The organism is Pseudomonas sp. PP3, from assembly GCF_905336995.1.
GTDB classification, from domain to species: domain Bacteria; phylum Pseudomonadota; class Gammaproteobacteria; order Pseudomonadales; family Pseudomonadaceae; genus Aquipseudomonas; species Aquipseudomonas reinekei.
Genome location: NZ_HG995459.1, coordinates 1,368,690 through 1,599,375, shown reverse-complemented (window position 1 = coordinate 1,599,375; position 230,686 = coordinate 1,368,690). Strand labels below are relative to the sequence as shown.

Annotated in this window: 207 protein-coding genes, 6 tRNA genes, 3 rRNA genes, 1 pseudogene and 1 riboswitch (2 of these 218 only partly in view); of the genes and pseudogenes, 93 read left to right on the top strand and 124 right to left on the bottom strand. The window is 59.0% G+C overall.

From position 1 onward, the window contains the following. The 6 genes from KHO07_RS07400 to KHO07_RS07375 form a co-directional block, all read right to left on the bottom strand. On the bottom strand, window positions 1–714 hold the 5' portion of the coding sequence (locus KHO07_RS07400; RefSeq protein ID WP_212626818.1) for an amino acid permease. 699 nt of this gene lie to the left of the window's left edge; 714 of the gene's 1,413 nt are visible here — the first part of the coding sequence; its start codon is at window positions 712–714; its stop codon lies off the left edge, out of view. An 838-nt stretch (window positions 715–1,552) separates the two neighbouring features. Beyond that, complete coding sequence (gene rluB, locus KHO07_RS07395) at window positions 1,553–2,770, bottom strand: 23S rRNA pseudouridine(2605) synthase RluB (protein WP_212626817.1); 1,218 nt, start codon at window positions 2,768–2,770, stop codon at window positions 1,553–1,555. Between the two features lie 257 nt (window positions 2,771–3,027). Further along, a complete protein-coding gene (gene scpB, locus KHO07_RS07390) occupies window positions 3,028–4,005 on the bottom strand; it encodes an SMC-Scp complex subunit ScpB (protein ID WP_212626816.1) in 978 nt (325 codons plus the stop codon). An 11-nt stretch (window positions 4,006–4,016) separates the two neighbouring features. Continuing rightward, a complete protein-coding gene (locus KHO07_RS07385) occupies window positions 4,017–4,715 on the bottom strand; it encodes a ScpA family protein (protein WP_173668881.1) in 699 nt (232 codons plus the stop codon). A gap of 120 nt (window positions 4,716–4,835) precedes the next feature. Then, window positions 4,836–5,465, bottom strand: coding sequence for an L-threonylcarbamoyladenylate synthase (locus KHO07_RS07380; protein ID WP_150735022.1), 630 nt, complete (start codon window positions 5,463–5,465; stop codon window positions 4,836–4,838). A gap of 13 nt (window positions 5,466–5,478) precedes the next feature. After that, on the bottom strand, window positions 5,479–6,342 hold the full coding sequence (locus KHO07_RS07375) for a PHP domain-containing protein (protein WP_212626815.1): 864 nt from the start codon (window positions 6,340–6,342) through the stop codon (window positions 5,479–5,481). Between the two features lie 87 nt (window positions 6,343–6,429). Between KHO07_RS07375 and KHO07_RS07370 the strand changes: the two genes are divergently transcribed. The 6 genes from KHO07_RS07370 to KHO07_RS07345 all read left to right on the top strand — a co-directional run bounded on the left by KHO07_RS07370 (window position 6,430) and on the right by KHO07_RS07345 (window position 10,758). Next, a complete protein-coding gene (locus tag KHO07_RS07370) occupies window positions 6,430–7,026 on the top strand; it encodes a septation protein A (protein WP_150734926.1) in 597 nt (198 codons plus the stop codon). 1 nt (window position 7,027) lies between these two features. Then, entirely contained in the window at window positions 7,028–7,327 is a 300-nt protein-coding gene (locus KHO07_RS07365; RefSeq protein WP_007984134.1) for a YciI family protein, read from the top strand. A gap of 109 nt (window positions 7,328–7,436) precedes the next feature. Then, entirely contained in the window at window positions 7,437–7,850 is a 414-nt protein-coding gene (locus tag KHO07_RS07360) for a translation initiation factor 2 (protein ID WP_150734927.1), read from the top strand. Window positions 7,851–7,857: 7 nt separating this feature from the next. Beyond that, window positions 7,858–8,535, top strand: coding sequence for a response regulator transcription factor (locus KHO07_RS07355; RefSeq protein WP_212626814.1), 678 nt, complete (start codon window positions 7,858–7,860; stop codon window positions 8,533–8,535). Between the two features lie 263 nt (window positions 8,536–8,798). Further along, window positions 8,799–9,248, top strand: coding sequence for an LTXXQ domain protein (locus KHO07_RS07350; RefSeq protein ID WP_212626813.1), 450 nt, complete (start codon window positions 8,799–8,801; stop codon window positions 9,246–9,248). A 172-nt stretch (window positions 9,249–9,420) separates the two neighbouring features. Further along, window positions 9,421–10,758 (top strand): HAMP domain-containing sensor histidine kinase, encoded by a 1,338-nt coding sequence (locus tag KHO07_RS07345; protein WP_150734929.1) that lies wholly within the window; start codon window positions 9,421–9,423, stop codon window positions 10,756–10,758. Here the strand turns inward: KHO07_RS07345 and KHO07_RS07340 are convergent. Continuing rightward, complete coding sequence (locus KHO07_RS07340) at window positions 10,755–11,318, bottom strand: NAD(P)H nitroreductase (protein ID WP_212626812.1); 564 nt, start codon at window positions 11,316–11,318, stop codon at window positions 10,755–10,757. The genes KHO07_RS07345 and KHO07_RS07340 overlap by 4 nt on opposite strands. A gap of 121 nt (window positions 11,319–11,439) precedes the next feature. Between KHO07_RS07340 and KHO07_RS07335 the strand changes: the two genes are divergently transcribed. Continuing rightward, entirely contained in the window at window positions 11,440–12,894 is a 1,455-nt protein-coding gene (locus KHO07_RS07335; RefSeq protein ID WP_150734931.1) for a TrkH family potassium uptake protein, read from the top strand. Here the strand turns inward: KHO07_RS07335 and KHO07_RS07330 are convergent. Next, complete coding sequence (locus tag KHO07_RS07330; protein ID WP_212626811.1) at window positions 12,851–13,912, bottom strand: AraC family transcriptional regulator; 1,062 nt, start codon at window positions 13,910–13,912, stop codon at window positions 12,851–12,853. The genes KHO07_RS07335 and KHO07_RS07330 overlap by 44 nt on opposite strands. Before the next feature lie 159 nt (window positions 13,913–14,071). On the opposite strand from KHO07_RS07330, the gene KHO07_RS07325 reads away from it, so the two are divergent. After that, on the top strand, window positions 14,072–14,383 hold the full coding sequence (locus KHO07_RS07325) for a DUF962 domain-containing protein (RefSeq protein ID WP_075948932.1): 312 nt from the start codon (window positions 14,072–14,074) through the stop codon (window positions 14,381–14,383). Between the two features lie 18 nt (window positions 14,384–14,401). After that, entirely contained in the window at window positions 14,402–14,992 is a 591-nt protein-coding gene (locus KHO07_RS07320) for a phosphohydrolase (RefSeq protein ID WP_150734933.1), read from the top strand. A gap of 83 nt (window positions 14,993–15,075) precedes the next feature. Here KHO07_RS07320 and KHO07_RS07315 read toward each other — a convergent pair whose 3' ends face one another. Further along, entirely contained in the window at window positions 15,076–15,891 is an 816-nt protein-coding gene (locus KHO07_RS07315) for a UDP-2,3-diacylglucosamine diphosphatase (RefSeq protein WP_150734934.1), read from the bottom strand. Window positions 15,892–16,026: 135 nt separating this feature from the next. Between KHO07_RS07315 and KHO07_RS07310 the strand changes: the two genes are divergently transcribed. Both KHO07_RS07310 and KHO07_RS07305 read left to right on the top strand, forming a co-directional pair. Next, a complete protein-coding gene (locus KHO07_RS07310; protein WP_150734935.1) occupies window positions 16,027–16,785 on the top strand; it encodes a helix-turn-helix domain-containing protein in 759 nt (252 codons plus the stop codon). A 115-nt stretch (window positions 16,786–16,900) separates the two neighbouring features. Further along, a complete protein-coding gene (locus KHO07_RS07305; RefSeq protein ID WP_212626810.1) occupies window positions 16,901–17,788 on the top strand; it encodes a DMT family transporter in 888 nt (295 codons plus the stop codon). Here KHO07_RS07305 and KHO07_RS07300 read toward each other — a convergent pair. The 4 genes from KHO07_RS07300 to recQ all read right to left on the bottom strand — a co-directional run bounded on the left by KHO07_RS07300 (window position 17,782) and on the right by recQ (window position 22,613). Continuing rightward, window positions 17,782–18,069 carry a SelT/SelW/SelH family protein gene (locus KHO07_RS07300; RefSeq protein WP_212626809.1) on the bottom strand — a complete coding sequence of 96 codons (288 nt, stop codon included), beginning with the start codon at window positions 18,067–18,069 and terminating at the stop codon, window positions 17,782–17,784. The genes KHO07_RS07305 and KHO07_RS07300 overlap by 7 nt on opposite strands. 71 nt (window positions 18,070–18,140) lie before the next feature. Next, window positions 18,141–19,805, bottom strand: coding sequence for a FimV/HubP family polar landmark protein (locus tag KHO07_RS07295; protein WP_212626808.1), 1,665 nt, complete (start codon window positions 19,803–19,805; stop codon window positions 18,141–18,143). 127 nt (window positions 19,806–19,932) lie between these two features. Beyond that, window positions 19,933–20,367 carry a MarR family transcriptional regulator gene (locus tag KHO07_RS07290; RefSeq protein ID WP_150734939.1) on the bottom strand — a complete coding sequence of 145 codons (435 nt, stop codon included), beginning with the start codon at window positions 20,365–20,367 and terminating at the stop codon, window positions 19,933–19,935. Between the two features lie 119 nt (window positions 20,368–20,486). Then, the gene (gene recQ / locus KHO07_RS07285) at window positions 20,487–22,613 is read right to left on the bottom strand and encodes a DNA helicase RecQ (RefSeq protein ID WP_212626807.1); all 2,127 of its coding nucleotides are present in this window, start codon (window positions 22,611–22,613) and stop codon (window positions 20,487–20,489) included. Window positions 22,614–22,927: 314 nt separating this feature from the next. Between recQ and KHO07_RS07280 the strand changes: the two genes are divergently transcribed. From KHO07_RS07280 to lapD, 4 genes are all read left to right on the top strand, one after another. Next, window positions 22,928–23,515, top strand: a complete 588-nt coding sequence (locus KHO07_RS07280; protein WP_212626806.1) for a YecA family protein — start codon at window positions 22,928–22,930, stop codon at window positions 23,513–23,515. Between the two features lie 10 nt (window positions 23,516–23,525). After that, complete coding sequence (locus tag KHO07_RS07275; RefSeq protein ID WP_150734942.1) at window positions 23,526–23,921, top strand: YbaN family protein; 396 nt, start codon at window positions 23,526–23,528, stop codon at window positions 23,919–23,921. A gap of 560 nt (window positions 23,922–24,481) precedes the next feature. Next, window positions 24,482–25,189, top strand: a complete 708-nt coding sequence (gene lapG / locus KHO07_RS07270) for a cysteine protease LapG (protein ID WP_212626805.1) — start codon at window positions 24,482–24,484, stop codon at window positions 25,187–25,189. A gap of 22 nt (window positions 25,190–25,211) precedes the next feature. Next, window positions 25,212–27,152 (top strand): cyclic di-GMP receptor LapD, encoded by a 1,941-nt coding sequence (lapD, locus tag KHO07_RS07265; protein ID WP_212626804.1) that lies wholly within the window; start codon window positions 25,212–25,214, stop codon window positions 27,150–27,152. A 186-nt stretch (window positions 27,153–27,338) separates the two neighbouring features. Here the strand turns inward: lapD and KHO07_RS07260 are convergent, their stop codons facing one another. After that, window positions 27,339–34,514: a retention module-containing protein gene (locus KHO07_RS07260; RefSeq protein ID WP_212626803.1), complete on the bottom strand. Its 7,176-nt coding sequence runs from the start codon at window positions 34,512–34,514 to the stop codon at window positions 27,339–27,341. Window positions 34,515–35,110: 596 nt separating this feature from the next. On the opposite strand from KHO07_RS07260, the gene KHO07_RS07255 reads away from it, so the two are divergent. From KHO07_RS07255 to KHO07_RS07235, 5 genes are all read left to right on the top strand, one after another. Continuing rightward, window positions 35,111–36,469, top strand: a complete 1,359-nt coding sequence (locus tag KHO07_RS07255; RefSeq protein ID WP_150734947.1) for a TolC family outer membrane protein — start codon at window positions 35,111–35,113, stop codon at window positions 36,467–36,469. 148 nt (window positions 36,470–36,617) lie between these two features. After that, window positions 36,618–38,777: a type I secretion system permease/ATPase gene (locus tag KHO07_RS07250; RefSeq protein WP_212626802.1), complete on the top strand. Its 2,160-nt coding sequence runs from the start codon at window positions 36,618–36,620 to the stop codon at window positions 38,775–38,777. Between the two features lie 9 nt (window positions 38,778–38,786). Further along, window positions 38,787–40,151, top strand: a complete 1,365-nt coding sequence (locus tag KHO07_RS07245) for an HlyD family type I secretion periplasmic adaptor subunit (RefSeq protein ID WP_150704397.1) — start codon at window positions 38,787–38,789, stop codon at window positions 40,149–40,151. 255 nt (window positions 40,152–40,406) lie between these two features. Continuing rightward, the gene (locus KHO07_RS07240; RefSeq protein ID WP_212626801.1) at window positions 40,407–41,210 is read left to right on the top strand and encodes a hypothetical protein; all 804 of its coding nucleotides are present in this window, start codon (window positions 40,407–40,409) and stop codon (window positions 41,208–41,210) included. 102 nt (window positions 41,211–41,312) lie between these two features. Next, a complete protein-coding gene (locus KHO07_RS07235) occupies window positions 41,313–42,134 on the top strand; it encodes a hypothetical protein (RefSeq protein WP_212626800.1) in 822 nt (273 codons plus the stop codon). Between the two features lie 66 nt (window positions 42,135–42,200). Here KHO07_RS07235 and KHO07_RS07230 read toward each other — a convergent pair whose 3' ends face one another. Both KHO07_RS07230 and KHO07_RS07225 read right to left on the bottom strand, forming a co-directional pair. Then, complete coding sequence (locus tag KHO07_RS07230; protein WP_212626799.1) at window positions 42,201–42,794, bottom strand: DTW domain-containing protein; 594 nt, start codon at window positions 42,792–42,794, stop codon at window positions 42,201–42,203. Window positions 42,795–42,799: 5 nt separating this feature from the next. Then, complete coding sequence (locus KHO07_RS07225; protein WP_075948787.1) at window positions 42,800–43,693, bottom strand: LysR family transcriptional regulator; 894 nt, start codon at window positions 43,691–43,693, stop codon at window positions 42,800–42,802. Between the two features lie 358 nt (window positions 43,694–44,051). On the opposite strand from KHO07_RS07225, the gene speB reads away from it, so the two are divergent. The 5 genes from speB to KHO07_RS07200 all read left to right on the top strand — a co-directional run bounded on the left by speB (window position 44,052) and on the right by KHO07_RS07200 (window position 48,869). Continuing rightward, window positions 44,052–45,002, top strand: a complete 951-nt coding sequence (gene speB / locus KHO07_RS07220; RefSeq protein ID WP_056853080.1) for an agmatinase — start codon at window positions 44,052–44,054, stop codon at window positions 45,000–45,002. A 9-nt stretch (window positions 45,003–45,011) separates the two neighbouring features. Further along, the gene (locus KHO07_RS07215; RefSeq protein ID WP_150734950.1) at window positions 45,012–45,434 is read left to right on the top strand and encodes a nuclear transport factor 2 family protein; all 423 of its coding nucleotides are present in this window, start codon (window positions 45,012–45,014) and stop codon (window positions 45,432–45,434) included. Between the two features lie 54 nt (window positions 45,435–45,488). After that, window positions 45,489–47,000 carry a cytosine permease gene (locus tag KHO07_RS07210; RefSeq protein WP_212626798.1) on the top strand — a complete coding sequence of 504 codons (1,512 nt, stop codon included), beginning with the start codon at window positions 45,489–45,491 and terminating at the stop codon, window positions 46,998–47,000. A gap of 42 nt (window positions 47,001–47,042) precedes the next feature. Continuing rightward, entirely contained in the window at window positions 47,043–48,422 is a 1,380-nt protein-coding gene (locus tag KHO07_RS07205; RefSeq protein ID WP_150734952.1) for a sodium:solute symporter, read from the top strand. Between the two features lie 195 nt (window positions 48,423–48,617). Then, entirely contained in the window at window positions 48,618–48,869 is a 252-nt protein-coding gene (locus KHO07_RS07200) for an acyl carrier protein (RefSeq protein WP_212626797.1), read from the top strand. Between the two features lie 138 nt (window positions 48,870–49,007). Here the strand turns inward: KHO07_RS07200 and KHO07_RS29355 are convergent, their stop codons facing one another. The 5 genes from KHO07_RS29355 to KHO07_RS07180 all read right to left on the bottom strand — a co-directional run bounded on the left by KHO07_RS29355 (window position 49,008) and on the right by KHO07_RS07180 (window position 53,997). Further along, the gene (locus KHO07_RS29355; protein ID WP_007914492.1) at window positions 49,008–49,136 is read right to left on the bottom strand and encodes a PA1414 family protein; all 129 of its coding nucleotides are present in this window, start codon (window positions 49,134–49,136) and stop codon (window positions 49,008–49,010) included. A 139-nt stretch (window positions 49,137–49,275) separates the two neighbouring features. After that, window positions 49,276–50,169 (bottom strand): LysR family transcriptional regulator, encoded by an 894-nt coding sequence (locus KHO07_RS07195; RefSeq protein WP_212626796.1) that lies wholly within the window; start codon window positions 50,167–50,169, stop codon window positions 49,276–49,278. Between the two features lie 92 nt (window positions 50,170–50,261). Beyond that, window positions 50,262–51,194 (bottom strand): DMT family transporter, encoded by a 933-nt coding sequence (locus KHO07_RS07190; protein WP_212626795.1) that lies wholly within the window; start codon window positions 51,192–51,194, stop codon window positions 50,262–50,264. A gap of 165 nt (window positions 51,195–51,359) precedes the next feature. After that, a complete protein-coding gene (locus KHO07_RS07185) occupies window positions 51,360–52,805 on the bottom strand; it encodes an NCS1 family nucleobase:cation symporter-1 (protein WP_150734955.1) in 1,446 nt (481 codons plus the stop codon). 355 nt (window positions 52,806–53,160) lie between these two features. Then, window positions 53,161–53,997, bottom strand: coding sequence for a S1-like domain-containing RNA-binding protein (locus KHO07_RS07180; RefSeq protein ID WP_212626794.1), 837 nt, complete (start codon window positions 53,995–53,997; stop codon window positions 53,161–53,163). Window positions 53,998–54,346: 349 nt separating this feature from the next. On the opposite strand from KHO07_RS07180, the gene KHO07_RS07175 reads away from it, so the two are divergent. From KHO07_RS07175 to KHO07_RS07165, 3 genes are all read left to right on the top strand, one after another. Continuing rightward, on the top strand, window positions 54,347–54,535 hold the full coding sequence (locus tag KHO07_RS07175; RefSeq protein ID WP_172668627.1) for a hypothetical protein: 189 nt from the start codon (window positions 54,347–54,349) through the stop codon (window positions 54,533–54,535). A 207-nt stretch (window positions 54,536–54,742) separates the two neighbouring features. Continuing rightward, complete coding sequence (locus KHO07_RS07170) at window positions 54,743–55,465, top strand: TorF family putative porin (RefSeq protein WP_212626793.1); 723 nt, start codon at window positions 54,743–54,745, stop codon at window positions 55,463–55,465. Between the two features lie 77 nt (window positions 55,466–55,542). Continuing rightward, entirely contained in the window at window positions 55,543–56,412 is an 870-nt protein-coding gene (locus KHO07_RS07165; protein ID WP_212626792.1) for a DUF6279 family lipoprotein, read from the top strand. Window positions 56,413–56,494: 82 nt separating this feature from the next. Here KHO07_RS07165 and KHO07_RS07160 read toward each other — a convergent pair whose 3' ends face one another. Further along, window positions 56,495–56,884: a transcriptional regulator gene (locus KHO07_RS07160; RefSeq protein WP_150734959.1), complete on the bottom strand. Its 390-nt coding sequence runs from the start codon at window positions 56,882–56,884 to the stop codon at window positions 56,495–56,497. Window positions 56,885–57,057: 173 nt separating this feature from the next. Between KHO07_RS07160 and KHO07_RS07155 the strand changes: the two genes are divergently transcribed. Together KHO07_RS07155 and KHO07_RS07150 are read left to right on the top strand one after the other, a co-directional pair. After that, window positions 57,058–57,792: a thioredoxin family protein gene (locus KHO07_RS07155; RefSeq protein ID WP_212626791.1), complete on the top strand. Its 735-nt coding sequence runs from the start codon at window positions 57,058–57,060 to the stop codon at window positions 57,790–57,792. A 75-nt stretch (window positions 57,793–57,867) separates the two neighbouring features. Then, window positions 57,868–58,143 (top strand): hypothetical protein, encoded by a 276-nt coding sequence (locus KHO07_RS07150; RefSeq protein ID WP_150734961.1) that lies wholly within the window; start codon window positions 57,868–57,870, stop codon window positions 58,141–58,143. A gap of 69 nt (window positions 58,144–58,212) precedes the next feature. On the opposite strand, the gene KHO07_RS07145 is transcribed toward KHO07_RS07150, so the two are convergent. Further along, window positions 58,213–59,553 (bottom strand): DEAD/DEAH box helicase, encoded by a 1,341-nt coding sequence (locus KHO07_RS07145; RefSeq protein ID WP_150734962.1) that lies wholly within the window; start codon window positions 59,551–59,553, stop codon window positions 58,213–58,215. A 192-nt stretch (window positions 59,554–59,745) separates the two neighbouring features. Here KHO07_RS07145 and KHO07_RS07140 point away from each other — a divergent pair, with 192 nt between their 5' ends. Then, on the top strand, window positions 59,746–61,044 hold the full coding sequence (locus KHO07_RS07140; protein ID WP_150734963.1) for a mechanosensitive ion channel family protein: 1,299 nt from the start codon (window positions 59,746–59,748) through the stop codon (window positions 61,042–61,044). A 169-nt stretch (window positions 61,045–61,213) separates the two neighbouring features. On the opposite strand, the gene KHO07_RS07135 is transcribed toward KHO07_RS07140, so the two are convergent. Then, window positions 61,214–61,858, bottom strand: a complete 645-nt coding sequence (locus KHO07_RS07135; RefSeq protein WP_150734964.1) for a hydrolase — start codon at window positions 61,856–61,858, stop codon at window positions 61,214–61,216. Between the two features lie 159 nt (window positions 61,859–62,017). Here KHO07_RS07135 and KHO07_RS07130 point away from each other — a divergent pair, with 159 nt between their 5' ends. Further along, window positions 62,018–62,905 carry a LysR family transcriptional regulator gene (locus KHO07_RS07130; protein WP_212626790.1) on the top strand — a complete coding sequence of 296 codons (888 nt, stop codon included), beginning with the start codon at window positions 62,018–62,020 and terminating at the stop codon, window positions 62,903–62,905. A gap of 55 nt (window positions 62,906–62,960) precedes the next feature. Here the strand turns inward: KHO07_RS07130 and KHO07_RS07125 are convergent, their stop codons facing one another. The 3 genes from KHO07_RS07125 to KHO07_RS07115 form a co-directional block, all read right to left on the bottom strand. Continuing rightward, on the bottom strand, window positions 62,961–63,827 hold the full coding sequence (locus KHO07_RS07125) for a carboxylate/amino acid/amine transporter (protein WP_150734966.1): 867 nt from the start codon (window positions 63,825–63,827) through the stop codon (window positions 62,961–62,963). Between the two features lie 243 nt (window positions 63,828–64,070). Continuing rightward, window positions 64,071–64,670: an FMN-dependent NADH-azoreductase gene (locus KHO07_RS07120; protein ID WP_075948805.1), complete on the bottom strand. Its 600-nt coding sequence runs from the start codon at window positions 64,668–64,670 to the stop codon at window positions 64,071–64,073. Window positions 64,671–64,819: 149 nt separating this feature from the next. Beyond that, window positions 64,820–65,134 (bottom strand): 3-phosphoglycerate kinase, encoded by a 315-nt coding sequence (locus KHO07_RS07115; protein ID WP_150704375.1) that lies wholly within the window; start codon window positions 65,132–65,134, stop codon window positions 64,820–64,822. Between the two features lie 50 nt (window positions 65,135–65,184). Here KHO07_RS07115 and KHO07_RS07110 point away from each other — a divergent pair, with 50 nt between their 5' ends. The 5 genes from KHO07_RS07110 (at window position 65,185) to aqpZ (ending at window position 70,396) form a co-directional block, all read left to right on the top strand. After that, window positions 65,185–66,108, top strand: coding sequence for a LysR family transcriptional regulator (locus KHO07_RS07110; protein WP_150734967.1), 924 nt, complete (start codon window positions 65,185–65,187; stop codon window positions 66,106–66,108). Between the two features lie 14 nt (window positions 66,109–66,122). Beyond that, complete coding sequence (locus KHO07_RS07105) at window positions 66,123–66,926, top strand: alpha/beta hydrolase (RefSeq protein WP_150734968.1); 804 nt, start codon at window positions 66,123–66,125, stop codon at window positions 66,924–66,926. Between the two features lie 3 nt (window positions 66,927–66,929). Beyond that, complete coding sequence (locus KHO07_RS07100; RefSeq protein ID WP_150734969.1) at window positions 66,930–67,487, top strand: peptidylprolyl isomerase; 558 nt, start codon at window positions 66,930–66,932, stop codon at window positions 67,485–67,487. A gap of 92 nt (window positions 67,488–67,579) precedes the next feature. Further along, entirely contained in the window at window positions 67,580–69,412 is a 1,833-nt protein-coding gene (locus tag KHO07_RS07095) for an ABC transporter ATP-binding protein (protein WP_150734970.1), read from the top strand. Window positions 69,413–69,697: 285 nt separating this feature from the next. Continuing rightward, the gene (gene aqpZ / locus KHO07_RS07090; RefSeq protein ID WP_212626789.1) at window positions 69,698–70,396 is read left to right on the top strand and encodes an aquaporin Z; all 699 of its coding nucleotides are present in this window, start codon (window positions 69,698–69,700) and stop codon (window positions 70,394–70,396) included. A gap of 16 nt (window positions 70,397–70,412) precedes the next feature. Here the strand turns inward: aqpZ and KHO07_RS07085 are convergent, their stop codons facing one another. After that, on the bottom strand, window positions 70,413–71,537 hold the full coding sequence (locus tag KHO07_RS07085; protein ID WP_212626788.1) for a GNAT family N-acetyltransferase: 1,125 nt from the start codon (window positions 71,535–71,537) through the stop codon (window positions 70,413–70,415). Window positions 71,538–71,820: 283 nt separating this feature from the next. Between KHO07_RS07085 and KHO07_RS07080 the strand changes: the two genes are divergently transcribed. After that, window positions 71,821–73,137 (top strand): putative porin, encoded by a 1,317-nt coding sequence (locus tag KHO07_RS07080; RefSeq protein WP_150734973.1) that lies wholly within the window; start codon window positions 71,821–71,823, stop codon window positions 73,135–73,137. Window positions 73,138–73,271: 134 nt separating this feature from the next. Here the strand turns inward: KHO07_RS07080 and KHO07_RS07075 are convergent, their stop codons facing one another. From KHO07_RS07075 to KHO07_RS07030, 10 genes are all read right to left on the bottom strand, one after another. Further along, complete coding sequence (locus tag KHO07_RS07075; RefSeq protein WP_212626787.1) at window positions 73,272–74,324, bottom strand: AI-2E family transporter; 1,053 nt, start codon at window positions 74,322–74,324, stop codon at window positions 73,272–73,274. Window positions 74,325–74,392: 68 nt separating this feature from the next. Next, window positions 74,393–75,199, bottom strand: a complete 807-nt coding sequence (locus KHO07_RS07070; RefSeq protein WP_212626786.1) for a DUF4892 domain-containing protein — start codon at window positions 75,197–75,199, stop codon at window positions 74,393–74,395. Between the two features lie 8 nt (window positions 75,200–75,207). Next, window positions 75,208–75,867 carry a glutathione S-transferase N-terminal domain-containing protein gene (locus KHO07_RS07065; RefSeq protein ID WP_212626785.1) on the bottom strand — a complete coding sequence of 220 codons (660 nt, stop codon included), beginning with the start codon at window positions 75,865–75,867 and terminating at the stop codon, window positions 75,208–75,210. 50 nt (window positions 75,868–75,917) lie between these two features. Further along, window positions 75,918–76,772, bottom strand: coding sequence for an alpha/beta hydrolase (locus KHO07_RS07060; protein ID WP_212626784.1), 855 nt, complete (start codon window positions 76,770–76,772; stop codon window positions 75,918–75,920). Next, window positions 76,769–77,575: an alpha/beta hydrolase gene (locus KHO07_RS07055; RefSeq protein ID WP_212626783.1), complete on the bottom strand. Its 807-nt coding sequence runs from the start codon at window positions 77,573–77,575 to the stop codon at window positions 76,769–76,771. Before KHO07_RS07055 ends, KHO07_RS07060 begins: the two co-directional genes overlap by 4 nt. Window positions 77,576–77,773: 198 nt before the next feature. Continuing rightward, window positions 77,774–78,217, bottom strand: a complete 444-nt coding sequence (locus tag KHO07_RS07050) for a hotdog fold thioesterase (protein WP_093215479.1) — start codon at window positions 78,215–78,217, stop codon at window positions 77,774–77,776. A gap of 31 nt (window positions 78,218–78,248) precedes the next feature. Further along, window positions 78,249–79,904, bottom strand: coding sequence for an AMP-binding protein (locus KHO07_RS07045; protein WP_212626782.1), 1,656 nt, complete (start codon window positions 79,902–79,904; stop codon window positions 78,249–78,251). Window positions 79,905–80,073: 169 nt separating this feature from the next. Continuing rightward, window positions 80,074–80,529, bottom strand: coding sequence for a phosphohistidine phosphatase SixA (sixA, locus tag KHO07_RS07040; RefSeq protein WP_212626781.1), 456 nt, complete (start codon window positions 80,527–80,529; stop codon window positions 80,074–80,076). Beyond that, window positions 80,526–80,873 (bottom strand): DUF4389 domain-containing protein, encoded by a 348-nt coding sequence (locus tag KHO07_RS07035; protein ID WP_056853113.1) that lies wholly within the window; start codon window positions 80,871–80,873, stop codon window positions 80,526–80,528. The genes sixA and KHO07_RS07035 overlap by 4 nt, the downstream gene beginning before the upstream one ends. 30 nt (window positions 80,874–80,903) lie before the next feature. Continuing rightward, entirely contained in the window at window positions 80,904–81,929 is a 1,026-nt protein-coding gene (locus tag KHO07_RS07030; RefSeq protein ID WP_212626780.1) for an NAD(P)H-dependent glycerol-3-phosphate dehydrogenase, read from the bottom strand. A 195-nt stretch (window positions 81,930–82,124) separates the two neighbouring features. Between KHO07_RS07030 and KHO07_RS07025 the strand changes: the two genes are divergently transcribed. From KHO07_RS07025 to KHO07_RS07000, 6 genes are all read left to right on the top strand, one after another. Next, window positions 82,125–84,248, top strand: coding sequence for a TonB-dependent receptor (locus tag KHO07_RS07025; RefSeq protein WP_212626779.1), 2,124 nt, complete (start codon window positions 82,125–82,127; stop codon window positions 84,246–84,248). Between the two features lies 1 nt (window position 84,249). After that, a complete protein-coding gene (locus KHO07_RS07020; protein WP_150734983.1) occupies window positions 84,250–85,182 on the top strand; it encodes an ABC transporter substrate-binding protein in 933 nt (310 codons plus the stop codon). Then, window positions 85,179–87,080, top strand: a complete 1,902-nt coding sequence (locus KHO07_RS07015; RefSeq protein WP_212626778.1) for an ATP-binding protein — start codon at window positions 85,179–85,181, stop codon at window positions 87,078–87,080. Before KHO07_RS07020 ends, KHO07_RS07015 begins: the two co-directional genes overlap by 4 nt. Before the next feature lie 247 nt (window positions 87,081–87,327). Then, window positions 87,328–87,843: a 3-hydroxyacyl-[acyl-carrier-protein] dehydratase FabA gene (gene fabA, locus KHO07_RS07010; protein ID WP_003227150.1), complete on the top strand. Its 516-nt coding sequence runs from the start codon at window positions 87,328–87,330 to the stop codon at window positions 87,841–87,843. Window positions 87,844–87,854: 11 nt separating this feature from the next. Then, on the top strand, window positions 87,855–89,075 hold the full coding sequence (gene fabB, locus KHO07_RS07005; protein WP_008016529.1) for a beta-ketoacyl-ACP synthase I: 1,221 nt from the start codon (window positions 87,855–87,857) through the stop codon (window positions 89,073–89,075). Between the two features lie 369 nt (window positions 89,076–89,444). Next, the gene (locus KHO07_RS07000) at window positions 89,445–89,633 is read left to right on the top strand and encodes a hypothetical protein (RefSeq protein WP_075948826.1); all 189 of its coding nucleotides are present in this window, start codon (window positions 89,445–89,447) and stop codon (window positions 89,631–89,633) included. A gap of 248 nt (window positions 89,634–89,881) precedes the next feature. Here the strand turns inward: KHO07_RS07000 and KHO07_RS06995 are convergent, their stop codons facing one another. From KHO07_RS06995 to KHO07_RS06960, 8 genes are all read right to left on the bottom strand, one after another. Beyond that, window positions 89,882–90,424, bottom strand: coding sequence for a DUF2058 domain-containing protein (locus tag KHO07_RS06995; protein WP_150734986.1), 543 nt, complete (start codon window positions 90,422–90,424; stop codon window positions 89,882–89,884). A gap of 28 nt (window positions 90,425–90,452) precedes the next feature. Next, the gene (gene mazG, locus KHO07_RS06990; RefSeq protein WP_212626777.1) at window positions 90,453–91,289 is read right to left on the bottom strand and encodes a nucleoside triphosphate pyrophosphohydrolase; all 837 of its coding nucleotides are present in this window, start codon (window positions 91,287–91,289) and stop codon (window positions 90,453–90,455) included. A 126-nt stretch (window positions 91,290–91,415) separates the two neighbouring features. Then, window positions 91,416–93,659, bottom strand: coding sequence for a GTP diphosphokinase (gene relA, locus KHO07_RS06985; protein WP_075948829.1), 2,244 nt, complete (start codon window positions 93,657–93,659; stop codon window positions 91,416–91,418). A gap of 121 nt (window positions 93,660–93,780) precedes the next feature. Then, window positions 93,781–95,133, bottom strand: a complete 1,353-nt coding sequence (rlmD, locus tag KHO07_RS06980; protein ID WP_212626776.1) for a 23S rRNA (uracil(1939)-C(5))-methyltransferase RlmD — start codon at window positions 95,131–95,133, stop codon at window positions 93,781–93,783. Beyond that, window positions 95,133–96,035, bottom strand: a complete 903-nt coding sequence (gene cysM / locus KHO07_RS06975) for a cysteine synthase CysM (RefSeq protein WP_053122764.1) — start codon at window positions 96,033–96,035, stop codon at window positions 95,133–95,135. The genes rlmD and cysM overlap by 1 nt, the downstream gene beginning before the upstream one ends. Window positions 96,036–96,932: 897 nt before the next feature. Next, window positions 96,933–97,433, bottom strand: coding sequence for a hypothetical protein (locus tag KHO07_RS06970; RefSeq protein WP_212626775.1), 501 nt, complete (start codon window positions 97,431–97,433; stop codon window positions 96,933–96,935). A 131-nt stretch (window positions 97,434–97,564) separates the two neighbouring features. Further along, a complete protein-coding gene (locus KHO07_RS06965; protein WP_212626774.1) occupies window positions 97,565–98,923 on the bottom strand; it encodes a sensor histidine kinase in 1,359 nt (452 codons plus the stop codon). Continuing rightward, window positions 98,913–99,632, bottom strand: coding sequence for a response regulator transcription factor (locus KHO07_RS06960; protein WP_150734993.1), 720 nt, complete (start codon window positions 99,630–99,632; stop codon window positions 98,913–98,915). The genes KHO07_RS06965 and KHO07_RS06960 overlap by 11 nt, the downstream gene beginning before the upstream one ends. Before the next feature lie 215 nt (window positions 99,633–99,847). Here KHO07_RS06960 and KHO07_RS06955 point away from each other — a divergent pair, with 215 nt between their 5' ends. The 4 genes from KHO07_RS06955 to KHO07_RS06940 all read left to right on the top strand — a co-directional run bounded on the left by KHO07_RS06955 (window position 99,848) and on the right by KHO07_RS06940 (window position 104,610). Then, the gene (locus KHO07_RS06955; RefSeq protein ID WP_212626773.1) at window positions 99,848–102,601 is read left to right on the top strand and encodes a response regulator; all 2,754 of its coding nucleotides are present in this window, start codon (window positions 99,848–99,850) and stop codon (window positions 102,599–102,601) included. 100 nt (window positions 102,602–102,701) lie between these two features. After that, window positions 102,702–103,694 carry a 2-hydroxyacid dehydrogenase gene (locus KHO07_RS06950; protein WP_212626772.1) on the top strand — a complete coding sequence of 331 codons (993 nt, stop codon included), beginning with the start codon at window positions 102,702–102,704 and terminating at the stop codon, window positions 103,692–103,694. Between the two features lie 77 nt (window positions 103,695–103,771). Continuing rightward, a complete protein-coding gene (locus KHO07_RS06945) occupies window positions 103,772–104,206 on the top strand; it encodes a hypothetical protein (RefSeq protein WP_007988765.1) in 435 nt (144 codons plus the stop codon). Next, a complete protein-coding gene (locus KHO07_RS06940; protein WP_150734996.1) occupies window positions 104,206–104,610 on the top strand; it encodes an META domain-containing protein in 405 nt (134 codons plus the stop codon). Before KHO07_RS06945 ends, KHO07_RS06940 begins: the two co-directional genes overlap by 1 nt. 173 nt (window positions 104,611–104,783) lie before the next feature. Here the strand turns inward: KHO07_RS06940 and KHO07_RS06935 are convergent, their stop codons facing one another. Next, window positions 104,784–105,251, bottom strand: a complete 468-nt coding sequence (locus tag KHO07_RS06935) for a TlpA disulfide reductase family protein (protein WP_150734997.1) — start codon at window positions 105,249–105,251, stop codon at window positions 104,784–104,786. A 114-nt stretch (window positions 105,252–105,365) separates the two neighbouring features. On the opposite strand from KHO07_RS06935, the gene arsC reads away from it, so the two are divergent. From arsC to KHO07_RS06920, 3 genes are read left to right on the top strand one after another with little or no spacing between them, the layout of a single operon-like run. Beyond that, window positions 105,366–105,719 carry an arsenate reductase (glutaredoxin) gene (gene arsC / locus KHO07_RS06930; protein WP_075948840.1) on the top strand — a complete coding sequence of 118 codons (354 nt, stop codon included), beginning with the start codon at window positions 105,366–105,368 and terminating at the stop codon, window positions 105,717–105,719. After that, complete coding sequence (gene wrbA / locus KHO07_RS06925; protein ID WP_150734998.1) at window positions 105,716–106,312, top strand: NAD(P)H:quinone oxidoreductase; 597 nt, start codon at window positions 105,716–105,718, stop codon at window positions 106,310–106,312. Before arsC ends, wrbA begins: the two co-directional genes overlap by 4 nt. A gap of 2 nt (window positions 106,313–106,314) precedes the next feature. Beyond that, window positions 106,315–106,740: a DUF2069 domain-containing protein gene (locus KHO07_RS06920; protein ID WP_212626771.1), complete on the top strand. Its 426-nt coding sequence runs from the start codon at window positions 106,315–106,317 to the stop codon at window positions 106,738–106,740. 98 nt (window positions 106,741–106,838) lie between these two features. On the opposite strand, the gene KHO07_RS06915 is transcribed toward KHO07_RS06920, so the two are convergent. Both KHO07_RS06915 and ttcA read right to left on the bottom strand, forming a co-directional pair. After that, window positions 106,839–107,513 (bottom strand): DNA-3-methyladenine glycosylase I, encoded by a 675-nt coding sequence (locus KHO07_RS06915; protein ID WP_150735000.1) that lies wholly within the window; start codon window positions 107,511–107,513, stop codon window positions 106,839–106,841. A gap of 147 nt (window positions 107,514–107,660) precedes the next feature. Then, on the bottom strand, window positions 107,661–108,485 hold the full coding sequence (gene ttcA / locus KHO07_RS06910; RefSeq protein ID WP_075948844.1) for a tRNA 2-thiocytidine(32) synthetase TtcA: 825 nt from the start codon (window positions 108,483–108,485) through the stop codon (window positions 107,661–107,663). 268 nt (window positions 108,486–108,753) lie between these two features. Between ttcA and KHO07_RS06905 the strand changes: the two genes are divergently transcribed. Continuing rightward, window positions 108,754–109,356, top strand: a complete 603-nt coding sequence (locus KHO07_RS06905) for a Yip1 family protein (protein WP_030131100.1) — start codon at window positions 108,754–108,756, stop codon at window positions 109,354–109,356. Window positions 109,357–109,514: 158 nt separating this feature from the next. Beyond that, window positions 109,515–110,009, top strand: a complete 495-nt coding sequence (locus tag KHO07_RS06900; protein WP_150704905.1) for a SprT family zinc-dependent metalloprotease — start codon at window positions 109,515–109,517, stop codon at window positions 110,007–110,009. 121 nt (window positions 110,010–110,130) lie between these two features. Here the strand turns inward: KHO07_RS06900 and KHO07_RS06895 are convergent, their stop codons facing one another. From KHO07_RS06895 to KHO07_RS06885, 3 genes are all read right to left on the bottom strand, one after another. Further along, window positions 110,131–111,312, bottom strand: coding sequence for a CaiB/BaiF CoA-transferase family protein (locus KHO07_RS06895; protein WP_212626770.1), 1,182 nt, complete (start codon window positions 111,310–111,312; stop codon window positions 110,131–110,133). A 143-nt stretch (window positions 111,313–111,455) separates the two neighbouring features. Next, window positions 111,456–112,790: a dicarboxylate/amino acid:cation symporter gene (locus KHO07_RS06890; RefSeq protein ID WP_212626769.1), complete on the bottom strand. Its 1,335-nt coding sequence runs from the start codon at window positions 112,788–112,790 to the stop codon at window positions 111,456–111,458. A 27-nt stretch (window positions 112,791–112,817) separates the two neighbouring features. After that, window positions 112,818–113,078: a hypothetical protein gene (locus KHO07_RS06885; protein WP_212626768.1), complete on the bottom strand. Its 261-nt coding sequence runs from the start codon at window positions 113,076–113,078 to the stop codon at window positions 112,818–112,820. 51 nt (window positions 113,079–113,129) lie between these two features. On the opposite strand from KHO07_RS06885, the gene KHO07_RS06880 reads away from it, so the two are divergent. After that, entirely contained in the window at window positions 113,130–114,128 is a 999-nt protein-coding gene (locus KHO07_RS06880; protein ID WP_212626767.1) for an AraC family transcriptional regulator, read from the top strand. 141 nt (window positions 114,129–114,269) lie between these two features. Here the strand turns inward: KHO07_RS06880 and KHO07_RS06875 are convergent, their stop codons facing one another. The 3 genes from KHO07_RS06875 to KHO07_RS06865 are packed head-to-tail and all read right to left on the bottom strand — an operon-like array spanning window position 114,270 to window position 116,684. After that, window positions 114,270–115,616, bottom strand: coding sequence for an ATP-binding protein (locus tag KHO07_RS06875; protein ID WP_212626766.1), 1,347 nt, complete (start codon window positions 115,614–115,616; stop codon window positions 114,270–114,272). Continuing rightward, window positions 115,613–116,290 carry a response regulator gene (locus KHO07_RS06870; RefSeq protein ID WP_150704900.1) on the bottom strand — a complete coding sequence of 226 codons (678 nt, stop codon included), beginning with the start codon at window positions 116,288–116,290 and terminating at the stop codon, window positions 115,613–115,615. Before KHO07_RS06870 ends, KHO07_RS06875 begins: the two co-directional genes overlap by 4 nt. Window positions 116,291–116,345: 55 nt before the next feature. Then, entirely contained in the window at window positions 116,346–116,684 is a 339-nt protein-coding gene (locus tag KHO07_RS06865) for a hypothetical protein (RefSeq protein ID WP_150735005.1), read from the bottom strand. Window positions 116,685–116,828: 144 nt separating this feature from the next. Here KHO07_RS06865 and KHO07_RS06860 point away from each other — a divergent pair, with 144 nt between their 5' ends. Beyond that, window positions 116,829–117,620 (top strand): dienelactone hydrolase family protein, encoded by a 792-nt coding sequence (locus KHO07_RS06860; protein ID WP_212626765.1) that lies wholly within the window; start codon window positions 116,829–116,831, stop codon window positions 117,618–117,620. A gap of 93 nt (window positions 117,621–117,713) precedes the next feature. Then, window positions 117,714–118,439 (top strand): 4'-phosphopantetheinyl transferase superfamily protein, encoded by a 726-nt coding sequence (locus KHO07_RS06855; RefSeq protein ID WP_212626764.1) that lies wholly within the window; start codon window positions 117,714–117,716, stop codon window positions 118,437–118,439. Between the two features lie 44 nt (window positions 118,440–118,483). Here KHO07_RS06855 and KHO07_RS06850 read toward each other — a convergent pair whose 3' ends face one another. Continuing rightward, window positions 118,484–120,094 (bottom strand): ATP-binding protein, encoded by a 1,611-nt coding sequence (locus KHO07_RS06850; protein ID WP_150735008.1) that lies wholly within the window; start codon window positions 120,092–120,094, stop codon window positions 118,484–118,486. Continuing rightward, entirely contained in the window at window positions 120,091–120,813 is a 723-nt protein-coding gene (locus KHO07_RS06845; RefSeq protein WP_150735009.1) for a response regulator, read from the bottom strand. Before KHO07_RS06845 ends, KHO07_RS06850 begins: the two co-directional genes overlap by 4 nt. Before the next feature lie 738 nt (window positions 120,814–121,551). Here KHO07_RS06845 and KHO07_RS06840 point away from each other — a divergent pair. Next, window positions 121,552–124,446: a ribonucleoside-diphosphate reductase subunit alpha gene (locus KHO07_RS06840; RefSeq protein WP_150735010.1), complete on the top strand. Its 2,895-nt coding sequence runs from the start codon at window positions 121,552–121,554 to the stop codon at window positions 124,444–124,446. A gap of 242 nt (window positions 124,447–124,688) precedes the next feature. On the opposite strand, the gene flgE is transcribed toward KHO07_RS06840, so the two are convergent. From flgE to KHO07_RS06810, 6 genes are all read right to left on the bottom strand, one after another. Then, window positions 124,689–126,005 carry a flagellar hook protein FlgE gene (gene flgE, locus KHO07_RS06835; RefSeq protein WP_150735011.1) on the bottom strand — a complete coding sequence of 439 codons (1,317 nt, stop codon included), beginning with the start codon at window positions 126,003–126,005 and terminating at the stop codon, window positions 124,689–124,691. Window positions 126,006–126,036: 31 nt separating this feature from the next. Next, entirely contained in the window at window positions 126,037–126,759 is a 723-nt protein-coding gene (flgD, locus tag KHO07_RS06830) for a flagellar hook assembly protein FlgD (RefSeq protein WP_150735012.1), read from the bottom strand. A 15-nt stretch (window positions 126,760–126,774) separates the two neighbouring features. Continuing rightward, window positions 126,775–127,218 (bottom strand): flagellar basal body rod protein FlgC, encoded by a 444-nt coding sequence (gene flgC / locus KHO07_RS06825; RefSeq protein WP_010457154.1) that lies wholly within the window; start codon window positions 127,216–127,218, stop codon window positions 126,775–126,777. Window positions 127,219–127,221: 3 nt separating this feature from the next. After that, on the bottom strand, window positions 127,222–127,629 hold the full coding sequence (gene flgB / locus KHO07_RS06820) for a flagellar basal body rod protein FlgB (RefSeq protein ID WP_075948859.1): 408 nt from the start codon (window positions 127,627–127,629) through the stop codon (window positions 127,222–127,224). 330 nt (window positions 127,630–127,959) lie between these two features. Further along, window positions 127,960–128,787, bottom strand: a complete 828-nt coding sequence (gene cheR, locus KHO07_RS06815; protein ID WP_150735013.1) for a protein-glutamate O-methyltransferase CheR — start codon at window positions 128,785–128,787, stop codon at window positions 127,960–127,962. Between the two features lie 46 nt (window positions 128,788–128,833). Continuing rightward, the gene (locus KHO07_RS06810; RefSeq protein ID WP_075948861.1) at window positions 128,834–129,766 is read right to left on the bottom strand and encodes a chemotaxis protein CheV; all 933 of its coding nucleotides are present in this window, start codon (window positions 129,764–129,766) and stop codon (window positions 128,834–128,836) included. Window positions 129,767–129,849: 83 nt separating this feature from the next. Between KHO07_RS06810 and flgA the strand changes: the two genes are divergently transcribed. The 4 genes from flgA to KHO07_RS06790 all read left to right on the top strand — a co-directional run bounded on the left by flgA (window position 129,850) and on the right by KHO07_RS06790 (window position 132,460). Beyond that, window positions 129,850–130,611, top strand: coding sequence for a flagellar basal body P-ring formation chaperone FlgA (gene flgA / locus KHO07_RS06805; RefSeq protein WP_083659351.1), 762 nt, complete (start codon window positions 129,850–129,852; stop codon window positions 130,609–130,611). A 167-nt stretch (window positions 130,612–130,778) separates the two neighbouring features. Next, window positions 130,779–131,105: a flagellar biosynthesis anti-sigma factor FlgM gene (flgM, locus tag KHO07_RS06800; protein WP_056853155.1), complete on the top strand. Its 327-nt coding sequence runs from the start codon at window positions 130,779–130,781 to the stop codon at window positions 131,103–131,105. Window positions 131,106–131,153: 48 nt separating this feature from the next. Further along, on the top strand, window positions 131,154–131,621 hold the full coding sequence (locus tag KHO07_RS06795) for a flagellar protein FlgN (RefSeq protein ID WP_075948863.1): 468 nt from the start codon (window positions 131,154–131,156) through the stop codon (window positions 131,619–131,621). A gap of 92 nt (window positions 131,622–131,713) precedes the next feature. Next, window positions 131,714–132,460, top strand: coding sequence for a flagellar brake protein (locus KHO07_RS06790; protein WP_150735014.1), 747 nt, complete (start codon window positions 131,714–131,716; stop codon window positions 132,458–132,460). 65 nt (window positions 132,461–132,525) lie between these two features. Here KHO07_RS06790 and KHO07_RS06785 read toward each other — a convergent pair whose 3' ends face one another. The 10 genes from KHO07_RS06785 to KHO07_RS06740 all read right to left on the bottom strand — a co-directional run bounded on the left by KHO07_RS06785 (window position 132,526) and on the right by KHO07_RS06740 (window position 143,964). Next, window positions 132,526–133,890, bottom strand: a complete 1,365-nt coding sequence (locus tag KHO07_RS06785) for an MFS transporter (RefSeq protein ID WP_150735015.1) — start codon at window positions 133,888–133,890, stop codon at window positions 132,526–132,528. Window positions 133,891–133,958: 68 nt separating this feature from the next. Then, entirely contained in the window at window positions 133,959–135,200 is a 1,242-nt protein-coding gene (locus KHO07_RS06780; protein WP_191635269.1) for a glutamine synthetase family protein, read from the bottom strand. A gap of 211 nt (window positions 135,201–135,411) precedes the next feature. Then, on the bottom strand, window positions 135,412–136,104 hold the full coding sequence (locus KHO07_RS06775) for a HAMP domain-containing sensor histidine kinase (RefSeq protein ID WP_212626763.1): 693 nt from the start codon (window positions 136,102–136,104) through the stop codon (window positions 135,412–135,414). Then, window positions 136,101–137,705 carry a tetratricopeptide repeat-containing response regulator gene (locus KHO07_RS06770; protein ID WP_212626762.1) on the bottom strand — a complete coding sequence of 535 codons (1,605 nt, stop codon included), beginning with the start codon at window positions 137,703–137,705 and terminating at the stop codon, window positions 136,101–136,103. Before KHO07_RS06770 ends, KHO07_RS06775 begins: the two co-directional genes overlap by 4 nt. 331 nt (window positions 137,706–138,036) lie before the next feature. After that, a 5S ribosomal RNA gene (gene rrf, locus KHO07_RS06765) occupies window positions 138,037–138,152 on the bottom strand. Window positions 138,153–138,305: 153 nt separating this feature from the next. Further along, window positions 138,306–141,199 (bottom strand): 23S ribosomal RNA (locus KHO07_RS06760). Between the two features lie 240 nt (window positions 141,200–141,439). Beyond that, window positions 141,440–141,515 (bottom strand) — tRNA-Ala (locus KHO07_RS06755). 10 nt (window positions 141,516–141,525) lie between these two features. Beyond that, a tRNA-Ile gene (locus KHO07_RS06750) sits at window positions 141,526–141,602 on the bottom strand. Window positions 141,603–141,724: 122 nt separating this feature from the next. Then, window positions 141,725–143,261: ribosomal RNA gene (locus KHO07_RS06745) — 16S ribosomal RNA — on the bottom strand. The 16S, 23S and 5S rRNA genes sit together here with 2 tRNA genes alongside, the layout of an rRNA operon. A 626-nt stretch (window positions 143,262–143,887) precedes the next feature. Beyond that, a tRNA-Arg gene (locus KHO07_RS06740) sits at window positions 143,888–143,964 on the bottom strand. Window positions 143,965–144,607: 643 nt separating this feature from the next. Here KHO07_RS06740 and KHO07_RS06735 point away from each other — a divergent pair. Next, on the top strand, window positions 144,608–144,934 hold the full coding sequence (locus KHO07_RS06735) for an Arc family DNA-binding protein (protein WP_003178899.1): 327 nt from the start codon (window positions 144,608–144,610) through the stop codon (window positions 144,932–144,934). A 99-nt stretch (window positions 144,935–145,033) separates the two neighbouring features. Here the strand turns inward: KHO07_RS06735 and mgtE are convergent, their stop codons facing one another. Continuing rightward, on the bottom strand, window positions 145,034–146,476 hold the full coding sequence (gene mgtE / locus KHO07_RS06730; protein WP_150733604.1) for a magnesium transporter: 1,443 nt from the start codon (window positions 146,474–146,476) through the stop codon (window positions 145,034–145,036). A 319-nt stretch (window positions 146,477–146,795) separates the two neighbouring features. On the opposite strand from mgtE, the gene KHO07_RS06725 reads away from it, so the two are divergent. Next, window positions 146,796–147,317, top strand: coding sequence for a cell envelope protein SmpA (locus tag KHO07_RS06725; protein ID WP_212626761.1), 522 nt, complete (start codon window positions 146,796–146,798; stop codon window positions 147,315–147,317). A 19-nt stretch (window positions 147,318–147,336) separates the two neighbouring features. Here KHO07_RS06725 and KHO07_RS06720 read toward each other — a convergent pair. The 7 genes from KHO07_RS06720 to ltaE form a co-directional block, all read right to left on the bottom strand. Beyond that, window positions 147,337–147,413: transfer RNA gene (locus KHO07_RS06720), tRNA-Arg, on the bottom strand. 71 nt (window positions 147,414–147,484) lie between these two features. Next, a tRNA-Arg gene (locus KHO07_RS06715) sits at window positions 147,485–147,561 on the bottom strand. Between the two features lie 108 nt (window positions 147,562–147,669). Continuing rightward, a tRNA-Ser gene (locus KHO07_RS06710) sits at window positions 147,670–147,760 on the bottom strand. 62 nt (window positions 147,761–147,822) lie between these two features. Continuing rightward, window positions 147,823–148,011 carry a carbon storage regulator CsrA gene (gene csrA / locus KHO07_RS06705; RefSeq protein WP_002554426.1) on the bottom strand — a complete coding sequence of 63 codons (189 nt, stop codon included), beginning with the start codon at window positions 148,009–148,011 and terminating at the stop codon, window positions 147,823–147,825. Window positions 148,012–148,199: 188 nt separating this feature from the next. Continuing rightward, a complete protein-coding gene (locus KHO07_RS06700) occupies window positions 148,200–149,441 on the bottom strand; it encodes an aspartate kinase (RefSeq protein WP_075945333.1) in 1,242 nt (413 codons plus the stop codon). Between the two features lie 91 nt (window positions 149,442–149,532). After that, window positions 149,533–152,151, bottom strand: coding sequence for an alanine--tRNA ligase (gene alaS / locus KHO07_RS06695; RefSeq protein ID WP_212626760.1), 2,619 nt, complete (start codon window positions 152,149–152,151; stop codon window positions 149,533–149,535). Window positions 152,152–152,297: 146 nt separating this feature from the next. Further along, window positions 152,298–153,302, bottom strand: coding sequence for a low-specificity L-threonine aldolase (gene ltaE / locus KHO07_RS06690; RefSeq protein ID WP_212626759.1), 1,005 nt, complete (start codon window positions 153,300–153,302; stop codon window positions 152,298–152,300). Between the two features lie 197 nt (window positions 153,303–153,499). Further along, a riboswitch (FMN riboswitch) is annotated at window positions 153,500–153,669 on the top strand. A gap of 102 nt (window positions 153,670–153,771) precedes the next feature. On the opposite strand from ltaE, the gene KHO07_RS06685 reads away from it, so the two are divergent. Beyond that, on the top strand, window positions 153,772–154,284 hold the full coding sequence (locus KHO07_RS06685) for a 6,7-dimethyl-8-ribityllumazine synthase (protein ID WP_075945336.1): 513 nt from the start codon (window positions 153,772–153,774) through the stop codon (window positions 154,282–154,284). A 110-nt stretch (window positions 154,285–154,394) separates the two neighbouring features. Here KHO07_RS06685 and astE read toward each other — a convergent pair whose 3' ends face one another. The 7 genes from astE to KHO07_RS06650 all read right to left on the bottom strand — a co-directional run bounded on the left by astE (window position 154,395) and on the right by KHO07_RS06650 (window position 162,308). Further along, window positions 154,395–155,405: a succinylglutamate desuccinylase gene (gene astE, locus KHO07_RS06680; RefSeq protein WP_150733608.1), complete on the bottom strand. Its 1,011-nt coding sequence runs from the start codon at window positions 155,403–155,405 to the stop codon at window positions 154,395–154,397. 12 nt (window positions 155,406–155,417) lie between these two features. Continuing rightward, the gene (locus KHO07_RS06675) at window positions 155,418–155,708 is read right to left on the bottom strand and encodes a hypothetical protein (RefSeq protein WP_046042326.1); all 291 of its coding nucleotides are present in this window, start codon (window positions 155,706–155,708) and stop codon (window positions 155,418–155,420) included. A gap of 61 nt (window positions 155,709–155,769) precedes the next feature. After that, complete coding sequence (gene astB / locus KHO07_RS06670) at window positions 155,770–157,116, bottom strand: N-succinylarginine dihydrolase (protein WP_212626758.1); 1,347 nt, start codon at window positions 157,114–157,116, stop codon at window positions 155,770–155,772. 164 nt (window positions 157,117–157,280) lie between these two features. Then, a complete protein-coding gene (gene astD, locus KHO07_RS06665) occupies window positions 157,281–158,750 on the bottom strand; it encodes a succinylglutamate-semialdehyde dehydrogenase (RefSeq protein ID WP_212627591.1) in 1,470 nt (489 codons plus the stop codon). After that, window positions 158,747–159,772, bottom strand: coding sequence for an arginine N-succinyltransferase (astA, locus tag KHO07_RS06660; protein ID WP_212626757.1), 1,026 nt, complete (start codon window positions 159,770–159,772; stop codon window positions 158,747–158,749). The genes astD and astA overlap by 4 nt, the downstream gene beginning before the upstream one ends. 73 nt (window positions 159,773–159,845) lie before the next feature. Further along, the gene (gene aruF, locus KHO07_RS06655) at window positions 159,846–160,865 is read right to left on the bottom strand and encodes an arginine/ornithine succinyltransferase subunit alpha (protein ID WP_212626756.1); all 1,020 of its coding nucleotides are present in this window, start codon (window positions 160,863–160,865) and stop codon (window positions 159,846–159,848) included. 222 nt (window positions 160,866–161,087) lie between these two features. After that, entirely contained in the window at window positions 161,088–162,308 is a 1,221-nt protein-coding gene (locus tag KHO07_RS06650; RefSeq protein ID WP_212626755.1) for an aspartate aminotransferase family protein, read from the bottom strand. Between the two features lie 312 nt (window positions 162,309–162,620). Between KHO07_RS06650 and KHO07_RS06645 the strand changes: the two genes are divergently transcribed. Next, window positions 162,621–167,645 (top strand): DUF6543 domain-containing protein, encoded by a 5,025-nt coding sequence (locus tag KHO07_RS06645; protein ID WP_212626754.1) that lies wholly within the window; start codon window positions 162,621–162,623, stop codon window positions 167,643–167,645. Window positions 167,646–167,670: 25 nt separating this feature from the next. Here the strand turns inward: KHO07_RS06645 and argR are convergent, their stop codons facing one another. From argR to acs, 7 genes are all read right to left on the bottom strand, one after another. Further along, entirely contained in the window at window positions 167,671–168,651 is a 981-nt protein-coding gene (argR, locus tag KHO07_RS06640; protein WP_075945344.1) for a transcriptional regulator ArgR, read from the bottom strand. 247 nt (window positions 168,652–168,898) lie between these two features. Further along, window positions 168,899–169,663, bottom strand: coding sequence for an ATP-binding cassette domain-containing protein (locus tag KHO07_RS06635; protein WP_007971015.1), 765 nt, complete (start codon window positions 169,661–169,663; stop codon window positions 168,899–168,901). A gap of 23 nt (window positions 169,664–169,686) precedes the next feature. Next, the gene (locus KHO07_RS06630; protein WP_212626753.1) at window positions 169,687–170,799 is read right to left on the bottom strand and encodes a M14 family metallopeptidase; all 1,113 of its coding nucleotides are present in this window, start codon (window positions 170,797–170,799) and stop codon (window positions 169,687–169,689) included. Between the two features lies 1 nt (window position 170,800). Continuing rightward, window positions 170,801–171,499: an ABC transporter permease gene (locus KHO07_RS06625; RefSeq protein ID WP_150733616.1), complete on the bottom strand. Its 699-nt coding sequence runs from the start codon at window positions 171,497–171,499 to the stop codon at window positions 170,801–170,803. Further along, window positions 171,496–172,185 carry an ABC transporter permease gene (locus tag KHO07_RS06620; RefSeq protein WP_150733617.1) on the bottom strand — a complete coding sequence of 230 codons (690 nt, stop codon included), beginning with the start codon at window positions 172,183–172,185 and terminating at the stop codon, window positions 171,496–171,498. The genes KHO07_RS06625 and KHO07_RS06620 overlap by 4 nt, the downstream gene beginning before the upstream one ends. A 92-nt stretch (window positions 172,186–172,277) precedes the next feature. After that, entirely contained in the window at window positions 172,278–173,054 is a 777-nt protein-coding gene (locus tag KHO07_RS06615) for an ABC transporter substrate-binding protein (protein WP_212626752.1), read from the bottom strand. 700 nt (window positions 173,055–173,754) lie between these two features. Continuing rightward, window positions 173,755–175,710, bottom strand: coding sequence for an acetate--CoA ligase (gene acs, locus KHO07_RS06610; RefSeq protein WP_150733620.1), 1,956 nt, complete (start codon window positions 175,708–175,710; stop codon window positions 173,755–173,757). 452 nt (window positions 175,711–176,162) lie between these two features. On the opposite strand from acs, the gene KHO07_RS06605 reads away from it, so the two are divergent. From KHO07_RS06605 to KHO07_RS06560, 9 genes and pseudogenes are all read left to right on the top strand, one after another. Then, window positions 176,163–176,426, top strand: a complete 264-nt coding sequence (locus KHO07_RS06605; RefSeq protein WP_150733621.1) for a DUF2790 domain-containing protein — start codon at window positions 176,163–176,165, stop codon at window positions 176,424–176,426. Window positions 176,427–176,973: 547 nt separating this feature from the next. Further along, window positions 176,974–178,221 carry a ribonucleotide-diphosphate reductase subunit beta gene (locus KHO07_RS06600; protein WP_150733622.1) on the top strand — a complete coding sequence of 416 codons (1,248 nt, stop codon included), beginning with the start codon at window positions 176,974–176,976 and terminating at the stop codon, window positions 178,219–178,221. A 357-nt stretch (window positions 178,222–178,578) separates the two neighbouring features. Continuing rightward, window positions 178,579–179,142: a Bro-N domain-containing protein gene (locus KHO07_RS06595; RefSeq protein ID WP_212626751.1), complete on the top strand. Its 564-nt coding sequence runs from the start codon at window positions 178,579–178,581 to the stop codon at window positions 179,140–179,142. Between the two features lie 116 nt (window positions 179,143–179,258). Further along, entirely contained in the window at window positions 179,259–179,972 is a 714-nt protein-coding gene (locus tag KHO07_RS06590) for an HNH endonuclease (protein ID WP_212626750.1), read from the top strand. 219 nt (window positions 179,973–180,191) lie between these two features. Then, on the top strand, window positions 180,192–181,382 hold the full coding sequence (locus KHO07_RS06585) for a colicin E3/pyocin S6 family cytotoxin (RefSeq protein ID WP_212626749.1): 1,191 nt from the start codon (window positions 180,192–180,194) through the stop codon (window positions 181,380–181,382). 260 nt (window positions 181,383–181,642) lie between these two features. Further along, a pseudogene (locus KHO07_RS06580) lies at window positions 181,643–182,298 on the top strand (colicin E3/pyocin S6 family cytotoxin); the annotation flags it as partial. 10 nt (window positions 182,299–182,308) lie between these two features. After that, on the top strand, window positions 182,309–182,560 hold the full coding sequence (locus KHO07_RS06575) for a pyocin S6 family toxin immunity protein (RefSeq protein ID WP_212626748.1): 252 nt from the start codon (window positions 182,309–182,311) through the stop codon (window positions 182,558–182,560). 511 nt (window positions 182,561–183,071) lie between these two features. Then, window positions 183,072–184,043 carry a hypothetical protein gene (locus KHO07_RS06565; protein WP_212626747.1) on the top strand — a complete coding sequence of 324 codons (972 nt, stop codon included), beginning with the start codon at window positions 183,072–183,074 and terminating at the stop codon, window positions 184,041–184,043. A gap of 121 nt (window positions 184,044–184,164) precedes the next feature. Continuing rightward, window positions 184,165–184,482: an XRE family transcriptional regulator gene (locus KHO07_RS06560; protein WP_150733628.1), complete on the top strand. Its 318-nt coding sequence runs from the start codon at window positions 184,165–184,167 to the stop codon at window positions 184,480–184,482. Between the two features lie 47 nt (window positions 184,483–184,529). Here KHO07_RS06560 and KHO07_RS06555 read toward each other — a convergent pair whose 3' ends face one another. Further along, window positions 184,530–185,588 (bottom strand): MBL fold metallo-hydrolase, encoded by a 1,059-nt coding sequence (locus KHO07_RS06555; RefSeq protein WP_212626746.1) that lies wholly within the window; start codon window positions 185,586–185,588, stop codon window positions 184,530–184,532. Window positions 185,589–185,794: 206 nt separating this feature from the next. Here KHO07_RS06555 and KHO07_RS06550 point away from each other — a divergent pair, with 206 nt between their 5' ends. Together KHO07_RS06550 and KHO07_RS06545 are read left to right on the top strand one after the other, a co-directional pair. Further along, entirely contained in the window at window positions 185,795–186,409 is a 615-nt protein-coding gene (locus KHO07_RS06550) for a TetR/AcrR family transcriptional regulator (protein WP_212626745.1), read from the top strand. Window positions 186,410–186,518: 109 nt separating this feature from the next. Beyond that, window positions 186,519–187,052, top strand: coding sequence for a DUF1003 domain-containing protein (locus KHO07_RS06545; RefSeq protein ID WP_150733631.1), 534 nt, complete (start codon window positions 186,519–186,521; stop codon window positions 187,050–187,052). Window positions 187,053–187,334: 282 nt separating this feature from the next. On the opposite strand, the gene KHO07_RS06540 is transcribed toward KHO07_RS06545, so the two are convergent. Next, window positions 187,335–187,661 carry a DUF2025 family protein gene (locus tag KHO07_RS06540; protein WP_212626744.1) on the bottom strand — a complete coding sequence of 109 codons (327 nt, stop codon included), beginning with the start codon at window positions 187,659–187,661 and terminating at the stop codon, window positions 187,335–187,337. Between the two features lie 218 nt (window positions 187,662–187,879). Here KHO07_RS06540 and KHO07_RS06535 point away from each other — a divergent pair, with 218 nt between their 5' ends. Both KHO07_RS06535 and KHO07_RS06530 read left to right on the top strand, forming a co-directional pair. Continuing rightward, the gene (locus KHO07_RS06535) at window positions 187,880–189,007 is read left to right on the top strand and encodes a glycerophosphodiester phosphodiesterase (RefSeq protein ID WP_212626743.1); all 1,128 of its coding nucleotides are present in this window, start codon (window positions 187,880–187,882) and stop codon (window positions 189,005–189,007) included. Window positions 189,008–189,172: 165 nt separating this feature from the next. Continuing rightward, the gene (locus tag KHO07_RS06530; protein ID WP_130905159.1) at window positions 189,173–189,478 is read left to right on the top strand and encodes a PepSY domain-containing protein; all 306 of its coding nucleotides are present in this window, start codon (window positions 189,173–189,175) and stop codon (window positions 189,476–189,478) included. A 98-nt stretch (window positions 189,479–189,576) separates the two neighbouring features. Here KHO07_RS06530 and KHO07_RS06525 read toward each other — a convergent pair whose 3' ends face one another. Further along, window positions 189,577–191,202 carry a methyl-accepting chemotaxis protein gene (locus tag KHO07_RS06525; protein WP_212626742.1) on the bottom strand — a complete coding sequence of 542 codons (1,626 nt, stop codon included), beginning with the start codon at window positions 191,200–191,202 and terminating at the stop codon, window positions 189,577–189,579. 272 nt (window positions 191,203–191,474) lie between these two features. Between KHO07_RS06525 and KHO07_RS06520 the strand changes: the two genes are divergently transcribed. Further along, window positions 191,475–192,497 carry a transporter gene (locus tag KHO07_RS06520; RefSeq protein WP_075945370.1) on the top strand — a complete coding sequence of 341 codons (1,023 nt, stop codon included), beginning with the start codon at window positions 191,475–191,477 and terminating at the stop codon, window positions 192,495–192,497. A 13-nt stretch (window positions 192,498–192,510) separates the two neighbouring features. Here the strand turns inward: KHO07_RS06520 and KHO07_RS06515 are convergent, their stop codons facing one another. Continuing rightward, window positions 192,511–193,407 (bottom strand): LysR family transcriptional regulator, encoded by an 897-nt coding sequence (locus KHO07_RS06515; RefSeq protein ID WP_212626741.1) that lies wholly within the window; start codon window positions 193,405–193,407, stop codon window positions 192,511–192,513. Between the two features lie 121 nt (window positions 193,408–193,528). Here KHO07_RS06515 and KHO07_RS06510 point away from each other — a divergent pair, with 121 nt between their 5' ends. Beyond that, window positions 193,529–194,287, top strand: coding sequence for an SDR family oxidoreductase (locus KHO07_RS06510; RefSeq protein WP_212626740.1), 759 nt, complete (start codon window positions 193,529–193,531; stop codon window positions 194,285–194,287). A 51-nt stretch (window positions 194,288–194,338) separates the two neighbouring features. Here KHO07_RS06510 and KHO07_RS06505 read toward each other — a convergent pair whose 3' ends face one another. After that, the gene (locus KHO07_RS06505) at window positions 194,339–194,773 is read right to left on the bottom strand and encodes a multidrug/biocide efflux PACE transporter (protein WP_150733933.1); all 435 of its coding nucleotides are present in this window, start codon (window positions 194,771–194,773) and stop codon (window positions 194,339–194,341) included. Between the two features lie 90 nt (window positions 194,774–194,863). On the opposite strand from KHO07_RS06505, the gene KHO07_RS06500 reads away from it, so the two are divergent. Continuing rightward, window positions 194,864–195,718, top strand: coding sequence for a LysR family transcriptional regulator (locus KHO07_RS06500; protein WP_212626739.1), 855 nt, complete (start codon window positions 194,864–194,866; stop codon window positions 195,716–195,718). Window positions 195,719–195,846: 128 nt separating this feature from the next. Here KHO07_RS06500 and KHO07_RS06495 read toward each other — a convergent pair whose 3' ends face one another. The 3 genes from KHO07_RS06495 to KHO07_RS06485 all read right to left on the bottom strand — a co-directional run bounded on the left by KHO07_RS06495 (window position 195,847) and on the right by KHO07_RS06485 (window position 197,928). Continuing rightward, complete coding sequence (locus KHO07_RS06495) at window positions 195,847–197,082, bottom strand: RNA polymerase sigma factor (protein WP_212627590.1); 1,236 nt, start codon at window positions 197,080–197,082, stop codon at window positions 195,847–195,849. A 3-nt stretch (window positions 197,083–197,085) separates the two neighbouring features. Further along, the gene (locus tag KHO07_RS06490) at window positions 197,086–197,430 is read right to left on the bottom strand and encodes a YciI family protein (RefSeq protein ID WP_056852587.1); all 345 of its coding nucleotides are present in this window, start codon (window positions 197,428–197,430) and stop codon (window positions 197,086–197,088) included. A 72-nt stretch (window positions 197,431–197,502) separates the two neighbouring features. After that, window positions 197,503–197,928, bottom strand: coding sequence for a nuclear transport factor 2 family protein (locus tag KHO07_RS06485; protein ID WP_150733638.1), 426 nt, complete (start codon window positions 197,926–197,928; stop codon window positions 197,503–197,505). A gap of 141 nt (window positions 197,929–198,069) precedes the next feature. On the opposite strand from KHO07_RS06485, the gene KHO07_RS06480 reads away from it, so the two are divergent. After that, the gene (locus KHO07_RS06480) at window positions 198,070–198,555 is read left to right on the top strand and encodes a GNAT family N-acetyltransferase (RefSeq protein ID WP_212626738.1); all 486 of its coding nucleotides are present in this window, start codon (window positions 198,070–198,072) and stop codon (window positions 198,553–198,555) included. A gap of 25 nt (window positions 198,556–198,580) precedes the next feature. Here the strand turns inward: KHO07_RS06480 and KHO07_RS06475 are convergent, their stop codons facing one another. The 3 genes from KHO07_RS06475 to KHO07_RS06465 form a co-directional block, all read right to left on the bottom strand. Beyond that, entirely contained in the window at window positions 198,581–199,069 is a 489-nt protein-coding gene (locus KHO07_RS06475) for a GNAT family N-acetyltransferase (protein ID WP_150733640.1), read from the bottom strand. Between the two features lie 99 nt (window positions 199,070–199,168). Further along, window positions 199,169–199,654, bottom strand: a complete 486-nt coding sequence (locus KHO07_RS06470; RefSeq protein WP_212626737.1) for a GyrI-like domain-containing protein — start codon at window positions 199,652–199,654, stop codon at window positions 199,169–199,171. A gap of 67 nt (window positions 199,655–199,721) precedes the next feature. Next, entirely contained in the window at window positions 199,722–200,384 is a 663-nt protein-coding gene (locus KHO07_RS06465; protein ID WP_150733642.1) for a LysE family translocator, read from the bottom strand. Window positions 200,385–200,523: 139 nt separating this feature from the next. Between KHO07_RS06465 and alaC the strand changes: the two genes are divergently transcribed. Further along, entirely contained in the window at window positions 200,524–201,741 is a 1,218-nt protein-coding gene (gene alaC, locus KHO07_RS06460) for an alanine transaminase (RefSeq protein WP_212626736.1), read from the top strand. Window positions 201,742–201,978: 237 nt separating this feature from the next. Here the strand turns inward: alaC and KHO07_RS06455 are convergent, their stop codons facing one another. Both KHO07_RS06455 and KHO07_RS06450 read right to left on the bottom strand, forming a co-directional pair. Continuing rightward, entirely contained in the window at window positions 201,979–203,331 is a 1,353-nt protein-coding gene (locus KHO07_RS06455; RefSeq protein ID WP_150733644.1) for a GntP family permease, read from the bottom strand. Window positions 203,332–203,414: 83 nt separating this feature from the next. Continuing rightward, window positions 203,415–203,948 (bottom strand): gluconokinase, encoded by a 534-nt coding sequence (locus KHO07_RS06450; RefSeq protein WP_150733645.1) that lies wholly within the window; start codon window positions 203,946–203,948, stop codon window positions 203,415–203,417. 215 nt (window positions 203,949–204,163) lie between these two features. Between KHO07_RS06450 and KHO07_RS06445 the strand changes: the two genes are divergently transcribed. The 3 genes from KHO07_RS06445 to KHO07_RS06435 all read left to right on the top strand — a co-directional run bounded on the left by KHO07_RS06445 (window position 204,164) and on the right by KHO07_RS06435 (window position 206,752). After that, a complete protein-coding gene (locus KHO07_RS06445; protein WP_150733646.1) occupies window positions 204,164–205,195 on the top strand; it encodes a LacI family DNA-binding transcriptional regulator in 1,032 nt (343 codons plus the stop codon). A 167-nt stretch (window positions 205,196–205,362) separates the two neighbouring features. Continuing rightward, window positions 205,363–205,998 (top strand): glutathione S-transferase, encoded by a 636-nt coding sequence (locus KHO07_RS06440; protein WP_150733647.1) that lies wholly within the window; start codon window positions 205,363–205,365, stop codon window positions 205,996–205,998. Window positions 205,999–206,191: 193 nt separating this feature from the next. After that, window positions 206,192–206,752, top strand: coding sequence for a hypothetical protein (locus KHO07_RS06435; protein WP_212626735.1), 561 nt, complete (start codon window positions 206,192–206,194; stop codon window positions 206,750–206,752). A 58-nt stretch (window positions 206,753–206,810) separates the two neighbouring features. Here KHO07_RS06435 and KHO07_RS06430 read toward each other — a convergent pair whose 3' ends face one another. Continuing rightward, window positions 206,811–208,130 carry a PAS domain-containing methyl-accepting chemotaxis protein gene (locus KHO07_RS06430; RefSeq protein WP_150733649.1) on the bottom strand — a complete coding sequence of 440 codons (1,320 nt, stop codon included), beginning with the start codon at window positions 208,128–208,130 and terminating at the stop codon, window positions 206,811–206,813. 797 nt (window positions 208,131–208,927) lie between these two features. Here KHO07_RS06430 and KHO07_RS06425 point away from each other — a divergent pair. After that, on the top strand, window positions 208,928–209,386 hold the full coding sequence (locus KHO07_RS06425) for a GNAT family N-acetyltransferase (RefSeq protein WP_212626734.1): 459 nt from the start codon (window positions 208,928–208,930) through the stop codon (window positions 209,384–209,386). On the opposite strand, the gene def is transcribed toward KHO07_RS06425, so the two are convergent. From def to KHO07_RS06410, 3 genes are all read right to left on the bottom strand, one after another. After that, entirely contained in the window at window positions 209,340–209,879 is a 540-nt protein-coding gene (def, locus tag KHO07_RS06420) for a peptide deformylase (RefSeq protein WP_150733651.1), read from the bottom strand. The genes KHO07_RS06425 and def overlap by 47 nt on opposite strands. Window positions 209,880–209,881: 2 nt before the next feature. Continuing rightward, window positions 209,882–210,841, bottom strand: coding sequence for a YihY/virulence factor BrkB family protein (locus KHO07_RS06415; RefSeq protein WP_150733652.1), 960 nt, complete (start codon window positions 210,839–210,841; stop codon window positions 209,882–209,884). A 177-nt stretch (window positions 210,842–211,018) separates the two neighbouring features. Beyond that, window positions 211,019–211,210, bottom strand: coding sequence for a CsbD family protein (locus KHO07_RS06410; protein WP_046816634.1), 192 nt, complete (start codon window positions 211,208–211,210; stop codon window positions 211,019–211,021). Window positions 211,211–211,413: 203 nt separating this feature from the next. On the opposite strand from KHO07_RS06410, the gene KHO07_RS06405 reads away from it, so the two are divergent. After that, complete coding sequence (locus KHO07_RS06405; protein ID WP_150733653.1) at window positions 211,414–211,791, top strand: hypothetical protein; 378 nt, start codon at window positions 211,414–211,416, stop codon at window positions 211,789–211,791. 630 nt (window positions 211,792–212,421) lie between these two features. On the opposite strand, the gene fadD1 is transcribed toward KHO07_RS06405, so the two are convergent. Together fadD1 and fadD2 are read right to left on the bottom strand one after the other, a co-directional pair. Then, the gene (fadD1, locus tag KHO07_RS06400; protein WP_212626733.1) at window positions 212,422–214,122 is read right to left on the bottom strand and encodes a long-chain-fatty-acid--CoA ligase FadD1; all 1,701 of its coding nucleotides are present in this window, start codon (window positions 214,120–214,122) and stop codon (window positions 212,422–212,424) included. 351 nt (window positions 214,123–214,473) lie between these two features. After that, window positions 214,474–216,162, bottom strand: coding sequence for a long-chain-fatty-acid--CoA ligase FadD2 (gene fadD2, locus KHO07_RS06395; protein ID WP_212626732.1), 1,689 nt, complete (start codon window positions 216,160–216,162; stop codon window positions 214,474–214,476). Window positions 216,163–216,407: 245 nt separating this feature from the next. On the opposite strand from fadD2, the gene KHO07_RS06390 reads away from it, so the two are divergent. Together KHO07_RS06390 and KHO07_RS06385 are read left to right on the top strand one after the other, a co-directional pair. Beyond that, window positions 216,408–217,352, top strand: coding sequence for an alpha/beta hydrolase (locus KHO07_RS06390; RefSeq protein ID WP_150733656.1), 945 nt, complete (start codon window positions 216,408–216,410; stop codon window positions 217,350–217,352). Between the two features lie 42 nt (window positions 217,353–217,394). Beyond that, window positions 217,395–217,865, top strand: a complete 471-nt coding sequence (locus KHO07_RS06385; RefSeq protein WP_056852612.1) for a MaoC family dehydratase — start codon at window positions 217,395–217,397, stop codon at window positions 217,863–217,865. A 155-nt stretch (window positions 217,866–218,020) separates the two neighbouring features. On the opposite strand, the gene KHO07_RS06380 is transcribed toward KHO07_RS06385, so the two are convergent. The 4 genes from KHO07_RS06380 to KHO07_RS06365 form a co-directional block, all read right to left on the bottom strand. Continuing rightward, entirely contained in the window at window positions 218,021–218,884 is an 864-nt protein-coding gene (locus tag KHO07_RS06380; protein WP_150733657.1) for an HlyD family secretion protein, read from the bottom strand. Window positions 218,885–218,894: 10 nt separating this feature from the next. Beyond that, complete coding sequence (locus KHO07_RS06375) at window positions 218,895–219,101, bottom strand: DUF1656 domain-containing protein (protein WP_075945399.1); 207 nt, start codon at window positions 219,099–219,101, stop codon at window positions 218,895–218,897. Continuing rightward, window positions 219,088–221,076: an FUSC family protein gene (locus KHO07_RS06370; RefSeq protein ID WP_212626731.1), complete on the bottom strand. Its 1,989-nt coding sequence runs from the start codon at window positions 221,074–221,076 to the stop codon at window positions 219,088–219,090. The genes KHO07_RS06375 and KHO07_RS06370 overlap by 14 nt, the downstream gene beginning before the upstream one ends. A 157-nt stretch (window positions 221,077–221,233) precedes the next feature. Beyond that, entirely contained in the window at window positions 221,234–221,701 is a 468-nt protein-coding gene (locus KHO07_RS06365) for a PA2169 family four-helix-bundle protein (RefSeq protein ID WP_212626730.1), read from the bottom strand. Between the two features lie 203 nt (window positions 221,702–221,904). Here KHO07_RS06365 and KHO07_RS06360 point away from each other — a divergent pair, with 203 nt between their 5' ends. Continuing rightward, a complete protein-coding gene (locus KHO07_RS06360; RefSeq protein WP_212626729.1) occupies window positions 221,905–222,141 on the top strand; it encodes a DUF3820 family protein in 237 nt (78 codons plus the stop codon). 31 nt (window positions 222,142–222,172) lie between these two features. Then, window positions 222,173–223,354, top strand: a complete 1,182-nt coding sequence (locus tag KHO07_RS06355) for an aminotransferase class V-fold PLP-dependent enzyme (RefSeq protein ID WP_212626728.1) — start codon at window positions 222,173–222,175, stop codon at window positions 223,352–223,354. Window positions 223,355–223,543: 189 nt separating this feature from the next. On the opposite strand, the gene KHO07_RS06350 is transcribed toward KHO07_RS06355, so the two are convergent. The 3 genes from KHO07_RS06350 to zwf are packed head-to-tail and all read right to left on the bottom strand — an operon-like array spanning window position 223,544 to window position 226,396. Continuing rightward, window positions 223,544–224,209, bottom strand: a complete 666-nt coding sequence (locus KHO07_RS06350; RefSeq protein WP_075945403.1) for a bifunctional 4-hydroxy-2-oxoglutarate aldolase/2-dehydro-3-deoxy-phosphogluconate aldolase — start codon at window positions 224,207–224,209, stop codon at window positions 223,544–223,546. A 17-nt stretch (window positions 224,210–224,226) separates the two neighbouring features. Beyond that, complete coding sequence (gene pgl / locus KHO07_RS06345) at window positions 224,227–224,940, bottom strand: 6-phosphogluconolactonase (protein WP_150733661.1); 714 nt, start codon at window positions 224,938–224,940, stop codon at window positions 224,227–224,229. Continuing rightward, window positions 224,927–226,396, bottom strand: coding sequence for a glucose-6-phosphate dehydrogenase (zwf, locus tag KHO07_RS06340; RefSeq protein ID WP_150733662.1), 1,470 nt, complete (start codon window positions 226,394–226,396; stop codon window positions 224,927–224,929). The genes pgl and zwf overlap by 14 nt, the downstream gene beginning before the upstream one ends. Window positions 226,397–226,622: 226 nt before the next feature. Between zwf and KHO07_RS06335 the strand changes: the two genes are divergently transcribed. Next, complete coding sequence (locus tag KHO07_RS06335) at window positions 226,623–227,483, top strand: MurR/RpiR family transcriptional regulator (RefSeq protein WP_173668879.1); 861 nt, start codon at window positions 226,623–226,625, stop codon at window positions 227,481–227,483. Window positions 227,484–227,627: 144 nt separating this feature from the next. Here KHO07_RS06335 and KHO07_RS06330 read toward each other — a convergent pair whose 3' ends face one another. From KHO07_RS06330 to ugpC, 3 genes are all read right to left on the bottom strand, one after another. After that, window positions 227,628–228,482 carry a D-hexose-6-phosphate mutarotase gene (locus tag KHO07_RS06330; protein WP_212626727.1) on the bottom strand — a complete coding sequence of 285 codons (855 nt, stop codon included), beginning with the start codon at window positions 228,480–228,482 and terminating at the stop codon, window positions 227,628–227,630. Between the two features lie 113 nt (window positions 228,483–228,595). Then, window positions 228,596–229,942: a carbohydrate porin gene (locus KHO07_RS06325; RefSeq protein ID WP_212626726.1), complete on the bottom strand. Its 1,347-nt coding sequence runs from the start codon at window positions 229,940–229,942 to the stop codon at window positions 228,596–228,598. A 197-nt stretch (window positions 229,943–230,139) separates the two neighbouring features. Next, window positions 230,140–230,686, bottom strand: the 3' end of a protein-coding gene (ugpC, locus tag KHO07_RS06320) for a sn-glycerol-3-phosphate ABC transporter ATP-binding protein UgpC (protein ID WP_212626725.1). Its footprint extends 614 nt past the window's final position; 547 of the gene's 1,161 nt are visible here — the last part of the coding sequence; its start codon lies beyond the right edge, outside the window; its stop codon occupies window positions 230,140–230,142.

Genomic DNA, 230,686 nt, shown 5'->3' with positions numbered 1-230,686 from the left:
GATGGCTTTCGGGATCACGGTTTTCGGCTTGTCGGCTTCGGCTGCGGTGAAACCGAGCATCTCCAGGCCGCCGAAGGAGAACATGATGATCGCCATGGCCATCACCAGACCACTGATGCCATTGGGGAAGAAGCCGCCGTGGGTCCACAGGTTGCTGACCGCCGCTTGCGGGCCGCCGTTACCGCTGACCAGCAGGTAGCTGCCCAGGCCGATCATACCGACAATCGCCACGACCTTGATGATCGCAAACCAGAACTCGGCTTCGCCAAACACTTTGACGTTGGCCAGGTTAATCGCATTGATCAGCACGAAGAAGGCAGCTGCGGAGGCCCAGGTCGGGATGTCCGGCGCCCAATAGTGGATGTATTTGCCGACCGCGGTCAGCTCGGACATGCCCACCAGAATGTACAGGATCCAGCAGTTCCAGCCCGACAGGAACCCGGCAAAACCGCCCCAGTATTTGTGCGCGAAGTGGCTGAAGGAACCGGCCACCGGCTCTTCGACAATCATTTCGCCCAGTTGGCGCATGATCATGAAGGCAATGAAGCCGCAAATGGCGTAGCCGAGAATCATCGATGGGCCGGCGGATTTCAGTACCCCGGCCGAGCCGAGGAACAAACCGGTACCGATCGCGCCACCGAGGGCGATCAGTTGAATGTGGCGATTTTTCAGGCCGCGTTTCAGCTCGCCTGAATGCGAGTTTTGTCCACTCATGAAAAGGGTCTCACGCAAGGTTTGATGATGTTCAGAAGACGTTGCTGCTCAAGAAAGGCGTTAAGCGGCACCGATCAAACCCCAGCGCAGGCACCAGGAGTTCAGCGTATTTACAACGGTCATGCGTCACCTGTTTGTTTTTATCTGTGACGAAATCGAACCCGACACGCTCGTGACGCGGCGGAGTGAACAAGGCGGATAGCCTTGAGAATTGCGCAGATGCGCAGGAGGTCACAGGTAAAACGCGCGCATTGTACACCGCTAACCCCCTGCTGCCAGACCCGCTGGACAAGCGTGTCTATTGCCGGGATTGCCTGTGTCCGCCCCGAGAGACTCGGGCGGCTGCAAATAAAGGGTCAGACCCTTGCGGATCATTGGCGGGGGCGACAGAAAAAACACCCCTGGTGGAGAACTGGAAACGGATTGCGGCGTTCATTGCGCCTCCCTTTTTGTTATGCACCTGCACGACAGGCATGGCGCGCATAACACCTTGCTGGGGCCGAGGAAACAAGCGGGCTAGAGAGGTGGAAGAAGCTCCGGAGAGAGTTGAGCGTAAAAATTTTCTTACGACATCCGCGAAGCTGAGGTTTCACGGGACTAATCTGCGAATTCCGTAAGATTTTCTTTACAAGGCGTAATTCAGTCTTTCCACTTCGGACAATCCGTTGTGGCGACTGGCGCTTTCGCGAGCAGGCTCGCTCCCACAAGGGATCGCATTTCTATGGAACAACCCGGTCTCCTGCTCGCGTAGGCACCCCCCGAATACACCACAGGGCTAAAATCAGGCACAAAAAAAAGCCAACCCGAGGGTTGGCGTTTTTTATCAAGCGCTTACCGATTACTCAGGCTTGCGACGACCAAAGCCCGGACGCTGACCCGAACCGGCCGGTGCACCACGGCGCTTGCCCGACGGGGTATCACCGTCGACCAGTTTGATCCCCGGACGCTTCGGCGCTGGCTTGGCCGGACGCTTGGTGTCGGCTGGACGATCCGCGACCGGTGTACCACGACTTTCGCCACGCTCGGTACGGCCATTGGCCGGACGCGGCGTACGCGGGCCGCGTTCACCGTCCTGACGGGCAGCTGGCTTGCGACCCGGACGCTCGCCTTCGATCTGCGGCTCACGGCTTGCGCGCGGCGCGGTAGGTGCGGTGGCGCCAGCGGCTGGACGCAGGGTGCGCACGCGCTCGGTCTTGGCCATCGGCCGCGACGATTTGCGCTGCATCCGGTCAAGCTTGTCTTTGCTCTTGGCGTTCATCTGCGGCATCGCCACCGGCGTCAAGCCAACTTCGGCACTCAGAATGTCGACTTCGTACTGGCTCATTTCGCGCCAGCGACCCATCGGCAGGTCGGAGTTGAGGAACACCGGACCGAAACGCACGCGCTTGAGACGGCTGACCACCAGCCCCTGGGATTCCCACAGGCGACGAACTTCGCGGTTGCGACCTTCCATCACCACGCAGTGATACCAGTGGTTGAAACCTTCACCACCGGGTGCCTGCTTGATGTCGGTGAACTTGGCCGGGCCGTCTTCGAGAACAACACCAGCCTTCAGGCGCTCGATCATCTCGTCATCGACTTCGCCACGCACACGTACCGCGTATTCACGGTCCATTTCGTAGGAAGGGTGCATCAGGCGGTTGGCCAGTTCACCGTCGGTGGTGAACATCAGCAAACCGGTGGTGTTGATGTCGAGGCGACCGATGTTGATCCAGCGGCCTTCTTTCGGCTTTGGCATCTTGTCGAACACGGTCGGACGACCTTCCGGGTCGACACGGGTGCAGATCTCGCCATCGGGCTTGTTGTACATAATCACGCGGCGGACCGACTCGGCAGCCTCTTCGCGCTTGATCACCTTGCCATCGATGGTGATGGCATCGTGCATGTCGACGCGCTGGCCAAGGGTGGCGTCTTTGCCGTTGACCTTGATGCGGCCGTGGCTGATCCAGGCTTCCACGTCACGGCGCGAGCCGACGCCGATACGGGCGAGGACCTTCTGCAGTTTTTCGCCTGCTGGGCCGATTTCCTGGTCGTCTTTCTGGTCTTTGATACTCATCTGGGCACCTCCCGGTGTGTTCTGAAAACTGGGTACTTGGGCGAAGGGATCGCCGAAGGGTCGCGAATCATACGCGCATGCGGGCGTTTGCGCATCAGAGACTAGCTGATGAATGCAAGGTTATTGGCTTTTCCGCCGGCCGGTGATCACGAGGGTTGCCAATCTTCTGTAGGAACCGGCTTGCTGGCGATGGCATCCACACGGTGAAGCTGAGGAACCGCGGTGATGCCATCGCCAGCAAGCCGGCTCCTACGGGATCAGTCTTCGAATTCGCGGCGTTCAGCCTCGATGGCTTCGGCCAGGGCCAGGGCTTCGGCTTCTTCGTCGGACAGTTCCGGCTCGGGTTTCGGCTGTTCCAGGGCCGCAACGGCGGCCAGGAGTTTTTCGCGGGCTTCGGCAACGCCGAGGATGTCGTCTTCTTGCTCAGGCTCGGCTTCAGGTTCTGCTTCAGGCTCAACCGGCAAATCCACCTGTACCGCTTCGACGTCAGGCTGCTCCGGATCAATCGCCGGCAGCTCACCATCACGCAACAAGTCGTCGAAGTCGGTCTTGATCCCCTCTTCCATGCTGTCCAGTTCCAGCAACAGTGTGTGGAAACTGGTTTCTTCCTTCGGCTCTTCCGGTTCGGCGCTGGCGTCTGCCAGTTCTTGCAACGATGCCGGCACAGGTGCGTCGTCAAAGTCGAGCACCGGATCGGGTTCCAGCTCGCGCAGTTCCGCCAGCGGTGGCAGGTCGTCGAGGTTTTTCAGGTTGAAGTGATCGAGAAACGCCTTGGTGGTGGCGAACATCGCCGGTTTACCCGGCACGTCGCGGTAGCCGACGATGCGAATCCATTCGCGCTCCATCAGCGTCTTGACGATCTGACTGTTGACCGCCACGCCCCGCACATCTTCAATTTCGCCCCGGGTGATCGGCTGTCGATAGGCGATCAGCGCGATGGTTTCGAGCATGGCCCGCGAATAACGCTGCGGCCGCTCTTCCCACAATCGGCCGACCCACGGCGAGAACTTCTCGCGAATTTGCAGGCGATAGCCGGAAGCCACTTCTTTGAGCTCGTACGCGCGGCCATCGCAGGATTTCCCCAGAATGGTCAGGGCCTTCTTGAAAACCGCCGGATCCGGCCGCTCGCCTTCTTCGAAGAGTTCGAACAATCGTTCCAGGGATTGCGGCTTTCCCGAGGCCAACAGAAAGGCTTCAAGCAATGGCGCCAGCTCGCGGGGTTCACTCAGGTTCATGATTAAACTCGTTATTCGGCTCGGGCTCGCACATGGATCGCGGCGAACGGCTCATTCTGCACCAACTCGACCAAGGATTCCTTGACCAGTTCGAGGATGGCCATGAACGTCACGACAACCCCCAGGCGCCCTTCTTCAGCGGTGAACAGCTCGACAAACGGCACGAAACCGCCGCCCTTGAGCCGCTCCAGCACATCGCTCATGCGTTCGCGGGTCGATAGCGCCTCACGGCTGACCTGATGGCTTTCAAACATGTCGCCACGGCGCAACACTTCGGCCATGGACATCAACAACTCTGACAAACGCACATCCGGCAACAGCTTGCGCGCCCGCGCCTCAGGGGCGTCGAGCTTGGGCACCAGCACATCGCGACCGACGCGGCTCAGGCCGTCGATGCCTTCGGCGGCGGCCTTGAAACGCTCGTACTCCTGCAAGCGGCGGATCAGTTCGGCGCGCGGGTCGTCTTCCTCTTCTTCGACGGTTTCGGCCCGCGGCAGCAACATCCGCGACTTGATCTCGGCCAGCATCGCGGCCATCACCAGGTATTCCGCCGCCAGCTCCAGGCGCACCGACTGCATCAACTCGACATAACCCATGTATTGACGGGTGATTTCCGCCACCGGGATGTCAAGGATGTTGATGTTCTGTTTGCGGATCAGGTACAGCAACAGGTCGAGCGGACCTTCGAACGCCTCGAGAAAGACCTCCAGCGCATCCGGCGGGATGTACAGGTCCAGCGGCATTTCCATGACCGCCTGGCCATAGACCATGGCGAACGGCAGCTCTTGCTGGGCTCCGGCCTGACTGTCGACGGGTTCTACTGCAGACATCTACGCCTCGGCCATGAACGGCGCTGGATCGCCGCAACCGACGCGGATCACTTCCGGTTCGCCGTCGGCGAGGTTGATCACCGTGGACGCCTTGATCCCGCCGAAACCGCCGTCGATGATCAAGTCGACCTGATGCTCGAGCAATTGGCGCATTTCGTAAGGATCAAACATCGGGTCAGTCTCGCCGGGCATGATCAGGCTCACGCTCATCAACGGTTCGCCGAGTTGATCCAGCAACGCCAACGCGATCGGATGGCTGGGCACCCGCAAGCCGATGGTGCGTTTTTTCGGGTGCAGCAACAGCCGCGGCACTTCACGCGTGGCGTTGAGAATGAAGGTGTAAGGCCCTGGCAGGTGAGCCTTGAGAATGCGGAAGGTGCCGGTGTCGATCTTGGCGAACAGGCCCAGTTGCGACAGGTCGCTGCAGATCAGCGCAAAGTTGTGTTTGTCGTCCAGCCCGCGCAAACGGCGCACGCGTTCCACGGCGACCTTGTCACCGATCTGGCAACCGATTGCATAGGAGGAGTCCGTGGGATAAATCACCACCCCGCCGCTACGAATGATCTCGACAGCCTGTTTAATCAGGCGCGCTTGCGGATTTTCCGGATGAATCTGGAAAAATTGACTCACATTCTCTACCTGTTCAGACGGCGGCAATAACTGGGTCATGTTTGAATCGACACCACAGGGGTGGCAGATCCTCCGGGAGCGGGCGGTACTCACCGATTTCCGACCACCCGCCTGGGCCATGGAAATCACTGCCGGCGCTAACCAGCAGACCGAACTCGCGGGCAAGAATGGCCAGGCTGCCCACTTGGTCGGCGGGCTGGTAACCATTGACCACTTCGATCGCGTGGCCGCCTGCTTGAATATAGTCGGCAATCAGGCGACGACGCTTGCTGCGAGTGAACTCGTAATGCCATGGGTGGGCCAGACTGACCCAGGCCTTGGCCGCGCGCAGGGTTTCGACGGTTTCTTCCAGGGTCGGCCAGTGTTGCTTGACGTCCCCCAGTTTGCCGGCGCCCAGCCATTTGCGGAACGCTTCGGCGCGATCCTTTACCAAACCTTCGCGTACCATCCAGTCGGCAAAGTGCGGGCGGGCCGGTGCGTTGCCACTGTCCCCCAGCTCCTGCTGGATTTCCCGGGCGCCTTCCAGCGCCCCCGGCATACCCTTCAATGCCAGTTTGCGACTTATTTCTTCGGACCGTAGCCAGCGGCCATCGTGCAATTTGGCGATCGCTTCGACCAACGGTGCGGCATTGACATCGAAACCATAGCCAAGCACATGAATGGTCGCGCCGCCCCAGGTGCACGACAATTCGACGCCGTTGACCAGTTGCATCCCCAGCGCGTTCGCCGCTTCCCGGGCTTCAGCGATGCCTTCGAGGGTGTCGTGATCGGTCAGGGCCAGGACTCGCACGCCTTTCTCGAACGCACGCGCAACCAGTACCGCAGGCGCCAGGGCGCCATCGGAGGCCGTGCTATGGCAGTGCAAATCAACATTCACAGGGCTTTGTAACCTCAAATCAGCTGGCGCTATCGCGCGCCCATATGTTTGTTATTATGCCGCCACATCCTGCTTCTGGCTGCCACTGTGAAACAATTCATCGATTTCATCCCGCTCCTGCTGTTTTTCATCGTTTTCAAAATTGATCCACGGGTCGTCGATATCGCCGGCCATGAGGTAACTGTAGGCGGTATTTACAGTGCCACCGCGATGCTGATCATCAGTTCGCTGGTGGTCTACGGCGCGCTGTTCATCAAACAGCGCAAGCTGGAGAAGAGCCAGTGGCTGACCCTTATCGCCTGCCTGGTTTTCGGCAGCCTGACCCTGGCCTTCCACAGCGAAACCTTCCTGAAGTGGAAGGCGCCGGTGGTCAACTGGCTGTTCGCCCTGGGTTTCATCGGCAGCCACTTTATCGGTGATCGCCTGCTGATCAAACGCATCATGGGCCACGCGCTGACTTTGCCGGACCCGGTCTGGACACGCCTGAACATCGCCTGGATCGTGTTTTTCCTGTTTTGCGGTGCCGCCAACCTGTTCGTCGCGTTCACCTTCCAGAGCTACTGGGTCGACTTCAAGGTCTTCGGCAGCCTGGGCATGACCTTGCTGTTCCTGATTGGCCAGGGCATCTACCTGTCCCGTCATCTGCACGACGCCGATACCACAACGCCAAAAACCGAGGACTGACATGCTTTACGCAATCATTGCCACAGACGTCGCCAACTCCCTGGAAGCCCGCCTGGCCGCACGGCCTGCGCACCTTGAGCGTCTGCAAGTGCTCAAGGGTGAAGGTCGCATCGTTCTGGCCGGCCCGCATCCGGCTGTCGACAGCAATGATCCGGGCGCAGCGGGTTTCACCGGCAGCCTGATCGTCGCCGAATTCGACTCCCTGAGCGCCGCCCAGGCCTGGGCCGATGCCGATCCGTACATCGCCGCAGGCGTCTACGCCAACGTTCTGGTCAAGCCGTTCAAGCAAGTCCTGCCGTAACGCCCTCTCACGCGATGAACCTTATCGGTTCATCGCGTTCTCAATCGCTCATTATTCTCGTCTGCCGGCCGACAACTTCCCAATACTCGTATTGGAATCAGGAGTCGCGATGCGCAAAGGTCCGTTGTGTCTGTTGTTGGTCACGTTGTCGATCATGGCCCCCGCCCACGGTGAAGAAAGCGCCGAGGGCGGCAGTTCGACGCCTTTGTCCCTCAGCGCCGGCAGCCAGATCAACGAGTTGCAGCAACGCTTGAAAGAAAGCGAACGGCAACGAGAAGAACTGAGCAAACAATTGCAGAATGCCGATGGCGAACGCGAAAGCGCCCAGCTGGCACGGTTGCGCCAGGAGAACCAGCGTCTGAAGCTGCAACTCAAGGAAGCCCAGGCCGGCAGCGGGTTGCCGCGGTTGCTGACCGATCAGCAGCAGTGGTTCGTTATCGGCGCCGGGGTAGCGCTATTGGCCCTGCTCTGCGGTATCTTCGCCAGTGGTGCAAGTCGAAAACGTCGACAATGGCTAAATTGAGTGAGTCATGAGCGAGCTGTTACTAATTGATGATGACCAGGAGCTGTGTGAGCTCCTGAGCAGTTGGCTGAATCAGGAAGGCTTTCAGGTTCGCGCCTGCCACGATGGCCAGAGTGCCCGTCGTGCACTGGCTGAAACCTCGCCAGCGGCCGTGGTGCTGGATGTGATGCTGCCGGACGGCAGCGGCCTGGAACTGCTCAAGCAGTTACGCAGCGATCACCCGGATTTACCGGTGCTGATGCTCTCGGCGCGTGGCGAACCGCTGGACCGCATCCTCGGCCTGGAACTGGGTGCCGACGATTACCTGGCCAAACCGTGCGACCCGCGTGAGCTGACCGCCCGGCTGCGCGCCGTGTTGCGTCGCAGCCATCCGGCCGCGGTGTCCAGCCAGCTGGAACTGGGCGACCTGTGTTTCAGCCCGGTGCGCGGTGTAGTCAGCATCGATGAGAAAGAACTGACCCTGACGGTGTCCGAAAGCCGTCTGCTCGAAGCCTTGCTCAAGCAACCCGGCGAACCACTGGACAAACAGGAGCTCGCGCAAATCGCCCTCGGCCGCAAGCTGACCCTGTATGACCGCAGCCTGGACATGCACGTCAGCAACCTGCGCAAGAAGATCGGCCCGCACCCGGATGGCCGTCCGCGCATCGTGGCCCTGCGTAGCCGCGGCTATTACTACAGTCTGTAAAGCGAAAAAAAGCCGGCCTGTTGCAACCTGTGGCGAGGGAGCTTGCTCCCGTTGACTGCGCAGCAGTCTATCTTTGGGGCCGCTTCGCAGCCCAGCGGGAGCAAGCTCCCTCGCCACAGACCACTATCCCCACATGGCGTTATGTCAGCCACTGATGAAATCTTCTTTACTCAAGCTTTACCTACCGCTGACCGCCGCTGACCTTGATCTGCGTAATCTGTACTCATCCGGAACGTACCGGGAATGAGACAAGGAGATTCACCATGCGCAAGACTCTTATCGCTCTGATGTTCGCCGCCGCTCTGCCGACCGTTGCCATGGCCATGCCTGAAGGCTCCGGCCCGATGGGTGGCCCGATGGACGGCCCGCGCCACGGCGGTCAGATGCACGGCATGCACGGTAAAGGCCCGTACAGCGAGCTGGACCTGAGCCGCGAACAGCGCGAGCAGATCCGCAAGATCATGGGCGAGCAGATGCACGAGCGTAAGCAAGTGGTCGACAAGTACCTGGAAAAACTCTCGCCCGCCGACCAGAAAGCCATGAAAGACGAAATGGCCGCGAACCACAAAAAAGCCGAGGCGGATGTACGCGCCTTGCTGAAACCGGATCAACAGAAGCAATTCGACGAGATCCAGAAGAAGAAGACTGAGCGTCGCGCCGAATGGGCTGAATTCAAGGCCTGGAAAGCGCAACAGCCGCAAAAAGCGCAATAATGCGTTAATCCCGGACCCAACGGCTGAACACCGTTGGGTCTGATGTTTTTGAAACTGTGGGAGCGAGGTTGCTCGCGATAGCGTTCTTTCAGACACGTTGATGTTGAATGTGCCGACGCTTTCGCGAGCAGGCTCGCTCCCACACAGGTTTGTGACAGTTCGAGGATCTTCTGTGCGCTCATTGTTCTGGCGGATTCTGGCCAGCTTCTGGCTGGCCATCGCTCTGGTTGCAGGGCTTTCCATTCTGCTCGGGCACATGCTCAACCAGGATGCATGGATCCTCAGTCGCCACCCGGGCCTCAACACCCTGGCAGAAGAGTGGACGCAAACCTACGAGACCCAGGGCGAGGAAGCCGCTCAGGACATTCTCGAGCAACGCAAACGCCAGTATCACATCGACGTTCAGGTGCTCAACGAAAGTGGCGACCCGGTGGTGCGCGGCACCTTCCCCCGCCGTGCGGCAGCCTTCGAAGCACGCCAGAACAACGATGACCGCCGCCTGCCCTGGCGCCGTCTGACCGACGAGTACACCAGCGAAAAAACCGGCGACACCTATCTGCTGATCTACCGCATCCCCCACCCTGAACTCGACGCCTGGCACCGCGAAAGCCTGCTCTGGCCCTTGAGTGCGCTGGGTATCGCGCTGGTGGTGCTGACCCTGTTCAGCCTGTTCGTCACCCTGTCCATCACCCGCCCGCTCAGTCGTTTACGCGGCGCCGTGCATGACCTGGGACAAACCACCTATCAACAGAACAGCCTGGTCAAACTGGCCAACCGCCGCGATGAATTCGGCGTGCTGGCCAATGACTTCAACCGCATGGGCGCTCGCCTGCAAAGCCTGATCGGCAGTCAGCGGCAGTTGCTGCGTGACGTGTCCCACGAACTGCGCTCACCCCTCGCCCGCCTGCGCATTGCACTGGCATTGGCCGAACGGGCCACGCCTGAAGAACGGGAAAAACTCTGGCCGCGCCTGACCCGCGAATGCGACCGGCTCGAAGCGTTGATCAGCGAGATTCTGGTATTGGCGCGCGTCGATGCCGATAACGCCAGCGCTGAAGAAGTCGATCTCAATGCGCTGCTCCATACCCTGCAAAAGGATGCTCAACTGGGTGTGCCCGACCAGCTCGTCCATCTGGAGGCTGAACCGCAGTTGAACCTCACGGGCTGGCCGACGATGATCGAGCGCGCCGTGGACAACCTGCTGCGCAATGCCCAGCGCTTCAATCCGTCAGGAGGGCTGCCGATTGAAATGCAGGCGCTGCGCAACGGCGAGAAAATTGTCGTGACCGTGCGCGATCACGGGCCGGGGGTAAACGCCGAGCATTTGAATCAGCTCGGTGAACCGTTCTATCGCGCCCCCGGCCAGACAGCCGCCGGACATGGCCTGGGCCTGGCCATTGCGCGACGCGCGGCGGAGCGCCATGGCGGCAGCCTGGTACTGGCCAATCACCCGGAGGGCGGGTTTATTGCCAGCCTGGAATTTCCGTTGGTGCCCGGAGTCGCCGCTTAGGCGGCTGGCCAGGCGCTGACGAACTCGGCCAGATCCACCTTCTCCGCCACCCGCGGTTCTTTCTGCGGTGTGCCGAGGTAAAGGAAGGCAATCACCTCTTCGCCTTCCGACAGCCCCAGGCCCTTGGCCACATGCGGCGAGTACGCCAGGTCGCCGGTGCGCCACACCGCACCGATGCCTTGCGCGTAAGCCGCCAGCAAAATCCCGTGGGCCGCACATCCCGCCGCCAGCAATTGCTCGGACTTCGGATACTTGACGTGTTCCTGCACACGAGCGATCACCACAACCACCAAGGGTGCGCGTAACGGGCCGTTACGGGCCTTGTCGATGGCAGCCTCAGTGACTTCACCGTCCTGCAGCTTCGCGGCTTCAGCCAGCAACTCGCCCATTTGTTCGCGCGCCGCGCCTTCTACCGTCAGGAACCGCCAAGGTTGCAAGTGACCATGGTCCGGTGCGCGCATGGCTGCGCCGAACAACACTTCGCGCTGCTCGGCGGTGGGTGCGGGATCTAGCAGTCGTGGAACGGAAACACGGTTGAGCAAAGCGTCGAGAGCCTGCATCGGCCACCTCCAGAAAAAATTGTGCGGCTATTCTAGCGGTAACTACTCTGGCAGTGCGGTTTACATGCCCTGCCTCGCAGGTAGAATGGCGCCCTTCCCTATTTCAGCCCGAGCGGACTTCATGGCGTTGCCGACCTTACGTCTCATTGGTTTCATCATCGGCATCTTCCTGATCACCCTGGCCATCGCCATGGTCGTGCCCATGGCCACGCTGGTGATCTTCGAACGCACCGGTGACCTGCCGTCCTTCCTCTGGGCCAGCATGATCACCTTTGTCGCCGGCCTCGCCCTGGTCATCCCCGGGCGCCCCGAACACGTCCACCTGCGGCCAAGGGACATGTACCTGCTGACCGTCAGCAGCTGGCTGGTGGTCTGTATCTTCGCCGCGCTGCCATTCCTGTTGACCCAGCACATCAGCTACACCGACTCGTTCTTCGAAAGCATGTCCGGCATCACCGCCACCGGTGCGACGGTGCTTAATCGCCTGGACGACATGTCTCCCGGCATCCTGATGTGGCGCTCATTGCTGCACTGGATCGGCGGCATCGGGTTTATCGGCATGGCGGTCGCGATTCTGCCGCTGCTGCGTATCGGTGGCATGCGCCTGTTTCAGACCGAATCGTCGGACCGTTCCGAGAAAGTCATGCCCCGCTCGCACATGGTGGCGCGCCTGATCGTGGCAGCCTATGTGGGCATTACCATACTCGGCAGCCTGGCGTTCTGGTGGGCCGGGATGAGTCCGTTCGATGCGATCAACCATGCGATGTCAGCGATCTCCACTGGCGGTTTCTCCACCTCGGACCAATCCCTGGCCAAGTGGACGCAACCGGCGGTGCACTGGGTGGCGATCGTCATCATGATTCTTGGCAGCCTGCCGTTCACCCTGTACGTGGCGACCCTGCGCGGTAACCGTCGGGCGCTGATCAAGGATCAGCAGGTGCAAGGCTTGCTCGGTATGTTGCTGGTGACCTGGCTGGTGCTCGGCACCTGGTATTGGTGGACCACCCAGCTGCACTGGCTGGAAGCGTTGCGGCATGTGGCGCTGAACGTGACATCGGTGGTGACCACCACCGGCTTCGCGCTGGGGGACTACAGCCTATGGGGCAATTTCTCGCTGATGCTGTTCTTCTATCTGGGCTTCGTTGGCGGCTGCTCCGGCTCGACCGCCGGCGGGATCAAGATTTTCCGTTTCCAGGTGGCTTACATCCTGCTCAAGGCCAACCTTAACCAACTGATTCACCCGCGCGCGGTGATCAAGCAGAAGTACAACGGTCACCGGCTCGACGAAGAAATCGTCCGTTCGATCCTGACCTTCTCGTTCTTCTTCGCCATTACCATCTGCGTGATCGCGCTGTTGCTGTCACTGCTGGGCGTGGACTGGATGACAGCCCTGACCGGCGCCGCCAGCACCGTGTCCGGCGTTGGCCCCGGCCTGGGCGAGACCATCGGCCCGGCAGGCAACTTCGCTACCCTGCCGGACGCTGCCAAGTGGATTCTCTCGTTCGGCATGCTCCTTGGCCGGCTCGAGATCATTACGGTGTTTGTGTTGTGTATTCCGGCGTTCTGGCGCCATTGACCACCGCTGGCGATTGCAGCAGCCGCGCCCGGTACTCCCCGGGCGTGGCGTCGAACCAGCGGCGGAAGGCGCGGAAGAAGTTGCTCGGGTCGGCGAAGCCCAGCAGGTAGGCGATTTCCAGCAACGTCATGCTGGGTTGCGCCAAATACTGTTCGGCCAGTTCGCGCCGGGTGTCGTCGAGCAACGTCTGAAAACTCGTGCCCTCTTCCTGCAAGCGTCGCTGCAACGTGCGTTGCGACAGGTGCAGCGTCTGCGCCACGGCATCACGCTTGGGTTCGCCTTGGGGCAGCAGGCGACACAGCACTTGCCGCGCCTTGTGGGTGACGCGACTCTCGGAAAACCGCGCCAGGTATTCACCGGCAAAACGATCATGGAGCAACGCCATGGCTTCGTTGGCGGTCGGCAGCGGCGCTTCCATGTCCGCGCGCTCGAAGATCAGCGCATCGTACGGTGCGTTAAATACCAGCGGCGCATGGAAGGCTTGTTTATAGGGTTCGATATTGGCCGGTTGATCGCCCTGCACCAGCACCTTGCGCGGGTGCAGCGTGCGCCCGGTCAGCCAGCCGCACAGTGCCAGGGCGCAAGCCAGCGAAGCCTCCGCGCTTTGACGGGTCGGCGGTAAATGGTCGCCATGCACCGTCAGGATCAGCGCATACCCCTCATCCAGCAGGCGAAAGCTAAGGTCGGCGCTTTCGGCAATGATCCGCTGGTAACGCACCAGGCGCTTGAAACCTTCGGCCAAGGTCTGGCTGGACATCAAGGCGTAGCCAGCCACATGAAACTGAGCGGGTCGCACCACCTTGCCCATGTTCAGGCCAATCGCCGGGTTGCCGGACAGCTCAACCGCACGTTGCCAAAGACGTGTCATGGAATCTTGCGGGAAGCGCGCATCCGGATCATCCAGTGCCGCATAGTCGAGCCCAAGCTGCTTGAACAATACCCGGCAATCCAGGCCGTCCATTTCCAGTGCTTTGACAATCCCCATCGCCCAGCTTGCAGAAGTCGTTCTTTCGCTCATGTCGGTGTCTTGCATGATGGCCGAGTGCTACAGCCCATTTCCGAAGGATACTAAAGTGGCGCCCATTGTCACTGGCTGATGCCAATGATCACTCTAGACTCAAATAAGCTACCCGCAGAACAACTTGCAGTCAGAACAATAACCACAGAGATCGCAGTCGTGGAAAACATCAAGCGTTTCAACAGCTTCGCTGAGTTCTACCCGTATTACCTCAGCGAACACAGCAACAGTACCTGCCGACGATTGCACTTTATCGGCACGACACTGGTTATTTTCATTCTGGCGCTGACCATCGGCCGAGGCGCGTGGATGCTGTTGTGGGCCTTGCCGTTGGCCGGATACACCTTTGCGTGGGTCGGGCATTTCTTCTTCGAGAAGAATCGTCCTGCTACGTTTCAACACCCTTTCTACAGCCTGCTCGGTGATTTCGTCATGTATCGCGACATGATTTTGGGACGCGTACCGTTCTAGATCACCCGAGGATTGCCAATGAATGCCAACGCTCGCTTCACCCACATGAAAGACGGCACCCAGGAAGACTGGGCAATCATCGCCGCGGATTTCAGTGCCTACGCCCGCCAGTTGCCGGCCCGTATTACGGCGCACCTGAAGTTACTGGAAGGTGATTTTGGCGGCTTCCCGGTGGATCGCCTGACCCACTCCCTGCAAACCGCCACCCGCGCCTGGCGTGATGGCCGCGATGAAGAGTATGTGGTGTGCGCCCTGCTCCACGACATCGGCGACACCCTGGGTTCCTATAACCACCCGGATATTGCCGCGGCGATCCTCAAGCCGTTCGTCAGCGCCGAGAATGTGTGGATGGTGGAGAAACACGGGATTTTCCAGGGCTACTACTTCTTCCATCACCTGGGCATGGACCGGCATTTGCGCGAGCAATTCCGCGACCACCCGCAGTACCAGGCGACCATCGAGTTTTGTGCCAAGTACGATGCGGCGGCGTTTGATCCGGCGTATGACACCCTGCCGTTGAGCTTTTTCGAGCCTATGATGGAGCGGTTGTTTGCGCAACCGAAGAACTCGATTTACAAGGCGGCGATGGAGCAACACGCGCCGGCCTGATTCAAAAGAATGGTCTGACTGTTCTGCCATCTTCGCGGGCAAGCCCGCGAAGAGACCGGCGCAGACACTGCACATCTAACAGATCAAGCCAGCTCCGCCACCTTCGCAGCCTTCAACACCGCCTCCCGCGCCTGCGCATCCGCCAGGCGATACAACTCGATCGTGCCGTCCCAATGCTCGATCAGCGCCGTGCACGACTCCACCCAGTCGCCGCAATTGAGGTAATCCACCTCGCCGACCTTGCGGATCTCGGCATGGTGAATGTGCCCGCACACCACGCCATGCAGCTCACGCTTGACGCATTCATGGGCGATGGCTTCCTCGAAGTCGCTGATAAAGCTGACGGCGGTTTTCACTTTGTGTTTGAGGTACGCCGACAGCGACCAGTAACCGTAGCCGTAACGCGCGCGCCAATGGTTGAGCCAGCGGTTGAGGGTCAGGGTGAATTCGTAGGCCGAGTCGCCAAGAAAAGCCAGCCAGCGGTGATAGCGGGTAATCACATCGAACTGGTCGCCGTGGATCACCAGCAGGTGTCGGCCATCGGCGGTCACATGCACCGCTTCATCGACCAACTGGATGTTGCCCAAAATCAGTTTCGAATAGCGGCGCAGGAATTCGTCGTGGTTGCCGGTGACATAAATCACCTCGGTCCCGCGTTTGCTCATGGTCAGCAGGCGCCGGATGACATTGGTGTGCGCCTGTGGCCAATACATGCCGCCGCGCAGTTTCCAGCCGTCGATGATGTCGCCGACGAGGTAAATCTTGTCCGCGTGATAGCCCTTGAGAAACTGTGACAAATGCTCGGCCTGGCAATCGCGCGTGCCCAAGTGCACGTCGGAAATCCACAAGGTCCGGACACGTTGCTTACGGCTGGGTCTGGCGAGCTCGGCGCTGGTCATGGGCAACCCTCAGGACAAGTTTTGGCAAGCTTGCGCCGGTCGGGTTAATGGCCCATGACAGCGCCAAGTCAGTCTTGTGACAGCGCGCTCAAGCCGTGCCGGTGTAGACTGGCGCCCAGAACCGGGAGACCCGCGATGAGACCGATCCTCACCCTGCGCCAATACACCGAAGACCTGATCGTCCACAGCCACGAACACGCGCAACTGGTGTTCGGGTTGTCGGGCGCACTGGATTTCGAAGTCGACGGGCGCGGCAGTCAGGTGGTTCAGCAAAGCTTCGTGGTGATTCCGTCCGGGTTTCATCACGCCTGCGGTAGTTCCAATGGCAGCCGCTGCCTGGTCCTGGACGTACCCGACGATCAATGGATTGGCCAATCCCTGGGCGAGCATGCCGAAGCCAGTCGTCGCTTGCTCGACAACGCCGGCCGCTTGTCGCTGGATGCCGGGCAAAGCCAATTGGTCAGCTGGCTGGCCAACAGTCCGGTGGATGATCCGCTGATCGCGCAACAGGGTGCGGTGCTGTTGCTGGCCAGCCTGAACAACGCCAGGCCGGACAGCGCCGGCGGCCGGCGCCTGCCGTACGCCGCGCTGAATGCGCACATTGACCAGTACGCCGCCTACCCGCTGCAAGTCGCCGACCTGGCCCGCGTGGCCGGTCTCTCCAGCGCTCGCCTGCATGCGCGGTTCGTGGCCGAATGCGGTCAGACGCCGATGGACTACATTCGCAGTCGACGCCTGCACAAGGCTGTCGCGTTGTTGCGCAGTTCGGACCTGCCCATCGGCGAGATTGCTGCGCGGGTTGGTTACAGTTCCCAGAGTGCCTTTGCCGCCGCCGTGCTACGGGAGTTCGGCACATCACCGGGAAAACTGCGGCGCGAGGCTGGCGACAAATAACAATAGTCCGACGACAGACATGACGGGTGTTTGCGCGTTCAATGCAGGAGCTGCTGAAGGCAGCGCCTACAAGGTCGGCGTAGTGTCGACCGGATTGATATTTTTAAGGATAGCCATGACTCCCCGTACCGCCCTTGGCGCCCTGCACATTGGCGCTCTGATGTTCGGCCTGACCGGTGTGTTCGGCAAGCTCGCCGCCGCGTCACCGGCGATCATCGTCTTTGGTCGGGCTGCGTTCGCGGTGTTGGCGCTGGCATTTTTTGCCCGTTTTGCCAGCAATACTCGCTGGCAACGACTCGCGGCGGTGGATGTGCGTCGACTGTTGCTCAGCGGCTTGTTGCTGGCCGGGCACTGGGTGAGTTTCTTCATTTCCGTGAAAGTCGCCGGCGTGGCCATCGCGACCCTGGGCTTTGCCAGTTTCCCGGCCTTTACCGTGATCCTCGAAGGGCTGATTTTCCGTGAGCGAATCCGCGCCAATGAGATCGCACTGGTGGCGTTGGTCAGCGTCGGGCTGGTGTTGGTCACGCCTGAGTTCGATCTGGCCAGCGGCGCCACGACCGGCCTGCTGTGGTCGGTGCTTTCGGGGCTGTTGTTCTCCCTCTTGTCGCTGACCAATCGCGCAAGCTCGGCACGCATCCCGCCGGTGCAGGCGGCGTTGTGTCAGAACGTGGTGGTCGGCTTGTGCCTGCTGCCGGCGGCGGCACCGCACTTGAGCGAGGTGCGCGCCATCGACTGGTTGTGGATCGGCCTGCTCGGCGTGTTCTGCACCGGTGTCGCCCACAGCCTTTTTGTTGCCAGCCTGGCGGTGATCAAGGCGCGTACCGCTGCGGTGGTCTTTGCCCTGGAGCCGGTTTATGGCATCACCATGGCCTGGCTGCTGTTCAATGAAAACCCGACCCTGCGCATGCTGTTCGGCGGCGCGCTGATCATTGTCGCGATTGTGGTGTCGAGCAGGCTCTCTGGCAGTTCAAGCAGGAAAGCCGTAGCGGCGGCGTCTCACTGAGTGCGGTCGTTGTGCCCCAGGTCGCGGTCCGGATCAATCTGATCGCGGACCCGCTGCTTGAGCACCTTGGCCTCGGGGAAGCCACCTTCAGCCTTGCGCTCCCAGATCTGTACATCGTCACAAAAAACATGAAAGACCCCGCCCGTTCCGGGCACCAGGGACACTTTGCCCAGGTCGTCGCCAAAGGTACTGAGCAGTTCCTGCGCCAGCCAGGCGGCTCGCAACAGCCACTGACACTGGGTGCAATAGGTGATGATGATTTCCGGTTTGCTAACGGTCATGACAGGCAGATCTCTTGAGTCAGAGGGCGTCGCTATCATAATCATCTTCATCGCTTACGATCTTTGGATTTTCAGCGAATACCGGCCAACAGACTGCGGGCCGTCTGTTTCAATGGTTCCTCGGCGTCCCTGAGTAATTCGTTGAGCAGAGCGATGGCGCTGTCGAGATCGCCGTCATCGATACAGGTCTGGGCCTGCTCCAGTTTTTCGGCATTGTCGGGGTCGACCGGTTCCAGGTTGAGCGGCTCAAGCTCCAGCGAAGGGCCTGGCTCGCGGAATTCGTCGAGAAAACTGTCGTCCAGGGACCGGGAGGCGGGTTCGATTTCCCAATCATTCTCGGGTTCAGGCAATGCTGGATCGCTCGCTAATGACGCGTGCGGCGCAGCAGTGTCGATGAGCTCGATCAAGTCCCAGTTCGAATCCATCGCCAAGTCATCCGGGTTCAACGGGGACTCATCCATGGGCGCTGTCACCAGGGGCGTGACGACAGCGGCCAGCGGTGCAATGGGGTGCAATTTTGGATGGCTGGCGCGAATGTCCTGGAGCTTTTGCCCATCGAACCCGGCGTCTCGCAGCCTGGCTTCCTGCTTATCGTAGGCCGTGGCATCGCCCTGTTTGCCAAGTACTTCCAGCAATTGCACGGCAAGATCAGTACGCTCCGGCTCTTTGGCCATCGCCTCTTGCAACAAATCGACAGCCTCGCTAAATCGACCATAGGCCAGATAGACCGCCACCTCCTCGAACACATCGCTGACCGGCAGTTCATCACTGTGGGCGGGAATCGATGAAAGCGCTGCTGTAGCGATCTGCGGTTGCGCAGGCTGCTGCGGCAGCGGCGCCTGCAGTGACGACGTCTCGATTGGGGCCTGCGCCGTTTGCTGTCTTCGCCGCACGAACCAGCCAAGCAACACCAACCCCGCCAGCGCCAGCAATCCGCCAATCAACAGCCAGTTGGTTTTGGGCTGCTCAACCGCGATCGGCGCTGGCGCTACCACAGCCGGCGCCGCTGGCTCCGCTGCGGCGTTTTGCACCTCTGCCAATCGGGTCTGTAGTTCGATGACCTGCTTTTTCTCGCTGGCAATCTGCTCATCCTGTGCTCGCAGCTTCCCGTTGAGCTCTTCGAGGGTGGCTTGCAATTGCTGGACTTGCAGCACGCTGGCGGCCAGTTGCTCGGCCAGCGGGTCAGTGGCAGGGACCACGGCGGGTTTGGGTGCCGGTTTCTTTGGCGCAGGTGCAGCCGGGGTGGCGGGCTGGACACTCGGAAAGGCAGAAGCGCTGCGTTCGATCTCCGGTTCTTCATCGATCGGGACAATGCCCGGCGTACCCGGAGGATCAATCAGCACGGTGTACTCTCGCAGCAAACGTCCGTTGGGCTGATTGAGCTGCACAAGAAAATTCAGGAACGGTTCATTGACGGGTTTGCTGGAGGTCACCCGGATCACATTGCGCTTGCCGCGCAGGATCGGCGTGAACTTCAAGTCATTAAGGAAGAACACGCGGTCGACGCCTGCGCGACTGTACTCGTCGGCTGTTGCCAGGCTGACGGACAGTTCGCCCTCTTCCAGACCAGCGGCATCGACCAAAGCGATTTCAGCGCGCAGCGGCTGATTCAGCGCCGAATGCAAAGTGATATCACCCAGGCCCAGTGCCGGCGCCAATGCCGACCAAGTGACAGCGGCACCGCCCAGCAAACACGTGGCGCCATACCGAACAACGACTCGCCAACTCTCTAGCATGAGCATCCCTTAACTAACCAAAACCCATCTGCACGCGTTCGCACATCCGGTACGAACACGATATTGCGCAGTAGTTCTTATAGTCGGCTCGACGCGCTATCTCAAAAACCTGGCGAAAGGTTATGCCTCAAGACTTTTCAAGGTTGGCCAGGATGTGCCCGTGAACCCGCATGCAGATCCGCAAATCCGCCTCATCGACACCTTCGAACAGCTCATGGCGCAGTTGGGTGGCAATGGTTTCAATTTGATCGATCAGAGGGCGCGCCGGGGCGCAGAGGACGATTTTTTTCGCCCGACGGTCTTCCAGCACCGATTGACGCTGAACCAGCCCCTGGCTTTCCAGGCTGTCGAGCAGACGAGCCAGGGTCGGCCCTTCCACGCCCACGCTTTGTGCCAGTTCACGCTGGGTCGGAGCTTGTTCGAAGCGTGCCAGGTGCAACAGCACCAGCCAGCGCGCCTGGGACAATCCGAGACCGGCAAGACGGCGGTCCAGTTCGGCACGCCAGCCGCGCGACATCTGGGCCAGTTGCATGCCAAAGCGGTGTTGATCGGTTAACGGCATATAACACTCATGATTAGACTGAAATAGAGAAATACTAATTATTAGTCAGCTAAGCATGAGCCTTGGCTGTAGGCAAGGCTTGTTCTGTACTGAATCGTTACATCAGTAGAACCAATGACTCAAATTTCGAATTCCGACTGCAATGCAGCCCGAACGCAGTACAAGACCCCTTCAGGCACTCGGCCTGCAAACAATTCGGAAATCTCTGAAACCGGCGGCAACTCACCTTCGCCGTCAAGGAATGCGTCCTGCACTTCACCCATCAAGTCTTCTGGCAGATCCAGCGCCTGTTCCAGTGACAACTGCTGCTTGCCGATCGCTTCGGCGAGCATGGTGTAGACGTTCTTTTCCGAGCATTGCAGTTGCCCGGCGATCTGCACCGGCGTCATCCCCGCGCGGGCCAGCGTGATCAGTTCGTGGCGTACGTCGGCCACCACCTTCGGCGCCTCGGCCTGGCCACCGAGCACTTCGAGGAAGGCTTCGCCATAACGCTCCAGCTTGCGCGCGCCGACGCCGCTGACCGTGGCCATTTCCGCCAGCGAAGTCGGCTGGCTGCGCAGCATTTCCAGCAAGGTCGAATCGGGGAAGATGACGTACGGCGGCACGCCGTGCTCTTCGGCGAGTTTACGCCGCAGGGCACGCAACGCTTCCCACTGATCGCGTTCTTCGCCACGCACCAATTGGCTCGCCTGGCTCTTGCTGCTCTTGGCGGTGGTTTGCGCCTTCAGGTCGCGGCGCAGCTCCAGGGTCACTTCACCCTTGAGCAGCGGCCGGCAGCTGTCACTCAGACGCAAGCCGCCATAGCCTTCATGGTCAACATCGGCCAGACCGCGAGCCACCAACTGGCGGAACAGCGAGCGCCACTCGCCCTCGGCCCGCGCCTTGCCCACGCCGAACACCGACAGGTGCTGATGGCCGAAGCTGCGGACCTTTTCATTGTCCTTGCCGAGCAGGACATCTACCAGATGCCCGACGCCATAACGCTGGCCGGTGCGGTAGATCGCCGAGAGCGCCTGACGCGCCGGTTCGGTAGCGTCCCAGGTCTGCACGCCATCGACGCAGTTATCGCAATGGCCGCACGGCTCGGGCATGTCTTCATCGAAGTAGGCCAGCAAGGTCTGGCGGCGGCAGCGGGTTTCTTCGCACAGCGACAGCATCGCATCGAGCTTGTGCTGCTCCAGGCGTTTGTGGCGTTCGTCACCCTCGGAGTTCTGCAGCATTTGCTTGAGCATCACCACATCTTGCAGGCCGTAGGCCATCCAGGCATCCGCCGGCAAACCGTCACGGCCGCCGCGTCCGGTTTCCTGGTAATAGGCTTCCAGGGATTTCGGCAAATCCAGGTGCGCGACGAAGCGCACGTTGGGTTTGTCGATGCCCATGCCGAACGCCACGGTGGCCACCATGATCAGGCCTTCCTCGTTGAGGAAGCGCTTCTGGTTGTGCGCGCGCAAATCGTTGGGCAGGCCTGCGTGGTACGGCAACGCCGGGAAACCTTGTTCGCTGAGGAACGCGGCCACTTCCTCGACCTTTTTCCGTGACAGGCAGTAAACAATGCCTGCATCACTGCGGCGCTCGGCAAGGAACGCCAACAACTGCTTGCGCGGCTGTTCCTTGGGCACGATGCGGTAAAAAATATTCGGGCGGTCGAAGCTCGACAGGAAGCGTTCGGCATTTTGCAGATGCAGGCGGGTGACGATTTCTTCCCGGGTGCGCTTGTCTGCGGTGGCGGTCAGGGCGATGCGCGGCACGTCGGGAAACATTTCCGCCAACTGCCCCAGTTGCAGGTATTCCGGACGGAAATCATGCCCCCATTGCGACACGCAGTGCGCTTCGTCGATGGCGAACAGGGCAATGTTCAGCCCTTGCAGGAAATTCAGCATGCGCGGCTGCACCAGGCGCTCCGGGGCGAGGTAAAGCATTTTCACTTCACCGCGCTTGATTCGGGCCGCCAGGTCTCGCTGTTGTTCGGCGCTGAGGGTGGAGTTCAACGCTGCGGCGGCCACACCCAGTTCTTCGAGGGTCGCCACTTGGTCGTCCATCAACGCGATCAGTGGCGACACCACCACCGCCAGGCCTTCGCGCAACAGCGCCGGGACCTGGAAGCACAGGGATTTACCGCCACCGGTAGGCATCAGCACCAGGGCATCGCCGCCACTGGCCACGCGCTCAATGATTGCACCCTGACGGCCACGGAAACTGTCGTAGCCGAAGATGTCCTTGAGGACGCGTTGAGCCTGCTCGAGCATAGAAACTCCAAAAATCACCGAAACATCCCTGCAAGGCTGGTTCAGAACCCGCGACGCTGCACTGACAAATCGTAAGTGCGCGTTGCATGACGCTTCACATCTCAGCCGTGAAACCAGCAGGGCATCACAAAACGCGCGAGTATACCCGAGGCCTACCTCGCGCAGGGCACCGCTGATAAGAGGGAGCGAACACGATCGCCTGCAGGAGCAGCCTTCGGCAACGCCAACCGTGTGCAAATATGCTGCGCGGCTGGCCCAAGCGCTCAAGAAGGCCTAGAATTCCCGCATCGAACATTCCCCAAGGTAGTCCTTTAATGTCCTTCGCTGAGCAACTAACCCGCCTGCAAGTCTTCCTCGACGCCGATGAACTGCATGACGAGGCGCTGGACTATGTGGCCGCCCACGGCTACCTCACCGCGCTGTCGATCTGTTCCGAAGACGTTCCCGAACGTGAATGGATCGACGCTCTCTTCGCCGAAGAGCCGCACTACAGCAGCGAAGCTCAACGCGAAGAGATCGAAGCCACCCTGATCGGCCTCAAGGCCCACATCGCTCGCCAACTGGCCTCCGATGAAGAATTCGAGTTGCCGTGCGACCTGGACCTGGGCGAAGACCCGGACGACTCCGAGCTGCGCGGCTGGTGCATCGGTTTCATGGAAGGCGTGTTCCTTCGCGAAGAAGCCTGGTTCGAAACCGCCGAAGACGAAGTCAGCGAAATGCTGCTGCCGATCATGGTCGGTTCGGGCCTGTTCGACGAGCAACCGGAGTTCTCCGACATTGCCGCCGACGCCAACCTGATGGACGACATGATCGTGCAGATCCCGGAAGCCCTGACTGCGCTGTACCTGCTGTGCAACGCACCAGACGAGAAACCGGCGATCCTCAAGCCACGCCACCACTAAGGTCCTGCCTATGGACAACCCCATAGGCAACCGCTCCCTGATGTTGCGCTACGTGCTGCTGGCCATCGGCTGGCTGAGCGTAGCGTTGGGGGTGATCGGGATTTTCCTGCCGGTATTGCCCACGACGCCTTTCCTGTTGCTGGCGGCCGCCTGTTTCGCCCGCAGTTCTCCGCGTTTTTATCAGTGGCTGGTGGATCATCCGCGGCTTGGACCGTGGATTCGTGATTACCTCGAAGGCAATGGCATTCCGCTCAAGGGTAAGGTTTATGCCATTGGGTTGATGTGGGTGAGCATTCTGTTTTCCTGCTATCTGGTGCCGATGGTTTGGGCCCGGGGGTTCATGCTGACCAGTGCGGTGTTGGTGACGATCTATATTCTCAGGCAGAAGACTTTGCGTAAGGTTTGAGGCTTGTTTGGGTTTGGGTTTGGGTTTGGGTACATATCCGTTGCTGTGGTTATGGCCACCCAGGGTTCCGCCCTTACGGCGGGTTACTTGGAAAAGCGCCAAGTAACCAAGCGCTTTTGCCCCTTTCGTTCGGTGCCTCGCTGTGGCTCGGCATGCCCTCGCTCCGGTCCTGCTCCGTGGGCACGCCGCCATCGGCCATCCATGGCCGGGGGCGGCTACCGCCACCGCACCGCGAGGCGGCCTGCCGGCCGGCCTGTTTATCTGGTTCGTGCGCATCTTTCCTGTAGGAGCCGGCTTGCTGGCGATGGCGGTATGTCAGTCGCGATGATGTCGACTGAAACACCGCCATCGCCAGCAAGCCGGCTCCTACAGTTGGATCGGGGACACCTGGTAAAGATTGGTTGGCCGGTAGGCCGTCATCACCGAAACCATAAGCCGCCATACCCGCAGCAACGGATAAAAAGACAAGTCGGCTACCAGACCGCCTCGACCCGACGACCAGCCCCACCTTTCAACAAACACCACCTAGACTTCACCAATCTGCATCCGAGCAGCCCGACATGCCCCGCGGTCCGCGTAGTCCAGGATGGCAAACGCCCCGACTTCGGTTCGGCGGCTGGCTGCTGCTGAGCGCTTTCCTGCTGGCAGGACTGAACAGCGTCCAGGCCAACTGGGATTTTGCGCAGATCCTGCAAATCGCCGAAAAGCGCCACGGCACCCTCGGCCCCGCGCGCGGGCGAATCGAAGCCTGGAGTCAGATGCTGCAGAGCGAACGCGACGCACCGGAGCGCGAGCAGTTGAGTGCGGTCAATCGCTTCTTCAATCAGCAACTGAATTTTCAGGACGACACCCGCATCTGGCGCCAGACCGATTACTGGGCCACGCCCGTCGAGGCCCTGATCAAGGGTGCCGCCGACTGCGAAGACTACGCGCTGGCAAAATATTTCAGCCTGCGCCAGCTCGGCATTCCCAGCGAAAAATTGCGCATCACCTACGTCAAGGCACTGGCGCAGAACCAGGCACACATGGTGCTGACGTTCTACAGCAGTCCCACCGCCGACCCACTGGTGCTGGACAACCTGATCGGCGAAATCCGCCCCGCCTCGCAGCGCAAAGACCTGCTGCCGGTGTACGCCTTCAATGCCGAGGGCCTGTATCTGCCGGGCAAAAACGGTGGTCAACGCAGCAGCGATTCAAAAAAACTCTCGCGCTGGCAAGACGTTCTGCAAAAGATGCAAGTTGAAGGGTTCGCCGTGGGCGAGGGCTAGTCGCTAGAGCAAGGAGCGATTCATGAAACTGCGCAATCAATTGTTTCTCGCCATCTGCCTGTTCTTGCTGGTGGCGTTCAGCGGCAGTTTTTTTGTCGGCCTGGAAAGCTCCCGCGAGCAGACCCTCGGCCAGTTGCGCGCTCACGCCCAGGATGCCGCCACCGCCCTGGGTTTATCACTGACCGCTCAAGTCGATGACCCGGCAATGATGGAGTTGATGGTCAGTTCGATTTTCGACAGCGGCTATTTCAGCAACATCCGCATCATCAGCATCGATAACCAGCAAGTTCTGATAGAGCGCAGCGCCTCGGCGCAGATCAAGGGTGTGCCTGGCTGGTTCGTCAGCCTGGTCAATCTGCGTCATGAAGGCGGCGATGCGTTGATCATGCGCGGCTGGGAGCAGGTGGCGCGGGTCGAAGTCCTGAGCAATCCGCAGTTCGCCCTGGCCAAACTCTGGGACAGCACCCTGGGCAGCCTGATCTGGTTGCTGGTGTGCGGATTACTCAGTGCGGTACTCGGTGGCTGGCTGTTGCGGCGCCAACTTCGTCCGCTCGACAGCATGGTCCGCCAGGCCGAAGCCATCAGTAAACGCGAGTTCTTGAGCCTGCCGAAGTTGCCACGCACGCCGGAACTCAAACGTGTGGTGCTGGCGATGAACCAGATGGTCGAGAAGCTCAAGGCGTTGTTCAGCGAAGAGGCGGCGCGCAGTGAAAAACTGCGCAGTGAGTCTTATCAGGACAGCCAGACAGGGTTGGCCAATCGGCGCTTGCTGGATGAGCAATTGGCTGACCATTTGCTGGTCGCCGAACAAAACTGTGAGGGTCATTTGTTGATGCTGCGGCTCAACGACCTCAACGGCCTCAACCAACGCCTGGGCGGCCAGCGTACCGATGCCTTGATCGGCGCGGTCGCTGAATTGCTCAAACGCCTGACGCGGTTGCCGGAGCGGCGCACCTGGTTGGCCGCACGCAATCGCGGGGGCGAGTTCAGCCTGCTCACACCAGGTCTGGGAACCGAAGAGGCGACGCGCCTGGCCTCCGAGATCAGTGCCACTCTGGAAAACCTGCGCCTGACCGGTGCCAGCGATTGCATGCCCGTCGCCCATCTGGGTGTCGTCGCGTACCACCCCGGCGAAGCCGCCACCGATGTGCTGTTGCGCCTCGATCAGGCGTTGACTCAAGCCCGCCAGCGTCCCGAACGCCCTTGGGCGCTTGTGAGCCAAGGCGAAAGCACTCCGAAACAATCCCATCACGACTGGCGAACCTGGATCGACGACGCCCTGACCCAAGGCAAATTGCAGCTGTACTTTCAACCGGTGGTGCAATGCGCCGAGCCCGGCGAAGTGCTGCATCACAAAGTTGTCGCTCGCCTGCTCGACCCGCAGGGCCAGGCGATTGCCGCCGGACAGTTTTTGCCATGGATCGAGCGTTTCGACTGGTCGGCGCGGTTAGACCTGGCGATGCTCGAAGCGACCTTCGACTACCTTGCAGTCAATCGCCGGCCGCTCGCCTTGAGTGTGTCCGGCGGCACCTTGCGCGATCAGTCGCAACTGAAATTGATCTTCGACATGCTCGAATCACTGCCGGAACTGGCACCGCTGCTGACCCTGGAAATCGACGAACGCCAACTGCCGCCGCCCGACGAACTTCAACGACTGAGCCATAGCCTGCTCGACACAGGCTACCGCATCGGCCTGCAGCATTTCGGCGGCAGCTTCAGCCAGATCGGTAACCTGACCCAGCTGGGCCTGGCCTACCTGAAAATCGACGGGACCTATATCCGGCACATTGACAAGCAGCCGGATAAACGGCTGTTTATCGAAGCGATCTTCCGCGCGACCAACAGCATTGACCTGCCGTTGATAGCGGAAATGGTCGAGACCCGGGGCGAGCTGGAGGCGATCAGGGAGTTGGGCGTGTTCGGCGTGATGGGGCGGTTGATCGGGCCGCCGGAGCCGATGTGAGTTTTTTTCCAATACACCGCGTTATCGTTCATCGCTAGTAAGCTCGCTCCCACAGGTATTCCCGGCGAACACCCAATCCCGGTTCACTGAAAACCCTGTGGGAGCGAGCTTGCTCGCGATTGCGCTTTCACATTCAACAGTGAAGTTGACTGATCCATCGCGATTGCGAGTAGCCCGCTTTTCAGATCAGACGGTATCCACCTTCAACGAATGATCATTGAGCATGCCGTTGATGATGGTCGCCGTGTCCGCCCCCGCAATCATCCCGCCCGCCCCCGGTGTGACGCCGTAATGGCTGGCCAGGTCGACGCCGGCGAGGTCGATGGTCTGGTTCGGCGCCGCGCCGGCCATGCCGCTGACGTCGATGCTGGTGACCAGCGACGCGCCGCTGCCGCTGACGGTGAAGTGCAGGTAGTCATCGAGCGACGCGGCGGTACCGTTCTCCCCTTGCAGCAGTTGCGACAGGTCGAGTTTGTCGGTGCCCGGCGTAAAGTCAGTGATCACGTCGTGGCCGCTGTTGCCCTTGAACCACTGGAAAGTGTCGGCGCCGCTGCCGCCGGTCAAGGTGTTGTTGCCCAGGCCGCCGATCAGGAAGTCATCGCCGCCCTCGCCCTTGAGTATGTCGTTACCCAGGCCGCCGGTGATGATGTTGCTGTTGTTGTCGCCAGTGAGGTTGTCGTTGAAGTCCGAACCGACCAGGTTTTCGATGGCGGTCAGGGTGTCGGTGCCAGCGCCGAAGGTGTTCTGCGGCCCGAGCTGGCCGAGATTGACCGTCACCCCGGCGCTGGCATGGGCGTAGCTGGCGGTGTCGTTGCCGATACCGCCATCGAGCACGTCGTTGCCCGTGCCGCTGAACAACAAGTCATTGCCCGCATCGCCATGCAGCGTGTTGTTGCCGTTGCCCGCCGTGAGCACGTCATTGCCGTCACCGGCATTGATGATGTTGTCACCGGCGCCCGCCACCAGTGTGTCGTTGCCCGCGGTCCCGGTGAGGGTGTGACCGTCCTGATAGCTGATGCTCAGGTTGGCGCTGTCGCTACCGCCATGGTTGTCACTGGCGGTGTAGGTGCCGTGGTAATCCGGGGTGGTGTCATGGGCGCCGGAATAATCGAGCTTCATGGTCAGCTCATAGCCTTCCGAGTTGCTTGCACCGCTGCCGCCACCGGTGTTGGTAATGTTAGTGACATGGATCTGATAAACGCCATCGGCGTTCGCCGTAATGGTCTGGCCATCGGCGAGGGCGATCCAGGCACCGCCGTTGATGGAGTACTCCATGGTGATATGGCCGGCGGCCAGGTTGTGGTCGAGGTTGAGGGTCTCGCCCTGCTTGAGGTTGACGGTGATGCGGTCCTCATCGTTGGTGTTGGCCGCAGTGACCGGGCCCAGGTAACCACTGATCACCAACAGGGCCGTCATGGAGGCGGTATTGGCTGCGAACGAGCCACGCACATTGCTCAGGCTCTGGTTGCTCGGCTTGACGCCGTTGCCGGAGAAGTCGATCGCGCCGGTCCCGGTGAAGTCGGCACCTTTGGCGATCCAGCCCGTATTGAACGTGGTTGGCGAGGCTTTGAGCGGATCGCCATCGGCGTCGGTATCGTTGGCCAGAAGCAATTCACCGGGCACCGTCACGCTGCCAGAAAGCACGTTGGTGATGATGTGATCATCGGTAGCCACCGGTGCGGCGTTCGGGATGACTTTGATCACCAGTGTCGAGCTGGCGAGATCGCCGTCGTTGTCGCTGAGCGTGAAACCGATGTTTTCCGTGAGCACCACCGAAGTGGTTTTCTGCGACACGTAGTTGTATTCGCCGGTATCGAGGTTCACCACCAGCGTGCCCTTGTTATCGGTGGCGATGCTCAGGGTGTTGTTGGTCGTGTTGAACGTGCCGTGGTTGGCGCCGCCGCTGAAGTTCAACGAACCCTGGTTACTGTTGCCTTTCGGATCGTAGGTGTAGGTGGTGCCGTCGACGGTGATGGTTTTGATGAAGCCGCCATCCGCTCCGAACGACCCACCCTCGCCCAGCAGCGAACCGGTAACCGGTGCGCCAATCACCGTGCCCGAGAGCACTGAATTGAGTTGCCCCAGGTCAGTGACGATCACGGCGTTGGTATTGGTGCCCGTGCCGGTGCCGTCATACGCCAGCGGATCGAGGGAATCATTGTCGACGTTCTTGCCCAGGCCGATCGCGTAGTTCTTGATCTGATTCTCGGTCAGGAATTCTTTCCAGTTCGCCTCGTCTTGCGTCCCGATCGAACCTTCATTGGGTTTACCGTCGGAGAAGAAGTAACCGACGTTCTGTGCGCCTGTCAGCTTGCCGTTGGTGTTGAACGCGTCTTGCGCCACGTCCACCGCCGCGTCGTAGTTGGTGCCGCCGCCCGCCGTGAGGCCGGCGACGATCGACTTGGCAGTCGCCACGTCGACCCACACCGACGTTTTGTCGGTGGCATTGCTGCTGAACGTCACGATCTGCACTTTGACGTCGCCGAGGTCGTCGTACTTGTCGAGCAGAGCACTGATCGCCTGCTTGGCCAGCGCCAGCCGTGACAGGCCCGGCACACCGGATGCGTCGGCCATGCTGCCGGACACATCGATCACCAGCAGCAGGTTGGAGTCGATCTCGACCGCCGCCACTGAACGCTCCGACGCCACGGCCTTGGGCACGTCATCGACGATGTTGACCACGATGGTGCTGGTGGTGGTGTTGCCCAGCGCATCGGTAGCTTTGTAGGTAAACGTATCGCTCAGGGTGTTGGGGCCATCGTTGGCACCCGGCGTGGTTTTCGGTGCCGAGGTCAAGGTGTAGGTATAGGTGCCGTTGGGATTGAGCAGGATTTGCCCGAACGTGCCGTTGGCACTGCCGACCAGGGTGTAGCTGATCACGCCAGCAGCGCCGCTGACCGAACCAACCAGCGTGCCGGACGCGGTTTCACCCGTGTTGCCCGGTTCGCTGCCGGTGACGGTGCCGGCCGCTAGGTCCTGGCCATCCTTGCTCAGGTCGAGGGCTTTCTCGTAGACGGTCACATCAGTATCGGTGACCGCGTTGATGTTGCTGTTGCAGACATCGATGGTGATGGTGGTGGTGCTTTGATCGCCATCGGCATCGCGTACGGTGTAGGTGAAGGTGTCGGTAGCGCCTGGCGCGGCGACCGAGTTCGGGTTGCTGTGATAGACCGCATTGCCATTGGCGTCGAGGGTCAGGTAGCCGTAGTTGCCGTTGATCTGCGTATTGAGACCGCCGACTGCCGGGGTCGAGGTATTGCCGCCGGCACGCACGCCGATCACCGCGCCCAGACCGTCGGCGCCGCCGATGTCGTTGTCCAGCACGTTGCCGCTGACGGTGCCGCCTTCCTGTACCGAATCAACATCGGCTTTCGCGGTGGGCACGTCATCGACGATGTTGACCACGATGGTGCTGGTGACCACGTTGCCGAGGGAATCAGTGGCCTGGTAGGTGAAGGTTTCCTGGGTGACGTTTGGCCCATCGTTGGCGTTTGGATTGGTGCTTGGTGGCGAGGTCAACGTATAGGTGTAGGTGCCATTCGGGTTGAGCAGGATTTGCCCGTGAGCCCCGGTGGCGCTGCCGACCAGTGCGTAGGTAATCGCACCCACAGCACCGCTGACCGAACCGACCAGCGTGCCGGACGCGGTTTCACCGGTGCTGCCCGGCTGACTGCCCACAACCGTGCCCGGCGCCAGGTCCTGACCATCCTTGCTCAAGTCGAGGGCTTTTTCGTAGACGGTGACGTCGGTGTCGCTCACCGCTTGCAGGCAGCTGCTGTAGACGTCGATGGTGATGGTCGTGGTGCTTTGATCACCATCGGCATCGCGCACGGTGTAGGTGAACACATCCACTGCACCCGGGCCGCTCACGGCGTTCGGGTTGCTGTGATAGACCGCATTGCCATTGGCGTCGAGGGTCAGGTAGCCGTAGTTGCCGTTGATCTGCGTATTGAGACCGCCGACTGCCGGGGTCGAGGTATTGCCGCCGGCACGCACGCCGATCACCGCGCCCAGACCGTCGGCGCCGCCGATGTCGTTGTCCAGCACGTTGCCGCTGACGGTGCCGCCTTCCTGCACGGAGTCCGCGTCAGGCTTGGCGGTTGGCAAGTCATCGACGATGTTGACGTTGATCTGCCCGGACGCGGTGCTGCCATCGGTGTCGGTCGCGACGACGTTGAAGTTCTCGGTGATGCTGTTGGTGCCGTCGGCATCCGGATGGGTTTCATTGTCGACCAGGGTGTAGCTGTAGCTGACCACGCCGGTTTCGGGGTTGAAACCGGTGATGGTCAGGGTGCTGCCCAACGGGGTGGTGATCGATTGCGGGAAACCGACGGCCACGCCACCGCTGACCACGGTGATGCCGCCCACGGTCAGGGTTTGCAGGCCATCGAGTGCCGTGACGGTGAAGGTGCCACTTTGGGTCAGCGCCGGAGTGTTGGGACTGGTGCCGTCCGTGAGGTTTTTCTCGTAGACGGTCAGTTCACCGCCCTCGACGTCGAGGCCGTTGATCGTCACCCCATCGTCGTTGTTGTGGATGTTCAGCACCAGGTTGGCGGTGCTGCTGTCGCCGTCGGCATCGGTCAGGGTGTAGGTGAACGTCTCGGTGCCGTTGCCGCCGCCGTTCAGGGCTTTGAAATCGGCGTCGCTGGTGTTCAGGGTGTAGGTGTAAGTGCCATTGGCATTCAGCACCAGGGTGCCGTAGGTACCGACGAACGTGCCGGGGGTGATGGGCCCGGAATTTTCACCGACCGGCACACGGTCCGCGCCTTGCACATCGTTGGTCAGCACGTTGCCGTTGAGGGTCAACTGGGTTTCCGACGCCACGCCGTTATCGTCGTCGATGGCTTTGGGCACATCGTCGGTGATGTTGATGTCCAGGCTGCCGTTGGCGGTGGTGCCGTTGTCGTCGACCACGGTGACCGCGAACTGCTCGGACAGGCCGTTGGCGCCGTTAGCGTCTGGATGCGCTTCGTTGTCGGTCAGGGTATAGCTGTAGCTCACCACACCGGTTTGCGGATTGAACCCGGTGATGGTCAGCGTGCTGCCCAACGGCGTGGTGATCGATTGCGGGAAGCCTGCGCTGACACCGCCGACCACCACATTGATGCCGCCGATGGTCAGCGTCTGCACGCCGTCGAGGGCCGTGATGGTGAAGGTGCCGCTCTGAGTCAATGCCGGCGCATCAGAACTGCTGCCATCGCTGAGGTTTTTCTCGTAGACGGTCAGTTCACCGCCCTCGACGTCGAGGCCGTTGATCGCCACCCCATCGTCGTTGTTGTGGATGTTCAGCACCAGGTTGGCGGTGCTGCTGTCGCCATCGGCATCGGTCAGGGTGTAGGTGAACGTCTCGGTGCCGTTGCCGCCGCCGTTCAGGGCTTTGAAATCGGCGTCGCTGGTGTTCAGGGTGTAGGTGTAAGTGCCATTGGCATTCAGCACCAGGGTGCCGTAAGTACCGACGAACGTGCCGGGGGTGATGGGCCCGGAATTTTCACCGACCGGCACACGGTCCGCGCCTTGCACATCGTTGGTCAGCACGTTGCCGTTGAGGGTCAACTGGGTTTCCGACGCCACGCCGTTATCGTCGTCGATGGCTTTGGGCACATCGTCGGTGATGTTGACGTCCAGGCTGCCGTTGGCGGTGGTGCCGTTGTCGTCGACCACGGTGACCGTGAACTGCTCGGACAGGCCGTTGGCGCCGTTAGCGTCTGGATGCGCTTCGTTGTCGGTCAGGGTATAGCTGTAGCTCACCACACCGGTTTGCGGATTGAACCCGGTGATGGTCAGCGTGCTGCCCAACGGCGTGGTGATCGATTGCGGGAAGCCTGCGCTGACACCGCCGACCACCACGTTGATGCCGCCGATGGTCAGCGTCTGCACGCCGTCGAGGGCCGTGATGGTGAAGGTGCCGCTCTGAGTCAATGCCGGCGCATCAGAACTGCTGCCATCGCTGAGGTTTTTCTCGTAGACGGTCAGTTCACCGCCCTCGACGTCGAGGCCGTTGATCGTCACCCCATCGTCGTTGTTGTGGATGTTCAGCACCAGGTTGGCGGTGCTGCTGTCGCCATCGGCATCGGTCAGGGTGTAGGTGAACGTCTCGGTGCCGTTGCCGCCGCCGTTCAGGGCTTTGAAATCGGCGTCGCTGGTGTTCAGGGTGTAGGTGTAAGTGCCATTGGCATTCAGCACCAGGGTGCCGTAAGTACCGACGAACGTGCCAGGGGTGATGGGCCCGGAATTTTCACCGACCGGCACACGGTCCGCGCCTTGCACATCGTTGGTCAGCACGTTGCCGTTGAGGGTCAACTGGGTTTCCGACGCCACGCCGTTATCGTCGTCGATGGCTTTGGGCACATCGTCGGTGATGTTGATGTCCAGCGACCCGGTAGCGGTGTCGCCATCGCTGTCACTGGCCACCACGGTGAAGTGTTCGCTGAGACTGGTGCCGTCGCCGGTGGTGTGGGTTTCGCTGCCATTGAGGGTGTAACTGTAACTCACCACGCCGGTGGCCGGGTTGTAACCGGTGATGGTCAGGGTGCTGCCCAATGGGGTGGAGATCGACTGCGGAAAACCACTGGCCACACCGCCGCTGATCACGTTGATCCCGCCGATGCTCAAGCTGCTCAAACCGTCGGGGGCGTTGATGGTGAAGGTGCCGTTCTGTGTCAGGGCACCTGGACTGCTGGCCGAGCCAGTAGCGAGGTTGGCTTCCTTGACGGACAGTTCACCGCCCTCCACCGACAGACCGTTGAGCGTGACCGGGTTGTCAGCCGCCGCGGGAACCTGCGGGGTAACCACTGGGGGCACCACAGGGGGCAGCACTGGGGCAGTCACTGCCGCCGGGTCACCGTCGGGATCAATATCGCCGGCGAGGCGTTCTTCCGGAAACTCGGGAATGCCATTGAACCCGGCAGTGGGAAAACCGATGTTCGGATCGACGCGCCCACCGACTTCTTCAAGCATCACGAAACTGTGCCCGCCCCCTGCCGCATCACCCGGTGCTCCGGTTGATGGCCCGGCCGCCGTGGCTTCCGCGGTTTGCGTAGGGTCGTCACCGGCGGCAATGGCTTTTTGCAGTTGTTCGACATCGCTCAGTTGCGCCTGGCTGGGCGTCACCGCTTCGGCAGTGTTCACGTGAGGCGTTTGATGGGCCAGCAACTGAGGGTTCATTTGCAGGCTGCTGCCGCGGCCGAGGGTTAGCTCCTGGCCATTTTGCAAACGCACCGCCACCGCGCCTTCGGCTCCGGTATTGAGTTGATCACCGGCGAACAGCCGGTCGCCCTCGACCAGGACACGCCGCGTGCCGTCGCTCGCTACCGCGAACACCTGACCGATGATCTTGCTGACAGTACCGATGAGCGTAGCCATGTGCATTTCCTCCGCTGCCAACCGCTGTCGGCACCTTTTTTTGTTGCGGAGAACATGCACATGGCTCAAGCGGGCTGCCGGGCGGATCATCTACCGGTCAGTGGCGCAACCTGAGTTAGCCACGGCCCTGGCGACGATCTCGCCCTGCGTGTTGCTCACCGGCGATGGTGAAGTTTTCGAGCTCAAATCCCTTTGCAATCAATGGCATCGGAATCCTGATCAAAAACAGCCCGCCCTGTGAGCCTTGCGTAACGGTTTTGAATCACCCGAGTGACAGAAAACCGTCACTCAAATCCGCTCCGCATCCCTCCCCTCCAGCACTTCTCCGCCCATGTCGATAAGTGGATTGGAACTTTCCATCAAGCCCCGACGAGCGCCCTAAAGCTCATAAAACAAGGGCTTTCGAATTGAACAATGTGCTGGATTTTGCAGAGCGCATAAGTTTTTTTTGGCATAGGCGTTATGAGAAATACTTCTTAGGTTCTCTCCAGAATGTTCTTAGCTCTTCTGTAAAACGCGTGAAACGGTTTACCTATAAATGTCGTCAAATAATTGGCGACTGATAAAGAACCATCAGGACTCCAGGGAGATGCACCATGCGCCTTTTAACCCCCCTCTGCAGCGCAGTTTTATTGGCCATGGCCTGCACGTCTCAAGCTCACGCCATGTCATTGACCGAAGCCATCCAGAGCACTATCGCCACCCACCCGGAACTGGCGTCGCGGGTAGACAGCCGTTTGTCGGCTGATGAAGACGTGAAGGTCGCGAAGGGGGGCTTTTATCCATCGGTGGACTTGAATGCCGCGTACGGGCGCGGGTACAGCGATAACACCAACACCCGCGCGTTCGGTAACCATCACACCGAAATCCTCAATTACACCCAGTCGGAACTGCGTCTGCGGCAGATGCTCTTCGACGGGTTCAACACGGCCAACGAAGTCGAACGCACCAAAGGCGTGGTCAACTCCCGAGCCTATTACGCTCAGGGCACCGCCCAGGATCTGGCCCTGCGTACCATCGAGGTCTACCTCGAAGTGCTCAAGCGCCGTGAACTGGTGACGCTGGCCAAGAACAACCTGCAGGCTCACTTGCGCGTCAACGATCAGATCGGCCTGCGCACCGAGCGCGGGGTCGGCAGCAACGCTGACGCCGACCAGTCCACCGCGCGTCGGGCACTGGCGGAGAACAACCTCGATACCGCCGAAGTTGACCTGGCTGACGCCGAATCTAACTTCGCCGCTGTGGTCGGACGCCTGCCCGACGAGCTGGAAACACCGCCGTCGACCCGCGGCGAACTGCCGGCCACGCTGCAGGAAGCTCAGCAAAGCATGGTGGAAAATAACCCGTACCTGAAATCCGCCCAGGCCGACGTGCAATCGGCCGAGAGCCAGTACGAAGTCGCCAAGTCGCCTTTCTACCCACGCTTCGACGCCGAGGCGGCGGTAGGCGCGAACAACAACATCGCGGGCGAAGAAGGCCATGACAACGAATGGCGGGTCGGCGTGGTGATGAACTACAACCTGTTCCGCGGCGGCAGCGACAAGGCGCGCCTGCAATCGGATGCACACAAGATCAATCAGGCGATGGATATTCGCAACAACGCCCTGCGCCAGCTCAACGAAAACATCAATCTGGCCTGGAACGCCATGGTCAACGCCAAGAAACAAACCCCGACCGCACGTGAATACGCCGACACCAGTAAACGCGTACGCGTGGCGTATCAGGATCAGTTCGGCCTCGGACAACGCACCCTGCTCGATCTGCTGGACAGCGAAAACGAGCTCTACAACGCCAACCGCCGCTACACCGAAGTGCGCTACACCGAAGAGTTTTCGATGTACCGCGTACTGGCGAACATGGGTCAGTTGTTGAGCAAACAGCGGGTCGTCCTGCCGGCCGACGCCATCGCGCAGACCGAAGTGAAAAGCGATGCCCGTCTGCCTACTCTCAAATAAACACCCCCCGCAAGAGCTGCCGCAGGCTGCGATCTTTTGATTTTGTTTTTTAAGATCAAGATCAAAAAATCGCAGCCTGCGGCAGCTTCTACAGGGGGGACTTGTAGATCTTCGAACCCATTGTTGCAGCGCAACCGGAGCGATCAATTTGACCAGCATGGAACCCGGCAACACGGGTGTCGATCCGCGCCTGAGCTTCGATGACCCGCTTCTGGATGGTCTGCTGATCCTCTGCAAACTCCACGGTGCGACGGTCAGTCGCGCCAGCCTGAGTGCCGGGCTGCCAATGGCACACCAACGCCTGAGCCTGGACCTGCTGCCCCGCGCAGCAGCCCGGGCCGGATTGCAGGCGCGCCTGCTGCGCCGTGATCTCAAAGACATCTCCCCGCTCAACCTGCCCGTGATGCTGCTGCTCACCAACGGACGCACCGCTGTCCTGCGCCGTTACGGCGAAGACGGCCGGGTGCTGATCCTGCCCAGTGAAGCCGACGGCGGCGAACAATGGATCAGCCCGCAAGAGTTGGCCGAACATTACAGCGGGCAAGCCCTGTTCGCCCGGCCACGCCACGAACTCGAAGACCTGCGTTCGCCTCTGGTGCCCCGGGTACAGGCCTGGTTTCGCGACACCCTGAAACTGTCGAAATGGCTGTACAGCGATGCGATCCTCGCCAGTTTCCTGATCAACCTGCTGGGCTTGATGGTGCCGCTGTTCGTGATGCAGACCTACGACCGCGTAGTGCCGAACCAGGCCACTTCGACCTTGTGGGTGTTGTCCATCGGCCTGCTGATCGGCACCGGTTTCGAACTGGTGCTGCGGGTGGTGCGCGCGCACTTGCTGGACACCGCCGGCAAGAAGACCGACGTGATTCTCTCGGCCACCCTGTTCGAGCGCATCACCGGCATGGCGATGAAAGCACGGCCGGCGACCATCGGCGGCTTTGCCCAGAGCATCCACGACTTCCAGGGCCTGCGGGAGTTTCTCACGGCCGTGACCCTGACCAGCCTGATCGACCTGCCCTTCGCATTGCTGATGCTGGTGGTAATCGGCCTGCTCGGCGGCTGGCTGGTGGTGATTCCGCTGCTGGCGTTTCCGATCACCATCGTCTTCGCCATGATCATTCAGTCACGCCTGCGCGACACCGTGCAGAAAAGCTTGAGCCTCGGCGCCGAACGCCAGGCGCTGTTGATCGAAACCCTCGGTGGCCTGGAAACCCTCAAGGCATGCAGCGCCGAAAGTGAGCGCCAGCATAAATGGGAAAGCACCCACGGCGCCCTCACCCGCCTCGACAGCCATGCCCGCAACCTCTCGGCACTGGCCACCAACGGCACGCTGTTCATCCAGCAGTTTTCCGGCATGGCGACCATCGTGGCCGGGGTCTACAGCATCATCGCCGGCAACCTCAGCGTCGGCGCACTGGTGGCGACCTACATGCTCGGCAGTCGCGTGCTGGCACCATTGGGGCAAATCGCCGGGCTGATCACCCGCTACCAGCAAGCGCAATTGACCATGAAAAGTACCGATGCGCTGATGTCGCTGCCCCAGGAGCGCGATGCCCGGCAACGGCCTCTCGAACGCACGCAGCTGCAAGGCGCACTGGATGTGGTCGGCGTGACGTTCCACTACAACGGCCAGGCCGCGCCGGCGCTGGCCAACATCAGTTTCAGCGTCAAACCCGGCGAACGCATCGGCATCATCGGCCGCAGCGGTTCGGGCAAAAGCACGCTGGGGCGACTGGTGATGGGTTTTTATGAGCCGGAAGAAGGCCAGCTCCTGCTTGATGGCCTGGACCTGCGGCAACTGGACGTCGCCGACCTGCGCCATCAGATCGGTTATGTCGCCCATGACTTGCCGCTGCTGGCCGGCAGCCTGCGCGACAACCTGACCCTCGGCGCACGCTACATCAGCGACGCCCGCATGCTCGAAGTCGCCGAACTCACCGGTGTTACCGAACTGGCCCGGCAACACCCGCAAGGCTTCGACCGGCCCGTCGGCGAGCGTGGACAGCTACTGTCCGGGGGGCAACGCCAGGCGGTGTTGCTGGCCCGGGCGCTGCTGCTCGATCCGCCGATCATGTTGCTCGACGAACCCACCAGCGCCATGGACAACAGCAGCGAAGATGTTCTGCGACAAAAACTCCACAACTGGGTCCAGGGCAAAACCGTGCTGCTGGTCACGCACCGCACATCGATGCTCAGCCTGGTGGATCGGCTGGTGGTGCTCGACAACGGGCGGATCGTCGCCGACGGGCCGAAAGAAGCGGTCATCGATGCATTGCGCAAGGGCCGCGTCGGCTCTGCCGCGGTCTAGGAGTCGCCCATGTCTGCTTCATCGGATTCTTCCAAAGATCGCGGCTACTTCGACAGCTTCGGCAAAAGCGCCGAGGCCGAATTCATGCCGGAAACCGCCGGTGCCTCGTTGCAGGACTCGCCGCGCTGGTCGCGGGTGACCGTGTGGCTGACAGCCGCGCTGCTGATCAGCGCGCTGGTGTGGGCCAAGTTTGCCGTGCTACAGGAAGTGACGATGGGCGAAGGCAAGGCGATTCCGTCGAGCAAAGTCCAGGTGATCCAGAACCTCGAGGGCGGCATCGTCACCGAGATCTTCGTGCGCGAGGGGCAAATGGTCAGCAAGGGCGATACCCTGCTGCGCCTCGACGACACGCGCTACCTGTCAAACAAGGGCGAGAGCGAAGTCGATCGCTATGCCCTGACCGCGCAAGTCGAACGGCTGTCGGCGGAGGCGGAAGGCCGGCCCTTCAAGCTGTCGGACGAAGTGATCGCCAAGGCACCGCAAGTGGCCGAGGACGAGCGCTCGTTGTACGAACAACGGCAACGCCGACTGGCCAGCGAGCAACGCACGCTGACAGAACAACTTCGACAGAAAACCCAGGAGTTGGCGGAATTCCGTTCGAAAGCCGGGCAATACAGTTCGAGCCTGGCGCTGGTCAACCAGGAAATGAATATGTCCGAGCCATTGGTCAAGACCGGCGCCGTGTCGCCGGTGGAAATCCTCCGGCTCAAGCGCAGCGCCGTGGAAATCCGCGGCTCGCTGAACGCCACGACCCTGGCGATTCCCCGAGCGGAATCGGCGATTGCCGAGATCAGGAGCAAGATTGACGAATCGGAACAATCCTTCCGCTCTGAAGCGGCCAAAGAGCTCAACGAGAAGCGCACCGACCTGTCGAAAATCACCGCATCGAGCATCGCCATCGACGACCGCGTGACCCGCACCACCGTGACCTCACCGGTCAAAGGCATCATCAAGGTGTTGAAGGTCAACACCATTGGCGGCGTGGTCCAGCCGGGCAGCGACATGGTGGAAATCGTGCCGCTGGAAGACAACCTGCTGATCGAAGCCAAGGTCCGGCCACAGGACGTAGCGTTCCTGCATCCAGGCCAGAAAGCCATGGTCAAGTTCACCGCGTACGATTACACAATCTACGGTGGCTTGAGTGCGAAGCTGGAGTTGATCGGTGCCGACACCATCACCGATGACAAGGGCAACAGCTTCTACCTGATCCAGGTGCGCACCGATAAAAACCATTTGGGCGGGGACGTGAAACCGCTGCTGATCATTCCGGGGATGGTGGCGACGGTGGATATCATTACCGGGGAAAAGACCGTGCTGGATTACTTGCTGAAGCCGGTACTGAAAGCCAGGACCGAGGCGATGCGGGAGAGGTAGATCACGGCGCCCACCCTAGGTACAGATATTTATTGTCTTGATTCGAACTGCAGCGTTCCGACATTTTACACGTGTTGCTTATTTGAACGTCCATACACTTGAGCATCGGATACCTTGCACTGTTATTACCGACCATTCGTCTAAAACCTACAGCAACCTGTCAATTATGACAGTAGAACATTTTCCTATTCTTAGGCTGAATGGATTGACCATTCGCCTGAACGAGTGGTCAATCCATTGAGTAGGAATATGACCATGAATAAGCAAGCAAGCCTTCGGCCGGCGGCTCTACCTTACTTACAAGTGCCTGAAAGTGACGGCGATACCCTTAATATAATTGACCACGATGAAGATCCTACTGTCATCTCCAAGCAATGGCCGCAAGCTCGCTTGTGGATGCACATATCGGGAATTGACATCTCAGGGAATCCACTTGTCGTCGACTTGCTAGACAGCGTCATAGCTACGCCAGAACAACTTGCTAATGGGCTTAACGTAGACGTACCCATAGACAAACTTATAAACTTTAAAAATGAGTCACATATTATCATCAATGCCAGGATAACACCTGACGGTGATACAGACGTGTCAACCGCAATAAGCTTTCCAACCAAGGAATTACTCCTCCAAACCAAGCCAGACCTGGATGAAACAACCACCTTCAATGACCAGACTTATGGAGGCTGGGAGAAGGGAGTTAATGGCACACCTCTACAATTCAGAAGTCGAGGCGAGGCTGGCTACTGCCTGTATAACGAAATCACCAACTGGGTCGAAGGCATAGTTCTTCAGAAAACCTTTAATGTAGTGCCTGGGCGAAGATATGAGGTTTCGGCAGGCCTTTCGCTAGCAAGCTCATCAAACCAAACCGAGTTTGTTTTCAGCATAGATGGTAGAAATTCGCCACCATACCTAATACGGGAAATAGCATGGGAGACACCCACGTTTTCCGCAATTGCAACCTCTGACTCTATAACTGTAAAACTTATACAAAACGGGAAGCAAACACACAGATACTTTATTGAAGATTTAAGAGTCAGGGCGATGCCGCGCAGCTGAAAAACAAAGCCGTTAGAGAAAACACAACCGTCTGCGATCGAGTCGTCCGGCGACGGCCAGGTCCCGCACGACAGCATAGTTATCTTCAAATGGATATTTATTATGAACAAGCAAGCTTTCGAAATTCAGCCACCGCCTTTACCTGCTCTTGATATGAGTGGAGCTGTAGACGGCGTCCTAGATGTGAGTAACAGTGACCTAAAGCCCGCTGTCACTTCAAACCCATGGGCTCAACCTCGCCTGTGGTTAGAGGCAGCAGGTATAGATAACTCAGGTCAGAACCACACTATTACACTGTATGAAAGCCAGACAGCCACACCAGAACAACAAGCTCACGGGTTTAACACTCCGATCCCCAGGGAGGAACTATTAAACTTCGCAAATAAATCAACGTTTCATATCAAAGGCAAAATCGCTTTCGATGGAAATTCTGATGAAACAGCCACCGAATTATTTCCGCCTCTTGAACTGACCATCATAAACCAGAAAGAAAAACTGTATGAGCTCGTAGACTTTGATGATCAGACATACGGAGGATGGACTAAGGGCCCTGGAGGGGTTGAACTTCAATTTGTACTGGACGCTCCGGGAGACTACGCGCTTTTTAACAACACTTCAGATGTAGGCGGTCAACACAAGGGCATAGTGCTACAAAAAACATTCCCTACAACAGTCGGGGAAATATATGAAGTTTCAGTGGACGTAAAAAAAGTAAACGCTGGCACTCCCCATGCCATGCTTTTTTTCAGCATAGACAACGATAACTCCCCCATCAATACGATATCCAAACTAACCTGGACCAATCTGAAATTTTCCGCTACAGCCGCGTCGAACACAATGGTCGTCGCACTCAACAACGATCAGTCATCGACAAATGGCAACGACTTCACGATTAACAACCTATTAGTTAAGTCTGCATTATAAGTGACGACTCAACTGTATCACCCAGCAGGGCTACCTCGTAGTCACAGAGGTTTGCCCTCCGCTGGTCTACCGCCCGTGATTGCGATGAAAAACCTCCTCCCCCATCGCCGCAATCTGCCCCTCGATCAACGCCTCGAACGGCTTCAGCAACGGCGCAAACGTTGCCGGTGCCTCGAGGGTTTCCAGCGCCTGCACAATCGCTTCCACCGTCGACAACGCCCCCGGCCCCGGTGCCTTGCGCAGGCGATAGCGGGACACTCCGCCTTCGGCCAGCGTCACCCGAGGCAGCGCCGCCAACAGCGGATTGAGGTGCAGCATCTTACGCGCTTTGCGCCAGGTGCCGTCGGGGACCACCAGCAACAGCGGCTCATCGGCGACGGCATACGTCTGCATCGGTTGCGCGTCCTCGCCGGGAAACAACAGCCGCGCGCAATAACCCGGCTGATTCAGCAGCGCCGGCAAATCCTCAAACACCTCACCCACGATCAGCTCGGCATTCTGCAACCCGAGCGCCGCCAGACGTGCGGTGTTCAACGCATGATTGACCTCACTCGGATGCTGCAATAACAGCACCCGGGTGCGGCTGTCGAGGCTGGGAATCAGCGGGCACAGGCAATGGCTTTGCGGGCGCAGGCAACGTGGGCATTGAATTCTGGACATTGTCTTTACGCCTGATTCAGTTGTGCTTTGAGCAGATCACGGAAAGTCTGGATCAACGGCTCGCGGCTGCGGCCCCGGCGCACGATCATCGAGAACGGCGCCTGATAGCCGAAGGTCGCTGGCAGCAGCACGCGCAAATCGCCCTTGTCGGCCCAGGCCTGGGCGTAGTGCTCCGGCAGGTAGCCGATGTAGGCGCCGGACAGCACCAGGATCAGTTGCGCCTCCATACTCTCCACCGTGGCGGCGCTGTGCTTGAAGCCGTGGCGGGCCAGTTCGGCCTGGCTCCAGTAGCCGCGACCGACCATGCGCTGTTGGGTGATGACTTGCTCGGGGATGCGCCGCTCATTGAACAGCGGATGCCGCGAGCTGCAATACAGCCAGTGCTGCTCGCGATACAGCGGCATGTACACCAGGCCGCTCATACGCGTGGAGAACGCGCCGATGGCCAGGTCGAGGCGGTTGTCCTGCACACCGAGCTGCAATTCATAAGGGCTCATGACCGAGAGGTGCAAGTGCACCGCCGGATGTTCCTGGCTATAGGCGCCGATGGCTTCGGCGAACGGCAAGGCCTTGTCGCTGACGGTGGAGTCGATCACCCCGAGGTTCAGCGTGCCGCGTAGTTCGCCCTTGAGCGCGGCGGCGTATTGTTCGAAACCTTCCAGCTCGCCCAGCAGGCGCAGGGTTTCCTGATGAAACAACTCGCCTTTACTGGTCAGGCTGAAACCGCCCCGGCCGCGATGACACAGCACCAGGCCCAGGGCCGATTCGAGCTGGCTCATGTAGGTGCTGATGGCCGACGTAGAGAGGTTGAGCGCTTGCTGGGCGTTGGCGAATCCCTGATGGCGCACCACGCTGACGAAGATGCGCAATAGTTTCAGGTCGGGTAAAGCGTTGGCCATGCGGGCTCCGAATACAAGCTAATACATGCTGCTCTTGTGGCGAGGGAGCTTGCTCCCGCTCGGCTGCGCAGCAGTCGTGAACCCGCCACAGACGGTCTGTCTGATACATCAGGGCTGAATGGTTTCGGGGCCGCTTCGCAACCCAGAGAGAGCAAGCTCCCTCGCCACAAGACTGTGCGGAGCATCGTAAGTCTATCGCTGTCCCAGCCATTAGTTTAGAAAAATCTGAACTAAGTATTTGCCCGTAGCGATTCTTCCCGGCCACTACCTTTCGCAGAATCGGCGCCACAAGGTTCGCCCGTCCCTTCCGTGAACGGCGTAACCCAATAAATAAAACAACGACGATGAGGCCCTACCCGTGGACAAGATTCTTCACCAACCACTGGGCGGCAACGAAATGCCGCGCTTCGGCGGCATCGCCACCATGCTGCGACTCCCCCATGTTCCTACCGCTGCCGGCCTCGACGCCGCCTTCGTCGGCGTGCCGCTGGACATCGGTACTTCGCTGCGCCCCGGCACCCGCTTCGGGCCGCGTGACATCCGCGCCGAATCGGTGATGATCCGCCCTTACAACATGGCGACCGGTGCCGCACCGTTCGACTCGCTGTCGGTTGCCGACATCGGCGACGTGGCGATCAACACCTTCAACCTGCTGGATGCCGTACGGATCATCGAAGAATCCTACGACAACATCCTCGAACACGATGTGATCCCGCTGACCCTGGGCGGTGACCACACCATCACCCTGCCGATCCTGCGTGCCATCCATAAAAAGCACGGCAAGGTCGGCCTGGTGCACATCGACGCCCACGCCGATGTGAACGATCACATGTTCGGCGAGAAAATCGCCCACGGCACCACTTTCCGCCGCGCCGTCGAAGAAGGTCTGATTGACCCGGACCGCGTTGTGCAAATCGGTCTGCGTGCCCAGGGCTACACCGCTGACGACTTCAACTGGAGCCGCAACCAGGGTTTCCGTGTGGTCCAGGCCGAAGAATGCTGGCACAAATCCCTTGCGCCATTGATGGCCGAAGTTCGCGAGAAAGTCGGCGGCGGTCCGGTGTACCTGAGCTTCGACATCGACGGCATCGACCCGGCCTGGGCACCCGGCACCGGCACCCCGGAAATCGGTGGGCTGACGACCATTCAGGCAATCGAGATCGTTCGCGGTTGCCAAGGCCTCGACCTGATCGGTTGCGATCTGGTAGAAGTCTCGCCCGCATACGACACCACCGGTAATACCTCGCTGCTGGCCGCCAACCTGCTGTACGAAATGCTCTGCGTACTGCCTGGCGTGGTCCATCGCTGAGGATCGGTGATGAACGAACGTGATCAGGTATTGAAAGCGGCTGCCGATCTGGTATCCGCCTTCGCCCGTAACGACCGCGAAGCCTACTTCGGCGCGTTCAGCGTCGATGCCAGCTTCGTCTTCTACACCCTCGAACAACCGCTGCTGTCGCGCGATGCCTATCAGGCGTTGTGGGACAGCTGGCGTGCCGAGGATGGCTTCGAAGTGCTGTCGTGCACGTCGAGCAACGCCTTCGTCAGCCTGCAGGGTGACGTGGCGATTTTCATCCATGACGTGGCCACCGAGCTGCGCATGCAAGGGGAGCAACACTTCAGCCAGGAGCGCGAGACGATTGTTTTCAAGAAACAAGCGTCTGGCCAAGAACAACAAGGCCTATGGCTGGCCTGCCACGAACATTTGTCCGCAATGCCGGAAGGGCTGCCACCCCCTTAGCCAAACAGGTGACGCTCACACACGATGAGCGCGCCTTTATGATCGGAGCAGATCATGAATAACAACAACAACGACAAAAGCCTTAGCAGCATCGAAACAAACGGGGTCGAACAGATTCCGGACAATGAGCGTACCGCCCGGCCCAGCGACCTGTTTCGCTTGATCTTCGGCGGCGCCAATACCTTTGCCACCGCTGTGCTCGGCAGCTTCCCGGTACTGTTCGGCCTGTCCTTTCAGGCAGGCGTCTGGGCGATCGTGCTGGGCGTGGTGCTCGGTGCATTGATCCTCGCGCCAATGGGCCTGTTCGGCCCGATCAACGGCACCAACAATGCCGTGTCTTCCGGCGCACACTTTGGCGTGCACGGGCGAATCGTCGGTTCTTTCCTGTCGTTGTTGACCGCTATCGCGTTCTTCTCGCTCTCCGTCTGGAGTTCGGGCGACGCACTGGTGGGGGGCGCCAAACGCCTGATCGACCTGCCGGAAACCGACCTGACCCTGGGCCTGGCCTACGGTCTGTTCGCACTGTTGGTGCTGACGGTGTGCATTTACGGTTTCCGTTTCATGTTGTGGGTCAACCGCATCGCAGTGTGGGCGGCCAGCCTGCTGTTCCTGCTGGGCATCTTCGCTTTCGCCCCGGCGTTCGACAGTCAGTACGCCGGCACCGTGGCCATGGGTCAGGCGGGTTTCTGGGCGGCGTTCATCGGCGCAGCATTGGTCGCCATGAGCAACCCGATCTCCTTCGGTGCGTTCCTCGGTGACTGGTCGCGCTACATCCCGCGTGAAACACCGAAGGGCCGGATCATGGTCTCGGTGATTGCCGCGCAACTGGCGACGCTGATCCCGTTCCTGTTCGGCCTCGCCACCGCGACCATCGTGGCGATCAAGGCACCGGACTACATTGCGGCCAACAACTATGTCGGCGGCTTGCTGGCAGTGTCGCCCACCTGGTTCTTCCTGCCGGTGTGCCTGATTGCGGTGATCGGTGGCATGTCCACCGGCACCACCTCGCTGTATGGCACCGGGCTGGACATGTCCAGCGTGTTTCCTCGGGTGCTGTCGCGGGTCAAGGCCACGCTGCTGATCGGTGTGATGTCGATTGCCTTCATCTTCATCGGTCGCTTTGCGGCGAACCTGGTGCAGAGCGTGTCGACGTTCGCCGTGTTGATCATCACCTGCACCACGCCATGGATGGTGATCATGATCATCGGCCTGCTGGTGCGTCGCGGCTTCTACTGCCCGGATGACCTGCAAGTGTTCACCCGTGGCGAGAAGGGGGGGCGCTACTGGTTCACCCACGGCTGGAACTGGCGCGGCATGGGCGCCTGGATCCCGAGCGCGGCCGTCGGCCTGTGCTTCGTCAACCTGCCGGGGCAGTTCGTCGGTCCGCTGGGCAACCTGGCCGATGGCATCGACATCAGCCTGCCGGTGACCCTGGGCCTGGCCTCGGTGGTGTACCTGGTGTTGCTCAAGATGTTCCCGGAAGCGAACGCGGTGTTCGGCCCGAATGATTCACGCAGCAAGAGCACGGACCCGCTCGTAAAACCGGCGATGCACCCAGTCGCCTGATTTTTAGCCTCACATAAAAAAGACAATCGGAGACACGCCATCATGGCTTTGGATTTATTCGTCGTACTCATCTACGCCGCCGCAATGCTGATACTCGGCTACTGCGGCATGCGCAAGGCCAAGACCCATGAAGACTACCTGGTTGCGGGTCGAAACCTCGGCCCGACCCTGTACATGGGCACCATGGCTGCCACGGTCCTCGGCGGCGCGTCCACTGTGGGCACCGTGCGTCTGGGCTACGTGCACGGCATCTCCGGTTTCTGGCTCTGTGCCGCGCTGGGTTGCGGGATCATCGCGCTGAACCTGTTCCTGGCCAAACCCTTGCTCAAACTGAAAGTGTTCACCGTCACCCAGGTGCTGGAAAAACGCTATAACCCAATGGCCCGTACCGCCAGTGCGACCATCATGCTGGCCTACGCCCTGATGATCGGCGTGGTCTCGATCCTGGCCATCGGCACCGTATTGCAAGTACTGTTCGATCTGCCTTTCTGGGTCTCCATACTGGTGGGTGGCGGGATCGTCGTCATCTATTCGACCATCGGCGGCATGTGGTCGCTGACCCTGACCGATATCGTGCAGTTCGGTATCCAGACCGTCGGCCTGATGTTCCTGCTGTTGCCGATCTGCCTATACCGCGTGGGGGGCTGGGACCAACTGGTCGCGCAACTGCCGGCCGCCAGCTTCAACTTCACCAGCATTGGCTGGGACACCATCATCACCTACTTCATGATCTACTTTTTCGGCATTTTGATCGGTCAGGACATCTGGCAACGGGTATTCACCGCCAAGAGCGAAAAAGTGGCGAAGTACGCCGGTACTTCGGCCGGTATCTACTGCATCATCTACGGTCTGGTTTGCGCACTGATCGGCATGGCTGCTCACGTGCTGATCCCGGACCTGGACAACGTCAACAACGCTTTCGCCGCTATCGTCAAAGTCTCGCTGCCAGACGGCATTCGGGGCCTGGTGATCGCTGCTGCACTGGCGGCCATGATGTCCACCGCCAGCGCCGGCTTGCTGGCAGCGTCTACGACCCTGACCGAAGACCTGTTGCCGAAACTGCGCGGCGGCAAAGAGTCAAACATCAGCACCAACCGCCTGTTCACCCTGCTGACCGGCATCGTTGTGCTGGGTATCGCTCTGGTAGTCAATGACGTCATCAGCGCACTGACGCTGGCCTACAATCTGCTGGTAGGCGGCATGTTGATCCCGCTCATGGGTGCAATCTTCTGGAAGCGCGCCACCACGGCCGGAGCAATCACCGCCATGGCGTTGGGCTTTATTACCGCCCTGATCTTCATGTTCAAGGACGGAATGGACGCCAACTCGCCGATCTACTTCAGCCTCGGTGTCAGCCTGGTGAGCTTCGTGCTGGTCAGCCTGATGTCCCGTCGCCCCGCGACACTGGCCAGCGCTGTTTGATCTGAACATAACGACTTGATGCTTTCTTCGACGGGTGTGGCGTCGGTTGCCACACCCGTTTTTTTCGTCTGGAGAAAATGCCGTCCATCCATCTCGTGAAAGACGAGTGGCGACGTCTTCCGGCTGAAGCCTGCTGTACTCAATAGCAGGAACCCGTCAGCAGGGAAGACAAACCTTCGCCCTCGAAGAACCCTCATGAACAAAGCCGCCGTACGTGAAGCCGTGCATCGATTCATCAGCCGCTCGCTCGAAGGCCGGGATGACTTCGACGACAACGCCAGTCTGGTGCAATTGGGATTGGATAAAGCGGATATCGAGGACCTGATCTTCCATCTGGAAGACGAGTTCGGTTTGACGGCCTTCACCGCCGAAGAAGACCGGATGCTCAAGACCGCCAGGACGGCAAATGACTTGAGTCGGTTTTTGATGGAGATCGGGCGGCATTGACCTGCCACCCCGCGTAAGCTTTTCGACCGCCAGGCTCGCAGCCTGCGGCAGCGCCCGCAGATGCACCGACAATCGCAGCATCTGTGCAGCACCCGTAGGCGCTGCCGAAGGCTGCGATCTTCTCAGCCCTTGATGGACTTATCGACGGCGCTGCTGGCGTCGACGCTGCTCGTCATCTGTACGGATGGGCACAGGTTGCAGAGGCGGTTCGATCAAACCGAGTGCGACACCCAGGTCGTGCAGCCAGTTTTGGATTTTCTCTTTCATGATGCCCCCTTCAGGGTAGTGCCGAGCGGCCAAAATTCTGTAGCCCCTTCGCACTGATAATAGTCCGAAGTCCTGAGCAATGCTCGCCGAAAGTGGCAATGATCTGTTACTGAATAGATCACAATCGAACACCATTAAATCATGCAATCGCCCGGGCCTGGCTTTGCGCCGACGGATAGACCGCTTGCTGTTCCTCGATCCACGCGTTCAGGTTGGCCCCAACCATGCCCTTGCGCCACATCAGCCAGGTGGTGGCGCTGGCAAACGGCTCGGGTAACGGATGCACCGCGACACTTTCACGGCCCGGCAGGCTGGCGAGCATCGACTCCGACATCAACGCCACGCCGGAGCCGGCAATCACACACGCGAGCATCCCCGGGTAGGACTCGATTTCCATCGCCCGGCCCATGACCGCGTGATCGTGGGAGAACCAGGATTCCAGACGCATCCGATAGGAGCAGCCCTGACGAAAGGTGAACACCGAACGCCCTTCCACGTCCCGCGCGCTGAGCACCGGCGGGTGGTCGGCCTCGCTGATCAGCACCAGCCGCTCCTCGCACAACAGCACGCCGTCAATGACTGCCAGCTCCGGTGGCCCGTCCACCAGCGCCGCATCGAGGCGGCCGGTGAGCAATCCTTCCAGCAGTTCACCGCTGGGTCCGGACTGCACTTGCAGGTTCACCGCCGGATATCGCCGGTGGTAGCGCGCCAACAACGCCGGCAGGTGAATGGCGGCGGTGCTGTACATGGTGCCGAGCACGAAATCGCCAGCCGGTTGCCCACCCTGCACCGCCGCGTTGGCTTCATCGTGCAAGGCGAACAGTTTGGCGGTGTAGTCCAGCAGGACTTTTCCCGCAGGCGACAACTGCAACCGCTGACGCTCGCGCACGAACAATTCAACGCCAAGTTGCTCTTCGAGTTGCTTGAGCCGTGTCGACAGGTTGGATGGCACCCGGTGCAGGCGTTCAGCGGCCCGGGTGATGGAGCCTTCTTCCGCCACCGCCTGGAAGATCCGCAATTGGCTGAATTCCACACCTTTCTCCAAATAAGAACAAGTCACCCACTATTGTTCTTTGATAAAGAAAGTCAATCACTCCCGGCTTGACGGTCGTCGACCTGCCCTGCTCAGCTTTGCCCCAGTACTTTGCGCAACCGGCGGCGAACCCACTGCTCAGCGCTGACAAAGGTGATGCCCAGCAACACCAGTACCGCGCCGATCACAAAGTTCAGGCTCAGTTCTTCACCCAACAGCAACACGCCGAACGTGACCCCGAACAGCGGCGTCATGAACGAAAACACCGCCAGGTTTGCCGCCAGATACCGGCGCAACAGCCAGAACCAGATCAGATAACTGAAGAACGACACCACAACGCCTTGAAACAGCACGCTGGCCACCGCCACGGTGGTCAGGCTGACATGGGTGATCTGGCCGCTGAGCAGCGCGATCAATACCAGGCCGACGAAGCCGACAATCAACTGATAGAACAACGTCAGCGTCACCGGCGCCTCCGACAACCGCGAAGCGCGCACCACCACGGTCGTCGCGCCCCAAGCCGCCCCCGCCAGCACGCCTAAGGCATCGCCGAGCAGCATGCGGCGGTCGAGGTTGTCCCAGGAAACCCCACCGGCAAACGCGATGCCGATCCCGATGAACGCCAGGATAATCCCCAGCCATTGCACCGGTCTCAATCGTTCACTGGGCAACAACCAATGCACGCCCAACGCGGTGAAAATCGGCGCGGTATAGAGAAACACCGACATGTGCGCCGCCGTGGTCAGTTGCAGGCCTTCGGAGATAAAGAAAAACTCCACGCCAAACAAGGCACCGGCCAACAGCCCGCCTCGCCACGTAGCGCCGACCTGGTCCCAGCCACCCTTCCAGCAAATCAACAATCCCACGAGCAATGCAGAAATGCCCGACCGCGCCGCCGCCTGCATGACCGGCGCAATGTCGGGCGCTGCCCACTTGATCATCACCTGCTGGACACCCCAGACCAGGCACAACCCCACCATCACTTGCAGGGCAAATCCATCGGCGCTGCGCCGGGTGGCGCTCACCTTGAAACCTCGACAACACAGAACATGGCAGTGGCTCGACAGTAAAAGCAAAGCCCCGGCCTGCTTATTGACCAAGCGCTGCCGGGGCGAATTTTCATGCTGTCGATTATTAACCAGATGGCCAGAAATTGCCGCCTGTCACAGACCTTTATGTAGCGGGTTGCGTCATCCCGCCGTGGCCAGCGCAACGGGCTGCTGAGCTTGTTCACGTTTGGCCAGAATGAAAAACAGCACGCCACCGAGGAAACAACCGGTGAACCAGGCAAAGTTGGCCATCGGTTGCAGAACCGGGGTGAAGGTAATCGCCACCCCCATCAGCGTGGCCGGAACCAGCGCCTTGACCGCCGTCCAGTTGACTCCGCCGCTGTAGTAATAACGCCCGCTCGGGTCGTCGTTGAACAGCGCATCGACGTCGATCTGTTGTTTTTTGATCAGGTAGTAATCCACCAGCAGGATGCCGAACAAAGGGCCGATGAACGCCGCCAGTACATCGAGGGTGTAGTGAATCACTTCCGGGTTGTTGAACAGGTTCCATGGCGTAATGAAGATCGACGCCACTGCCGCGATCATGCCGCCTGCGCGCCAGCTGATTTTGCTCGGGGCGACGTTGGCGAAATCGAAGGCCGGGGAAACGAAGTTGGCAACGATGTTAATGCCGATGGTCGCGGTGACAAAGGCGAATGCGCCGAGCAACACGGCCACACTGTTGTCGATGCGCGCCACGGTGGCGATGGGGTCGTGAAGCATCTCACCGAACACCGGCAAGGTCCCGGAAACAATCACCACGGTCACCAGGGAGAACGCCAGAAAATTTACCGGCAGGCCCCAGAAGTTGCCGCGACGCACGTCTTTCATACTCCGGCAGTAACGACTGAAATCACCGAAATTCAGGGTCGGACCGGAAAAGTACGACACCACCAGGGCCATGGCCACGATCACTTGTCCGAAGGCTTCCCAACCCGACAAGGATTTTTCCGCGAGGGTGAAACTGATGTTGCTCCAACCGGCCTGCCAGACAATCCACCCCGCCAGCATGAACATGACCCCGTACACCACCGGCCCGGCCCAGTCGATGAAGCGACGGATCGACTCCATCCCGGCCCAGAACACCAGCGCCTGAACAAACCACAGGCTGAGGAATCCGAACCAGCCGAGGTAGGACAAACCGGCAAAGTGCGGTTCGGCGTAGGCAGCCATCGAAGGGAAGAAGCGCAATACCACGATGATCAGCGCACTGGACGCCAGGTACGTCTGAATGCCGTACCAGGCCACGGCAATCAGCCCGCGAATAACCGCCGGAATATTCGCCCCGAACACGCCGAAAGCCAATCGACAGATCACCGGATAGGGCACTGCCGCTTGCTGACTGGGTCGGGCCACCAGATTGGCGATCAACTGCACAATGCAGATCCCGCCGAGCAACGCGATCAACACCTGCCAACTGGCCAGCCCCAGCGCAAACAGGCTGGCCGCAAACACATAGCCGCCAACGCTGTGCACGTCGCTCATCCAGAACGCAAAGATGTTGTACCAATTCCATTTCTGCGGCAGCGGTCCCAGGTCCTGGTTATACAAGCGCGGGCTGTAGCCGCTGGGCAATTGCTCGGTCATTGCGGAGCTCCTCGAAAGCGCTCCCGAAATTGAGGTGGCAAGCACACTGCGTACGGGAGTCGGCATGGTTTGTATACGAGCCGCTACGCAGAATGCGTGCCATATGCAGGAAAGGTGTGACGGATCGGGGCTTTCGGGTGATTTAACGAGGGTAAAGCGGAGAGCATCGCCGAAGGTTTGTGCCCACCCACAGGGCATCCGCGCTTATAAACGGTGCACAGTTTTTGTATACATGGAGGATGAGTGATTGCTGCGCAATCAATCGAGCAGGCTCGCTCCCAGATTTTCCCGGCTGGTGCTGAGCAAATTCGTGGGAGCGGCGCCAGCACTCAGGTGTGCTGGCTGTACTGCAAAATCAGCTCAGTTCAATGCGATCGGCATGAATGACAATCTGGCCATTCTTGTACAACGCACCGATAGCTTTCTTGAAGTTGCCCTTACTGACCCCGAACATGCTGCTGATGACAGTCGGGTCGCTCTTGTCGCTGACCGGCAGAGTGCCGTTGTTTTCGCGCAACTTGGCGAGGATCTTCGAGTTCAGGCTGGTGGCCGCTTCCTGACCGACCGGTTGCAGGCTCAGACTGATCTTGCCGTCGGTACGAACTTCCTTGATGAAGCCCTTCTCTTCTTTCCCGGCGCGCATGAACTTGAATATTTCGTTCTTGTGGATCAGGCCCCAGTGCTTGTTGTTGATGATTGCCTTGAAGCCCATATCGGTGGCTTCGGCAACCAGCAGATCAACTTCCTGGCCCGGCGTGTAATTGGCCGGCGTCTTGTCCAGGTAGCGGTCCAGACGCGCCGTCGCGGTAATACGGCGGGTGTGTTTGTCGAGGTAGACATGCACCACGACATATTCACCCGCCGTCATCTGGCGTTTCTCTTCCGAATACGGCAGCAACAGATCCTTCGGCAGGCCCCAATCCAGGAACACACCGATGCTGTTGACTTCAACAACTTTCAAACTGGCAAATTCACCGACTTGAACTTTCGGCTTTTCAGTAGTTGCGATGAGTTTGTCATCGCTGTCCAAATATACAAATACGTTGAGCCAGTCTTCATCTTCGCTTGGAATATCTTTTGGAATATAACGGTTCGGCAAAAGAATCTCGCCGTCCGCGCCACCGTCCAGATATAAACCGAAGTTGGTGTGTTTAACCACTTGCAAACTGTTGTAACGCCCGACTAAAGCCATGTCCAATACCCTCATTACGTGGCGGCATTCTACCCGGTTTTGCGGGCCGCGTTCGGTGCCCGGTCCGGCCGCAGGAGAAAAACCTGCGCAGGCCTTAATTTTTCCGGGTTTTACGCTGACAACCGGCCGCTCGTCTGACCGAACCGTCGACTTTCGCGCCTGCCCGCGCAGTGCATAAAGCGCTTTTCCAGAGACCTGTTTTTATTTAAAACAGCGACTTACGGGAAATATACTAACAATAACCGGCACTTTATCTTGCTCCTGCGCCGAATCCCGCACAGGATATTTACCAAGCAAATTGCGGGTATTTCCTGTACGATGCCTGGCCAAGTTAATTTTCTACAGGTTAATGGCCGCCATGCGCGTAAAAGCATCTAACAGCAAAGCAAAGCCAGCTCCAGCCGTCGAAACCAGCGAGTCGATCAACAGCCAGATCGCTGCATTCCTCAAATCCGGCGGTGAAATCCAGCAAATTGCCAAAGGCGTCAGCGGCCAGACGTTCGGCCCGTCCAAGCAGATCACGCTGGGCAAGAAGTAAACACCACGCGTCACCTGGTCCCTGGGCGCTTTGAGCTTCGAAGCGCCTGGACTGGAACCCTGCAGCCCCCTCCCCCGTACACCTCCAATATCTCAAAATTCGACGAACGGCCCTCAATACCGGTCATTCGCCGGTATGCTTGCACGCGTCTAGATCAAGCGTTTCAGCAGGCCAAACCGCCCGCACTCGCTGTTCATGGAGTGACGCATGCTCAAATCCTCCTGTTTATCGCTACTGCTCGGCGGCCTGTTGGCTTGCCCCTTCGCCCATGGGCAAGTGTTCCAGCGCGAGCTGGGGGATTTCGATCTGAAACTCGGCACCAGCCCCAGTCGCAGCATGGCCCAAGGCCTGGTCAAACCCTCCGCCGACGGTTCGTTCCATGGTGGCCTGGACCTGACGCACGACAGCGGTTTCTACTTCGGCCAGTGGTCACCCAGCATGGGAATCACCCCGGGGAAGAACCTCGAAATCGATTCCTACGCAGGTTTTAAACAACCTTTCGATCAAACCTTGGGTTACGAGGTGGGGATCATTCACTACAGCTACCCCGAAGTGGACACCCTCGACAGTCAGGAACTGTTTGGTGGTTTGACCTTGCTGGGCAGTCGTTTCGGCGTCGCCTTGAGCAACGACCCGGATAAACAGAACAGCACCCTGTTCGCCGACCTCCGCGGCAATCAGCCTTTCGGCATCGGGATCAGCATGAAGTACACCACCCACCAGTTAAATGCGCCGGTGGCGGTGGACGGTGGCTACGTAGGCAGTTTCACCGATTGGTCGGTGAAACTGTCCCGCCCTTTCATGGGCATCGACCTTAACCTGATCTACAGCGACTCCAGCCTCAGCGGCAGCTATTGTTCGGCCTATTCAGGGCACAACAGCCAATGTGACGGACTCGTCACCCTCAGGGCCGAACGCAGCTTCTATTGATTGGCTGAACTGCCGGCCTCATCTTGCGTTCACATGAGAATCAGATCTCGAAGCCAGGCTTTCGCAAGGATTCGCCCATGTCTCGCTGGTTGAAATACATCACTTTTGTGCTCATGTTCAGCCTCACCCTCGGCGCGTGCAGCCGCATGGGCCTGGCCTATCGCAACCTCGACGTAATCATTCCCTGGACGCTCGGCGACTACCTGGACATGAACGGCGAGCAAAAAGGCTGGTTCAACGAACGTCTCAAGGAACACTTGAGCTGGCACTGCACCACGCAAATGCCCGGCTATCTCGATTGGCTCGACCGTTTGCAAAGCATGGTCGCCAGCAATCAGGTCACCGATGCCGCGCTGCAGGCCCGTGCGACCGAAGCCAGGCAGGCAATCGCCGAAACCGCGCGGGAGATCACTCCGTCAGCCGTGGAGTTGCTGCAAGGTCTGGATGATAGACAGGTCGCGGAAATGAACGAAGCGTTCGCCAAGGACCAGCGCAAGCGTGAGGAGCAATACCTCAAACCGTCTCTCGATCAGCAGATCAAGGAACGTGGCAACCGCATGGAAAAGCGCCTGAATGACTGGCTCGGCCCGCTTAGTCCGACCCAACGTCAGCGGGTAGCGGCCTGGTCAAAAGCCTTGGGCGACCAGAATACGCAATGGATCGCCAACCGCGTTCATTGGCAAAAGCAGTTCAGCGCAGCGGTGGCCCAACGCCAGAGTCCGGAATTCCCACAGCGAATCGAGACGCTTCTGGTCGATCGAGAGCGTTTATGGACACCGGAATATCGTCAGGCCTTCGCCAAAACCGAGGCACAAGCGCGTTCGTTGTTCGTTGACCTGATGGTAGAAAGCACACCGGAACAACGTCAGCGTTTGCAGACAAAGATTGAAGGGGTGAAGAAGGATTTCAGTGATTTGAAATGCCTGAAAGCGGTGAAGCGGGGTTAGATCAAAAGAAGATGTCAGCCTGCGGCAGCTCTTACAGGGTCGAGTGATTCTGTAGGAGCGGACGCAAGCCGCGATCTTTTGTTCAGGCAATCTGCGCCTTTGAAGCCACTTCGTCGAACGTCAGCTCATCCAGCGCATCTTCTTGCTCGTCCAGTACCTGCCGCGGATGGTCATTGCCCGGAATGCTGCTGTCGATCAGGCTCAATAGGCTAGAACCTCGGGGCGTCAGGATGTAATTGGAACCGGTACCGCCCTGCTCCTCCGGCCGAGACTCGATGTAGCCCCGCTCCAGCAGTAACTTTTCGTACTCCCCCGCCACCGCTTTCAGATGGTCGAGGTTCTCCGTCTGCTCACCTTCCGACGCTTTTTCCGCCGCGTACTGCTCGGCATAGGGCCGTGGGGTAAAGCTGGCTTCACCGCGCTGCACTTCGTGCAACAGGCGTTCAATCAAATCCCAGTTGTAAGTCGTCATCCTGCAACCTCCGGTGCCCGAGAGTGGGGGCCTTCATAGGTTGTGACCGGTAAGCCTGACGGCCGTTCACACGATTTTTTTGCCGCGACCGACCGGCGGCATGTCGAATTCCAGGCCAGCCGAACGACTAGGCTGTGTAAGTCACCTCCCAGCCCCACGCAGGAGAAATCATCATGAACGTCCAGAATCATCCCGTCGTGTCCCGGGAAGAATGGCTCGCCGCTCGCAAACAGCATCTGGCCCACGAAAAAGCCTTCACCCGCGAACGAGACAAACTCAGCGCCGAACGCCGCGCGTTGCCTTGGGTGAAAATCGACAAGGACTACCACTTTCAGGGCCCCAATGGCGAACTGAAGCTCGTTGACCTGTTTGGCGACCACAGCCAGTTAGTCATTTACCACTTCATGTTTGCCGACGGCTGGGACGAGGGTTGTCCCGGCTGCTCGTTCCTCAGCGACCACATCGACGGCGCCAACCAGCACCTGGCCCACCATGACGTGGCCGTGGTGGCGGTGTCCCACGCACCGTTCGCCGAATTTCAGGCGTTCAAGCGACGCATGGGCTGGAAGTTTGATTGGGTTTCGTCAGAAGGTTGCGATTTCAACTACGACTTTGGCGTCTCGGCCAGAGCCGAAGACGTCGCCGCCGGAAACGCGACTTACAATTACGAAAAAACTGACGGTTCCGAGGAAGAACTCCCAGGTCTCAGCGTGTTTTATCGCAACGACGCCGGCGAAATTTTTCACACCTACTCAACCTATGCCCGAGGCCTGGACATGTTGGTAGGTGCCTACCACTACCTTGATTTGACGCCCAAGGGGCGAAATGAAGAGGAGATCATGGAGTGGGTGAAACATCACGACAAGTATGGCGACACTGCCCCGGCCAGTTGCTGCCACAGCGGGTGACAATGCGCCTGAACTTTTTTCATCTTTCAGGCCTCAACCGGTTAACCCGCCTTACCCGGAACTGAGGCCTGACCTATGAAAACCCTGCTCAAACTCACTCTCGCCGCCAGCCTCGCTTGCGCCCTGCCCGCCTGGGCTTGTACCCCCGAAGAGGCCACGGCCAAGCGCGAACAATTGGCCAAGGAAGTCACCAAACTCACCGAACAAAATCCGGCCAAGGCAAAGGAGATCAACGATGAGTTGCAGAAGATGGATCTGGGGACTGCTGCCAAGGATCTGCCGGACAAGTGCCAGTTGATTGATCAGCGTCTGAAGGAGTTGGGATCGGCGGAAAAGAAAGCCGAGAGTTAAGACATGATCTTTTGATCTAAAAAAAAACCCGGACATTGTCCGGGTTTTTCATGGGCGGGCTTAAACGACTTATTCAGCCGCCGGCGCTTCCGGCTTGCGGCGCTTGAGCGGGGCCATGCCGTCCTTGCTCACCAGCGAATCGCTTTTCGGCCGATTGGCGCTCTTGCGCTTGGTCGGGGTCTTGGCGGCGACTTTTTTCTTGTCGCCCTTGGCGTCGGTCTTTTTCTTCTTCACGCCGACGGCCTTGCCCGAAGCCTTGACCTTTTTCGGTCCGCCGTAGGTGCCTTTGACTTCCTTGATGGTACGACGCTCGAAGCTCTGCTTGAGGTAGCGCTCGATGCTCGACATCAGGTTCCAGTCGCCGTGGCAGATCAGCGAGATGGCCAGGCCATCGTTGCCGGCGCGACCGGTACGACCGATACGGTGTACGTATTCGTCGCCGCTGCGCGGCATGTCGAAGTTGATCACCAGGTCCAGGCCGTCCACGTCCAGGCCGCGAGCGGCGACGTCGGTGGCCACGAGGATTTTCACCCCGCCCTGCTTCAGGCGATCGATCGCCAGTTTGCGATCCTTCTGGTCTTTCTCGCCGTGCAGCACGAACGCTTTGTATTCCTGCGCCACCAGACGACCGTAGATGCGGTCGGCCATGGCCCGGGTGTTGGTGAACACGATAGCCTTCTGGTAGGTCTCGTTGGCCAACAGCCAGTTAACGATTTGTTCTTTGTGCTGGTTGTGGTCAGCGGTGATGATTTGCTGACGGGTGGTTTCGTTCAGCTGGCTGACCGCGTTGAGCTGCAAGTGCTCAGGGTTATTCAGGACCTTGGCGATCATCTCACGCAGGCCGGAACCCCCGGTGGTGGCGGAGAACAGCATGGTCTGCTGACGGTTGGTGCATTCGTCGACCAGACGCTGCACATCGTCGGCGAAGCCCATGTCAAGCATACGGTCGGCTTCGTCGAGCACCAGCACTTCTACTTCTTTCAAGTCGAGGTTGCCAGCGTTCAGTTGCTCGATCATCCGGCCCGGCGTACCGATCAGGATGTCCGGCACCTTGCGCAGCATGGCAGCCTGGACCTTGAAGTCTTCACCGCCGGTGATCAGGCCGGACTTGATGAAGGTGAACTGCGAGAAGCGTTCAACCTCTTTCAGGGTCTGCTGGGCCAGTTCACGGGTCGGCAGCAGGATCAGGGTCTTGATGCTGACGCGGACTTTGGCCGGGCCGATCAGGCGATTGAGGATCGGCAAGACGAATGCAGCGGTCTTGCCGCTACCGGTTTGCGCTGTCACCCGCAGGTCACGCCCTTGGAGCGCCAGCGGAATGGCCGCTGCTTGCACGGGCGTTGGCTCGACAAATTTAAGCTCGGCCACGGCTTTAAGCAGGCGTTCGTGCAAGGCGAATTCGGAAAACACGGGTGCTACCTCGAAGAAATGCAAAAAAACAGCTGCATAGGGTACCGGTTTCGAGCGCTCAGGCCGAGTTTCTTTATGCAATCGACCGTAAACAGTGGCTTTTTTGTTGCCTGATTTGTCCCCGAACGTAATACAAAGCGTCTTAAATGCTCTAATCGCCCGTCGCGTCTCATAGAAGAATCGTTTTTGCACATGGATATCAAACAGCTCTGGCTCAATGCCCAAGACCTTTGGGGCACTCTCGACCAACATCCGCTCCTGCATGCCAGCCTGGCGCTGATGGTGTTGCTGATCATTGCGCTGCTGCTCGGACGAGTGGCGCGCTACCTGATCCTGCACGCCAGCCGAATGCTCGGCCGTCAGCCCGCCCTGCACTGGGTCAACGACCTGCGCCACAACAAGGTATTTCAACGCCTGGCGCAAATGACACCTTCACTGGTAATCCAGTTCGGCCTGCACCTGGTGCCGGAGCTGAGCAAAACCGCAATGGTGTTCCTCGGCAACGTTGCATTGGCGTTCACCATCCTGTTCCTGCTGCTGTCCGTCACCGCCCTGCTCAATGCACTGCTGGACATCTACGCCCGCACCGAACATGCCCGCACGCGCTCGATCAAGGGCTATGTGCAACTGACGAAAATGGTCTTGTACGTGTTTGGCGCGATCATCATCGTCGCCACGCTGATCGACCGCTCGCCGCTGTTGCTGCTGTCGGGTCTGGGCGCCATGTCGGCGGTGATTCTGTTGGTCTACAAGGACACCCTGCTGTCGTTCGTCGCCAGTGTGCAATTGACCAGCAACGACATGCTGCGAGTCGGCGACTGGATCGAAATGCCACAGGTCGGCGCCGATGGCGATGTGGTGGACATCACGCTGCATACGGTCAAGGTGCAAAACTTTGATAAGACCATCGTCTCGATCCCGACCTGGCGCCTGATGTCCGAGTCGTTCAAGAACTGGCGCGGCATGCAGGCCTCCGGTGGTCGCCGGATCAAGCGCAGTCTGTTCATCGACGCCAGCGGCGTGCGTTTTTTACGCGATGAAGAAGAGCAGAAACTGACGCAGGTTCATCTGCTGACCGACTACATGTCTCGCAAGCAAGCCGAACTCAAGGCCTGGAACGAAGCCCAGGGTAACGTCGCCGCCATGTCGGCCAACCGTCGGCGCATGACCAACATCGGCACGTTTCGCGCCTATGCACTGGCTTACCTGAAAAGCCACGCGGAGATCCAGCCGAACATGACCTGCATGGTCCGGCAGATGCAAACCACCGCGCAGGGCATTCCACTGGAAATCTATTGTTTCACCCGCACCACGGCGTGGGCTGATTACGAGCGGATTCAGGGGGATATTTTTGATTACTTGCTGGCGGTGTTGCCGGAGTTTGGCTTGAGCCTGTATCAGCAGCCCAGTGGCGGGGATTTACGTGCCGGGCTGCTGCCGGCGATGCTCGGCGCGAGCCATATTCCCGAATCCGAAAAGCGTTTGATGTAACCCCGCAAAAACTGTGGGGTTTGTGTGGCGAGGGAGGTGGCTCCCGCTGGCCAGCGACGCAGTCCCATAATCGGCTGGTTCTACGTCTGCTGCGCAGCCGAGCGGGAGCAAGCTCCCTCGCCACGAGAGCTCGCTTCCACTCAGGTACATTCATTTCAAAGTTTGCAGGTTACTTGACCTGCCGCTGCGGTGCCTTGTGCACCATGGTGTAGGCGTAATCCACGCCCATGCCATATGCGCCGCTGTGCTCCAGCACCAGCTCCATCACCGCCTCGTAAGTGTCCTTGTGCGCCCAGTCACGCTGGTATTCGAGCAGCACTTGCTGCCAGGTCACCGGCACCGCGCCGGCCTGAATCATTCGTTGCACCGACATGTCGTGTGCTTCCTTGGTGGTGCCGCCGGAGGCGTCGGTGACGATGTACACCTCGTAGCCTTCAGCCAAAGCTTCCAGTGCCGGGAACGTCAGGCAGACCTCGGTCCACAGCGCGGCAATGATCAGTTTCTTGCGACCGGTGGCCTTCACCGCGTCGACCAATGCCTTGTCTTCCCAGGAGTTCATCGAAGTGCGCTCGATCGGCTGTTGATCCGGGTGCACAGCCAGCAACTCGGGCCAGATGTAACCGCTGAAGCTTTCGGTTTCGACAGAGGTGTAGATCGTCGGCACGTTAAAAATCTTCGCCGCCTTGGCCAGGCCCACGGTGTTGTTCTTCAAGGTCTGGCGGTCGATGGACTGAACGCCGAACGCCATTTGCGGCTGGTGGTCGATCAGGATCAGGGCGGAGTTGGTTGGGTTGAGCAGTTCACGAATAGACATGGCGCGTTCCTTTTGATGTCGATACTTCGAATGGGTGTGGGCTGAGTCGACCCTTGCCTTCAGCGGCGTTGTTGTCGGCTTGGATGTCACTTTAGGGGCTGGCGATAAAAGGGACAATTACCTAAAATGGAGAATCATTGATTCTAAAATAGGGACAATATGGACCGCATCGAATGCATGCGCGCCTTCGTCGTCACGGTGGGCGAGAACGGTTTCGCCGCAGCCGCCCGGGCCATGGACGTGCCGCGCTCGAAAGTCAGTAAACAGATTCAGGCACTGGAAGAAGCCATCGGTGTGCAATTGCTGCAACGCACTACCCGCAGCCTGCACCTGACCGAAGCCGGGGCCGAGTATTTCGACGCAGCACGTGAAGTGTTGGCGGCACTGGACGAAGCCGAGCAACGCGCCCGTGACGGTATCGGCGAGTTACGCGGTGTGTTGCGGGTCAATGCGCCGATGTCGTTTGGTCTTCGCCGGCTGGGGCCGTTGATTCCACTGTTTCATGAACAGCACCCGAACATTGAGCTGCAACTGGTGCTCAGCGACCAGCAGGTCGATCCCGTGCGGGGTGGGTTCGACGTGACCATCCGCATCGCCAGCATGCCCGACTCGACGATGATCGCCCGGCAACTGGCGCCCGCACCGCGCATCATGGTGGCGTCCCCGGCTTATCTCCAGCGCGCGGGCACGCCGCGGACTCCGCAAGAGCTGCGCGCCCATCAATGTCTGAACTACGGGTATCTGCAGAGCGGTGTCAGCCTGCAACTGTGCAATGGCAAGGAAACCCAGCGGGTGAACGTCACCGGCCCCCTGCACGCCAACAACGGCGACCTGCTCGCCCAGGCCGCCGAAGCCGGCATGGGCATCGCCCTGCTGCCCGACTTCATCGTCGAGGATGCGCTGGCGGCCGGGCGACTGGTCCCGGTGCTGTGCGAATGGCAGGCTCCGGCGATCACCATTAATGCGGTGTATTCGTCAGCGCGGCGGGTGCCGCAGAAGACCCGGGCGTTTATTGAATTTCTACTGGAACAGCTGGCGCCAAAGTGATTTTTTGAAATCACCCGATTTCCTGCAGGAGCGAGCAAGCTCGCTCCTGCAAGTTTTAGTGAACGGCCAATGGCTTGCGTATACCCAATCGGCTGATCCACACCGCCATCAGAATCACGCTGCCACCGAGCAGCAACCTTCCCAGCTCCTCATGCTGATTCCAGATCAGCAGATTGATCAGCAACCCCACCGGCACATGCAGGTTGTTCATCACCGCCAGCGTCCCGCCATTGACCAGGCAAGCACCTTTGTTCCACCAGTACAGGCCCAATGCGGTCGAAACAAGGCCGAGGAACAACAGCACGCCCCATTGCAGCGGTGCCTCTGGCCAGAAGTTCTGTTTGCCGAACAGCAGAAATGCGGGCAATGCCACCGCCAGGGCCCCGAGGTAGAAGTAACCGAAGCGCCGGTAATGCGGCAGATCACTGGGGTGTCGCGCAACCAGATGCTTATAGAGCACCTGCCCGGCGGCATAGGTGAAGTTGGCCAATTGCAGCAGCAGGAAGCCCATGAAGAAATCCGGATTGATCCGGTCGAAACGAATCACCGCCGCGCCCGCCACCGCCACCAGTGCAGCGACCAGCGCCCAGGGATTGAAGCGACGGTTCAGCGCATCTTCGATCAGAGTCACGTGCAACGGCGTGAGAATGGTAAATAGCAGCACTTCCGGTACCGTCAACACGCGAAAGCTCAGGTACAGGCAGACGTACGTCACCCCGAACTGCAGCGCGCCGATCAGCAACATGCCGCGCATGAACGCCGGCTCGACCGAGCGCCAGCGCGTCAGCGGAATGAACACCAGCCCCGCCAGCAGCACGCGTACCAGCACCGCGAAGTAACTGTCGACATGACCGGCCAGGTATTCGCCGATCAAACTGAAGGAAAACGCCTGGATCAGCGTGACAAAAAGTAGATAGCCCATGCTCGCCTCGTTTTGAATGGCGGCGACGATAACGGGTTTTGCCGGTGATCGCGAGACACACGGATCGCTGCAGGAGTGCACCCACCAAATCGCAGGCAAAAAAAAGCCCGATCTCGCTAAAGCGTTCAATCGGGCTACAGCACTCAGGAGCAATAAGTGCAAAGGGAGGTTCGATGCGCGTACAGGCTTGAAGGGTTGCGCCAGGTCACTAGACCATCCAGCGATTATCTGGCGATTAACCGGTCAGGCCACTTGCGAAAGTCTGGCATTGGCCTGGTTCAGGCCTTTCTCCTGGAAGTCGCCCCCCAGGTTCATGCCTTCGGCGTGGATGAACGTCACGTCGTGAATCCCGATGAAACCCATGACCTGACGCAGGTACGGTTCCTGGTGATCCGCCGTGCTGCCGGCATAGATCCCGCCGCGAGCGGTCAGGACGTAGGCGCGCTTGCCGCTGAGCAGACCTTGGGGGCCGGTTTCGGTGTATTTGAAGGTCACACCGGCACGCAGCACATGGTCGAGCCACGCTTTGAGGGTGCTTGGAATGGCAAAGTTGTACATCGGTGCAGCCATGACCAGCACATCGGCGGCCAGCAGCTCATCAGTCAGCTGGTTGGAGCGTTCCAGCGAAACCTGTTCGATGTCGCTGCGTTGTTCGGCAGGTTTCATCCAGCCACCCAGCAGGTTGATGTCCAGATGCGGCACCGGGTTGACGGCCAGGTCACGAACGGTGATCTGGTCGTTCGGGTGAGCGGCTTTCCATTGGCTGATGAAGGTCTGGGTCAGTTGACGGGAAACCGAGTCTTGCTGACGGGCACTGCTTTCAATGATCAGAACGCGGGACATGGGATGTAGGCTCCATCTGAGAATGCTGTAAGTCGATGGAGTGAAGGTTAAACAGAGTCATATCGATGAAAAAGCGCAAATAATTGCTATAACCCATCAATAAATTCGTTTATAAGCGGAGCATGCCCGTCAGGTTTGCTCCGTTTGTTTTATTTCGGGGTGCAGATCAACTCGATACGCAGCTTGATGATGTTGCGGTTGAATTTGGCGGTGGCGCTTTTGTGCTTGCCGGCCGGTACATCGATCTTGCGGGTTCGTGGTGCTTCCGGGCCATTGCTGAACACCGCCTTGCAGCTCGCATCGACGTCGCCATAGTTGGCTACCCGAATGGAGCCGATATCGCTATCGGTGTCGAAGGTTTCGTAATCGATCTTCAGGCCGTTGAGGTCTTTTTTCACATCGATCGGGTACGCCATCGCCGTCAGTGGCAGCAGCGCCAGCAACACACAACACATTTTTTTCATTCAGCAGTCTCCAATAAGAACTGCCCAGCTTAGGACAAGAGGAGCTCATCATGAAAGCGCCCCGCGTGACCCTTGATCAATGGCGAACACTTCAGGCCGTGGTCGACCACGGCGGTTTCGCCCAGGCCGCCGAAGCGCTGCATCGCTCGCAATCGTCTGTCAGCTACACCGTAGCGCGGATGCAGGACCAGCTCGGCGTGCCCTTGCTGCGCATCGACGGGCGCAAAGCGGTGCTGACCGAAGCCGGTGGCGTGCTGCTGCGCCGCTCCCGGCAACTGGTGAAACAGGCCAGTCAACTGGAAGACCTGGCCCATCACATGGAGCAAGGCTGGGAAGCTGAAGTGCGCCTGGTGGTCGACGCCGCCTACCCGAGCGCCCGCCTCGTCCGCGCCTTGACCGCGTTCATGCCGCAAAGCCGCGGTTGCCGGGTGCGCTTGCGCGAAGAAGTATTGTCGGGCGTAGAGGAAGTGCTGCTTGAAGGCGTGGCCGACCTGGCCATCACCGGGTTCAGCATTCCGGGCTACCTGGGTGCGGAATTGAGCGAGGTCGAATTCGTCGCGGTCGCCCACCCCGAACATTCCCTGCATCGCCTCAACCGCGAACTGAATTTCCAGGATCTGGAAAGCCACATGCAAGTGGTCATCCGCGACTCCGGCCGCCAGCAACCACGGGACGTCGGCTGGCTTGGCGCCGAACAGCGCTGGACCGTCGGCAGCCTGGCCACCGCAGCGACGTTCGTCGGCAGCGGTCTGGGGTTCGCCTGGTTGCCACGGCACATGATCGAACGGGAACTCAAGGAAGGCACGCTCAAGCTGCTACCTTTGGATCAGGGCGGCAGCCGTAACCCGAGTTTTTACCTGTATTCGAACAAGGACAAACCGCTCGGGCCCGCGACGCAGATTCTCGTCGAATTGCTGCGCACCTTCGACACCGCACCACTGGACGCACCGTTCGCCGCCCCTGAACAAGCCTGACACGGAGTGTATGCATGGCCTATTTCGAACACGAAGGTTGCAACCTGCACTATGAGGAATACGGCCACGGCACGCCGTTGCTGCTAGTCCACGGGCTGGGTTCAAGCACCCTGGACTGGGAAAAACAGATCCCCGCACTGGCTGCCGGCTACCGGGTGATCGTCCCGGATGTGCGCGGCCACGGGCGCTCCGACAAACCCCGTGAGCGCTACAGCATCGCCGGCTTCAGTGCCGACCTGGTCGCGCTGATGGAGCATCTGAACCTGGGTCCGACACATTATGTGGGACTATCCATGGGTGGCATGATCGGTTTTCAACTCGGTGTCGATCAGCCACAACTGCTGAAAAGCCTGTGCATCGTCAATAGCGCGCCCGAGGTCAAGCTGCGTAGCCGCGATGATTACTGGCAGTGGTTCAAACGCTGGAGCCTGATGCGCATACTCAGCCTGCGCACCATCGGCAAAGCCTTGGGCGGCAAGCTGTTCCCCAAACCGGAGCAGGCAGATTTGCGACAAAAAATGGCCGAACGCTGGGCAAAAAACGACAAACATGCTTATCTCGCCAGCTTCGATGCCATTGTCGGTTGGGGTGTACAGGAACGACTGTCGAAGGTGTCCTGTCCAACCCTCATCGTCACCGCCGACCGCGACTACACTCCGGTCGCGCTGAAAGAAAACTACGTAAAACTGCTGCCCAATGCGCGGCTGGCAGTGATCGCCGATTCGCGTCACGCCACCCCGCTGGACCAACCCGAACGCTTCAATCAAACGCTGCTCGAGTTTCTCACCGCAGTCGACACCACCCCTCAGGATCACTGACCCATGTTGAAAAAAATCGCCCTCGCCGCTGGTTCCGTTCTGTTTGCCGCCAACCTGATGGCCGCAACGCCTGCCAAGGCGCCGCATGTTTTGCTGGAAACCACCAACGGCCAGATCGAAATCGAACTGGACCCGGTCAAGGCCCCGATCAGTACCAAGAACTTTCTTGAGTACGTCGACAGTGGCTTCTACAACAACACGATTTTCCACCGCGTGATTCCGGGCTTCATGGTTCAGGGCGGCGGTTTTACCCAACAGATGCAGCAAAAAGAAACCAAGGCGCCGATCAAGAACGAGCACAACAACGGCCTGGTCAACGTGCGTGGCACCTTATCCATGGCCCGCACCTCGGTGCCTGATTCGGCCACCAGCCAGTTCTTCATCAACGTCAAGGACAATGATTTCCTCGATCAGGGTGACGGCTACGCAGTGTTCGGCAAAGTGGTCAAAGGCATGGATGTGGTCGACATCATTGTCAATTCGCCAACCACCGTTCGCAGCGGCATGAAAGACGTACCGGCTGACCCGGTGTTCATCAAGTCGGCCAAACGCATCGACTGAAACCAGGCTGGACAAGGATGTCCGAGCCGTTGCCGGTGCTGCCGGCAACGCTCAAACCGTTGAAGGAGAGCCCGTTCGCGGGTAAATAACCGATGCTTTATCGCCGTTTTGAAAAACTGATCGACATCTTCCGCGACCCTCCGACAGCTGCCCCCCCGGACCGCGTTCTGCCCTTCTATACCTATTACCTCAAACAGGTCTGGCCAAGTTTTGCCGCCCTGCTGATCGTCGGCCTGTTCGGCGCATTGATCGAAGTGGCGCTGTTCAGTTACCTGAGCCGCATCATTGACCTGGCCCAAGGCACACCCAACGCTGACTTCTTCAAGGAACACGGCCTGGAACTGACCTGGATGGTGGTGGTAGCGCTGATCCTGCGACCGGTGTTCGTCGGCCTGCATGACTTGCTGGTGCACCAGACGCTGAGCCCCAGCATGACCAGCCTGATCCGCTGGCAAAACCACAGTTACGTACTCAAACAGAGCCTGAATTTCTTCCAGAATGACTTTGCCGGACGCATTGCCCAACGCATCATGCAGACCGGCAACTCCCTGCGCGACTCCGCCGTGCAAGCGGTGGACGCGCTTTGGCACGTGTTGATTTACGCCATCAGTTCGCTGGTGCTGTTCGCCGAAGCCGACTGGCGCCTGATGATCCCGTTGCTGACCTGGATCGTCGCCTTTATCAGCGCCCTTTACTACTTCGTGCCACGGGTCAAGGAACGCTCGGTCGTGTCCTCCGATGCGCGCTCCAAGCTCATGGGGCGAATCGTCGATGGCTACACCAACATCACCACGTTGAAGCTGTTTGCCCACACCAACTTCGAACAGCAATACGCTCGCGAGGCGATCAAGGAACAAACCGAAAAAGCCCAGTTGGCCGGCCGTGTGGTCACCAGCATGGACGTGGTCATCACCAGCATGAACGGCCTGTTGATCGTCGGTACCACCGGCCTCGCCCTGTGGCTGTGGACGCAGTCGCTGATCAGCGTGGGCGCCATCGCCCTGGCCACCGGGCTGGTGATCCGTATCGTCAACATGTCCGGCTGGATCATGTGGGTGGTCACCGGTATTTTCGAAAACATCGGCATGGTTCAGGACGGTTTGCAGAGCATCTCGCAACCGGTCAGCGTCACCGACCGTGACCAGGCCAAACCCCTGGCCGTGGCCAAGGGCGAAGTGCGTTTCGAGAACGTGGACTTCCACTATGGCAAGCGGAGCGGGATCATCGGCGGGCTCAACCTGACGATCAAACCCGGCGAGAAAATCGGCCTGATCGGACCGTCCGGCGCCGGCAAATCAACACTGGTCAATCTGCTGTTGCGTCTCTATGACGTGGAAGGCGGGAAGATCCTCATCGACGGCCAGAACATCGCCGATGTCAGCCAGGAAAGCCTGCGTGAACGGATCGGCATGATCACCCAGGACACGTCGCTGCTGCACCGCTCGATCCGCGACAATCTGCTTTACGGTAAACCTGACGCCACCGATACCGAACTCTGGGAAGCGGTACACAAGGCCCGGGCCGACGGGTTTATCCCGGCGCTATCGGACGCTGAAGGCCGCATCGGTTTCGATGCCCACGTGGGTGAGCGCGGGGTGAAACTCTCCGGTGGTCAGCGTCAGCGGATCGCCATTGCTCGCGTTTTGCTCAAGGACGCGCCGATCCTGATCATGGACGAAGCCACATCGGCACTGGACTCGGAAGTCGAAGCCGCCATCCAGGAGAGCCTCGAAACCCTGATGCAAGGCAAAACCGTCATCGCCATTGCCCACCGACTCTCGACCATTGCCCGCATGGACCGGTTGGTGGTGCTGGAGAACGGCAAGATCGCCGAAACCGGCAGCCATGCTGAATTGCTGGCATTGGGCGGGTTGTATGCGCGCTTGTGGCAGCATCAGACGGGTGGGTTTGTCGGGATTGATTGATCCGCGGAACAATACCCAATCCCTGCGGGAGCGAGCCTGCTCACGATCGCGCTGAGTCAGACGACAGATACTTCGTCATCGCGATCAAGCTCGCTACAAATGTCGAGCGTTGCCTGAAAAGCCAAAAAAACCGCCAGGCTCCGTTAATAACGGGGGCTGGCGGTTTTTTATGTCTGCTGGAATTCTGAAAAAACCATGCTGTACTTACTTCAACGTTCTGGAGATGGTTTTGCAGTCCATCGGCTGGATGCTCAAGGCTGCATAATCTCGAAAGGGCACTCTCCTATGTCTCTGTTAAAACGTTCGGCGACTGAGTTGGTAGGTACTTTCTGGCTGGTGTTGGGTGGTTGTGGCAGTGCAGTGCTGGCTGCTGCGTTCCCGGATGTCGGTATCGGTTTGCTGGGGGTGTCCCTGGCGTTTGGCTTGACGGTACTGACCATGGCATTCGCCATTGGCCATATTTCCGGTTGTCACCTCAACCCGGCGGTGTCATTGGGGTTGGTGGTTGGCGGACGTTTCCCGTCCAGGGAACTGCCGGCCTACATCGTTGCGCAGGTCATTGGCGGCGTGATTGCAGCCGCCCTGCTGTACTTCATTGCCAGCGGCAAACCCGGTTTCGAGCTGGCGGGAGGCCTGGCGTCCAACGGCTTCGGCGAACATTCCCCTGGCGGCTATTCGATGGCGGCGGGGTTTGTCTGTGAGCTGGTGATGACCGCCATGTTCATCCTGATCATCCTCGGCGCCACCGACAATCGTGCGCCTGCGGGGCTTGCGCCGATCGCCATCGGCCTGGCCTTGACCCTGATCCACCTGATTTCGATCCCGGTTACCAATACCTCGGTCAATCCGGCGCGCAGCACCGGCCCGGCGCTGATCGTCGGCGGTTGGGCGATCCAGCAATTGTGGATGTTCTGGGTCGCGCCGCTACTCGGCGCAGTCGTCGGTGGTGTGCTTTATCGCTGGTTGGGCAAGGAAGAGACCTGACCGGGCACCGCGAGGATCAGCCTTGCCGGTAGGGCAAGGCCGTCCTCGCCTCGTCCGCGTAGGCCAATACCCCAATCCGCTCTTGCTGCAGAAAATCCTTCACGGCCGCTTTCAATCCCGGATGACGCAAGTAATGCCAGGAATGCGTGATGACTGGCTCGAACCCGCGAATCAACTTGTGCTCACCCTGCGCGCCAGCATCGAAACGCTGGAAGCCATGGGCAATCGCGTAATCCATGCCTTGATAAAAACAGGTCTCGAAGTGCAGGCGATCGAACTCCGCGAGACATCCCCAGTAACGCCCGTAAAAACTGTCACCTCCTACCAGACTGAAGGCCATCGCCACCGGCCTTGAGCCTTGTCTGGCCAACACCACGCGGATGGACTGCGGCATGCGCTCAGCCAACAAACTGAAAAACTCTCGCGTCAGATAGGGCCTTTGCCGACGCACCGCGTAGGTATTGGCATAGCAGGCGTAGACGAAATCCCACAACGACTCGGTCAATTCCCGGCCTTCGAGCCACTCGAAATCGAACCCCTGCCCCGCCACCTGTTCCCGCTCCTTGCGCATCTGTTTGCGCTTGCGTGAGCTCAGTGCATCAAGAAAATCCTGAAAGTCTCGGTAGTCGCGGTTTTGCCAGTGGTACTGGCACCCGACGCGTTGCAGCCAGCCCGGCTGCCCGGCCAGTGCGGCGTCGGTGAATGGGTCCGTGAAGTTGATGTGAGCGCTGGACAACTGTTCGATCTCAAGATAGCCCGGCAGGCTTTTCAGCAGCTCGAAACCGTCCTCGACGCTGGCGGCCAGCAAGCGCGGCCCGCTCACCGGACTGAAGGGTACAGCGGTCAAAAGCTTGGGGTAGTAATCGATTCCGGCACGTTCGCAGGCGTCCGCCCAGGCGTGATCGAACACGTACTCGCCGTAGGAATGCCACTTGCGATAACTGGGCAAGGCAGCGACCAGACGATCACCTTCGATGTGCAGCAAATGCTCGGGTTGCCAGCCGGAATGAGGCCCGACGCTGCCACTGTCTTCCAGCGCACTCAGGAACGCGTGAGATAGAAATGGCTGTGTCTCGGGCACCAACGCATCCCATGTTTGCGCAGCGATGTCGGACAGACTTTCCAGGCGTTGCAACGGCATTACACATCTCACTCATTGATGGCGTGAAAGCTTCGCGAGTATCTCCTATCGCCCTCCATTGCACACGATCAATTCGACGACAGCGCTCTAACTCAATAGTTCGCGAAGACTTTGTATCGTCATCGACATGCCATCACATTGCCACCGCCCTGTCATAAACCATCGCGATACTGGCGCCTGTTTTTAGAGCGTCGGGTTCTAACCCGGCCACTGTTTTCCGTCCATCAATGGTCGGTTGTGCCCTGGATGGCTCAGCCATCCACTCTCATCTTCGGAGATTGATATGCGTCTTGCTTCCACGAAAACTGCGGCAGCCCTGTGTGGCGGTCTGCTGCTGGCCATGAGTGTTCCAGCCAGCGCCGCAGTCGACGCCAAACTGCTCGACATGCTCAAGGCAAACGGCTCGATTACCAACGCGCAGTACAGCGAACTGCAAGCCGAGCTGGCCCGGGATCAGAAAGAACAGCAAATCGCTCGCCAGGCTCAACAAGAGACCAACGAGCAGATCGCAGCGACTGCGAAGAAAACCAACGAACTGAGCTCTTTCGACCAGAAACTGGCGTGGGCTGCCAAGACCCAATTCAAGGGTGACGTGCGCTTCCGTCAGGAAAACGTGCACAACGACGGCGTTTCGAACAACAAAGACCAGGACCGTCAGCGTATTCGTGCCCGTCTGGGTGCCTACACCGAAATCAACCCGCAAGTCGACACCGGTATCCGCATCGCCACCGGCAACAACGATGACGCGCGTTCCACCAACCAGAGCCTGGACAACTACTTCGACAAGAAGCAGATCTGGCTGGACCAGGGTTACGTCGACTACCACCCTGACGCCATCAAGAACCTGCACATCGTTGGCGGCAAGATGCCACAGCAATGGGTGAGCATGGGCGACGTGATCTGGGATAGCGATATCAGCCCTGAAGGTCTGTCGGTCTCGTACAAGTACCCGCTGAGCGGCAGCACCGAGCTGTTCGGTAGCGCCGGTCACTACACCCTCAAGGACAACGTCGACGGTGACGGCGTGCAATTCAAACACGACCTGCGCCTGTACGCAGGTCAGTTGGGGGCGCGCTTCGGCATCACCGACAACCTGAAACTGACCCTGGGTGGCAGCGTCTACGGCTACGACAACGACGACGACATTACCCCGGGCGGCACCACGATCCCGGCCGCACTGGCCGTCAACGGCAACAGCCCGAACGAGCAGTTCAAACTGTTCGAAGGTTTTGGTCAGCTCGACATCGGCGGCTTGCCAATGCCGCTCTCGTTGTACGGTCAGTACGTCAACAACGACGACGCCAGCAACGATCAGGATACTGCCTGGCTGGCCGGTGTGAAGACCAAGGTCTACGGTTTTGCCATCGACTACAACTACCGCGACGTGCAGCGTAACTCCGTGGTTGGCGCTTTCACCGACTCCGACTTCGCCAACGGCTTTACCGGTTCGCGCGGCAGCAAGTTGAAAGTGAGCTACGAGCTGGACAAGAACTTCAACCTCGGCGCGACGTACTTCATGGCTAACTCCGACTACACCAACGCCACGCTCAAAGACTCCGACATCAACACCCTGCAACTGGATGCTGAAGCAAAGTTCTGATTCACCCCGCCATACGACTCGGGCAAGGAAGCCCGAGGCGCTTTTTCAGCCTTGCGTTGGTCTGACGGTCCCCATCATCCGTCCGCCGGACCAGCGCGAGTCTGTTTACTGACTTCCCGCCCTATCGCCTCGATTCAGCGACGATCCTCTACCCGCGCGTGGCTTTTGCTCCAGTCGGTCAACAGGCTGTAGGCCACTGCCAGCAACGTCGGACCAATGAAGAGCCCGATGAAGCCAAACGCAATCAACCCGCCAAACACCCCTAGCAACACAATCACCAGCGGCAAGTTCCCGCCGCGACTGATCAGGTATGGCTTGAGCACGTTGTCCACGCCACTGATGATGAAGGTGCCCCAGATCCCGAGGAAAATCGCCATCCCGTATTCGCCTTTCCAGGCCAGCCAGGCGGTGGCCGGAATCCATACCAGTGGTGGTCCCATGGGAATCAGGCTGAGCATGAACGTGACGATGCCGAGCACCAAAGCCCCCGGCACTCCGGCAATCAGGAAGCCGATCAGCGCCAGTACGGCCTGGGCTGCGGCCGTACCGATCACGCCGTTCACTACCCGCTGCACCGTACCCGCTACCAATTCGATGTAGTACCCGGCGCGCTTGCCGATGAGACGCTCCAGCAAGCCATGGACAAATGCCGCCAGTCGTGGCCCGTCGCGATAGAAAAAGAACACGAAGACAATACTCAAGGTCAGTTCGAGAATGCCGCCGCCAATTTGTGCGCTGCGCGCCAGTAGCCAGTTGCCGACCTGTCCGAAGTAAGGCTTGAGCGAAACCATCATGGCCGCGCCCTGCTGATCGACACTGTTCCAGATCCCCAACAGACGCTCGCCTACCAGCGGAATGCCACCCAGCCAGGCCGGAGCTTGCGGCAGGCCATCGACCTGCACATCCTTGATGAATGCCGTGGCGTCACGCACATGGTCCGCCAGGTTGAAACCCAGCCACACCAACGGCGCCGCCACCAGCACCATCCAGCCCACGGTCAACAGCCCCGCCGCGAGGGATTCTCGACCATCGAGCCAACGGGTCAGCAAGCGCATCAGTGGCCAACTGGCAAACGCCAGCACCGCGCCCCAGAACAACGCCGACCAGAACGGCGCCATCACCCAGAGGCTCGCGCCAAACAGCACCAGGAGCAGGAGCTGCACCAACAGCCGATCGTTATTGATCATCTAAAGTCTCGAAAAATCAGTCAGCAAAAGAGTCGGCGAACGCGCTGCACGCGTTCGCCGGGTAAAGCCTAGCGCAATAGCTGGATGTGCAGGCCAGGGCCTTCGACGCTGCCGGTTTCCAGCCGCGCGGCACGCACGCCCTGGACGATCAGCGCCTGCCGCCAGGCTTCGGCGGTCGGCCCGGAAACACTGACCCGCAAAGTGGTGTCAAGGTTCAGGCCGCGGGAGATCAAGCGCAGCCAGGTGTCATCCGGTGCGTCCGTGAGTTTGGGAAAGTCGAGTTCGCCGGTGCTTTTGAGTTCACGCAGCAAGGTCGCCGAGGTCGGCAGCAAATCACCCAGCGGCGCGGCGGCTTCAAACTGTTCGATGTGCAGGTAGGCTTTGCGATTGCCGCGGGTGATGCTGTAGAGCGCCACCAGGGTGTTGTCTTTCGGTGCTGCCAGGCGCAACAGCAGGTACGCCTGCTCATTGTCGGCGCCGTAGAGCTTGGCGTTGCCGAACACCTCGTTGGCCCACAGGCTGCTTTCGCCGCAATCACGGGCCTTGCACCAGAACAGCAACTGCGCGTCCTGTTTCTGCAAGGCTTCGCGAGCGGCCGTGAATGCTTCGGTGGACGAATGTTCCGGTGGCAACTCGTACGTCACCGACGTCGCATTGCCACGGGCGCTGACCTGGCCATCGAAACGCAATTGACCACTGATCTTGCGGATCGACCCCAGCGGGTAAATTCGCTCGATCTCGACCGCAGGGCGATAGTCGACGATCTGCGCATCGACCATGCGCGGCACGATCGGCAAATCCTGACTGCCCGGCACATCAGCGGCAAACAACAAGGGACTGAAACTGCACAGCGCCAGCAGACTGAAGGAACGCATGAATAGACTCATCGGATCAGCATGGCCTGGGCACCCTTGACGACACTCGCTTCATCGGCACGTTGCGGCACCAGCAAGCCACGCTGCACCGCTGGACGAGCTTCCATGGTCGCCATCCACCGTTGCAACGCCGTCAGACCTTCTACCGACACCCCCGACCACTCATAGCCACGCACCCACGGGAAGGTCGCAATGTCGGCGATGCTGTACTCGCCGGCCAGAAACTCAACGGCTTGCAGGCGCGTGTCGAGGACTTCATAGAGGCGGCGGGTTTCATGTTGATAGCGGTCGATCGCACCCTGGAGCTTTTCCGGAAAATAACGGAAAAACACGTTGGCCTGACCCTGCATCGGGCCGATACCCCCCATCTGGAACATCAGCCACTGCATGACCACCGAACGCCCCTTGGGGTCGGCTGGCAACAACTTGCCGGTCATTTCAGCGAGGTAAATCAGGATGGCGCCGGACTCGAACACGGCAAAATCGCCATTGGCGCGATCGACAATCGCCGGAATCCGGCCATTGGGGTTGATCTTGAGGAAGTCCTCGGACTTCTGTTCCTTCTTGTCGAAACTCAGGGCATGCACCGTGTAGGGCAGGCCGAGTTCCTCGAGCACGATAGAGACCTTGTGGCCATTCGGGGTCGCAGCGGTGTACAGATCTATCATGGTTGTCTCCCATTTCAACCCGCCCAGCCTCGACAGTTGCCCGGTGCAAGTCAAGGAATGGCGAAGAACCTATTGAAACAGTCTGCGACAAGGTCGGCACCGGCCTCATCATTCAGGTGCAAATGATGGCCGCCTGGCAGCTGTTCAAGGCTAAAGGGTAGACGCTCCAGCAATTCAGGATGCCTGGCGAGCATGCCGTCGGCAGCCACCACCAGTTTTGCCGGACAACTGAGCCGCTGGACGAAGGCCATCGCCTGTTCGGTCGTAAGACGCAGCGGTGATGGCAGCGTGAGGCGATTGTCGGTGCGCCAGGTATAACCGCCCGGCACCGGCATCAAGCCACGTTGGGCCAGCAGCTCGGCGGCTTCGCGGCTGACCGCCACCAGCCCTTTCATGCGAGCCTCGACGGCGCGGTCGAGGGTAGCGTAGACCGGTTTGCGTTTTTCCCGCAGATCCAGCTGCGCTTGCAGGGCCATGCCCATGCGTTCGGCAGCATTTTCGCCCTTGTCTGTAGGAGGAATGACGCCATCGATCAGGGCCAGATGCGTAACACGTTCCGGCAGCGACCCGGCAATGATCAAGGAAGCGATCGCGCCCATGGAGTGCCCCAGCAGCGCAAAGCGTTTGAGACCCAATTGTTCGGCGACTTGCAGCACGTCGTGGGCATAGTCCCACATAGCGTAGCCCGCGCCGGGCGGCCGATGCCCCGAATGGCCATGCCCCGCCATGTCCAGTGCAATGATGCGCAAGCCTTTGAGCTTCGGCGCCAACCGGGCAAAGCTGTTGGCGTTGTCGAGCCAGCCATGCAGGGCAATCACCGGCAAACCGTCTTCGGGGCCGAACAGGTGCGCCGCCAATTCAATGTGCGGCAGGCTCAGGCGGACTTCTTCGACGACATTGCTCATGCGCAATCCTGTTGGCGGCGTCCGTCCCAGCGGCTGAACAGGCTTTTCAGCAACAAGGCGGTATCTTGCGGACGCTCGAGGGGAAACATGTGGCCACCGGGCACGGTCAGGGACTCACCCATTGGCATGCGCCCGACCGAACTGGCGTGATGGCGCATCACCACCCGACTGCTGTGCCCGCGCACGACCGCCAGTGGCACTTGCAACTGACGCGTGCGGCCGGGGCTGGTGTGGGGCACGCCACGGTAGATGCTGATTTCCGTGGCCGGGTCGAAGCGCAGCCGCAGCGTGTTACCCACCTTGTGCAAGCCGTGTTGCAGGTAGGCGTCAAAACATTCCGGATCGAAGCTGCGAAACAGGGTTTTGCCGGCGAAATAGCGGCGGGCACTTTCGAGGTCGGCGAATTCTTCGCGCCGCCCCAGGGTGCGACCGGCCGGGGTCAGGCGATCGATGAAACCGAAACGTTTGGCGGCGCGGATCACCCATTGATCGGTACGGGTCAGCACGGGTGAGTCGAGCATCACCACTCCGCGATAGAGATGAGGACAGCGCAGCGCTGCGTGCTGGTGCAGTACGCCACCAAACGAGTGGCCGACGCCCCAGACCGGTTCCGGTTGTTGCTCGAGGTGATGAATCAGCTCATCCACCAGGTTGTACCAGTTGTCGTCCGCCGGAAAACGCGGGTCATGGGCGTGCTGCTCCAGATGCGTCACCTGATACTCGGGCGCCAGCGCCGCGAACAGTTTGCCGTAGGTGCCCGAAGGGAACCCGTTGGCGTGGGCGAAAAATATCTGTTGCGACATACCGGCAAATCCATGAGCGAGAACAGGTGTTGATTGTCCGTAAGAGCGGCCCCAACGGCAATGACCGTAACTGACAGGAATGATGACAGTCCGGTCAAACCCATGAACCTGTGGCGAGCGAGCAGATGTCCCGGGTGAAGGTGATTGGGGCCGCTTCGCGACCCAACGGGAGCAAGCTCCCTCGCCACAACAGAGGGATCAACGCGCTGGCGGATTCTCACCCAGCGGCACCACCGCCATGGTCAACCGCGACACGCAACTGGCCTTGCCCTCATCGCTGGTCAGCCGAATGTCCCAGACATGGGTCGTGCGCCCGATGTGAATCGGCTTGGCCACCGCCGTCACTCGCCCACTGCGCAGGCCGCGCAAATGGTTGGCGTTGATTTCCAGGCCCACGCAGTAAAACTTGCTGGCATCGATGCACAGGTAACTGGCCATGGAGCCCACGGATTCGGCCAGCACCACCGAAGCACCGCCGTGCAGCAAACCGTAAGGCTGATGGGTGCGGTGGTCGATGACCATGCTCGCGGTCAGCGACTCTTCATCGAAGGATTCGAAACGGATGTCCAGCACTTCGCCGATGGTGTTTTTCTGGATTGCATTCAGCTGTTCGATGTTGGGGGTGGTGCGCCACAGACTCATCGCTGTTTTCCTTGTTGGTTTTGTTCGTGACTCAATCCTGCCACAGCACCGCTTCGCTGCGCTCGCTCCATTCTTCGAAGTGCCCACCGTAAGCCGCTTCGATGACGTTGCGCTTGATCTTCAGGGTCGGCGTGAGAAAACCGTTTTCCACCGCCCAGCTGTCCTTGACCACCACCAGACGCCGCAAGCGTTCGTGCTTGTCGAGCGCGCCATTGACCTCTTCGAGGAGTTTTTCCAGGCTCGAATGCAACCCTGCACGCGCCTCCTGTTGTCCGACCGCCGAAAGCACGCACAGCCCCAACGGCGCACTCAAGCCATCCCCCACCACACACACCTGTTCAATGCGCGAATGCACCGCCAGGCGATTTTCAATCGGTGCCGGCGCCACGTATTTGCCCTTGCTGGTCTTGAAGATTTCCTTGAGGCGCCCGGTGAGGCGCAGGTTGCCTTCGGCGTCCTCTTCACCTTTGTCACCGGTACGCAGGAAGCCGTCCTCGGTAATTGTGTCAGCGGTTTTCTGCGGCTCCTTGAAGTAGCCGAGCATGGTCGCGCCGCTGCGCACCAGCACCTCGCCCGAATCCTCAATGCGCACTTCGACCTCGGGGCACGGCTTGCCGATCCAGCCGGGTTTGTTCTGGCCAGACAGGCAGATGTGCGAGTAACCACAGCTTTCGGTCATGCCGTAGACCTCCAGCACGTCCAGTCCCAGTTTGCGGTACCACAGCAGCAAGGTCAGAGGCACCGGCGCCGCGCCGGACAAGGCCACGCGCAGCGCATCGAGCCCCAGCCCGGCGAGGACCTTATGCCCTACCCGCTTGCCGATAATCGGCAAACCGAGCAAAAAATCGAGGCGTTTTGCCGGGATCTTGCTGTACACGCCCATCTGGAATTTGGTCCAGATGCGTGGAACGCCAAACAGCGCAGTCGGCCGCGCACGTTTCAGGTCGGTGAGAAAGGTGTCGAGGCTCTCGGCAAAAAATACGGTTTGCCCGGTATAAATAGAGGCCAGCTCGACGAACATCCGTTCGGCCACATGGCACAGCGGCAGGTAGGACAACAACCGGTCCGACTCGTTAAGGCCAAACAACGACGTACCGCGCGTGGTGGCGAACCCCAGGTTACCGAAGCTGTGCATCACGCCTTTGGGCATGCCGGTGGTGCCGGAGGTGTAGATGATCGTCGCGAGTTGATCGGCGGCAGGCCTGGGGTCGTCCTGGATCGGCGAGCTGCCTTGCAGGTCGGCCCAGCTGAAATCGAAGGTGCCCGGCGGATGCAGCGGCAGGCTGATCGTCACCAGTTCCGGGCTGACCCCGCGCGACATCCCGGGCCAGTCGTCGAGTTTGCCAATGAACGCCAGCGCCGCTTCAGAATGCTCCAGCACCTGGGCCACGGATTCGGCCGTCAGGTTCGGATACAGCGGCACCGAGACATGGCCTGCCATCCAGATCGCGAGGTCGGCAATGATCCAGTGCGCGCAATTTTTCGAGATCAGGGCGATGTGGCTGCCTTGGGGCAATTCCCGGGCTCGCAACCAGTGTGCCGCACAGCGGGCCTGATGGCCCACGTCAGCCCAGGTCAGGGTCTCGACTTGCCCACCACCCATGGGCTGAACCAAAAAGCGCTGGCGCGGATGACGCGCCTCACGCTCGTAGAAAACGTCCAGCGGCAAACGAAAGGCAGCAGACATGCGACTCGCTCCTGTTTTTTTGGTCTGGAGCAAGCGTAGTCAACCAAGCAAGTGCTTGGTTGATTATTTGTAAGAAAAAAACAGATCGACAGATCGCAGCCTTCGCCAGCTCCCCACTGAGGGCACACCCTCGAATGCAGGAGCTGTCGCTGGTTGCGATCTGTTGCTTTCAGGGATGCTTGATGCTGTCGAGCTTCATTGACCCAACCAGCAGTTCGTCACCATTGAGTTCTGCGAGTCCAGCGGTGCTGACTCTCTCGGGTGGATGCCCGGCACCATGTTGCAGATAGCTCAGCAGATTCCCCACCAGCGGGTTATGACTGACCAGCAGCACGTCGCTTACCGCGACCATCTGTTCGGCCACTTTGTCCGGGTCGGTGTCCGGGGTCAGCCATTCGACAGTGCGGATTTCCGGTTCGAAACCCAAAACTTCGCGTACCAGCTGCGCCGTTTGCTGTGCCCGCAGGTACGGGCTGGCGTAGATGGCAGTCAGGGGTTGCCCGATCAACTTTGCAGCACTGCTCAGCACTTCTTTTCGACCGTGCTCCGTCAATTCGCGCTCCGAATCGTGGGAGCGGGAGCCGTGTGGCACAGCTTCACCATGACGCAATACCCAGAGTTTCATAGCTTGGGTTCCTCATCTCGGGCCGGATGCGGAGCAGGCGCCACGACGTGCGGCGCTTCACCTTCCGGCGTACGCGGCGTCGGCCAATCGGCGAACGGCCAAGGCTTCTGGTCGCTGTGAAAACTGCCGAAACGACCGATCTGCGCCAGGAACTGGCTCAGACTGTCGCCGAAGTTCATCAAACTGGCGCTCGGCGCGCCGTAAATCAAACGATAGATCAACTGCACCAGCACCACGGCGCCAAGGATGAATTGCGCCACTTGCCAGACCAGCACAAAAACGACCATCCACAACACGCGCAGCAGAATGGATTCGTACTTGGCTTCTACTTTCTGATCGTTCATGTCTCACTCCGTTCCGGTTAAGGCGTGGGCTCAGTTGAATCCGCTGGTGGAAATAAAGTCGACATCGGTTTTCGGCTCGCCGCGCATCAGCAGCTCGATCACCTGTTCGAGCGTGCGCCCTTCGAAGAGAATCGCGTGTAACCCGGCGACCAGCGGCATGTACACGCCCACTTCCTGGGACTTGGCCTTGAGCACCTTGAGGGTATTCACGCCTTCGGCCACTTCGCCCAGTCGATTGACCGCCTCTTCCAGGCTCAAGCCCTGACCGAGGGCAAAGCCGACCTGATAGTTGCGGCTTTTTGCCGACGAGCAGGTCACGATCAAATCGCCTACGCCCGCCAGGCCGAGAAAAGTCATCGGGTTGGCACCCTGATTGACCGCGAAACGGGTCATTTCCGCCAGTGCCCGGGTGATCAGCATGCTCTTGGTGTTTTCGCCCATCTCCAGTGCCACCGCCATGCCGGCGATGATCGCGTAGACGTTTTTCAACGCCCCGCCCAGCTCCACGCCAAAACGGTCGGCGCTGGCGTACACGCGAAAGGTGCGGCCATGCAGCACAGCCTGGACCTGCTCGCAGAGTGCTTCGTCTTCGCTGGCGACCACCGTCGCGGTCAGCGCGTGTTCGGCGATCTCGCGCGCCAGGTTCGGCCCGGACAACACGCCAATGCGCGCTTGCGGGGCGATCTCTTCGAGGATCTGGCTCATCAGTTTGAAGGTGTGGGCTTCGATGCCTTTAGTCAGGCTCACCAACATTTTACCGCTCAGAAGTTCGGCATGCGGGGCCAGCACCGAGCGCAACGCGCTGGAGGGCAGCGCAACGAAACTCAGATCGCAGGCTTCAAGGGTGGCGTGCAGGTCGGTCACCGGCACTACGCCGGGCAGAATCTTGATGCCCTTGAGGTAACGCGGGTTCTCGCGATTGACCCGAATGGCCTCGGCCTGTTCGGGATCGCGCATCCACTGCAGGACCTGATGCCCGTTTTCGGCCAGCAGGTTTGCCACGGCGGTACCAAAACTTCCGCCTCCCAGGACCGCAATCGGGCGCTGTTCAGTCATATGTATTCCGTTAATCCATACCAGTGGCGATGTCGGCATTATACGGAGCGTCCCGGTGTCGGCCAGCCCCTGCGTCAATTACCGGCGCATGTTGAAAGAAGCCGGATAAAACCGAGGAAAATGCTGACATCGTGACTGGAAAAGTCGTCGGCCTCGGTTAACATGCGCGCCATCAATTACAAACAAGGATGTGTTGTGTCACTGGGTTGCGCTTCACCCCGCTCGCCGTTGGTACTGGCGCTGGTCTTCAGCTCGCCATTGCTGGCTGACGATTTGTTCCTCGACAGTGAGCCGTTGCCGCAGGTGCTGACGGCCACGCGCCTGAAACAGTCGCCGGCTGCCGTGCCGGGGAGCATGACCGTGATCGACAGCGCACTGATCCACGCCACTGGCGCCCGGGACATCAGTGAAGTGCTGCGGCTGGTGCCGGGGATGATGGTCGGCAACATCAGCGGCAACCAGGCGACGGTGAACTATCACGGCACCAGTGCCAGCGAAGCGCGACGCATGCAGGTGCTGATCGACGGTCGCTCGGTGTACCGCGCCGGCCTGGCCACGGTGGACTGGAGCGACATTCCAGTGGCCATGGAGGATATCGAGCGCATCGAAGTTTTCCGCGGCCCGAACACCGTCAGCTATGGCGCCAATGCATTGATGGCAGTGGTCAATGTCATCACGCGCAACCCGGCAGACAGCCATGGCACGCGGATGAAGGTCACTCGCGGCCAACGCGGCATCAACGACTTTTACGCCAGCCAGGGCGTGGGTTGGCGTGACGGCGATATGCGCCTGTCCCTGTCCGGCCAGCAAGACGACGGCTTCGACAGCGACCGCAACGGCGCCGATTATCGCGACAGCCGCCGTTTGAATCGTTTCAACCTCGCCGTCAGCCAGGCGCTCGACGAACGCCAGAGCCTCGATTGGCAGTTGAACGCCAAAGAAGGCAGTAACCAGCGGCCTTATACCTACCGCCCAGTGTTTTCCGGGATTACCCGCGCCGGCGACAATTCCGACGTCACCGCCAAGGACTTCGCCGGTTCGTTGCGCTGGAACCTCGACATCAATCCCGATCACAGCCTTTATATACAAGGCTCGGCCCAGCATTGGGATCGCCAGCAGACCTGGCGTGCGTGCGATGCCGAGGTGTCGTTCAGCCCGCAACTGACCGAACTCTGGCAGCTCAACCCGAATTACACCGAACGCCTGGCCCGCAACATCGAACGCTTCACCGGCCCCGGCGCCCCTCCCGGCGATCCAGCCCAGCAAGCGCTGGCCAACCAGGCGCTTGATCAATGGCGAAATGGCGCCCGGCAAACCGTCTGCGGCGACATCGACCAAAGCACCCGGGAAACCCGCTACGATCTGGAGTTGCAGGACACCCTGAGCCTGTCCGATAGTCTGCGACTGGTCAGCGGCTTGAACTATCGTTATGACCGGGCAGATTCCGAGACCTACTTCAATGGCACGCTCGATGACACCACGTGGCGGACATTCGGCCAACTCGAGTGGCGCGCCAGCGAACACTGGTTGCTGCAAGGCGGCGCCATGTTCGAAGACACCCAGTTGATCGGCAGCTCGCTGACTCCGCGCGTGGCGGTCAACTACCTGATCAACCCGCGTCACGGCTTGCGTGCGGTGTACTCCGAAGCCATCCGTTCGCCAGACATGTTCGAGAACAGCGTCAACTGGAGTTACCGCGTTACTAACCTGCAACCGGCTGCCTATGGCCAGTCCAGCGCCCGTTATTTCGTCAAGACCCGCGGCCCCGGCGATCTCGACCAGGAACATATGCGCTCTCGTGAGCTGGGCTACAACGGTTACTTTGCCCAAGAGAGGCTGGCGGTCGATGTGAAGCTGTTCCATGACGAAATCACCGGCATGATCAGCGAACCGCTGCGCAACAATCAGTTCATCGCCAGCAACGCCAACACAGCCCGATTTTCCGGAGCGGAAACCCAGCTTGACTGGCGAGTTGGCACCGCCGACCGCCTGCGCTTCACCTACGCCTACGTCGATGCCGACGCGAGCAATCCCCAGGATGTACAACAGACCGCACGCAACAGTGGCTCCGCCGGCTGGATGCGTGACTGGGGACAAGGCTGGAACAGCGCGCTTTTCTATTACGGTGACGACGCTTTGAACGGCTACCGCTTCGAACGGATCGACACGCGTATCGCCAAACGTATCCGCCTGGGTAAGGCCAGCCTGGAACTGGCCGGTGTGCTTCAGCAGCGCCTGGACCATCAACCGACCACCTTCGTCGACAACAATTATGACGAGCGCCGAGTGATGTACTTCAGTGCGGAGCTGGCGCTTTAAGATGGCGCAGTGTTCGCCACGCCAGACGCCAGGCCTGGGCCATCTGCTGGCCATGCTGTGCCTGGTGATCAGTGGCTGGCTAGGCAGCCTTTCTGCCAATGCCGCGGACATTCTGTTGACTGGCGCCGAAGACAGCGCCGGCGTGCAATCCTTCGTCGAGGCACTGCGCGAATTGCGGCCCGCGGACCACGTACGTTTTCAGCCGCTGGCCAAACTGCCGGCGCCGGGCAAACTACCGGCGGATATCCGCTTGATCCTGCTCGATCTGCCAAGCCTCGACTGGCGCCTGCAAGACAGCCAGGGCCCGGCAACCTTGGTACTGCGCATCAGCCGCCTGCAAGCACGACAACACTTGGGCGACACCCTGCCCCCGCGCCTGAGTCTGCTCTGGAGTGATCCGCCGCTGGATCGCCAACTGCGCCTGACCCGGATCCTCCTGCCCCAAGTGAAACGGGTTGGCGTGCTGTATGACAATCACAGCGAATTCCTCTTGAAGGAGCTGCGTCAGGCCGCTCACCCGCTGGGACTTGAGGTGGTCACCGAACGCTGGGACAACACTCAGGACAGTCGCCCCTTGCAAACCTTGCTCGACAAAAGCGATGTGTTGCTCGGCCTCGATGATCCCGACCTGTACAACTCGAAAACCGCGAAAAACCTGTTGTTGAGCAGCTATTCACGACAACTGGCGCTGATCGGCCCCAACGCCGGGTTCGTCAAGGCCGGAAGCCTGGCCAGCAGTTACAGTGATCAAAGCGATTGGCTGGTGATTCTCGATCGACTGCTGGACCAGCCAACCGCCACCTGGCCGCGCACCTATTATCCGCCGCTTTTCAAAGTCTCAAGCAATCCACAGGTCGCTCGTTCATTAGGTATTGAACAGATAAACGAAGCGTCTGTCGCAACACTGTTGGCTGAAGGAGAACGCCGCCCATGACCTTCCGTCGCCGTTGGGACATCAATACCCGCACCCAGATCATCAGCCTCGGCCCGGCCCTGCTGCTGACGTTGCTGTTGATCAGTTTCTTTACTTTCGTACGGATCCAGGACCTGCGCCAGGAGCTCAACCACACCGGCCAGCTCATCGCCAACCAACTGGCACCCGCCACGGAATACGGGGTGATATCCGGCAACAACGAAGTGCTTGAAAGCCTGCTCAAAGCCACGCTCGCCACGCCCAACGTGCGTTTTCTGGAGGTCCAGGACAGCGCCAACCGGATTCTGGTGTACGTCGAGCAGCCGTCGGCAAGCCATAACCGCCCGCATCAGGTCGAAGTGTTCCAGGCGCCCGTGCGGCTGCAGCGGGTCCCGCTGCACAACGATTTTTTCCAGAACAACAAGGTCGTCGCCGCCGCTCCCGCCGAGGATTATCTGGGCCGGGTGATCGTCGGGTTGTCCAACGACGCGTTCAGTCAGCGCCAGCAGGAAATCCTGCTCAAGGCGGCCATCCTGGCACTGTTCGCCCTGCTATTTACCTTCCTGCTGGCTCGACGCCTGGCGGGGAGCCTGTCGCAACCCATCCGTGATATCGGCAACGCGGTCAAGGCCATCCAGGATGGCGACTACAAGACGCCGCTGCCGATCGTCGACGACACTGAACTGGGCGCGCTGTCGCAACACATCAACAACCTCGCCAGCGGCCTCGAGCAAGCCAGCCGCGAACAGCATCAAGCGATGGCGCAATTGATCCAGACCCGCGAAGAAGCAGAAAAGGCCAACAACGCCAAGTCGGACTTCCTGGCCATGATGAGCCACGAGTTGCGCACGCCCATGAATGGCGTACTCGGCATGCTGCAACTGCTGGAAACCACCGAAATGACCGAGGAGCAGGTCGAGTATGCGGCGCTGGCCTCGGAGTCCACCGAACACTTGCTCAAGGTCATCAATGACATTCTCGATTTCTCGCGGATCGAACGCTCGGAGCTGGAGCTGGAACACATCCCGTTCAACCTTGCCGACCTGATCAGCGCCTGCGCCCAGTCCTTCCAGCACAGCGCTGCGCAACGCGGGCTCGAATTGCAGTTGCAGATCCCCGAGGACATGCGCGCGTTGCAGGTTCAGGGCGATCCGACGCGAATTCGCCAGATCCTGGTGAACCTGGTCGGCAATGCGTTGAAGTTCACAGAACAAGGCCGCGTGACGATCGAACCGCAGTGGCAATCGCTGGACCACGAGCTGTTGTGGTTTACCTGCAGCGTGCGCGACAGCGGCATCGGTATTGCGGCCGACAGCCTGGAGTTGATGTTCAATGCGTTCCAGCAGGCCGACAGTTCTATTTCAAGACGCTACGGCGGCACCGGGCTGGGCCTGCCGATTGCCCGCACGCTCGCCGAACGCATGGGCGGGACCTTGCGAGCCCAGAGCGAAGAAGGTCGTGGCTCGGTGTTCACGCTGGAAATCCCGTTGGCGCTCTATCAACAGGCATTGCCGGTGCTGGCCTCACGCACGCCCTCGGGCAATGGCGATGGTGAGGGCCGCAACGTGCTGCTGGTCGAAGACAACCCGGTCAATCAAACCGTCATCGAGGCAATGTTGCGCAGTCTGGGCTTTACTGTCAGCGTCGCTGCCGATGGCGCGCAGGCTGTGCGCAGTGCCGAGAGTCTGATTTTCGAAGCGATCCTGATGGACTGTCGCCTGCCGATCATCGACGGTTATGAAGCCACCCGACAGATCCGCCAATTGCCCGGTTGCACCGACCTGCCAATCATCGCCCTGACCGCCAATGCCTTGCAGGGCGACCGCGAAGCCTGCTTGTCGGCAGGGATGAACGATTACCTGGCCAAGCCGTTCAAACGTAATGATCTACAGCAAATTCTGCAGCGCTGGGTGCAGTAGTACAGGCCTTTCGACCATCTGTGACTGGCGTGAAAGGCGAAAGTGCGGCAGTCTTAGGCACCCGAACAGGCCCGAAAAGGGGCTTGAATAAAAATTTCAGTGCACAAGTGTACATTCATGTCCTTGGTGCTGTGACTTTCACCACAACGCAATAGTCTATGAGTAGGCTGCCGGTTCGAGGCATGAATGCTTCGATCGGCCGGGAAGATTTGCCCCACCTGCCGCATGGGACTATTGAGGAGCTCGCATGACCAAACAAAACGCCTTTACCCGGGAAGATCTGCTGCGCTGCAGTCGCGGTGAGCTGTTCGGCCCAGGTAACGCGCAACTGCCCGCCCCGAACATGCTGATGGTTGATCGCATCACCCTGATCAGCGAAGAGGGTGGCAAGTACGGCAAAGGTGAATTGGTCGCCGAGCTGGATATCAATCCGGACCTGTGGTTCTTCGCTTGCCACTTCGAAGGTGATCCGGTGATGCCGGGCTGCCTGGGCCTCGATGCCATGTGGCAACTGGTCGGCTTCTTCCTGGGCTGGCAGGGTCTGCCGGGCCGTGGTCGTGCATTGGGTTCGGGCGAAGTGAAATTCTTCGGCCAGGTCCTGCCGACCGCCAAGAAAGTCACCTATAACATTCATATCAAACGCGTCCTCAAGGGCAAGCTGAACCTGGCCATCGCCGACGGTTCGGTGACTGTCGATGGTCGCGAAATCTACACCGCCGAAGGCCTTCGGGTCGGCGTGTTCACCTCCACTGACAACTTCTAAGGGTTATTCGCATGCGCCGCGTCGTTATCACTGGTCTGGGCATCGTTTCGTGCCTGGGCAATGACAAAGAGACCGTCTCCGCTAACCTGCGTGCAAGCCGCCCTGGCATCCGGTTCAACCCGGAATATGCTGAAATGGGTCTGCGTAGCCAGGTTTCCGGCTCCATTGACCTCAACCTTGAAGAACTGATCGATCGCAAGATCTATCGTTTCGTCGGCCACGCGGCAGCGTATGCCTACCTGGCCATGAAAGACGCCATTGCTGACTCCGGCCTGACCGAAGAGCAAGTATCCAACCCGCGTACCGGCCTGATCGCCGGCTCCGGTGGCGCATCGACCCTGAACCAGATGGAAGCGCTGGACATCCTGCGCGAGAAAGGCGTCAAGCGCGTCGGCCCATACCGCGTAACGCGGACCATGAGCAGCACCGTTTCCGCGTGCCTGGCCACCCCGTTCAAGATCAAGGGCCTGAACTACTCCATCGCTTCTGCCTGCGCTACCAGTGCTCACTGCATCGGTACCGCCATGGAACAGATCCAGATGGGCAAGCAGGACATCGTTTTCGCCGGCGGCGGTGAAGAAGAGCACTGGAGCCAATCGTTCCTGTTCGATGCCATGGGCGCACTGTCCAGCAAGCGCAACGACACCCCGGAAAAAGCCTCCCGCGCCTACGACGCTGACCGTGACGGTTTCGTCATCGCTGGCGGTGGCGGCATGGTCGTGGTTGAAGAGCTGGAACACGCTCTGGCCCGTGGCGCGAAGATCTACGCGGAAATCGTTGGCTACGGCGCGACCTCTGACGGCTATGACATGGTTGCCCCGAGTGGCGAAGGCGCGATCCGCTGCATGCAGCAGGCGCTGTCCACCGTCGACACCCCGATCGACTACCTGAACACCCACGGCACCTCGACTCCGGTCGGCGACGTCGCGGAAATGAAAGGTGTGCGTGAAGTGTTCGGCGACAAGGCTCCGGCCATCAGCTCCACCAAGAGCCTGTCGGGTCACTCCCTGGGCGCCGCCGGCGTTCACGAAGCGATCTACTGCATGCTGATGATGGAAGGCAACTTCATTGCCGGCTCCGCCAACATCGACGAGCTGGACCCTGAAGTGGCCGACCTGCCGGTGCTGACCAAGACCCGCGAAAACGCCACCATCAACACCGTGATGAGCAACAGCTTCGGTTTCGGTGGCACCAACGCCACGCTGGTACTGAAGCGCTGGGAAGGCAAGTAATTCCCCGCTGAGCCGCACATAAACGCCCCGACTGGTTCGGGGCGTTTTTTTTGCGCTTCAGGAAATCCCCGCGGCAAACACTCCCCCTTTCGGAGCTGCAGTGCCAGCGATGACGTCACATTGCCTGACACACCGCTATCGCTGGCAAGCCAGCTCCCACCGGGGCTGCAGCGCCTCTTCAACATGAAGCTTTTGTCATGAAACTTAAGGCCCTGCGACTGAATGTCGCGCATTTCAAGGCCTGCAGGATTTTCTCCGATTTTGCAAAAATCTCTTTCCAAATTCAGTCATTTACTTAGCAAGCTACCAAATCATATAACTGAGTCCTGCACACGCCTTGCTGCAGATAACAGAGATTGGAGCTAGCAGATGACTGTAAAAGTAACTGAACGCGACGATTCACATATGTCCCATGAAGGCGTTGCCGCCGGCATTCGGATCTGGGACGTGTACCAACAAGACCTGCTGGTCGGAATGTTTCACTCCGAGACTGACGCTCACAATTACAAGGCCGAACTGGAAACCCAGGAACAGCAACGAACGCTACGCTCCGCTTGAGCAATGACAGCATTGAAAACGACAAACCCCGCCATGAGCGCAATGCTGTTCAGATAAGAGATAGAGCGAGCAATCAGTAACCTGTGGCGAGGGAGCTTGCTCCCGCTGGACTGCGTAGCAGTCCCATTTTGGGGGGCGCTTCGCTCCCCAGCGGGAGCAAGCTCCCTCGCCACAGGTACAGTGTTCGTCCTTAAATGAACAGCATTACGCCATGAGCGGGGTTTGTCTTTAATGCAGACTTGAACGACTTACCACATCAGATCGTCAGGGATCTGATAGGCCGCGTACGGATCGTCCTCGGTAGCGACCTCTTCAGTCTTCACATTCAACTGAACGATGCGCTGTGGGTCACGCTCCTGGATCTTCAGCGCTGCTTCACGTGGAATCACCTCGTAACCACCGGCGTGGTGCACGATGGCCAGGGAGCCGTTGCTGAGCTTGTTACGCATCAGCGTGTTGACCGAGAGGCGCTTGACCTTCTTGTCGTCGACGAAGTTGTAGTAGTCCTCGGTCGTCAGCTTCGGCAGGCGCGAGGCTTCGATCAATTGCTTGATCTGCGCAACACGGGCCTTGGCCTCGGCTTTTTCCTTCTGCTGACGATTGAGCTCCTGATCGCGCTTGACCTTCTCGGCCATGGCTTCCTGAGCGGCACGTTGCTGGGAATCATCCAGTTCGACCTGACCTTTGTGGGCCAGACGCTGTTGCTTCTGTTTGTCTTTGCTGACCTGCTTGGCCTGCTTCTGGTTGACCAGCCCTGCTTTGAGCAACTGGTCGCGAAGGGAAATGCTCATGGTGCTTATTACTCACTTAGGCAACTGCTCAACCGCAGCTGGGCAAATTCTTTTCCTGACGTTTGGCTTCACCCCATAGGGCGTCCAACTCTTCGAGGGTGCAATCTTCTATGGGACGCAGGGTATCGCGCAATGCCTGTTCGATAAAACGGAAGCGTCTTTCGAACTTGCCGTTGGCGCCACGCAGTGCGGTTTCCGGGTCGACCTTGAGATGACGCGCCAGATTGACCACGGAAAACAGCAGGTCGCCGATCTCGTCGGCCACCGCTTCAGGATCGTTCTCGGACATGGCTTCGAGGACTTCGTCGAGTTCTTCGCGCACCTTATCGAGTACCGACAGCGCGTCCGGCCAGTCGAAACCGACCTGCCCTGCACGCTTCTGCAATTTTGCCGAGCGTGACAACGCCGGCAACGCAGTGGGCACGTCATCGAGCAACGACAGTTGCTCGGGCGCCGAAGATTTCTCCGCACGCTCCTCGGCCTTGATCTCTTCCCAACGCTGCTTGACCTGCTCTTCACTCAAGCGCGGGACGTCCAGCGGTGCATAGAGATCGCCTGTAGGGAACACGTGGGGGTGTCGACGGATCAGCTTGCGGGTGATGCTGTCGACCACGCCATCAAACTCGAAGCGCCCTTCTTCCCGGGCCAGCTGGCTGTAATAAACCACTTGGAACAGCAAGTCGCCCAACTCACCCTGCAGATGATCGAAGTCCCCCCGCTCGATGGCGTCGGCGACTTCGTAGGCTTCTTCAAGTGTGTGCGGGACGATGGTGGCGTAGGTTTGCTTGATGTCCCACGGGCAACCGTATTGCGGATCGCGCAAGCGGTTCATCAGGTGAAGCAGATCTTCAAGGCTGTATGTCATTTTTCTGTCTCACCACAAAACCTGTGGGAGCTGGCTTGCCAGCGATGGCATCACCTCGATGCTCCAGAGAGACCGAGTTGTCTGCATCGCTGGCAAGCCAGCTCCCACAATGGATCGAAGTCATCTTCAAGGTGTACGGTTACGCCGGGTTTCGATGATGTTCGGCAACTGCGAAATCCGCCCGAGCAACCGCCCCAACGCGTCCAACCCCGGAATCTCGATGGTCAGGGACATCAGCGCGGTGTTGTCCTCCTTGTTCGAGCGGGTGTTGACCGCAAGCACGTTGATCCGCTCGTTGAGCAGCACCTGCGAGACATCGCGCAGCAGACCGGAACGGTCGTAGGCACGAATGACGATGTCCACCGGATAGGTGAGCACCGGCACCGGCCCCCAGCTGACCTGGATGATTCGCTCCGGCTCGCGCCCGCCCAGTTGCAGCACCGAGGCGCAGTCCTGGCGGTGAATGCTGACGCCACGGCCCTGGGTGATGTAGCCGACGATGGCATCCCCCGGCAGCGGTTGGCAGCAACCCGCCATCTGGGTCATCAGGTTGCCCACGCCCTGGATCTGGATGTCACCGCGCTTGCCCGGTTTGTAACCGGTGGCCTTGCGTGGAATCAGTTCCAATTGCTCGTTGCCGCGCTCCGGCTCGACCAGTTGCTGCGCCAGGTTGACCAGCTGTGCAAGGCGCAAATCGCCGGCGCCGAGGGCGGCAAACAAATCTTCGGCGGTTTTCATGTTGGCCTTGTCGGCCAGCTTTTCGAAATCCACCGCCGGCAGGCCGAGGCGATTGAGTTCGCGTTCAAGCAGCGTTTTACCGGCCGCGACGTTCTGGTCGCGGGCCTGCAATTTGAACCAGTGAACGATCTTCGCCCGCGCCCGCGAGGTGGTGACGTAACCCAGGTTCGGGTTCAGCCAGTCACGACTCGGGGTGCCGTGCTTGCTGGTGATGATCTCGACCTGTTCACCGGTTTGCAGGCTGTAGTTGAGCGGAACGATGCGTCCGTTGATCTTGGCGCCACGGCAGTTGTGGCCGATTTCGGTGTGCACGCGGTAAGCGAAGTCCAGCGGCGTCGCGCCCTTCGGCAAGTCGATGGCGTGACCGTCCGGGGTGAAGATGTAGACCCGGTCAGGCTCGATATCGACCCGCAGCTGTTCCGCCAGACCGCCGATGTCGCCCAGTTCCTCGTGCCACTCGAGCACCTGACGCAGCCAGGAGATTTTCTCTTCGTAGTGATTGGAACCGGATTTGACGTCGGTGCCTTTGTACTTCCAGTGAGCGCAAACACCCAGCTCGGCCTCTTCGTGCATGGCGTGGGTGCGAATCTGCACTTCCAGCACCTTGCCCTCTGGCCCGATCACCGCCGTGTGCAGCGAGCGGTAGCCGTTTTCCTTCGGGTTGGCGATGTAGTCGTCAAACTCTTTCGGGATGTGCCGCCACAGGGTGTGGACGATACCGAGCGCGGTGTAGCAATCACGCATCTCCGGCACCAGCACGCGCACGGCGCGCACGTCGTAGATCTGGCTGAACTCCAGACCCTTGCGCTGCATTTTGCGCCAGATCGAATAGATGTGTTTGGCCCGGCCACTGATGTCGGCATCGACGCCGGTGGCCTGCAATTCGTTCTTCAGCTGGCTCATCACATCGCTGATGAAACGCTCGCGATCCAGTCGCCGCTCATGCAGCAACTTGGCGATCTGCTTGTACTGGTCAGGTTCGAGGTAACGGAAGGACAGGTCCTCCAATTCCCATTTGATATGACCGATACCAAGACGATGGGCGAGCGGCGCGTAGATGTCGAAGACTTCACGGGCCACGCGGTTGCGCTTTTCGTCGTCGGCGGTTTTCACCGCACGAATCGCGCAGGTGCGTTCGGCCAGTTTGATCAGCGCGACACGCACGTCGTCGACCATCGCCACGAGCATTTTGCGCAGGTTCTCGACCTGGCCTTGAGTGCCCATCACCATGGATTTACGCGGACTCAGGCTGTCGCTGATCGCCGCCATGCGTTGCACGCCGTCGATGAGTTTGGCCACCACCGGACCGAAGCGCTGGCTGACCGCCGGCAACGGGATCTGGCCTTCGCGCACGCCTCGGTACAGGACCGCGGCGACCAGCGAATCCTGATCGAGTTTGAGGTCGGCGAGAATCTCGGCGATCTCAAGGCCGGTGCGGAAACTCGAGTTCCCTTCCGACCACAGATTCTTGGCCGCATTGGCCTGCTGCTCAGACTCGCGAGCGAACTCGCAAGCCTCCTTCAAGGCTTCGCGATCCAGTGCCAGATCGACACTGACCGCATGATCGAGCCAAGCCTCGAGATTGATACTGCCGTCCGTGTTGATCGGCTGGTGTGCTCTCACCTGTACCATCTTGCTTACCTTCCCTACGACGCAGATTCAATGCGTCAAATCGCTGACCTTCGTTGCCCGTGCGCCCACGTCGGGCTGGTGCGCGGCTGCACGGGCGGGCCAGTCGGACCAGACGAGCATCCTAGCTCGCTTCAAATAACGCCATGGCCTCGACATGTGCCGTCTGAGGAAACATATCGAGAATCCCGGCACGTTTTAACCGGTAGCCCTGCTTGATCAATTCGACCGTGTCGCGCGCCAGAGTTGCAGGGTTGCACGACACATACACCAACCGTTCGGCACCCAATGTCCTGAGCTTGCGCACGACCTCGAAAGCACCGTCACGCGGTGGGTCCAAGAGTACCGCACAAAAGCCTTCCCGCGCCCATTCGGCGTCGGTCAAAGGCTGGGATAAATCGGCCTGAAAAAACTTCGCGTTATGCAGATTATTGCTAGCCGCGTTCGCCGCCGCCCGGTCAACCATTGTCTGCACGCCTTCGACCGCCACCACTTCGCGAGTGGCTTTGGCCAGCGGCAAGGCAAAGTTGCCCAGACCACAGAACAGATCGAGAACGCGTTCATCCGCCGTCGGTTTCAACCAGTCCAGCGCCTGGGCAACCATCGCTTCGTTGACCCCGGCGTTGACCTGAATGAAATCCCCTGGACGATAGGCCAGTTCCAGATCCCACTGTTCAAGGCGATAGCCCAACGACTGATCGGCCTCGACCGGTTGCGGCTCGCCCTCGCCGTGCAGCCACAACTGGGCTTGATGGAACGCGCAGAAATCCTTGAGGATCGTCAGGTCGGCTTCAGACAACGGCGCCATGTGCCGCAGCAACACCGCCAGCGAGGAACCGCTGAACAACTCCACATGCCCGAGTGCCTGAGGTTTGCTCAGGCGTCGCAACATCTCCGGCAAGCCGGTCATGATCGGTTGCAAGGGCTGTACCAGCACCGGACATTCATTGATACCAACAATGTCCTGGCTGCCAGCGGCGCGGAAACCGACTTCGAGTTTCCTGGCCTTCATGTCCCAGCGTACGGCGACGCGGGCGCGACGCCGGTAGCCGAACTCCGGACCGCTCAATGGCGCGGCCCACTCTTCGGGCTCGACACCCGCAACCCTGGACAACTGCTCGGCGAGCATGCGCTGTTTCAGGGCGAGCTGTTCGTTATGAGGCAAATGCTGCACGCTGCAACCGCCGCAACGACCGGCATGGGCGCACGGCGCCGGCCGGCGCAATTCACTGGCCTTGAATACCCGTTCGGTGCGCGCTTCGACCACTTTGCCGTGGGCGCCAAGTACACGCGCTTCGATCTCCTCACCGGCCAGTGCGCCGGTGACGAACCAGGTCCGACCTTCGAAAAACGCGATACCGCGACCGTCATTGGCCAGGCGCTCGATAATCAGGCGCTGCTTTTTGCCGGTCGGGACTTGCGGGGCCTTGCTGCCGCCGGTGGGCTGGAAGCGCAGGCCTCTCTCTGGCTTGGCCATCAGTTGGGCGCGTCGAAAATGCCGGTCGACAGGTAACGGTCGCCACGGTCGCAAATGATCGCGACGATCACCGCGTTTTCAACTTCTTTGGACAGACGCAGCATCGCTGCCACGGCGCCGCCCGAGGACACGCCGCAGAAGATGCCTTCTTCACGGGCCAGTCGACGAGTCACGTCTTCAGCTTCGCTTTGTGCCATGTCGACGATCCGGTCCACGCGATCAGCCTGGTAGATCTTCGGCAGGTATTCCTGAGGCCAGCGACGGATGCCCGGAATCGCCGAGCCTTCCATCGGTTGCAGTCCGACGATCTGCACGTTGTCGCTCTGCTCTTTCAAGTAGCGCGAAACGCCCATGATGGTGCCGGTGGTGCCCATGGAGCTGACGAAGTGGGTGATGGTGCCCTGGGTCTGGCGCCAGATTTCCGGGCCGGTGGTGGTGTAGTGCGCCTCGGGGTTATCGCCGTTGGCGAACTGATCCAGCACCTTGCCGCGGCCCTCCGCTTCCATTCGCTGTGCGAGGTCGCGGGCGCCCTCCATGCCTTCTTCCTGGCTGACCAGAATCAATTCGGCACCATAAGCAGTCATGGCAGCCTTGCGTTCAGCGCTGGAGTTGTCCGGCATGATCAGGATCATCTTGTAACCCTTGATCGCGGCGGCCATGGCCAGCGCAATGCCGGTGTTACCCGAAGTCGCTTCGATCAGCGTATCGCCAGCGTGGATCTGCCCACGCAACTCGGCGCGGGTGATCATCGACAGCGCCGGACGGTCCTTGACCGAACCCGCCGGGTTATTCCCTTCAAGCTTGAGCAAAAGGGTGTTGCTGGTGGCGCCGGGCAGGCGCTGCAAACGAACCAGCGGAGTGTTGCCGACGCAATCGGCGATGGTTGGGTACTGCAAGGTCATGGCGTATTCGCAATCCAGACTGCGGGGGCGCCTATCATACCGGCAAACGTTCGCAGGCCATATCACGCAAAGTGTGGTGCTTATGGCTTATGGGAATAAGCCGCTGATTCGCTGTTCGTCTGCGTGCGTAGCGTTCAGTGTGGTTGACCCTGAAACTGTCGCACCAGCAGGAGACTTTCTAAGGCGCGATAAAGGGAGGACATCAACCCGTTTGCGCTAGTAGAGTAAGAAATCGCTGTCAGAAAATGGACTTTTCTGTAGGAAAAAAGAATGTGCTCATCGGAAACTTCCTGCACCTTGCAACGGCATGCATGAACTAGTGGACATCAGAAGTAGCAGATAATCTTTTTCAATGTTCAGGCGGACAAGACGTCTCGCTGAGCATGGATACCGGGCAGCACGAAATTTCGTTCACGATGCTCACCCCCTATTTTTTTGCAATGCTGGATTTAACTCAAGGAAGAAGAAATGAAGACTTTACTTGCACTGCCTTTCGCAGCGCTGATATTTGCGCACGGCCACGCTTCTGCTGCATGCATTTATATTCAAAATACTTATAGCGGAATTGTTCCTGCCAACTCTGACGTTATCGTACAAGGCCCCTTTACTATTACCGGGGCAAATGGATGCCGACACGCTAATATCACGTCTACCATTACGGCTTTGGGTGTGGGCTCCCCTCCGAACCTTGTAATTGAAAAACTGGATGGTTCAACCTGGAGCCACGTTGACGGAGGTAATCGCAGCACTGCCTCGACACTTGGGCCACTAGGAACCTATAGGGTTCGTCATGTAAATAATCATAACGTGGCCAGAGGGTACTCCGGCACTACGCGTTATGGTCGGTAAACAGTAAGCCTGTGAATGCCCGCCTGCTTCACGGCGAGCATTCGCAGGTCAGGCCTGGATGCTAACCGAAAGGTCACTCTGAGCTGAATTCGCAAAATAAGAAAGCGCGCTCAAGACATGGTTCGCTTCAATCAAGCCCCTGGTTATTCGATGAAAACCTTCCGCGCGCGTTCCACCATCCATCAGCCTTTCTTCAAGCATTTGATTGAACATGGCTATTGCATTGAATTTAACATCCGTTCCCGTTGGAAGGCCAAATTCATCATAGGCCCTGCGGCCGGAAGTAAAAAAGTGCGCCACATCGTCACCTAACAAGCCATGCTCAAAAAGCAAAGAACCTGCCATCGCAAGTTCATGTGTACTCACTGACGTGAAATCATACCCCCTCAAGGAGTTTTTCAACTCGTCAAGTGAAAGCTTGCCATTAAGCGCCAACACATCACTAGCATCTTCGGCCGTCGTCTTTGTGTAGCTATTTGTCATCTCAAGTGGATTCTTTACGAAATAGGCCTCTGCCCTCATCGACAAGACCGGATAATTAATATTCATCAACCATCTCCCTGAATTTCATTCTCAAATTGGATATCGCCACCCAACTTCAAACCTTGAGAATTTTATCCAGGGATTGCCCTGTGAAGATGTTGCGAATTATCTCAAAACAACAATCTGAACCTCGTCGATTAAACCGGCAAAGTATGAACCAACAACTGCATATTCATCCGCAACCCGCTCCCGGTGTTCTGCGCCCAAAGCTTGCCGCCCTGTCGCTGCACCGCGTTCCTGGCGATGCTCAGGCCCAGACCAAACCCGCCATTGCCCGGTCGCGAGCCATCCAGACGAGTGAACGGCAGGAAGATTCGCTCCAGATCAGTTTCTTCGACACCGCCGCCCTGGTCTTCCAGCCACAGGTGCCAGAAATCGCCTTCCCGTCGGCCACCCAGGGCGACGACACCACCGGCCGGCGAATGCCGGATGGCGTTGCGCAACATGTTCTCCAGAGCTTGGGCCAAGGTGTTGAGATTGCCGCGCACCCAACAGGAAGCATCGACCTCGCAGCGCAATTGCGCCGCCGGCCAGCAACTCTCATAGCAGGCGTTTTCCGTCAGCATTTCCCACAACGCCTGGATCTGGATCGCTTCATCGGGCAGACGGGTGCGCTCGGTGTCGAGCCAGGCCAGTTGCAGCGTGTCATCCACCAAGCGCTGCATGCCGTCGACTTCACGGCCAATGCGCTCGCGTAACGCGTCCAGGCTCTGCTCGCTTTCACTGGCTACTCGAAGACGACTGAGCGGCGTGCGCAGTTCGTGGGACAGGTCGCGCAGCAATTGCTGCTGCAATGCCACGGTGCTTTGCAGGCGTTCGGACATGTGATCGAACGCTCTACCCAATTCACCCAACTCATCCGAGCGATTGGTTGTCCGACTCGACAGGCGCACATTCAACTGGTCGACGCGCCAGGCATTGGCCTGCGCTCGCAAGTGATTGAGCGGCACCACCAGCAAACGGTAGAGCCCCACGCATAACAGCAGCGTGAACAGCCCCGGAATCACACCGTTGGTAATCACCCGCCAGAACACCCGGTATTGTCCCGGCAGAAAGCGTTCAGGCAGTTCGATCACCAGACTGCCGGTGGACGGGTCGCCGGGGAACGGTATACGCATCCACGGTCGACCTTTTATATGGACGGGCCAATCGAGGCCGCGCAGAGAGGTCAGGCGTCCGATTTCCTTGTCCGTCAGTGACTGGTTGCTCAAAGACTGCAAATCACCGCCAATGACACCCACCCAGCCTTTTTCCCGCTGATGCATGGTCTGCAGCCAGTCATCGACGCCGGCGCTCTGGCGCTGTTGCCAGGCCTGCTCGGCTTCGGCGGCGTAGCGCGTCAGGGTGCCGCGGGCCTCATCGGAGAGGAACTGGTTGCGCTGCTCCATGTAACGCCCCCAGGACCAGCTCAACCAGATCATCAGCAGACAGAACGCCACCAGCAAGCAGGCGAGCTTCCAGAACAGCGAATGCCGGCCCGGCAAATTACATGTCATCACTGGCGCTCAGGATGTAGCCCTTGCCCCAGACCGTGCGCACTTCGCGCTCGGTATAGCCGATGGCCTTGAGCTTGCGGCGGATCTGACTGATGTGCATGTCCAGGCTGCGATCATGGGCGGCGTAACCGCGTTGCAGCACATGTTGATAGAGGAAGGCTTTGCTCAACACTTCATCGTCGTTGCGGTTCAGGGTTTCCAGCAGCCGGTATTCGCTGCGGGTCAGGCCGGCGGCTTGCTCGCCGTAGAAAACCTCGTAACGTTCATCGTCGAAATGCAGGCTGTCTACCGGCGTAGCGATCGCTGCCGGCGTCGGTCGACGGTCGAGCGCGACGCGGCGCAGAATCGCTTCGATGCGCACCCGCAACTCGACCATGCTGAAGGGCTTGGGCAAGTAATCATCGGCACCCAGCCGAAAACCGCTGATGCGATCGGCCTCGGCCCCCAGCGCCGACATCAGCAGCACCGGGGTGGAGTGACTCTGGCGCAATTGCGTCAACACCGACAAGCCGTCCAGCCCGGGCAACAGAATGTCCATCAGCACCACATCGAAGGCTTGCGCGCGGGCGGCGTCGAGGCCTTCCTGGCCGTTCTGGCACCAGGTCACCTGAAAGCCGCTTCGGCCCAGATGCTCATGCACATAGGCACCGAGTACAAGGTCGTCTTCGATGGAAAGGATGCGCGGATGACCAGAGGCGATGGGAGTCATGAGTATCTGCAAATAATTCTCAGTTGATAATTATTGAAGATTGCGCCGCCCGAGGCAACCCGACGCGGATGCAGCCAGCGAAAACACTCGAATTGGCCGACGAATGACGACATCAATTTTACGAAGATTGCCCGCCTGCAAATCGCTACACTGCGCAGGTGGTGCGTGCCGCACGCTAGTGCAGGTCTATCGATAGCTGGATGCAGGAGAGATGCGTGCTCAAGAAACTGGGAATCAAAGGCCGCGTGCTGTTGCTGACGTTATTGCCGACCAGCCTGATGGCGTTGGTCCTGGGTGGTTATTTCACCTGGATGCAGCAATCCGACCTGCAAACCCAACTCATGCAGCGCGGAGAAATGATCGCGGAGCAACTGGCACCGCTGGTCGCGCCAGCCATGGGCCATAAGAACAGCGAGTTGCTCGAACGCATCGCCACTCAGTCCCTCGAGCAACCGGACGTGCGCGCCGTGACCTTCCTCGCGCCTGACCGCACGCTACTGGCCCACGCCGGGCCGACCATGCTTAACCAGGCACCGCTGGGCGATGGCTCGCAAATGTTGCGACGCAGTGGCAGCGATGCGACGCGTTATTTGCTGCCGGTGTTCGGCAAGCATCGCAACCTGGCCGGTGATGTGATTCCCGATGAGGCCGATCGCCTGTTGGGCTGGGTCGAGCTGGAACTGTCGCACAACGGCATGCTGCTGCGCGGTTACCGCAGCCTGTTCGCCAGCCTGATGATGATCGCCGCCGGCCTGTGCGGCGCGGCGTTACTGGCCCTGCGCATGGGCCGCACCATCAACCGGCCGCTGACCCAGATCAAGCAGGCCGTGGCCCAACTCAAGGACGGTCACCTGGAAACCCGTCTGCCGCCCCTTGGCAGTCAGGAGCTGGACGAACTGGCGTCCGGCATCAACCGCATGGCCGGTACCCTGCAGAATGCCCAGGAAGAATTGCAGCACAGCATCGACCAGGCCACTGAAGATGTACGCCAGAACCTCGAGACCATCGAGATCCAGAACATCGAACTCGACCTGGCGCGCAAGGAAGCACTGGAAGCGAGCCGGATCAAATCCGAGTTCCTGGCCAACATGAGCCACGAAATCCGCACGCCACTCAACGGTATCCTCGGCTTTACCCATCTGTTGCAGAAAAGCGAGCTGACCCCGCGCCAGCTCGACTATCTGGGTACCATCGAAAAGTCCGCCGACAGTCTGTTGGGGATCATCAACGAGATCCTCGACTTCTCGAAAATCGAGGCCGGCAAATTGGTGCTCGACCATATTCCGTTCAACCTGCGCGACCTGCTGCAGGACACTCTGACCATCCTCGCCCCCGCCGCCCACGCCAAACAACTGGAACTGGTGAGCCTGGTGTATCGCGACACGCCACTGTCGCTGGTGGGCGACCCGCTGCGGCTCAAGCAGATCCTCACCAACCTGGTCAGCAACGCCATCAAGTTCACCCGCGAAGGCACCATCGTCGCCCGGGCCATGCTCGAAGAAGAACACGATGACAGCGTGCAACTGCGCATCAGTATTCAGGACACTGGCATCGGCCTGTCGAACCAGGACGTGCGCGCACTGTTCCAGGCCTTCAGCCAAGCGGACAACTCGCTGTCCCGGCAACCGGGCGGCACGGGGTTGGGGCTGGTGATTTCCAAGCGACTGATCGAACAGATGGGCGGCGAAATCGGGGTCGACAGTACACCGGGCGAAGGTTCGGAATTCTGGATCAGCCTGAGCCTGCCGAAAACCCGCGACGACGCCGAAGACTTGCCAGGCCCGCCGCTGTCCGGTCGTCGCGTGGCGGTGCTGGAAAACCACGACCTGGCGCGCCAGGCGTTGCAGCATCAACTGGAAGATTGCGGCCTCGCCGTCACCCCGTTCAACACCCTGGAAAGCTTGACCAATGGTGTGACCGGCGCCCACCAGACCGACCAGGCCATCGACCTCGCGGTGTTGGGCGTGACCAGCAATGACATGCCGCCCGAGCGCCTCAACCAGTACATCTGGGACCTCGAGCACCTGGGCTGCAAAGTGCTGGTGCTGTGCCCGACCACGGAACAGACGCTGTTCCACCTCTCGGTGCCCAACCCGCACAGCCAGCTCCAGGCCAAGCCGGCCTGTACCCGCAAGTTGCGACGCGCGCTGTCCGATCTGGTCAACCCGCGTCAGATTCGCAGTGAACCCGGCGAGCCGGTTTCCAGTCGCGCGCCCAAAGTGCTGTGCGTCGACGACAATCCGGCCAACCTGCTGCTGGTGCAGACCCTGCTCGAAGACATGGGCGCCAAGGTGCTCGCCGTGGACAGCGGTTACGCCGCCGTCAAAGCCGTGCAGAACGAGACCTTCGACCTGGTGCTGATGGACGTGCAGATGCCGGGGATGGACGGACGACAAAGCACCGAAGCGATCCGCCAATGGGAGAGCGAGCGGCATTGCACACCGTTGCCGATCGTGGCGCTCACCGCCCACGCCATGGCCAATGAAAAACGCGCCTTGTTGCAAAGCGGCATGGACGACTACCTGACCAAACCGATCAGCGAGCGGCAACTGGCGCAAGTGGTGCTGAAATGGAGTGGCCTGGCGCTGCGCAATCACAGTCCGGAGCGTGCCAGCGATAACCACGCCGGTGCCTATGAGCTGCAGGTACTCGATCACGAAGAAGGTCTGCGCCTGGCCGCGGGCAAAGCCGATCTGGCGGCAGACATGCTGGCGATGTTGCTGGCGTCGCTGGAGGCTGACCGCGAAGCGATCCGCCAGGCCCAGGAAAGCCGCGATCACAACGCGCTGATCGAACGTGTCCATCGCCTGCACGGCGCGACCCGTTACTGTGGCGTGCCGCAACTGCGCGCCGCCTGCCAACGCAGCGAAACCCTGCTCAAGCAACAGGACCCGAAAGCCTTCGGCGCACTGGAAGAACTCGACCGGGCCATCAATCGCCTGGCCGCCCAGGCACGCATCAACGCCTGACGTGGCGCAAAGACGCCGCCATCGCGATGGACTAAGGTAGGCGCTGGCGCAGGCTGCGCCTGCACAGAGAATGAATACGCCGAGTCTTCAGGGAGAACACATGCGCACGATTCTATTCAGCAGCCAGACCTACGACCGCGACAGTTTCCTCGCCGTCGACCTGCCCGCCGGCATCGAGTTGCACTTTCAACCGGCGCGGCTGAGCGTTGATACAGCGGCGCTGGCCGATCAGCATGAGGTGGTCTGCGCCTTCATCAATGATGACCTCAGTGCGCCGGTGCTCGAACGCCTGGCGGCGGGCGGCACACGTCTGATCGCCCTGCGCTCGGCCGGTTACAACCATGTCGACCTCGCGACCGCGAAACGTCTCGGGCTGGCGGTGGTGCGCGTTCCGGCCTACTCGCCACATGCGGTGGCCGAACATGCCGTGGCGCTGATCCTGGCGCTCAACCGCCGCTTGCACCGCGCCTACAACCGTACCCGCGAAGGCGATTTCAGCCTGCATGGGCTGACCGGTTTCGACCTGGTGGGCAAGACCGTCGGCGTGGTCGGCACCGGGCAGATCGGCGCAGCGTTCGCGAAAATCATGCATGGTTTCGGTTGCCAGTTGCTGGCCTACGACCCGTACCCCAACCCGCAGGTCGAAGCGCTCGGCGCCCGTTACCTGAGTTTGCCGCAACTGCTGGCCGAGTCGCAGATCATCAGCCTGCACTGCCCGCTCAACGATCAGAGCAAGCATTTGATCAACCGCGAATCCTTGGCGCACATGCAACCAGGGGCGATGTTGATCAATACCGGTCGCGGTGGGCTGGTGGACACGCCCGCGCTGATTGACGCCCTCAAGAGCGGGCAATTGGGTGATCTGGGACTGGATGTGTATGAAGAAGAGGCGCAACTGTTCTTCGAGGATCGGTCCGACCTGCCGCTGCAGGACGATGTTCTGGCGCGGTTGCTGACGTTCCCTAACGTCATCATCACGGCCCATCAGGCATTCCTCACCCGTGAAGCCCTTGGCGCGATTGCCGCGACCACCTTGCACAACATCTCATCCTGGAATGCCGGTAACCCGCAAAACCTGGTCATGGCTGACTGAACCTGATCGAAGGTCATGCGCCCGCGCCATGCAACGCGAATGCCCGTGCTAGCATATCGCGCATATTTGGAGGACCCATGGTCGAACACGATTTCCGCTACAGCCTGATGAACCCGCAACACACCCTCACCGAATGCCGCGCCCTGGTGCCGGGGCGTTATCAAGTCACCGGCAACGGCGGCTCGATTCGTAATAACGACGTGTTGGTAGTGACCCTCAAGGGCGCCAAGGACTTGTCCATGCGCCTGACCGTCGAAACGGTTCGCCACTTGATCAATCCGCCCGGCCAATGGGTCGCGGTGGCCAGTGGCCCGGTGTTCGGCGAACTGGCGATCCACACCTGGCAGGTCAACTGCGACAGCTGTGCGAAAGAGCTGAGCTTCGAGTTCGCGGTCGACGCCAAGCTGGGCAACAAGGCTGAGAAGCCTGCCGCCACCGCGCGGATTGCCGAATTGGGCTGGACCACCGTTGGCGAAAAGCACCTGTGCCCGAAATGCCAGGAGCCTGCGTGATGAAACGCCTCGCTCTGACCGCCATGGTCGGCGCAAGCCTGATGGGCTGCGCTGCCGATCCGGTGCAATTGCAACAAAACCGCAGCTACATTCTGGAATGGATCGGTGAACGTCCATTGATGGATTACAGCCACCTGACCATCACCCTCGGCGAAGATGGTCGCGCCTACGGTAACGGCGGCTGCAACCACTGGTTCGCGCCTTACACGCTGGAAGGCAACAAGCTGAGCTTCGGCAAAATCGGCAGCACCCGCAAACTCTGCGCGCCGGCACTGATGGAGCAGGAAAAACGCTTCCTTCAGGCGCTGGAGAACGTGCAGCGCTGGGACGTCTCGTCCATCGAGCAGATGCGTTTCTGGCCGGCCGAAGGCAAGCCGCTGCGCTGGTGGCTTGAAGAGGGTTGATCCCCTGCCCCAATTAACACCTGTGGCGAGGGAGCTTGCTCCCGCTGGGCTGCGAAGCAGCCCTGAACCCGGTCACCTCATTTTGTCAGGCTCACCGTGCAAAACGGTTCTGTGACTGCTGCGCAGTCGAACGGGAGCAAGCTCCCTCGCCAGAAAAACTCACGTCGTTAACATCAGTTTTTAGCCTGCAACGCCTCCAGCTTCGCCATCACCCCCGCCGCTGTCTGCTCGCCCATCAACTGCTCGCGCACCTTGCCCTTGTTATCGATGATATAGGTCACCGGCAGTGCTTCACTGCGCGGCAACTCGAACACCTCGGAAGGGTCCTGGGCCAGCACGGTGAATTTGATTCCGAGTTTCTCACTGGCGCTTTTCAGTTCCTCGCCCTGCACATTGTCGAAGTTGACCCCGAACACGCCGATCTTCTTGTCCTTGAGTTGATCGGCCAAAGCGTTCAGTTCCGGGATTTCGGTACGGCACGGTCCGCACCATTCAGCCCAGTAATTGAGCACCAGCCATTTACCGTCCAGACGCTCGGCGGCGACCTTCTGCCCATTCTGATCGGTCCCGAAGTCGTTACCGCAGCCCCCCAGCATCAACGCCCCAATGATCGTCAATGCTGCTGCCAGTCGCCTTGTCATGTCGTGTTCCTTATCAAAAATTGATTGCGCCTGCGACCCATCGCCTCCCAAGGTTCTGGATTACGCGCTGCACAGTTAGAATAGCCGCCACCTTACGCAAGATGCGACCCGCTCATGACCGATCTGACGCTTTATCACAACCCGCGCTGCTCGAAATCCCGCGGTGCGCTCGAATTGCTCGAAGCCCGTGGCCTGACCCCGACCGTGGTCCGTTACTTGGAAACTCCGCTCGACGCCGCGCAAATCCAGCGCCTGCTGGGCAAACTCGGGATCAGTGCCCGGCAACTGCTGCGCACCGGCGAGGACGAGTACAAGACACTCAACCTCGCCGACAGCAGCCTCGGCGAAGCGCAATTGATCGCCGCCATTGCCGCCCACCCGAAACTGATGGAGCGGCCGATTCTCGAAGTCGGCGACAAAGCCGTGATCGGCCGTCCACCGGAGCAGATTCTGGAACTCTTGCCATGAGTGCGCCTTACATTCTGGTTTTGTATTACAGCCGCAGTGGCTCGACCAATGAAATGGCCCGGCAAATTGCCCGCGGTGTCGAACAGGCCGGCCTGGAAGCGCGGTTGCGCACCGTGCCGGCCATTTCCACCGAGTGCGAAGCAGTATCACCGGACATTCCGGACGAGGGCGCGCTCTACGCCAGCCTCGACGACCTGAAAAACTGCGCCGGCCTGGCCCTCGGCAGCCCAACCCGCTTCGGCAACATGGCGGCGCCGCTCAAGTACTTCCTCGATGGCACCAGTAACCTGTGGCTGACCGGCGCGCTGGTGGGCAAACCGGCCGGCGTGTTCACGTCCACGGCAAGCCTGCACGGCGGCCAGGAAACCACCCTGCTGTCGATGATGCTGCCGCTGTTGCACCACGGCATGCTGATCACCGGTCTGCCCTACAGCGAATCGGCCTTGCTGGAAACCCAAGGCGGTGGCACGCCATACGGCGCCAGCCACCACGCCGGGGCCGATGGAAAAAGCGGCTTGGACACACACGAAATCGCGTTGTGCCGCGCGCTGGGCATGCGCCTGGCCAAGACAGCTCAGAAGCTGGAGGGCTAAGGGTGGCCAAGAAGCCGAAGATTCTGCCCGCCATCGAATGGCTCGAACCGCGCGTCAAGGCGATGCGCGTCATCAGCCTGCTGTGCTTCTTTGGCCTGGTGGGATTGCTCTGCGTTTACTACCTGATGGTCGCCGACCTGCACGGCGCCCGGCCGTGGGTGATTTTGCTGATCGAGCTGGTGCCGCTGCTGTTGCTCGCACCGGGGATGATTGTCGGCAACGCCCGAGGGCATTCCTGGATGTGTTTCGTCGTGAACCTGTATTTCATCAAGGGCGCATTGGCTGCGTATGACCCGAACCGGCAGATCTTCGGGGTGTTGGAGATGGCCGCGAGCCTGGCGGTGTTCTGTTCGGCTTTGCTGTACGTGCGGTGGCGGTATCAGCTGAACCGCAAATTGGCTGGCGAGGGCGAAATCTCCGTCGCCTGACAGATTGCAATCGCTAGCAGGCTAGCTCCCACAGGGGACTTGTTCGGCACAGATCCAATGTGGGAGCCAGCCTGCTGGCGATTGATCACAACTCGGTCTCAATGATTGACGGTATAAGCCAGCATCATCGAAATCTGGCTCATCGGCCGCCCGCCACTTTGTTCGTGCCACTGGTTGAACACATCCTGCACCAACGCCAGGTCGCGCAGACTGGTCGGCACCTTGTCGACGATCTTCTGCGCATTCAACGCCGCGACCACGTCGTAGCTCGGCACAAACGTGTCCTTGCCCACCATGCGCAGGAAACGCGGCGCCGACAGACCACCCAATTGATGGCCACGCTTTTTCAGGAAGGTCCAGAGCCCGACGATATCGGTCACCGGCCAGTCGGCGATCATGGCACCGAAACTGCCCTTCTCATGGGCCACGTCCAGCACGAACTGCGCATTGCGCGGCACGCTCTTGAGCTTGCCCAGGTGGCGGATAATCCGCGCGTCCTGCATCAGGCGCTCCAGGTGTTCGGCGCTCATCAACACGACTTTTTCCGGGTCGAACTTGAAGAATACCTCTTCAAAGGCCGGCCACTTGGCGTCTACCAGGCTGTGCTTGAGCCCGGCGCGGAACACGCGCAAAGCCATGGTCGAGAGGTAACGGTCATCGCTGATCTTGCGCAATTGTGCCGCAGATTTTGGAACGGGCAGATGGGCTTCCAGTTCAGCCGCCGAACCGAAACGGTTCAAGCAGTATTCATTCAGCCACTTGTAATCGCGCATGCCCTCTCCTGGGGATTGAAAAATGAACGGCCAACTTGTGACAAAACCTGTGGGAGCCAGCCTGCTGGCGATGAAGGGGTGTCAGTCAACAATAATGTGCCTGACACACCGCCATCGCCAGCAGGCTGGCTCCTACAGTGATTACGGTTAGAGGTTGACCACGTTGACGAAGCGCGAAGCCGCCGTTTCATCGATTTTGAGGTTGGTGAAGTCGAACAGGTTGCGGTCCGCCAGTTGCGACGGGATCACGTTCTGCAAGCTGCGGAAAATGCTCTCGGTGCGCCCCGGTGTCTTGCGGTCCCACTCCTGGAGCATTTCCTTGACCACCTGGCGCTGCAGGTTTTCCTGGGAACCACAGAGGTTGCACGGGATGATCGGGAACTGCTTGAGGTCGGAATAGGCCTGGATGTCTTTTTCGTTGCAGTAGGCCAACGGGCGGATCACCACGTTGCGCCCGTCATCGGCGCGCAGTTTTGGCGGCATGGCCTTGAGCGATCCGTTGAAGAACATGTTGAGGAAAAAGGTCTCGACGATGTCGTCGCGGTGATGACCCAAGGCCATTTTGGTCGCACCGATTTCGTCAGCGAAGGTGTACAGCGTGCCGCGACGCAGGCGCGAGCACAGCGAGCAGGTGGTTTTCCCTTCGGGAATCAGTTCCTTGACCACCGAATAGGTGTCTTTTTCGACGATGTGATATTCGATGCCCAGCTCTTTGAGGTAGGCCGGCAGCACATGCTCGGGGAAACCCGGTTGTTTCTGGTCCATGTTCACGGCCACGATCTCGAACTTGATCGGCGCGACCTTCTGCAAGTGCATCAGCACGTCGAGCATGGTGTAGCTGTCCTTGCCGCCGGACAGGCAGACCATGACCTTGTCGCCGTCTTCAATCATGTTGAAATCGGCAACAGCCTCACCGGCCTGACGGCGAAGGCGCTTTTGCAGTTTGTTCTGGTTGACCGTAAGAGTGCCCATGACGCGAAATCCGTGAGGTGTGACGAAAGGCGGGCATTTTACGCAAAAACGCCCCAAGGGCGAAGTCCCTGAGTCCCACAGACACTTCCGCGATTACCCCACCTCTTTACAGCGCAATTTGCTCTAAGCCCTCTCTCCTTGTGCGGTTAACTCCTTTCTATACTGCGACATAAGGTCGCATTCGAATTCAGACCTATGACTTGCTGGGCCGCATTGGCCCGTAGGCGCTCCACTGGGGGGCGACGGTAATAAAAGAGGAGTGACTGGCATGATCCATCACGTAGTGGGGCTCTTCACCCACCCTGACCAAGAATGGAAAGAAATCCGTGGCGACCAGGAGGAAAGCATCAGCCACATGTACCTGACCCACACCCTGATTCTGGCGGCGATCCCTGCCGTGTCGGCGTTTATCGGCACCACGCAGGTCGGCTGGGTGATCGGTAATCGAGCGCCAGTGATGTTGACCATGGAAAGTGCGCTATGGATGACGATCATGTCGTACCTGGCGATGCTCGGTGGCGTTGCGGTGATGGGCGCGTTCATCCACTGGATGGCTCGCACCTATGACGCCAATCCCAGCCTGGCCCGCTGCGTAGCGTTTGCGACCTACACCGCGACACCGCTGTTCATCGGCGGCCTGGCGGCGCTGTACCCGCATATGTGGCTGGGGATGATCGTCGGCACCGCGGCGATTTGCTACACGGTCTACCTGTTGTATGTCGGCCTACCGACGTTCATGAACATTCCATCTGACGAGGGCTTTCTGTTTTCCAGTTCGGTACTCGCCGTAGGCCTGGTCGTGCTGGTGGCCATCATGGCGTTTACAGTCATTGTCTGGGGACTCGGCGTGGGGCCGGTCTATACGAATTAGCAACACCCCCCCTAATAATCAGATCTGCCGACACAGGCCGCCGCAAGGCGGCCTTTTGATGCATCTGCCAGGAGAAACGCAACGACCATTCGGCGCTCAAACGATTCGCAAGGCCCGAGGGTTGCGGCATACTCGACGTCTCTGGAGATCCATCAAGCATGCCCGAGCAACTCAATACCCGCGTCGAAGACTGTTTCCAACAAGCCGAATCTTTTTTCAAACGACCTTTCAAACGCCCCGTGGTGAGCCTCAAGCTGCGCGGGCAAAAAGCCGGTGTCGCGCATTTGCACGAGAATCTGCTGCGCTTCAACCCGCAGTTGTACAGGGAAAACACTGAAGATTTCCTCAAGCAGACCGTGGCCCATGAAGTCGCGCATCTGATTGCTCATCAACTGTTCGGCGACCGCATCCAGCCCCACGGCGAAGAGTGGCAATTGATCATGCGCGGCGTTTACGAACTGCCGCCCAATCGCTGCCACACCTACGACGTCAAGCGCCGCAGCGTGACCCGCTACATCTACAAATGCCCGTGCCCCGACAGTGATTTTCCCTTTTCGTCACAGCGCCATGGGCTGGTGCGGCAGGGCCGTCGGTACTTGTGCCGGCGCTGCCGCAATACATTGGTGTTCAGTGGGGAAATGCGGGTCGAGTAGCTGGGCGTTTGTGTGGCTGCACTGGCCTCATCGCCAGCAGGCTGGCTCCCACAGGGGATCAACGGTCCACCATAGATCCATTGTGGGAGCCAGCCTGCTGGCGATTGCTATTTATCAGGCACTAAAGAACCACCTTGGCCCGCCGCAACTCTTCTATCCGCTGCGCACTAAACCCCAACTCCCCCAACACCTGATCCGTATGTTCCCCCAACGCCGCGCCAATGTGCCGAGGTTCCGGCAATCCCTCTGAAAACTTCAGCGGACACGCCATCTGCGCCTGATGCGACCCATCGCCACGCGGCACTTGGGTGACCAGCTCCCGCGCCTGCAACTGCGGATGCCGCAGCGCCTCCCCCACGCTCAATACCGGCTCAACACAAGCATCCAACTCGGCAAACAACGCGCAGAGTTCGGCAAAGTCATGCTTCTCGAACTCGACCTTCAACGCCTCCTTGAGCTTCTTCTGCTGCGCCGGTTGTGGCGACAGCCCGAGGCTCGCCAGCTCTTCCAGGCCCAGCGCCACACACAATTGCTTCATGAACGCCGGTTCCAGGCTGCCCACCGACAACCAGCGTCCATCCCGCGAGCGGTAATAGTCGTAAAAACTGCCACCATTGAGCACTTGGTCTTCCCGGCCCGGCTCGACACCGCAGGCCAGATACCCCGCGCCCGCCATGGCGTTCAGGCTGAAGGCGCAATCGGTCATGCTCACATCCAGGTGCTGCCCCTGCCCGGTTTGCTGCCGGGCAATCACCGCCGCCAGCAAGCCGATCACCCCGTGCAGCGAACCTCCGGCGACATCCGCCACCTGCGGCCCCAGAGGCAGCGGTCCGCTGTCGGCGCGGCCGGTGTAGCTCGCCAGCCCGGCCAGCGCCAGGTAATTGATGTCATGGCCGGCGCGGTCCTTGTAGGGGCCGGTCTGGCCATAGCCGGTGATCGACACATAGATGAGCTTCGGGTTGATCGCCTTCAAGGCTTCATAGCCCAGCCCCAAACGCTCCATGACACCGGGGCGAAACTGCTCCAGCACGATGTCGTAGTCCTGCAGCAACTGTTTGATCACCGCCAGTGCATCAGGCTGCTTGAGGTCCAGCGCCAGGCTACGCTTGTTGCGGTTGAGGTAGGCATGGCTGGCCGATACACCCTGGTCATGGGGCGGCAGCACGCGCAGCAGGTCCATGCGGGTCGGCGACTCGATGCGCAACACTTCGGCGCCCATGTCCGCCAGCAACAATGAGGCGAACGGCCCCGGCAGCAGCGTCGAGAAATCCAGAACCTTGAGTGATGCCAGTGGACCGAGCATGGATGTTCTCCCTGAATGATGCTCCCAGACTAGGCAGCCGGACGCTCAGGGGCAATAACCTTATGTGCCAGTGACGCTGACCGTTGCGCTCAGGTCGCAGGCAGAAAAAAACCCGCCGAAGCGGGTTTTTCATTGCAGCAGGTTTACTTGGCGTTAACCGGGACGGCCTCGTCGGCGTGGCCCAGAACGTCGTCTTTAGGCTCTTCGGCAATACCGCGACCGCCCGAGGCCAGCTCGGCTTGCAGCACGTCGGTGTCCAGTTCCTTGACCCACTTGGCCACGACGATGGTCGCCACGGCGTTACCCACCAGGTTGGTCAGGGCACGGGCTTCGGACATGAAGCGGTCGATACCGAGGATCAACGCCAGGCCGGCAACCGGCAGGTGGCCCACGGCGGACAGGGTGGCAGCCAGTACGATGAAGCCCGAACCGGTCACGCCAGCAGCGCCTTTGGAGGACAGCAGCAACACCACCAGCAGGGTGATTTGATGGGTGATGTCCATGTGGGTGTCAGTTGCCTGGGCAATGAACACGGCCGCCATGGTCAGGTAGATCGCAGTACCGTCGAGGTTGAACGAGTAACCGGTCGGGATCACCAGACCCACGACGGATTTCTGCGCACCCAGACGCTCCATCTTGATCAGCATGCGCGGCAGTACCGATTCCGAAGAGGAAGTACCCAACACGATCAGCAGTTCTTCACGGATGTAGCGGATCATTTTCAGGATGCTGAAGCCGTGAGCGCGTGCGATACCGCCCAGCACGATCAGGATGAACAGCAGGCAGGTGATGTAGAAGCAGATCATCAGTTGACCCAACTGCACCAGCGAGCCGACACCGTAGGCACCGATGGTGAACGCCATGGCACCGAAGGCACCGATTGGCGCGAGCTTCATGATCATGTTGATGATGTTGAACATCACGTGGGCGAAACGATCGATGAAGTCCAGCAGCGGCTTGCCGTAGGCACCCAGGCGATGCAGGGCGAAACCGAAGATCACCGAGAACATCAGCACTTGCAGGATGTCGCCCGTGGCGAACGCGCCGACGATGGTGGAGGGGATCACGTTGAGCAGGAAGCCAACGACGCTTTGGTCAGCACCGGCCGACACATAGGCAGCGACTTTGGAAGCATCCAGCGTGCTCACGTCGATGTGCATGCCATTGCCTGGCTGCACGATGTTGACCACGACCAGGCCCACCAGCAACGCGATGGTCGAAACGATTTCGAAGTAAAGCAACGCGTAACCACCGGTCCTGCCGACCGACTTCATGCTCTGCATGCCGGCGATACCGCTGACAACCGTACAGAAGATGATTGGGGCGATGATCATTTTGATCAGTTTGATGAACCCGTCACCCAGCGGCTTTACGGCCACACCGAGCTGTGGATAGTAGTGACCGAGCAAAATACCGATGACAATTGCAACGATCACCTGGAAATACAGGGATTTGTACAGTGGCTGACGAGTCGTCATTGCAAAGTTCCTCAAGAGTGCGCGCAGTCAACATCCATCTGTTGCCCGGGACACCTCAATTGCGAACCCTCCTGCACTGGAGGGATTTGTTTTTTCGAGCTGCGCGACGGCAGGCCTCTGCTCGTTGTATCGCAAAGCCCGTGCCACCTCCGTGGAAACACCCGCAAGCCTTTTGATATCAAGGGTTGCCGGTCGTGCCTTGTCATTGCGCAATTGAAGCGTGATGGCGGATTTCCGCCCTTCAAACAAATCAGGTCCTGCAATTTGGCGGATATCCGCCTTGTTCATCGATTGGAACCGCAGCTACCATCCGTCGCTCAATGGACGGATTTGCCCGCTATGCGCGAACGCACCATCGCCAGTCACTTCGCCCGCGCCGTTCTTGGTGGCGCGCAACGTCGTGGCCTGGACTATTCGAGTCTGTTGCAACAATTGGCGATCAGTCCCGAGTTGCTCGACGAGCCGCGCGCGCGCATTGCCCCTGAACAGTTCACCCGACTGATTCAGGGTTTGTGGCTGGCACTGGACGACGAATACCTGGGTTTCGGACGCGGCCCCAGCAAGCCGGGCAGCTTCGCCATGATGTGCCATGCGGTGATCCACTGCCGTAACCTGGAGAAGGCGCTGAGTCGTGGTTTGTTGTTTTATAGCCTGTTCCCCGACGCCCCGCGCCTGACCCTGACGCGCGAAGACGAGATGATCCGCCTGAGCCTCGACGATTCGCAGCTCTGGGACCCGGATCATTTTCTCAGCGAGAGCTTGTTGGTGATCTGGCATCGCTTCGGCAGCTGGCTGATCGGCCAGCGGATTCGCCTGGAGCAGGCCGCATTCAGTTACCCGCGACCGGAACACGGCGCCGAGTACGACTTACTGTTCTCCTGCCCGTTAACGTTTTCCGAGGATCAGAGCAGCCTGCTATTTCACAGCCGCTACCTGAACATGCCGCTGTTGCAGGACGAACGCACCATCAAGCATTTTCTCGAACACTCGCCGGCCGATTTGCTGTCACGCCCGGACGACGGCAACAGTCTGAGCAGTCAATTGCGCCGCTTGCTCAGCCGCGACAGCGCTCGCTGGCCGGACCTCGACGCCGTGGCCGCGCATTTACACATCAGCCCGCAAACGCTGCGTCGGCATCTGCGTGAAGAAGGCACCAGTTTTCAGGAACTAAAGGATCAGTTGCGTCGGGACATCGCGATTTATCACCTGAGCCGCGCGGACCTGTCATTGCAACAGATTGCCGAGCAACTGGGGTTTTCCGAGCCTTCGGCGTTTCACCGGGCGTTCAAGAAGTGGACGGGGTTGACGCCAGGGGCGTATCGCGCGCAAGAAAATTGAGCTTCAGACTCGACTTTTTCGGTGCTCAAACCACCCTCATCGCGGGCAAGCCCGCTCCCACAGTGATCTGTGGCGTTCACAAAACCTGTGGGAGCGGGCTTGCCCGCGATGGGGCCAGCAAGTGCAGTAACGATCTGCCGGTCAAACCACCGGAAAATGAATCCGGAACGCCGCGCCGCCCATGGGTGAATCGCCCAAGGTCAATTTGGCGTTGTAGCTTTCGATGATGTCCTTGACCACCGCCAGGCCGATGCCCTGCCCGGGATGTTGTCGATCCAGTCGCTCGCCGCGTTCGAGAATCCGCGCACGCTGGTCCATCGGCACGCCGGGGCCGTCGTCTTCGACGCACAACTCGATACCGATGAGAGATTCCCGCACGCTGATGCGCACTTCGCCCAGGCACAGGCGATAGGCGTTCTCCAGCAAGTTACCGAGCATTTCCAGCAAGGCCCCCTGCTCGATCGGCACGAAGCATTCTTGCGGCAGATCGAAGGCCACCCGCACACGTTTGTCGCGGTAAACCTTGTCCAGCGTGTCGCACAGGCTTTGCAGCACCGGCCGCAGGCGCACCTGATGCCGTACGAGGCCGCTTTTGCGCAGGCTGGCGCGCTGCAGCTGGTAGCTGATCTGCTGGCTCATGCGTTCGATCTGGGTTTGCAGCACCCACGCCTGATCGCGATCTTCCGGGCGTTGCGCCATGTCTTCACTGACGCCTTGCAACACCGCCAGCGGCGTTTTCAGGCTGTGTGCCAGATCATCCAGGGAATCCCGATAGCGGCTGCGCTGTTCGCGCTCGCTGTGCAGCAAACGGTTGAGCGAGCCGGTCAGACGCAACAGTTCCCGGGGATGCTCTTCGCTGAGGCTTTCGCGGGTGCCGCCTTCAATCTGGTCCAGTTCCTGGCTCAACCTACGCAAGGCTTGCAAACCCCAGGTCAGGCCGAACCACAGTAACGCCAACAGCACCAGCAACGCCGCGCCGAAGCCCAGGTAGAGGTTTTCCCGCAGGCCTTCGAGGGTGACTACGTATTCGCGCACCGGTTGCAGGGCAACAATGCTGAACGCCGCACTCTTGCCTCCCAGCAGTTTGACCTCGACGTCATAGACGAAGAATTCCTCGCCGTTGGCCTCACTGATTCTCGCGAACTCGTTGCCGCGCCCGTCGTAGCGCGGCTTGTAGTTGATGTGTTCTTCCTGAGTGGCCTTCGACCGCCAGACCAGACGTCCTTCGCGGTCGAAGATGTAGCCGAGCAAACGGCTGTCGGTAAGATTGAAGCGCTCGTCGGGCAATTGCGCCGGCATCTGCAAGCTGTTGTTCTCAACCCGGGCGGCAGAAATCAACGTCGTCACATCGGACGCCAGGCGCTGTTCGATGGAGTCCTGCAAGGCGAGACTGAACGCGCCTTGCATTGCCGGCAGCAACGCCAGCATGAACAACACCGCCAGCAGTGTGGCGGCGAGCATCAAGCGAACGCGAAGAGAACGAATCAAGTGCAGCGCTCATTGAACAGGTAGCCGAGGCCGCGCACGGTGTCGATCGGCTTGAAGCCTGCCGGGCCTTCGAGTTTGCGGCGCAGACGGCCGACCAGCACTTCGATCACATTCGGATCGCGCTCGTCGTCATCCGGATAGAGCTGCTCCATCAACCGGTCCTTGGCCACCACTTGCTGATGATGGCGCATCAGGTATTCGAGGATTCGGTATTCGTAGGCTGTCAGCGCCAGCGGTTGCTCGTCGAGGGACGCCTGCTTGCGATTGAGATCAAGCAGCAACGGGCCGGCAACAATGGTCGACTGGGTAAAACCGCTGGAGCGGCGTAGCAAGGCATTGAGCCTGGCGTCGAGTTCTTCGAACTGGAACGGCTTGACCACATAGTCGTCGGCCCCGGCGGCCAGGCCTTCGACCTTGTCCTGCCAGTTGCCCCGGGCGGTGAGGATCAGGATCGGGAACGTCTTGCCCCCCGAACGCAACTGGCGAATCAGATCAAGCCCACCCATGCCCGGCAGGCCGAGGTCGATCACCGCCAGATCAAAATTGAACTGCCCGGTTTGATACAAGGCTTCTTCGGCATTGGCCACCGACTCGACCACGTGGCCGCTCTCCGTCAGGCGGGTTTGCAGGTGATGGCGCAACAGCGCCTCATCTTCGACAACCAGCAGTTTCATAACGCTCTCCCGGGTAAATCAACATCTCCAGAGATACAAACTTGCACCTCGATGGCTAACATGACGATGGCTTGCTGATCCCCATTGGATAAGACAAATCGTAGCGGCCCATGAGATCCTCATGGCGAAGTTTAATGCCGTTGTGCGACACCGACACATTTGCGTACGTTGCGTAATAGCCGGAGTGGACGTTTTGTTGGCCCAGACTCGCGCCCCAGGCAGTGCTGCTACCCGGCACAACATTAACGCTTGAACGGCTCAGCACACCGGACTTTTTGACTTTGCCGCTGGTCTCTCCAAAGGTAAGGCTGCCGACGTTATCGTCGCCCGCGTGGGCGGCGGCACTGGCGCCCAGAACAGTGAACGCCAGAAGTAGATTTTTAAAGCCAGTCATATAGGGAGCTTCCTCATGCGCTGTTCGCTTTTTGGGTAGGTCAAGATTACCCGGCGTGCCCTGAACTCCCCCTGAACGCTCTCTGAACCTGAGCTGAACCAACGCGACCCGACTGTTTCACACGCTTCAACAGGAGATTCGACCATGCGCATGTTGCTCGCTGTTATGTTGTTGGCCTTGAGCGGCCTCAGCCAAGCCGCCATCAAGACCCAGGAAATCCCGTACCAAAGTGCCGACGGCACGAAATTGATCGGTTACTACGCCTACGACGATGCAATCAAAGGTCCGCGTCCGGGTATCGTGGTGGTGCATGAGTGGTGGGGACTCAACGATTACACCAAGCGCCGCGCCCGTGACCTCGCCGGGCTTGGCTACAGTGCGCTGGCCATCGACATGTATGGCGACGGCAAGAACACCGAGCATCCCAAGGACGCCATGGCGTTCATGCAAGCGGCGTTGAAGGACAGCGCGGCGTCCAGCGCACGCTTCCAGGCCGGGCTCGACTTGCTGAAGAAACAGGCGCAAACCGATCCGGACAAAATCGCCGCCATCGGTTACTGCTTCGGCGGCGCTGTGGTGCTCAACGCCGCGCGCCAGGGTGTGCCATTGGCCGGCGTGGTGAGTTTCCATGGCGCGCTGGCGACCAACACCCCCGCTACACCGGGCAGTGTCAAAGCGAAAATCCTCGTCGAACATGGCGCCCAGGACAGCATGATCACCCCGGATAACGTCGCCGCTTTCAAAGCCGAAATGGACAAGGCCGGCGCCGACTACACCTTCGTCAGCCTTGAGGGTGCCAAGCATGGCTTCAGCAATCCGGATGCCGATCGTTTGAGCCATGGCGATCACGGCGGGCCGGACATTGGTTACAACAAGGCTGCGGATGAGAAGTCGTGGGCGGACATGCAGGCCTTCTTCAAGAAGATTTTTAGCTGACACACTAAACCCTGTGGCGAGGGAGCTTGCTCCCCCGCCACAAAAGCCCTTTTGCACTACCCAGCCGCAGCCCAACCCGGCAAAATGCCCAACATGAATTCCGTTCCCGCCCTGCCCGTCTGTTGCACGCCCCTCGATGCCCATTGGCCGCTGCCGGTTGTGCTGCCCGATACGGTGTTGCTGAGTACCCACTTCGATCCCACGCAACTGCTTGGCGATGACTTCCAGCGCAGCGCCATCGAGGCGCCAGCGAGTATCCAGCGCTCCGTCGCCAAGCGGCAGGCAGAGTTTCTCGCCGGGCGAATCTGCGCCCGCGCCGCCCTGCAGCAACTCGAAGGTTTGAGCTTCAGCCCGGCCATCGGCGAAGACCGGGCGCCCGTCTGGCCGGCGCACATCACCGGTTCGATCACCCACAGCACCGGTCGGGCAGCGGCCATCGTCGCGAAAAAAAGCCATTGGCGCGGCTTGGGCATGGACCTGGAAAACCTGCTCAACACCGAACGCGCCGAACGCCTGGCCGGGGAAATCCTCACCGCGCCCGAGTTGCAGCGCATGGCCGCCGGCCGGCGCGATCAATTGGCGTTGCGGGTGACCCTGACCTTTTCGGTGAAGGAAAGCCTGTTCAAGGCGCTCTACCCGATCGTTCAGAAGCGCTTTTATTTTGAACACGCCGAAGTGCTGGAGTGGACCGACGCCGGTGCCGTGCGATTGCGGTTGCTGACGGATTTGTCCAGCGAGTGGCGCAACGGTACGGAGCTGGATGCGCAGTTCGGAGTACAGGATGGACAGTTGTTGAGTCTGGTCAGTATCAGGGCCTGAGGACGCATCGCCAGCAAGCCGGCTCCTGCCATTCCCCACACCTCTCAACGCCGCTCCTGATTCCTCGGCCAACTCAAACTGAAACAAGCCCCACCCAGGCTTTTGCTCTTGCCAATCAACGCCCGTCCGTCATGCCAATGGATAATCCGTCGCACAATCGACAAGCCCAGGCCATGCCCGCCCGATGCCCGGGTGCGGCTGTCGTCGAGGCGCAGGAACGGGGTGAAAATTTTCTCCCAGGCGATTTCCGGGACGCCCGGCCCGTCATCTTCGACATCTACCCGGCAACGCTGCTGCCCCACCTGATAACTGATGGTCACCCGTGATTGCGCATGGCGCATGGCGTTGCTCACCAGGTTTTGGATCGCCCGGTGCAGGTAACGCGGTTCGGCCTCGACCCAGGCGTCGTCGTTATCGGCCGCCGACAGGCACAACCCGCGTTGCACCGTGACATCGGCGCGCAACGGCGCCAGCTCCTCGATCACCTGATTGACCAAAGCATCCAGATCGATGCGCTGAAAATTCAGCGCCGGCGACCCCTGCTCCAGTCGCGCATACGTCAGCATTTCATCCACCAGGCGATCAAGGTCCTCGATGTCGTGGTCCATGCCTTCGCAGTACTTTTCCAAGGCTTGCGGCGTCGTGGCCGAGCCGATCATCTCCAGGCCAAACCGCAGGCGCGCCACTGGTGTACGCAGTTCATGGGACACCGCGCGCACCAGTTCACGCTGGATCGCCAGCAGTTGTTGCAAGTGCTCGGCCATGCCATTAAAAGCCGAAGCCAGTCGCCCGACCGAGTCCGCGCCGCGCGCCGGTACGCGGGTTTCCAGGCTGCCCTTGGCAATGCGCGTGGCCGCTGCTTCCAGACCGCGCAAGCGCCGCTCAAGTTGACGCACCAGCAGGTAGACGATCAAACCGATCAGGGTCAGGCCGAGTGCCGCAATCAGCACCAGCCACTCCGGCGGATAAGGATTCATCTGATACAGCGGGCCGATTTCCAGCACCCACGGTGTGCCGACCATACCGGCAAACACCCGGATCGAATCGCCGCCCTTGCCCAGCGCCATCACCGTGTCACCTTCGGACACGCGACGGCTCTGGTCTTCGTCCATGTCAGCGTCTTCGACCGTCACCAGACGCAAGTCAAAACCAAACCCTTTGTCCTGTTTCAACTGCGCCAGCCGCACCGGTTGCTCGCCCACCGGGTAGCGCACCAGTTCGTCGGCCAACAGGTAAATCGTCGCCCGGGCCAGTTGCTCGCTGATCTGCTGCACTTCCCCGGTAAGGATCAGTTGTTCCTTGTCGCTGACCAGGCGGTAAACCTTCGCCGCATGCGGTCCGGTTTGCTCCACCAGCGCCTCGCCGTGCAGAACGCGGGTGCGTTGACGCAAGTCGAGGTCGGTTTCGCTGAAGGTTTTCAGCGCCAGCGGAATCCCCAGCAAGCGCTCCCACACCAGCAATGCCCGGTGGCGCTCGGTCTGGTTCATCGGTTGCAGGTTGTCGGCCATCAACGAAAACGTGCCGTGGGCCAGACGTTCGCGGTACTGCTCGCTGCGCACCTGGTTGAGCATTTGCAACGCCAGCACGCCGAGCACCGCCACCAGAATCAGCGCGGCGCACATGCCGCCATAAATACGCAGGAAGATCGAATTCACAGGGTTTGGTCTACGCAGGCCTCGGGAACGAACAAATAGCCCTTGCTGCGCACGGTCTTGATCAGCCGTGGATGCTCCGGGTCGTCGCCGATCTTCGGACGGATGCGCGAGATGCGCACGTCGATGGAGCGGTCCTGGCCGTCGTAGCCGATGCCGCGCAGCGCGGTAAAGATTTCTTCCCGGGACAGAATCCGCCCGGCGTTGGCCACCAGCAGCCAGAGCAAGTCAAACTCGGCGCTGGTCAGTTCGATGCCAATGTCGTTCAGCCAGGCTTCGCGCAAGGCGTTATCCACCACCAGCGGGCCGAACTGCAGACGCCGTTGTTTTTCCGGGACCGGCTCAGGGGCTTCACTGCGTCGCAGCAACGCCTGGATCCGCGCCAGCAGCAAGCGCGGACGCACCGGTTTGCATACGTAATCGTCGGCGCCCAGGTCGAGGCCGAGGATCTGGTCGGTGTCGTCGCTGCGCGCGGTGAGCATCAGGATCGGGCCGTCATAACGGTCACGGACCTTGCGGCAAATGCTCAGGCCGTCTTCACCGGGGAGCATCAGGTCGAGGATCACCAGGTCCGGCTGTTCCTTGATGATGCGCGCCGCCGCCAGGGCGCCATTGCCCTCGATCGACACTCGCAGGCCATTGGCTTCCAGGTAATCGCGGGTCAGCTCGGCCAGACGCTGGTCGTCCTCCACAATCAATACCTGCCAGGCTTCTTGCTCCACGGGTGACCTCTGCTTGCCAATGACGCTAATAAGGAAGGATCCGCCCGTCTTTTTGTAATGATTCGGGGGATAAATTGCGTACACGCCAACCGATTGTATAGAACGTCGCCCGCACAGAACACAAGCCGGTAAATGCGTTCGGACGTGGCGGTTTTTTGTGATAGGGTTCGCGCCCTTAAAAATCCGCCCGGCCGTTTTCGATCATTGAAAATTGCTGAAAAAAGGTCCGGTCCAGCAGCATCGCGGCCTACACGCCGGTTCGCTCTTTCACACACAATTTACGCACAGGTTTATCCACAGGTAGTACGTTGCAATCGCCCCCCAAAACGCATTATCTTGTACCCCAGCGCCAAAAAAACCCTAGATGTAGGGTTTAGCGTAAAAAACCAAACACAAACCGGACACCAATTTCAAGCGCTTTTCTTGCCTCTGTCCGGTTGATTCAAACGTATTTTCGAAAGACCAAACCGCGCGCGCGGATGGCTACTGTATTTCAACCCAAAGTGGTGAAAACGGTACGGGTGTTGCAGTCCTGAACTGTCACCTCAAAGGACCCCGGTCTTGCGCCCAAGGCGCAAGACCAAAGACTTCGGCATGGAAGCGGCGCCCAATAGCCCCCTTCCTGATCTGTCCCGAAGTTGGTATGCCCGGCCCTTGCCGGTTGTAGTGCTTCAGGACGGAACGGTGGGCACTGTGATGGTGCCCAAACAAACATAGAGAATGTGGAGACAACCCCCCATGCAAACCGACACAACTCGCGAGAACCCGCAGGGCACCTTGCCGCAGGCTACCGATTCGAACCAGGATCTGTCCGCCACCGCGCCTGGCCAACTGCGCGTGATCAAGCGTAACGGCACTGTCGTTCCTTATACCGATGACAAGATCACCGTCGCCATCACCAAAGCGTTTCTCGCAGTTGAAGGCGGTACCGCTGCCGCTTCGTCGCGAATCCACGATACCGTGGCGCGCCTGACCGAACAGGTCACCGCCACCTTCAAGCGTCGCATGCCATCGGGCGGCACCATCCACATCGAAGAAATCCAGGACCAGGTCGAACTGGCCCTGATGCGTGCCGGCGAGCAGAAAGTCGCTCGTGACTACGTGATCTACCGTGACGGTCGTTCCAAAGAACGCGCGGCCCATGCGCCGGCCGAAGAAGCCGTCAACGCTCACCCGTCGATCCGCATCACCCGCGCCGACGGCACTTTTGCACCGCTGGACATGGGTCGTCTGAACACCATCGTCACTGAAGCGTGCGAAGGCCTGGAAGAAGTCGACGGCGACCTGATCCAGCGCGAAACCCTGAAAAACCTCTACGACGGCGTGGCCCTGACCGACGTCAACACCGCCCTGGTGATGACCGCCCGTACCCTGGTCGAGCGTGAGCCGAACTACTCGTTCGTGACCGCCCGCCTGCTGATGGACACCCTGCGTGCCGAAGGCCTGGGCTTCCTCGGTGTGGCCGAAAGCGCTACCCACCACGAGATGGTCGACCTGTACGCCAAGGCCCTGCCGGCCTACATCGCCAAGGGTATCGAATTCGAATTGCTGAACCCGGTCCTGGCCTCCTTCGACCTGGAAAAACTCGGCAAGGCGATCAACCACGAGCGTGACCAGCAGTTCACTTACCTGGGCCTGCAAACCCTGTACGACCGTTACTTCATCCACAAGGATGGCGTGCGTTTCGAACTGCCGCAGATCTTCTTCATGCGCGTGGCCATGGGCCTGGCGATCGAAGAGAAGCACAAAGAAGACCGTGCGATCGAGTTCTACAACCTGCTGTCGTCCTTCGACTACATGTCGTCGACTCCGACCCTGTTCAACGCCGGTACCCTGCGTCCACAGCTGTCGAGCTGCTACCTGACCACCGTGCCGGATGACCTGTCGGGCATCTACCACGCGATCCACGACAACGCCATGCTGTCGAAATTCGCCGGTGGCCTGGGCAACGACTGGACGCCGGTTCGTGCGCTGGGTTCGTACATCAAGGGCACCAACGGCAAATCCCAGGGCGTTGTACCGTTCCTCAAAGTGGTGAACGACACCGCCGTCGCCGTTAACCAGGGTGGCAAGCGCAAAGGCGCTGTCTGTGCCTACCTGGAAACCTGGCACATGGACATCGAAGAGTTCATCGAGCTGCGCAAGAACACCGGTGATGATCGCCGTCGTACCCACGACATGAACACCGCCAACTGGATCCCTGACCTGTTCATGAAGCGCGTCTTCGATGACGGCAAGTGGACCCTGTTCTCGCCATCCGAAGTACCGGACCTGCACGACCTGACCGGCAAGGCGTTCGAAGAGCGTTACGAGTACTACGAAGCCCTGACCGAGTACCCGGGCAAGGTCAAGCTGTTCAAGACCATCCAGGCCAAAGACCTGTGGCGCAAAATGCTGTCCATGCTGTTTGAAACCGGCCACCCATGGCTGACCTTCAAAGACCCGTGCAACCTGCGTAGCCCGCAGCAGCACGTTGGCGTGGTCCACAGCTCGAACCTGTGCACCGAGATCACCTTGAACACCAACAAGGACGAGATCGCCGTTTGCAACCTGGGCTCGATCAACCTGCCGAACCACATCGTCAACGGCAAGCTGGACACCGCCAAGCTGGAACGCACCGTAAACACTGCCGTGCGCATGCTCGACAACGTGATCGACATCAACTACTACTCGGTGCCGCAAGCGAAGAACTCCAACTTCAAGCACCGTCCGGTCGGCCTGGGCATCATGGGCTTCCAGGATGCGCTGTACCTGCAGCACATTCCTTACGGTTCCGATGCTGCCGTGCAGTTCGCCGACACCTCCATGGAAGCGGTCAGCTACTTCGCGATCCAGGCGTCCTGCGACCTGGCTGACGAGCGTGGCGCCTACGAGACGTTCCAGGGTTCGCTGTGGTCCAAAGGCATCCTGCCGCTGGATTCGCAACAGATCCTGATCGAAGCCCGTGGCCAGAAGTACATCGACGTTGACCTGAAGGAAACCCTGGACTGGGCACCAGTGCGCGCCCGTGTGCAGAAAGGTATCCGTAACTCCAACATCATGGCCATCGCACCGACCGCGACCATCGCCAACATCACCGGCGTCTCGCAGTCGATCGAACCGACCTACCAGAACCTGTATGTGAAATCGAACCTGTCGGGCGAATTCACCGTGATCAACCCGTACCTGGTTCGCGACCTGAAGGCTCGCGGTCTGTGGGACTCGGTCATGATCAACGACCTGAAGTACTACGACGGTTCGGTGCAGCAGATCGAGCGCATCCCGCAAGAACTCAAAGAGCTCTACGCGACTGCCTTCGAAGTGGACACCAAGTGGATCGTTGACGCGGCCAGCCGTCGTCAGAAGTGGATCGACCAGGCTCAATCGCTGAACCTGTACATCGCCGGCGCTTCGGGCAAGAAGCTGGACGTGACCTACCGCATGGCCTGGTACCGTGGTCTGAAAACCACTTACTACCTCCGTGCCCTGGCCGCGACCAGCACCGAGAAGTCGACCATCAACACCGGCAAGCTGAACGCTGTATCCAGCGGCGGCAACCACGGTGACGACTCGGTCCTGGCAGCCCCTGCCGGTCCAGCTCCAGTGCCGAAGGCTTGCGCCATCGACGAGCCGGATTGCGAAGCTTGCCAATAAGCTGAGCCGTTAAGCGCCGCAAAGCGCTTACTCGACAACCCCCGATGAGCCTCTGGCTGATCGGGGGTTTTCTTTTTGTAGGAGCCGGCTTGCTGGCGATGAACGATGACGCGGTCTGTCTGGAAAACCGCGGCGCCTGGATCGCCAGAAAGCCGGCTCCGACAAGGTTCGCGAGAATGTGATGTTGTCAGCCACAAAAAAGCCCCTCTTCCGAGGGGCTTTTTATGAAGCGCAACCCAACATCAAGTCATCTGAATGATGGTCTGCATGATGGTGCTCTGGGTGGAGATGGTCTTGGCGTTCGCCTGGTAGTTGCTCTGCGCCTTGATCAAGTCGACCAGTTCGTTGGTGACGTTGACGTTCGACTCTTCAAGGGAGTTGGAGTGGATCTCACCGAGGGAACCGGTTTGCGGTGCGTCGTAGCCCGGCTGACCCGAGGCGTAGGTTTCCTTCCAGCTGGTGCCGCCCACTGGCTGCAGGCCTTGTTCGTTGGTGAAGCTGGCCAGCGCCAGTTGACCGATCGGCTTGGTCTGGTAGTTGCTGAAGTTGGCCAGCATCACACCACTGCCATCGATCGTCAGGTTGGTGATCTGACCAGTGGCGTAGCCGTTTTGCGCAGGAATGGAACGGGCGCTGTCGGCGTTGAATTGCGTGGTGTTGCTCATGGCGACAGTCACACCCGCCGGGTCGGCGGCTGCGCCATTGGGTGCCCAAACGCCATTGGTCACTTTGCCCGGAATCCAGCCAGTGATTTGCAGATCAGGGCTGACGACTGGAGGAGTGCCCGGCGTGGTGACCGAAACCAGCTTGCCGCTTGTGTCAAAAGCCATGGTCGAAGGGACCGGACGCGAAGCTGCGTTCATCGGATCGCTGCCGTCCGGGTTGCGACCATCGATCAACGTATAGACATCCCAGGTATTGGCCGCCGTCTTGACCATGTATTGGTCCATCTGGTGCGTGTTGCCCTGGGTATCGAAAATCTGGGTGGTGAACTGCTTGTTGAAAGCGACTCCCGGCTTGCTCGGGTCGAACGGGTTGGTCACCTGGTTGATCACATCGGACTTGGAGTCCAGGTTGATCGTCGACGAAACGTTGGTGGTGGTTTTCGGCGCCAGGTTGGACGTGTCGATGCGCAGGTCCGTCAGCACGCCATTGATGATCTTGCCATTGGCGTCCACGCCATAACCTTGCAGACGCGCGGTACCATCGGTGTTGGTGACGTAGCCTTCCTTGTCGACCTTGAAGGTACCGGCACGGGTGTAGGACAACGATCCATTGTCGTTGAGCACGAAGAAACCCGAGCCGTTGATGCCCATGTCCAGCACGTTGCCGGTGTTGTTGATGTCGCCCTGGGTGAACTGCTGGGAAACGTTGGCCAGACGCACGCCACTGCCGGTGGTCTTGCTGCCTGTGCCCAGCCGGGTCGCCGAGTACACATCTTCGAATTCCGCACGGGACGACTTGAAGCCGACGGTCGCGACGTTGGCGATGTTGTTGCCGGTCACGTCCAGTTGCTTGTTGGCGGCATAGAGACCGCTAAGGCCGATGTTGAAAGACATGTTCCACTCCTTTGTGCCGGGTTAGTCGGCTCTATATACCAATGGTTTGCACTTTGGACAGGGCGATGCTGCCCAGCCCGGCGAGGTTGAGCATCAATTCACCACCGGTCTGGCTGAGCGTCACACTGGTGACGGTCGCCGGCAGGTTGGTGATCAGCGCAACAGCCTGATCATCGATGGTGGTGGTTGCCGCGAAGGTGTAAGTACCCGCTGGAGCCACGATGCCGGCTTCGTCCTTGCCATCCCAGGTGAAGCTGGCGTTGCCGGCTTTCTGGTCGGCCAGGGTGATGGTGCGAATGACTTTGCCGTCCTTGTCGGTGATCTTCACTTCGGCTTGAGCCACCGACTGTGGCAATACGACCGCTCCGGTCATTCCCTTGGTGGTGTCGACCACCGCCTTGTCACCCGGCGCGATGACCGAACGGCCCACCAGCGACGAGGCCTGCAGTGCCTGGGATGAACCGAAGGCGCCGGCAATGCCGCTCACCGTATCGTTGAGTGTGGTGATGCCTTCAAGGCTGCTGAACTGCGCCAACTGCGCCACGAACTCGCCGTTGCCCTGCGGCTCCAGCGGGTTCTGGTTTTTCAGTTGCGTCACCAGCAACTGCAGGAACGCATCCTTGCCCAAGGCTTTTTTACCGGTAGCGCTGCCGGCCGCCGACGCCAGGGCATCAGTGTCCTTGTTGGTCTTGATCGAGGAGTTGGCGAGGATGTCGTTGAGCGACAAACCACCGGTGGAATCGGAAACACTCATCGGAGTCGCCCCTTATTACTGACCGAGGGTCAGTACTTTTTGCATCATGGTTTTGGCGGTGTTCATCATTTCGGCGTTGGTCTGGAACGAACGGCTCGCGGAAATCATGTCGGCCATTTCTTCCACCACGTTGACGTTCGGGTAGTAGACGTAACCCTTGGCATCGGCTGCCGGATGGTTCGGTTCGTAGCGCGCGTCAAGGTTGCTCTGGTCTTCGACTACGCCGAGCACCTGCACGCCTTGACCGGCGGCATCCTGGTTCTGGAACAGCGAATCGCTGCCACCGCTCTGGCCGCCCTGGAACATGGTGGCGAACACCGGGTGACGTGCGCGGTAGGTCTGATCGATGCTCGACGAAACGGTCTCGGCGTTGGCGATGTTCGAAGCGACGGTGTTCAAGCGAGTGGTCTGGGCACTCATGCCGCTACCGGCAATGTTGAAAACACTGGATAGAGACATGGCTTACTCTCCGCGCAGGGCTGACACCAGCCCTTTGAATTTGCTGTTGAGCAGGGTGAAGCTGGCCTGGAAGTTCACGGAGTTTTCCGCGTAGTTCGACTGTTCCAGTTGGGCATCCACGGTGTTCTGGTCGATCGAGGGTTGCATCGGCGTGCGGTACATCAGCGACTCGTCGCCATTGCCCAGGCCTTCGGCTTCGATATGCCGGCTGTTGGTCATGTTCAAGGCGAACGTGCCGTTCCTGGCTTTGTCGTTCTGCGCCTCGAGCACTTTCGAGAACTCCAGATCCCGCGCCTTGTAGTTCGGGGTGTCGGCGTTGGCGATGTTGTTGGCCAGGACTTCGGCACGCTGGGCGCGGAAGCCCAGAGCCTTTTCGTGAATGCCGAGCGCTTTATCGAAGCTGATGCTCATGTCGGGAAACCTTCGGGTGACCTGATTTTTCGTACGATGAACATAGCAAGCGTCATGCCAATTCAGAAAAGCCCGTAAACCGGGGCTTTGCGGGCAGTGGCAAGGCGGCAATGCCAGAAAAGCGGCAACCGGTTTCCGCTGAATGCCGCTTTTCTGCCGCTTGGACACCCTGTAGGAGCCGGCTTGCTGGCGATGAACGATGGCACGGTCCGCCTGGATGACCGAAGCGTCTGAATGGCCAGCAAGCCGGCCCCTACAACGGCACGGGATCATCGGGCATAAAAAAAACGGGAGCCCCTGAGGACTCCCGTTTTCGTGACCACCAACCAATCATTTCGCCTGGTAAATGATCCCCGGGCTGCACTGGACCATCTGGTAATGATCCGGCAATCCGTTCAGCGCCTCGGAGGCACCCAGGAACAGATAACCACCGCGCTTCAACGTGCTGTGAATGCGCAACAGGATGTCCTTCTTCACCTCAGCAGAGAAGTAGATCAGCACGTTGCGGCAAAACACGATGTCGAATTTGCCCAGGCTCGCGTAGCTGTCCAGCAGGTTAAAGGAGCGAAATTCAACCCGGTTCTTGATCGGCGCCTTGATCGCCCAGCGTCCTGGCCCTTTCGGGTCGAAGTAACGCTGCAAGCGTTCCGGTGACAAACCACGGCCGATGGCCAGGCTATCGTACTCGCCGGTCTTGCAATTGTTCAACATGGTGCCGGAAAGGTCGGTGGCAACAATCTGCACGCCCATCTTCAATTGCCCGGCATTGACCCGCTCGAACTCGTCGATGGACATCGACAGCGAATACGGTTCCTGCCCCGACGAACACGCCGCCGACCAGATCCGCAGACGCTGGCCGGGACTGGCCTTGATCGCCTCGGGCAGCACCTTGTTCTTCAAGACTTCAAACGGATAGGTGTCACGAAACCACAGGGTTTCGTTGGTCGTCATCGCGTCCACCACCATCTCGCGCAAACCACTGCGCGGCTGCGTCTGGATACGCTGCACCAGCTCACCCAGGGACTTGATGCCTTGCTGCTCCATCAGTTTGTTGAGACGGCTCGAGACCAGATACTGCTTGTTTTCACCGAGCAAAATGCCACAGGCTTTTTCCAGGAATACCCGGAACTGTTCGAAATCCAAATTACCCGTAGACAATGCTGCCGCCTCTTAAATCGTGTTGACTGCCGGGGGCCAAACGCCCCTAGCTGATATCTGCTGCTTTGATCCGGTCAACTACCCGGGATGCCAGGTCATCAGGTCGGAATTTGGCCAGAAAGTCATCGGCACCGACTTTCTTGACCATCGCCTGATTGAACACACCGGACAACGAAGTATGCAGGATGATATGAAGCTTTTGCATGCGAGGGTCGTTGCGGATCTCGGCCGTCAGCGTGTACCCGTCCATCTCCGGCATCTCGATGTCGGAAATCATCATCAGGAACTCTTCTTCCGGCTTCTTGCCCTCGTCGACCAGTTTGCGCAGGTAATCCAGCGCTTGCCGACCGTCGTTCAACGCCACCACTTCCACACCCACCGTCTGCAGGCAACGCGTCACCTGCTTGCGCGCCACCGACGAATCGTCGACCGTCAGCACGCGCAAAGAAAGCGCCTTGTGCTGGGTTTCGACATCCACCACGCCAGCCGAAATCGCTTCCGGTGTCGGTGCGACTTCCGCCAGCACCTTCTCGACGTCGATGATTTCCACCAACTGATTGTCGACCCGCGTCACTGCCGTCAGGTAGTGATCGCGTCCCGTCCCCTTGGGTGGCGGATGGATCTCCTCCCAGTTCATATTGACGATGCGTTCCACCGAGCGCACCAGGAAACCCTGGGTCTTGGTGTTGTACTCCGTGATGATCACGAAGGGATTGTTCTTGTCCTTCAAAGCACCGGAGCCGGTCGCCATTGCCAGATCCAGGATCGGAATGGTCGCCCCCCGAATATTTGCCACGCCGCACACGACAGGACTGGATTTGGGCATCAGCGTCAGTTGGGGGCATTGCAGCACCTCCCGAACCTTGAACACGTTGATCCCATACAGCTGCTGGCCGTCGAGACGGAACAACAACAGCTCAAGGCGATTCTGCCCCACCAGTTGCGTGCGCTGGTTCACCGAATCCATTACACCAGCCATGCCCAGACTCCTACACCAACGCTAAGTGTTGTTGCGACGCACATTCATCTCTAAACGGCACGGCGCTTGCTTTTTATCTTTCTATGAACACAGAACCGACATTTTTTCGACGCCTGATCACACCCTGCCGCCAATGGCTCGGTGTGCTCGCCGCTGCTTGCCTGTTCAACGCTGGCAGCCCTGCCCTTGCCGACACAGTTACCTTGCCTGACATGCTTATCGGCGTCACTCAGGGCTTTCTTGAGTTCACCGTAGAAGACTATCTGGCTACCAGTCAAACGGAAGGTCGCTACGAGATCCAGGTCAACCAGCTCGATCCACGCCTGCGCATGCCGATGTGCGACAAGGAATTGACAGCCACTCTGGAGAGTCCGGCCAAGCCGTTGGGCCGGGTAACGGTCAAGGTCCGCTGTGAGGGAACATCCCCGTGGACTGTCTTCGTACCCGCTCAAGTTCGCCTGTTTCGCGACGTTGTGACCACCACCCGGCCCCTGCGCCGTGCCGGTATTGTCGAACCCGCGGACGTCACCTTGCGTGAGCGCGATGTCAGCCTGCTCAGCCAGGGCTATTTGACGTCTTTGGATCAGGCGATCGGTCAGCGATTGACCCGACCAATGGTCAACGACCAGGTCATCAGCCTGGTGCACATCGAACAGGCGGAAGTCATCCGCAAAGGCGATCAGGTGGTGATTACCGCCCGCAGTGGTACGCTCAGCGTGCGAATGCCCGGCGAAGCACTGGCCAACGGTGGCTTGAGCGAACAAATCCGGGTGAAAAATCTCAATTCAAATCGAGTGATCAAGGCGCAAGTCATCGCGCCGGGGCAGGTCGAGGTGTCCATGTAGGGCGCTCTGCTTGTGCAGATGTGGCGCTAACGGAGGCTGTTCCCTAAACTGTGCCCTATGCAGGGCAAGCGCTGGCGCGCGCAAGCTCATTGATAATTGAGCCTAAAGTTTTTCCGGGTATGGCCGAAAACATGGCAAGCGTCCAAATTCCCAGAGGTTTTTTTATCATGGTCATCGATTTCAGCCGTTTGAACAGCTCCTCGTCACTCACGGGCAGTACACGTACCAGCGTTGCCAAGGAAACCGCCGATGCCGGCAAATCCGCGCCGCTGAATACCCCGGCCGAACAGGCCAGCACCGTCACGAGCGGGGAATCGGTACATCTCAGCAATGAGGCTCAACAGTTGCAGAAGGTCACTGATACGCTGCGCGATCAGCCAGCTGTCGACAAAGCCCGGGTGGCCGAGTTGAAAGCAGCGATTGCCGATGGCAGCTATAAAGTCGACAGCAACCGTGTAGCCAGCAAACTGCTCAACTTCGAAGCCCAGCGCTAGGCCACGGCCGGCGCGAGGCTTTTGGACGCTTAAACCCCAAGGCCCGCCATGCACGACACTAATTTACTGCAACTGATCACCGACGATTTTGCTCCGGCGCAACAATTGCTGGAGCTACTGCGCACCGAATCCCTTGCCTTGCATGGTCGCGACATGAACCTGCTCGAAGGCATCCTGGCGCAGAAGCAGGCATTGATCATCTTGCTCGAACAGCATGGCCGCAAGCGCAGCGAAATTCTTGCCAGTCTCAATTTGCCCACCAACCGCAGTGGTCTGGAGCAACTCGCCAGCCAGTCCAGCGTTGGCGAAGCGTTGCTGGCGCAAAGTGATGTCCTCACCGACCTTCTGTCCCAGTGCCAGGCCGCCAATGCCAACAACGGTCAGTCGATCGTGGTTCAGCAGGTCGCCACGGCCACCCAGCTGAAAATCCTTACCGGCGGCGAACCTCCAGCGCTCTACGATGCCAGCGGAACATTTTCCAAGCTTGTGAAACCGCGTCCGCTCAGTCAGGCTTGAGCCCATCGATGAGCGTGCTCTATCAAGACGCGAAACATGCTGGCAATATGCTGGCTAGTCGTAGTCAAAATTTGTCTGGAGATTGATTAACCGTGTCCAATGCCTTAAATGCGGAAGATGCTCCGCAGCCACCCAAGGTGCTCAGCACGCCCCTGGAAATCTCCGGCAACCTGCGCCAGCTGCAAGAAAGTCATGACCCGCTGATCATCACGTTCCATGAGCGCACCCAGCGCTTCCAGAGCTATCTGGTGGACATCGACCGTGAAAGCAACATGATTGCCCTGGACGAAATGATCCCCCGTGACGGCGAGCGCTTTCTGCTGGCCGGCGAACCCTTCAAGGTCGAAGGCTTTCACGAGGGCGTACGCATCGCCTGGGAAAGCAATGGTCCGCTGACCATCGACGAAACCGGTGGCGCTCGTTGCTACCGCGGCACGCTGCCCGATGAAGTGGTTTACCACCAGCGCCGAAATGCGTTCCGCGCGGCGCTGAAGCTGGCCCAACTGGTCAACGTTGACCTGGACGGCGAAAAACTCAAGGCCCCTATCAGCGGCAAACTGCTGGACATTTCGGCTACCGGCTGCAAGTTGCGCTTCGAAGGCGACATCACCGGCAGCCTGCAACTGGGTCAGGTCTATGACCGCTTCTCGGCCGCCCTGCCCTTCGGCAAAATGACGGCCCCGGTCGAACTGCGCTACCTGCACTTCGAAGAAAGAATCTCCACGACGTTCGCCGGTGTTCGCTTCCATAACATGAGCGGGCTGGTGCAGCGTCAGGTCGAGCGATTCGTCTATCAATTGCAGCGCGAAGCACGCCGCTTCGACAAAGACGATTTCTGATAGCAACGCATCAATAAAAACGGGCAGTCCCTCGCGGTGACTGCCCGTTTTTTTTTGGCTGAAGGTTAAGGCCTGGCTTCGGTGAAGCTCTGCTCCCTCCCCGCATCCGGATCTTCTGGCGGAGTATCAGAGGGTGACTCGGGATCGGGCGTCGGCTCAGGGGGAACCGGGTTCTGCATCTGATCGTGTACCACTTGCTCATCCACCCGCGGATCGAGAGCAGCCACCAGTGGTGAACTCGACATACTGTCTGGCATCGCAACGTGATGCAGCGGTGCATCGTCGACCTGATGCAAGTTGGTCACCGCTTTCGGGCGAATGCGCCACACCAGCACCAACGCAAAGAAACTGAAGAACGCATAAAGCATCTGACTGCCGAACAACTTCATCAGCACACCAGCCACCAGCGGCCCGATACTGGCACCCACGCCGTAAGTCACCAGCAACATGGCCGTCAGCGAAACCCGGCGATCGCCCTCGACGTGGTCGTTGGAGAACGCCACCGCCAACGGGTAGAGGCAGAACTGCACCAGCGAACACAGGAAACCGGCGATGAACAAGACCTCCAGCGGCACCTGCTTCATGATCGCCAGCGGCATGGCGGCGAGCGCCAGGCTGAACGCAAAACAACGAATCAATAACGCCCGGTCATAGCGATCGGATAGCCAGCCCAATGGCCATTGCACCAGCAACCCGGCAAAAATGCAGCTACCCATGAACAGGCCCACCTGCTCGGTGGACAACCCTTGCTGCGAGGCATACAGCGGCGCCAGACCGTAGAAGGAGCCAACGATCAAGCCCGCCCCCAGCACCGTACTTAACGACTGCGGCACACGCTTGATGAAGAACCGTGGCTCCATCGGTGCCGGATGCAAAGGCGCAGGGTGAATCCGTCGTGTCAGGGCCACCGGCACCAGGCACAAAGTGAAGCACAAGGCGACCAACATCAGCAGTTCAAGACCGAGCCCCGGGTGCATGACCAGAATCAGCTGACCCAGCACCAAGCCCAGGTAGGAAGCGATCATGTAACCGCTGAACACCAGACCGCGCTGCTTGGCCTCGGCCTGCTCATTGAGCCAGCTTTCGATGACCATGTACTGGCACATCATGCCAAGGCCGACGATCACCCGCAGGAACAGCCACGCGGGCAGCCAGTTGACCAGACCATGGCCCAGCACCGCCGCACCGACGATCCCGGCGCAGGCGGAATAGGCTCGAATATGCCCGACCCGGGCAATCAGCCGGTGGCCGATCTTGCCGCCCAGCACCAGACCGAAATAGTTGGCTGCCATCAGCGCACCCACCCACAGACTGTCGACATTATCGGCAGCCAGGCGCAACGCCAGGTAAGTACTCAACAGGCCTGAGCCGATCAACATCATCAGCGAGGCGAAATAAAGCGCTCGAAAGGATTTCCAGATTTGGCGCATCGGCGTTCCGAGCGGCTCCTTGCAGTGAGTAACGGGCTATCAAACGATAGCCCGGTGTCGATATTTCGTCAGGCCTGAGCGGCTAGAACACGTCGTTCCCAGGGCGTGATTTCATCATAGAAGCTGGTCAGCTCCATGGTCTTCGAAGCGATGTAGCCTTCGATGAACTCCTTGCCGAACAGTTCCTTCGCCAAGTGACTACGCTTCAGACGTTCGAGAGCAGCGTGCAAGGTACACGGTAACGAAAGATTATCCGGCACCTCGAATTCCCCCTGGATCGGCTCGCTCGGCTCCAGTCGTCGTTCAATACCATGCAACCCCGCTGCAAGGCTCGCGGCAATCGCCAGATAGGGGTTCGCGTCCGCACCTGGCAAGCGGTTTTCAACCCGACGAGCGACCGGCGCACTGGCCGGAATACGTAAACCTGCCGAGCGGTTGTCATGGGACCAGCACGCATTGTTCGGCGATGCGAAGGGATGACACAAGCGCTGGTACGAATTAACGTTCGGAGCAAACAACGCCGTGAAATCAGCCATGCCCGCCTGCTGCCCAGCGATGAAATGCCGGAAGATTGCCGTCGGTTGCCCGGCGTCATCACTGAACACGTTCCGCCCGGTATCGATGTCTACGATGCTCTGGTGAATGTGCATCGAACTGCCCGGCGTGTGTGCCAACGGCTTGGCCATGCACACCACGGTCAGGCCATGCTTGAGCGCTACTTCCTTGAGCAGGTGTTTGAACAGAAATGTCTGGTCGGCCAACAACAGCGGATCACCGTGCAGCAGGTTGATCTCGAACTGGCTGACACCCATCTCATGCATGAACGTATCGCGAGGCAAACCCAGCGCCGCCATGCACTCATACACTTCATTGAAAAACGGTCGCAAGCCACTATTGGAACTGACACTGAACGCCGACTGACCGTCTTCGCGGCGACCATCCAGGCCAACGGGTGGCAGGAAAGGTTGCGTCGGATCAGGATTGGGGGCGAAGACAAAGAACTCGAGCTCAGTCGCTACCACCGGCGCCAGGCCGAGCGCGGTGTAGCGTGCGATGATGGCCTTGAGTTGGCCGCGAGTCGACAGGTTGGAGCTTTCGCCGGTCAGTTCGTCCGCATCACAGATGGCAAATCCGCGCGGCTGCCTGCTCCAGGGTAAACGGTGAATCTGCGTCGGGTCTGGCACCAGAGCAAGATCGCCGTCATCGCTGCCGTAAAAACGTGCTGGCGGATATCCGCCCATGATGCATTGCAGCAGTACGCCCCGCGCCAACTGCAAACGCCGCCCTTCGAGGAAACCCTCGGCGGTCATCACTTTTCCCCGTGGCACGCCATTCAAATCCGGCGTAACACATTCAATCTCATCAATGCCCGTCAATCGCTGCGCGAGTGAGCCCAGGCCATCGGTTGTCATGACGCTATCCTTGTTATCGTGCGAGCCGCGAACGGCGACCCGTACAAAATAGGCTTCGCGTGTTCGGAATATCAAGCAGCGCCCAACAAAAAGCTTCGCGCGAGAAAAATCAGGGCAGATAAATACTGAACACGCCGCCGCCCAACGGGCCGCCGTTGCTTATTTCAGTGCGCCCGCCGATACCGTTGCGCTGATGCAAAGCGGCAATCCGGCCGGCGAAATACAAACCAAGGCCAGTGCTGCCACTGCTTTGATTGATGCCCTGCACGTAATCAGCCTGACGCTCGATCATCTCGCCTGGGTAACCGTCACCATCATCATTGATAGTCAGCACCAATTGGCCCGCCTCGTCGCTGACACTGATCAACACCGCATGACGCGCATAACGAATGGCATTGTTGATGGCGTTGGCCAGCACTGACGCGATCAATTCACGGTCGAAGAAACCCAACGGACTCAACGGATCCACTTCAAACGTCGCGGCGATACCGCGACTGACGAACACATCCTGATGACACGCCAACTGCGCCTCGATGAAGTCGTCCAGTTCGTGATAGGCGGGCTGCAAGGGCATCTGATTGACGCCCAGCTTGTACAGGCCCAGTAACTGCACGAGCATTCCGTTGAGGCGAGCAAACTCGAATTCGATCACACCCTGTTCCGGCGTATGCCGAGCCGGCTCTGGCAATCCGGTCAGCCACTGACTGTGGGCCTGCATGAGCATGGCCAACGAGTTCTTCATATCGTGCACGGTGGACGCGATCACCGTAGAGAAGTCGAGGGATTGCGAGTCGTCATTCATTCGCCAAACGCCTTGCTTTTGAGCTTCTGGTATCGCGGATAACGTGCGTCGGAGTCAGGCATCAAACCCACCATTTTCAGGCAGGTGCGGCACTCTTCAAGCTCAGCCGACGCGACATTTGTATCAGTGCCATGCAACAGAGCCTGGGCCATGTTTAACGCGATACTGATGTTCTTCGGCTGCAGCGCCAGAGCTTTGCGGAACACCTGTCGGGCCTCCACCAGATTGCCGGTCTTGTACACCCGCACGCCCTGACGATTGAGCTCAGCAGCATCGTTACCCGAATTGAGAATGCTCGGGTCATCGGTGAGTTTGGCAATGCCCTTCATGACCGTCGGATCATCCCCATAGATTTCCGCACAGTTCTTCAACATCGAGGCGCCTGCATCGGCTTGTCCAAGCATCTGCAATTGCTTGGCGACCAGCAGCGCCGCCTCAGCACTCATGAACTGCTCCATGCCGTCGAGGCGCATCATCGCTTGCTCAGTTAGCTTGTCGGCGGTTTCGGCATCGTTGAGCAACAGACTGGTGGCCTTCATCAACCGTGCGCGGATCTGCAGGCCCGGGTCGGTTGGATTCTCCTTGGCCACGGCACTCAGCGTTGTGTTGATTTCCAGACGGGTCCGGGTATCCAGACCTCTTTCGCTGCCTTTGCTGATCAAGGCATGGGCCAGTCCGAGGTTGCTCTCCGCATCCTTGAAACGGGATTGCGCACCTTGAGCAACAGCCTGGCGATACGCTTTGGAGGCGGTATCAAAATCCTCGTTGGTCATTGCCAGCTTGCCTAGCTGCGCCTGCCGACGCACTGCCAAAGGCGAGAGCCGAATCGCCTCTTCCAATACTTTCTGGGCAGCCTTGGTATCCCCTTCCGCGACCAGTACATCCGCCATGCCATCGTAGAGCGCCGGCATCATCGGAAACACCTTCAATGCCTTTTCGTAAACACCTTTGGCCTGAGCGACCTGGCCACGCTTGAACAGTAGCTTGCCAAGCCCGGCGAATGCCCAGGGTAAAGGCCGATCGGCAATGATGCTGTCGTAGAGACGCTCCAGCGCCTCATTCTGATTGAGATCACGCAGGGCGTCGGCGCGGTAACGCAGGCACAACGGCGAATAACGAATGTCTTGCTTGCACAGGGCGATGCAAGCGTTGAGCACTTCAACAGGCTTGCCCCGGTCGAGCGCCTGAAGAATCGGCTTGAGCAAGGTTTTGCGCTGCTCTAGCCGCTCGAGACGCTGGGCCAGACCGGAACGGTTGAAGGGTTTGGTCAGGTAGGCGTCGGGCTCGTGTTCCAGGGCACTGAGCACCATGGCCTGACTGGTCTCGGCGGTGACCATGACAAACACACTTTCATGGCTGATCAGCTTTTCGATCATCAGGTCTTCGAGCACTTGCTGGCCATTCTTCTTGCCATCACCCAAGTGGAAATCCTGCAAGATGAAATCATAGGACTTCTGCGAACACATTTTCAGCGCCTGTTCGCCAGTGTCTGCAGTGTCCACATCCTTGACACCCAGCTCCCGCAGCATGGACCTGACGGAACTGCGGAAATCCGAAAAATCATCGACGATCAGAAAACTCTTTTGGTGATACGACAGCATCGAAGATTTCCAGGCAGATTAAGAAGAAGAGCCAAAAAGACAAATACACAAATAAGATCAACTGCCCCCTTTCCGGCGCGCAGATGATAGCCAGTAGCCATAGCCTATCAAGCGTTTTCTCTTGAACTGCAAATAAGAATGGAAACGGCGAGAAGTGAAGACCGCTTGACCCTAAGGTTATCGGCCAGTGGTAGCGTTCCCTTGAAGCTTCATTAACGCTCGGGCACAAAAAAGGGATGGCCCATCAGGCCATCCCTTTTTGATCTTGCGACTTTTTCTACGCGCAAAACAAAACCCCAACTGCTTTCGCAATTGGGGTTTCGGAATTTAATCTTGACGATGACCTACTCTCACATGGGGAAACCCCACACTACCATCGGCGATGCATCGTTTCACTGCTGAGTTCGGGATGGGATCAGGTGGTTCCAATGCTCTATGGTCGTCAAGAAATTCGGTGTGCCGACTCGTCTTTCAACGCTTCAGCAAATTGGGTATGCGATAGTCTTGCGGTTTTGTGAACGATACGAACTTTCGGTTCATTGCGTCTTCACACACCGCAATCTGATGCTCTTTCGAGTAATCAAATTGCTTGGGTGTTATATGGTCAAGCCTCACGGGCAATTAGTATTGGTTAGCTCAACGCCTCACAGCGCTTACACACCCAACCTATCAACGTCGTAGTCTTCGACGGCCCTTCAGGGGACTCAAGGTCCCAGTGAGATCTCATCTTGAGGCTAGTTTCCCGCTTAGATGCTTTCAGCGGTTATCTATTCCGAACATAGCTACCCGGCAATGCCACTGGCGTGACAACCGGAACACCAGAGGTTCGTCCACTCCGGTCCTCTCGTACTAGGAGCAGCCCCTCTCAAATCTCAAACGTCCACGGCAGATAGGGACCGAACTGTCTCACGACGTTCTAAACCCAGCTCGCGTACCACTTTAAATGGCGAACAGCCATACCCTTGGGACCGGCTTCAGCCCCAGGATGTGATGAGCCGACATCGAGGTGCCAAACACCGCCGTCGATATGAACTCTTGGGCGGTATCAGCCTGTTATCCCCGGAGTACCTTTTATCCGTTGAGCGATGGCCCTTCCATACAGAACCACCGGATCACTAAGACCTACTTTCGTACCTGCTCGACGTGTCTGTCTCGCAGTCAAGCGCGCTTTTGCCTTTATACTCTACGACCGATTTCCGACCGGTCTGAGCGCACCTTCGTACTCCTCCGTTACTCTTTAGGAGGAGACCGCCCCAGTCAAACTACCCACCATACACTGTCCTCGATCCGGATAACGGACCTGAGTTAGAACCTCAAAGTTGCCAGGGTGGTATTTCAAGGATGGCTCCACGCGAACTGGCGTCCACGCTTCAAAGCCTCCCACCTATCCTACACAAGCAAATTCAAAGTCCAGTGCAAAGCTATAGTAAAGGTTCACGGGGTCTTTCCGTCTAGCCGCGGATACACTGCATCTTCACAGCGATTTCAATTTCACTGAGTCTCGGGTGGAGACAGCGCCGCCATCGTTACGCCATTCGTGCAGGTCGGAACTTACCCGACAAGGAATTTCGCTACCTTAGGACCGTTATAGTTACGGCCGCCGTTTACCGGGGCTTCGATCAAGAGCTTCGCGTTAGCTAACCCCATCAATTAACCTTCCGGCACCGGGCAGGCGTCACACCCTATACGTCCACTTTCGTGTTTGCAGAGTGCTGTGTTTTTAATAAACAGTCGCAGCGGCCTGGTATCTTCGACCGGCGTGGGCTTACGGAGCAAGTCCTTCACCCTCACCGGCGCACCTTCTCCCGAAGTTACGGTGCCATTTTGCCTAGTTCCTTCACCCGAGTTCTCTCAAGCGCCTTGGTATTCTCTACCCAACCACCTGTGTCGGTTTGGGGTACGGTTCCTGGTTACCTGAAGCTTAGAAGCTTTTCTTGGAAGCATGGCATCAACCACTTCGTGTTCTAAAAGAACACTCGTCATCAGCTCTCGGCCTTAGAATCCCGGATTTACCTAAGATTCCAGCCTACCACCTTAAACTTGGACAACCAACGCCAAGCTGGCCTAGCCTTCTCCGTCCCTCCATCGCAATAACCAGAAGTACAGGAATATTAACCTGTTTTCCATCGACTACGCTTTTCAGCCTCGCCTTAGGGACCGACTAACCCTGCGTCGATTAACGTTGCGCAGGAAACCTTGGTCTTTCGGCGTGGGTGTTTTTCACACCCATTGTCGTTACTCATGTCAGCATTCGCACTTCTGATACCTCCAGCAAGCTTCTCAACTCACCTTCACAGGCTTACAGAACGCTCCTCTACCGCATCATCCTAAGATGATACCCGTAGCTTCGGTGTATGGTTTGAGCCCCGTTACATCTTCCGCGCAGGCCGACTCGACTAGTGAGCTATTACGCTTTCTTTAAAGGGTGGCTGCTTCTAAGCCAACCTCCTAGCTGTCTAAGCCTTCCCACATCGTTTCCCACTTAACCATAACTTTGGGACCTTAGCTGACGGTCTGGGTTGTTTCCCTTTTCACGACGGACGTTAGCACCCGCCGTGTGTCTCCCATGCTCGGCACTTGTAGGTATTCGGAGTTTGCATCGGTTTGGTAAGTCGGGATGACCCCCTAGCCGAAACAGTGCTCTACCCCCTACAGTGATACATGAGGCGCTACCTAAATAGCTTTCGAGGAGAACCAGCTATCTCCGAGCTTGATTAGCCTTTCACTCCGATCCACAGGTCATCCGCTAACTTTTCAACGGTAGTCGGTTCGGTCCTCCAGTCAGTGTTACCTAACCTTCAACCTGCCCATGGATAGATCGCCCGGTTTCGGGTCTATTCCCAGCGACTAGACGCCCTATTAAGACTCGCTTTCGCTACGCCTCCCCTATTCGGTTAAGCTCGCCACTGAAAATAAGTCGCTGACCCATTATACAAAAGGTACGCAGTCACAGAACAAAGTCTGCTCCCACTGCTTGTACGCATACGGTTTCAGGATCTATTTCACTCCCCTCTCCGGGGTTCTTTTCGCCTTTCCCTCACGGTACTAGTTCACTATCGGTCAGTCAGTAGTATTTAGCCTTGGAGGATGGTCCCCCCATATTCAGACAAAGTTTCTCGTGCTCCGTCCTACTCGATTTCATGACTAAGAGATTTTCGCGTACAGGGCTATCACCCACTATGGCCGCACTTTCCAGAGCGTTCCGCTAATCTCAAAGCCACTTAAGGGCTAGTCCCCGTTCGCTCGCCACTACTAAGGGAATCTCGGTTGATTTCTTTTCCTCAGGGTACTTAGATGTTTCAGTTCCCCTGGTTCGCCTCTTGCACCTATGTATTCAGTACAAGATAACCATCTTATGATGGCTGGGTTCCCCCATTCAGACATCTCCGGATCAAAGTCTGTTTGCCGACTCCCCGAAGCTTTTCGCAGGCTACCACGTCTTTCATCGCCTCTGACTGCCAAGGCATCCACCGTATGCGCTTCTTCACTTGACCATATAACCCCAAGCAATCTGGTTATACTGTGAAGACGACATTCGCCGAAAATTCGAATTTCTCAACTAAGAGAACTCACAAATTTTACCTTAGCCTGATCCGTTACCAGTGAAAGTAACGTTCAGTCTATCTTTCTATCACATACCCAAATTTTTAAAGAACGATCTAATCAAAAGACTAGAAATCAATATTCATCAGTGAATATTCATTTCTAAACTCTCAAACTTTCGAAGCAGTTTATGGTGGAGCCAAGCGGGATCGAACCGCTGACCTCCTGCGTGCAAGGCAGGCGCTCTCCCAGCTGAGCTATGGCCCCATAACAAAATTGGTGGGTCTGGGCAGATTCGAACTGCCGACCTCACCCTTATCAGGGGTGCGCTCTAACCAACTGAGCTACAGACCCAATTTCGAGCTTGTAACTGTTAGCTCAGAGCTATCAGCTTGGAGCTTAAAGCTGCTTCTATCGTCTTCTTCAATGAATCAAGCAATTCGTGTGGGAGCTCATGGAGCAGCTGAGTCGTCGATTAAGGAGGTGATCCAGCCGCAGGTTCCCCTACGGCTACCTTGTTACGACTTCACCCCAGTCATGAATCACACCGTGGTAACCGTCCTCCCGAAGGTTAGACTAGCTACTTCTGGTGCAACCCACTCCCATGGTGTGACGGGCGGTGTGTACAAGGCCCGGGAACGTATTCACCGCGACATTCTGATTCGCGATTACTAGCGATTCCGACTTCACGCAGTCGAGTTGCAGACTGCGATCCGGACTACGATCGGTTTTATGGGATTAGCTCCACCTCGCGGCTTGGCAACCCTCTGTACCGACCATTGTAGCACGTGTGTAGCCCAGGCCGTAAGGGCCATGATGACTTGACGTCATCCCCACCTTCCTCCGGTTTGTCACCGGCAGTCTCCTTAGAGTGCCCACCATTACGTGCTGGTAACTAAGGACAAGGGTTGCGCTCGTTACGGGACTTAACCCAACATCTCACGACACGAGCTGACGACAGCCATGCAGCACCTGTCTCAATGTTCCCGAAGGCACCAATCCATCTCTGGAAAGTTCATTGGATGTCAAGGCCTGGTAAGGTTCTTCGCGTTGCTTCGAATTAAACCACATGCTCCACCGCTTGTGCGGGCCCCCGTCAATTCATTTGAGTTTTAACCTTGCGGCCGTACTCCCCAGGCGGTCAACTTAATGCGTTAGCTGCGCCACTAAGAGCTCAAGGCTCCCAACGGCTAGTTGACATCGTTTACGGCGTGGACTACCAGGGTATCTAATCCTGTTTGCTCCCCACGCTTTCGCACCTCAGTGTCAGTATCAGTCCAGGTGGTCGCCTTCGCCACTGGTGTTCCTTCCTATATCTACGCATTTCACCGCTACACAGGAAATTCCACCACCCTCTACCATACTCTAGCTTGTCAGTTTTGAATGCAGTTCCCAGGTTGAGCCCGGGGATTTCACATCCAACTTAACAAACCACCTACGCGCGCTTTACGCCCAGTAATTCCGATTAACGCTTGCACCCTCTGTATTACCGCGGCTGCTGGCACAGAGTTAGCCGGTGCTTATTCTGTCGGTAACGTCAAAATTGCAGAGTATTAATCTACAACCCTTCCTCCCAACTTAAAGTGCTTTACAATCCGAAGACCTTCTTCACACACGCGGCATGGCTGGATCAGGCTTTCGCCCATTGTCCAATATTCCCCACTGCTGCCTCCCGTAGGAGTCTGGACCGTGTCTCAGTTCCAGTGTGACTGATCATCCTCTCAGACCAGTTACGGATCGTCGCCTTGGTGAGCCATTACCTCACCAACTAGCTAATCCGACCTAGGCTCATCTGATAGCGCAAGGCCCGAAGGTCCCCTGCTTTCTCCCGTAGGACGTATGCGGTATTAGCGTTCCTTTCGAAACGTTGTCCCCCACTACCAGGCAGATTCCTAGGCATTACTCACCCGTCCGCCGCTGAATTCAGGAGCAAGCTCCTGTCATCCGCTCGACTTGCATGTGTTAGGCCTGCCGCCAGCGTTCAATCTGAGCCATGATCAAACTCTTCAGTTCAAACATCTTTGGGTTTTGAGAAAACCCTAAACTTGGCTCAGCAATCGTTGGTTACATCTTTGATTTCTCGCGGAGTAACTTGTGATGCTGATAATCTGTTGACTAGCAGTCTGACTCCACAAGCACCCACACGAATTGCTTGATTCAGTTGTTAAAGAGCGGTTGGTTAAGATCTTTCGTCTCAACCGAGGCGCGCATTCTACAGCAGCCTCATTTGCTGTCAAGTGGTTATTTTCAGAAGCTTTCAAGGATTTCCTTAACAACTTCAACCACTTGCGCTTTCGATCTCTCGTCAGCGGGAGGCGAATTCTACAGCGTTACACGCTGCTGTCAACACCTCTTTTTCAACTTCCTTCTGGCTTCGATGACCTGAAGCAACTTGCTGCCGAAAACTTCGTAACTCGTTGTTTAACAAGGAGTTTTCCGCTTCGACTGCGCCGGAAGTGGGGCGAATTATAGACATCTGAAATCTGCCGTCAAGCACTGATTTGGGTTTTCTATGAATTAAGGACTAGATGCGAGATTCACTTCTGCCCTCTATATAGAAGAGGACTCGCCAACAGAGAGGGAATGCAGACGCCTGACGACGGTCAGACAAGGAGGAGAACTAGAAGCATTAAGAAAAGTGGTGTCCCAGGGCAGGTTCGAACTGCCAACCTTCCCCTTAGGAGGGGGATGCTCTATCCAATTGAGCTACTGAGACACAAGTGCCCACGACGATACACGCGGCGATGGACGGCGAGCATGTTAACGACCACGCCCGCCTTTGTCATGTCGTCCTTTCGCTTTTTAAGTGTAGGCATATGCCGCCCATGCAGCATGAAGCATTCCACCAGAGAACCGACCTGCCTTTGATACCACCACAGCATGCCAACAAAACAGAATCGAACGGAGCCATAAAGATTACCGAGCGGCACCAAATTGCTGACGGCAAATCCCCGCACCGTCAAAAAATCAACATGCCATCCATCCTAAATAGCCTTCACCAGCCCCTCCCCCCTAGCAAATCGGCAATTTGCCACTATCCTGTAAAGGTAAGGAACAGTTATCGAATTCGCCGGCTCTGCCCTCACATGTTTGGACACCCACTCTCAGGCAGAGGACGCGATCAGCGATACGGACCGGGCAACTTTCCAACCAGTCCGCATTTCTGACAATTGGTGCTGGCAGAACGCCTTTATCCAGTTCAATATTTGTCACAGAATTGACGCCAATGATCTGGCTGCTTTGAGGCATGATGCGGGCCTCTATCAATTCAGGTTGAACATTTGGCTGCATCGCTTGTCCTAACTGACATCCTGCGGCCAATCCCGAGAACCGCTCCCCTGAACTAACCGGTTAAATATATGCGCCCATTGAAACAGGCAATTTATTCCAGCCGTACGGCTGACAAGTTCGTCGTACGTCTGCCAGACGGAATGCGTGAACGCATTGCCGAGGTGGCTCGCAATCATCATCGCAGCATGAACTCCGAAATCATCGCACGCCTTGAGCAGAGCCTGATTCAGGAAGGTGCGCTGGGCGAAGAGCTGAGCATGCGCCTGGACAGCCCAGAGCTTTCTTTGCACGAACGTGAACTGTTGCAGCGCTTCCGCCAGCTTTCCCACCGCCAGCAAAACGCTCTCGTTTCGCTGATCGCTCACGACGCCGAAATGGCCGCAGACGCCTCCTGAGTCATCCAGAAAATCCGAGCCAGCTTTATCGCTGGCTTTTTTTTGCCTGAAATTCAGGCAAAAAAAACCCGCCAGTTGGCGGGTTTGAAAGCAGAAAAACTAGAGCAGGAAAATCGTCGCCAACCCAAGGAAAATGAAGAAGCCACCACTGTCGGTCATGGCGGTAATCATTACGCTGGCCCCCATCGCAGGGTCGCGCCCCAGTCGCGCCAGCGTCATCGGAATCAAAACCCCCATCAATGCGGCAAGCAGCAGGTTAAGCGTCATGGCGGCCGTCATCACCACCCCCAAAGACCAGCTGCCATAAAGCAGATAAGCGACAACGCCGATGACCCCACCCCAGACCACGCCATTGATCAGCGCAACCGCCAGCTCCTTGCGCATCAGCCGCGAAGTATTGCCGGTACTCACCTGGTCCAACGCCATGGCGCGGACAATCATGGTGATGGTCTGGTTACCAGAGTTACCACCGATGCCCGCCACAATCGGCATCAATGCCGCCAGTGCTACCAACTTCTCGATGGAACCCTCGAACAGGCCGATCACTCGGGATGCAACGAAAGCGGTGATCAGGTTCACGGCCAGCCAGGCCCAACGGTTACGCAAGGACTTCCAGACTGACGCGAAAATATCTTCCTCTTCACGCAGACCCGCCATGTTGAGAACTTCGCTTTCGCTCTCTTCACGAATCAGGTCGACCATCTCGTCGATGGTCAGTCGGCCAATCAGCTTGCCGTTCTTGTCTACGACGGGCGCTGAAATCAAGTCATAACGCTCAAACGCCTGAGCAGCATCGTAAGCATCTTCATCCGGATGAAAGCTTACCGGATCACTCGCCATGACCTCGGAAACCTGCTTGTCCGGATCGTTGACCAGCAAACGCTTGATCGGCAAAACACCCTTGAGGACGCCGTCGTAATCAACAACAAACAGCTTGTCGGTGTGACCTGGTAATTCTTTGAGGCGGCGCAGGTAACGCAGCACCACTTCGAGACTGACGTCCTCACGGATCGTCACCATCTCGAAGTCCATCAGCGCACCGACCTGCTCCTCGTCGTAGGAAAGGGCGGAACGCACACGCTCGCGCTGCTGGTTGTCCAGGGTCTCCATAAGCTCATGGACGACATCTCGCGGCAGCTCGGAAGCCAGGTCAGCAAGTTCGTCGGCGTCCATGTCCTTGGCCGCAGCCAGGAGCTCGTGATCGTCCATGTCGGCGATCAGGGTTTCACGTACCGAATCAGATACTTCGAGAAGAATGTCGCCGTCGCGATCTGCTTTGACCAGCTGCCAAAGCGTCAGACGATCGTCCAGCGGCAATGCTTCAAGGATGTAGGCGACGTCGGCGGAGTGCAGGTCATCGAGCTTGCGTTGTAACTCGACGAGATTCTGCCGGTGAACCAGATTTTCGACCCGATCGTGATTCGGGCCTTCCTGGCGGTGAGTCAGGTCTTCAACCACTCGCTGACGCTGCAACAGCTCAACAACTTGAGCGAGGCGGTCCTGCAAGCTTTCTTGTGTTTTCTTTACTTCAACTTCAGACATAGGCGAACTCCACTCCCAGCAGCGGGGCGCGCCGGAAGGATCAATCAGTCAATTCATGATTGGAAAAACGGGGTGTTGAGTAACTACTGGGTAAGTCCATGGAAGTATTCCAAAAGCCCCGGCGGGGCTGACGGGCGCAATGATACACCGCTTGACGGTTTGAAATGTTAAAAAATCGCGGCTGAAACAAGCGCTTGCAAGACAATCTTGAGCACTCTCCTAATCCTTCAAACTAGACGACGCATCCTGAAAAGAAAACACACTCCTCGAGCAAAAGGTGGCGTCTACGCTGAAAAGAAATCGTCATGGAGGACGCTCGATGCCCGCTTACCTGCGCTATTTCTTATTGATCACTCTGCTCTGCCGATTGCCCTGGGCGTTTGCCACCACCATTCATAGGTGCGAAGCAACCAACGGGCACATTACTTTCACCACCCATAGCTGCACTCCCGACGAAAGCCGCTCGATACAGGATGTCCGCACGTACACACCGAACAATGAACCCATCACCCTCATGCCCGGGCCTGAGACTCGCCAGATCCCGGACAGGAATACCAAAAGAAGTGAACCAACCATTGTCGGTAAGAGCGAGGACGGATGCGGAAATCTGATCAGCGCCAGAGAGCGACGCGAAGCAATCATCAATCAGCGGGTGGTCGCCGGCATGAGCCAGCAGGATGTCGAAAGCGCGCTGGGCAAGCCAGACAAGATCAGTATTCGCAATTCGAGCACAAGCTATCGCTACGAAACCAAGCGAGGCCGCAGCGCGCATATCGAATTCGATGAAAGAGGATGTACGAAAGGAAAAGCTAAATCCCAGACGGCAAAAAGCCCGCATTAAATGCGGGCTTTCTGTTGTATGGTGCACTCGACAGGATTCGAACCTGTGACCGCTCGGTTCGTAGCCGAGTACTCTATCCAGCTGAGCTACGAGTGCATTTGTGTTTTTATACCAGATCACAACTGGTTGAAGCCAAGTTATTCACATCACTGCAAACAACTCTTAAATGGTGCACTCGACAGGATTCGAACCTGTGACCGCTCGGTTCGTAGCCGAGTACTCTATCCAGCTGAGCTACGAGTGCATTTGTTGCCGCGCATTATAGGCCGTTAAATCTGTTTGTAAAGCGCTTTTTTCTAGTAATTTCAACAACTTACCGAAGAAGCCAGATTACAACGTACTACGCAAATAATGGCGGAGAACGGGGGATTCGAACCCCCGACACCCTTTTGAGGTGTACTCCCTTAGCAGGGGAGCGCCTTCGGCCACTCGGCCAGCTCTCCGCAACACGGGGCGTATCTTAACCAACCTTTTCCCCGTTTGCAAACATAAAAAACGATAAAAATTAATGGCTTGGTTCTTCGTCCTTCTCTTTCTTGATGCGCAGGTAGATTTCCTCACGGTGTACCGCTACCTCTTTAGGGGCGTTCACACCAATACGCACTTGATTTCCTTTGACGCCGAGCACGGTCACGGTGATTTCGCCATCACCAATAATCAGGCTTTCTGCGCACCGACGAGTCAGAATCAACATACCTTTCTCCTCACGCCTTACATTTCAGGGACAACAGTCTGCAAAAAAATAGGCACTCGACCTACAACCCAAATCGGTTGCGACCTACATGCCTGAGTATTGACTAGCGCGAGCAAAAGAACAGTCTCGGGGCCACGCCATTCAAAAAAACAAAAGGCGCGGTCAGACCGCGCCTTTTGGCAAACGCATCACTCGCCCTGGCGGGCCGGTGCGTCCAGTTCGAAAGCCGTGTGCAGAGCGCGCACAGCCAGTTCCAGGTACTTCTCTTCGATCACTACGGAGACTTTGATTTCCGAAGTCGAGATCATCTGGATGTTGATACTTTCTTTGGCCAACGCCTCGAACATGCGACTGGCGACGCCCGCGTGGGAGCGCATGCCAACGCCGACGATCGACACCTTGGCGATCTTGGTGTCGCCGATGACTTCACGGGCACCGATCTCGGCAGCGGTCTTTTCCAGCACGGTTTGCGCCGCCTGATAGTCGTTGCGGTGTACGGTGAAGGTGAAGTCGGTGGTGTTATCGTGCGCAACGTTCTGCACGATCATGTCGACTTCGATGTTCGCGGCACTGATCGGGCCGAGAATCTTGAATGCAACGCCCGGGGTGTCTGGCACGCCACGGATGGTCAGCTTGGCTTCATCGCGGTTGAAAGCGATGCCGGAAATGATCGGCTGTTCCATGGTTTCCTCTTCATCAATAGTAATGAGGGTGCCCGGACCCTCCTTGAAGCTGTGCAGTACGCGCAGCGGAACGTTGTACTTGCCGGCGAATTCCACCGCCCGGATCTGCAGCACCTTGGAACCGAGGCTGGCCATTTCCAGCATCTCTTCAAAGGTGATCTTGTCCAGACGCTGGGCCACGGACACAACGCGCGGGTCGGTGGTGTAGACGCCGTCCACGTCGGTGTAGATCTGGCATTCGTCAGCCTTCAGGGCCGCCGCCAGCGCCACGCCGGTGGTATCGGAACCACCACGACCGAGGGTGGTGATATTGCCGTGCTCGTCGACGCCCTGGAAACCAGCGACAACCACTACACGACCGGCCTTCAGGTCACCGCGAATCTTCTGGTCATCAATCTGCAAGATACGCGCTTTATTGTGCGCACTGTCCGTCAGGATCCGAACCTGGTTACCGGTGTAGGACACTGCCGGCACACCGCGCTTGATCAACGCCATGGCCAACAGGGCAATCGTCACCTGCTCACCGGTGGAAACGATCACATCCAGCTCACGGGGAACCGGCTGATCTTCGCCACTGATTTGCTTGGCCAGATCGATCAGACGGTTGGTTTCGCCGCTCATTGCAGACAGCACAACCACCAGGTCATCGCCGGCTTCGCGGAATTTCTTAACCTTGTCGGCGACCTGCTCGATTCTCTCGACAGTGCCGACCGAGGTGCCTCCAAATTTCTGTACGATCAAAGCCATTTCAAAGCCGCCTCTGCCCGTGAAGGGCGCCCAAATAATCACTCAAACAGCGTTCCGGCCCGCCACTAGACTGCGGGCCGGAGGCGCTGCCTTATAAACCCTGCTCTACAAACGGAACGGTCAGCGCCAGTGCTGCGTCCAGGGCGCCGGCGTCTGTGCCGCCGCCTTGCGCCATGTCTGGACGACCACCGCCCTTCCCGCCCACTGCCGCAGCGGCTTGCTTCATCAAATCACCGGCTTTGAGTTGGCCAGTCAGGTCTTTGGTTACGCCTGCAACCAGAACGACCTTTTCCTCATGGACACTGCCGAGCAGGATCACTGCGCGGCCGAGTTTGTTTTTCAGCTGATCGACCAGCGCCAGCAGTGCCTTGCCGTCCTGACCGTCGAGACGCACGGACAGTACCTTCACGCCTTTGACATCCAGAGCGGAAGCCGACAGATCATCGCCCGCCGCGCTGGCTGCCTTGGCCTGCAACTGCTCGAGTTGCTTCTCCAGCAGACGGTTGCGCTCCAGCACAGTCGACAGCTTGTCGATCAGGTTGTCGCGGCTGCCCTTGACCAGGTTGGCCGCTTCCTTGAGTTGTTCTTCTGCCGCGTTCAAGTAAGCCAGTGCCGCAGCGCCGGTAACCGCCTCGATACGACGCACACCCGACGCCACACCGCCTTCGCTGATGATTTTCAGCAGGCCGATGTCGCCGGTACGGTTGGCGTGGATACCGCCACACAGTTCGACGGAGAAATCGCCCCCCATGCTCAGCACGCGCACGTTGTCGCCATACTTCTCGCCGAACAGCGCCATGGCGCCCTTCTGCTTGGCGGTTTCGATGTCGGTTTCTTCGGTTTCAACGGCGGAGTTCTTGCGGATCTCGGCGTTGACGATATCTTCCAGCGCTTTCAGCTGTTCAGGCTTGATCGCTTCGAAGTGGCTGAAGTCGAAACGCAGACGCTGGCTATCCACCAACGAACCTTTCTGCTGAACGTGCTCGCCCAGTACCTGACGCAATGCCGCGTGCAGCAAGTGGGTGGCCGAGTGGTTCAACGAAGTCGCGTGACGCACCTCGGCATCTACGTGGGTTTCCACTGGAACACCGATGGTCAGGCTGCCGGAGTCCAGCACGCCGTGATGCAGGAACGCACCGCCGGTCTTGGTAGTGTCACGTACATCGAAACGCGCATTGCCCGCCTGGAGATAGCCGCAATCGCCGATCTGGCCGCCGGATTCAGCGTAGAACGGCGTCTGGTTGAGAACGATCACCGCCTCTTCGCCTTCATTCAAGACGTCGACCGACTGGCCATCTTTATAGATGGCGACGATTTTCGCCGAACCGCTGGTGTCTGCGTAACCGGTGAACTCGGTGGCCACATCAACCTTGACCAGCGTGTTGTAGTCCAGACCGAACGAGCTGGCCGAACGCGCGCGAACACGCTGGGCTTCCATCTCACGCTCGAAACCGACTTCGTCGACGGTCAGGTTGCGCTCGCGCGCGATGTCGGCGGTGAGGTCCATCGGAAAACCGTAGGTGTCGTAGAGTTTGAACACCACGTCGCCTGGCACCACGGTGCCTTTGAGCTCCAGCAGATCCTGCTCGAGAATCTTCAGGCCGTGCTCCAGCGTCTTGGAGAACTGCTCTTCTTCGGCTTTGAGCACGCGTTCGATGTTGCTCTGCTGCTTCTTCAATTCCGGGAAGGCTTCGCCCATCTCGGCGACCAGTGCCGCGACGATCTTGTAGAAGAAGCTGCCGGTGGCGCCCAGCTTGTTACCGTGACGGCAGGCGCGACGGATGATCCGGCGCAGTACGTAACCGCGACCTTCGTTGGACGGCAGCACGCCGTCCGCGATCAGGAAACCGCACGAGCGGATGTGGTCGGAAACCACTTTCAGCGAAGACTGATCGCCATTTTCGCAACCGATCGCTTCAGCCGAGGCCTTCAGCAGGTTCTTGAACAGGTCGATGTCGTAGTTCGAGTTGACGTGCTGCATCACCGCACTGATCCGTTCCAGGCCCATGCCGGTGTCGACCGACGGAGCTGGCAGCGGATGCAACACGCCATCGGCGGTGCGGTTGAACTGCATGAACACGTTGTTCCAGATCTCGATATAACGGTCGCCGTCTTCTTCCGGCGAGCCCGGTGGGCCGCCCCAGATATGGTCGCCGTGATCGTAGAAAATCTCGGTGCATGGGCCGCAAGGACCGGTATCGCCCATGGTCCAGAAGTTGTCGGAGGCGTAAGGCGCGCCCTTGTTGTCGCCGATGCGGATCATACGCTCGACCGGCACACCGATCTCTTTGGTCCAGATGTCATACGCTTCGTCGTCGGAGGCGTAGACGGTGACCCAGAGTTTTTCCTTTGGCAGTTTCAGAACGCCAGTCAGGAAGGTCCAGGCGAAGGTAATCGCATCGTGCTTGAAATAGTCACCGAAGCTGAAGTTACCCAGCATCTCGAAGAAGGTGTGGTGACGAGCGGTATAACCGACGTTTTCCAGGTCGCTGTTCTTGCCACCGGCACGCACGCATTTCTGGCTGCTGGTCGCGCGGGTGTACGCACGTTTTTCCTGGCCCAGGAAGCAGTCCTTGAACTGGTTCATCCCCGCGTTAGTGAACAGCAGGGTTGGGTCGTTGCCCGGAATCAAAGAGCTGGAGGCTACACGGGTGTGGCCTTGCTCTTCGAAGAAGCGAAGGAAGGCTTCACGGATTTCTGCGCTTTTCATTAGGTTCTTCCACGGAGGCTGCGGCCAAAGGCCTGTTCGAAACGTCAACAGACGAAGCGACGGCAAAGGGCCGCATTATATCGGCCCTGCGCGCGGGGTACAGCGTGTTTATACGATAGAAACAGTCAATTGGAGCGCTAACGCTATCACTTGCGCGAAAAGTCGACGAATGTCGCGACGACCTGCTCGATTTGCGCCCGGCTGACGTCCATGTGCGTGACCATGCGCAGACGAGCGGCGGCACTGAGTTTGATACCTCGTTCAGCAGCGAAGGCCTTGATCGCCTGGGCCTTGTCACCCATCGAGACGTACACCATGTTGGTCTGAACCGGCTCGACTTCATAACCCGCCGCGCGCAAACCTTCGGCCAGCAATTGCGCATTGGCGTGGTCGTCAGCCAGACGTTTAACGTTATTGTCCAGTGCGTACAGGCCCGCCGCCGCCAGAATCCCGGCCTGGCGCATGCCGCCGCCGACCATTTTGCGCAGACGCCGCGCCTTGCCGATCAGCTCGACCGAGCCGCACAGCACCGAACCGACCGGCGCGCCCAACCCCTTGGAAAGGCAGACGGAGACGGAATCGAAATGCTGGGCGATTTCCCGGGCATCGACCCCGAGCTTGACCGCTGCGTTGTACAGCCGCGCGCCGTCCAGGTGAAGTTGCAGCCCGTGTTCACGGGTAAAACTGCGCGCCCGGGCCAGGTACTCCAGAGGCAGGACTTTGCCCTGCATGGTGTTTTCCAGCGCCAGAAGGCGGGTGCGGGCAAAGTGGAAATCGTCCGGTTTGATCGCGGCGGCGACCTGCGCCAGGTCCAGAGAGCCATCGGCCTGCACTTCCAGTGGCTGCGGCTGGATCGAGCCCAGCACGGCCGCGCCGCCACCTTCGTACTTATAGGTATGCGCCTGCTGACCGACGATGTATTCGTCGCCGCGTTCGCAATGGGCCATCAAACCCAACAGATTGCTCATGGTGCCGGTCGGCACAAACAGGGCTGCGGCAAAACCGAGTCGCTTGGCCAGCTCCGCTTCCAGATGATTGACCGTCGGATCTTCACCATAAACGTCATCCCCCGTGGCGGCGGTGGCCATCGCGTCGAGCATGCCGGCGGTAGGTTGGGTGACGGTGTCGCTGCGAAGATCGATAACGCTCATGAATCTGGCCTCGGTAAGCAGGGGGAAATCCCTTTCAGAAAGAATTACTGCGGTCAGGCCGATGAATATTCAACCCTTGCGCAAGGATAATGCCCATTAATACAGCGAAATACTCGATGACAATCATCTGAAAGCATCAATGCGCCTGTAGGAAATATGTGTTAAAAACGCTGCGCCGCCAGACTTTCTGGTGGCAAAAACGTTCTCAGGGCGGGGTGCAACTCCCCACCGGCGGTAATTGCGCGCAATGCGCATAGCCCGCGAGCGCTTGGCGACAACACGCTTCGGCGGTGATTGGCGGCAAGGTCAGCAGACCCGGTGTGATCCCGGGGCCGACGGTCATAGTCCGGATGAAGAGAGAACGGGATTGGCGCCAAAGGGCTGTCCGCAGGCATTCGTGCCGGCGTGCATACCCTTAAATCCCATTCGATTCATATGCCCTGTTTTTTTCTCAAACAGGAGTCAGAACATGCAACCCACCGCAATCGACAGCAAAAGCAAAAACCATCAGGGCGAGCGCGTCGCGTTCATCCAGGCCTGCTGGCACAAGGAAATCGTTGATCAGAGCCGTAAAGGCTTCGTCGCTGAAATGATTGCCCAGGGTTATCAGGAATCCGATATCGACTTTTTCGAAGTCGGCGGCGCCTTTGAAATGCCTCTGCACGCCAAGTTGCTGGCCAAGACCGGTCGTTATGCCGGCATCGTCGCAGCAGCACTGGTGGTGGACGGCGGGATCTACCGTCACGAGTTCGTCGCCCAGTCAGTGGTCAGCGGTTTGATGCAGGTTCAACTGGAGACCGAAGTGCCGGTGTTCTCGGTGTCCCTGACCCCGCATCACTTCCATGCCGGTGAAGAACTGCATCATAAGTTCTTCTTCGATCACTTCGTGCACAAAGGCCAGGAAGCGGCGAAGACCTGCGCGGATACGCTGAGCAAGATTCGCGCGTTGCGTCGCACCGAGCCGCGTGCGGTAGCCGTCTAAGCACAAAACCTGAAGGAGCCGGCTTGCTGGCGATAGCGGTGGGTCAGTCAACGGTTCGTTAACTGGCAGTACGCAATCGCCAGCAAGCCGGCTCCTACTGAGGCTGTGTGTCAGGCCAGGTTTTCGTCGGTGGTCGGCACGATCAGGATGCCGGCGCGCAGGCCGTTCTTCACCTTGGGGTTCGGGAAGATGATCCGGGCGCCCTCTTCTTCGATGATCCAGCGGGTGTTGGCGATGTCTTCCGCCAGCAGGTAACCCACTTCCAGTTCCGAAAAATTCTCGATATCCACCGGCAAGTTCAGGCGGAAGCTGTCGCTGTGCTTGATGATTTCCCGCGCCACACTAAACAGTTGCAAACCGTCCAGTGATGCCTCGGTCAATTCCGGCTCGGTGCCTTCAATGATCTGTTTAAGGCGGTTCTCCAGCAGCGACACATTGACCCCGTCGTTCTGCCCGAACGGCCGCGCCTTGCCCAACTCCAGCGTGAAGGCTTCGGCCCCGAGCTTGTCGTAGGTGTAAGAGCTGAAAACGATGGACGGTTTGTTCTGCAGCAGCACCGCTTCCATCCCGGCGGCGCGCAGACGAGCCAGTTCCTGGCGCGAATGCTGGCGATCTTCCTTCCACGGGTACAAGGCGAACTGCTCGATTTTCGAACCACGAATGGCGGTGTGCAGGTCGTAGTGCAGACGCTGGCGATCCGGCAGGCTGAAGAAACTGGCGGCCAAACGCTCCAGCTCACAAGCACGTAAGGCTTCGGAGCCGCTGCTTTGTTCGTGACGACCGTTGAACAGTCGATTGACGTCCTGTTCGACAAAACGCTCGCCTTTGCGAATCGCTTCGGGGTTGCCGAACAGGAACAGAATACGTGCGCGCGGCTTCAGATCGCCGCGGGCAATGTCGTGCAACAGGCGATCAAGCAACTCGATCGGCGCTGTTTCGTTGCCATGGATCCCCGCTGACAGCAGCAGGTCCAGGCCGTTGTCGCGCGCTTCAGGTGGCCGGACTTCCAACGCCCCTTCGCTCAACCAGCGCATGCGCACGCCTTCGACAGTCAGTTGAGTCTTCTCCGCCGGTTCGCGGCCGGCGAGGGTCAGTTCAAGCAGTTTGCCGAGGGCGAGCATAGAGCGGTTTCCTTAGTGGTCGTGATTGCAATCCGGGCCGTGCACGTGATCCTCGTCGTCGCCGAGTTCAGCCGGTTCCATTTCCAGTTGCAGACTTACCAGATTAGTCGCCAATGGGCGCAGCAGCAGGTTGGCGTATTCGGCGTCGCCTTCTTCGACGTCCACGCCGATCAGCAGTTGGCCGCGGCCGTCTTGCTGGATCCACAGCTCTTTGCCTTGCCACAGGACCGCGACGCGGGTGCAGGAGGTTTCCAGTTGCGTGCCGTCGGTGTCTTCAAGGATCAGCTGCAGGGTATCGCTCATGTTTTTACGCTCTCGGTTGAGATGAAGCAGCGCGCTGTCGTGCACAACAACGCGCCGTCGATCAATTGATCTGGAATGGATAAACCGCGCCCAGTTTAAGGATTTGTGTCAGTTCATCCAGTGCCGTCCGGCACTCGAGCAGCAATCGCGGGTCCGCCAGATCGTTTTCGGTCATGCGGTCGCGGTAGTGCTTCTCGACCCATTCGGTCAAAGTGCCGTACAACGGCGCCGTCATGATAACGCCTGGGTTGACGGCCGCCAGTTCGGTTTCGTTGAGCGCGACGCGCAGCCTCAGGCAAGCAGGGCCACCGCCGTTTTGCATGCTTTGCTTGAGATCGAAAACTTTCACTTCACGAATCAGGCCGCCGGAGCTGGTCAAACCCTGCAAATACTGCCAGACACGCTCGTTGCCACGGCATTCTTCCGGGACGATCAAGAGCATGGAGCCGTCAGGACGCGACAGCAATTGGCTATTGAACAGGTAGGACCGAACCGCGTCTTCTACGGTTACCGCGGAACGCGGAACACACACGGACTGAAATTTCCCACCGACTTTGGCGAGTTTGCTTTGCAGTTCAGCGAGCATCTGTTCGGTGTCGAGGAAGGCATCCTCGTGATAGAACAACACTTCGCCGTTACCCACGGCAATCACGTCGTTGTGGAACACGCCCTGGTCGATCACCGACGGATTCTGCTGGGCATAGACCACACCGTCATCGCTCAAGCCGTGCAAACGCGCAACGGCCTGGGACGCTTCAAGGGTCTGGCGCGCCGGGTATTTCTGCGGTGCCGGATAGCGGGTGTCGAACGCGCTGCGGCCGAACACGAAGAACTCGACGCCGGCTTCGCCGTACTCACGGCAGAAGCGGGTGTGGTTGGCCGCGCCTTCGTCGCCGAACTGCGCCACGGCCGGCAACGCGCCGTGGTGAGCGAAGTGTTTCTGGTCGGCGAACATCGCCCCCAGCACGCGGCTGGTGGTCGGGTGTTCGATGCTGCGGTGGTATTTGCAGTTGAGGTTGGCGGCGGTGAAATGCACGCGGCCGTCCGCGGTATCGGCGCTCGGGCTGACCGTGGCGGCGTTGGCCACCCACATGCTGGACGCCGAGCAGCTGGCAACCAGCAATGGCATGGCTTCTTTAGCGGCGCGTTCGATCACTTGCGCATCGGTGCCGCTGAAACCCAGGCGACGCAGCGCGGCCACGTCCGGGCGTTCCTGCGGTGCCAGTACGCCTTGCTGGAAACCCATCTCCATCAGCGCTTTCATCTTCGCCAGGCCCTGCAGCGCAGCTTCTTTCGGATTGGAAGATTGCTGGCTGTTGCTCTGGGACGCGACGTTGCCGTAGGACAGGCCGCCGTAGTTATGGGTCGGCCCCACTAGACCGTCAAAATTGACTTCATAGGATTTCATCAGCGAGGCTCCACGAGAATCTGTTTTTTATAAGCATCAAGTAACTGTTCAGTACGACCGCGGCGCGACCACCGCGGGCAAGCCCGCTCCCACAGATTCAGCGGTGTTCACATATTTTGTGTTCGACGCAGGACCTGTGGGAGCTGGCTTGCCAGCGATTGACATCACGCCATTTTCACGCCAGGCGTGAGGGCCGCAGGCAACACCAGGCTCGGGGTTTCCAGCGAGGCCACCGGGTACGCGCAGTAATCCGCCGCGTAGTAGGCGCTGGCGCGATGGTTGCCCGAGGCGCCGACGCCACCGAACGGGGCGCTGCTCGCGGCACCGGTCAGTTGCTTGTTCCAGTTGACGATACCGGCACGGCTTTCCAGCCAGAATTGCTGGTAGCGCGCTTCGGAATCCGACAGCAAGCCAGCCGCCAGCCCGTACGCCGTGTCGTTGGCTTCGGCAATCGCCGCTTCAAAATCAGCGTAGCGGATCACTTGCAGCAGCGGACCGAACAACTCTTCGTCAGGACGATCGGCGACGGCGGTCACGTCGATAATGCCGGGGGTCAGCAGCGCGGATTGAGCCTGTGGCTGCGTCATCGGCAACAGCGCCACGGCACCACTGGCCAGCAGATGTTCCTGCGCATCCATCAACGCTTTCGCAGCACCGAGGGACACTACCGAGCCCATGAACGGCGCCGGCTGTTGATCGAAAGCACCGACTTCAATCGTCGAACTGACCGCCACCAGGCGCGCCAGCAACGAGTCGCCCCAGGCGCCTTGCGGCACCAGCAAACGGCGAGCGCAAGTGCAGCGCTGACCGGCGGAAATGAACGCCGATTGAATGATGGTGTACACCGCGGCATCCAGGTCAGCGACCTGATCTACCACCAGCGGATTGTTGCCGCCCATTTCCAGCGCGAGAATCTTGTCCGGACGACCGGCGAATTGCTGGTGCAGATGGTTGCCGGTGCGGCTGGAACCGGTGAAGAACAGACCGTCGATGCCCGGGTTCGCCGCCAGGGCGATACCGGTTTCGCGGGCGCCTTGCAGCAGGTTCAACACGCCAGCAGGCAGACCGGCGTCGATCCAGCACTTGACCGTCAGCTCGGCGACTTTCGGGGTCAGTTCGCTTGGTTTGAACAGCACACTGTTACCGGCCAGCAGCGCCGGCACGATGTGACCGTTCGGCAAGTGACCAGGGAAATTGTAAGGACCGAATACAGCCACCACACCGTGGGGCTTGTGGCGCAATACGGCGGTGGCGTCGCCCAGCGGGCCGCTCTTCTCGCCGGTGCGCTCGCGGTAGCTCTGCACCGAGATCGCGATTTTATTGACCATGCTGGTGACTTCGGTCGCGGCTTCCCATAGGGGTTTGCCGGTTTCTTCGCCGATGGTACGAGCGAGTTCGTCGGCGTTGTTTTTCAACGCGGCGGCGAAGGCTTCGAGCACCGAGATACGCTCTTCCAGCGTCCGACGCGCCCAACTCGGGAACGCCTGACGTGCGGCTTGCACGGCTGATTCCACTTGATCAACGGTGGCACCCGTGCCGGACCACAGCACTTGCTGGGTCACCGGATTGAGCGACTCAAAGACTTCGCCCTGGCCTGCCAGCCATTCACCTGCAATGTATAGCGACTTCATTATTTCGACTCCCGAGCAGCAGACAACGCCACGGCGCGCACTTGATCGCCAGCGTTGAGTTGAAGACGTTTGGCGGTCAGCGGATCGACCACCAGGGTGCCGGCGGCGAGACGTGCGGGTGCAGCCGTGATCCGGCAGTCTTCGCGTTTGCGGTTGTGAATGATGAACGGCGTGGCGTCGTCACCCGGCGTGCCAACGGCCAGCACCAGCGCCTGGCTATCGCGCACGGCGCGGATCTTGCCGGTTTCGCATTCGATGGCCGGGCCCGCGTCGAAGATGTCGACGTAGCCCTGATAGCTGAAACCTTCGCTCTTGAGCATCGACAGCGCCGGCTCGGTGTCCGGGTGCACTTGGCCGATCACGTTGCGCGCATCCGGCGACAGGAAGCAGGTGTACAGCGGGAATTTCGGCATCAGCTCGGCGATGAACGCCTTGTTGCCCACGCCGGTCAGGTAATCGGCCTGGCTGAATTCCATTTTGAAGAAGTGTCGACCCAGGCTTTCCCAGAACGGCGAACGTCCGGCTTCATCGGAAACGCCGCGCATCTCGGCAATGATCTTGTTGCCGAACAGTTGCGGGAATTCGGCGATGAACAGCATCCGCGCCTTGGACAGCATGCGACCGTTGAGACCAGTGCGATAATCGGCGTGGAGGAATAGCGAGCACAGCTCGGAGTTGCCGGTCAGGTCGTTGGCCAGGAACAGCGTCGGGATCTCGCGGTAGATGTTCAGCTCTTGCGAAGCGCTGACTGTCAGACCGACGCGGAAGTTGTACCAGGGCTCGCGCAGACCGACGGCGCCGGCGATGGCGGAAATACCCACCACGCGACCCTCGTCATCTTCGAGCACGAACAGGTAGTCCGCATCGCCCCGCCCGGCTTCGCCGCGGAAAGTCTTCTCGGCCCAGCCGACCCGATGGGCCAGACGTTCTTCGTTGGCCGGCAAAGTGGTCAGGCCGGTGCCGGTGCTACGGGCCAGGTCGATCAGAGCGGGTAAATCGCTGCTGCGTACGGGACGAACGATCATGCTATCTCCTCAAACGGGCCGCTTGCGCCACCCGTGAAACTCGCTGCTTTCTAAGCATTCTTTAACGCAGGCGTTAAACCGCCACCAGGCGCACGCTGGCACCCTCGCCTACGCCCAGGGCTTCGGCCGTTTCCAGATCCAGGGTCACGGGTTTGCCCGGTGCGTAATCGAGCTCGAGCATCACGGCGCGGTAATCCTGCAACTGGGCGTTGGCCACCAGATACTGACGCCCGACACCTTTGACCGGCTCACCGATTTTCACCGGCACCACGCGGCTCTGGGCGATCGAACGGATCCCCGAGACGCGGGCATGCAGGGTCGGGCCGCCATCGAAGATGTCGATGTAGTGATCGGTCTCGAAGCCTTCGCGCATCAGGATGTCGAAGGTGATCTGTGCCCGAGGGTGCACCTGGCCCATCGCTTCTTGCGCGGTGTCCGGCAACAGCGGCACATAGATCGGGTAGTGCGGCATCAGTTCGGCGAGGAATGTACGGCTCTTCAAGCCACACAGGCGTTCGGCCTCAGCGTAGTTGAGGTCGAAGAAGTTGCGACCGATGGCATCCCAGAATGGCGAGTCGCCGTTTTCATCGCTGTAACCGACGATCTCGGTCACGACCGAATCGGCAAAGCGTTCCGGATGGCTGGCGACGAACAGCAAGCGGCCACGGGAGTTGAGTTCGGCCCAAGGTGAACCCACCAGTTCACGCTGCACGTAGAAACTGGTCAGCAAGCTGTTGCCGGTCAGGTCGTGGCACTGCGAGAGCACGTGAATCTTGTTATGGATCTTCAGCTCGCGGGAGGCGTGCACGAACGTTTCGTTGCGGAAGCTGTAGAACGGCTCGGAGTAACCGGCCGATGCCACGATGGCCGAGCAACCGACCAGCTTGCCGGTGGTGCTGTCTTCGAGGACGAAGAAATAGCTTTCCTCACCGTTGAAGCTCACTTCGGCCGCGAACGAAGCTTCGCTCGCGGCGATCTTGTCGCTCAGGCGTTCAACGTCATCCGGCAAGGAAGTGACACCAATCGGGCTATCCGCAGCCAGACGCTGTACCTCGCCCAGATCAGCCATTTGCGCGGGGCGCATCACCAGCATGGTGTCACTCCTTATCGTAAAACTCTTATAGGAAAAAACACCGGATTCAACTTGAAACACCCTTTGTAGGAGCCGGCTTGCTGGCGATGGCGGCAGGTTGATCGCCGCAAGGCTTAAGGGCCTCATCGCCAGCAAGCCGGCTCCTAAAGGGGTGTTGCGTCAGGATGGGTCCGGCACAAAAATTGGGTTCGACGCCTGAAAGGTCAGGCGTCGAAGGGTCTATCAGGCTTGCGTCAGTTTTGCAGCGGCGCGTTCGAAGCGGTCAAGACCGGCATCGATATCGGCGTCTTCCACCACCAGGCTCGGGGCGAAGCGCACCACGTCCGGGCCGGCTTGCAGGACCATCAGGCCTTCTCGCTCGGCGGCGTTGAAAATGTCCTTGGCCTTGCCTTTCCAAGCATCGCTCAGCACGCAACCGATCAACAGGCCCATACCGCGGACCTGGGTGAACAGGCCATATTTCTCGCCGATCTGCTCAAGGCGCGCCTTGAACTTGTCGTGCTTGGCCTTGACGCCGGCCAGCACTTCAGGAGTGTTGATCACGTCGATCACGGCTTCCGCAACGGCGCACGCCAGCGGGTTGCCGCCGTAAGTGGTGCCGTGGGTGCCGACAACCAGGTGTTTGGCCAGGTCTTCAGTGGTCAGCATAGCCGCGATCGGGAAACCGCCGCCCAGGCTCTTGGCGCTGGTCAGGATGTCCGGGATCACGCCGTAATGCTGGTAGGCGAACAGGTGGCCAGTACGGCCCATGCCGGTTTGCACTTCGTCGAAGATCAGCAGCGCGTTGTTCGCGGTGCAGAGGTCGCGAGCGCCTTGCAGGTATTCGAGTTCGGCCGGGATCACACCGCTCTCACCCTGGATCGGCTCCAGGACAACAGCACAGGTCTTGTCAGAAATGGCGGCTTTCAGCGCGGCCAGATCGTTATAAGGCACATGGGTGATGCCGGTGATCTTCGGACCGAAGCCGTCGGAGTACTTCGATTGGCCACCGACGTTCACAGTGAACAGCGTACGGCCGTGAAAGCTGTTGAGCGCGGCAATGATTTCGTATTTTTCGCTGCCGAAGCGATCGAACGCGACACGACGGGCCAGTTTGAACGCGGCCTCGTTAGCTTCGGCGCCGGAGTTGCAGAAGAACGCGCGGTCGGCAAACGTGGCGTCGATCAGCTTATGGGCCAGGCGCAGGGCCGGCTCATTGGTGAACACGTTAGACACGTGCCACAGCTTGTTCGCCTGCTCGGTCAAGGCACCGACCAGCGCCGGATGCGCGTGGCCCAATACGTTCACGGCAATCCCGCCGGCGAAGTCGATCAGCTCGCGACCAGACTGGTCCCAAACGCGGGAACCGGCACCACGCACTGGAATGAAAGCGGCAGGCGCGTAGTTGGGAACCATTACCTGGTCGAAATCGGCGCGTTGTACCGCAGCGTGCTCAACGGACATCGGAGTCTCCTGAAAAGGAACACTCGCCTGAAACTGGCGAGCGATGAGGGGATTGTAAGGACAGTTTTCAGCCCGGCCTTGCCGCCAAGCGACAACTTCTTATAGCGCAAACCCCGGATTTTCCCGGGTTTACGGCAATGCGACATATAGGGTCGCAAAGGCGCAGTTTAACTGGCGCAGAGCGTTTGCGGCAGGCTTGCTCCGTTGTAACCGAAGCCGATTCGACGAGTGCGGTAAATATGTACCGCACTCGATCCGGGTTCGCGCGCTTTCCTAGAGGCCTTATCAAACCTCAAAGACCACCTTGACCCCATGACGATCTCACAGAACACCCTGGCTTCCGATGTATTCAGGTCGGACGCGCACTATCAGCACTTGATCAATGTCGTTCCGCCCTGGTTGCGCCAGGCGACATCACAACGGCGTGAAGCGCTGGGCAACAGCACGCCAGGCATGCCGGCCAGCCTCAAGAGCGCCCCGGCCCATCAGCATGCGGAACTGGGCAAACTGATCTCCCGCCATGTAACAAGCCAGAACCGGGTCGATCAGATGATGGCGAATCTGCAGAATCCGGCCGAGTTCGCCGAACCTCTGCTCAAAGCTGAGCTCAAGACCCGCTTCGGCCTGGAACTGGACGTTCGCAATACCTGCCTTCGCCTGTACATCCCCGCCCACATCCCCTGGTTGCGCCTGAAATCAGGGGCCGCGCGCATCTGGACGGTGTCATTGCTGGATGCGGTGTTGCACAACTTCGAAAGCGCCGAAACCGAAACCGACGCTTTCGAACCCGTTTCGACTTACATCACGCCGCCTACCGCCAACGGGCAATTTCAGACCTTGCCGCAAGTCCTGGAAAAAATGCCCATCACAGCCTTCACCCACCTGAGCCGGGAGCTGGACATCGGCCAGCGCTATAAAGAGTACCTGGAGGACAATCTTGGCATTAGTAACCCAGTGGCCTCGGCGCTATTGCGACCGAAAATCCATGACAGCCAGAAAACCGCGCTGACCGCCGCGTTGCAGATGGCGCAGATGCAAAAGCTGCTGGGCAGTGATGTCCACCCGCTGATTATTGGCTTGCTGGACAACTTGCCGTATCTACGTTTGCGCGGTCAGCCCTGGGGCTGTCATGAGCTGACGATCATGAATGCTCGCCTGACCGGCATCCTGTTGTTTGCACCGGACCTGGAAAGCGCACGGGAAACGGCCAGGGTAGTGGCATACATTCCTGACGACCCCGAACATCCGATCAAGGAATACCCCTCGTCCGCCGCCTTTGCCGAAGACTTGAGCCGACGTCTGCGCACGCCCGACTATCAACAGTTTTTCAGCCGCTTCATCAATCATGAGGATCGCGGGCACTTCTTCGCACAATTAAACGCCCAGCTCGCGCCCATCACCTGGCAACCGGTTCAGTCGGGCGATGCGCGCCCGACCTGGCGCGAGTCGCCCAACCCGCGCGTCGACCTGCGCATCGCCTCAACGCCGATCAATGGGGACCTGTGGAATCATCTGTATCAATCCAGCCTCAACAAAATACTCAACGACGCTCGGGTCATCGCGGTATCCACCGCAACGGTCGACCAGAAAGCCCGCTGGGCACTCTGGGATTCCTTCACCGATATCGCCTCGACCCTGCTGAACATCGCGGCCTTCATCGCCCTGCCGTTCGTACCGTTCCTGGGTGAGTTAATGCTTGCCTACATGGCTTACCAGTTGCTCGACGAAACTTTCGAAAGCGTCGTCGACTGGGCCGAAGGCCAGGGCCGCGAGGCATTCGGGCACTTGATGGACGTCGTTGAGTCCGCCGTGCAATTGGGCACCCTGGCGGCGGGTGGTGTGATTGCGGCTGGGGAATTTCGCGCGGCGCTGCCCAAGGACATCGTTGAGTTCATCGACCGCTTCAACTCAGTGAAACGACCGAACGGCGAAACCCGGTACTGGCAGCCGAACCTCAGCGCCTACGAAGACCTTGCTGCTCTTCCCGCTGATTCAAAACCTGATGCCTTGGGGTTGCATCGGCATCAGGACAAAGTGTTGCTCCGCCTGGAAAACAAATGCTACGCCGTCAGCGCGGACCCGGTAACGGGTGAGCATCGCATCGACCACCCTACCCGCGCTGAAGCCTATAAACCCGCGCTCAAACACAACGCCGCCGGCGCCTGGCAAACCGAACTGGACCAGCCACTGAGCTGGGACCAGGCCACCCTGCTCCGACGAATCGGGTCGGACATGCAGCGCTTTTCGGAGATCGAGCGCGAGCGCATGTTAACCATCAGCGGCATTCACGAAAACGTTCTGCGCAAGATGCATATGAATGTCGGACAAGTACCGCCGCTTTTGGCCGACACGATCAAACGTTTCAAGATCGATCAGGACATTCAAACTTTCATCGAGCAAATCGGCAGCAACCAACCGGACATCTATCTGAAGGCCGACCCTGTTACCCAGCTCGAATTGCTCAACACCTACGGCTTCTGGCCGCAAACCCGAGGTGTACGACTGACAGATGCGCAAGGCCAGACACTTTGGCAAAGCCCCGCGCCCGATGTCCCCCGGCTGCAAATCGATGTGACACGGCTTAATAGCGGCGACCTGCTCAAAACCATGCTGCTCGCCCTATCGGACGAAGAAGCAAGAGCGATGCTGGGCGAGGAGTTTGGCCTGCCTTCACCTGGCCTCGAAAGTCGTACGCGCAGCCTGCGCCAGACTCTGGCGCAAACGGCGCAGCGCAAACGCCAGAGCCTGTTCGAGCAGCGTTACCGCAGACTCGAACGCGGAGCTCTTCCAGCGGTACAAACCCTCATCGACGCCGAACCCGGCTTGCCCTCCAGCGTCGCAGAAAGACTCATGGGCACGGCTAACGACGAGGAATTGCAACAGCTCAAGCAAGCACGCGTTTCCCCGCGACTCACGGGTTTGAGCCAAGAGGCGAATCTGCAGGTGCGTGTCACTCGCGCCTATGAAGGGCTGGACCTGACGTCGACCGAAAACAACCTCGACACCGACCGCCTGGTGCTGCACTCCCTGGAAAAACTGCCGGGCTGGACAGGACAGATTCGCCTGGAAATTCGTCATTACACCCACCAAGGCCCCCTGATCGACCATATTGGCAGCGTCGACGCCAAGGTCCGCAAGGTTCTGGTTCTCAGCGAAAAGGGCTCGTACCAGGCGTACGACGCGTCAGGTGACGAACTCAGCGGCTTGAACACTCTGTATGCCAGTTTGCTAAATGCCTTGCCGGATGCTGAACGCGCCGAACTTAACCTGGCTGTTGGCGAGGGAGAAAAACTGAAACGACAGATCATCAGGCATGCTCTCGATCGTGAAGAATTGGGATCGTTGTTGGAACAACAGCCGAATCTTAAACCGACCTATGACCCCAGCCTCATGCGTTTGCTTGGGGGCACAGATGGCTTTCACCGCAAGCCATTCGGCGCGCCCCCCTTGCAAGCGTACGCGCACCAATTGCTGCCACAACTGCCCCCCGCAGAGTTGCAAGCCTTTGTCGAACGCCTGCAACGCCAACCCGCTGGACCGCGCGCGGAATTGAGCAGACTGATTGCCGAGCACGCCAGCGTCAGCAATACACTGCAGCGGTGGCGCAGCGAAATACCCCAACTCATTCCGGACACCCAGACCAGACTCAGCGAGGAACAATTGGTCATTCAGCGCCAGGCACGCCAGCATTTCGTGGACCAACTCCTGGGTGTCTGGCGTGAACAGGCTTCACAACTCGGCCAGGAAATACGACCTCTGGAGTTTCGCTTTACACAACCGATCATTGGTGAACTCCCGGTGTTGAACGTCGGCTTCAGTCGATTGAAGAGCGTCTCCCTCGATGGTCATGTCGCCACACGCGGGGTGCATGAGTTTTTAAACGGCTTTTCCGATTTGCATCGCCTGGCTTTACGCAACTTTCAGCTCAATGAAATTCCCGAGATCGTCGTGAGGTCACCTGGTCTACGCCAATTGATTCTCCGAAATTGCGCGATCACCCTGAATCTACAAAGCCATGCAACCCTCTCGGCACTTGACCAACTGGTGTTGCTGGATCTGTATAAGAATCCGCTGGGACTGATGCCTGATGTGGAAAATCTTCCGCATCTGAACTACGTCGTTTTCTCGGAAACCGGCATTAACGCTATACCCAACGGCCTGCTGAGTCGCCCCCGACTTAGAACCGCGCTGCTCAATAACAATCACATCAGCGAATTGCCCGCCGCTCTTTTCGACCTGCCCAAAACCACCCGGGACGGCATCGACCTGGGCGGCAATCCACTCTCCACCGCAGCCCGCGAGCGTATAAAAAGTCATTTCAATCTGACCCATCAGGACTTGGGTGTGCTTGCCGAACAGCCGGACATCCATCGAGTGCAGGCCTTGTACCCTGACATGGATCAGGAGCAAGCGACTGAGTTCATCTACCAGTTACCCGGCACTCTGATCGATGGCAGGGTTGAAATTTCTCGCCTGGAGGGCGAGCTCACCACCCTGATTAATGACCTGGCTGCATGGACCGCCGCTGTACCGGCCGTGCATCCGGTCACCGGTGAACCCTTCAATGCGCAGCAACTGCTGGCCGAACATTCAATCCGGGATGAATTCAAAAGAAGGGTAGAAAGTTGCTGGCGTCGACAATCCAATCAGGCTCCGTTGAACCCTGAACCGCAGGCGAGGTACGAACTGGATCTTTCTTTGATCATCACCGGTGATTTGCCCACCCTGCGCACGGACTTCAGCCATGTAGCGCAGCTTTATCTGCACAGCTATAGCGGTCTGTCTGGGGTGGGACGTTTTCTGGAACGCTTTCCGCGCCTGAATGGGCTGACCATTCGCAACTACCGACTAGGGAGCATCCCCGAAGCCACTTTCCGAATGGGTGAACTGAACACTTTGGAGCTGAGCGATTGCCAGCTGACCCTGACCCCGCAAACGGTACTGGATCTCGCTCAAATGACGCGGCTCGACTACCTCGACCTTAGCGAGAACCCGCTCGGTCTGACGCCGGATCTTAGCCAGATGCCCCTTCTGAAAACGCTGCTATTAAACGAAACCGGCATCACCGAGCTTCCACGAGGGTTATTCCAGTTCACGGAGATGGAAACCGTAGACCTGCGTTCAAACCAAATCACACACATTGCAGCCGACATCATGGAAATGCCCCGAGATGTCGCCGAGGCGATCAATTTGCGCGGCAATCCTCTGTCCGAAGAAAGCATTCAGCGGTTAATCGCCTATTTCCAGCAGACAAGCATCGACTTTGGCGTCGAAGCGGTGATCGATCAGGCGGAACTGGAAGTGTCGAGTTCTGGAGGTTCTGACGTCGACGAGTGAACGGAGCCGGCATCGGAGCGCGGATTTAACCGCGTTCCGACGGCACCGACGACAACTCGAACGGACTGCTGCTGCGCCGCTGGTTGCGGTCTTCGCGCGGTGTGGCGCCGAAAAAATTACGGTAGGCGCTGGAAAAATGTGGCCCCGAGGAGAAGCCGCACGACAGGCCGATCTGGATGATCGACTTGCTGGTTTGCATCAACATCTGCCGGGCCTTGTTCAAGCGCAGTTCCAGGTAGTACTGGCTCGGCACACGGTTGAGGTATTGCTTGAAAATCCGCTCGAGCTGGCGACGGGACACGCACACGTGCTGGGCGATTTCGTCGGTGGTCAGTGGCTCTTCAATGTTGGCTTCCATCAGCAACACCGCTTGGGTGAGCTTCGGATGGCTGGAACCGAGGCGGTTCTGCAACGGGATGCGCTGGCGCTCGCCACCCTCGCGGATGCGTTCGACCACCAGTTCTTCCGAGACCGCGCCGGCCAGTTCCGCACCGTGGTCACGGGCCAATACCGCCAACAGCAAATCGAGCACCGACATGCCGCCACACGCGGTCAGGCGATCGCGATCCCAGTCGAACAGGTGGCTGGTGGCGATGACCTTCGGGAAACGCTCGGCGAAATCGTCCTGCCAGCGCCAGTGCACGGCGGCGCGATAGCCATCGAGCAAACCGAGTTGCGCCAACGGGTAGACACCGGCCGACAGACCGCCGATCACACAACCGGCACGCACCAGTTGCTTGAGCGCACTGCTGAGCGCCGGCGCCAAGGTGGTCGGTGGCTCGTCAGCGAGCAGGAACAGTTTCTGGAAGTTCTCGAGCTTGCCGGTCCAGGCTTCACCGGGCAATTGCCACTCGCCTTCGACCGGTGGTTCGGCCTGCAGGAACGACAGTTCGTAAACGACGTCCGGATGCACACGCTGGGCAACGCGCAAGGCCTCCTCAGCCAGCGCAAGCGTCAGTGCTTTAGTGCTGGGCCAAATCAGGAAACCAATTCGATGGGCAGTCATGGCGGGCAATCCGAAACGAAGAACGGTGATGAAGGCATGGGCCAATGCTAGCCCGTAAATGAACGCAAATCTCAAAACCTGCAACGATCAAACCTGTAGGAGCCGGCTTGCTGGCAATAGCGGACTGTCTGTGCCAGATATGCAAGCTGACCGACTGCTATCGCCAGCAAGCCGGCTCCTACAAGGGATCGGGTCAGTCTCTAGACCGCGAAGCATGCACTATCGCGGTGCACAACGGCAGTCTTGATTACTTCAGGCTGCCGGACAGGAATTGCTGCAAGCGTTCGGATTGCGGGTTCACCAGCACTTCGCGCGGGTTGCCGCTTTCTTCGACCACACCTTTGTGCAGGAACACCAACTGGTTCGACACTTCGCGGGCAAAGCCCATTTCGTGGGTCACCACGACCATGGTCCGGCCTTCCTGGGCCAGGGCTTGCATGACCTTCAGTACGTCGCCGACCAGCTCCGGGTCGAGGGCCGAGGTCGGTTCGTCGAACAGCATCACTTCCGGCTCCATCGCCAGCGCACGGGCAATCGCCACGCGCTGCTGTTCGCCGCCAGACATGTGGCCCGGGTAAGCATCTTTACGATGGGCCACGCCGACCTTGTTCAGGTAGTGCTCGGCCTTTTCACGGGCTTCCGCCTTGGAAACGCCCAGCACATGCACCGGTGCTTCCATGATGTTTTCCAGCGCAGTCATGTGCGACCACAGGTTGAAATGCTGGAACACCATCGACAGGCGCGAACGCATGCGTTGCAGCTGTTTCGGGTCGGCAGCTTTCAACGCGCCGTCCTTGTTTGCCACCAGCTTCAACTCTTCGTTGTTGAGCAGGATCTTGCCCGCGTGCGGCTGCTCCAGCAGGTTGATGCAACGCAGGAAAGTACTTTTGCCGGAGCCACTGGAGCCGATGATGCTGATCACATCGCCAGCCGCCGCTTTCAGGGACACGCCCTTGAGCACTTCGTGACTGCCATAGCGTTTATGCAGGTCTTGGACTTCAAGTTTGTACATGCGGTCGGTTCTCACAAAAACAGTCAGTCGTTGAGCAAGCGCCCGTGACGCAGCGCTTCGCGCCCCGCCACCTTGGCCAGCCAGAAACCGGGTTGGGCATAACGCAGCCGCTCAATGGCAAACAGCACCCCGGACGTACCAGCACACACCGTGCTGACCCGATCCGCCAGCGGATCGATCACTTCAAAAATCTCATCGCCCGCCTCAACCCATTCACCGGGTTGACGCAGGAAACTCACCACGCCGGGATGCGGCGCGAACAACAATTCAGTGCCTTCGAACGGCAGGCCTTCACACGCGTCCTGTGCAGGTTTCGGCCAGTCGCCACTGATCAGCCCTTGCTCGGCGAGGAACGCCAGAATGCCTTCGGCATACGCCTCGGTTTCAGCACGGCCAGTGTCGGCCTGACCACCCAGCTCAAGGGTCGTCGCCAGGCACGCCAGTGGAATCTGCGCATCCGGAAACAGACGCGACAAGCGCAACCACGGCAGCGAACAGGCTTCGTCGAAGGAGCTGCCGCCGGAATCTTCCGCCAGCAAACCCACGCGCACGTTCAAGTGTGCGGCCAGCGAACGCCACTGCGGCCAGTGCTGCGGCAAGGCGTACATGTGCAGCGCCGCTTCGGCATCGCAATGCAAATCCAGCACCACATCCGCGGTGCAGGCATGGCCGAGCAAAATGCGTTGCATGCCCTGCAACTGGCTGCTGGCCGGTGGCAATGCAGCGAGATGATCTGCCATTGCCTGACGGATCATTCGGATATTGGCGTGCGCATCATCGCCCAGGCTGTCGGCCAACGCAGAGGCGACCGGCGCGCTCAGCTCGACGAAATCGCGATTGAAATTCTTGCCGCTGCCCGCCTCGAAACGCCCTTGATGATTGCCTTGCAGCAGTTGACCGAGGCCCAGTGGATTGGCCACTGGCACCAGTTCGATCACGCCGTTCAACAGGCCTAGAGATTCAAGTTCGGCCAGACGCTTTTTCAGCGCCCAGGCGGTGCGCATGCCCGGCAGTTCATCGGCGTGAAGGCTGGCCTGGATGTAGGCCTTGCGTTCGCCACTGCCGAAACGGAACACCGAAATCTGGCGCTCGCTGCCCAAATGGCTCCACGGCAATGCATGGTCGATGCGTTCCATATCAGTGCTTCCGCGGGGCCAGGTAGCCCAACCAGCGGCGCTCGGCCAGTTTGAACAGTTTCACCAGGATGAAGGTCAGGCACAGGTAGAACACACCCGCCGTGATGTACGCCTCGAACGGCAGGTAGAACTGGGCGTTGACCGTGCGCGCGGCGCCGGTGATGTCGATCAAGGTCACGATGGAGGCCAGACTGGTGGTCTGCAGCATCATGATCACTTCGTTGCTGTACTGCGGCAGCGCCCGGCGCAGGGCCGATGGCAACAGGATGCGTTTGTACATCTTGAAGCGCGACATACCCATGGCCTTGGCCGCTTCGATCTCGCCATTCGGCGTGGCACGCAGGCTGCCGGCGATGATTTCGGCGGTGTAGGCGCTGGTGTTGATGGCGAACGCCAGGCACGCACAGAACGTGGCACTGGACAGCCATGGCCAGAGGAAGCTCTCGCGTACCGCTTCGAACTGCGCCAGACCGTAGTAGATCAGGAACAGCTGCACCAGCATCGGCGTGCCACGGATCACGTAGGTGTAGAGCCAGGCCGACATGTTGACGACCGGATTCTTCGAGACGCGCATCAAGCCCAGCGGCAACGCACACAGCAGGCCGAAAAACAGCGACAGCGCGAGCAATTTGAGGGTGGTCACCAGGCCGCCAAGATACAGCGGCATGGCCTCCCAAATGACGTTGTAGTCGAAGATCATAGATCAGCCGCCCTTACGCCTACCGAGTAGCGCTTCTCAAGGTGACGCAATGCCAGCAACGAGACACTGGTAATCACCAGGTACATCGCCGCCACTGCGAGGAAGAAGGTGAAAGGTTCGCGGGTGGCGTCTGCCGCCTGCTTGGCCTTGAACATCATGTCTTGCAGACCCACCACCGAAATCAACGCGGTGGCCTTGGTCAATACCAGCCAGTTGTTGGTGAAGCCAGGAATCGCCAGGCGAATCATCTGTGGCACCAGCACCCGGAAGAACACCTGAAAACTGCTCATGCCATAGGCCATGCCCGCTTCGGCCTGCCCCTTGGGGATCGCCATGAACGCGCCGCGGAAGGTTTCCGACAGGTACGCACCGAAGATGAAGCCCAGGGTGCCAATACCGGCGGCCAACGGGTTGAGGTCGATGTAGTCGTCATAGCCGAGCATCGGCGCGACGCGGTTGAGCAGGTCCTGACCGCCATAGAAGATCAGCAGGATCAGCACCAGGTCGGGAATACCGCGAATCACGGTGGAGTACAGATCGCCCAGCCAGGCCAGCCAGCGCACCGGCGACAGTCGCAGTGCCACGCCGATCAGGCCCAGAACAATGGCCATGGCCATGGACGACAAGGCGAGCTGAAGCGTCAGCCAAGCGCCATCGAGGATGACAGCCCCGTAGCCTTTCAACATGATTCAGGTCCTCGAAAGTTGGGATGAAAAAATGGCGCAAACCTCAGAGATCCTGTTGCTTGCGCCATTTCGGACTTGTCGTTGCGACGTATTTACTTGCCGTAAATGTCGAAGTCGAAGTACTTGTCCTGGATTTGCTTGTACTTGCCGTTCTCACGGATGGCAGCGATCGCGGTGTTGATCTTGTCTTTCAGCGCGTCACCCTTGCGAACGGCGATACCCACGCCGTCGCCGAAGTATTTGACGTCGGTGAACGCCGGACCAACGAAAGCGAAGCCTTTACCGGTGTCGGTTTTCAGGAAGCCGTCATTCAACAGGGTAGCGTCTGCCACGGTGCCGTCGAGGCGGCCGGCGGACACGTCGAGGTAAATTTCATTCTGCGAGCCGTAAGGCTTGATCTCGGCACCCAGCGGGGCCAGGACTTCGCGGGCGAAACGCTCGTGGATCGAACCACGCTGCACGCCGATGTTCTTGCCCTTGAGCTCGGTCAGGCCTTCGCTGACCTGAGTGCCTTCCTTCATGACCAGGCGGGCCGGGGTGTTGTAGTACTTGTTGGTGAAGTCCACGGACTTCTTGCGGTCTTCAGTAATCGACATGGACGACAGGATCGCGTCGATCTTGCGCACTTTCAGTGCCGGGATCAGACCGTCGAACTCTTGCTCGACCCACACACACTTGACCTTCATCTCTTCGCACAGGGCGTTGCCGATGTCGTAGTCAAAACCAACAATGCTGCCATCCGGTGCTTTCGAAGCGAACGGAGGGTAAGCCGCTTCGATACCGATCTTCAGGGGTTTTTCGTCGGCGAAGGTCGGCAGGGACAGCACGGAGGCAAGTGCCAGGGCGCCAAGCAGCACGAGTTTCTTCATGTTGGGACTCCATCGGTAAAGGGCTGAAACGGCAGAGTGAGCAATAGCCCAATATGCGAATGAGTGGAACCGCAAAGCAGTGCTGCGTCCTGGGAAGCAGATGTTGAAATTCAACACCTGCAACGACGAGCGAGTGATCGGCATTCTAACGACAGGCCCGAAGCCGATATTTCTTCAATGCGACAACTAATTACAGATGCACTGAGAAACCCGTTTGGGCACGTTGACAGCCCTGCAAAATCATGCAAGAGCAAAAGACAGTGAACCGATCCATGCTGCAAATTGCGGGCCTATTATTGGCAAAGCCTTCTAATCCGGCAAGCTTGGCGTTGGGTGTTATTTTTTGCGAGTGGTTTTGAGGCCCTGAATCGGGGCACGGCGTTTCCCAATGCCCCGGATCGGCGCGATGCGGTTACACATTCAGTAACCGGAAAGATCGGGGGTAACAGTAGGAAGCGTCCCACAGAGGAAGCCGATAATTATTGGCCCATGCTTGATTACTGACCGACAGACCGCCATCGCGAGCAGGCTAGCTCCCAGAGTTTTTTGGCGTGGCTCAGATCGCGTGCACACCGAAAATCCTTGTGGGAGCTGGCTTGCCAGCGATGAAGCCAGCCCAGCCAACACAAGATCCCAAGCCACAAAAAAGCCCCGCCAGGCTCAACACCTGACGGGGCTTTGTGTGACTCAGAATCAGCGCTTACGCAACATTCATCGTCTTGTGCGTATCAATCAAATGCTGCACCACACCCGGATCGGCCAGGGTGGAGATATCGCCCAACCCATCGTACTCAGCCGTCGCGATCTTGCGCAGAATCCGGCGCATGATCTTGCCCGAACGGGTTTTCGGCAGGCCCGGCGCCCACTGGATAACATCCGGCGAAGCGATCGGACCGATCTCCTTGCGCACCCAGTTTTTCAACTCCAGGCGCAGCTGCTCGCTCGGTTCTTCACCATTTTTAAGGGTGACATACACGTAGATGCCCTGCCCCTTGATGTCGTGCGGCACGCCAACCACAGCGGCCTCGGCGACTTTCGGGTGCGCGACCATCGCGCTTTCGATCTCGGCAGTGCCCATACGGTGGCCGGACACGTTGAGTACGTCGTCCACGCGCCCGGTGATCCAGTAGTAACCATCGGCATCGCGACGGGCGCCGTCACCAGTGAAATACATGCCACGGAAGGTCTTGAAGTAAGTATCCACGAAGCGGTCATGGTCGCCATACAGCGTGCGCGCCTGGCCTGGCCACGAATCGAGAATCACCAGGTTGCCCTCGGCTTCGCCCTCGATAATGTTGCCGAGGTTGTCCACCAGGGCCGGCACCACACCGAAGAACGGACGTGCCGCAGAACCCGGCTTGAGCGCGTGAGCGCCCGGCAGCGGGCTCATCATGTTGCCGCCGGTTTCGGTCTGCCACCAGGTATCGACGATCGGGCAACGGGACTTGCCGACATTCTTGTAGTACCAGTCCCAGGCTTCCGGGTTGATTGGCTCACCCACCGAACCGAGCAAGCGCAGGCTGCTGCCATCGGCGCCTTCAACAGCGGCGGTGCCAGAAGCCATCATCGCGCGGATCGCGGTTGGTGCGGTGTAGAGGATGTTGACCTTGTGCTTGTCGACGATCTTCGCCACCCGGGTGATGTCCGGATAGTTCGGCACGCCTTCGAACAGCAACGTGGTCGCGCCATTGGCGAGTGGGCCGTAGACGATGTAGCTGTGGCCGGTGACCCAACCGACGTCGGCGGTGCACCAATAGATTTCGCCCGGGCGGTAGTCGAATACGCGCTCGTGGGTCATGGCGGCGTACAACAGATAGCCGCCGGTGGTGTGCTGCACGCCCTTGGGCTTGCCGGTGGAACCCGAGGTATAAAGGATGAACAGCGCTTCTTCGGCGCCCATCTCTTTTGGCGCGCAGACGGTGCCCGCCACTTTCATCAGGTCTTCGTACCAGATGTCGCGATGCTGGTTCCACTTGATGTCGCCACCGGTGCGCTGGCACACGATGACCTTCTGGATGCTGCTGGTTTCCGGGTTGGTCAGGGCGTCGTCGACGTTGGCCTTGAGCGGGATTTTCTTGCCGGCACGAATGCCTTCGTCAGCGGTGATCACCACTTTCGACTTGCAGTCGATGATGCGGCCGGCCAAGGCTTCCGGCGAGAAACCGCCGAACACCACCGAGTGAATCGCCCCGATCCGGGTACAGGCCAGCATGGCGACCACGGCTTCGGGGATCATCGGCATATAGATCGTCACCACGTCGCCGCGGTGAACGTCCTGGCCACGCAGGGCGTTAGCGAGTTTGCAGACTTGTTCGTGCAGTTCGCGGTAGGTGATGTTGCGGCTCTCGGAAGGGTCATCGCCTTCCCAGATGATCGCGATTTGATCGCCGCGCTCGGCCAGATGACGGTCGAGGCAGTTGTAGGAAACGTTCAGGGTACCGTCGGCGAACCATTTGATGTCGACATGGTGATCGTCGAAGGAAGTCTGCTTCACCGTGGTGAAAGGCTTGATCCAGTCGAGGCGCTTGGCTTGCTCGCGCCAGAAGCCGTCCGGGTTGACGACCGACTGCTGGTACATGGCCTTGTAGGTCGCCTCGTCGGTCAGCGTGTTGGCCAGAACCTCGGGACGAACGGGATACAGGGAAGCCGCACTCATCTTTCTTACCTCGGTGGAATAGTTGTTTTTGTATGGCTCCGTTGTAGCCCGGGCCGGGCCTATAGAACCATTCGACGATGGTAGTAACAAGGCCCTACAAAATGTCGTGAATAAAGTAATCCAGTGATTTTCTGGGTGCCTCAACCCTGTAGGAGCTGGCTTGCCAGCGATGACGGCCTTTCTGACACACCGCGTCGCTAATATCGCCAGCAAGCCGGCGCCCACAGGTGGTTTTCAATGATTGTTACGAAAACTGTCAAAGGTGTTTATCAAAAGCACGCCTGTATGAATGTAACCCCCACGCCTAAAATTCGCTTCGCCAACCCGGCAACCTGAGTTAACCAAGTTACAGCCCCCACGAAGGCAGTTAACCCAAATCCAAGTCGTTAGATCCACACGCAACCCCATAAAGGTTGCGTGACCCCACTCGACCTCAGAAAGGTAAATTTCAGATGAAAGCTTTATGGGTTCTGGCCCTCAGCAGTCTGTGCGCAACCGCCATGGCAGACGAGGTTCAGACTGATGTCGCGCAGCAGCAACCGGCTATCGAGGAATACACTTACTCGATGCACCTGGACATCGCCAAAGTTGTATCCCTGAGCGAAGTCCCTAATGTCTGTGAAGTTGTGCCGGCGAAAATGGAATACGACGACTCTAAAGGTCAGCGGCATATCCTGCGTTACAGCGTCATGGGCAACGGCTGCTCCAGCGGCTGATTCAACTGCACCGGATCGGCTCATCCAAGCGTTTGCCGATGGACGATTTCAGCCCGGCTCCGGTCGGGCTCAGTTGTGTTTGCAATCGTCGAAAAGCACTCCGAAACACAAGATGTAGTAAAAAGCGCCATTTTTTGACTACTTTTTGAACAAATCCCGATTCGAGCAAAATTCACGAAAAAAAATCTGCACCCGCCAAAGCCCTGTAAACCCTCGCTCTGACCGAAAAACCTGCCCTCTCGTCCGCTCCATGCGCGGATTCGCCCCACCACGACCGTAAAAATTTCCCTATAATGCGGCCTTAAACGGGCCTGCAATATCCCCTTACAGGGATGAATAGCCAGTCTGAAGCCCCGCAGCAGCATTCGATGCTGATTGCGCCCATCAGAGGCTCTCGGAACCCCGTACAAAATTCTGTTTTATTGCCTGCCTTGGCTGGTGCAAAAAACGATTCCTTTAGATCCAACGCGGCCAGTACGGCCGTGTGAAATACCGACTAATCAATTTCACACGGGCAATCTGGCCCTCACGCAGGAGACGACACGTCATGCTGAGCTGGGACGAATTCGACAAAGAAGACACGGAAGTAGCAGTCAAGAGCGCTAACGCTGGCCACGCCACCGAAGCCAACATGGACCGTCTCGACAGCGCTGGCGGTGCCGCCGCCCTTGAAGCCCGTGCCGTGACCGCTACTGACTCCGCCGCCGTCGCCCGCGCCAAGGCTGCCCTGAACTCCCTCGACGTTGCCGAAGGCCTCGCCGAACTCGAAGGCGCTTCCGCCCGCGTCGCCGTTGACGAAAAGCGCATGATCAACTGCCGCGCCGACCTCAACCAACTCGTGCCATTCAAGTACGACTGGGCCTGGCAGAAGTACCTGGACGGCTGCGCAAACCACTGGATGCCGCAAGAAGTCAACATGACCGCCGACATCGCCCTCTGGAAAAACCCGGAAGGCCTGACCGACGACGAGCGCCGCATCGTGATGCGCAACCTCGGCTTCTTCTCCACCGCAGACTCCCTGGTTGCCAACAACCTGGTCCTGGCCGTGTACCGCCTGATCACCAACCCGGAATGCCGCCAGTACATCCTGCGCCAGGCGTTCGAAGAGGCGATCCACACCCACGCCTACCAGTACTGCATCGAATCGCTGGCCATGGATGAAGGCGAAATCTTCAACATGTACCACGAGATCCCATCGGTCGCGAAAAAAGCCACCTGGGGCCTGAAATACACCCGTTCGATCTCCGATCCGAAGTTCGAAACCGGCACCGTCGAAACCGACAAAGAGTTGCTGCGCAACCTGATCGCCTACTACTGCGTTCTGGAAGGCATCTTCTTCTACTGCGGCTTCACCCAGATCCTCTCCATGGGCCGCCGCAACAAAATGACCGGCGTCGCCGAGCAGTTCCAGTACATCCTGCGCGACGAATCCATGCACCTGAACTTTGGCATCGACGTGATCAACCAGATCAAAATCGAAAACCCACACCTGTGGGATGCCGAAATGAAGGAAGAAGCAACCCAGATGATCCTGCAAGGCACTCAACTGGAAATCGAATACGCTCGTGACACCATGCCTCGCGGCGTGCTGGGCATGAACGCGGCGATGATGGAGGACTACCTGAAGTTCATCGCTAACCGTCGTCTGTCGCAGATTGGTCTGAAGGAAGAGTACCCAGGGACGACTAACCCGTTCCCTTGGATGAGCGAGATTATGGACTTGAAGAAGGAGAAGAACTTCTTTGAGACGCGCGTAATCGAGTATCAGACTGGTGGGGCGCTTAGCTGGGATTGATTCCAGAGCTGGCCACGATTTGACGACTTGAATTGGCAAATCGCAAATTAAAAAGCCCCGATCTGATCGGGGCTTTTTTTATAGAGTAGGAAAACTCTTACTCACGCGCTCAGTAAATGAAAAATCTCCTACAGCAATTCCAGCTCCTTCCGGATTGAACACCATAAGAGGCACCTCTAAGCTCTACTGCAGGTGCCTAAGAAACGCCCAACGTAGAAGCTTATCCCCTCACACAAAACGCATGCTGGCATTGGCCATACATGCGCAACTCCGTGAGAGGAACAGGCTGTTGGGGATTCAAAGGCCCTCTACGTCGGGTTCGGGCCCTCTTCAATTTCGTACGTAGAGGTAAAGGAAATGTCTACAGAAATTCCAGTCCGATCAGTCAACCCTGATCCCTATATCCCGACAACTTTCACCCGCCACAACCTCTATCTTCACGCTCTCCTCCTTGAAGACCAACCATGGTTCTGTGCCCGCGATATCGGCCGCTTGATGGGTGTCCATCTGAGTGATCGGATAGTCAGCAAACTAGACAAAGATCAGCGTCGTGTTTTGTGGATTGAATATTTTCGGCGACCAGAAAAACAGCTGATGCTCAGCGAGTCCGGTGTCTATGCGCTGCTGGTGTATCACTACGTTCCGGGGAATCGCTTGCTGCGTGAATGGTTGACCCACCAGGTGGTGCCAGCCTTACGCGATGCGGAGCAAACGGAAAATTTGGATCGGCCGCTGTTGAGCTTGTTGGATTGGCCGGAGATGTCGTTGAGCATGCTGCATTGGCAGGATGAAGGTTGGATTCGGCTGCGGGACATGCCGTATCTGTTGCACGATCAACCGCAGCGACGGGCGACAGTATTGAAGCCGTGGTGGCGAAAAGTAGCGGGGGTGTTTCAGTCGTCGAAGCATTCGATGGGTTAGGTGCCCAGCCTGTAGGACCGCCTGCAAGAATCCTCTGCTCTTTGTGTAGGAATTTTCGTAGACAGTCGTAGTTGCCACTCAGTATCGTCCGAGGGTATTTAACCCTCGGCGATTGTATGGATACGGAAAAGAGCAAAGGCGATTGGAGTGAGGTAGAAATTCAGGCTGCGGTGGATGCCTATCTCAATATGTTGTCGCGCGAGCAGGCCGGTCAAAAGTTCGTCAAAACTGAAGAGAATCGTATCCTGCGAGAGGGCCCCTTAGCCGGTCGGACTAAAGGCTCTGTCGAATTTCGGATGCAGAACATTTCTACTGTTCTGGTCGAACTAGGTCGAGATCGCATTGAAGGGTACAAACCTGCCAAGAATGTTGGCGCTAATGTTACGCGCAGCATTCGTAGGGCGCTCGGCGCCTCCAGCGTTCTGACATCTGAGGACTCTGTTCCAACAGCAGATGAAGCAATACTGGAGCAACGAGCGGCCAAATTTGAGCGGCAACTGTTTCAGTACGTCCCAAAAGGGATAAAAAATCCTATACAGACTGAGTCGACCAGAAAGACTTACTTTCGTGATCCGGAGTTAAGGGGGTGGGTTCGCCAACAGGCTAACGGCAAATGCGAAGGCTGTGGCAACCCCGCACCATTTCAAAAGGATGGTCAACCGTTTCTTGAGGTGCATCACGTTAAGCATTTGTCGCAAGATGGTTCAGATCTTCCGTCGAATGTTGTGGCGCTGTGCCCAAACTGTCATCAACGTTGTCATCACTCGAGCGACAGGGTGGAGTTCACTGCTTGGCTCTATAAAAACGTGGAACGTCTAGAAGAGGAGTAGCAAACACCAATCCTTTTAACTGTCTGAACGATCGCGATTGGCTGTTTTGGGGCCGCTTCGCAGCCCAGCGGGAGCAAGCTCCCTCGCCACAATCCACAGAAACAAAGACATTTCCTAACGTCATTCAAGAACCATCCTACTGCCACACTCTGTCCCGTTCGCTAACGTCGCCCAGCCCTTTCACAGGGCTGCCGATGGACGAACGCACAAGGACAGTCAGTGGCTGGCAGCAAAGACATTCCCAGGGTTAAAAACCCGCCTTCCGGTGACGGCCATCACGTCACCTATCGCTTCATGACGCCCAGTGAGCTGGCCGAACGCGATGCTCGGCAAAACGCCTACGACGCCATGCTCGCCAGGCAAGACGAATTCCTGCGCAAGCGCCAGGTTGCCGAGGTCGAACAGAAACCGGTTCAAGTCGGATGCGTCTTCGCCAAGTCCTGCAAGTTGCCGGACGCGGTTATCAACTACTCCAATCCTTCGGGGATGGTGCCCACCGACAGCCTGCAGGACTACGGCGAAATCGCCTGGCTCGGGGCTCGCGAGGTCGACAATGGCGGTCTGCTGAATTTGCAGACGGTCAGCGGCTCTACCCTTTCACTTGGCATTGGCCAACTGGCACTTCGCGCTCCCACCCTCGTTGCTCCGGCGATAGGCGCTGTAGTTTCAGTAAGTGCAGTTACTACGGCTGTATTGGTCGGCCTGGTCGCCGTGTTCTGGACGCCCAGCCTCGGCGACAGCGCCCTCTACAGCGAAGACCAACTCCGATCCCTTAAACAGGCCCGCACTCGCGTGCGCCTGCATATCGAACAGCAAGCCGACGGCACCCTCAAGGGTTACAGTTTCTACACCGGCAATAACCGCGATTGGGAAATGGTCGATGTCGTGCAGATCGCTTTGCGCGAGAGCCAATACGTCGCAGACCTCGGCGAAGGCATCGAACTGATTTGGACCCCGGCTGAAGACGGCTCCGACATTCTCGGCATCCCCAAACTGGAAGCTGCTCCGCAGGCGCCTCACATTTGGGTTTACCCGCCGACGAAACAGGCTGACAGCATCATTGTGAATCCGGTTTATCCGCCTGAGTACAAGGATTTCATTCTTGTGTTTCCGGTTGGGTCGTTGGTGAAGCCGGTTTATATTGTGGTGAGCGTTTCTCATAAATACCACTCAAAACCGAGCGTACTACCCGCATTCCCAAGTGCAAAATGGGCACCACCCAAAACACGTATGAAGGGTGGCGGTTTACGCCCTCGCTGGAAGGATGGCTCCGGTACGATATATGAATGGGACTTTCAGCATGGTGCATTGGAGAAATACAACAAGCGAGGAAAACACTTAGGTGAGTTTGACCATAACTCAGGGGCTCAGACCAAACCAGCAGATCCGACACGGAGAATAGAACCTTGAAGCACACAGTAATGGGCGTACGCGATGGGGATGATTTCGCGTCATATGAAAAAACACTCCCAATTCTCAGCGGTGAGCTAGCTGCATTAATGGACTGGAAAACTGAAGAAGATTACGTGTACGACTACAAACTGACAAAAAAACAAATCAACGAAATCGAGAGAATTTGCGCAATATCACTCCCACACAACCTGACTCTATTTTTGACCTGTAGTGATAATTAAAACTCAACTTTAAACTACAAGGCGAATTCTCCAAGCCGCGCCCTGAATCAGGCCCGCACCCGCGTGCGCCTGCAAATCGAACAGCAAGCCGACGGCACCCTCAAGGGTTACGGTTTCTACACCGGCGAGAACCGCGATTGGGAAAAGTCGATGTCGTGCAGATCGCTTTGCGAGACAGCCAATACGTCGCCGATCTCGGCGACGGCATCGAACTGATCTGGACCTCAGCCGAAGACGGCTCCGACATCCGTGGTATCCCCGCCTTGGAAGCGGCGCCACAAGCCCCGCATATCTGGGTTTACCCGCCGACGAAACAGGCTGACAACATCATCGTGCATCCGGTTTATCCGCCTGAGTACAAGGATTTCATTCTTGTGTTTCCGGTGGGGTCGGGGGTTAGGCCGGTTTATATCGTTGTCAGTCAAATGGGGGATCATTCGTATTATGACCACCCGAAAACGCTACCCGCTTTCCCCGATGCAGTTCGAGCAAAATCAAAGTCATCTGTTCAAGGAGGTGGAAGGAAGCGCGCCCGTTGGGTTGACCGTAAGGGACGAATTTATGAGTGGGACTACAAAAGTAATGCCGTGGAAAAATACGACAAACTGGGGATTCACCTTGGTGAATACAATCACATTACCGGCGAGCAAACAAAACCAGCGAAACCGGGTAGGAAAACCTCAAGAAATTAAGGAGTAAAACATGCGCTACCTATTAATCACTGGCTTTTATCCGGACGACAAGAAGGACGATTCTTTACAATTCGAACTGGACATTGATGGCAGTGAACTCAATGAAAAAGTCGCTCAACTCATTGAATCCAAGCCACTCGCTGAAATGGAACCAGGCGAGTTACTTTTGAACGAGTCTCAAGTAACGGCACTGTCCGAAATTTTAGACGTTAGATTTCCTGCGGGCTTGGAGTACTTCATAGGAACTTGTGCCAAGCAATGAAACAGGGTGAACTATGGGGTTGAAAATAAGACTTGAATGGTACGACAAGGAAACTGAGTTAGGTGAAGGAGAGGAGCTGTCGCAAGATTTTGGCGATGACGGCTCTGTGATCGAGGCGCTTGGTATGCCAATCGAAAACAATGTAAACAACGTGGGTTTGACGTTGGTCCGCACTGGGTCAATACGCTTCAACCCCATTTCCTCCATATCATTCGCTTGTCTACCTATGACTACCAAGTGGCGTTTATCTATCGGGACAAATGGTAAATCAGGATGATTGCCAGGCCCCAGATCCGATGGTCTTGGGGCTGCACCGCAGCCCAGCGGGAGCAAGCTCCCTCGCCACAGAGTCGGTGCTCGACTTGGATACTGCGTCGTTGATGGGAATCGTGAGCAGGCTCGCAGAGGTTGGGTGACTTGCCATGGATTTGCGGTGTGTTCAAGACAGTGAGTGCAACTCCACTCGCCTCCCGCTATTAATACCCTTCCCCCTCACGAACCCGAGCCCACCATGAAATTCGACCTCGCCTACTGCCTCAGCCTCGACGCCAAGCTGTCGATCTATGACGTACGCGATTTGAATTTCGACGAGACCATGGCGTTCGATTCCGCGAAAGAGCATTTCCAGTGTCCCAACAATGCCTGTCGTTTAGCCTTTGATGCGGCCAATGAGCTGGGGACGTTCAACGCCAAGAACGTGAATTACGTGCGCACGCCGCACTTCAAGAACCTGCCAAGTACGCGGCATGTCGAGGGTTGTCCTTATGTCAGCCTGAAGACCCCGGCGTCGGGTGTGGACCCCGATGGGGCGGAAACGGATGACAGTCGTGAGGAGCATTTCCCATCAGAGTTGTTACTGATTCGGCGTGAATATGTGCGTAAGGCGTCCAGCCCGACGGTGGGCGCAGACGTTCAGCGGGATGAGCCATTAACGCCCTCGGAGACCAGCCGCCTCGAGCCGCCTAGCCACGATTCGGCACCCGACAAAACCAGCATCTTCGCCCACCCCGTCGAATGTTTCGTATCGAACTTCGACGACAAGGACCTGCTCAAGCGCATGCCGCTGAAGATCGGCGAGCACACCGCGCCTTACGGATCCTTCTTCAAAAAAATCGAGTACCTGCAGGACAACAGGGGGCTGATTTACTGGGGCAAGATCAAAGAGATCAAGGACTACACCCAGAGCTTTCGCATCGATTTCGAGAAGAAAGTCTGGTTCGAGAAGAAGCCGTATTCGGTCAATGTTTACCTCAGCAAGAAGCTGATCGACACCTACCGCAAGCGCAAGGCGTTCCTGGAGGAGATCAAGCATGCCATCGAGAGCGGGCGGGCGTTGTATTGCTTTTTCTATGGCGTGACGCCGGAGTTGAAGCAGGTGCCGAGCAAGAAAAACCCCGAGCAGACGTTCGGGGTGTTCAGCGCGAATATTGAAAACCTGGATCACTTTATTGTGCGGGAGGCACCGGGGTTGGCGGATAAATAAGCTCAGCGCCGTTCGTCCGGCCAAAAAGACAAATCAAAAATTGCATTTGATTCGGGCCCAAAACAACTGTACAAAAACACAGTATATTTTGGATCAACACTCTCGAGCCCGGAGAACACCCATGGCCTCTCAAGCGATGAAAATCACCCTGGAACGTATCGCCCTCTTCCAATTCACCCCGGCCCACTGCGCCCAGGCCCGAGCGATGCTGGGGTGGAGTGTGGAAGAGTTGTCGCGGGAGGCTTCGGTTTCTGTTGAGGCCATTCAACGGTTCGAGGCAAAGCAGGAAGTACTGGATGTCACTCGGTTGGCATTGGCTTATCGGTTTGAGTCGGAGGGGTTGGTGTTCTTCCCAGGGTTCGCGCCGGGGCGCGGGATGAATTTGAGAGGTTCTACGCCTAACCCGGTGGGGCGGGCGGATTTTGCGATGGTTGAATAAGAACTTTGCTCGGGCCGCTTAACAGTAAGCGGCCCGATTGAAGTGCATCACGCGCTCTGCACAGTCACCTGCTCACTTTCCCCTTCCACCGCCAACCACCACGCTTCCCCGCGTTGCGGATGCATCAGGTTGAACGCCTCGCCCATCTGCGGCGTGGTGATTGAAACGCTGCGCTCCCAGGCCAGGGCGAGAATGCGGTCGAAGGGTTCGTACCAGGCGTGCATCGACAGGTCGAAGGTGCCGTTGTGAATCGGTAGCAGCCAGCGGCCCTTGAGGTCGATGTGGGCTTGCAGGGTTTGTTCCGGTTGCATGTGCACGTGGGGCCACTCGACGTTGTAGGCGCCGGTTTCCATGAGGGTCAGGTCGAACGGGCCGTACTGTTCGCCGATGTGTTTGAAACCGTCGAAGTAGCCGCTGTCGCCGCTGAAGAAGATGCGGGTGGCGTCGTCGATCATCACCCATGAGGCCCAGAGGGTGCTGTTACCGTCGAACAGGCCGCGACCGGAAAAGTGTTGTGAGGGGGTGGCGATGAAGCGAATGCCGTCGACTTCGGTGTCCTGCCACCAATCCAGTTGCCGGATTTTGCTGGCGTCGATACCCCATTTGATCAGGGTGTCGCCCACGCCCAGCGGGGTGAGGAAGTATTTGGTTTTGTTGGCGAGTTTAAGCACAGCCTGTTGATCAAGGTGGTCGTAGTGATCGTGGGACAGGATCACCGCTTCAATCGGTGGCAATTGTTCCAGGCTGATCGGTGGCTGGTGAAATCGCTTCGGACCGGCCCACTGCACAGGCGAAGCACGTTCGGCGAAGACCGGGTCGGTGATCCAGAATTTGTCGCGCAACTTGAGTAGCACGGTGGAATGGCCGAGGCGATAGACGCTGTGGTTTGGCGCGGCAATCAGCGCCGCCCGGGTCAGGGTTTGCACCGGCACCGGCGTGCTCGGACGGGTGTCGCGGGGCTTGTGGAAGATCACGTTCCACAAGATGCGCAGGGTTTTGCGAAAGCCTTCGCGCTGGAAGGGTGCATGGTTGAGGTATTGCCCTTCTGTCTGACGGGACGCTTCAGATGCGGCAACGATGTCCGCGGAGGAAGTGGTATTGGCCATGACTGAATGACTCCAGAAAAACCGCAAGAAACCGGTTGTTCAAGGTGGGACGATAAATGGCCAAGGCACGCACGCATCAGCCGGATGGTTCTCTTTATCACTGGGCAGGATTAACAAAACATTACACTGCACAGTGTAGTTCCAAGGTTGCATCAAAGCCGATCGCAAGTAAACTACCGAGTGTAATTTCCTGCCGAAGCTAATTTATGACAGCTCCACAGCGCCTCACCGACCGCAAACGCGAAGCCATCATCCAGGCGGCGATTGCCGAGTTCCGTGCCCACGGTTTCGACATCACCAGCATGGACAAGATCGCCGCCACTGCCGGTGTGTCGAAGCGCACGGTGTATAACCACTTCCCTAGCAAGGAAGAGTTGTTCGCCGAAATCCTCAATCAATTATGGGCTCGCGTCACCGCAGAGCTGGAAACACCCTATCGAGCTGATCAACCGCTGCGAGAGCAACTGCGCCAGCAATTGATGGCAAAAATGCAGGTGCTGGCCGATGACAATTTTCTCGACCTGGCACGCGTGGCCATTGCGGCAACCATCCATTCCCCGGAGCGCGCGCAGAATATGGTGGCCCGCATGGGTGAACGCGAGGAAGGCCTGACTGTGTGGATTCGTGCGGCCCAGGCCGATGGTCGCTTGAAAGCCGTCGATCCCGCGTTTGCTGCGCAACAGGTCCAGGGTCTGCTCAAATCCTTCGCGTTCTGGCCGCAGGTTTCCATGGGGTTACCGGGCTTGTCGGCAGACATGCAGAACAATGTCGTGGAGTCGGCGCTCGATATGTTCCTGGCCTGCCACCTGTTGCAAAAATGACAATGTGTCTCCCGTTGGACGGCTGCTGATCAATCAGCGCAATGTGTTTCAGAATGAAACTGAGGTCGGGGTTATAGTGATCCAAGCCCAGCCGCCAGCAGAGATCACCATGACCACCACCAAAGCCAAACCAGCCTCCCCCGTCGATCATCTGCGCTTCCATCGCCCCCACGCCCACTTGGCGCCGACCTTTGGCAATGACAAGTTCGCCCTGCGTGCCGAGGCCTTTGCGCGGTTCTTTGGTACGCCGACTTTTCTCGGTGCACAGACACTGATCGTCGCGGTCTGGATCTGCCTCAACATCTCCGGTGTGACCCACTTCGATGCGTATCCCTTCATTTTGCTCAACCTGGCGTTCAGCCTGCAGGCAGCTTATGCCGCACCGTTGATTCTGCTGGCCCAGACCCGTCAGGCAGCACGCGATAAGGCGCAGTCCGAGGCCGATGCCCAGCATCGTGAAGCACTGGCGACTGCCAACAGTGAGCGGCAGGCAGAGGCGGCGAAGAACACCGCACAACTGATGGAGTTACTCGAACAAAACACTCGCCTGACTCAGATGACCAAAGAACTGAGCGAACGCATCGAAAACCTGACCTCGGAAATGCATGAGCACGTGTTGAACGCGGCGCCAACAAAAGGCTGAGCTGTTTAGGCGGCGAACGAACTTGCTCCGGACAGCGATCCGACGCTGGCGTGTGAAGCGGCTCCAAAAAATGGGACTGCTGCGCAGTCCAGCGGGAGCAAGCTCCCTCGCCACAGGTAAAGTGTTTGTTCTTAAGTGGACAGCATTACGCCTGTTTACGGCAGCTTCAACGACCGCCCCAACTCATCAAATACACCGACCGCGCCGTATTACGCGGTGATGTTCACCTCGCTGCGCACCGTCGCTGCTCAGGGGTATGCCGCAGCGGCTGAACGCATGGCTTTAGCCCCGCACCACACTTCGCAGCGCCGAAATCTCCGGCACGTCTGGCCGGTTCATGTACACCCGCAACGGTTCGGTGATGTTGATCCGGTCGTCGATGTTCTGGTCCAGCAGCAGCTGAATCAGCTCGCGCTTGAGGGTCATGGTTTGCTCGGGGCCGAGGGCCCAGACGAATTCGCTGGTGGGAATGATGCCGTCGTCCGCCACGTCCATGCCGAAAGAGTCTTCGCTGAAGCGCACGATGTAGTGGCCGGTCTTGCGGTTGAGGCCGACGAAGCCTTTGAGTTGGTCGGCGGCCTGGCAGATGAGCTGGGATGTGATGCGCATGGTAAACCTCACAAGGGTGATCGATGGTTTACACACAGGGCGGGCGATGACGGGTTCCCTCTGCCGGGGAAATTGCGGCCAAGCGTACTGCAAACGAGCGCACAAAAGCGCTGACGAATATCAGCTTTAAACACGTTTATGTCGGTCTCGCGATAGCGTTGGCAACGCTCAGTTGTTAAAAGGGACGTCTTTGAACCTATCGCGAAAGGATCTCGAGCATGCCTGCAACCTTCACCAAAAGCGCCTTGCTGCTGAGTCTGTTACTCGGCCTCGGTCAGGCCCACGCCGCGAGCGAGCCCGGCCCCACTGCGCTGGCCGCACGCTCGGGCATCCCGCATCCGGCGGTGATCGCCCACCGTGGCGCCTCGTTCGATGCACCGGAATCCACCGTTGCTGCGTACAAACTGGCCCGGGACCTCGGCGCCGATTACCTGGAGCTGGACCTGCAACGCAGCAAGGATGGCGTGCTGTTCGCCCTGCACGACGACAACCTGCAACGCACCACCGATGTCGCCAGTAAATTCCCGGAGCGCAAGGACAGCCCCGCCAATGCGTTCACCATGGCCGAACTGAAAACCCTGGATGCCGGCAGTTGGTTCAACACGGCTTACCCGGAGCGCGCGCGTCCTTCCTACGCGGGCCTGAAAATTCTGACCCTCGATGAGATCATCGACATTGCCCAGGGCAACCCGCTGCACAAGCCAGGCCTGTACATCGAAACCAAGGAGCCAAAGCAGTTTCCCGGCATCGAGCGCGACCTCAAGGACAAACTCCATGACCGTGGCTGGCTAAGCCCGGCCGGATCGAAACTGGCGAAGAGCGAGTTGGCGGTCGGCCAGGGCAAAGGCAAGGTGATCCTGCAAACCTTCGAGAAGAGCAGCCTCGAACTCCTGCAAAAAGAAATGCCGCAAGTACCGAAAATCCTCCTGCTGTGGGTGGGCGAAGGCAGCATCGAGCCGAAATCCAACGTGACGTTTGCCGAATCCGGCGAGAAGGACAAAGCCGCTTTTTACGCCAAACAGACGCCGAAGGACAAAGCCGAATTCCAGCGCTGGGTCGACTACGCCAAGGCCCAGGGCGCGATCGGTACCGGCCCTTCCGCTGCGCTGACCAAGGGCGGCGATCAGAGTTACTCGGACCTGGTGCAACCGTGGATGAACCAGTACACCCACGATCAGGGCCTGCTGGTGCACGTCTATACCATCGACGATGCGGTGGATTTTCAGAAGGTCATGGACGCTGGGGTCGACGGCATCTTTACCAACCGCGCCAGCGAGCTGTTGAAGTTCTATAAACGTCCGGCAGCGGCGAGTGTTGATCAGGTGTTGAAGAATAATGGGTATTAATGGGCGTCTGACACAGCACTGAGTCGACCCAATCGCGAGCAGGCTCGCTCCCACAGGTTTTGCATTGCCCTGGCGAATGTCGAGGCAAAGGGAATTTTAAGGGTGGATTAAGTTACAAAAGCTAATCTGATCCCACTTAAACAGCTCACCCAAGGAAAGAAGCTCATGAAAACTTTGACTGCCCTGTTCACCGCTGCCGCTCTGACACTCACCGCTGGTTTGGCCCAGGCTGATGTGCCTGTCGACCAGATTCCTCAGTTGGTCAAGGATGGCAAGATCAAGCCACTGGAAGAACTGAACCAGATCGTTCTGAAGCTGCATCCGGGTGCCACGATCACCGACAGTGACCTCGACAACCACTTCAACGGTTACGAGTACGAAGTCGAATTGCGCGACGCGAAAAACGTTGAATGGGACGTGGATTTGAACGCCGCTACCGGCGAAGTCTTGAAGAACAAAAAAGACGACTGATACACGCAGCAAAAAACCGCACGATTCAACGATCGTGCGGCTTTTTTGCGTCTGGGTTCTAGATCGCGCAAAAGCCAATCGGTACCCAGGCGTTTTCGTCAGGCGCTCAGACGCGCCGTCACCTCGTTCAATTCTCCCGACAAACCGTGCAAGTTGTTGCTCGCCGCTTCCGTGCGCTGCACGTTGTCCAGGTTGGTGCTGGCGATGCTGGTGATTTCGGTGAGGTTGCGCGAAATGTCTTCGGCCACCGAAGTCTGCTCTTCGGCGGCGGTGGCGATCTGGCGGTTCATGTCACGGATGGCTTCCACGGCGAGGGTGATGCGTTCAAGCATGGCGCCGGCCTGGGTGACTTGCTCGACGCTCTCATCGCTGCGCGCCTGACCGCTTTCAATCGCCTGCGCCGCATCGATCGCGCCGGTCTGCACGGTTTGAATGATCTGGTTGATCTCGATGATCGACGCCGCCGTGCGCTGGGCCAGGCTGCGAACTTCGTCGGCCACCACCGCAAAACCGCGCCCGGCTTCACCGGCGCGTGCCGCTTCGATGGCGGCGTTGAGCGCTAGCAGGTTGGTCTGTTCGGCGATGCCGCGAATCACTTCCAGCACCTTGCCAATGCGCCCGCTGTCGGTTTCCAGTTGGCGGATGACCGTGGCGGTGTTGGCGATTTCGCCACGCATTTGCGTGATGGTGTGGATAGTGCCCTGCATGACTTTTTCGCCCTGCTGCGCGGACTGATCGGCATCGTCTGCCGCGCGCGCCGCATCGGCCGCGTGGCGGGCGACTTCCTGGGCGGTGGCGGACATTTCGTTCATCGCCGTGGCCACCTGATCGGTGCGGTTGAATTGCTCGTTGGTGCCACCGGCCATCAAGGTGGCGATCGAATTCAGTTCACCGCTGGCGCTGTCCAGGTCTGACGCACTGCGCTGCAAACGGCTGAAGGTTTCAGCGAGGAAGTCACGCAGGGTGTTGGCGGCCATCGCCAGTTTGCCCAGTTCGTCCTGGCGATGGCTGGCGACACGCTGGGCGAAGCGGCCCTGGCTGAGTTGCGCGACGTATTCGATCAGTTGGCGAATCGGCTCGACCAGGTTGCGGTTGATCAGCCACAGGCTCAGCAGCCCGATCAACAGCCCTGAGGCGAGCATGACGATCAGCCCCAGCAGCACGGTGCGATCGGCACTGGCACTGATCAGCGTCGATTGCTCGGCTCCCTGCTTGCGCAGTTCGCTGACCAGTCCACTCATCTGCTCGCTGGTCGCACGGTCGACGCCTTTGACAGCGGCATCCCCCGCCGCCGGATCGCCACCGGCCGCCACGAAAGCATCACGGCCCTTCCGGTAAGCGGCGCCCAACTGTCGATGTTCGTCACGCAGCCGTTCGATGCGGGACTTGAGTGACGGTTCGATGCCCTTTTGCCCTGCCAGTTCGCCGAGGATGTTTTGCACATCGCGTTGACGGTCTTCGAACTGCGACCAGTACTTGTTCAGGTCCGCCGGTTGCTTGCCGCGCAGCAGGACGTTTTTCCACTCCTGCACCTGCACCTTGAATTGCAGGTTGGCTTCGTCGATCAATTGCGAAGTGTGCAATGGCCCTTCGATCAGGCTGGCGTAGCGTTGAACGCCGCTGGAGAGGAAATGAAAGCAAGCCAGGGCGATCAACAACATCGCCAACAGGCTACCGCTCAACAAGGCAAGAATTTGCGCTCTCAGGGACTTTTGCAAAAACATCGGAAGGTACTCATGGCAGGAATGAGACACGCCCCGGTAGGCGTGAAAGGTGTCCGGACATCCCTGTCCACGACCTTGGCGTTTGGCCGAGGGCGCGCAACTTAACCCATGCGTAATCGGCGTGCCAGAGCGGTTCTTGAGTCAAATCCGACCACCGGCAGAGCAATCGTTTGCGCTACACAATTGTCACAAAATCGTCATCCAGCCTTGCGATGATGCGGCTCACGTGAACCTGTAAAACCCGCGACAGGCGCCTCTCTTTGCGAGCTCTCATGAACCACAGCATTGATCAAAGCCATCGCGATCCGGATCTGTTCGGCCTGCTTTACGGTTTCAGTTTTCGCCCCGGCGAGCGCGGCCAGGAAATCGACTCGGCCAGGGCTTTGCGCTGCCTGCAGCAACCGGAAGACGACGAGCAGTTTCTCTGGCTGCACCTGAACCTCGCCCACGCCGCGTGCGAGCGCTGGATGAAAAACCATCTGGAGTTGCCCGACGAGTTTTTCGAAGCCTTGCATGAAGGTTCTCGGTCGACGCGCATCGAGCATGTCGACTCGGCGTTGCTGGCGGTGGTCAACGACGTGGTGTTCAACCTCAGCAGCATGGTCTCGTCGGATGTCTCGACGTTGTGGGTGTGCGCGCGCAGTCGGTTGATCATCAGCGCGCGCCTGCAACCGCTGCATTCGGTGGACAAGTTGCGTTCCTCGGTGAAGGCCGGCGAGTGCTTTCGTTCGCCACTGGAATTGCTGGTGCATTTGCTGCGCGACCAGGGTGAAGTGCTGACGCAGATCGTGCGCAAGACCAGCCAGAGTGTCGATCAGATCGAGGATGAATTGCTCTCCTCGCGCCTGTCGACCAACCGTGCCGAACTGGGCGCCAACCGACGGGTGCTGGTGCGCCTGCAACGCTTGCTGGCACTGGAACCGGGGTCGCTGCTGCGCCTGCTCAATCGCCCGCCGCCGTGGTTGCAAAAGGAAGACGTCAAGGAGCTGCGCAAATCCACCGAGGAGTTCGCGCTGATCATCAACGACCTGACGGCGCTCGGTGAGCGCATCAAGCTGCTGCAGGAAGAAATCGCCGCCAACCTCAACGAGCAGAGCAACCGCACGCTGTTCACCCTGACGGTGGTGACCGTGCTGGCGTTGCCGATCAACATCATTGCCGGTTTTTTCGGCATGAACGTGGGCGGGGTGCCGCTATCCCAGGATCCGGAAGGGTTCTGGATTCTGGTGGCGCTGGTGGCGACGTTTACCGTGATTGCCGGGCGTTGGGCGTTTCGTAAGCGCCAGGATTATTGAACGTTCCCGCAGCTTATGAGGCTGACTGAACCACTTGCCCCAACCAATCCATGAACGCCCTCACCCGCAACGGCAAATGCCGCTGGCGGGCGTAGAGCAGTGACACCTCCATGGACGGCGCGTTGAACTGCGGCAACACCTCGACCAATTCCCCGCCCAGCAGATGTTTGCGCATGCCCATTCGCGGCGCCTGGATCAGACCAAAACCACCCAGGCACGCCGACTCATAGGCGTCGGTGCTGTTGACCGTGATGCTGCCGGCCATCGGCAGCCGCTGCACCTTGCCATCGACCTCATAGACAAAACCTTCCGAACGCGCGCCCAGCACGCCCACGTAATGCACCAGCCGATGCTGCGCCAGATCTTCCAGCGTCTGCGGCATGCCGTAGCGCTGCACATACCCGGGGCTGGCGCAGTTGACCATGGCGAAGTCGCACAGATGCCGCGCAACCACCGATTGATCCGGTTGCGCCCCCACCCGCACCACACAATCGAAACCCTCACCGAGCAGGTCTACCCGCCGGTCGGTGCTGCTGATTTCCAGCTCAAGCAGCGGGTGACGCGCCGTGAACTCCGGCAGGCGCGGCATCACCACGCGCCGGGCCAGAATGTTCGGCATATCGACCCGAATGCGCCCCACCAAGGTGGCTTCGTCCTGACGGAACAGGCCTTCGATTTCATCCATGTGCGACAGCAGGTCCTTGCTGCGCTCGTACAGCACCAAACCGTCCTGGGTCGCCTGGACCTTGCGCGTGGTGCGCTGCAACAGGCGCGTACCCAGCAAGGCTTCCAGTGCCTGCACATGCTCGGACACCGTCGATCGGGGCAGACCCAGGCTTTCCCCGGCGAGGGTGAAACTCGACATCTCGCTGACCCGGACGAAGGTGCGCAGCAGTTCCAGCTTGTTCATGGGCCTGACCTTTATTGTTCGACTAAACCGACCAGTGATTCCGGTTTGCGCATATTTATCACTCTGTAGCGGATAAATAAACTTCCTCACACCCACTGTCCACTGCACTTGAGGAAGTCCCATGACCCGTAAAATCGCACTCATCACCGGCGCCAGCCGTGGCCTTGGCAAGAACGCTGCCTTGCATCTGGTCGCCCAGGGCGTCGACATCATCGGCACCTACAACAGCCGCGCCGATGAGGCCCAGGCGTTGGTCGCCGAAATTGAAAGCCTCGGTGGCCGTGCGGCCATGCTGCAACTCGACGTCGGCAAGAGTGAGCAGTTCGCCGCGTTCGCCACTCAACTGGCGACTGTCTTGCGCGACCAGTTCGACCGCGAGCACTTCGACTTCCTGATCAACAACGCGGGGATCGGCATGCATGCGAATTTCGTCGACACCACCGTCGAACAGTTCGACCTGCTGGTGAATATCCATTTCAAGGGGCCGTTTTTCCTCACGCAAACACTGCTGCCATTGCTCAATGACGGCGGACGCATCATCAATATTTCCAGCGGTCTGGCTCGTTTCAGTCTGCCGGGCTACGGCGCCTATGCAGCGATGAAAGGTGCGATGGAAGTGCTGACGCGTTACCAGGCCAAGGAGCTGGGTGCACGCAACATCAGCGTGAATATCCTTGCCCCCGGTGCGATCGAAACCGATTTCGGTGGCGGCGCCGTGCGTGATAACGCCGAGGTGAACAAGATGGTGGCGGGCAACACGGCGTTGGGTCGCGCCGGTCGGCCTGACGATATTGGCGCCGCGATTGCCTTGCTGGTCGCACCGGGGAGCCAGTGGATTAACGGGCAGCGAATTGAAGCGTCGGGCGGGATGTTCTTGTAAGTCGCTGCCAGCACAACCCTGTGGAGAGGGAGCTTGCTCCCTCTCCACACCTCAACAAACCACCCGGTTCAACAGCACCCGCTCGCGCACCACGTCATACGCCCAGTGATAAACGTAGGTGTACGGCAGGAAAAACAGCAGCACCCCGATATCCAGCAGGAACGCTTGCCACAGGCTGACGTTCAGCCACCACGCAATCAACGGCACGCCAAGGGCAACCAGTCCGCCTTCGAACAACATCGCGTGCACCACACGGACCCAGGCGTTGTGGGCAATGGCGAAACGCTTGAGCACCCGGTCGAACAGGCCGTTGAAGACCACGTTCCAGGCCAGCGCCAAGACGGCGATGACCACGGTGACGGCGCCCATTTCCAGCATCGGTTTGTCCATGATCCAGGCCAGCAACGGGGTACAGATCAGAATGGCCAGCAATTCGAAGCCGATGGCCTGGAAGATACGTTCAGTGATGGATTTGTTGGCGCTCATGGCCTGACTCCCTTGGGTGACGATGGTTGCCATGATCCGCCGTCCGACCGATACTTCATAACCAATAACCATCGATCAAGACGATAGTTCATGGCCTCGCATGAAGTGCTGCTGGCGTTTGTCGAAGCCGCCACCCAGGGTTCTTTTTCCGCCGCCGGGCGCAAGCTGGGCCGTAGTCAGTCGACCATCAGCGCGGCAGTGGCCAGCCTGGAGATCGACCTGAACCTGACGTTATTCGACCGCAGCAGCCGCAAACCCGGGCTGACGCCGGCCGGGCGCGTGGTGCTGCAACGGGCCGAGGAGATTCTGGCCGCCACCAGTCGTCTGGAAATGACCGCCAGCCAACTCTCCCAAGGGGTCGAGGCGAAACTGACTGTGGCGCTTTCCGACACCTATCAATCCGACCGCTTCGAAGCTTCGCTCAGTGCGTTCGAGCAGCGTTATCCGGACCTGGAGCTTGAATGCCTGATCGCCGAATGCGATGACTTGGTGGCGCTGGTGCAAAGCGGCCGGGCGCAGATTGCCTTTGCAGAAATGCAGGACAGCTATCCACCGGACCTGGTCAACTCGACGGTGGACGAACGCACGGAAATCGCCCTGTTCGTGTCGCCGCAGCATCCGTTGGCCACGCTGGATCAGATTGATCAGGAGGTGCTGCAGCAACACCGCGAATTGCGCCTGGCGACCATCGTCAACCCGTATGAGAGCCGGGCGAAGGGCCGCGTCTGGTCGGCGCCGAGTTATTTGATGCTGCTGGAAATGGCTCAGGGCGGTTTTGGCTGGGCGCCGTTGCCGCGCTGGCTGGTGGCACGTTTCGGGCCGGGGACCTTGCAAGAGCTGCAGGTGCGCGGCTGGCCGAAAACGGTGTCAGTGGATGCGCTGTGGTCGCGGCTGCATCCGCCGGGGCCGGCGGGGAGTTGGTTGCTGGGAAAGATGCTGGAATAGTGGTGAATCTACTGACCTCATCGCGGGCAAGCCCGCTCCCACAGGTTTTTGTATTGGTCGCAAATTGATGAAACACCACCCGACACGGTGGGAGCGGGCTTGCCCGCGATAGGGCCAGTGCGCTCACATCAATTTAACGCCTTGAGCCGGCCCTCGATAAACCGCCGCTCCGGCGCTTGCTGCGTCAACGCCAAGGCCCGCTCATACGCCTCCCGCGCCTGTTCCACCCGCCCCAACTGCCGACAAAACTCCGCCCGAGCCGAATGCGCCAGGTGGTAATCCAATAGATCACCGCGCGCCAGAATCGCCTCCACCAGGATCAACCCCGCCATCGGCCCATCGCGCTTGGAAATCGCCGCCGCCCGGTTCAACTCGATCACCGGCGAAGGCACCGCCCGCAGCAACACGTCATACAGCCCGACGATCTGCTCCCAATCGGTTTCATCCACCGACGGCGCTTCGGCATGTACTGCGGCAATCGCCGCTTGCAGGCAATACGGACCGAATCGGCGGCTGCTCAGTGCCCTTTCCACCAAGCTGCAACCTTCGGCAATCATTTCGCCGTCCCACAGCGTTCGGTCCTGTTCATCCAGCAAAACCAACTCGCCGTTCGCGCAGGTTCTGGCCACCCGCCGCGACTCGTGCAACAGCATCATGGCCAGCAAGCCCATGACCTCCGGTTCCGGCAGCAACTCCATCAATAACCGGCCGAGGCGAATCGCCTCGCGCGTCAGGTCTTCGCGGGTCACTTGTGCGCCGATGGACGCGGAGTAACCCTCATTGAACACCAGATAAATCACCCGCAGCACGCTGTCGAGGCGTTCGGGCAGTTCCGCCAGGGAGGGCACTTGATAGGGGATTTTTGCGTCACGGATTTTTGCCTTGGCACGCACGATGCGCTGGGCGATGGTCGCCGGCGCCGAGAGAAAGGCCCGGGCGATTTCTTCCGTGGTCAGGTCGCAGACTTCCCGCAGGGTCAGCGGCACCTGGGCATCCGCTGCCAATGCCGGGTGACAACAGGTGAAGATCAGGCGCAAGCGATCGTCTTCCACGTCTTCGTCACTCCAGTCGGCCTGCTCCAGTTCTTCCAGTTGCGCCAGCAACAATGGCCGCGAAGCATTGAACCGCGCACGTCGACGCAGCACGTCGATGGCCTTGAAACGCCCGGTGGACACCAGCCAGGTGCGCGGGTTATCCGGCACGCCGTCCCGTTGCCAGCGCTCGACCGCGACGAAGAACGCCTCGTGCAAGGCCTCTTCGGCGAGGTCGAAGTCGCCGAGCAAGCGAATCAATGTCGCCAGAATCCGCCGCGACTCTTCACGATAAACCTGCTCGACCCGCGCCTTGACCGCCGCAACCACCATCATTCAAGGATTCAGCTGGCGCACGGGGCGCACTTCAACGCTGCCGACCCGCGCCGCCGGGATGTTCCCGGCCACCTGGATCGCTTCGTTGAGGTCCTTGGCATCGATCAGGTAGAACCCGGCCAATTGCTCCTTGGTTTCGGCGAACGGGCCGTCGGTGATCGACATTTTGCCGTTGCGCATGCGCACCGTGGTGGCGGTCTGCACGGACTCCAGCGCCTCGGCGGCGACCATCCGGCCGCTGCCCTGGATCGACTCGGCATAAGCCATGCACTCAGAATCGTGCGGGCTTTCCGGCAACGAATGCAGCAAATGCTCATCGCTGTAGACCAGGCATAAATACTTCATCACGCTCTCCTTATCGAACGGAACAACGATGGCCGCGGGTCGGCACTTTGGCGCTGTTTGCGATAAAAAACTTCAGGGCTTGAGGTCGAACAGCGGTGCGCCGGTCTGCATGTCGAACGGCGCCGACCAGTGTTCATGAACGATCTGCCACAACCCGGCTGCCTGACGATAGCACTGCGAGACGCGCATCCAGCAGGCCTGGGTTTCGCCTTTCTCATTGGTGCCACCACAATGCGCCAGCCAGTGAGCGAAAGCGATTTCCTGAGACGGCTCGATGGTGACCTCGTGGAACTCGAAGATGTGCGGGCCGGGGCACATTTGCATGCATTCCTGCCAATGGGCGCGGTAGGCGGGCTTGCCCTTGAATTGCAACGCCTTGACCGCATCGAAGGAGACGATGTCATCGGCATACAGCGCCATGACTTTTTCCACGTCCTTGGACATGACGGCCTGGCGATAGCTGTCGATCAGGTTCTGGATCTGGGTTTGCGAGTTCATGGTGGTTCTCCGTGGTTTTTATGGGAAGACACCCTTAGTCGTCTGGCGATCCGGTGAATCGACAGGTGAAATAAAAATAATCCAGATCGCCGGAATCGCTAGAATCCGAGACTCAATAGATGATGGAAAAAGGACACTCCAGTGACAGCCCGACTCGTGCCGTATGAAAGCCTGAATGCGCAGCAACGCCTGCAGGTCGAAGCCATTGAAGTACATCCCGAGCAAATAAAGTTCTCCGGTGACATCCACGGTGCCTTGCACACCTTGTTGTCCAAGCCCGGCCCGGGCGTCAAAGGATTTGCCCTGCTGGCCGAAGACATTCCCGTGGCCTTCCTGCTGCTCAAGCGCCCACCCGCGCTTCCGGCCTGGGCCAATGAACACAGCGCCACCTTGCATGCGCTGCAAGTCGACCAACGGTCCCAAGGCAAAGGTTATGGCAAGGCCTGCCTCAAAGCGCTGCCCGAGGCGGCGCGCTTGGCCTGGCCGGAGATTCGCGGGTTGGAATTGTCGGTGGATGCGGACAATGCGTCGGCCATTGGCTTGTATGCCCAATATGGCTTTGTCGACAGTGGCGAGGCGTACAAGGGGCGGATTGGTTATGAGCGGCGGATGGGAATGATTTTCTAGGCTACCCACCGGGCTTTGTATTGATTCAGAGATTGAGCAGCATCTCATGCCACGCCATGCCGCCATGGTCAGACGCCGATGGCTTGATGTAGGCAAAACCGAAACCGGCATACAGCGGAATGTGCCGTTCCTTGCACATCAGGTGGATGCTGGTTTTGCCCAGCGCACGCATGCGCTCGATGAATTCGCCCATCAAACGTTTCGCCAACCCCTGCCCTTGATAATCCGGGTGCACCACCACCGACATGATCACCACGTTCGGCCCGTCCGGGTCGTGGCCGATCAATTCCTTGAACGCTTCGTCCGACATTTCCACCTGGAACGCCGCCCCCGAATTGATGAAACCGGCCACCACGCCGTCCACTTCGGCAACGATGAAACCCTCGGGCCAGGTGGCAATGCGCGCTGCGATTTTCTCACGGGTCGCGGCTTCGTCACCTTCGTAGGCAATGGTTTCAATGGCGTAGCAGCGGTCCAGGTCGGCCGGTGTGACATTGCGGATAACGGTGTTCATGGCAGCTCGGGGTCAACGAAGAATAGGTTGGGGAATGTTAAATCAGCAGCCGCGTGACATCGAGTGGCGAATCTCCCGATCCGCCACTCGATGCATGGATTACGCCTTGATCGGCAGCCAGATTTCCAGCTTGCCGGTGTTGAGCTTCGGGTTGAAGTCTTCGCTGTAGCGTTCGAACTCCGGGGCATCCGCCGCTTCTTTACCGGACTGCGGCAACCAGATTTTCCAGATGTACTGAAAGGTCGCGGGCAACTGATCCAGCGAGCCTTTGTGCTCGAACACCGCGTAATGCTGAGCCTGAATCTCGACCCAACGGTACTTGTCTGGCAGGTCGTCAAGCTTGTCGATCTCGACGCCGGCGATGTACTCGAATCCCCCTTTGCCATCCGGATTGCAACAGATGCCGTAGGTTACTTCGCTTTTTTGACCGGGAATCCTGCCCATCTCGGGAATGAATTTCTCCCAGAGTGCGGGAATGCCTTGGGTTGTCTCTTGGGTAAATCGGCCACCCAGCCCGGCAATCAGCAGGAAATGCCCGTGCTCAAAACGGGGTTCGGACACTTCGACGCGTGTTTGCTCATCCATGACTCGACTCCTGAAGCTAAAAAGTGGGTTCGGCTGGGAGTATAGAAGCCAAACCCGGTTCGCCCGGTTAGAGTGCGTGCAACTGCTCGGCGGCGCCTGTGCCAACAAACTCGTTGTAGCCCGATAGAATCACGTACACCGCGAAATAGCAGAAGATCGCCGCCGATGCCATGTAGGAGTAGCGCAGCAATTTGTCGCCGAGCAACTTGCCGCCGTGGCTTGCGGCAAAGCACAGGCCGACACACCAGAGAATCCCCGCGCAGAGAAAACCGCCGAGAAACAGCGCGGAACTGAGGGCGCCACCGCCACCGGAACGGGCGATCAACGTGCCCCCCACCGCAGCGAACCAGAGAATCGCACTGGGCGACGACATGGCCAGGAAGATCCCGCGAAAGAACTCTTTGCGATGGGAGTTGTGCCCGACTTCTGCCGTCTCCGCCAGCAGCGCTTCATGGTGGATCGCCGAATAAATCATCTTCGCCGCGAAGTACACCAGCAGCGCCGAGCCACCGATCCACAACACCCAGCGCACGGTTTCGTATTGCAGCAACACGGTCATGCCCGCCAGGGCCAGCACGGCGTAGATCAGGTCGCCGACGCAGGTGCCCAATCCCAGCGCAAAGCCTTGAAAATAGCCGCGCTGCATCGCCAGGGTGATCATCGCAATGTTGGCCACGCCGATGTCCAGGCACAGCGAAAGGCTCAGCAAGAAGCCGCTGGTAAATTCCATCTAACCCTATCCTTCGGAAAAAATTGTTTATTTTGAGGCTGGACAGTCTGCCACAGCTGCCCTTACATTCCGCCACAGGTCACCACAGTGACCAGCGTCGCTCGGACGGTTCCGGGCGCTTACGTTATCCGAGGCAACAATGGCCGAACAAGGTTCGCCGCGCCGCTTTGCGCGCATAGATCGACTCCCCCCTTACGTTTTCAACATCACTGCCGAGCTGAAGATGGCCGCCCGACGTCGTGGCGAAGACATCATCGACTTGAGCATGGGCAACCCTGACGGCGCCACGCCGCCGCACATCGTCGACAAACTCGTCCAGGTCGCCCAGCGCGAAGACACCCACGGTTACTCGACGTCCAAGGGCATTCCGCGCCTGCGCCGGGCGATTTCCAACTGGTACAAGGAACGCTACGAGGTCGACATCGACCCGGAAAGCGAAGCCATTGTCACCATCGGCTCCAAGGAAGGCCTGGCGCATTTGATGCTGGCGACTCTGGACCAGGGCGACACGGTGCTGGTGCCAAACCCGAGCTACCCGATTCACATCTACGGTGCCGTGATTGCCGGCGCCCAGGTGCGATCGGTGCCGCTGGTGCCGGGCGTGGATTTCTTCGCGGAACTGGAGCGGGCCATTCGCGGCTCGATCCCGAAACCGAAAATGATGATTCTGGGCTTCCCGTCCAACCCGACCGCACAATGTGTGGAGCTGGATTTCTTCGAACGGGTCATCGCCCTCGCCAAGCAGTACGACGTGCTGGTGGTGCATGACCTGGCCTACGCCGACATCGTCTACGACGGCTGGAAAGCCCCGTCGATCATGCAGGTGCCGGGCGCCAAGGACATTGCGGTGGAGTTTTTCACCCTGTCCAAGAGCTACAACATGGCCGGTTGGCGCATCGGTTTCATGGTCGGCAACCCGGAGCTGGTCAACGCCCTGGCGCGGATCAAGAGCTACCACGACTACGGCACCTTCACCCCGCTGCAAGTGGCGGCGATTGCCGCACTGGAAGGCGATCAGCAATGCGTGCGCGACATCGCCGAACAGTACCGGCAGCGCCGAAACGTGTTGGTCAAAGGCCTGCATGAATTGGGTTGGATGGTGGAAAACCCGAAGGCGTCGATGTATGTCTGGGCGAAGATTCCCGAGGCTTATGCGCATCTGGGCTCGCTGGAGTTCGCCAAGAAGCTGCTGGCTGAGGCCAAGGTGTGCGTCTCGCCGGGTGTGGGTTTCGGCGAGTATGGCGATGATCATGTGCGCTTTGCGCTGATCGAAAACCAGGATCGGATTCGTCAGGCCGTGCGCGGGATTCGCGGGATGTTCCGGGCGGATGGGCTGGTCACCAAACCCAACGCCTGAACTCCGATACCTGTGACAACAACGATCCTGTGGCGAGGGAGCTTGCTCCCGCCGGGTCGCGAAGCGGCCCCGAAACCGGTCACCGCATTTCTTCAGCCAGGACGCCTTGACCGGGTTTGCGACTGCTTCGCAGCCGAGCGGGAGCAAGCTCCCTCGCCACAAAAGTGATCAACGTTGAGTTTTGATCACCCACAAAAAAACCGCATCGCTGCGGTTTTTTTGTATCTGGCGAATCGCTTAAACGAACAGCGACAACAACAGAATAAAGCCCAGGCCCACCACCGACAGGATGGTTTCCATCGCGGTCCAGGTCTTGAAGGTTTCGGCCACGGTCATGTTGAAGTACTGCTTGACCAGCCAGAAACCGGCGTCGTTCACGTGGGACAGGATCAGGGAGCCGGCACCGGTCGCCAGCACCAGCAGCTCACGGTTCACACCCGGGATCATCCCGACCACCGGCACCACGATGCCCGCGCCAGTGATGGTCGCTACGGTTGCCGAACCTGTGGCAATACGAATCACCGCCGCCACCAACCACGCCAGCAGGATCGGCGAGATCTGTGCGTTGACCGCCATGTGGCCGATCACGTCACCCACGCCGCTGGTCACCAGCATCTGCTTGAAGCCACCACCGGCACCGATGATCAGGATGATCGCGGCGGTCGGCGCAAGGCTCGCGTCCAGCCATTTCATCATTTGGCTGGAACCGATGCCCTGTTTGTAGCCGAAGGTGTACAGCGACAGCAGCAAAGCCAGCAGCAATGCCGAGATCGGGTGACCGATCAGGTCCATGAAGGAACGGAAGATGTTGCCCTCCGGCAGCACCACGTCGGCGAAGGTCTTGAGCAGCATCAGGAACACCGGCAGCAGCACGGTCACCAGGGTGATGCCGAAGCTTGGTAGTGCAGCCGAATCCGTTTCGCGGGCCAGTTGATCCACCAGCTCCTGGTTCGGATGACCGGGGATGTGCTTGGCGATGAACGTACCGAAGATCGGACCGGCAATGATCGCGGTCGGCAGCGCCACGATCAGGCCATAAAGAATGGTTTTACCGATGTCGGCACCGAACACGCCAATCGCCAGCAGCGGGCCCGGGTGCGGCGGCACCAGGCCGTGTACCGCGGACAGGCCGGCCAGCAGCGGGATACCGATCTTGATGATCGACACGCCAGTGCGACGGGCAACGATGAACACCAGCGGAATCAGCAACACGAAGCCGATTTCAAAGAACAGCGGAATGCCCACCAGGAACGCGGCGAACATCATGGCCCACTGCACTTTGTCCTTGCCGAAGGCGCGGATCAGGGTCTGGGCAATCTGGTCTGCCCCGCCCGACTCGGCCATCATTTTGCCGAGCATGGTGCCCAGCGCCAGGATGATGCCGACGAAACCGAGCACGCCACCGAAGCCGTCCTGGAACGCCTTGATGATCGTGCCGATCGGCATGCCGGACGTCAGCCCGAGGAAGGCGGCGGCAATGATCAGGGCAAGGAACGGGTGCAACTTGAACTTGGTAATCAAGACGATAAGCCCGATCACCGTGACCACTGCATCGAGCAGCAGGAACGTCTCGTGGGACATGCCAAACATTAGGGGTGTCTCCTGGTTGTTGTTGTTATTAAAGCGGGTAATTCGAAAGCCATAAGGACAGCGCTATCTCTGCAAGCAAAAAATTAACCGGCGCGCTTCAAGCCATGCTCGAGCCACCAGTGGTGAGCCTGGACGGCCAGTTCATCAACGCTGTGGTTCGAAGCATCGAGGGCCAGGGTCAATGGCTCGCCGACGGGGGATTCGAGGGTGGCGAACTGGCTGTCGATCAGGGTCGACGGCATGAAGTGGCCCGGCCGGTGGGAAACACGGTCGGCGGCGACTTCGGGGGTCAGCTCCAGGAACACAAAGCCCAGGCCCGGCAAGGCACTGCGCAGACGTTCGCGGTAAATAAGCTTGAGCGCCGAGCACGTCAGCACCGGGCGCTGGCCCTTGGCGTCAATGCGGCGCAATTCATCGCACAGGCTGTCGAGCCAGCCGGCACGGTCTTCGTCGTTCAGGGGAATACCCGCGCTCATCTTTTCGATATTGGCGGCAGGGTGGAAAGAGTCGCCTTCAATGGCAGTGGCGCCGCTCAGTTGGCACAGGGCTTCACTGACGCACGTCTTGCCGCAACCGGCAACGCCCATGATGACCAGGGCGGTGATGGGATGATTCATGTAACACCTCAGCGCGCAGACAGCGCTACCTTTGTCAGCTATGACACTCAAACAAAAGCAGAAGTTGCCGACGCCTTTCTTGTCATTTTATGGGTTGCAGCATGTTCGGTCTCAACGCCAAAAAGCGAGGATCAGGCGAACCCCCGCTCACGCATTTGCAGCTGCATCGAGACAGCGCTACCTTAGTGCCTTGAATTTTGTTTGGCAAGCCGTCGATGAATCCAACTAAAAACGATAAAAATACCCGCACCACTGGCCGCCCTACTCTGAACGAAGTCGCACGCCTGGCCGGTGTCAGCCCGATTACCGCTTCGCGCGCCTTGCGCGGCGTGAGCAGCGTGGCCACCGAACTGGTGGAAAAAGTCCAGAAAGCCGCACTTGAGCTCAACTATGTGGTCAACCCTGCCGCCCGTGCATTGGCCTCGGCCCAGAGCCATTCGGTGGTGGTTTTGGTGCCGTCGTTGTCCAACCTGCTGTTCATCGACACCCTGGAAGCCATTCATCAGGTTTTGCGTCCCAAGGGCTTCGAAGTGCTGATCGGCAACTTCCATTATTCCCGCGACGAAGAAGAAAACCTGCTGCGCAATTACATGGCCTATCAGCCGCGCGGCTTGTTACTGACCGGGTTTGACCGCACCGAAAGCTCGCGGCGGATGATCGAAGCCAGCAACATTCCTTGCGTGTACATGATGGAGCTGGACAGCGCCGCCGGCCTTAATTGCGTCGGCTTCTCGCAACTGGCCGCTGGAGAGACAGCCGCCGAGCACCTGCTATCCCGTGGTCGCAAGCGCCTGGCCTACATCGGTGCGCAACTGGACCAGCGCACCTTGCTGCGCGGCGAAGGTTACCGCCGCGCTCTGCAGAAGGCCGGTCTGTACGACCCGGCCCTGGAAGTGCTGACCCCACGCCCGTCTTCCGTAGGCCTGGGTGGCGAATTGTTTTTGCAGATGATCGCCAGCCATCCGGATGTCGATGCAATCTTCTTCGGCAACGACGACCTGGCTCAGGGCGCGTTGCTTGAAGCCATGCGCCACGGGATCAAAATCCCCGAACAGGTGGCGATCCTCGGCTTCAACGACCTGCCGGCGTCGGCGCACATGGTGCCGCGCCTGAGCAGCATCAACACCCCGCGTGAAGCGATCGGCCGTCGCGCAGCCGAACAGATGTTGACCCTGATGGCCGGCAACACGGTGGCCAGGCCCGTCCAGGACATGGGGTTTGAGCTGAAGGTGCGAGAAAGCACCTGACGACACCGCTCATGTCTGCAAAGGAGCCGGCTTGCTGGCGATGGCGACTTGACCATCGACATCGATTTCGCCTGATAACAGCTATCGCCAGCAAGCCGGCTCAAACATTTCCATACGGTGCGTGAGGTATGATTTCCAGACGCCTTATTCGCTGATGGAGTAGCAACATGGACCATTCACTGAAAGTGCTCGGCAAAGCCTCGTCGATCAACGTCCGCAAGGTGCTGTGGACCTGCGAGGAACTGGGCTTGTCCTTCGAGCGCGAGGATTGGGGCAGCGGGTTTGCCTCGACCCATAGCCCCGAGTTTCTCAGGTTCAACCCCAACGCCCAGGTCCCGGTGATCATCGATGAGGCGGGGGTGTTGTGGGAGTCCAACACCATCTGCCGCTATCTGGCCGGCAAACACCAACACCATCACGAGTTGCTGCCCGGCGAACCGGCCGCCCGCGCCCGGGTAGAGCAATGGATGGACTGGCAGGCCACCGATCTCAATGCAGCCTGGAGCTACGCGTTCATGGCGCTGGTGCGCAAGGACCCCGAATATCAGGACGCCCATCGCATTGAAGTCGGCATACGTGGCTGGAACCAGAAAATGGCCATCCTCGAACACCAACTCGCGACCACCAAGGCTTACGTCGCCGGCGCGCGGTTTAGCCTGGCCGATATCGTCATCGGCCTGTCGATCAACCGTTGGCTGATGACGCCGATCGAGCGCCCCGATTACCCGGCCATCGATGAGTATTTCAAGCGCCTGGCGCAGCGCCCGGGTTTCCTCAAGCATTGCTGTAATGGCTTGCCTTGAGCGGTCCCGCGCTATCGCCCATCATTGATGGCCATGCGGTCGAACGCTGCCGCCGCGCGGCAAGGTTTGACCGCACAACAGCCTCGCCAGCGATTTAGTTAAACGCTAACCAATTGATATAAATAAGCTTTTTATTAAAGGCATACTATTTGCTCCAGGCACCGCACCACAAACACCTACAAGGTCTCTTCTCATGTTGGTCAGTGCAAAATCAAACCTGGTAGCCCCGATCCCCAAACGCCCTGGTGAAGATCCAACCGCCGAAGCCGCTGCCGGCCTTCAAAGCGTCATGGCCCAGGCCCTGCAAAACAACGTGCAGGCGCAAACCACGCAAGCCGGTACGCAGGTTCAGGAATCCGCCACTCAAGTTGCCACGCAACAGGTCAGCGAGGCCGCGAAGGTGAGCGACAACGTCGATGAGGCGTTCGCCAAGACCCGCGTGAATCTGCAAGCGGTGTATGCCCCGCTGCCGGATGACGTCAAGGACCGGATCGGTAGCGGTTCAGCAACGGAAGAGTTCAAGGACTACATGAGCAAAACCCCGGAGCAGCGCATGCGTGATGCGATCCTTGAGGAAATGGGGCTGACGCAGGAAGAGGTCGACGCCATGCCGCCGGAGAAACAGCAAGCGATCGGTGAAGAGATTGCCCAGCGCATGGAAGACAAGATGAAGATGGCCAAGGCCGAAGAAGCCAACGAACGTCACGACAAGCCGGGCGCTGAGGCCGTGGACCAACTGGTCGCTTCGCTTTGAGGTGTATGAAGAGATAAAAAAGGGTCCCTCTACCGGGACCCTTCTTTATTTGTTGCCCTTAATTCAACTGCAAGGTTGAGTTGAATTGACTGATCGCATCCACCACGTGCCGCGATCCCTGTTGAATTTCCAGAATCACTTCCCCCGCCTCGTTTGCCAGTTCCACCCCGAGCCCTGTTCGACTCAGGCTCGATTGCATGCTCGACACGGCACTCAAGGACAAATCGTGGTTCTTGCGCACCACGTCGACAATCTCCAGCGTCGCCTGACTCGTCCGTGCCGCGAGGCTGCGCACTTCATCGGCCACCACCGCAAAACCCCGTCCATGCTCGCCGGCGCGAGCAGCTTCGATCGCGGCGTTGAGCGCCAGCAGGTTGGTCTGATCGGCGATGCCTCGGATGGTCTGCACGATGGTGCCGATGATGTCCGATTGTTTGCTCACCGCATCGATACTCAGCGCGGCCTGGTTCAGGTCCCTGGAAATGTCCTGGATGATCTGCACCGTTTGCTGCACCACCTCGGAACCTTTACGTGCGCAGGCATCGTTTTGCACTGAGGTGCTGTGGGCCGATTCCGCAGCGGTTTGCAGGGTGGTCATCTGGGCGGTGATGTCGCTGGCGAATTTCACCACTTTGTAGAGCCGCCCCTTGGTATCGAACAATGGGTTGTAGGACGCTTCGAGGTAAACCGTCTGACCCTGCTTGTTCTTGCGCTCGAAACGGTGCGAGTGATATTCGCCGCGGTTGAGCGAAGCCCAGAATGCCTTGTAGGCGGACGACTCGGCTTCGGCGCGGTGACAGAACAGACTGTGGTGTTGCCCGATCACTTCGTTGAGCGAGTACTGCATGGTCTTCAGGAAGTTTTCATTGGCGGTGATCACCCGGCCTTCCGGGGTGAATTCGATCACTGCCATGGAGCGGCCGATGGCGGCCAGCATGCTGGCGTTTTCGTGTTCCTTGTTGACCTTCTCGGTAATGTCAGTGGCGACCTTGATCACGCTTCGCACCTGCCGGTCGGGGCCGAATACCGGCATGTAGCTGGCTTCGAGCCAGATTTCCTTGCCGCTCTTGTCCAGGCGCAAAAAGGTACCGCTGACCGGCTCGCCACGGGCCAGGTCACGCCACAATCTGGCGTACTCCTCGCTGCGGTAGAGCGCCTCTTCGCAGAACACCCGATGGTGCTTGCCGCGAACTTCTTCAGCGCCGTAACCCATGACGCTGCAGAAGTTTTCATTGGCATCGAGGACGATACCCTCGGGGGTGAATTCAATCATCGCCATCGAACGACTGACCGCCGCCAACCTGGCATTGGCCTCGGTCAGCGCGCAACTGAAGCGTTCGATTTCCAGCAGGTCAGCCTTGTGATGTAGGTTAAACATGGTCGTATCACCCTATGCGCGGTCTTTTGACTTATTGAAAGTTGCTGGTCTTTCAAATCCACCACTACGTTCCACAGAACAGGCACACGCATCCCTCCAAAATCAGGAAGGACCAGTCAGGTGATTAATGATGTTCAATCGGAGGGTCCTTGTTGCGACACTCTCATCAAGACATCCTTCTCTTGATAGCCCGCGGGCGGGCCAGCCCTAACGTGTTCATAAGAAAATTCCTTTTCCCGGACAGCTCCAATGACGTGTGTCGGTGCCTTGGGTTGCGCACTCTGCATACTAACCATCACATTGCGGTCGACATGGTTAGTTATCCGTCAGCATAGCCAGAGGCGTAGGGCTTGCAAGGCCACTAGTCGGCCAGTATTGGGTACAAAAACGATTCAGCGTGGAGGGAATCAAACGATGGGCGATGACGGGCGCCAAGATCGGTAAAGGCAGTATCGGCTTGTGGAACGGGGCGTTGCCCTGATCAGGAACCCATGCCGTCTGAGCCACGGCGCAGAAATTTGTTGCACACTATTTTCCACGTGATCGCTCCCGCATTGCGCGGGAGCGATCGGTCAGCGCAGGCTCAATGCCCGAACACATTGACCTTTTTGGCTTTCTTGTCGGCGCGCTTTTCGATAGCGGTTTTTGCCGGCTTTTTCTTGTCTGCTTTCTTTGAATCCATACCTTTGGACATGATGCGTACTCCACTCACAGGGGATGTGAGATCAGGTATACACCTATCCTTGAGGCCGCGTTCTTTTATAATCGCCCGCTTTGCGCACCGACAGCCCGAGACCATGCCCGATACCCATTTCACCCGACTCGATGAGCCGCTTTGGCCATTGATGAACAAGTTCTACCGCGCTCATCAATCGTCAATGAAAGCGGTTCGCGACGCGCAATTGTGGGTGGCCCGGCGCGACGACATCGTCGGCGCGTTGTGTTTGCGCCCGGTATCTGGCGGGCATTGGCTGACCGGCCTGTTCGTCGATCCGGCGAGTCGTGAACAAGGCATCGCCGCCGCGTTGATTACCGCGGCGGTGAAGGATTGCGAATTACCGGTATGGCTGTTCTGTCACCCGGACTTGCGGGGCTTTTATGAGCGTCGCGGCTTTACCTTTGATCCGCCAATGCCCTACGCGATGGTCGAGCGCCTGAGTCGCTATGCACGCAGCAAACCAATGATCGCCATGGGTCTGGAACCGCTGGTCAGTCATCCGCATTCGGATCGAGATCCGGGAACATCACTTCGGTGAAGCCGAATTTGCTGAAGTCGCTGATGCGCGATGGATATAACCGGCCGATCAAGTGATCGCACTCATGCTGCACCACCCGCGCATGAAACCCCGATGCAACACGGACGATTGGTTGCCCCTTGGGATCGAAACCCTCGTAGCGGATGTGTTGATAACGCTCCACCGCGCCGCGTAGGCCCGGCACCGACAGGCAGCCTTCAAACCCCTCTTCCAGGGTCGGACTCAGTGGTGTGATCAGCGGGTTGATCAGGATCGTCTGCGGCACCGCTTCGGCGTCCGGGTAGCGTTCGCTGTGCTCGAAACCGAAGATCACCAGTTGCAGATCAACGCCGATCTGCGGCGCAGCCAAACCGACGCCGCCCACGCTCTCCATGGTCTGGAACATGTCGTCGATCAGTTGCCACAACTCGGGGCTGTCGAACATGTCGGCAGGCACTGGCGGGGCAATGCGCAGCAGGCGTTCATCGCCCATTTTCAGGATTTCACGAATCATGGTCAGGTTTCGTCAATGGTTGGTTTGGGTTGTGAATGATCACGGCCCAGTCCCGACACGTGCTGTTTTTCTTCGTGGACGGGACCTTGCTCGCCAGCAACTTTCTCGCCAGGGTCCTTGCCCTCGCGTGACATGTGCTCGATCACCGCATTCATCTCCGCACCGAGCAACAGCACCGCGGCGGAAATATAGAAATACAGCAATAGCACAATGATCGCGCCGATACTGCCATACATGGCGTTGTAGTTGGCGAACTCCTTGACGTACAAACCGAAGCCCAGCGAGGCGATGATCCACACCACCACCGCCAGCACCGAACCTGGGGTGATGAAGCGGAATTCCTGTTTGACGTCAGGCATGACGTAGTAGATAAGCGCCACCGCGACCATCAACAGAATCACGATCACTGGCCAGCGCGCGATGGTCCACAGGGTGACGATGAAAAACTCGAGGCCGACTTGCGCTGCGATCCAGCTCATCACTTGCGGCCCGAGCACCATCAACGCGGCCGCGATCAGCAGCATGCCGGCGATGCCGACGGTGTAGATGATCGACAGCGGAAAACGCTTCCATACCGGGCGACCTTCGACCACGTCGTAAGCGGCGTTCATCGCACTCATCATCAAGCGCACGCCGGCCGAAGCCGTCCACAGGGCAATCACGATACCCACCGACAGCAAGCCACCCTTGGACTGCTGGAGCTGGTCGATCACCGGGTTCACCTGCTCCAGGGCCTGGGGCGGCAACACCAGTTCCGATTGCAGGCGTAACCACGAAAAGAAGTCCGGAAGATGCAGGAAACCGATCAGGGCGATCAGGAACAGAATGAAGGGGAACAGCGAAAACAGCATTTGATAGGCCAGCGCCGAGGCATAGGTCGACATCTCGTCGTCAACGAACTCGGTGACCGTGCGCACCATCACACGGTGGATGGGCAGACCTTTCATGTCCGGGAAAATCATTAGCGTCTCCTTTCGCCGCAAACAGGGTGGGGTTGTAGTCGTGGCGACTCAGGGGCCGTTTTCTTTCATCAAAGTAGCCTACCTGGCGACTTTGAAACAATTTCATCCATCAAGTTCAGGCTGACACAAAAACGGCCATCTGTGGATGGCCGTCTCGAGACGTCTTCAACGGCCGGATCAGGCCTTGTCGACACCTTTTTTCACGGCGTCCTTGGCCTTGCCGACCGCTTGCTGGGCCTCGCCTTTCTTCTCCTGGACCACGCCTTCGGCGCGCATTTTGTCATTACCGGTGGCCTTGCCGACGCCTTGCTTGACGTTACCAGCGGCTTCGTTGGCCATGCCTTTCACTTTATCGCCTGTGCTGCCCATGATGAATCTCCTGCGTATATTTCAATGGGAGGAAAAGTCGTTACACAGGGTTGACCGGGAGCGTTTACGCGGAGTTTCATTTATTTTCAGCACGACATTTCATCGCGCAATGCAGGTTGGGCTTTATGTTTGCCCGGCAACCCCCGAGAATGCGCAACGTATTGGCGCCGTGGCGCTGAAGATCCAATCCCCGCAGGAATGTTATGAAACTCGATAAAAAGCAGGCCATTGCCCGCAGAAACCAGGAACTTGGTGGTGCTGTGCTTGGCGTCAACAACTGCCACTTCACCGAACTGAACCGCAATCGCAACATCTGGTGGTTCGATATTCCGGTGGCACGCCTGGCCATTGGTCAGTACGAGTGGATTCACCTGCTGATGCACACCCCGGACACCGACGAACTGCTGCATTTGAAAGTGCCGACGGTGTTCCTGCGCGAGAAGCTCGAAGGGCTGGTCGTGCGTAACCAGGGCAAGCGCAAAGCGGCCCTGAGCCTGGAATTGAGTGCCGACAAGGACTCTTACCTGCAGGACATGCGCCCGGCGGGCACCAACGTCAATTTCGCACCGTTTCGCCTGTAACGCCTGTTCTTGCGAAGAGGGAAGCTTCCTGTGGCGAGGGAGCTTGCTCCCGCTGGACTGCGAAGCGGCCCCAACACCCGCAACCGCGCTTCGTCAGGATTACCGGGTTCAACGGCTTCGCGACGGCTGTGCAGTCGAACGGGAGCAAGCGCCCTCGCCACAAAAGCGCCACAGAGCAAAATAGTGCACGCAACAAAAAGCCCCGCATCGGCGCAATGCTGTTCAGTTAAGAGATAGAGCGAGCAATCAGTAACCTGTGGCGAGGGAGCTTGCTCCCGCTGGGCTGCGAAGCGGCCCCAACACCCGCAGCCGCGCTTCGTCAGGATTACCGGGTTCAACGGCTTCGCGACTGCTGTGCAGTCGAGCGGGAGCAAGCTCCCTCGCCACAAAAGCGCCACAGACAAAATAGTGCACGCAACAAAAAGCCCCGCATCGGCGCAATGCTGTTCAGTTAAGAGATAGGGCGAGCAATCAGTAACCTGTGGCGAGGGAGCTTGCTCCCGCTGGACTGCGCAGCAGTCCCATTTTGGGGGGCGCTTCGCTCCCCAGCGGGAGCAAGCTCCCTCGCCACAGCTACAGTGTTCGACCTTAAATGAACAGCATTACCGCATCGGCGGGGCTTTTTGTTGTTTACGCGGTCGCTTTCTTCGCGTTGATCTTCTTCAACTCTTCATCGCGCAATTCCCGACGCAGGATCTTGCCGACGTTGGTGGTCGGCAGTGCATCGCGGAACTCTACCGTGCGCGGCACCTTGTAGGCGGTGACGTTGGCGCGCATGTGCTCCATCACCGTCTCCTTAGTCAGGGTCACGCCCGGTTTGGCGACGATGAAAATCTTGATCGCCTCGCCCGATTTCTCGTCCGGTACGCCGATGGCCGCGCATTGCAACACGCCCGGCAGCGTCGCCAGCACGTCTTCCAACTCGTTCGGGTACACGTTGAAACCGGACACCAGGATCATGTCTTTCTTGCGATCGACAATGCGCATGTAGCCATCAGGCTGGATCAGCGCGATGTCACCGGTCTTCAACCAGCCTTCGCTGTCGAGCATTTCGTCGGTGGCTTCCTGGCGCTGCCAGTAGCCCTTCATGACCTGCGGGCCTTTCACGCACAGCTCGCCGATTTCGCCGATTGGCTGCTCGACACCGGCGTCGTCGACGATTTTGCACAGGGTCGACGGCACCGGAATGCCGATGGTGCCGATCTGAATGTTCTGGATCGGGTTGACCGTGGCCACCGGGCTGGTTTCGGTCATGCCGTAGCCTTCGCAAATGGCGCAACCGGTGACCGCTTTCCAGCGTTCTGCCGCCGCCAGTTGCAGGGCCATGCCGCCGGACAAAGTGACTTTCAGCGCGGAGAAATCCAGCTTGCGGAAACCCTCGTTGTTGCACAGGGCCACGAACAACGTGTTGAGGCCAACGAAGCCGCTGAACTTCCACTTCGACAGTTCCTTGACCATCGCCGGCAGGTCGCGCGGGTTGCTGATCAGGATGTTGTGGTTGCCGATCAGCATCATCGCCATGCAATGAAAGGTGAACGCATAGATGTGGTACAGCGGCAGCGGCGTGATCAGGATCTCGCAACCTTCGTTGAGGTTGGACCCCATCAGCGCCTTGCACTGCAGCATGTTTGCCACGAGGTTACGGTGGGTCAGCATCGCGCCCTTGGCCACGCCGGTGGTGCCACCGGTGTATTGCAACACGGCCACATCGCTGCTGGCCGGGCTGGCTTCAGCCACTGGCTGGCCGTGGCCCTTGCTCAATACATCGTTGAACTTGACGGCTTTGGGCAAGTGATACGCCGGCACCATCTTCTTCACGTACTTGATGACGCTGTTGATCAGCAGGCGCTTGAGCGGCGGCAGCAGGTCGGCGACTTCGGTGACGATGACGTGTTTGACGCCGGTCTTCGGCACCACGGTTTCCGCCAGATGCGCCATGTTGGCGAGGCAGACCAGGGCCTTTGCACCAGAGTCGTTGAACTGGTGTTCCATTTCCCGTGCGGTGTACAACGGGTTGGTGTTGACCACGATCAGCCCGGCGCGGATGGCACCGAAGACGGCCACCGGGTACTGCAACACGTTGGGCAGTTGCACGGCGATTCGATCGCCCGGCTGCAAATCGGTATGCTGTTGCAGATACGCGGCAAAGGCACCGGACAATTCGTACAGTTCACCGTAGGTGATTGTCTTGCCCAGGTTGCTGAATGCCGGTTTGTTGGCGAAGCGTTGGCAGGATTGCTTCAACACTGCCTGAATATTCGGATACTCGTCTGGATTGATGTCGGCAGCAATCCCAGCTGGGTACTTATCCTTCCAAAAGTCTTCGATCATGGAAGCCCACTCCTCAGCAACGCGAATTCAGCACCGCATTTGATGCGATTATTATTGGTGTTTGGTCATTGGTGAATCTGGCTGACAGAAGGCCGAGAAGTCACAAAGCGCGCCGAGAGTAGCAGCTTTGCCAAGGGTCGCCTAGAGCCAAAAGCGGCCTCTACAGTCACATTTGTGACTCAAGAATAACAGCCAGTCATTTTAGAGCAAAAATTCTATAAAGCTCTGAAAGCGCCGAGAATCGGGGCTTTGCACAAAAAAAATCGCGAGCAAGCTCGCTCCCACTGATCACCGGGAATCCAGTGGGAGCGACCCAGCTCGCGATCCACGCAAAGCGCGGCCATTCATCGATCAAGCGATATCACGCAACTCCCGCCGCAGAATCTTGCCCACCGGCGTCATTGGCAACGACTCCCGCAACACGATGTGCTTGGGCACTTTGTACGCCGTGAAGTTTTCCTTGCAGTAGGCCTTCAGTTCTTCAAGGCTGACGCCCGCCTCACGCGCCACCACAAACAACTTCACCGCCTCACCGGAACGCTCGTCCGGCACACCAATCACCGCGCAGTTGGCGACTTTCGGGTGGGCCATGACCACGTCTTCGATCTCGTTCGGGTACACGTTGAAGCCCGAGACAATGATCATGTCCTTCTTGCGATCGACAATGCGTACAAAGCCGTCCGGGTCGATCACTGCGATGTCGCCGGACTTGAACCAGCCCTCGGCATCCAGCACCTCGGCGGTGGCTTCGGGTTTGTGCCAGTAACCTTTCATGATCTGCGGACCTTTGATGCACAGCTCGCCGCGCTCGCCCAACGGCTGCTCGACGCCTTCATCGTTGATCACTTTCAGCGTGGTGCCCGGCACCGGCAGCCCGACCGTGCCAATGCGCGACAGCTCGCCATACGGGTTGGTGCAAGCCACCGGCGAGGTTTCGGTCAAACCGTAGCCTTCGGTAATGCGGCAACCGGTCAATTGCTCCCAACGTTCGGCGGTGGCCTTGACCAGCGCGGTGCCGCCAGAGTTGGTGAGCTTGAGTGTGGAGAAATCCAGCGTCTTGAAATCCGCGTGGTCCATCAGTGCCACGAACAGCGTGTTGAGCCCGAGCAACGCCGAGAACCGCCAGTTTTTCAGCTCCTTGATGAAGCCGCCGATGTCCCGCGGATTGGTGATCAGCACGTTATGGTTGCCGGACACCATCATGCACATGCAATTCGCGGTGAAGGCATAGATGTGGTACAGCGGCAGCGGCGCGATCATGACTTCCTGGCCTTCGCGCAACAGCGGCTGACCGTCATTGCCGAACTGCTCAAGGCAGGCCCGCACTTGCTGCATGTTCGCCACCAGGTTGCCGTGGGTTAGCATTGCGCCCTTGGCCAGGCCGGTGGTGCCGCCGGTGTATTGCAGCACGGCGATATCGTCGAGCCCGACTTTCAGTGGCTTGATGCCCAGCCCTCGGCCCATGCGCAACGCACTCTTGAAGGAAATGGCCTGGGGCAAGGAATACGCCGGGACCATTTTCTTGACCTTGCTCACCACCGTATTGACCAGCCAGCCTTTGGCGGCGGGCATGAAGTCGCCCATTTTGGCTTCGATCAGGTACTGGATGTCGGTGTCGGGCAGCACTTCCTGGACTTTCTGCCCGAACATGTTGAGGTAGACCAGCGCCCGGGCGCCGGAGTCCTTGAACTGGTGACGCATCTCCCGCGCGGTGTACAGCGGGTTGGTGTTGACCACGATCAGCCCGGCGCGCATCGCGCCGAACACGGCAATCGGATAATGCAGGACGTTGGGCATCTGCACTGCGATGCGATCCCCGGGCACCAGGTCGGTATGGGTTTGCAGGTAACCGGCGAACGCTGCGCTTTGGCGTTCCAGTTCGGCGTAGGTCAGGGTGATGCCCATGTTGCTGAACGCCGGGCGATCAGCAAATTTCTTGCAGGAACGTTCGAACACCTCGATGACCGACTTGTAGGCACCCGCGTCGATGTCCAGGGGCACGCCGGCCGGGCGCTTGTCATTCCAGAAATCAGGTTGCATTGTTCTTGTCCTCTTTACCTGAGCCTATCCGGGCCGCCTATCTGTCATTTCTCTTTGATCCCTCAAAAAGCGCAATGCGAAAAGCGGAGCTTCACGGACACTAGCAGTTATGGCCAATCAGGCAAATATGCGCAAAGGCGTCATTGATCGCGTGAATCTTCCTGCCGTGGCGTGAGCTGATGCCAGCCAGATAATGCGCTATACAATGCAACCACCCCCGCGCCCCTGCATGGAAAGGAATCGCCATGATCCACGAGACGTTCTGGCTGACCACCAGTGACCACAGCCGCCTCTTCGTCAACCAGTGGCTGCCCACGGGCAACCTCAAGGCTGTGATTCTGCTGGCTCACGGCATGGCCGAACACAGTGGCCGCTATGCGCGCCTGGCCGAAAATTTCTGCGAGCAGGGCTACGGCGTGTACGCACCGGACTTGCGTGGACATGGCAAAACTGCCGAAAACGGGACGCTCGGCCATTTCGCCGACAGCGAAGGCTGGACCAAAGTGGTGGGTGACCTGGCGTGCCTCAATCAGCACATCGGCCAGCAGCATTGCGGCGCGCCCATCGTATTGCTCGGCCACAGCATGGGCAGCTACATCGCTCAGGCTTATCTGTTGCACCACAGCGCCAGCCTGCAGGGCGCGATTCTCAGCGGTTCGAACTTCCAGCCCGTGGCGCTCTACCGTGCGGCGCGGCAGATTGCCCGCCTCGAACGTCTGCGCCAAGGGCCCAAGGGCCGCAGCGCGCTGATCGAATGGCTGTCGTTCGGCTCGTTCAACAAGAAATTCAAACCGACACGCACCCGGTTCGACTGGCTCAGTCGCGATCCTGCGCAGGTCGATTTGTACACCAATGACCCGCTGTGCGGCTTCCGCTGCACCAATCAACTGTGGATCGATTTGCTCGGCGGGTTGCAGCAAATCAGCAAAGCGTCCAATCTCGCGCAGATCGATCCGGGCCTGCCGTTGCTGGTGATTGGCGGTGAATGTGATCCGGTGAGTGAAGGCAAGCGTCTGACTGATCTGGCCGACGCCTTGCGCGAAGCCGGCAGCCAGAGCCTGCAACTGAAAATCTATCCGCAGGCGCGGCACGAACTGTTCAACGAAACCAATCGCGATGAAGTGATTGCCGACGTGTTGGGCTGGATCAACCAGACCTTGAGCAATCCCCGGCCACATCGAACCGAATAGTTTTTTTGTGAATCTTTTTATTCGTCACAGGAATTGAGACAGATGACCCAGGTTACCAACACCCCCTACGAAGCCCTCGAAGTCGGCCAGACCGCCAGCTTCAGCAAGACGGTCGAAGAGCGCGACATTCAGTTGTTCGCCGCGATGTCGGGCGACCATAACCCGGTGCACCTGGATGCCGAATACGCTGCCAGCACCATGTTCAAGGAGCGCATCGCTCACGGGATGTTCAGCGGTGCGCTGATCAGCGCCGCGGTCGCTTGCGAATTGCCTGGGCCGGGCACCATCTACATCGGTCAGCAAATGAGTTTTCAGAAGCCGGTGAAGATCGGCGACACCCTGACGGTGCGTCTGGAAATCCTCGAAAAACTGCCAAAATTCCGCGTGCGCATCGCCACCCGCGTGTTCAACCAGCGCGATGAGCTGGTGGTCGATGGCGAGGCGGAAATCCTCGCGCCGCGCAAGCAGCAGAGTGTGACGCTCACCGAATTGCCACCGATCAGCATTGGCTGACCTGTGGCGAGGGAGCTTGCTCCCGCTGGGGCGCGAAGCGCCCCCAACTCCGATACTTCAGTTCACCTGAACGAATGCGTTGGCAGGTTTTGCGACTGCTGCGCAGCCGAGCGGGAGCAAGCTCCCTCGCCACCGGAAAGCAGCACAAACACGAACTAGCGCTCCCCATCCTGCACCTGCACACTCGCCGTCATCCCGGAACTGAGGTTGATCCCCTCCGGTACCTTGTCCAGCTTGATCCGCACCGGAATCCGCTGCGCCAGGCGCACCCAGTTGAAGGTCGGCTCCACCTCCGCCAGCAACTGCCCATCGGGTGTGGTATTGCGATCGGTGATCCCGCGACTGATGCTTTCAACGTGGCCCTGCAACGCCTCCCCGGCGCTCATCAACCAGACCTTCACCGGATCGCCAACGCGAATCCGCGGCAATTTGGTTTCTTCGAAATAGGCCTGCACGTAGAAAGTTGAATCATCGATCAACGCCATCACCGCTTGCCCGGCATTGACGTAATTGCCTTGGGCCAGACGCAGGTTGGTGATGTGACCATTGCGCGGTGCGTGAACCTGGCTGCGCGCCAGGTTGATCTCCGCGACCTTGGCCTCGGCCTGTGCTTCACGCAGCTCGCCACGGGCGATACCGGCATTGATTTGCGCGTTTTCACGCAGCTCGGCGCTGATCGCTTGCGGCCCGAGGCTGGCACGCCGGCTGGCTTCGCGTTCGCGCAGGTTCAGTTGTTGCTGGCGGGTCTGCACCACCGCCTGGGCTTTTTCCAGCGCGGCTTCGAACCGGTCGCGGTCGATGCTCAACAACACATCCCCTGCCTTCACCTGCTGGTTGTCGTAGACCTTGAGTTCACGCACCCAACCCGACACATCCGGGGCGATCACCACCACGTCGGCGCGAATCCGCGCGTCGCGGGTCCAGGGGGTGAGCATGTAGTACTGCCACAAATGCACGCCGGCAAAAATTGCCACCGCCACCAGGCACAGGGTTACCGCGACACGTACGGGGGTACGCATATTCAACTCCTTATAAAGGTCCGAGGACGACGGTGATCACGGTCAATACACAGACGTACAAGGCGCAATCAAACAATGCTTCGTGCCAGACCCACCGCCCAATCGGCGTCAGCCGCAATAACAGGCGCAGGGCGCCGGTCACCAGCAGCGCCAGCAGCACATAAATCAGAAACGGGCTGAGCAGCACGCCGCCCATCGCCCACTCACGCAAGCCCATGGTTTGCCTCCTGTTGGCGGCACCAGGCGCGCCAGCTGTTTTGCAATTGCAGCACCGCGCCCTGGGCCAGCTTCACCGCATCGCTGGGGGGCAAGGTGTAGAGGGTTTGCACAAAGGTCTCGCTGGCCTCGGCCAACGCTTCGCCGCGACCACTGCCCGGGCCCTGCTTGAGGACACTTTCCAGGCGTTCGAGGTATCGCTGTTGTGGCGCAGATACTGGCACCTGGGCCACCGCCAGGCTCATGCGCAGGTGCAGCAATTCATCGCCGATATCCAACCCGAGCAAACCGTCATCCCAGCGACTTCGCGCCGGCTCCGGCAACTCCGGATAGTGCCGCGCCAATTGCAGCAAACGGTCGGCCATGCGCCCACCGAACCAGCTCTCGGCACCGGCCAGATTGCGCCGGGTCAGGCGCACCAGATCGTCGAGGGTTGCCGCCAGCAATCGACGGCCATGCCACGCCGGGTTACGCAGGATCAACAGATGGAACGCGAGCACCGCCGCGCCGACACCGATGACCATGGCCTGGGCGCTGTTGAAGAAGTTCGCGACGTCGAATTTCATCTGGTTGAGCGGCGCCACCAGCACAATGAAATGCAAACAGAACGACGTAGCCGTGGCGCCAATCTGCGGCTTGGCCATGCCCAGTGCGCCGAAAAACAGCGGCACGCCCATGCCCATGCACAACATCGCGAAACTGCTCCATTGCGGCAGCAGAATCTGCCCGACGATGAATGCCGCCGGGATGGCCAGAAAGATCCCGCGCATAAAACTCATGCCGATCTGCGCACCATTCTCCCGGCTGGCAAACAGGCTGCACACCACACAGGTCAGCAACATCGCACCCGACGCGGCGGGCCAGGCCGTTGCCAGCCAGAAACACGCCACCACCAAAAACGCCAGGGCGCTGCGCGCACCGAACACGAGGGCCAGCGACAGGTCGCGGTGGGGTGTCAGAGTCTTGGGCGGTGCGAGCGGTTCACCGCCCTCCTCGACGGCAGTCAACGCCGCAGTCGCCGCCATGGCCGTATCCATCAGCAGTGTCAAACGCACCAGGCAGTAGCTCTGTGCGGAGCTGATTTGCGGGTCATGGGACGCGTCGAGCAAACGCAGGCGCAAGGCATGCAGCGTCGCGGAATCGGCGACTTTCAGCGCCTGCACGACCTCGTTCATCCACGGCGTCAACTGCGCCGACTCCTGCGGTTCCAACTGCTTCCACTGCCGGCGCACTGAACGGGCAATCCGCAGCAGCATCAATAGCTTTTGGCTCAAGCCGCTGATGGCGCGTGCCCGCTGCCGACCGAGAGCCCCTTCGAACCAGGCGTGTTCACGCTGTGCGTCCACGGCAACGATGCGTCCGAGAATTTCCAACAAGCCTTTACGCGCCTGGCCATCCCCGGCCAGCGTGGCCCGCGCGGCATTCATGCCACTTTGCCAGGCGGCACGGGCCTGATCCAACAGTTGTCGCTCGACCCGCATTGGCCAGAGCAAGGCACTGCTGGCGGTGGCGCAGATGATGCCAAGGCAGATTTCGGTGCAGCGCGCCACGGCCTGGTCAAACACGGTCAGCGGATGGTTGATGGCCGGCAGCGCGATGATCGCCACGGTGTACCCGGCCAGTACAAATGAATAGGACCAGGCGCTGCGCAGCAATGTCGAACTGGCGGTACACAATCCGAGCCACAGCGCCAGCGCCAGCAAAAACAGCCAGGGTGTCTGGGCAAACAAACCCATGAAGACGACCGACATGATTGTCCCGACCAACGTACCGCAAAGTCGCGCCAGGCCCTTCTGCATCACCATGCCGGACAGCGGTTGCGCCACGATGAACGCGGTCATCAACGCCCAGGCCGGTTGCTCCAGGCCCCAGCGCAATGCCAGCCACAGCGCCACACCTCCGCCGATCAGGGTCTTGATCGCGAACTGCAAGGCACGACGGTCAGGCGCGAACAACGCCTGCAAAGTTATGGGCACGAATAACACTCTTGGAAGGACGATTTAACGATAGACGTGTTGGGACGGGTCACTTGAAAAACAAATTATTAGCTAGCTATCTATATCCCGTCCAGCGCTAATTCCCAGGCACAAAAAAACGCCAGGCTGGCTGGCGTTTTTGACAGCTAACGAACGCTTACGAGCGTGCGCGTGCCTGGTTACGCAGGGCTTTTACCTGATCGTGGTTGCGTTGCACGCCGTGGTACTGACGCTCAACGATGTCACGAATGCCCACCAGGTTGTGCTTGTTGATTTTTTCCATGGCTTCTCTGTAAGCCTTCAATGCATGGTCTTCACCACGTTCGGCTTCGTTCAGCACTGCCTCTTCATCCTTGCCGGTGAACACCGATTTCACATCGACCCAGCGACGGTGCAGGTCACCACTGACACTGGTGGAAGTTTCCGGATCGCCACCCATCGAACGCACGGCTGCCTGCAATTCCGCGGCGGCGCTGGCGCAGTCGGCGGAACGTTGCACAAACAGGGTTTTGAGTTCAGGGTGCTTAATATCTTCAGCGCAAGTCTTGAACCCTTCCTGACCGTCCTTGCTGGTTTCGATCAGGTCATTGAGTACAGAGATCGCTTCTTTATTCATGTCGGTCATTTTTCAATTCCTTGCGGTTGATGAAAGATGCATTAAGTAGTGCAGTCCCCATGCCAGCTTCGAATTAAAAAATTAATCCTTATTTTTCAACGGATTAGATAAAACAGACAAATCTGTATCCGTTTTATTTGCATGATCTGTCAATTGGCCTGCATGCAGAATGCCTGTATTTTCCAGATTGTATGAATCAAGACGACTGAGTGATGAACCCTGAAAAGCTCGAACTGCTGATCACCCGCGAAATGCCCTTCGGAAAGTACAAGGGTCGGATCATTGCCGACCTGCCCGGCCCCTACCTGAACTGGTTCTCCCGGGAAGGTTTTCCTCATGGCGAGTTGGGTGGCCTGCTGGCCCTGATGCAAGAGATCGATCACAACGGCTTGTCGGAATTGCTGGAACCCTTGCGTGCCAAACATGGCAAACCGGCCCCGCGCCACTGATCCACGCCTCCCGCCTTTGATTGAGTAGCCCATGCCCGACAACACCCGCCGCGCCCGTGATGAAGCCTTTTGGCAAACCTTTGCCGATCGCTACGATCTGCAACCTGGTCCGATCAATCTGGAGAATGGTTACTTCGGACGCATGTCGCGCACCGTGGTCGAGGAATATCATCGCAACATTGAGCTGATCAACCGCAGCAACTCGGTGTATGCGCGTCAGCGCTTCGAACAAGCTGACAGTTTGAAGATCCGCGCGCAGTTGGCCGGGCTGATCGGCGTGCCTGCCGACAGTGTCGCCCTCACCACCAATGCGTCGCACGGTTTGCAATCGTTGATCCGCAACTACAACTGCCTGCAACCGGGCGATCAAGTGCTGATCTGCGACCTGGAGTACGACACGGTCAAGGGCGCGATGCGCTGGCTGGCGACTCATCGCGGCGTCGAAGTGATCGAGATCGACCATGCGCATCCCGCCAGTTTCGACAGCTTGTTGGCCACCTACCGCGAGACCTTCGCGCGCTACCCACGACTGAAGCTGATGGCCCTGACCCACGTCACCCACCGCACCGGGCTGGTGATGCCGGTGCAGGCGATTGCCGCCGCCGCCAAAGAACATGGCATCGACGTGATCCTCGACGGCGCCCATGCGCTGGGGCAACTGGAGTTCGATCTCGATGAGTTGGGCATCGCCTTCGCCGCGTACAACCTGCACAAATGGATCGGTGCGCCGCTGACGTTGGGCTTTCTCTACATTGCCCCCGAGCGTCTGTCTGACATCGACCCGGACATGGGCGAAATGCATTTCCCGGTCACCGACATTCGTTCGCGCACGCCTTACAGCACACCGAACATCCCCGCATTGCTGACCCTGCCGCTGGTGCTCGAAGAGCATTGGGCCATGGGCGGTTCGGCGGCCAAGGGGACACGGCTCAATTACCTGCGCAACCTGTGGGTGCGCGCGGTCCGAGAGCTGCCGGGTATCGAAGTCATGACCCCGGACGATCCACGGTTGTACTGCGGCATCACGTCGATGCGCTTCACCGCGCATGCCGACCAACAGGCGATGGCCGAACGTCTGCTCAGCGATTACAACCTGTTCACCGTGGTGCGCAACGGCGCGGCGTGTGGGCCGTGTATTCGTATCACGCCGGGGCTGACGACCACGGCGGCGGATATGCTGTTGCTGACTTCGGCGTTGACTCAATTGCGCTGAGATGACTGGGGGAGCGAGCTTGCTCGCGAAGGACGTTAACGATAACGCGAGTTACCGGGCACCCGCGTTGTTCTCAGGTTTTCCGCGAGCAGGCTCGCTCCCACACTTTTCGCCGGCAAAAAAAAACGGTGCACCGACCAAGCGCACCGTAAAGCCGTAGAACACACAACGAAGTGTCGGGTGAAGCGATCAGTCCAGCAGCGCCAGGGCCTCGGCGGTGCATTCCTGAATGCGGGCCCAGTCGCCGTTCTTGATCCACTCCGGATCAAGCATCCAGCTACCGCCCACGCACATGACGTTCTTCAACGCCATGTAGCTCTTGATATTGGCCGGACCCACGCCGCCAGTCGGGCAGAATTTCACTTCGCCAAATGGACCGCCCAGGGCCTTGATGGCCGCGACGCCGCCGCTGACTTCCGCCGGGAACAGCTTGAAGCGGCGATAGCCCAGACCATAGCCTTCCATGATGCCCGAGGCATTGCTGATGCCAGGCAACAGCGGAATCGGGCTGTCAACGCTGGCTTCGAGCAGGTCACGGGTGATGCCTGGCGTAACGATGAATTGCGAGCCTGCCGCTTCGGCCGCGGCCAGCATGTTGCGATCAAGCACGGTGCCGGCACCGGTCATCAGCTCCGGACGCTGCTCGCGCAGGATCTGGATGGCCTTGAGGCCGAACTGCGAACGCAGGGTCACTTCCAGGGCGGTCAGGCCACCGGCAGCGAGGGCATCGGCCAGCGGCAGAACATCCTGCTCGCGAGCGATGGTGATCACCGGCAGGATCCGCGCCTTGGCGCAGAGGCTGTCGATCAGGGCAACTTTATCCGCCATGGAAACGGTCGGGGATGGGTTTTTCATAGCGGCTGTTCCTTGGCTCATGGGCACCAGTAAATCTCTAACGTGGGTTGCAGAAACGCGCGAATCGGCATTGCGGCGACTTCGTCACCGGCCAGTGCGGTACTCAGGGTGGTCAGCTTGGACTGACCGGAAATCGATAGAACCTTGTGTTTGGCCGAGGCCAGCAGCGCGCGGCTCATGGTCAGGCGCTGATGCGGCACGGTCGGCGCCAGCATTGGATAGCAGCGACGGCTGCCGTCGGCCTGCAAGGCTTCAACCAGATTAGGGCTGTTGGGAAACAGCGACGCGGTGTGACCGTCATCGCCCATGCCCAGCACCAGCACGTCGATCACCGGCAACTCGGACAGCAAACGGTCAGCCTGCTCGGCTGCCTGTTCCAGGTTGGCACTGGCGCTGTACAGGCTCAGGAACTGAGCCTTGGCCGCCGGGCCTTGCAACAGGTACTTTTTCAGCAGACCGGCATTGCTGTCGGCATGTTCGACCGGCACCCAACGTTCGTCAGCCAGGCTGATGACTACGTTCGACCAGTCCAGCGCCTGCTTGGCCAGATGCTGGAAAAACGCCACCGGGCTGCGGCCACCGGACACCACCAGGGTCGCAGTGCCCTGGGCGTCGATCGCATCGCTCAGTTGTCTGGCCACGTTCAGTGCCAGGCCCTCGGCCAACAGCGCGGGGCTCTTGAACTCACGGGCGCTGACGCCCTGAGGCAGTTTCAAATCAGATATCGCCATACCACGACCTCCCATCCCGCGTGATCAGAGCAATGGAGCTCATTGGCCCCCAGGACCCGGCCGCGTACGGCTTGGGCGCATCACCGGATTTTTTCCATCCGGCGATCAACTGGTCACACCAATTCCACGCGGCTTCGATTTCATCTTTACGGACAAACAGGTTCTGATTGCCACGCATCACTTCCAGCAACAACCGCTCGTAGGCATCGGGAATCCGTGCGCTGCTCCAGGTGTCGGAAAAATTCAGCTGCAACGGACCGCTGCGCAGCTGCATGCCTTTGTCCAGGCCTTGATCTTTGGTCATCACGCGCAAGGAAATGCCTTCGTCCGGTTGCAGGCGAATAATCAGCTTGTTGCTGATTTGCAGGCGCTGCTCGGGAGCGAAGATGTAGTGCGACGGTTCCTTGAAGTGGATGACGATCTGCGAAAGCTTTTGCGGCATGCGCTTGCCGGTGCGCAGGTAGAACGGCACGCCGGCCCAGCGCCAGTTGCGGATGTCGGCACGCAGGGCGACGAAGGTTTCGGTGTCGCTCTGGGTGTTGGAATTCGGCTCTTCGAGGTAGCCCGGCACCGCTTTGCCTTCGCTGTAGCCGGCGATGTATTGGCCGCGTACCACTTGGGTGGTCAGGCCTTCCGGGCTGATGGGCGCCAGTGCCTTGAGCACTTTGACTTTCTCGTCGCGGATGCTGTCGGCGGACAGGTCGGCCGGCGGGTCCATGGCGATCAGGCAAAGCAGTTGCAGCAGGTGATTCTGGATCATGTCCCGCAGCTGGCCGGCCTTGTCGAAGTAGCCCCAGCGGCCTTCGATACCGACCTTCTCGGCCACGGTGATTTCCACGTGGGAAATGTAATTCTGGTTCCACTGGGTTTCGAACAGACTGTTGGCGAAACGCAGGGCGATCAGGTTCTGGACGGTCTCTTTGCCCAGGTAATGGTCGATACGGTAGGTGCGGTTTTCCGGGAAGAACTGCGCCACGGCATCGTTGACCTTGCGCGAGGATTCCAGGTCCGAACCGATGGGTTTTTCCAGCACCACACGGGTGTTTTCCGCCAGGCCGACCTTCGCCAGGTTTTCGCAGATCGCACCGTAAACGGCCGCCGGGGTAGCAAAATAGGCGATGACCCGCTGGGCAGTGCCCGCCGCTTCGGCCAGGGCCACGTAATCTTCGGATTTGAGGAAGTCGACGTGCAGGTAGCTCAGGCGTGCGAGAAAACGTTCGACTACGGCTTCATTCAGTTCCTTGGCGCCCACGTAGCGGCGCAGCTCGGAGGCGATGAACGTCAGGTGCTCCTGCTCGCTGCCAGGCTCGCGGGCCAGCGCGATGATCCGCGTGTCTTCGTGCAAGAGGCCAGCGGCGTCGAGTTGATAAAGGGCAGGAAACAGCTTGCGCAGGGCGAGATCGCCAAGAGCGCCGAACAAGGCAAAGGTGCACGGTTCAACCGTAATCGAGAGCATGATGTTTGTTCTTTTATCAAGTTAAGCTACAAATACCTTTTTTCAAGGCATCACTCAAGGGAAAATGTAGTAATAACCACAACATTTTCGCAAAATACAGATTCCGAGTGGTGGTCGGTCGGAGCCATCAGTAGGATAGGCCACCGTTACGGGCCACACCAAAGGCCCTTTTTGCATTAGCCGCGCGCTTGTTGGCGCAGGTGTAAAGGAAACTCATATGGACCGCGTGCGAAATTTACTGGAACAGATCCAGAGTCGCCTTGAAGAGCTCAACAAGGCCGAACGCAAAGTCGCCGAAGTGATCCTGCTCAACCCGCAGCAGGCCACTCGCTTCAGCATCGCCGCCCTCGCCCAGGCCGCTTCAGTCAGTGAACCGACGGTCAACCGTTTCTGCCGTTCGTTCGGCGTCAGCGGCTATCCGGAACTCAAACTTCAGCTGGCCCAGAGCCTGGCCAGTGGCGCGGCGTATGTCAGCCGCGCGGTCGAGGCAGATGACAATCCTGAGGCCTACACGAAAAAAATCTTCGGCAGCGCCATCGCGTCGTTGGACAGTGCCTTGCAGGCCCTCGATCCGAACCTGATCAGCCGCGCCGTCGACCTGTTGATACAGGCCCGGCAGATCCACTTTTTCGGCCTCGGCGCCTCGGCCCCGGTGGCACTGGATGCGCAGCACAAGTTCTTCCGTTTCAACCTCGCCGTAACCGCCCACGCCGACGTGCTGATGCAGCGCATGATTGCCTCGGTGGCGCACACCGGCGAGTTGTTCGTGATCATTTCCTACACCGGCCGCACCCGCGAACTGGTGGAAGTGGCACGCATTGCCCGGGAGAACGGCGCTTCGGTTCTCGGCCTGACCGCGGAAAACTCACCGCTGGCCAAGGCCAGTACCTTGAGCCTGAACATTCCATTGCCAGAAGACACCGACATCTACATGCCGATGACTTCGCGGATCATCCAACTGACCGTGCTCGACGTGCTTGCGACCGGCATGACCTTGCGTCGCGGGGTGGATTTCCAGCCGCACCTGCGCAAGATCAAAGAGAGTTTGAATGCGAGCCGGTATCCAGTGGGCGACGAATTCAACTGATCCGAAATCTGCGCTGAACGGTCCTGCCTCATCGCTGGCAAACCAGCTCCCACAAGTTTCATTGGCGTTCGCGAATTTCAGGTTCGGCGCGGACACTGTGGGAGCTGGCTTGCCAGCGATGGGGCCAGCAGCAACAGCACAAATCTAGGCCCCCACCCGCGCCTGCAAACTCAAATGCGCCCGCTCCCCCGGTTTCAGGCACAGGCTGTCGGTGCCGCCGCTTGCTGCCTCTACGCAAACGAATTCGGAAATCTCGTTCCAGCTCACCCCCAGCAACGGCCTTGAGCCCGGATGCCAGACCACCGTGTCAGCCGTATCGCCGGTATCGATGCACAGCGCCCGGTCCCAGGCGTGATCGTTGAGCTGCAATTCACCGTCATGCTGGAACACCCGCTGGCAACCGCCGTCCACACGCAACTCACCTTCCTGCTGACAAATCTGACGGTTCAACTGGTCGTAACCGTGTGCGCCTTCAAGCCCAGACAGCGCTACCTCGCCGACATCACCAATACGCCAGTAAGCGTGCAAAGCCTGACTCAACTGGCACGGCATGTCGTCCTGGTGCTCGGTGCTCAGGCGCAATTCCATGCGTTCACCCAGGTGCGCATGCAGGTCGACCTGCCAGTCGCACAGCTCAAGCTGCCAGTGCAAACGCACGCCATCATCGTCGCTGCTGCTGTCGATCAACTTCCAGTCGAGCAACCGCGCCCAACCATGGGACGGCCAGGCGTTTTCGCTCGGATGACGGCCATACCACGGCCAGCACACCGGCACCCCACCACGAATTGCACCGACCTGCGGCCACTTCGCCGCGCACCACAGCCAGGGCTTTTGCCCCTTGGGCTGGAAGTGCAGCAACTGCGCGCCCTGGCGACTGAACACCGCCTGACACAGCGGATGATCAATCACCAGCACGTCGCGCTTCTGGTAGCGCTCCCACGCGAACACCGGTCGTTCGCGCAAGGATTTGAAGAAGCGTTGTAGCGGATGCTCAAGCATGTGCCACGGTCCTGAAATCAACAGTCAGCGGGGTGCGCGGCCCCTCAAAAAAAAGCGGACAGCCTTGGCTGTCCGCAAAATGCGCACATAGAGAGGAGCTTATCGCAGTCGCGTTAGAACACCGACTGAATTTTCAGGCCGGCCACCAGCGCGTTGTCGACTTCATCCACGCCACCCGGGTGGGTGATGTACTGAAGGTTAGGACGCACGGTCAGCCAGTTGGTGACGTGGAAACCGTAGTTCAGCTCGTAGTTGTATTCGGTCTCACGCAGCGGCGAGAACAGCGGATCCTGATAGTCCGAAACACCGTTCGCAGCGTTGGTCAGCTCGGCATTTTTCTTCACGTCATCGTTGACGTGAATACGGGCGAAACCGATACCGAGGTCATCTTTCGGACGGGCATCAAACGGACCTTTGTAGACAAACATCAGCGACTGGTAGTTGTCGACGACGTTGGTGTCCTTGTCGTGGAACGTTGCGTTGGCTGCAATGTTCAGACCGCGGGTAGCGTCACCGTTATGGCTGGTGAGTTGCTGTTGCGCCACGAACCAGTAGCCGTGCTTGCTGCTGTGGCTGCGATAGGCATTGCCACTGGTGGCCGCATCATCGCCGTTGTCATCTTCGCGGACGTCATCGGCGCTGGCCGTGCTTTTGTAGTAACCGACACGGTATTCGCCCGGCAGGTTGCCCGGGTTAGGCAGCCAGACCAGTTCGACCGGCAGGACGGTGCCTTTTGTCCCGCTGCCACTGAGTTTGAAGCCGTTGCCGTGCTCCAGTTGCGACGGGTTCTGGTTGTACGCGCCGATCTGCGCATACCACTCAGGCGAGATGTTGTACTTCACGCGAATCGCGGCCTGGCTGACGGGCCAGTTGTACCAGATGTTGGTCGCCCAGTTACCCACCTGGGAGCCGCAGAACGCCAGGTTCTGGAATTCGCACGGGAAGGTGTTGAAGTCTTCGCCTTCACCGAAGTAACCGGCCTTGACGTCGAGTTTGTTGTCGAGGAACTGATGCTTGATCCACAACTGGGTCAGACGGACCATGTGGCCACGGCCGTAGACTTCCTGCGAGGAACTCAGGGTGCCGGCACGCGGGTCGCCGATGCGGTCGTTGGAGATGTTTTCGCCGTTACGGTTGGTGAGCTGGATCTTGGCCTGGGTGTTATCCCAGCCGAACAGCTTCTCGAGGTCCAGCGCTGCGCCCAGGCCGAACTGGTCACTGTAGCGCGCGGTCTTGTCATCGTTGAACCCGCCGTGGAGGTTGCCGCCGACTTCACCGACATAGTCCATCTTGATGTCGATGCCTTGCTCGATCAGCCTGGTTCGCTCGCCACCCCAATCACCGGTCATCCATTCTGAATCGGCGCTAAACGCGTCAGCCGCGTGGACGCTACCGGCCAGGGTCATCGCTGCAATGGCTGACAACTGGCAGATAAGCTGAGCGCTGTTCTTCTTCTTCATCCCTACATCCTCGTTTTATTGTTATTAACTTTTCTTTTTCTAACGCGGTTACATCAGTTGCAACGGATGACAGGCCATCCGCCACGGATTCCCCCTCTGCAGGAGCCGGCTTGCTGGCGATAGCAACCTGGCTGTCGACATCGATGTTGACTGTCAGACCGCGATCGCCAGCAAGCCGGCTCCTACAGTTTTGATCTTCAGCGGCCTTTGAACTGGGTGACGTTGGCCGCGTGCGACTCGGCTTTCGGCAGGCCAGCAACCCCCAGCCGCTCGCCAGTCTTGGCATCGAACAGCAGCACTTTCGCCGGATCGAATTGCAGGGTCAGGGTCTCGCCCACGGCCGGTGCAACGTCGGGTGCCAGTCGGCAGCAAACCTTGGTCTCGTTGAGATTGACGAAGACCAGGGTGTCGGGACCTGTCGGCTCAGTGACCTGGACTTCAGCGCGAATGGTCGGCAAACCATTGGCTTCACCGTTGGCCAGCACGATCTGCTCCGGCCGCATCCCGAGGATCACTTCGCGGTCTTCGAGCCCGGCGTCCTGCATGCCCAGTGGCAATTCGCAACGCGCCTGGCCGCTGTCGAGCAGCGCCAGCAAACGACCGTCCTTGCGCTGCAAACGCAATGGGATGAAGTTCATCGGCGGCGAACCGATGAAGCTCGCCACGAACAGGTTGGCCGGGTTGTTGTAGATGTCCTTCGGCGTGCCGAACTGCTGAATGATCCCGTCCTTCATCACCGCCACT

Bases quoted from the DNA above. Each gene is read 5' to 3' on its own strand.
- KHO07_RS06470 (WP_212626737.1), bottom strand. From the start codon at position 199,654: ATGGATGAGCAAACACGCGTCGAAGTGTCCGAACCCCGTTTTGAGCAC.
- KHO07_RS07100 (WP_150734969.1), top strand. From the start codon at position 66,930: ATGTTGAAAAAAATCGCCCTCGCCGCTGGTTCCGTTCTGTTTGCCGCC.
- KHO07_RS06525 (WP_212626742.1), bottom strand. From the start codon at position 191,202: ATGTTTTTGCAAAAGTCCCTGAGAGCGCAAATTCTTGCCTTGTTGAGC.
- aruF (WP_212626756.1), bottom strand. From the start codon at position 160,865: ATGCTGGTGATGCGCCCCGCGCAAATGGCTGATCTGGGCGAGGTACAG.
- KHO07_RS06595 (WP_212626751.1), top strand. From the start codon at position 178,579: ATGTCTACAGAAATTCCAGTCCGATCAGTCAACCCTGATCCCTATATC.
- KHO07_RS07030 (WP_212626780.1), bottom strand. From the start codon at position 81,929: ATGACTGAACAGCGCCCGATTGCGGTCCTGGGAGGCGGAAGTTTTGGT.
- KHO07_RS07300 (WP_212626809.1), bottom strand. From the start codon at position 18,069: ATGACCGTTAGCAAACCGGAAATCATCATCACCTATTGCACCCAGTGT.
- KHO07_RS07170 (WP_212626793.1), top strand. From the start codon at position 54,743: ATGCTCAAATCCTCCTGTTTATCGCTACTGCTCGGCGGCCTGTTGGCT.
- KHO07_RS06565 (WP_212626747.1), top strand. From the start codon at position 183,072: ATGAAATTCGACCTCGCCTACTGCCTCAGCCTCGACGCCAAGCTGTCG.
- KHO07_RS07085 (WP_212626788.1), bottom strand. From the start codon at position 71,537: ATGCCGTTGCAACGCCTGGAAAGTCTGTCCGACATCGCTGCGCAAACA.
- KHO07_RS07235 (WP_212626800.1), top strand. From the start codon at position 41,313: ATGAACAAGCAAGCTTTCGAAATTCAGCCACCGCCTTTACCTGCTCTT.
- KHO07_RS06495 (WP_212627590.1), bottom strand. From the start codon at position 197,082: ATGGTGGTTGCGGCGGTCAAGGCGCGGGTCGAGCAGGTTTATCGTGAA.
- KHO07_RS06535 (WP_212626743.1), top strand. From the start codon at position 187,880: ATGCCTGCAACCTTCACCAAAAGCGCCTTGCTGCTGAGTCTGTTACTC.
- mgtE (WP_150733604.1), bottom strand. From the start codon at position 146,476: ATGTCTGAAGTTGAAGTAAAGAAAACACAAGAAAGCTTGCAGGACCGC.
- KHO07_RS07055 (WP_212626783.1), bottom strand. From the start codon at position 77,575: ATGTCGCAACAGATATTTTTCGCCCACGCCAACGGGTTCCCTTCGGGC.
- argR (WP_075945344.1), bottom strand. From the start codon at position 168,651: ATGACTGCCCATCGAATTGGTTTCCTGATTTGGCCCAGCACTAAAGCA.
- mazG (WP_212626777.1), bottom strand. From the start codon at position 91,289: ATGACATACAGCCTTGAAGATCTGCTTCACCTGATGAACCGCTTGCGC.
- pgl (WP_150733661.1), bottom strand. From the start codon at position 224,940: ATGGCGATATCTGATTTGAAACTGCCTCAGGGCGTCAGCGCCCGTGAG.
- sixA (WP_212626781.1), bottom strand. From the start codon at position 80,529: ATGAAACTCTGGGTATTGCGTCATGGTGAAGCTGTGCCACACGGCTCC.
- KHO07_RS06840 (WP_150735010.1), top strand. From the start codon at position 121,552: ATGCAAACCGACACAACTCGCGAGAACCCGCAGGGCACCTTGCCGCAG.
- KHO07_RS06915 (WP_150735000.1), bottom strand. From the start codon at position 107,513: ATGCGCGATTACAAGTGGCTGAATGAATACTGCTTGAACCGTTTCGGT.
- KHO07_RS07060 (WP_212626784.1), bottom strand. From the start codon at position 76,772: ATGAGCAATGTCGTCGAAGAAGTCCGCCTGAGCCTGCCGCACATTGAA.
- KHO07_RS06995 (WP_150734986.1), bottom strand. From the start codon at position 90,424: ATGAGCATTTCCCTTCGCGACCAGTTGCTCAAAGCAGGGCTGGTCAAC.
- KHO07_RS07020 (WP_150734983.1), top strand. From the start codon at position 84,250: ATGGCGCAGTGTTCGCCACGCCAGACGCCAGGCCTGGGCCATCTGCTG.
- KHO07_RS07305 (WP_212626810.1), top strand. From the start codon at position 16,901: ATGACTCCCCGTACCGCCCTTGGCGCCCTGCACATTGGCGCTCTGATG.
- cysM (WP_053122764.1), bottom strand. From the start codon at position 96,035: ATGACCTTGCAGTACCCAACCATCGCCGATTGCGTCGGCAACACTCCG.
- KHO07_RS07260 (WP_212626803.1), bottom strand. From the start codon at position 34,514: ATGGCTACGCTCATCGGTACTGTCAGCAAGATCATCGGTCAGGTGTTC.
- KHO07_RS07130 (WP_212626790.1), top strand. From the start codon at position 62,018: ATGGACCGCATCGAATGCATGCGCGCCTTCGTCGTCACGGTGGGCGAG.
- KHO07_RS06430 (WP_150733649.1), bottom strand. From the start codon at position 208,130: ATGTTTAACCTACATCACAAGGCTGACCTGCTGGAAATCGAACGCTTC.
- KHO07_RS07205 (WP_150734952.1), top strand. From the start codon at position 47,043: ATGGCTTTGGATTTATTCGTCGTACTCATCTACGCCGCCGCAATGCTG.
- KHO07_RS06390 (WP_150733656.1), top strand. From the start codon at position 216,408: ATGATCCACGAGACGTTCTGGCTGACCACCAGTGACCACAGCCGCCTC.
- KHO07_RS29355 (WP_007914492.1), bottom strand. From the start codon at position 49,136: ATGAAAGAGAAAATCCAAAACTGGCTGCACGACCTGGGTGTCGCACTC.
- KHO07_RS07045 (WP_212626782.1), bottom strand. From the start codon at position 79,904: ATGTCTGCTGCCTTTCGTTTGCCGCTGGACGTTTTCTACGAGCGTGAG.
- KHO07_RS07065 (WP_212626785.1), bottom strand. From the start codon at position 75,867: ATGATAGATCTGTACACCGCTGCGACCCCGAATGGCCACAAGGTCTCT.
- KHO07_RS06935 (WP_150734997.1), bottom strand. From the start codon at position 105,251: ATGACAAGGCGACTGGCAGCAGCATTGACGATCATTGGGGCGTTGATG.
- KHO07_RS07335 (WP_150734931.1), top strand. From the start codon at position 11,440: ATGGCGTTGCCGACCTTACGTCTCATTGGTTTCATCATCGGCATCTTC.
- KHO07_RS06625 (WP_150733616.1), bottom strand. From the start codon at position 171,499: ATGATCTTCGACTACAACGTCATTTGGGAGGCCATGCCGCTGTATCTT.
- KHO07_RS07240 (WP_212626801.1), top strand. From the start codon at position 40,407: ATGAATAAGCAAGCAAGCCTTCGGCCGGCGGCTCTACCTTACTTACAA.
- KHO07_RS07340 (WP_212626812.1), bottom strand. From the start codon at position 11,318: ATGCAGGCTCTCGACGCTTTGCTCAACCGTGTTTCCGTTCCACGACTG.
- KHO07_RS06620 (WP_150733617.1), bottom strand. From the start codon at position 172,185: ATGTTGAAAGGCTACGGGGCTGTCATCCTCGATGGCGCTTGGCTGACG.
- KHO07_RS07050 (WP_093215479.1), bottom strand. From the start codon at position 78,217: ATGAGTCTGTGGCGCACCACCCCCAACATCGAACAGCTGAATGCAATC.
- fabB (WP_008016529.1), top strand. From the start codon at position 87,855: ATGCGCCGCGTCGTTATCACTGGTCTGGGCATCGTTTCGTGCCTGGGC.
- KHO07_RS07120 (WP_075948805.1), bottom strand. From the start codon at position 64,670: ATGTCCCGCGTTCTGATCATTGAAAGCAGTGCCCGTCAGCAAGACTCG.
- KHO07_RS06780 (WP_191635269.1), bottom strand. From the start codon at position 135,200: ATGACCGCCGAGGGTTTCCTCGAAGGGCGGCGTTTGCAGTTGGCGCGG.
- KHO07_RS06905 (WP_030131100.1), top strand. From the start codon at position 108,754: ATGATCCATCACGTAGTGGGGCTCTTCACCCACCCTGACCAAGAATGG.
- KHO07_RS06360 (WP_212626729.1), top strand. From the start codon at position 221,905: ATGAACCCTGAAAAGCTCGAACTGCTGATCACCCGCGAAATGCCCTTC.
- KHO07_RS07200 (WP_212626797.1), top strand. From the start codon at position 48,618: ATGAACAAAGCCGCCGTACGTGAAGCCGTGCATCGATTCATCAGCCGC.
- KHO07_RS06555 (WP_212626746.1), bottom strand. From the start codon at position 185,588: ATGGCCAATACCACTTCCTCCGCGGACATCGTTGCCGCATCTGAAGCG.
- KHO07_RS06675 (WP_046042326.1), bottom strand. From the start codon at position 155,708: ATGAGCGATACCCTGCAGCTGATCCTTGAAGACACCGACGGCACGCAA.
- KHO07_RS06530 (WP_130905159.1), top strand. From the start codon at position 189,173: ATGAAAACTTTGACTGCCCTGTTCACCGCTGCCGCTCTGACACTCACC.
- KHO07_RS07150 (WP_150734961.1), top strand. From the start codon at position 57,868: ATGAAAACCCTGCTCAAACTCACTCTCGCCGCCAGCCTCGCTTGCGCC.
- KHO07_RS07320 (WP_150734933.1), top strand. From the start codon at position 14,402: ATGAATGCCAACGCTCGCTTCACCCACATGAAAGACGGCACCCAGGAA.
- KHO07_RS06355 (WP_212626728.1), top strand. From the start codon at position 222,173: ATGCCCGACAACACCCGCCGCGCCCGTGATGAAGCCTTTTGGCAAACC.
- KHO07_RS06865 (WP_150735005.1), bottom strand. From the start codon at position 116,684: ATGACTGGCTTTAAAAATCTACTTCTGGCGTTCACTGTTCTGGGCGCC.
- KHO07_RS07360 (WP_150734927.1), top strand. From the start codon at position 7,437: ATGCGCAAAGGTCCGTTGTGTCTGTTGTTGGTCACGTTGTCGATCATG.
- KHO07_RS06895 (WP_212626770.1), bottom strand. From the start codon at position 111,312: ATGCTCGGTCCACTGGCATCACTCAAGGTTCTGGATTTCTCGACGCTG.
- KHO07_RS06510 (WP_212626740.1), top strand. From the start codon at position 193,529: ATGACCCGTAAAATCGCACTCATCACCGGCGCCAGCCGTGGCCTTGGC.
- relA (WP_075948829.1), bottom strand. From the start codon at position 93,659: ATGGTACAGGTGAGAGCACACCAGCCGATCAACACGGACGGCAGTATC.
- KHO07_RS06725 (WP_212626761.1), top strand. From the start codon at position 146,796: ATGCCCGCTTACCTGCGCTATTTCTTATTGATCACTCTGCTCTGCCGA.
- astA (WP_212626757.1), bottom strand. From the start codon at position 159,772: ATGATCGTTCGTCCCGTACGCAGCAGCGATTTACCCGCTCTGATCGAC.
- KHO07_RS07015 (WP_212626778.1), top strand. From the start codon at position 85,179: ATGACCTTCCGTCGCCGTTGGGACATCAATACCCGCACCCAGATCATC.
- astE (WP_150733608.1), bottom strand. From the start codon at position 155,405: ATGCTCGCCCTCGGCAAACTGCTTGAACTGACCCTCGCCGGCCGCGAA.
- KHO07_RS06785 (WP_150735015.1), bottom strand. From the start codon at position 133,890: ATGCGCCAAATCTGGAAATCCTTTCGAGCGCTTTATTTCGCCTCGCTG.
- KHO07_RS06550 (WP_212626745.1), top strand. From the start codon at position 185,795: ATGACAGCTCCACAGCGCCTCACCGACCGCAAACGCGAAGCCATCATC.
- KHO07_RS06630 (WP_212626753.1), bottom strand. From the start codon at position 170,799: ATGGAACGCATCGACCATGCATTGCCGTGGAGCCATTTGGGCAGCGAG.
- KHO07_RS06735 (WP_003178899.1), top strand. From the start codon at position 144,608: ATGCGCCCATTGAAACAGGCAATTTATTCCAGCCGTACGGCTGACAAG.
- fadD2 (WP_212626732.1), bottom strand. From the start codon at position 216,162: ATGCAACCTGATTTCTGGAATGACAAGCGCCCGGCCGGCGTGCCCCTG.
- csrA (WP_002554426.1), bottom strand. From the start codon at position 148,011: ATGTTGATTCTGACTCGTCGGTGCGCAGAAAGCCTGATTATTGGTGAT.
- KHO07_RS06515 (WP_212626741.1), bottom strand. From the start codon at position 193,407: ATGAACAAGCTGGAACTGCTGCGCACCTTCGTCCGGGTCAGCGAGATG.
- alaS (WP_212626760.1), bottom strand. From the start codon at position 152,151: ATGAAAAGCGCAGAAATCCGTGAAGCCTTCCTTCGCTTCTTCGAAGAG.
- KHO07_RS07290 (WP_150734939.1), bottom strand. From the start codon at position 20,367: ATGCCGTTAACCGATCAACACCGCTTTGGCATGCAACTGGCCCAGATG.
- KHO07_RS06960 (WP_150734993.1), bottom strand. From the start codon at position 99,632: ATGACTCCCATCGCCTCTGGTCATCCGCGCATCCTTTCCATCGAAGAC.
- KHO07_RS07125 (WP_150734966.1), bottom strand. From the start codon at position 63,827: ATGGGCTATCTACTTTTTGTCACGCTGATCCAGGCGTTTTCCTTCAGT.
- flgD (WP_150735012.1), bottom strand. From the start codon at position 126,759: ATGAGTGTTTCCGATTCCACCGGTGGTTTGTCGCTCAACGACATCCTC.
- KHO07_RS07135 (WP_150734964.1), bottom strand. From the start codon at position 61,858: ATGTCTATTCGTGAACTGCTCAACCCAACCAACTCCGCCCTGATCCTG.
- KHO07_RS07230 (WP_212626799.1), bottom strand. From the start codon at position 42,794: ATGTCCAGAATTCAATGCCCACGTTGCCTGCGCCCGCAAAGCCATTGC.
- KHO07_RS06650 (WP_212626755.1), bottom strand. From the start codon at position 162,308: ATGTCCGTTGAGCACGCTGCGGTACAACGCGCCGATTTCGACCAGGTA.
- rluB (WP_212626817.1), bottom strand. From the start codon at position 2,770: ATGAGTATCAAAGACCAGAAAGACGACCAGGAAATCGGCCCAGCAGGC.
- KHO07_RS06885 (WP_212626768.1), bottom strand. From the start codon at position 113,078: ATGAACAAGGCGGATATCCGCCAAATTGCAGGACCTGATTTGTTTGAA.
- flgE (WP_150735011.1), bottom strand. From the start codon at position 126,005: ATGTCTTTCAACATCGGCCTTAGCGGTCTCTATGCCGCCAACAAGCAA.
- KHO07_RS06900 (WP_150704905.1), top strand. From the start codon at position 109,515: ATGCCCGAGCAACTCAATACCCGCGTCGAAGACTGTTTCCAACAAGCC.
- KHO07_RS06775 (WP_212626763.1), bottom strand. From the start codon at position 136,104: ATGAATGACGACTCGCAATCCCTCGACTTCTCTACGGTGATCGCGTCC.
- KHO07_RS07035 (WP_056853113.1), bottom strand. From the start codon at position 80,873: ATGAACGATCAGAAAGTAGAAGCCAAGTACGAATCCATTCTGCTGCGC.
- KHO07_RS06450 (WP_150733645.1), bottom strand. From the start codon at position 203,948: ATGAATCATCCCATCACCGCCCTGGTCATCATGGGCGTTGCCGGTTGC.
- KHO07_RS06600 (WP_150733622.1), top strand. From the start codon at position 176,974: ATGCTGAGCTGGGACGAATTCGACAAAGAAGACACGGAAGTAGCAGTC.
- KHO07_RS06860 (WP_212626765.1), top strand. From the start codon at position 116,829: ATGCGCATGTTGCTCGCTGTTATGTTGTTGGCCTTGAGCGGCCTCAGC.
- KHO07_RS07165 (WP_212626792.1), top strand. From the start codon at position 55,543: ATGTCTCGCTGGTTGAAATACATCACTTTTGTGCTCATGTTCAGCCTC.
- KHO07_RS07160 (WP_150734959.1), bottom strand. From the start codon at position 56,884: ATGACGACTTACAACTGGGATTTGATTGAACGCCTGTTGCACGAAGTG.
- KHO07_RS07000 (WP_075948826.1), top strand. From the start codon at position 89,445: ATGACTGTAAAAGTAACTGAACGCGACGATTCACATATGTCCCATGAA.
- rlmD (WP_212626776.1), bottom strand. From the start codon at position 95,133: ATGGCCAAGCCAGAGAGAGGCCTGCGCTTCCAGCCCACCGGCGGCAGC.
- KHO07_RS06415 (WP_150733652.1), bottom strand. From the start codon at position 210,841: ATGATTTTCCCGGACATGAAAGGTCTGCCCATCCACCGTGTGATGGTG.
- flgB (WP_075948859.1), bottom strand. From the start codon at position 127,629: ATGAGCATCAGCTTCGATAAAGCGCTCGGCATTCACGAAAAGGCTCTG.
- KHO07_RS06855 (WP_212626764.1), top strand. From the start codon at position 117,714: ATGAATTCCGTTCCCGCCCTGCCCGTCTGTTGCACGCCCCTCGATGCC.
- KHO07_RS06325 (WP_212626726.1), bottom strand. From the start codon at position 229,942: ATGAAGAAGAAGAACAGCGCTCAGCTTATCTGCCAGTTGTCAGCCATT.
- KHO07_RS06350 (WP_075945403.1), bottom strand. From the start codon at position 224,209: ATGAAAAACCCATCCCCGACCGTTTCCATGGCGGATAAAGTTGCCCTG.
- KHO07_RS06615 (WP_212626752.1), bottom strand. From the start codon at position 173,054: ATGAAGAAACTCGTGCTGCTTGGCGCCCTGGCACTTGCCTCCGTGCTG.
- KHO07_RS06520 (WP_075945370.1), top strand. From the start codon at position 191,475: ATGAACCACAGCATTGATCAAAGCCATCGCGATCCGGATCTGTTCGGC.
- KHO07_RS07245 (WP_150704397.1), top strand. From the start codon at position 38,787: ATGTCTGCTTCATCGGATTCTTCCAAAGATCGCGGCTACTTCGACAGC.
- KHO07_RS07355 (WP_212626814.1), top strand. From the start codon at position 7,858: ATGAGCGAGCTGTTACTAATTGATGATGACCAGGAGCTGTGTGAGCTC.
- KHO07_RS07175 (WP_172668627.1), top strand. From the start codon at position 54,347: ATGGCCGCCATGCGCGTAAAAGCATCTAACAGCAAAGCAAAGCCAGCT.
- scpB (WP_212626816.1), bottom strand. From the start codon at position 4,005: ATGAACCTGAGTGAACCCCGCGAGCTGGCGCCATTGCTTGAAGCCTTT.
- fadD1 (WP_212626733.1), bottom strand. From the start codon at position 214,122: ATGATCGAAGACTTTTGGAAGGATAAGTACCCAGCTGGGATTGCTGCC.
- def (WP_150733651.1), bottom strand. From the start codon at position 209,879: ATGATTCGTGAAATCCTGAAAATGGGCGATGAACGCCTGCTGCGCATT.
- flgA (WP_083659351.1), top strand. From the start codon at position 129,850: ATGAACACAGAACCGACATTTTTTCGACGCCTGATCACACCCTGCCGC.
- KHO07_RS06700 (WP_075945333.1), bottom strand. From the start codon at position 149,441: ATGGCTTTGATCGTACAGAAATTTGGAGGCACCTCGGTCGGCACTGTC.
- KHO07_RS06645 (WP_212626754.1), top strand. From the start codon at position 162,621: ATGACGATCTCACAGAACACCCTGGCTTCCGATGTATTCAGGTCGGAC.
- KHO07_RS06425 (WP_212626734.1), top strand. From the start codon at position 208,928: ATGCCCGATACCCATTTCACCCGACTCGATGAGCCGCTTTGGCCATTG.
- KHO07_RS07075 (WP_212626787.1), bottom strand. From the start codon at position 74,324: ATGATCAATAACGATCGGCTGTTGGTGCAGCTCCTGCTCCTGGTGCTG.
- KHO07_RS06545 (WP_150733631.1), top strand. From the start codon at position 186,519: ATGACCACCACCAAAGCCAAACCAGCCTCCCCCGTCGATCATCTGCGC.
- KHO07_RS07185 (WP_150734955.1), bottom strand. From the start codon at position 52,805: ATGACCGAGCAATTGCCCAGCGGCTACAGCCCGCGCTTGTATAACCAG.
- KHO07_RS07215 (WP_150734950.1), top strand. From the start codon at position 45,012: ATGAACGAACGTGATCAGGTATTGAAAGCGGCTGCCGATCTGGTATCC.
- KHO07_RS06505 (WP_150733933.1), bottom strand. From the start codon at position 194,773: ATGAGCGCCAACAAATCCATCACTGAACGTATCTTCCAGGCCATCGGC.
- KHO07_RS07330 (WP_212626811.1), bottom strand. From the start codon at position 13,912: ATGAGCGAAAGAACGACTTCTGCAAGCTGGGCGATGGGGATTGTCAAA.
- KHO07_RS06590 (WP_212626750.1), top strand. From the start codon at position 179,259: ATGGATACGGAAAAGAGCAAAGGCGATTGGAGTGAGGTAGAAATTCAG.
- KHO07_RS07225 (WP_075948787.1), bottom strand. From the start codon at position 43,693: ATGGCCAACGCTTTACCCGACCTGAAACTATTGCGCATCTTCGTCAGC.
- KHO07_RS07350 (WP_212626813.1), top strand. From the start codon at position 8,799: ATGCGCAAGACTCTTATCGCTCTGATGTTCGCCGCCGCTCTGCCGACC.
- KHO07_RS06455 (WP_150733644.1), bottom strand. From the start codon at position 203,331: ATGTTTGGCATGTCCCACGAGACGTTCCTGCTGCTCGATGCAGTGGTC.
- flgC (WP_010457154.1), bottom strand. From the start codon at position 127,218: ATGTCTCTATCCAGTGTTTTCAACATTGCCGGTAGCGGCATGAGTGCC.
- KHO07_RS07310 (WP_150734935.1), top strand. From the start codon at position 16,027: ATGAGACCGATCCTCACCCTGCGCCAATACACCGAAGACCTGATCGTC.
- KHO07_RS06890 (WP_212626769.1), bottom strand. From the start codon at position 112,790: ATGACGACTCGTCAGCCACTGTACAAATCCCTGTATTTCCAGGTGATC.
- KHO07_RS06685 (WP_075945336.1), top strand. From the start codon at position 153,772: ATGCAACCCACCGCAATCGACAGCAAAAGCAAAAACCATCAGGGCGAG.
- KHO07_RS06385 (WP_056852612.1), top strand. From the start codon at position 217,395: ATGACCCAGGTTACCAACACCCCCTACGAAGCCCTCGAAGTCGGCCAG.
- KHO07_RS06435 (WP_212626735.1), top strand. From the start codon at position 206,192: ATGTTGGTCAGTGCAAAATCAAACCTGGTAGCCCCGATCCCCAAACGC.
- aqpZ (WP_212626789.1), top strand. From the start codon at position 69,698: ATGTCTCTGTTAAAACGTTCGGCGACTGAGTTGGTAGGTACTTTCTGG.
- ttcA (WP_075948844.1), bottom strand. From the start codon at position 108,485: ATGGGCACTCTTACGGTCAACCAGAACAAACTGCAAAAGCGCCTTCGC.
- KHO07_RS06575 (WP_212626748.1), top strand. From the start codon at position 182,309: ATGCGCTACCTATTAATCACTGGCTTTTATCCGGACGACAAGAAGGAC.
- KHO07_RS07315 (WP_150734934.1), bottom strand. From the start codon at position 15,891: ATGACCAGCGCCGAGCTCGCCAGACCCAGCCGTAAGCAACGTGTCCGG.
- alaC (WP_212626736.1), top strand. From the start codon at position 200,524: ATGGCCGAACAAGGTTCGCCGCGCCGCTTTGCGCGCATAGATCGACTC.
- KHO07_RS06465 (WP_150733642.1), bottom strand. From the start codon at position 200,384: ATGGAATTTACCAGCGGCTTCTTGCTGAGCCTTTCGCTGTGCCTGGAC.
- arsC (WP_075948840.1), top strand. From the start codon at position 105,366: ATGACCGATCTGACGCTTTATCACAACCCGCGCTGCTCGAAATCCCGC.
- KHO07_RS07070 (WP_212626786.1), bottom strand. From the start codon at position 75,199: ATGCGTTCCTTCAGTCTGCTGGCGCTGTGCAGTTTCAGTCCCTTGTTG.
- KHO07_RS06490 (WP_056852587.1), bottom strand. From the start codon at position 197,430: ATGAAGTATTTATGCCTGGTCTACAGCGATGAGCATTTGCTGCATTCG.
- KHO07_RS07365 (WP_007984134.1), top strand. From the start codon at position 7,028: ATGCTTTACGCAATCATTGCCACAGACGTCGCCAACTCCCTGGAAGCC.
- KHO07_RS06950 (WP_212626772.1), top strand. From the start codon at position 102,702: ATGCGCACGATTCTATTCAGCAGCCAGACCTACGACCGCGACAGTTTC.
- KHO07_RS06940 (WP_150734996.1), top strand. From the start codon at position 104,206: ATGAAACGCCTCGCTCTGACCGCCATGGTCGGCGCAAGCCTGATGGGC.
- KHO07_RS07115 (WP_150704375.1), bottom strand. From the start codon at position 65,134: ATGAAAAAAATGTGTTGTGTGTTGCTGGCGCTGCTGCCACTGACGGCG.
- KHO07_RS06500 (WP_212626739.1), top strand. From the start codon at position 194,864: ATGGCCTCGCATGAAGTGCTGCTGGCGTTTGTCGAAGCCGCCACCCAG.
- KHO07_RS07255 (WP_150734947.1), top strand. From the start codon at position 35,111: ATGCGCCTTTTAACCCCCCTCTGCAGCGCAGTTTTATTGGCCATGGCC.
- zwf (WP_150733662.1), bottom strand. From the start codon at position 226,396: ATGCTCTCGATTACGGTTGAACCGTGCACCTTTGCCTTGTTCGGCGCT.
- astB (WP_212626758.1), bottom strand. From the start codon at position 157,116: ATGAAATCCTATGAAGTCAATTTTGACGGTCTAGTGGGGCCGACCCAT.
- KHO07_RS06410 (WP_046816634.1), bottom strand. From the start codon at position 211,210: ATGGGCAGCACAGGCGATAAAGTGAAAGGCATGGCCAACGAAGCCGCT.
- KHO07_RS06605 (WP_150733621.1), top strand. From the start codon at position 176,163: ATGAAAGCTTTATGGGTTCTGGCCCTCAGCAGTCTGTGCGCAACCGCC.
- KHO07_RS06635 (WP_007971015.1), bottom strand. From the start codon at position 169,663: ATGTACAAACTTGAAGTCCAAGACCTGCATAAACGCTATGGCAGTCAC.
- KHO07_RS06870 (WP_150704900.1), bottom strand. From the start codon at position 116,290: ATGAAACTGCTGGTTGTCGAAGATGAGGCGCTGTTGCGCCATCACCTG.
- KHO07_RS07295 (WP_212626808.1), bottom strand. From the start codon at position 19,805: ATGCTAGAGAGTTGGCGAGTCGTTGTTCGGTATGGCGCCACGTGTTTG.
- KHO07_RS07280 (WP_212626806.1), top strand. From the start codon at position 22,928: ATGTCCTTCGCTGAGCAACTAACCCGCCTGCAAGTCTTCCTCGACGCC.
- lapG (WP_212626805.1), top strand. From the start codon at position 24,482: ATGCCCCGCGGTCCGCGTAGTCCAGGATGGCAAACGCCCCGACTTCGG.
- KHO07_RS07275 (WP_150734942.1), top strand. From the start codon at position 23,526: ATGGACAACCCCATAGGCAACCGCTCCCTGATGTTGCGCTACGTGCTG.
- fabA (WP_003227150.1), top strand. From the start codon at position 87,328: ATGACCAAACAAAACGCCTTTACCCGGGAAGATCTGCTGCGCTGCAGT.
- KHO07_RS06810 (WP_075948861.1), bottom strand. From the start codon at position 129,766: ATGGCTGGTGTAATGGATTCGGTGAACCAGCGCACGCAACTGGTGGGG.
- flgM (WP_056853155.1), top strand. From the start codon at position 130,779: ATGGTCATCGATTTCAGCCGTTTGAACAGCTCCTCGTCACTCACGGGC.
- KHO07_RS07110 (WP_150734967.1), top strand. From the start codon at position 65,185: ATGAAAGCGCCCCGCGTGACCCTTGATCAATGGCGAACACTTCAGGCC.
- KHO07_RS06770 (WP_212626762.1), bottom strand. From the start codon at position 137,705: ATGCTGTCGTATCACCAAAAGAGTTTTCTGATCGTCGATGATTTTTCG.
- KHO07_RS06795 (WP_075948863.1), top strand. From the start codon at position 131,154: ATGCACGACACTAATTTACTGCAACTGATCACCGACGATTTTGCTCCG.
- recQ (WP_212626807.1), bottom strand. From the start codon at position 22,613: ATGCTCGAGCAGGCTCAACGCGTCCTCAAGGACATCTTCGGCTACGAC.
- KHO07_RS06445 (WP_150733646.1), top strand. From the start codon at position 204,164: ATGAATCCAACTAAAAACGATAAAAATACCCGCACCACTGGCCGCCCT.
- KHO07_RS06970 (WP_212626775.1), bottom strand. From the start codon at position 97,433: ATGAATATTAATTATCCGGTCTTGTCGATGAGGGCAGAGGCCTATTTC.
- KHO07_RS06405 (WP_150733653.1), top strand. From the start codon at position 211,414: ATGAAACTCGATAAAAAGCAGGCCATTGCCCGCAGAAACCAGGAACTT.
- KHO07_RS07210 (WP_212626798.1), top strand. From the start codon at position 45,489: ATGAATAACAACAACAACGACAAAAGCCTTAGCAGCATCGAAACAAAC.
- KHO07_RS07140 (WP_150734963.1), top strand. From the start codon at position 59,746: ATGGATATCAAACAGCTCTGGCTCAATGCCCAAGACCTTTGGGGCACT.
- acs (WP_150733620.1), bottom strand. From the start codon at position 175,710: ATGAGTGCGGCTTCCCTGTATCCCGTTCGTCCCGAGGTTCTGGCCAAC.
- KHO07_RS06965 (WP_212626774.1), bottom strand. From the start codon at position 98,923: ATGACATGTAATTTGCCGGGCCGGCATTCGCTGTTCTGGAAGCTCGCC.
- KHO07_RS06880 (WP_212626767.1), top strand. From the start codon at position 113,130: ATGCGCGAACGCACCATCGCCAGTCACTTCGCCCGCGCCGTTCTTGGT.
- KHO07_RS07095 (WP_150734970.1), top strand. From the start codon at position 67,580: ATGCTTTATCGCCGTTTTGAAAAACTGATCGACATCTTCCGCGACCCT.
- KHO07_RS07105 (WP_150734968.1), top strand. From the start codon at position 66,123: ATGGCCTATTTCGAACACGAAGGTTGCAACCTGCACTATGAGGAATAC.
- KHO07_RS06365 (WP_212626730.1), bottom strand. From the start codon at position 221,701: ATGACCGACATGAATAAAGAAGCGATCTCTGTACTCAATGACCTGATC.
- KHO07_RS06945 (WP_007988765.1), top strand. From the start codon at position 103,772: ATGGTCGAACACGATTTCCGCTACAGCCTGATGAACCCGCAACACACC.
- KHO07_RS06485 (WP_150733638.1), bottom strand. From the start codon at position 197,928: ATGAACTCGCAAACCCAGATCCAGAACCTGATCGACAGCTATCGCCAG.
- KHO07_RS06375 (WP_075945399.1), bottom strand. From the start codon at position 219,101: ATGGGCTTGCGTGAGTGGGCGATGGGCGGCGTGCTGCTCAGCCCGTTT.
- KHO07_RS06475 (WP_150733640.1), bottom strand. From the start codon at position 199,069: ATGAACACCGTTATCCGCAATGTCACACCGGCCGACCTGGACCGCTGC.
- ltaE (WP_212626759.1), bottom strand. From the start codon at position 153,302: ATGAGCGTTATCGATCTTCGCAGCGACACCGTCACCCAACCTACCGCC.
- lapD (WP_212626804.1), top strand. From the start codon at position 25,212: ATGAAACTGCGCAATCAATTGTTTCTCGCCATCTGCCTGTTCTTGCTG.
- KHO07_RS07180 (WP_212626794.1), bottom strand. From the start codon at position 53,997: ATGGCTTTAGTCGGGCGTTACAACAGTTTGCAAGTGGTTAAACACACC.
- KHO07_RS06330 (WP_212626727.1), bottom strand. From the start codon at position 228,482: ATGCTTGAGCATCCGCTACAACGCTTCTTCAAATCCTTGCGCGAACGA.
- KHO07_RS06560 (WP_150733628.1), top strand. From the start codon at position 184,165: ATGGCCTCTCAAGCGATGAAAATCACCCTGGAACGTATCGCCCTCTTC.
- KHO07_RS07080 (WP_150734973.1), top strand. From the start codon at position 71,821: ATGCGTCTTGCTTCCACGAAAACTGCGGCAGCCCTGTGTGGCGGTCTG.
- KHO07_RS06540 (WP_212626744.1), bottom strand. From the start codon at position 187,661: ATGCGCATCACATCCCAGCTCATCTGCCAGGCCGCCGACCAACTCAAA.
- KHO07_RS07155 (WP_212626791.1), top strand. From the start codon at position 57,058: ATGAACGTCCAGAATCATCCCGTCGTGTCCCGGGAAGAATGGCTCGCC.
- KHO07_RS06380 (WP_150733657.1), bottom strand. From the start codon at position 218,884: ATGCGTACCCCCGTACGTGTCGCGGTAACCCTGTGCCTGGTGGCGGTG.
- KHO07_RS06440 (WP_150733647.1), top strand. From the start codon at position 205,363: ATGGACCATTCACTGAAAGTGCTCGGCAAAGCCTCGTCGATCAACGTC.
- wrbA (WP_150734998.1), top strand. From the start codon at position 105,716: ATGAGTGCGCCTTACATTCTGGTTTTGTATTACAGCCGCAGTGGCTCG.